This window comes from Arthrobacter sp. NPDC058127, from assembly GCF_042884555.1.
In the GTDB taxonomy this organism is placed as follows: Bacteria; Actinomycetota; Actinomycetes; order Actinomycetales; family Micrococcaceae; genus Arthrobacter.
Genome location: NZ_JBHVTT010000009.1, coordinates 1 through 176,955, shown reverse-complemented (window position 1 = coordinate 176,955; position 176,955 = coordinate 1). Strand labels below are relative to the sequence as shown.

General features: G+C 64.6%; 148 protein-coding genes, 5 tRNA genes, 1 pseudogene and 1 riboswitch. Of the genes and pseudogenes, 62 read left to right on the top strand and 92 right to left on the bottom strand.

Going from position 1 to position 176,955, the window contains the following annotated elements; translation table 11 throughout:
• The first annotated feature begins 144 nt into the window (after nucleotides 1-144).
• Complete coding sequence (locus ACFVTG_RS14055; protein ID WP_390281332.1) at nucleotides 145-450, top strand: hypothetical protein; 306 nt, start codon at nucleotides 145-147, stop codon at nucleotides 448-450.
• A 19-nt stretch (nucleotides 451-469) separates the two neighbouring features.
• Here the strand turns inward: ACFVTG_RS14055 and ACFVTG_RS14050 are convergent, their stop codons facing one another.
• Nucleotides 470-1,093: a DedA family protein gene (locus tag ACFVTG_RS14050; RefSeq protein ID WP_390281330.1), complete on the bottom strand. Its 624-nt coding sequence runs from the start codon at nucleotides 1,091-1,093 to the stop codon at nucleotides 470-472.
• A 57-nt stretch (nucleotides 1,094-1,150) separates the two neighbouring features.
• Between ACFVTG_RS14050 and ACFVTG_RS14045 the strand changes: the two genes are divergently transcribed.
• Nucleotides 1,151-1,669 carry an O-acetyl-ADP-ribose deacetylase gene (locus ACFVTG_RS14045; RefSeq protein WP_284753123.1) on the top strand — a complete coding sequence of 173 codons (519 nt, stop codon included), beginning with the start codon at nucleotides 1,151-1,153 and terminating at the stop codon, nucleotides 1,667-1,669.
• 30 nt (nucleotides 1,670-1,699) lie between these two features.
• Here ACFVTG_RS14045 and ACFVTG_RS14040 read toward each other — a convergent pair whose 3' ends face one another.
• From ACFVTG_RS14040 to ACFVTG_RS14030, 3 genes are all read right to left on the bottom strand, one after another.
• Nucleotides 1,700-2,140 (bottom strand): SRPBCC family protein, encoded by a 441-nt coding sequence (locus ACFVTG_RS14040; RefSeq protein WP_390281328.1) that lies wholly within the window; start codon nucleotides 2,138-2,140, stop codon nucleotides 1,700-1,702.
• A 323-nt stretch (nucleotides 2,141-2,463) separates the two neighbouring features.
• Nucleotides 2,464-3,411, bottom strand: a complete 948-nt coding sequence (locus ACFVTG_RS14035; RefSeq protein WP_390281343.1) for an RluA family pseudouridine synthase — start codon at nucleotides 3,409-3,411, stop codon at nucleotides 2,464-2,466.
• 79 nt (nucleotides 3,412-3,490) lie between these two features.
• Complete coding sequence (locus ACFVTG_RS14030) at nucleotides 3,491-5,257, bottom strand: alkaline phosphatase family protein (RefSeq protein WP_390281325.1); 1,767 nt, start codon at nucleotides 5,255-5,257, stop codon at nucleotides 3,491-3,493.
• A 152-nt stretch (nucleotides 5,258-5,409) separates the two neighbouring features.
• Here ACFVTG_RS14030 and ACFVTG_RS14025 point away from each other — a divergent pair, with 152 nt between their 5' ends.
• Together ACFVTG_RS14025 and ACFVTG_RS14020 are read left to right on the top strand one after the other, a co-directional pair.
• On the top strand, nucleotides 5,410-6,051 hold the full coding sequence (locus ACFVTG_RS14025; RefSeq protein WP_390281324.1) for an ArsR/SmtB family transcription factor: 642 nt from the start codon (nucleotides 5,410-5,412) through the stop codon (nucleotides 6,049-6,051).
• Nucleotides 6,044-6,736, top strand: a complete 693-nt coding sequence (locus ACFVTG_RS14020) for an SRPBCC domain-containing protein (RefSeq protein ID WP_390281323.1) — start codon at nucleotides 6,044-6,046, stop codon at nucleotides 6,734-6,736. The genes ACFVTG_RS14025 and ACFVTG_RS14020 overlap by 8 nt, the downstream gene beginning before the upstream one ends.
• A gap of 100 nt (nucleotides 6,737-6,836) precedes the next feature.
• On the opposite strand, the gene ACFVTG_RS14015 is transcribed toward ACFVTG_RS14020, so the two are convergent.
• Entirely contained in the window at nucleotides 6,837-7,409 is a 573-nt protein-coding gene (locus ACFVTG_RS14015) for a TetR-like C-terminal domain-containing protein (RefSeq protein WP_390281322.1), read from the bottom strand.
• Nucleotides 7,410-7,501: 92 nt separating this feature from the next.
• Here ACFVTG_RS14015 and ACFVTG_RS14010 point away from each other — a divergent pair, with 92 nt between their 5' ends.
• On the top strand, nucleotides 7,502-7,990 hold the full coding sequence (locus ACFVTG_RS14010) for a DUF4188 domain-containing protein (protein WP_390281321.1): 489 nt from the start codon (nucleotides 7,502-7,504) through the stop codon (nucleotides 7,988-7,990).
• 86 nt (nucleotides 7,991-8,076) lie between these two features.
• Here the strand turns inward: ACFVTG_RS14010 and ACFVTG_RS14005 are convergent, their stop codons facing one another.
• Nucleotides 8,077-9,561, bottom strand: coding sequence for a PLP-dependent aminotransferase family protein (locus ACFVTG_RS14005; RefSeq protein WP_390281319.1), 1,485 nt, complete (start codon nucleotides 9,559-9,561; stop codon nucleotides 8,077-8,079).
• A 59-nt stretch (nucleotides 9,562-9,620) separates the two neighbouring features.
• On the opposite strand from ACFVTG_RS14005, the gene ACFVTG_RS14000 reads away from it, so the two are divergent.
• Nucleotides 9,621-10,241, top strand: coding sequence for a YitT family protein (locus tag ACFVTG_RS14000; protein ID WP_390281317.1), 621 nt, complete (start codon nucleotides 9,621-9,623; stop codon nucleotides 10,239-10,241).
• A 76-nt stretch (nucleotides 10,242-10,317) separates the two neighbouring features.
• On the opposite strand, the gene ACFVTG_RS13995 is transcribed toward ACFVTG_RS14000, so the two are convergent.
• From ACFVTG_RS13995 to ACFVTG_RS13950, 10 genes are all read right to left on the bottom strand, one after another.
• Nucleotides 10,318-11,223, bottom strand: coding sequence for an Fpg/Nei family DNA glycosylase (locus ACFVTG_RS13995; protein WP_390281315.1), 906 nt, complete (start codon nucleotides 11,221-11,223; stop codon nucleotides 10,318-10,320).
• Nucleotides 11,216-16,294, bottom strand: a complete 5,079-nt coding sequence (locus tag ACFVTG_RS13990; RefSeq protein ID WP_390281313.1) for a DNA glycosylase AlkZ-like family protein — start codon at nucleotides 16,292-16,294, stop codon at nucleotides 11,216-11,218. The genes ACFVTG_RS13995 and ACFVTG_RS13990 overlap by 8 nt, the downstream gene beginning before the upstream one ends.
• Before the next feature lie 52 nt (nucleotides 16,295-16,346).
• Nucleotides 16,347-16,979: a DUF4232 domain-containing protein gene (locus tag ACFVTG_RS13985; RefSeq protein ID WP_284753133.1), complete on the bottom strand. Its 633-nt coding sequence runs from the start codon at nucleotides 16,977-16,979 to the stop codon at nucleotides 16,347-16,349.
• Between the two features lie 105 nt (nucleotides 16,980-17,084).
• Nucleotides 17,085-17,813: a YcnI family protein gene (locus tag ACFVTG_RS13980; RefSeq protein ID WP_390281310.1), complete on the bottom strand. Its 729-nt coding sequence runs from the start codon at nucleotides 17,811-17,813 to the stop codon at nucleotides 17,085-17,087.
• Nucleotides 17,814-17,899: 86 nt separating this feature from the next.
• Nucleotides 17,900-18,523 (bottom strand): hypothetical protein, encoded by a 624-nt coding sequence (locus tag ACFVTG_RS13975; RefSeq protein WP_390281308.1) that lies wholly within the window; start codon nucleotides 18,521-18,523, stop codon nucleotides 17,900-17,902.
• A gap of 69 nt (nucleotides 18,524-18,592) precedes the next feature.
• Nucleotides 18,593-19,852 carry a hypothetical protein gene (locus tag ACFVTG_RS13970; RefSeq protein WP_390281306.1) on the bottom strand — a complete coding sequence of 420 codons (1,260 nt, stop codon included), beginning with the start codon at nucleotides 19,850-19,852 and terminating at the stop codon, nucleotides 18,593-18,595.
• Nucleotides 19,853-19,924: 72 nt separating this feature from the next.
• Complete coding sequence (locus tag ACFVTG_RS13965) at nucleotides 19,925-21,166, bottom strand: cation:proton antiporter (protein ID WP_390281304.1); 1,242 nt, start codon at nucleotides 21,164-21,166, stop codon at nucleotides 19,925-19,927.
• A 41-nt stretch (nucleotides 21,167-21,207) separates the two neighbouring features.
• A complete protein-coding gene (locus tag ACFVTG_RS13960) occupies nucleotides 21,208-21,603 on the bottom strand; it encodes a hypothetical protein (protein WP_284753137.1) in 396 nt (131 codons plus the stop codon).
• Entirely contained in the window at nucleotides 21,596-22,168 is a 573-nt protein-coding gene (locus ACFVTG_RS13955) for an SRPBCC family protein (protein WP_284753267.1), read from the bottom strand. Before ACFVTG_RS13955 ends, ACFVTG_RS13960 begins: the two co-directional genes overlap by 8 nt.
• A 93-nt stretch (nucleotides 22,169-22,261) precedes the next feature.
• Entirely contained in the window at nucleotides 22,262-23,413 is a 1,152-nt protein-coding gene (locus ACFVTG_RS13950) for a sulfite oxidase (RefSeq protein WP_390281302.1), read from the bottom strand.
• 73 nt (nucleotides 23,414-23,486) lie between these two features.
• On the opposite strand from ACFVTG_RS13950, the gene ACFVTG_RS13945 reads away from it, so the two are divergent.
• Together ACFVTG_RS13945 and ACFVTG_RS13940 are read left to right on the top strand one after the other, a co-directional pair.
• Nucleotides 23,487-24,137, top strand: coding sequence for a TetR/AcrR family transcriptional regulator C-terminal domain-containing protein (locus tag ACFVTG_RS13945; RefSeq protein WP_390281300.1), 651 nt, complete (start codon nucleotides 23,487-23,489; stop codon nucleotides 24,135-24,137).
• Between the two features lie 90 nt (nucleotides 24,138-24,227).
• Nucleotides 24,228-25,853: an amidohydrolase gene (locus ACFVTG_RS13940; protein ID WP_390281298.1), complete on the top strand. Its 1,626-nt coding sequence runs from the start codon at nucleotides 24,228-24,230 to the stop codon at nucleotides 25,851-25,853.
• A gap of 354 nt (nucleotides 25,854-26,207) precedes the next feature.
• Here ACFVTG_RS13940 and ACFVTG_RS13935 read toward each other — a convergent pair whose 3' ends face one another.
• The gene (locus tag ACFVTG_RS13935; RefSeq protein WP_390281296.1) at nucleotides 26,208-26,603 is read right to left on the bottom strand and encodes a hypothetical protein; all 396 of its coding nucleotides are present in this window, start codon (nucleotides 26,601-26,603) and stop codon (nucleotides 26,208-26,210) included.
• A gap of 133 nt (nucleotides 26,604-26,736) precedes the next feature.
• Here ACFVTG_RS13935 and ACFVTG_RS13930 point away from each other — a divergent pair, with 133 nt between their 5' ends.
• Nucleotides 26,737-29,598, top strand: coding sequence for a LamG-like jellyroll fold domain-containing protein (locus ACFVTG_RS13930; protein ID WP_390281294.1), 2,862 nt, complete (start codon nucleotides 26,737-26,739; stop codon nucleotides 29,596-29,598).
• Nucleotides 29,595-36,872: an RHS repeat-associated core domain-containing protein gene (locus ACFVTG_RS13925; RefSeq protein WP_390281291.1), complete on the top strand. Its 7,278-nt coding sequence runs from the start codon at nucleotides 29,595-29,597 to the stop codon at nucleotides 36,870-36,872. The genes ACFVTG_RS13930 and ACFVTG_RS13925 overlap by 4 nt, the downstream gene beginning before the upstream one ends.
• A 269-nt stretch (nucleotides 36,873-37,141) precedes the next feature.
• Here ACFVTG_RS13925 and ACFVTG_RS13920 read toward each other — a convergent pair whose 3' ends face one another.
• Nucleotides 37,142-37,276, bottom strand: a complete 135-nt coding sequence (locus ACFVTG_RS13920) for a hypothetical protein (protein ID WP_390281289.1) — start codon at nucleotides 37,274-37,276, stop codon at nucleotides 37,142-37,144.
• A 605-nt stretch (nucleotides 37,277-37,881) separates the two neighbouring features.
• Between ACFVTG_RS13920 and ACFVTG_RS13915 the strand changes: the two genes are divergently transcribed.
• The 3 genes and pseudogenes from ACFVTG_RS13915 (at nucleotide 37,882) to ACFVTG_RS13905 (ending at nucleotide 40,005) form a co-directional block, all read left to right on the top strand.
• A complete protein-coding gene (locus ACFVTG_RS13915; protein ID WP_390281287.1) occupies nucleotides 37,882-38,265 on the top strand; it encodes a DUF1214 domain-containing protein in 384 nt (127 codons plus the stop codon).
• A 1-nt stretch (nucleotide 38,266) separates the two neighbouring features.
• Nucleotides 38,267-38,925: pseudogene (locus ACFVTG_RS13910) on the top strand (DUF1254 domain-containing protein).
• Nucleotides 38,926-39,081: 156 nt separating this feature from the next.
• Nucleotides 39,082-40,005, top strand: a complete 924-nt coding sequence (locus ACFVTG_RS13905; protein ID WP_390281285.1) for an NADP-dependent oxidoreductase — start codon at nucleotides 39,082-39,084, stop codon at nucleotides 40,003-40,005.
• Between the two features lie 64 nt (nucleotides 40,006-40,069).
• Here ACFVTG_RS13905 and ACFVTG_RS13900 read toward each other — a convergent pair whose 3' ends face one another.
• Nucleotides 40,070-40,579, bottom strand: coding sequence for a MarR family winged helix-turn-helix transcriptional regulator (locus ACFVTG_RS13900; protein WP_390281283.1), 510 nt, complete (start codon nucleotides 40,577-40,579; stop codon nucleotides 40,070-40,072).
• A gap of 51 nt (nucleotides 40,580-40,630) precedes the next feature.
• Between ACFVTG_RS13900 and ACFVTG_RS13895 the strand changes: the two genes are divergently transcribed.
• Complete coding sequence (locus ACFVTG_RS13895; RefSeq protein WP_390281281.1) at nucleotides 40,631-41,515, top strand: NmrA/HSCARG family protein; 885 nt, start codon at nucleotides 40,631-40,633, stop codon at nucleotides 41,513-41,515.
• Between the two features lie 12 nt (nucleotides 41,516-41,527).
• Here ACFVTG_RS13895 and ACFVTG_RS13890 read toward each other — a convergent pair whose 3' ends face one another.
• Both ACFVTG_RS13890 and ACFVTG_RS13885 read right to left on the bottom strand, forming a co-directional pair.
• On the bottom strand, nucleotides 41,528-42,169 hold the full coding sequence (locus ACFVTG_RS13890) for a dihydrofolate reductase family protein (RefSeq protein ID WP_390281278.1): 642 nt from the start codon (nucleotides 42,167-42,169) through the stop codon (nucleotides 41,528-41,530).
• A 76-nt stretch (nucleotides 42,170-42,245) separates the two neighbouring features.
• Entirely contained in the window at nucleotides 42,246-43,148 is a 903-nt protein-coding gene (locus ACFVTG_RS13885) for a methyltransferase family protein (RefSeq protein ID WP_390281276.1), read from the bottom strand.
• A gap of 205 nt (nucleotides 43,149-43,353) precedes the next feature.
• On the opposite strand from ACFVTG_RS13885, the gene ACFVTG_RS13880 reads away from it, so the two are divergent.
• The gene (locus ACFVTG_RS13880; RefSeq protein WP_284753143.1) at nucleotides 43,354-43,827 is read left to right on the top strand and encodes a MarR family winged helix-turn-helix transcriptional regulator; all 474 of its coding nucleotides are present in this window, start codon (nucleotides 43,354-43,356) and stop codon (nucleotides 43,825-43,827) included.
• 22 nt (nucleotides 43,828-43,849) lie between these two features.
• Here ACFVTG_RS13880 and ACFVTG_RS13875 read toward each other — a convergent pair whose 3' ends face one another.
• The 10 genes from ACFVTG_RS13875 to ACFVTG_RS13830 form a co-directional block, all read right to left on the bottom strand.
• Nucleotides 43,850-44,134, bottom strand: coding sequence for a hypothetical protein (locus ACFVTG_RS13875; protein WP_390281274.1), 285 nt, complete (start codon nucleotides 44,132-44,134; stop codon nucleotides 43,850-43,852).
• Nucleotides 44,135-44,332: 198 nt separating this feature from the next.
• Nucleotides 44,333-45,130: an SRPBCC family protein gene (locus tag ACFVTG_RS13870; RefSeq protein ID WP_390281272.1), complete on the bottom strand. Its 798-nt coding sequence runs from the start codon at nucleotides 45,128-45,130 to the stop codon at nucleotides 44,333-44,335.
• Between the two features lie 23 nt (nucleotides 45,131-45,153).
• Nucleotides 45,154-46,008: an FAD binding domain-containing protein gene (locus tag ACFVTG_RS13865; RefSeq protein WP_390281270.1), complete on the bottom strand. Its 855-nt coding sequence runs from the start codon at nucleotides 46,006-46,008 to the stop codon at nucleotides 45,154-45,156.
• Nucleotides 46,005-48,374 (bottom strand): xanthine dehydrogenase family protein molybdopterin-binding subunit, encoded by a 2,370-nt coding sequence (locus ACFVTG_RS13860; RefSeq protein ID WP_390281268.1) that lies wholly within the window; start codon nucleotides 48,372-48,374, stop codon nucleotides 46,005-46,007. Before ACFVTG_RS13860 ends, ACFVTG_RS13865 begins: the two co-directional genes overlap by 4 nt.
• Nucleotides 48,371-48,919, bottom strand: a complete 549-nt coding sequence (locus ACFVTG_RS13855) for a (2Fe-2S)-binding protein (protein WP_390281266.1) — start codon at nucleotides 48,917-48,919, stop codon at nucleotides 48,371-48,373. Before ACFVTG_RS13855 ends, ACFVTG_RS13860 begins: the two co-directional genes overlap by 4 nt.
• Nucleotides 48,920-49,010: 91 nt before the next feature.
• Nucleotides 49,011-50,177, bottom strand: coding sequence for an XdhC family protein (locus ACFVTG_RS13850; RefSeq protein ID WP_284753149.1), 1,167 nt, complete (start codon nucleotides 50,175-50,177; stop codon nucleotides 49,011-49,013).
• On the bottom strand, nucleotides 50,170-51,315 hold the full coding sequence (locus ACFVTG_RS13845) for a VWA domain-containing protein (protein WP_390281264.1): 1,146 nt from the start codon (nucleotides 51,313-51,315) through the stop codon (nucleotides 50,170-50,172). The genes ACFVTG_RS13850 and ACFVTG_RS13845 overlap by 8 nt, the downstream gene beginning before the upstream one ends.
• A 4-nt stretch (nucleotides 51,316-51,319) precedes the next feature.
• Nucleotides 51,320-52,216, bottom strand: coding sequence for a MoxR family ATPase (locus ACFVTG_RS13840; protein ID WP_284753151.1), 897 nt, complete (start codon nucleotides 52,214-52,216; stop codon nucleotides 51,320-51,322).
• A 43-nt stretch (nucleotides 52,217-52,259) separates the two neighbouring features.
• Complete coding sequence (gene moaA / locus ACFVTG_RS13835) at nucleotides 52,260-53,300, bottom strand: GTP 3',8-cyclase MoaA (RefSeq protein ID WP_390281262.1); 1,041 nt, start codon at nucleotides 53,298-53,300, stop codon at nucleotides 52,260-52,262.
• A gap of 114 nt (nucleotides 53,301-53,414) precedes the next feature.
• On the bottom strand, nucleotides 53,415-54,101 hold the full coding sequence (locus ACFVTG_RS13830) for a DUF2848 domain-containing protein (RefSeq protein ID WP_284753155.1): 687 nt from the start codon (nucleotides 54,099-54,101) through the stop codon (nucleotides 53,415-53,417).
• A gap of 147 nt (nucleotides 54,102-54,248) precedes the next feature.
• Between ACFVTG_RS13830 and ACFVTG_RS13825 the strand changes: the two genes are divergently transcribed.
• Complete coding sequence (locus ACFVTG_RS13825; RefSeq protein ID WP_390281260.1) at nucleotides 54,249-55,640, top strand: MFS transporter; 1,392 nt, start codon at nucleotides 54,249-54,251, stop codon at nucleotides 55,638-55,640.
• A 58-nt stretch (nucleotides 55,641-55,698) separates the two neighbouring features.
• On the opposite strand, the gene ACFVTG_RS13820 is transcribed toward ACFVTG_RS13825, so the two are convergent.
• Nucleotides 55,699-56,355 (bottom strand): GntR family transcriptional regulator, encoded by a 657-nt coding sequence (locus ACFVTG_RS13820; RefSeq protein WP_390281258.1) that lies wholly within the window; start codon nucleotides 56,353-56,355, stop codon nucleotides 55,699-55,701.
• A 32-nt stretch (nucleotides 56,356-56,387) separates the two neighbouring features.
• Between ACFVTG_RS13820 and ACFVTG_RS13815 the strand changes: the two genes are divergently transcribed.
• Complete coding sequence (locus ACFVTG_RS13815) at nucleotides 56,388-57,182, top strand: carbon-nitrogen hydrolase family protein (protein WP_390281256.1); 795 nt, start codon at nucleotides 56,388-56,390, stop codon at nucleotides 57,180-57,182.
• Here the strand turns inward: ACFVTG_RS13815 and ACFVTG_RS13810 are convergent.
• From ACFVTG_RS13810 to ACFVTG_RS13800, 3 genes are all read right to left on the bottom strand, one after another.
• The gene (locus tag ACFVTG_RS13810; protein ID WP_390281253.1) at nucleotides 57,179-57,718 is read right to left on the bottom strand and encodes a DUF2087 domain-containing protein; all 540 of its coding nucleotides are present in this window, start codon (nucleotides 57,716-57,718) and stop codon (nucleotides 57,179-57,181) included. The two genes, ACFVTG_RS13815 and ACFVTG_RS13810, sit on opposite strands and share 4 nt — an antisense overlap.
• 136 nt (nucleotides 57,719-57,854) lie before the next feature.
• On the bottom strand, nucleotides 57,855-60,308 hold the full coding sequence (locus ACFVTG_RS13805; RefSeq protein WP_390281251.1) for a glycoside hydrolase family 32 protein: 2,454 nt from the start codon (nucleotides 60,306-60,308) through the stop codon (nucleotides 57,855-57,857).
• 222 nt (nucleotides 60,309-60,530) lie between these two features.
• Nucleotides 60,531-61,658 carry an acyltransferase family protein gene (locus ACFVTG_RS13800; RefSeq protein ID WP_390281249.1) on the bottom strand — a complete coding sequence of 376 codons (1,128 nt, stop codon included), beginning with the start codon at nucleotides 61,656-61,658 and terminating at the stop codon, nucleotides 60,531-60,533.
• Nucleotides 61,659-61,969: 311 nt separating this feature from the next.
• On the opposite strand from ACFVTG_RS13800, the gene ACFVTG_RS13795 reads away from it, so the two are divergent.
• On the top strand, nucleotides 61,970-62,293 hold the full coding sequence (locus ACFVTG_RS13795; RefSeq protein WP_390281247.1) for a hypothetical protein: 324 nt from the start codon (nucleotides 61,970-61,972) through the stop codon (nucleotides 62,291-62,293).
• 19 nt (nucleotides 62,294-62,312) lie between these two features.
• Here the strand turns inward: ACFVTG_RS13795 and ACFVTG_RS13790 are convergent, their stop codons facing one another.
• Nucleotides 62,313-62,870: a dihydrofolate reductase family protein gene (locus ACFVTG_RS13790; protein WP_390281244.1), complete on the bottom strand. Its 558-nt coding sequence runs from the start codon at nucleotides 62,868-62,870 to the stop codon at nucleotides 62,313-62,315.
• Between the two features lie 273 nt (nucleotides 62,871-63,143).
• Between ACFVTG_RS13790 and ACFVTG_RS13785 the strand changes: the two genes are divergently transcribed.
• Nucleotides 63,144-63,749: a hypothetical protein gene (locus ACFVTG_RS13785; RefSeq protein WP_390281242.1), complete on the top strand. Its 606-nt coding sequence runs from the start codon at nucleotides 63,144-63,146 to the stop codon at nucleotides 63,747-63,749.
• Nucleotides 63,750-64,238: 489 nt separating this feature from the next.
• Here ACFVTG_RS13785 and ACFVTG_RS13780 read toward each other — a convergent pair.
• Nucleotides 64,239-64,328, bottom strand: a tRNA-Ser gene (locus tag ACFVTG_RS13780).
• Nucleotides 64,329-64,477: 149 nt separating this feature from the next.
• Here ACFVTG_RS13780 and ACFVTG_RS13775 point away from each other — a divergent pair.
• From ACFVTG_RS13775 to ACFVTG_RS13765, 3 genes are read left to right on the top strand one after another with little or no spacing between them, the layout of a single operon-like run.
• Nucleotides 64,478-65,509, top strand: coding sequence for a dehydrogenase (locus ACFVTG_RS13775; protein WP_390281240.1), 1,032 nt, complete (start codon nucleotides 64,478-64,480; stop codon nucleotides 65,507-65,509).
• Between the two features lie 2 nt (nucleotides 65,510-65,511).
• Nucleotides 65,512-65,907, top strand: a complete 396-nt coding sequence (locus ACFVTG_RS13770; protein WP_390281238.1) for a 6-pyruvoyl tetrahydropterin synthase family protein — start codon at nucleotides 65,512-65,514, stop codon at nucleotides 65,905-65,907.
• A 49-nt stretch (nucleotides 65,908-65,956) separates the two neighbouring features.
• The gene (locus ACFVTG_RS13765; RefSeq protein WP_390281236.1) at nucleotides 65,957-67,168 is read left to right on the top strand and encodes a DNA glycosylase AlkZ-like family protein; all 1,212 of its coding nucleotides are present in this window, start codon (nucleotides 65,957-65,959) and stop codon (nucleotides 67,166-67,168) included.
• A gap of 29 nt (nucleotides 67,169-67,197) precedes the next feature.
• Here the strand turns inward: ACFVTG_RS13765 and ACFVTG_RS13760 are convergent, their stop codons facing one another.
• The 3 genes from ACFVTG_RS13760 to tadA form a co-directional block, all read right to left on the bottom strand.
• Entirely contained in the window at nucleotides 67,198-67,476 is a 279-nt protein-coding gene (locus ACFVTG_RS13760) for an acylphosphatase (protein WP_390281234.1), read from the bottom strand.
• Entirely contained in the window at nucleotides 67,473-67,859 is a 387-nt protein-coding gene (locus tag ACFVTG_RS13755; RefSeq protein ID WP_390281232.1) for a VOC family protein, read from the bottom strand. The genes ACFVTG_RS13760 and ACFVTG_RS13755 overlap by 4 nt, the downstream gene beginning before the upstream one ends.
• Before the next feature lie 95 nt (nucleotides 67,860-67,954).
• A complete protein-coding gene (gene tadA, locus ACFVTG_RS13750; RefSeq protein WP_390281230.1) occupies nucleotides 67,955-68,464 on the bottom strand; it encodes a tRNA adenosine(34) deaminase TadA in 510 nt (169 codons plus the stop codon).
• 23 nt (nucleotides 68,465-68,487) lie between these two features.
• Between tadA and upp the strand changes: the two genes are divergently transcribed.
• Nucleotides 68,488-69,123, top strand: coding sequence for a uracil phosphoribosyltransferase (upp, locus tag ACFVTG_RS13745; protein ID WP_059388604.1), 636 nt, complete (start codon nucleotides 68,488-68,490; stop codon nucleotides 69,121-69,123).
• Between the two features lie 16 nt (nucleotides 69,124-69,139).
• Here upp and ACFVTG_RS13740 read toward each other — a convergent pair whose 3' ends face one another.
• Nucleotides 69,140-69,847: a TetR/AcrR family transcriptional regulator gene (locus ACFVTG_RS13740; protein WP_390281228.1), complete on the bottom strand. Its 708-nt coding sequence runs from the start codon at nucleotides 69,845-69,847 to the stop codon at nucleotides 69,140-69,142.
• Nucleotides 69,848-69,949: 102 nt separating this feature from the next.
• Between ACFVTG_RS13740 and ACFVTG_RS13735 the strand changes: the two genes are divergently transcribed.
• The 3 genes from ACFVTG_RS13735 (at nucleotide 69,950) to ACFVTG_RS13725 (ending at nucleotide 72,599) form a co-directional block, all read left to right on the top strand.
• Complete coding sequence (locus ACFVTG_RS13735; RefSeq protein WP_390281226.1) at nucleotides 69,950-71,428, top strand: MFS transporter; 1,479 nt, start codon at nucleotides 69,950-69,952, stop codon at nucleotides 71,426-71,428.
• 61 nt (nucleotides 71,429-71,489) lie between these two features.
• Nucleotides 71,490-71,867 carry a VOC family protein gene (locus tag ACFVTG_RS13730; RefSeq protein ID WP_284753500.1) on the top strand — a complete coding sequence of 126 codons (378 nt, stop codon included), beginning with the start codon at nucleotides 71,490-71,492 and terminating at the stop codon, nucleotides 71,865-71,867.
• Between the two features lie 54 nt (nucleotides 71,868-71,921).
• On the top strand, nucleotides 71,922-72,599 hold the full coding sequence (locus tag ACFVTG_RS13725) for an HAD-IA family hydrolase (RefSeq protein WP_284753498.1): 678 nt from the start codon (nucleotides 71,922-71,924) through the stop codon (nucleotides 72,597-72,599).
• Here ACFVTG_RS13725 and ACFVTG_RS13720 read toward each other — a convergent pair.
• The 13 genes from ACFVTG_RS13720 to ACFVTG_RS13660 form a co-directional block, all read right to left on the bottom strand.
• Nucleotides 72,534-73,601, bottom strand: a complete 1,068-nt coding sequence (locus tag ACFVTG_RS13720; RefSeq protein WP_390281224.1) for a LacI family DNA-binding transcriptional regulator — start codon at nucleotides 73,599-73,601, stop codon at nucleotides 72,534-72,536. The two genes, ACFVTG_RS13725 and ACFVTG_RS13720, sit on opposite strands and share 66 nt — an antisense overlap.
• Nucleotides 73,598-74,911 carry a neutral/alkaline non-lysosomal ceramidase N-terminal domain-containing protein gene (locus tag ACFVTG_RS13715; RefSeq protein WP_390281222.1) on the bottom strand — a complete coding sequence of 438 codons (1,314 nt, stop codon included), beginning with the start codon at nucleotides 74,909-74,911 and terminating at the stop codon, nucleotides 73,598-73,600. The genes ACFVTG_RS13720 and ACFVTG_RS13715 overlap by 4 nt, the downstream gene beginning before the upstream one ends.
• Nucleotides 74,908-76,071, bottom strand: a complete 1,164-nt coding sequence (locus tag ACFVTG_RS13710; RefSeq protein WP_390281220.1) for an N-acetylglucosamine-6-phosphate deacetylase — start codon at nucleotides 76,069-76,071, stop codon at nucleotides 74,908-74,910. The genes ACFVTG_RS13715 and ACFVTG_RS13710 overlap by 4 nt, the downstream gene beginning before the upstream one ends.
• Entirely contained in the window at nucleotides 76,068-76,832 is a 765-nt protein-coding gene (locus ACFVTG_RS13705) for a sugar isomerase domain-containing protein (RefSeq protein WP_390281218.1), read from the bottom strand. Before ACFVTG_RS13705 ends, ACFVTG_RS13710 begins: the two co-directional genes overlap by 4 nt.
• Entirely contained in the window at nucleotides 76,829-77,578 is a 750-nt protein-coding gene (locus tag ACFVTG_RS13700; protein ID WP_390281216.1) for a 6-phosphogluconolactonase, read from the bottom strand. The genes ACFVTG_RS13705 and ACFVTG_RS13700 overlap by 4 nt, the downstream gene beginning before the upstream one ends.
• A complete protein-coding gene (locus ACFVTG_RS13695) occupies nucleotides 77,575-78,840 on the bottom strand; it encodes an AGE family epimerase/isomerase (RefSeq protein ID WP_390281214.1) in 1,266 nt (421 codons plus the stop codon). Before ACFVTG_RS13695 ends, ACFVTG_RS13700 begins: the two co-directional genes overlap by 4 nt.
• Nucleotides 78,837-80,369 (bottom strand): sodium:solute symporter family protein, encoded by a 1,533-nt coding sequence (locus ACFVTG_RS13690; RefSeq protein WP_390281212.1) that lies wholly within the window; start codon nucleotides 80,367-80,369, stop codon nucleotides 78,837-78,839. Before ACFVTG_RS13690 ends, ACFVTG_RS13695 begins: the two co-directional genes overlap by 4 nt.
• A 242-nt stretch (nucleotides 80,370-80,611) precedes the next feature.
• Nucleotides 80,612-82,681 (bottom strand): ArnT family glycosyltransferase, encoded by a 2,070-nt coding sequence (locus tag ACFVTG_RS13685; protein ID WP_390281210.1) that lies wholly within the window; start codon nucleotides 82,679-82,681, stop codon nucleotides 80,612-80,614.
• 6 nt (nucleotides 82,682-82,687) lie between these two features.
• Nucleotides 82,688-84,766 carry a glycosyltransferase family 39 protein gene (locus tag ACFVTG_RS13680; RefSeq protein WP_390281208.1) on the bottom strand — a complete coding sequence of 693 codons (2,079 nt, stop codon included), beginning with the start codon at nucleotides 84,764-84,766 and terminating at the stop codon, nucleotides 82,688-82,690.
• Entirely contained in the window at nucleotides 84,763-86,169 is a 1,407-nt protein-coding gene (locus tag ACFVTG_RS13675) for a glycosyltransferase (RefSeq protein WP_390281206.1), read from the bottom strand. The genes ACFVTG_RS13680 and ACFVTG_RS13675 overlap by 4 nt, the downstream gene beginning before the upstream one ends.
• 163 nt (nucleotides 86,170-86,332) lie before the next feature.
• Nucleotides 86,333-87,070, bottom strand: a complete 738-nt coding sequence (locus ACFVTG_RS13670) for a hypothetical protein (RefSeq protein ID WP_390281204.1) — start codon at nucleotides 87,068-87,070, stop codon at nucleotides 86,333-86,335.
• Between the two features lie 2 nt (nucleotides 87,071-87,072).
• Nucleotides 87,073-87,269: riboswitch (cyclic di-AMP (ydaO/yuaA leader) on the bottom strand.
• Nucleotides 87,270-87,411: 142 nt separating this feature from the next.
• Nucleotides 87,412-88,890 (bottom strand): sensor histidine kinase, encoded by a 1,479-nt coding sequence (locus ACFVTG_RS13665; protein WP_390281202.1) that lies wholly within the window; start codon nucleotides 88,888-88,890, stop codon nucleotides 87,412-87,414.
• Nucleotides 88,891-88,902: 12 nt separating this feature from the next.
• Complete coding sequence (locus ACFVTG_RS13660; RefSeq protein ID WP_078106594.1) at nucleotides 88,903-89,643, bottom strand: response regulator transcription factor; 741 nt, start codon at nucleotides 89,641-89,643, stop codon at nucleotides 88,903-88,905.
• 215 nt (nucleotides 89,644-89,858) lie between these two features.
• Between ACFVTG_RS13660 and ACFVTG_RS13655 the strand changes: the two genes are divergently transcribed.
• The 3 genes from ACFVTG_RS13655 (at nucleotide 89,859) to ACFVTG_RS13645 (ending at nucleotide 92,811) form a co-directional block, all read left to right on the top strand.
• Nucleotides 89,859-90,650, top strand: coding sequence for a hypothetical protein (locus ACFVTG_RS13655; RefSeq protein WP_390281200.1), 792 nt, complete (start codon nucleotides 89,859-89,861; stop codon nucleotides 90,648-90,650).
• Nucleotides 90,651-91,199: 549 nt separating this feature from the next.
• Nucleotides 91,200-92,069 (top strand): winged helix-turn-helix domain-containing protein, encoded by an 870-nt coding sequence (locus ACFVTG_RS13650; RefSeq protein WP_390281198.1) that lies wholly within the window; start codon nucleotides 91,200-91,202, stop codon nucleotides 92,067-92,069.
• 211 nt (nucleotides 92,070-92,280) lie between these two features.
• Nucleotides 92,281-92,811 (top strand): SixA phosphatase family protein, encoded by a 531-nt coding sequence (locus ACFVTG_RS13645; protein WP_390281196.1) that lies wholly within the window; start codon nucleotides 92,281-92,283, stop codon nucleotides 92,809-92,811.
• 82 nt (nucleotides 92,812-92,893) lie between these two features.
• On the opposite strand, the gene ACFVTG_RS13640 is transcribed toward ACFVTG_RS13645, so the two are convergent.
• Nucleotides 92,894-93,853, bottom strand: coding sequence for a LysR family transcriptional regulator (locus ACFVTG_RS13640; RefSeq protein ID WP_390281194.1), 960 nt, complete (start codon nucleotides 93,851-93,853; stop codon nucleotides 92,894-92,896).
• A gap of 72 nt (nucleotides 93,854-93,925) precedes the next feature.
• Between ACFVTG_RS13640 and ACFVTG_RS13635 the strand changes: the two genes are divergently transcribed.
• The gene (locus ACFVTG_RS13635; RefSeq protein WP_284753469.1) at nucleotides 93,926-94,867 is read left to right on the top strand and encodes an EamA family transporter; all 942 of its coding nucleotides are present in this window, start codon (nucleotides 93,926-93,928) and stop codon (nucleotides 94,865-94,867) included.
• On the opposite strand, the gene ACFVTG_RS13630 is transcribed toward ACFVTG_RS13635, so the two are convergent.
• The 13 genes from ACFVTG_RS13630 to ACFVTG_RS13570 all read right to left on the bottom strand — a co-directional run bounded on the left by ACFVTG_RS13630 (nucleotide 94,840) and on the right by ACFVTG_RS13570 (nucleotide 110,277).
• Nucleotides 94,840-95,445 (bottom strand): hypothetical protein, encoded by a 606-nt coding sequence (locus tag ACFVTG_RS13630; RefSeq protein ID WP_390281192.1) that lies wholly within the window; start codon nucleotides 95,443-95,445, stop codon nucleotides 94,840-94,842. The two genes, ACFVTG_RS13635 and ACFVTG_RS13630, sit on opposite strands and share 28 nt — an antisense overlap.
• A gap of 72 nt (nucleotides 95,446-95,517) precedes the next feature.
• Nucleotides 95,518-96,141 (bottom strand): TetR/AcrR family transcriptional regulator, encoded by a 624-nt coding sequence (locus ACFVTG_RS13625; RefSeq protein ID WP_390281190.1) that lies wholly within the window; start codon nucleotides 96,139-96,141, stop codon nucleotides 95,518-95,520.
• Nucleotides 96,138-98,174 (bottom strand): YhgE/Pip family protein, encoded by a 2,037-nt coding sequence (locus ACFVTG_RS13620; RefSeq protein WP_390281188.1) that lies wholly within the window; start codon nucleotides 98,172-98,174, stop codon nucleotides 96,138-96,140. Before ACFVTG_RS13620 ends, ACFVTG_RS13625 begins: the two co-directional genes overlap by 4 nt.
• Nucleotides 98,171-98,899, bottom strand: coding sequence for an ABC transporter ATP-binding protein (locus ACFVTG_RS13615; protein ID WP_390281186.1), 729 nt, complete (start codon nucleotides 98,897-98,899; stop codon nucleotides 98,171-98,173). The genes ACFVTG_RS13620 and ACFVTG_RS13615 overlap by 4 nt, the downstream gene beginning before the upstream one ends.
• Before the next feature lie 103 nt (nucleotides 98,900-99,002).
• Nucleotides 99,003-99,785: an alpha/beta fold hydrolase gene (locus ACFVTG_RS13610; protein ID WP_390281184.1), complete on the bottom strand. Its 783-nt coding sequence runs from the start codon at nucleotides 99,783-99,785 to the stop codon at nucleotides 99,003-99,005.
• 47 nt (nucleotides 99,786-99,832) lie between these two features.
• Nucleotides 99,833-101,293, bottom strand: coding sequence for a dihydrolipoyl dehydrogenase family protein (locus tag ACFVTG_RS13605; protein WP_390281182.1), 1,461 nt, complete (start codon nucleotides 101,291-101,293; stop codon nucleotides 99,833-99,835).
• Nucleotides 101,294-101,354: 61 nt separating this feature from the next.
• Nucleotides 101,355-102,041 (bottom strand): N-acetylmannosamine-6-phosphate 2-epimerase, encoded by a 687-nt coding sequence (locus tag ACFVTG_RS13600; RefSeq protein WP_390281180.1) that lies wholly within the window; start codon nucleotides 102,039-102,041, stop codon nucleotides 101,355-101,357.
• Between the two features lie 46 nt (nucleotides 102,042-102,087).
• On the bottom strand, nucleotides 102,088-103,047 hold the full coding sequence (locus tag ACFVTG_RS13595; RefSeq protein ID WP_390281178.1) for an ROK family protein: 960 nt from the start codon (nucleotides 103,045-103,047) through the stop codon (nucleotides 102,088-102,090).
• Between the two features lie 635 nt (nucleotides 103,048-103,682).
• A complete protein-coding gene (locus ACFVTG_RS13590) occupies nucleotides 103,683-104,600 on the bottom strand; it encodes a dihydrodipicolinate synthase family protein (protein WP_390281176.1) in 918 nt (305 codons plus the stop codon).
• Nucleotides 104,601-104,635: 35 nt separating this feature from the next.
• Complete coding sequence (locus tag ACFVTG_RS13585) at nucleotides 104,636-105,442, bottom strand: ABC transporter ATP-binding protein (RefSeq protein WP_284753455.1); 807 nt, start codon at nucleotides 105,440-105,442, stop codon at nucleotides 104,636-104,638.
• Complete coding sequence (locus tag ACFVTG_RS13580) at nucleotides 105,439-107,577, bottom strand: dipeptide/oligopeptide/nickel ABC transporter permease/ATP-binding protein (RefSeq protein ID WP_390281174.1); 2,139 nt, start codon at nucleotides 107,575-107,577, stop codon at nucleotides 105,439-105,441. The genes ACFVTG_RS13585 and ACFVTG_RS13580 overlap by 4 nt, the downstream gene beginning before the upstream one ends.
• A gap of 2 nt (nucleotides 107,578-107,579) precedes the next feature.
• Nucleotides 107,580-108,536 carry an ABC transporter permease gene (locus ACFVTG_RS13575; protein ID WP_390281171.1) on the bottom strand — a complete coding sequence of 319 codons (957 nt, stop codon included), beginning with the start codon at nucleotides 108,534-108,536 and terminating at the stop codon, nucleotides 107,580-107,582.
• Nucleotides 108,537-108,636: 100 nt separating this feature from the next.
• Nucleotides 108,637-110,277 carry an ABC transporter substrate-binding protein gene (locus ACFVTG_RS13570; RefSeq protein WP_390281169.1) on the bottom strand — a complete coding sequence of 547 codons (1,641 nt, stop codon included), beginning with the start codon at nucleotides 110,275-110,277 and terminating at the stop codon, nucleotides 108,637-108,639.
• A gap of 362 nt (nucleotides 110,278-110,639) precedes the next feature.
• Between ACFVTG_RS13570 and ACFVTG_RS13565 the strand changes: the two genes are divergently transcribed.
• Complete coding sequence (locus ACFVTG_RS13565; protein ID WP_284753451.1) at nucleotides 110,640-111,368, top strand: FadR/GntR family transcriptional regulator; 729 nt, start codon at nucleotides 110,640-110,642, stop codon at nucleotides 111,366-111,368.
• Nucleotides 111,369-111,966: 598 nt separating this feature from the next.
• On the opposite strand, the gene ACFVTG_RS13560 is transcribed toward ACFVTG_RS13565, so the two are convergent.
• Nucleotides 111,967-112,040, bottom strand: a tRNA-Arg gene (locus tag ACFVTG_RS13560).
• A gap of 283 nt (nucleotides 112,041-112,323) precedes the next feature.
• Between ACFVTG_RS13560 and ACFVTG_RS13555 the strand changes: the two genes are divergently transcribed.
• The 3 genes from ACFVTG_RS13555 (at nucleotide 112,324) to ACFVTG_RS13545 (ending at nucleotide 117,546) form a co-directional block, all read left to right on the top strand.
• A complete protein-coding gene (locus ACFVTG_RS13555) occupies nucleotides 112,324-114,150 on the top strand; it encodes a phosphoenolpyruvate carboxykinase (GTP) (RefSeq protein ID WP_390281167.1) in 1,827 nt (608 codons plus the stop codon).
• A 152-nt stretch (nucleotides 114,151-114,302) separates the two neighbouring features.
• Nucleotides 114,303-116,921: a PEP/pyruvate-binding domain-containing protein gene (locus tag ACFVTG_RS13550; protein ID WP_390281165.1), complete on the top strand. Its 2,619-nt coding sequence runs from the start codon at nucleotides 114,303-114,305 to the stop codon at nucleotides 116,919-116,921.
• A gap of 1 nt (nucleotide 116,922) precedes the next feature.
• On the top strand, nucleotides 116,923-117,546 hold the full coding sequence (locus ACFVTG_RS13545) for a TetR/AcrR family transcriptional regulator (RefSeq protein ID WP_284753448.1): 624 nt from the start codon (nucleotides 116,923-116,925) through the stop codon (nucleotides 117,544-117,546).
• Between the two features lie 186 nt (nucleotides 117,547-117,732).
• Here ACFVTG_RS13545 and ACFVTG_RS13540 read toward each other — a convergent pair whose 3' ends face one another.
• The 4 genes from ACFVTG_RS13540 to ACFVTG_RS13525 form a co-directional block, all read right to left on the bottom strand.
• Nucleotides 117,733-118,893, bottom strand: coding sequence for a globin domain-containing protein (locus ACFVTG_RS13540; RefSeq protein ID WP_390281162.1), 1,161 nt, complete (start codon nucleotides 118,891-118,893; stop codon nucleotides 117,733-117,735).
• A 156-nt stretch (nucleotides 118,894-119,049) separates the two neighbouring features.
• Nucleotides 119,050-119,499, bottom strand: a complete 450-nt coding sequence (locus tag ACFVTG_RS13535; RefSeq protein ID WP_284753446.1) for an Rrf2 family transcriptional regulator — start codon at nucleotides 119,497-119,499, stop codon at nucleotides 119,050-119,052.
• A 24-nt stretch (nucleotides 119,500-119,523) separates the two neighbouring features.
• On the bottom strand, nucleotides 119,524-119,976 hold the full coding sequence (locus ACFVTG_RS13530; RefSeq protein WP_390281160.1) for a hypothetical protein: 453 nt from the start codon (nucleotides 119,974-119,976) through the stop codon (nucleotides 119,524-119,526).
• A gap of 27 nt (nucleotides 119,977-120,003) precedes the next feature.
• On the bottom strand, nucleotides 120,004-121,422 hold the full coding sequence (locus tag ACFVTG_RS13525; RefSeq protein ID WP_390281158.1) for a phosphomannomutase/phosphoglucomutase: 1,419 nt from the start codon (nucleotides 121,420-121,422) through the stop codon (nucleotides 120,004-120,006).
• Nucleotides 121,423-121,546: 124 nt separating this feature from the next.
• On the opposite strand from ACFVTG_RS13525, the gene ACFVTG_RS13520 reads away from it, so the two are divergent.
• Together ACFVTG_RS13520 and ACFVTG_RS13515 are read left to right on the top strand one after the other, a co-directional pair.
• Nucleotides 121,547-123,718 carry a RecQ family ATP-dependent DNA helicase gene (locus ACFVTG_RS13520; protein ID WP_390281156.1) on the top strand — a complete coding sequence of 724 codons (2,172 nt, stop codon included), beginning with the start codon at nucleotides 121,547-121,549 and terminating at the stop codon, nucleotides 123,716-123,718.
• Nucleotides 123,718-125,154 (top strand): MFS transporter, encoded by a 1,437-nt coding sequence (locus ACFVTG_RS13515; RefSeq protein WP_390281154.1) that lies wholly within the window; start codon nucleotides 123,718-123,720, stop codon nucleotides 125,152-125,154. The genes ACFVTG_RS13520 and ACFVTG_RS13515 overlap by 1 nt, the downstream gene beginning before the upstream one ends.
• Before the next feature lie 88 nt (nucleotides 125,155-125,242).
• Here ACFVTG_RS13515 and ACFVTG_RS13510 read toward each other — a convergent pair whose 3' ends face one another.
• The 3 genes from ACFVTG_RS13510 to ACFVTG_RS13500 form a co-directional block, all read right to left on the bottom strand.
• Nucleotides 125,243-126,325, bottom strand: coding sequence for a hypothetical protein (locus ACFVTG_RS13510; RefSeq protein WP_390281152.1), 1,083 nt, complete (start codon nucleotides 126,323-126,325; stop codon nucleotides 125,243-125,245).
• A gap of 219 nt (nucleotides 126,326-126,544) precedes the next feature.
• Nucleotides 126,545-126,632: transfer RNA gene (locus tag ACFVTG_RS13505), tRNA-Ser, on the bottom strand.
• 96 nt (nucleotides 126,633-126,728) lie between these two features.
• A complete protein-coding gene (locus tag ACFVTG_RS13500; protein ID WP_390281150.1) occupies nucleotides 126,729-128,990 on the bottom strand; it encodes a prolyl oligopeptidase family protein in 2,262 nt (753 codons plus the stop codon).
• A 59-nt stretch (nucleotides 128,991-129,049) separates the two neighbouring features.
• Here ACFVTG_RS13500 and ACFVTG_RS13495 point away from each other — a divergent pair, with 59 nt between their 5' ends.
• On the top strand, nucleotides 129,050-131,053 hold the full coding sequence (locus tag ACFVTG_RS13495; RefSeq protein WP_390281148.1) for an FAD/NAD(P)-binding protein: 2,004 nt from the start codon (nucleotides 129,050-129,052) through the stop codon (nucleotides 131,051-131,053).
• Between the two features lie 136 nt (nucleotides 131,054-131,189).
• Here the strand turns inward: ACFVTG_RS13495 and ACFVTG_RS13490 are convergent, their stop codons facing one another.
• A complete protein-coding gene (locus ACFVTG_RS13490; RefSeq protein WP_390281146.1) occupies nucleotides 131,190-131,969 on the bottom strand; it encodes a VOC family protein in 780 nt (259 codons plus the stop codon).
• Nucleotides 131,970-132,092: 123 nt separating this feature from the next.
• Complete coding sequence (locus ACFVTG_RS13485) at nucleotides 132,093-132,971, bottom strand: undecaprenyl-diphosphate phosphatase (protein ID WP_390281144.1); 879 nt, start codon at nucleotides 132,969-132,971, stop codon at nucleotides 132,093-132,095.
• On the opposite strand from ACFVTG_RS13485, the gene ACFVTG_RS13480 reads away from it, so the two are divergent.
• Nucleotides 132,970-133,680: a potassium channel family protein gene (locus ACFVTG_RS13480; RefSeq protein WP_390281141.1), complete on the top strand. Its 711-nt coding sequence runs from the start codon at nucleotides 132,970-132,972 to the stop codon at nucleotides 133,678-133,680. The two genes, ACFVTG_RS13485 and ACFVTG_RS13480, sit on opposite strands and share 2 nt — an antisense overlap.
• 19 nt (nucleotides 133,681-133,699) lie before the next feature.
• Here the strand turns inward: ACFVTG_RS13480 and nirB are convergent, their stop codons facing one another.
• Nucleotides 133,700-136,318 (bottom strand): nitrite reductase large subunit NirB, encoded by a 2,619-nt coding sequence (nirB, locus tag ACFVTG_RS13475; RefSeq protein ID WP_390281139.1) that lies wholly within the window; start codon nucleotides 136,316-136,318, stop codon nucleotides 133,700-133,702.
• A gap of 279 nt (nucleotides 136,319-136,597) precedes the next feature.
• On the opposite strand from nirB, the gene nirD reads away from it, so the two are divergent.
• Nucleotides 136,598-136,972 (top strand): nitrite reductase small subunit NirD, encoded by a 375-nt coding sequence (gene nirD / locus ACFVTG_RS13470; protein ID WP_284753433.1) that lies wholly within the window; start codon nucleotides 136,598-136,600, stop codon nucleotides 136,970-136,972.
• 188 nt (nucleotides 136,973-137,160) lie between these two features.
• On the opposite strand, the gene ACFVTG_RS13465 is transcribed toward nirD, so the two are convergent.
• Nucleotides 137,161-137,248, bottom strand: a tRNA-Ser gene (locus tag ACFVTG_RS13465).
• Between the two features lie 115 nt (nucleotides 137,249-137,363).
• Between ACFVTG_RS13465 and ACFVTG_RS13460 the strand changes: the two genes are divergently transcribed.
• From ACFVTG_RS13460 to ACFVTG_RS13430, 7 genes are all read left to right on the top strand, one after another.
• On the top strand, nucleotides 137,364-138,347 hold the full coding sequence (locus ACFVTG_RS13460) for an NAD(P)H-quinone oxidoreductase (protein ID WP_390281137.1): 984 nt from the start codon (nucleotides 137,364-137,366) through the stop codon (nucleotides 138,345-138,347).
• 35 nt (nucleotides 138,348-138,382) lie between these two features.
• Nucleotides 138,383-138,964, top strand: a complete 582-nt coding sequence (locus tag ACFVTG_RS13455) for a PadR family transcriptional regulator (RefSeq protein ID WP_390281135.1) — start codon at nucleotides 138,383-138,385, stop codon at nucleotides 138,962-138,964.
• A gap of 34 nt (nucleotides 138,965-138,998) precedes the next feature.
• Nucleotides 138,999-139,457, top strand: a complete 459-nt coding sequence (locus tag ACFVTG_RS13450) for a GNAT family N-acetyltransferase (protein WP_390281133.1) — start codon at nucleotides 138,999-139,001, stop codon at nucleotides 139,455-139,457.
• Nucleotides 139,458-139,483: 26 nt separating this feature from the next.
• On the top strand, nucleotides 139,484-140,137 hold the full coding sequence (locus ACFVTG_RS13445) for a bacterial proteasome activator family protein (protein ID WP_284753427.1): 654 nt from the start codon (nucleotides 139,484-139,486) through the stop codon (nucleotides 140,135-140,137).
• Nucleotides 140,138-140,145: 8 nt separating this feature from the next.
• Nucleotides 140,146-140,598, top strand: a complete 453-nt coding sequence (locus ACFVTG_RS13440; RefSeq protein ID WP_390281131.1) for a hypothetical protein — start codon at nucleotides 140,146-140,148, stop codon at nucleotides 140,596-140,598.
• Between the two features lie 117 nt (nucleotides 140,599-140,715).
• A complete protein-coding gene (locus ACFVTG_RS13435; protein WP_390281129.1) occupies nucleotides 140,716-141,555 on the top strand; it encodes an aldo/keto reductase in 840 nt (279 codons plus the stop codon).
• A gap of 246 nt (nucleotides 141,556-141,801) precedes the next feature.
• On the top strand, nucleotides 141,802-142,857 hold the full coding sequence (locus tag ACFVTG_RS13430) for a matrixin family metalloprotease (RefSeq protein ID WP_390281127.1): 1,056 nt from the start codon (nucleotides 141,802-141,804) through the stop codon (nucleotides 142,855-142,857).
• A gap of 23 nt (nucleotides 142,858-142,880) precedes the next feature.
• On the opposite strand, the gene ACFVTG_RS13425 is transcribed toward ACFVTG_RS13430, so the two are convergent.
• From ACFVTG_RS13425 to ACFVTG_RS13410, 4 genes are all read right to left on the bottom strand, one after another.
• Nucleotides 142,881-143,264, bottom strand: coding sequence for a PASTA domain-containing protein (locus tag ACFVTG_RS13425; protein ID WP_390281125.1), 384 nt, complete (start codon nucleotides 143,262-143,264; stop codon nucleotides 142,881-142,883).
• A gap of 202 nt (nucleotides 143,265-143,466) precedes the next feature.
• On the bottom strand, nucleotides 143,467-144,585 hold the full coding sequence (locus ACFVTG_RS13420) for a hypothetical protein (RefSeq protein WP_390281123.1): 1,119 nt from the start codon (nucleotides 144,583-144,585) through the stop codon (nucleotides 143,467-143,469).
• A 193-nt stretch (nucleotides 144,586-144,778) separates the two neighbouring features.
• On the bottom strand, nucleotides 144,779-145,444 hold the full coding sequence (locus ACFVTG_RS13415) for a hypothetical protein (protein ID WP_390281121.1): 666 nt from the start codon (nucleotides 145,442-145,444) through the stop codon (nucleotides 144,779-144,781).
• A gap of 230 nt (nucleotides 145,445-145,674) precedes the next feature.
• Nucleotides 145,675-145,747, bottom strand: a tRNA-Thr gene (locus tag ACFVTG_RS13410).
• A gap of 227 nt (nucleotides 145,748-145,974) precedes the next feature.
• Between ACFVTG_RS13410 and ACFVTG_RS13405 the strand changes: the two genes are divergently transcribed.
• Nucleotides 145,975-146,712, top strand: coding sequence for an HAD-IA family hydrolase (locus ACFVTG_RS13405; RefSeq protein WP_390281340.1), 738 nt, complete (start codon nucleotides 145,975-145,977; stop codon nucleotides 146,710-146,712).
• A 184-nt stretch (nucleotides 146,713-146,896) separates the two neighbouring features.
• On the opposite strand, the gene ACFVTG_RS13400 is transcribed toward ACFVTG_RS13405, so the two are convergent.
• From ACFVTG_RS13400 to tmk, 3 genes are read right to left on the bottom strand one after another with little or no spacing between them, the layout of a single operon-like run.
• Complete coding sequence (locus tag ACFVTG_RS13400) at nucleotides 146,897-148,504, bottom strand: alpha/beta hydrolase (protein WP_390281119.1); 1,608 nt, start codon at nucleotides 148,502-148,504, stop codon at nucleotides 146,897-146,899.
• Between the two features lie 49 nt (nucleotides 148,505-148,553).
• Nucleotides 148,554-149,702 carry a DNA polymerase III subunit delta' gene (locus tag ACFVTG_RS13395; protein ID WP_390281117.1) on the bottom strand — a complete coding sequence of 383 codons (1,149 nt, stop codon included), beginning with the start codon at nucleotides 149,700-149,702 and terminating at the stop codon, nucleotides 148,554-148,556.
• Nucleotides 149,699-150,343: a dTMP kinase gene (tmk, locus tag ACFVTG_RS13390; RefSeq protein ID WP_284753534.1), complete on the bottom strand. Its 645-nt coding sequence runs from the start codon at nucleotides 150,341-150,343 to the stop codon at nucleotides 149,699-149,701. The genes ACFVTG_RS13395 and tmk overlap by 4 nt, the downstream gene beginning before the upstream one ends.
• Before the next feature lie 190 nt (nucleotides 150,344-150,533).
• Here tmk and ACFVTG_RS13385 point away from each other — a divergent pair, with 190 nt between their 5' ends.
• Together ACFVTG_RS13385 and ACFVTG_RS13380 are read left to right on the top strand one after the other, a co-directional pair.
• The gene (locus ACFVTG_RS13385; RefSeq protein WP_390281115.1) at nucleotides 150,534-151,718 is read left to right on the top strand and encodes a trans-sulfuration enzyme family protein; all 1,185 of its coding nucleotides are present in this window, start codon (nucleotides 150,534-150,536) and stop codon (nucleotides 151,716-151,718) included.
• A 10-nt stretch (nucleotides 151,719-151,728) separates the two neighbouring features.
• Nucleotides 151,729-152,067: a DUF2516 family protein gene (locus tag ACFVTG_RS13380; RefSeq protein WP_284753414.1), complete on the top strand. Its 339-nt coding sequence runs from the start codon at nucleotides 151,729-151,731 to the stop codon at nucleotides 152,065-152,067.
• A gap of 130 nt (nucleotides 152,068-152,197) precedes the next feature.
• Here ACFVTG_RS13380 and ACFVTG_RS13375 read toward each other — a convergent pair whose 3' ends face one another.
• Complete coding sequence (locus ACFVTG_RS13375; RefSeq protein ID WP_390281113.1) at nucleotides 152,198-153,010, bottom strand: class I SAM-dependent methyltransferase; 813 nt, start codon at nucleotides 153,008-153,010, stop codon at nucleotides 152,198-152,200.
• A gap of 133 nt (nucleotides 153,011-153,143) precedes the next feature.
• Between ACFVTG_RS13375 and ACFVTG_RS13370 the strand changes: the two genes are divergently transcribed.
• Entirely contained in the window at nucleotides 153,144-153,890 is a 747-nt protein-coding gene (locus ACFVTG_RS13370) for a phosphoglyceromutase (RefSeq protein WP_236815209.1), read from the top strand.
• 74 nt (nucleotides 153,891-153,964) lie between these two features.
• Here ACFVTG_RS13370 and phoU read toward each other — a convergent pair whose 3' ends face one another.
• A complete protein-coding gene (gene phoU, locus ACFVTG_RS13365; RefSeq protein ID WP_284753411.1) occupies nucleotides 153,965-154,618 on the bottom strand; it encodes a phosphate signaling complex protein PhoU in 654 nt (217 codons plus the stop codon).
• Between the two features lie 207 nt (nucleotides 154,619-154,825).
• Between phoU and ACFVTG_RS13360 the strand changes: the two genes are divergently transcribed.
• Entirely contained in the window at nucleotides 154,826-156,028 is a 1,203-nt protein-coding gene (locus ACFVTG_RS13360; protein WP_284753532.1) for an ATP-binding protein, read from the top strand.
• On the top strand, nucleotides 156,025-156,705 hold the full coding sequence (locus ACFVTG_RS13355; RefSeq protein ID WP_059388662.1) for a response regulator transcription factor: 681 nt from the start codon (nucleotides 156,025-156,027) through the stop codon (nucleotides 156,703-156,705). The genes ACFVTG_RS13360 and ACFVTG_RS13355 overlap by 4 nt, the downstream gene beginning before the upstream one ends.
• Nucleotides 156,706-156,857: 152 nt before the next feature.
• Here ACFVTG_RS13355 and ACFVTG_RS13350 read toward each other — a convergent pair whose 3' ends face one another.
• Complete coding sequence (locus ACFVTG_RS13350; protein WP_390281337.1) at nucleotides 156,858-157,430, bottom strand: hypothetical protein; 573 nt, start codon at nucleotides 157,428-157,430, stop codon at nucleotides 156,858-156,860.
• 295 nt (nucleotides 157,431-157,725) lie between these two features.
• Here ACFVTG_RS13350 and ACFVTG_RS13345 point away from each other — a divergent pair, with 295 nt between their 5' ends.
• The 5 genes from ACFVTG_RS13345 to rlmB all read left to right on the top strand — a co-directional run bounded on the left by ACFVTG_RS13345 (nucleotide 157,726) and on the right by rlmB (nucleotide 162,353).
• Nucleotides 157,726-158,208: a CarD family transcriptional regulator gene (locus ACFVTG_RS13345; RefSeq protein WP_011690592.1), complete on the top strand. Its 483-nt coding sequence runs from the start codon at nucleotides 157,726-157,728 to the stop codon at nucleotides 158,206-158,208.
• A gap of 233 nt (nucleotides 158,209-158,441) precedes the next feature.
• Nucleotides 158,442-159,224, top strand: a complete 783-nt coding sequence (ispD, locus tag ACFVTG_RS13340; RefSeq protein ID WP_390281110.1) for a 2-C-methyl-D-erythritol 4-phosphate cytidylyltransferase — start codon at nucleotides 158,442-158,444, stop codon at nucleotides 159,222-159,224.
• A 23-nt stretch (nucleotides 159,225-159,247) separates the two neighbouring features.
• Nucleotides 159,248-159,757, top strand: coding sequence for a 2-C-methyl-D-erythritol 2,4-cyclodiphosphate synthase (ispF, locus tag ACFVTG_RS13335; protein WP_390281335.1), 510 nt, complete (start codon nucleotides 159,248-159,250; stop codon nucleotides 159,755-159,757).
• 57 nt (nucleotides 159,758-159,814) lie between these two features.
• Nucleotides 159,815-161,278 carry a cysteine--tRNA ligase gene (gene cysS / locus ACFVTG_RS13330; RefSeq protein WP_390281108.1) on the top strand — a complete coding sequence of 488 codons (1,464 nt, stop codon included), beginning with the start codon at nucleotides 159,815-159,817 and terminating at the stop codon, nucleotides 161,276-161,278.
• A 79-nt stretch (nucleotides 161,279-161,357) separates the two neighbouring features.
• Nucleotides 161,358-162,353: a 23S rRNA (guanosine(2251)-2'-O)-methyltransferase RlmB gene (gene rlmB / locus ACFVTG_RS13325; protein WP_390281106.1), complete on the top strand. Its 996-nt coding sequence runs from the start codon at nucleotides 161,358-161,360 to the stop codon at nucleotides 162,351-162,353.
• 221 nt (nucleotides 162,354-162,574) lie between these two features.
• Here rlmB and ACFVTG_RS13320 read toward each other — a convergent pair whose 3' ends face one another.
• Nucleotides 162,575-163,387: a carbon-nitrogen hydrolase family protein gene (locus tag ACFVTG_RS13320; protein WP_390281104.1), complete on the bottom strand. Its 813-nt coding sequence runs from the start codon at nucleotides 163,385-163,387 to the stop codon at nucleotides 162,575-162,577.
• A gap of 282 nt (nucleotides 163,388-163,669) precedes the next feature.
• Between ACFVTG_RS13320 and glgX the strand changes: the two genes are divergently transcribed.
• Both glgX and ACFVTG_RS13310 read left to right on the top strand, forming a co-directional pair.
• Complete coding sequence (gene glgX / locus ACFVTG_RS13315; protein WP_390281102.1) at nucleotides 163,670-165,778, top strand: glycogen debranching protein GlgX; 2,109 nt, start codon at nucleotides 163,670-163,672, stop codon at nucleotides 165,776-165,778.
• Nucleotides 165,779-165,783: 5 nt separating this feature from the next.
• A complete protein-coding gene (locus tag ACFVTG_RS13310) occupies nucleotides 165,784-166,143 on the top strand; it encodes a barstar family protein (RefSeq protein ID WP_390281100.1) in 360 nt (119 codons plus the stop codon).
• Between the two features lie 107 nt (nucleotides 166,144-166,250).
• Here ACFVTG_RS13310 and glgP read toward each other — a convergent pair whose 3' ends face one another.
• The gene (glgP, locus tag ACFVTG_RS13305) at nucleotides 166,251-168,869 is read right to left on the bottom strand and encodes an alpha-glucan family phosphorylase (protein WP_390281098.1); all 2,619 of its coding nucleotides are present in this window, start codon (nucleotides 168,867-168,869) and stop codon (nucleotides 166,251-166,253) included.
• A gap of 131 nt (nucleotides 168,870-169,000) precedes the next feature.
• Here glgP and ACFVTG_RS13300 point away from each other — a divergent pair, with 131 nt between their 5' ends.
• The 3 genes from ACFVTG_RS13300 to ACFVTG_RS13290 are packed head-to-tail and all read left to right on the top strand — an operon-like array spanning nucleotide 169,001 to nucleotide 176,569.
• On the top strand, nucleotides 169,001-171,079 hold the full coding sequence (locus tag ACFVTG_RS13300) for an alpha-1,4-glucan--maltose-1-phosphate maltosyltransferase (RefSeq protein WP_390281096.1): 2,079 nt from the start codon (nucleotides 169,001-169,003) through the stop codon (nucleotides 171,077-171,079).
• A 5-nt stretch (nucleotides 171,080-171,084) separates the two neighbouring features.
• Nucleotides 171,085-172,881, top strand: a complete 1,797-nt coding sequence (gene treS, locus ACFVTG_RS13295) for a maltose alpha-D-glucosyltransferase (RefSeq protein WP_284754238.1) — start codon at nucleotides 171,085-171,087, stop codon at nucleotides 172,879-172,881.
• 1 nt (nucleotide 172,882) lies between these two features.
• Nucleotides 172,883-176,569 carry a 1,4-alpha-glucan branching enzyme gene (locus ACFVTG_RS13290; RefSeq protein ID WP_390281094.1) on the top strand — a complete coding sequence of 1,229 codons (3,687 nt, stop codon included), beginning with the start codon at nucleotides 172,883-172,885 and terminating at the stop codon, nucleotides 176,567-176,569.
• Nucleotides 176,570-176,955: the final 386 nt, after the last annotated feature.

The window sequence follows — 176,955 nt, the reverse complement described above, 5'->3', positions numbered from 1 at the left end:
ATTCCTCCCGGAACGCGGCGTCGTATGTCTTTCTGCGGGTGGTCATCTGAAACTGAGGCTCCCATCAAGCTGTCTCACAAAACCATACGGCCGCAGCGTTTCCGGGGGGAGCGCCACAGGTGAGCGAGCGTTTAGGGTGGAGGGGTGCCGTCGTTCCAGACCAAGTTGAAGATCACCGGGCTCAAGCCGGGCAATCCGCCGGAGTCGGTTATGGCCGCAGCCCTTGAGGCCCTGGAAACGCGTCATCATGTCGAATCCAATCAGCTCGACATTGTTGGTGGCGTCGCCCAAATCAGCCTCCGCTTCCTGGTGGAGCCGCGCGACTACCCGGGCGAGAACAACGAGGCCCGCGCGTCGGCAGCCATGATGCGCGACGCCGTCGAACGCGTAGCGCTCACAGGGAACCTTTACGTGCTGCGCCGCAAACGGGGGAAATGGTCGCCGGTTTGAGCCCGACGCCGGGACGCGCCTAAAGGTGCGGCGGCTCGCCCGGCTCGTCCACCGGCGAACGGTCGCCCCGGCGACGCGTGACGATCACGCCCACCACGACGCCGATCACCAACCCCACGCCGACGCCGATCAGTGAGCTCGCCCAGAACGGAAGCTTCGTCGTCGAGCCCGCAAAGTAACCCAACCCGGCTTGCCACGTGGCCCACAACAGGCCGCCCAAGCCGGCGCAGAGACTGAAGCCGCGGGAGGAAACCTCGGCGATCCCGGAAGCGGCCGACGCAGCAAGCCGCCCACCAGGGATGAACCGGGCACCGATAATCGCGCCGTAGGTGGAGGAGCGCCCGGCCCTGGCGATGGCCCGGTGGATGCCCTGATGGACTTTGCGGCCCCAGGCCCAGCGGTCAAGGACGTGGCCCAAGCGGCGCTTGAAGAGCTGGAAAACTATCATGTCGCCCAACCACGACCCGCCGGCGGCCAACAGACCCACCAGCAACAGGTTGACCCGACCCTCAGCGGCCAGCGCGCCACCCGTGATCACCAGCATCTCGGACGGGATGGGCGGGAAGATCGCGTCGCCGACCACCATGGGGATGATCCAGGCGTAGATCGCGGCTCCCCAACCATCGGCGGTGGTGATGTCCATGGGCACAAATTACCCCACTTTGGTGCATCCGACGGAGTGTCGTGCAAGACTGGCGCCATGCGGCTCGAAATCCTGCAGGGTGACATCACCACGCGCGACGTCGACGCGATCGTCAACGCTGCCAACTCGTCTTTGATGGGCGGCGGCGGAGTGGACGGCGCGATCCACCGCGCGGCCGGCCGGGAGCTCCTGAACGCGTGCATGGAGGTGCGAGAGCGATACCCGCACGGACTGCCGGTGGGCCAAGCCGTGGCCACCCCCGGCTTCAAATTGCCTGCCCGATGGGTGATCCACACCGTTGGCCCCAACCGGCATGCAGGCCAGAACGATCCGGAACTGCTGGCTTCGTGTTTCCGCCAGAGCTTGAAGGTGGCCGCTTCCCTCGGGGCGCGTTCTGTTGCGTTCCCCGCAATCAGTGCGGGGGTCTACGGCTGGGACGCGCGCGAGGTCGCCACAGTAGCGCTCGACGTCGTCAGCGGGTTCGACGCCGAACACTCCAGTGGTCTGGAACTCGTCGAATTTGTTCTGTTCAGTGCGGAGACGACGGACGTGTTCCGGAGCGTGTTCGGGGCTTAGGAACAGTGGCGCGCACTTTCGCCCGCGGGGTTAGGCGGACTGCGCCTCAAGCACGGACTTCAGCTGTCCGAGATGTCCGACTTCCGACTCCATGGTCTTGGTGATCATCGACCCCATGAGCTTCATGAAGCCCTTGGGTTGGAGATCCAAGGTAAAGCGTACGGTTGTGCCGCCGTCGTTGTCGTTCAGCGTGAAGGATCCTGTTGGGCGGGCGGGGCCGGCGATGACCTGGAAATCGAGCCGCTTGCCTGGCTCGGCTGCGGTGATCTCGTAATCGCCGGCGATCGTGCGGCCCCCGGGGCCAGCCATCGTTTGCGAGTACACGGCACCCTTGTTGCCTGCTTCTCCGCTTGCGAGGGCGACGGTCTTCACGCCCGGACGCCACAGCTTATTGTTCAGCCCGTCCGCGAGGAAGGCGTAGACGTCGTTTGCGGGGCGGTTGATCGAGACTTCGTTTTCAGCGTGGGCCATGTGGTTCCTTTTCGCGAGACCGAACTCCGCCCGCGGTCATCGGGCCGGCAAGACTGAGCATATACGCCCGATCCGGCGGGCAACGTGGAACCGAGCCGCTGTTTCCCCGCCCCGCGCTGGATACCGACGCTCGCTCACGTATATGGGTGTTTGGCCGGACGCTCGCTCAGATGTGACCCCAAGCTGAACATGTTCCTCATTTTGGTGAGCGAGGGTTTCGGGAAAGGGCGCCACAGGTGAGCGAGGGTTTCGGGAAAGGGCGCATAGGTGAGCAAGCGTCCCGGGAAAGGGCGCCACAGGTGAGCGAGGGTTTGGAGGGGGCGTCAGGCGGGGTGGGCTTCGCTTAGCTCGAGGCGGCTCCGATACTCCACGGACTGTTTGCTGATGGGGTCAACGAATCGGATGCCGCGAGCGAGCAATTGCAGCGGCTTGGAGTAGTCGTCCGGGGCCTTGTCCAGGAGTTCGGGGTAGAACGCGTCGTTCACGATTCCCAGCCCGAGCGAAGCCATGTGCACGCGAAGCTGGTGGGTCTTGCCGGTGTGGGGCTCAAGCCGGTACAGCGCTCGGCGGGCGGCGCCGCCGTCGTGAGCGCCGCCGTCGAACGTTCTCAGCAGCTCAATGCGGGTTTCTGCGTTGGGTTCGCCGTCGATCACCTCGGCGAGGAGGTAGCTGCGGGATTTTGTCATGCGATTGCGCACGACGGCGGGGAATTCGACGGCGGGAAAGCCTGCGGCGGGTGCCGCCGCGGAGACGCACTCGTACTCCTTTTGCACCTGCCGTTTTTCGAAAAGCACCTGGTACTTGCCGCGGGTCTCGGGGTTGGTGGAGAGCAGCAATACGCCGGCGGTCATGCGGTCGAGCCGGTGCATCGGGATGAGGTCCGGCAGGTCCAGCTGGTTCCGGAGCCGGACGAGCGCGGATTCCTGGATGTAGGTTCCGCCCGGAGTGGTGGGCAGGAAGTGGGGCTTGTCGACGACCAGGAGGTGCTCGTCCTGGTGAAGGATTTTGATCTCCACCGGCAGCCGGGTCTCAGGTGGGAGGGTGCGGTAGTACCAAATGAAGGTGTGTTCTTCGAGGGGGGTGCGGCGGTCAAGGGGCGCCCCGCCCTCGCCGACGATTTCACCGGCATCGAACCTGTCCTCGATGCCCTGGGGGTCGATATGGCCCCAGCGGTGCATCATGTAGTCCATCGCGGTATCCCACGGCCCCTCGTCCGGAAGGCGCAGACGGGTGGCGTTGACGCCGTCGCGCACGGGAAGGGGGGATTGCATCACCGGTCCATTCTACCGGGGGCTGCCTCAAGGCCCGCCGTGTCTGGCCCCTGCGCCTGTAGGTGGCACCCCCGCACGCTCAGTACGTTGTGCCGCCTGGCAAAATGACGGGCTTGATGGGTTGTTGGTTGAAGTTGAAGTCGTTCACCAAGTTGCCAAGTTGGGGGTTGTTCTCCCGGACATCCGGCCGGGGATCTGGCCGCCCGTCGGTGGCCGGGTCGAGGCGTTGGCCGTGGAGGAAGTCGTCTTCGATGAACTTGGCGTATGCGTCGTGGCTGAGGATCTGGTGGTCGATGTTGCCCTGTTTGGCGTAGGGGCTGATTACGATTCCAGGGACACGGAGTCCGTAGCCGTTTTGGTCCACGGTGGGCGGGGTGACGTGGTCGTAGAAACCGCCCCAGTCATCCCACGAGAGGAAAATGGCGGTGCTATTCCAGTCCGGGCCCGACATGACGGCATTGATGAGGCCCGTGACGTAGGCCTGCCTGGTGCTGATCAACGCCGGGGGGTGCTCGCTCACGGATCCGGTGGGGTCGATCCAGCTCACGGCAGGCAGCGTGCCCTTCTTGGCGGCGGTATAGAAGTTGGTGAGGGACTGGATGTTGCCTAGCTGGCCGTCCTGCTTCACGGTGTCGAAGTACGGTAGCGGATTCCAAATGCCCGGTGTCTTCGCGTTCTGGGCTACGGGAGCGCAGGATATGGCCGCGTCATCTTGGCAGTCGGGCTCGGTGCCGTTGAAGACGTAGTACGCCCAGGGCACGTTCTGTTTGTGCAACAGGTAGGTCAGATCGGTCCAAGCGTAGTCAGGCGGAGCAAGCAGATTGGCGGCGGCCAGCAGCTTTTGCTTGAGCGCTTCGGGGAAGGTTGCTTTGTCGATCGCGGCCTGGCAAGTCGTGTAGGAATCGGAGCCGGCACAGTTTTGCGTGATGAGTGTGTGCAGTTGCATGGCAATGTCCGGTGTGATCCCGGCAGCAGCGAGTGCATCCTGGCAGGCCTTGTTCTGCAGGCCGGCCCGGCATTTGCCGATGAGGGTGGACTGGATCGAGGTGGTAAAGTCCGGCGGACTGCCCGGATTCTGGAGGGCGTTTACGCAGGATTGTGGATCGCCCGCGCGGCTGCATTTGGCCGACCATTCCGAGACCATGTATAGGTGCTCGGGCAGGCTCCAGGAGGCGTTGGGTTCGAACATGTGGTCCTGCAAGGTGAAGTCCCTGGCATACGCCCAGTAGTTGGGCAGATCACGCGCGTCGTGGTAGCCCATCACGTCGCTTTGGTTACCGCCCGCGCAGGCTGGGGCGTTCGGTGCGCAGTTGTTCGAGGCTTTCTCGGCCTGGGCGATGAAGCCGTCCATTTTCCCGCCGTCGATGTCCGCCGTGGCATTGCTCTGGCTGTGCGGGCCACCGGAGTTCCGGTCGGAGGGGTCGTAGTACGGTTTCACGCAGGATCCGCTGGCCGGATCGGGAACGCACACCGCGGGGGCACCGTTCTGCACAGGCATGCCGTCCGCTCCGGGGAAGGTGCCAAAGTAGCTGTCGAACGAGCGGTTCTCCTGCATGATGACGATGACATGTTGGATCTTCGAAATCCCTGTATCCACCGCGGACGTGCCGGCCCCAGCCGAGGCTGCAGCGGCGCCGGCGCCGGCGCCGGCCCCAGTGCCGGCCGCCACCAACGTCCGGGACCAAAAGGCGCCGAAAAAGACGGCAGCACCCACAAGTGCGATGACCGCGACGATGGACAAGGCAGCGAGGGCCGGACGCCGCAACGCCCAAGCCCGGATCCGCCCTTTGCGACGCCTGAGTGGCCGATCGGCTCCGGACTCAGCGGGCGGACTATTGAACCTCATCTTGCACCTCGCGGACAGTGATACCCGCAGGGTACTCCTTGGTTGACCGCTGCGGTACAGGCCGGTACGGCGTCCCGCAAGACGGCGCCAGCAACTTTCCGACGAGAAAAAAGTTATTGACAATAAAAGTTGTCGGTAGGCAGAATAGAGGCATGTTGGACATCGAAGTGATCGAGGATCCCGCCGCGGCGGAAGCGTCGCTGGACCCGATCCGCACCCGCATCCTGCAGGAACTGGCCGAGCCCGGTTCCGCCACGCAGCTGGCCGTTAAGGTGGGCCTGCCACGTCAGAAGGTCAACTACCACCTCAAGGCCCTCGAACGGCATGGACTCGTCGAGCTCGTGGAGGAACGGAAGAAGGGCAACGTCACCGAACGCGTTTTGCGCGCGACGGCGGCGTCGTACCTGATCTCGCCGGTGGCACTTGCGTCCGTGGCGCCGGATCCCCGACGCTTCTCGGACCGCTTTTCCGCCTTCTGGCTCCTGGCCCTCGCGGCCCGGACGGTCCAGGAGATGGGCAAACTGATAGCGGGCGCGGCCGCGGCCAAGAAAAAGCTTGCGAGCTTCGCGATCGACGGCGAAATCACCTTCCGATCGGCGTCGGACCGCGCCGCTTTTGCCGAGGAGCTCGGCGTCGCGGTGACGCGGCTTGTGGACAAATACCACGACGGCGGAACCGGTGCTTCGACCGAAACAGCGAGCGGCGCACGCAAGCACCGGCTCGTCGTCGTACTCCATCCCGCACTCAAGACAAACACGCAGCACTTTCCAGAAAAGGAACAGGACAATGACTGACAACCGTGAATTCGAAATCGTGGCCGACACCGAACTGCCCGGCACTCCTGAACGGGTCTGGCAGGCTGTCACCCAGGACACCTCGGCGTGGATGTTTCCCACGGATCAGTGGCCGGCCGTGAAAACCGTGGACGAGTACCCCAGCCACCTTGTGACCCGGATGGACGGGCCGGACGGCTGGTTCAACCAGCTGGAGCACGTGCTCGAACCGCTCGACGGCGGCCGGGCCAAGCTGCACTATGTCCACAGCGGCATCTTCGCGGACAACTGGGAGGGGCAGTACGACGGCGCCAGCAAGCACACCGAGTTCTACCTGCACACCCTGGGCCAGTACCTTCAGTACTTTGACGGCAAGCCCGTGGTCTTCACGGATATCCAGGGCCCTGCGGCCTCGCAGACACCCGACGGTTTCGTGCAACTGAAGAAGGCCCTCGGCGTGGACGGCGTTGCGCAGGGTTCGACGGTTGAGGTGGACGTCGACGGCGTGGGCCGGCTGAGCGGAGAGCTCGACTTCTCCAACCAGCACTTCCTGGGCCTACGGACGGCCGACACGCTCTACCGCTTCTTCGGCCGCAACTCCTTCGGAGCACCCGTGGGCATGACGGTGCACGATTTCAGCGGCAGCAGCGATTCCGAATTGACCGCGAAGGCCTGGGGTGGGTTCCTGGAGAAGGTGTACGCCTAGAACTGCGACTCGCAAAAAGCTGGCCGACACGCAGATGGTCTGACGACTACGGAATTCCGGAGTCCTCAGGCCGTCTGCGCGTCGCACGGCAATTCGGGCGTCATTGCCAGCCTCGCGCCACGGCATCCAACGCCGCGTCGTAGATCCCTTCCCAATCGGTTCCGGGTTCTTCCATGTTCGCCAACTCCAGGCTGACCAGTCCGTGGACCTGTCCCCAGATGGACATGGCGATCATCGTGGCCTCGGCGGCGCGGACGGTCCCCGCTTTCTGCGCGGCGGTCACCGCCTCCATGAGGGGAAGCATGGCTTCCGAGGCGACTGCCGGCGTCGGGCTGCAGTCCACATAGCTGGCAAGTGCGCCACCAAACATGAGCCGGTACAAGGCCGGGTGTTCCAGTGCCCAGGAACGGTAGGCGAGCCCCAAGCCTCGGAGCCCACCGCTTTCGGCGAGCCGTTGCGAGTCGCCGAACGAGCGGAATCCGTCGTCGACGGCGGCCGTCAGCAATTGCGCCTTGCCGCCGAAAAGTGAGTAGACCGCCGTGGTTGAGGTCTGGGCGGCCGCGGCAACGTCGCGGAGAGTGACCCGCGCGGGGCCATCCCGGTCAACGAGTTCGGCCGTCACCTGAAGAAGCCGCTGCCGGACGAGCTGGTCATGAACGATGGGTCTTGCCATGCCTCCAAGTGTTTCATAACATTGTTTCGTAACAGCGTTATTAAACTCAATGAGCGGAACTTGAGCTATCGTTCCCAGACCGAAGGATTCACATGGCACAGGAAATCTTCCCGGGACGCTTCACGGCGGACACTGGGCGCGAGTCGGTGACCGTTTTCCTCATCGGAATGCGGGCCAACCGTTGGTGGAAGATCGGCAAAGTGGCGCGCGTGGCATCGGCAATGCCCACCATGCTCCGCCATCTCGCAGCACATCCCGAGTCCGGAATGCTCGGCTGCGAACAGTGGTTCGGGCGTACCACCATGCTCCTCAGCTATTGGGAGAGCCCCGAGCATCTGAGGCGATTTGCGGCGGACAGGGACTCGCCGCATTTGGGGCCGTGGCGACGTTTCATGAAAGAAGTCTCGGGAAGCGGTGACATTGGCGTGTGGCACGAAACCTATCAGGTGCCGGCGTCGGGAATTGAGGCGGTCTACAACGGCATGCCGCAGTTTGGCCTGGCCAAAGCAACCTCGCATGTCCCGGTCGGTCCGGGCACCAACACTGCCAAGCAGCGCATGGGTGCCGGGCAACCCAACTGACTCGCAGTTAATGTCGTTCTGAGGTCTCAAAACGACAACAAATGCGAGCCAGTTGGGTGGGGGAGGGGCGACGGCGACGGCGGGACTTAGGCGACCGCGGCTGGCTCCTTGGGCGCTTTCAAGGTCCTCCGGAGTTGCGGCGATGCGTCGATCCGGGCTTGGGCATCTCGCAGTGCCAGCACCGCCGTCTCAAGCTGGGCCGGCGCGAGCGTGTACGGGACGCGCATGAAGTGCTCGAAAGCCCCGCCGACGCCGAAGCGCGGCCCTGCCGCCAAGCGCACGCCGAAGTCCGGGGCGACGACGGTGAGCGCCGTACTCGACGGCGTGGGCAACCTGCACCATGCCGTCAGCCCGCCGCGCGGACGTTCCACGTGCCAATCTGGCAGGTGCTCGGCCAGTAGTCCGAGGAGCGCTTCCCGGTTCCGCCGCAGCTCGGCAAGCCTGGCGTCCAGCGGTTCGGTGAAGGCCCGGAGCAGCCGAGCCGCCGCCAATTGCTCGACGACGGGCCCGCCCAGGTCCATCGTCGTCCGGGTCTGCACGAAGCGGCTGATCAGGTCCTCTTCAGCACGGATCCACCCGGTCCGGAGCCCCGCCCAGTGTGACTTGCTGAGCGAACCGATGGTCACCACCGCCGGACTGAACGCCGCGAGCGGCGAGGTGCTGACGGCGTCGAGGTTTAGCTCCCGCAGCGTCTCGTCCACCACGATGACAGTGCCCGTCCCTGCCGCCTCGCGGACCAGGCGGCGGCGCTGGAGGTTGGACATGATCCGCCCTGTGGGGTTGTGGAAGTCCGGCACGAGGTAGGCCATGGCCGGGCGTTGATGGCGCATCGCCGCCACCATGCCGTCGATATCCCAGCCGCCCGACGTCGGCTCCACTCCACCGCCCGACGTCGGCTCCGCGGCAGGCGGCATCGGCACCGGAACCGTGCGGGAGCCCGAAGCGCGGATTGCGTCGAGCGCGTTGGGGTAGCTGGGATGCTCCACGAGGACCTTCTGTTGCCGCCCGGCGAGGGTCCTCAGGATGATGTTCAGCGCGTGCTGGGCCCCGGAAGTCACCAGTATCTGCGCGGCCGTGGTGGGGATGCCGGCTGCCGTGTAGCGGTCCGCGATGGCTTCCCGGAGCGGCGGGAGGCCTACCGCGTCGTAGCCAAAACCGGGCAACAATGCCGGGAGGTCAATCAACGCATCGGCGAAAGCCCGGTGCACCACCTCACCCGTGGCCGGCAACGAAGCATAGGCGAGATCAAGAATCCCATCCGGAACGGCCAGTCCCGGTCCGCTGACGGGAACTGTCCGGTGCGGAATGCCCGTTCGGCCCCGGCTGCCCTGGCCACCGCTCAGGAATCCTTGCTCGCGCAAGCTGGCGTACGCGGCGGTGACAGTGGTCCGGCTGACGCCCAGGGTGACGGCAAGCGCGCGCTCACTGGGCAGCGCGACATCGAGCGGGATACGCCCGTCCATGACCAAAAGGCGCACGACGTCGGCAAGCTCGCGATAGGCGGGAGCGGCGCCGGTGTTCCACGGACCGAGGAGACGCGCCATGGCTGTGGGGTTCAGGGATCCGGGCATAAGACCAGTATTGCAAACTGGCTATGGAAAGCAATGCCAGTTTTCGGGAGCATTGTTTCATGATGACCCGCAGAATCACCCAGCTCCTGATCGGCCTCGCGATGTATGGGATCTCCCTAGCCATGTTTATCCGGGCCGGCCTTGGCCTGGATCCCTGGGATGTGTTCCACCAGGGCGTCTCGGGGAAGATCGGGTGGAGCATCGGCACCGTCGTGGTGGTTGTCAGCTTCCTGGTCCTTCTCCTCTGGATCCCGCTGCGGCAGATGCCCGGCTTCGGAACCCTCGCCAACGCCGTGCTGGTGGGTGTCTTCGCGGACATCGGCCTGGCCCTTATCCCTGCGTTCTCGCACCTGGGTGGCCAGATCGCCATGCTCGCCGGCGCCGTGGTCCTCAACGGCATCGCCTCAGCTTGCTACATAGGCGCACGCCTCGGCCCGGGCGCCCGCGACGGACTCATGACGGGACTTGCCCGCCGCACTGGCTGGTCGGTGCGCTTGTCCCGGACGTTGATCGAGGTTGTTGTGCTTGGCGTGGGCTGGCTGCTTGGCGGATCCGTCGGCGCGGGAACTGTTGTCTATGCCTTGGCCATCGGACCCCTGGTGCAGTTGTTGTTGCCTCTGTTCACGGTTCCGGAAAAGGCCCGTCAGACTGCCCCTGAAGCGGTTCCGGCCGTTCCGTGACGCGGGTTCTTCCTGGCGACTCGCTGATTTCCTGACGCCCTCGGAATTCCGGGGGCGTCAGGAAATTTCCGCAGCGTCAGCCGGGCGATTTGGGCTGGCACTCCGGGCAGAAGTAGATGGTCCGGTCTTCCAACCCCGACGCCGGTCCCAGCACTCCACGACGGATGGGCGTACGGCAGCGAAGGCATGGCTGGTTCTCCCGCCCGTACACCCAGTATCCGGAGCGGGGCGTTCCCCGGACTCCAGGGAACGCGGTGCCGCGCGTGATCCTTGGTCCCGGACCCAGATTGGCTTCGAGCAGGACCTTGGCGTCCGCGAGCATCCCCGCCAGATCCTTCACAGCAGATACCGGAGCGGCTGGATGCACCCCGGCCAGGAAACACGCCTCGCAACGGTAGATATTGCCGATACCGGCAAGGTTCCGCTGGTCCAACAGCGCGACGCCGACCGGTGTGTCCGGCGCGGCCCGGAGCCGACGAACGGCCTCTTCCGCGTCCCAGTCGGGCCCGAGCAGGTCCGGGCCGAGGTGCCCTACCACCCGGGACTCGTCCGGGGTCGGGATCACTTCCAGGATTCCCAAGGAGAAGCCGACGACGTCGGCCGTCGCCGTGCGGAGGACGCACCTGGCCGTGTGGCCGGGTTTCCTCCACCGGCCACCGGGGGCATAGACCTGCCAGCTTCCCTCCATTTTCAAGTGCGAATGGATGGTCAGGGCGCGGCGGGGTCGTCCGGCCTCCGCAGGCCCGGGCCCCGCGGAGCCACCCGCCGCCGAGCCGGCCGCGTCCGGGGAGCCACCGTCCGCCGGCTCCAACAAGCGCATAAGTAAGTGCTTTCCCCGCGGCACCACCTCGGACACGGTCCATCCGGCCAAGTTAAGCGTGGCAAACCTGGGTACCCGGAAGTCCGAGGAGACAAGTTTCTGTCCAGCGAGGGCCTTGTGCAACTCCGCGGCGGCCCGCCAGACCGAGTCACCTTCAGGCACGGATCCTCAAACCCTTCGGCGTGGAGTACGCCCCGGCAGCCGCAAGGGCAGAAGCCACGGGGGTGTCCAAGAGGTCATGGCCATTGACTTTCTCCATGATCAATTTGTCCACTGCCCCCCGGCGCACGACTCCCACAAGCGCCGCAGCGGCAGCCGCCAGGACGGCGTCGTCATGGCTGAAGGTCAGCAAGGTCTTCCCGCCGCGTTCGACGTACAAAACCAAAGCGCCGTCGACCATCACCACCAGGGCTCCTGCTTTCCGCCCCGGACGGTGACCCGATCCGGCGTCGACGGCCAGCGCGGGCCACGGGAGGGCCGCACCGTACGGGTTGGCGGGATCCGTTGCGGCAAGGGCCAAAGCGAAAGGCTCGGCTTTGGCGAGTTGGGCATCTTCGGTGAAGGAACGCAAACGGTCCACAGTCGCCGGCACTGCAAACTGGGCGGCTCCGAGGTGCTCGATGAAGTAGCCGCGGCGGCAGCGTCCGGCTTCTTCGAGGCGCGCAAGGACTTTGTACATCAGCCCGAACCCGCCCACGATGTTCTCCACCATGACGGAGCCGCGGGTCACTACGCCGTACCTGTCGAGGAGGAGTTCGGCGGTGCCACGCGCATGGATAGTGGGGTCTAGCTCAGGAGCCGGCAACGCCGACCAGCGGCCAACGGCCAGCGGGGGAGTCGGAGCTGTTCCGGTGACCGAGCCGTAGCGGCCGCCCGTGAGTCCCGGCGACCCCATCAAGCCCGTGCCATGCGAGCGGCCGAGCCTGCTCATGCGCAGGGATCTTGCCCGCGGCGGCCGGGCTGGCTGCTTGTGCGCCGTGCGGCCGCCGGCAATCATCGCGCGGACAGGGGCGAAGGTATCGCCAGTGATGCGGCCAGCCCAGACAAGATCCCACAGGGCAGCCATCACGGCGTCGTCGCTGAGGACAGCATCCATGCCGCCCGCAACCTCGGTGAGTTGCCGGAAGAAATAGGCGCCCCCACCGCTCTGCAGGTACTCCAGAAGGCGGAGCTGGGCATCGCCGGGCTCGAAATCAGGGTCCGGGTTGAGCGTCAGTTCCGCGGCTTCGGCCACATGGAGGCTGATCCACCCGTCGTTGCCCGGCAACGAGCCGGCCCCGGACCACAAGACTTCGCCAGCGGCCATGAGCTCGTCCAACATGGCCGGCTGGTAGTCCGAGATCCGGCTGGCCAGCACCAAAGGCTCCCACGCCGACGCCGGAACAGGCACGCCGGAGAGCTGATCGACGGCAGTCATGATGCCGTCGAGCCCTCGCAGTGCCGGGGCGCCGCTGCCTCCAGAAGAACCAGGGCGGCCGGCAGAGGGCGCGGACACGTTTTGCCAAGAGGGCAGGAACCTGCCGTACGCGGCAGCATCCACCGGCTCCACTTCGGCGCGCAGAGCGGCCAGCGAACGACGCCGGAGCTTGCGCAGCACTTCGGAATCGCACCATTCGCTGCTCGGCGGAACAGCCTGGAGTTCCGGTTCCGCAAAGGGTTCGATCCCCTCATCGGGAACGGTGTCCGGCACACTCGGGTGCGGTCGGAACTCGCCCTCCACCACGCGGCCGTCCGCCGCCAGGCGTTTGAGCGCAGTGCTTACGACGGCGACACCCAGTCCCAGCCTCGCAGCGGCTTCCTCGGCCGTGAAGGGTCCGTGGGTTCGTGCGTAACGGGAGACGAGGTCCCCGAGTGGATCGTGGACGGGTTCGATGAAGGCGAGCGGCACCCCCATGGGCAGCGGAACGCCGATGGCGTCCCGGAGCCGGGCGGCGTCCTCGATGGCGGCGAATCGTTCCACACCGCTGAGGGTCACCGTGAGGGCGCGGTTGGCCTTGCGCAGCGCAGCCAGATGCCGGGCAGCCAGATGCGATGCGGCCAGATGCGCTCCGGAGGCTCGATGCGACTCGACCACCAGTTGCGATGCCGTCGGATCCGGGGAACCATCCGTGGAAGGCTCCACTCCTTCGGGCTGCAATCGGGCAGCCACTTCTTCGACGCTCAAGGGGCCCAGCAGGCGCAGCAAGTCCGCGACTCCCTCCATGCCGCGGACTTGCCGATCCGGCGCCAGCCGCTGGAGTTCGAGCTCGGTGGCCTCAATGACCTTGGCGTCCAGGAGTTCGCGCAGTTCCACCCTGCCCAGGAGCTCGTTCAGGAGCGTGGAGTCGAGGGCCAAAGCAGCGGCCCTGCGTTCGGCGAGCGGGGAATCGCCTTCGTACAGGTACTGGGCCACGTACCCAAAGAGCAGCGACTTGGCGAACGGGGATGGCTGCTGCGTGGTGGTCTGTACCAAGCGCAGTTCCCGGCGTTCGATCGAGGCGGCAATGTCTTTCAACGCGGGGAGGTCGTAGACATCCTGCAAACATTCGCGCACGGTTTCGAGGACGATGGGGAATGAAGGGTATTTCTTGGCAACATCCAGCAATTGCGCCGAGCGTTGCCGTTGCTGCCAGAGCGGCTGCCTTTTCGCAGGATTCTGCCGCGGCAACAACAAAGCGCGCGCGGCACACTCGCGGAAGCGGGAGGCGAACAAGGCACTTCCGCCAACCTCCGCCGTCACGATCTGCTCAAGTTCCTCCGGATCGAACAGGAAAAGCTCAGCCCCCGGAGGCTCGTCTTCCATCATCGGCACCCGCAGCACGATGCCGTCGTCGGCGGCCATAGCGGAACCGTCCAGGCCGTAGCGCTGCTGAAGGCGCTGCCCGACGGCGAGTGCCCACGGTGCGTGGACCGGCATGCCGAAGGGGCTGTGCAGCACCACGCGCCAGTCGCCGAGTTCGTCATGGAACCGTTCGACCACGAGCGTCCGGTCATTGGGGACCACTTCCGTGGCCTGCTTCTGTTCGCCCAGATACTGGAGCAGGTTGCCGGCGGCGTAGTCGTCCAGCCCGCTGGCCTTGCAGCGTTCCAGCGCGGGACCTTGATCGGAAGCGGAGAGCTCGCGCACGAATGCTCCGAGGGCGCGGCCGAGATCCACCGGCCGGCCCAAGGAATCGCCCTTCCAGAAGGGGAGTTTTCCGGGCTGCCCGAAGGCGGGCGAGACGAGGACACGGTCGTGGGTGATGTCTTCGATTTTCCAGCTGGTGGCACCCAGGGCAAAGATGTCCCCGACGCGTGATTCGTAGACCATTTCTTCGTCGAGCTCGCCGACGCGCCGGCCGCCTTTGGCAGCGCGCGACGCCGGACTGGGCTGCTGCGCGGACGCCGCACCGGCCTGGCCGGAGGCGGAACCGGAGCCGGAACCGGAGCCGGAACCGGAGCCGGAACCGGAGCCGGAACCCTCCGTCTCCGTGCCGATGATGTACACGCCGAAGAGCCCGCGGTCCGGGATGGTGCCGCCTGAGGTCACGGCAAGGCGCTGTGCTCCCGGCCGGCCTTCGATGGTGCCCGCGTTCCGGTCCCAGATGATGCGCGGCCGGAGTTCGGCGAATTCGTCCGAAGGATACCGTCCGGCCAGGAGGTCCAGGGTGGCTTCGAAAGCCGAGCGGGGCAAAGTGGCGAAAGGAGCGGAGCGGCGCACGGTGGCGAACCACTCCTCGACATCGATGCTTCCCAGCGCGGTGGCGGCGACCGTTTGTTGGGCCAGGATGTCCAAGGGATTGGCTGGAACATGGAGGCGTTCGATCTTGCCGCTCAGCATGCGCTCCACGGTGATCGCCGTGTGGACGAGGTCTGCCCGATGCTTGGGGAAGAGTACGCCTTCGGAAATCTCACCCACTTGGTGTCCCGCGCGGCCAACCCGTTGCAGCCCGCTCGCCACCGACGGCGGCGACTCGACCTGGACAACAAGGTCCACCGCGCCCATATCGATGCCCAGTTCCAGGGAAGACGTGGCTACAACGCACCGCAGCCGGCCAGACTTGAGGTCGTCCTCGATGAGTGCCCGCTGGTCCTTGGATACGGAACCGTGATGCGCGCGGGCCAGGACCGGATCGGCGCCGCTGGTGCTTCCAGCTTGCGCCATCATGTGCACGGGGGTCGCCGTCGAGGACGGCAGCCCCGAGAACGGCCCCGAGTCCACCACTGAATCCGCCGGGACAGAGAACACATCCACCGCCATGAGTTGGCGTTCCGCGTAGATCTCGTTCAGCCGGGCTGTGAGTCGCTCCGCGAGGCGCCGGGAGTTGGCGAACACAATGGTGGATTGCTTCGACAGGACAAGATCAACGATCTTCTCCTCAACATGCGGCCAAATGGACGCTTGAGGTTGCAATCCGGAGGCGGGCCCGGAGTCGAAGGCACCCGCAGCTCCCGCCAGGTCGGACATGTCCTCCACAGGAACGCTGACGCTGAGGTTCCAGTTCTTGCGCGACGGCGGTGCGACGATTTCCACGGGTGCCGAACCGGCGAGGAACTGTGCGACGAGCTCGCGCGGCTCCACGGTGGCCGAAAGGCCGATCCGTTGGGCGGGTTTCGGCAGCAACGCATCAAGCCGTTCCAATGACACCGCGAGGTGCGCGCCACGCTTGGTGCCTGCAACTGCGTGGACCTCGTCGACGATTACGGTGTCCACCTCGCTGAGCGTCTCCCGGGCTTTGGACGTCAGCATGAGGAACAAGGACTCGGGCGTGGTGATGAGGATGTCGGGCGGGTGGCTGAGCAGCGCGCGGCGGTCCGCCGTCGTCGTATCTCCGGAGCGGACACCGACGCTCACCAAGGGGGCCGGCAGCCCGAGCCGTTTGGCGGTCTGCGTGATGCCGATCAGCGGCGAGCGGAGGTTCCGTTCAACGTCCACGCCGAGTGCCTTGAGGGGTGAGATGTACAGGACGCGGGTCTTGCGCTTGGGAGCTTTGGCACGTGCGGGTGGGTCCTCAAGACCCGGAAGGGCGTCCGCGGAAGCAACCGGGGACACGGACAAGAGCCGGTCCAGCGCCCACAGGAATGCCGCGAGAGTCTTGCCGGAACCCGTGGGTGCCACCACGAGGGCGTGCGATCCCGAAGAAATGGCCTTCCATGCACCGTCCTGGGCAGGTGTGGGCGCGGAGAAAGCACCGAGGAACCACTCGCGCGTGGCACGGCTGAAGCGGTCCATGGCCGTACGGCCAGGACCGCCCGGTAGCTTCTGCTCCTGCATTCCTCCATCATGCCTCACCGCACCGACACAATAAGGTTCAGGGCTAGACCGCCTACCCCGCCTGGAACGCCTGGACGCTCAGGAGGTTGATATTGGTGTTGCTGCAGGCCGTGCGTTGCTGCGGGATGAACAGCGAGGCAGTGTCCTCCGGTGGGTAGACCCGGAAGCCCGCGGCAGGTGCCTGGGTGCATTCGGGGTAGTTGCCGGCCTGGGTGTAGCGGAGTTGGGCGAAACCGGCCTTCCCCGGAGCAAGGACCACTTCCGTCACAGGCTGGGTGTCGTCGCGCGCGGCGGCCGCGCCGATCGGATCGCCCGTGGGTCCGGACGTGAGTGAGACGCCCGGGAAGCCATTGAGGACACAGGGTTGCGTACCGGAGTTGGTGAGGATGAGTTTCATGTAGACGCTGCCTGCCGCTCCACCCCCGGTGGAGTCGACAGAAGCCGTCAGCGAGCCCGCTTTGCAGAGGGCGACGCCGGATGCCGTCGTCCCGGAGCTCGATGGTGTGGCGCTACCGCTTGAAGTCGGAGTACTCGAGGCCGAGGGTGACGACGAGGCCGAAGCCGTGTCGCTGGGCGTGGCTGTGCCCGAGGGCTGGACTTGGCTTTGGGCGCAGCTGGAGAGCAGGAATAACGAGGTTGCTGCCATTGTGAGCAGGAGACCGTTCTTGACTCGCATATTCGTCATGCGCACAGCATTTCGTCGTCATTTGCCGGAGTCAACTACGGCGCGGCAGCGTCGCCGGATTGGCGTCCGGATCGTAATGTTCCGGACGCCGACCCAGCGGACTCGTTACTTGGACACTGAAGCCTTGGCGGAACGGCTGCGGAAGAAGGCCGCGCCGCCCAGCCCCAGCCCGGCCACCCCTGCGATCAGACCGGCCCAGCTGCGTGCCTGCGAGCCGTCGTCGGTAACGGAAGCTGCTTGCTCTGTGGAGATTGAAGCAGCCATATGACCGCCAGCCGCGGCCGCATCCGCGCCTGTGACGGCCACCGACGGAGCCGGAGCCTTCAGCGAGTGCGGGTCCTGGCCGTCCTTCGGGATTTCAGCCCAGTTTGTTTGCCCTTGCTCGCAGTTCTGGAGCGTCGGGAAGTAGAGGGTCTTGCCGGCGGCGTCGGGCAGCTTCACGGACAGGACCAGAGCGTCGCGCAAGTGCGGGTCCAGCGGGGCCTTGGCCGTGTAGACGATCTGGCTGGTGCGCTTGGTGATGGATGTGCCGTCGGCCAGTTTCTTGGGTTCGGGCAGGGTCTGCGTCACCTTCTCGACCGTCCAGTTGGGGTTCACCGTGGGCGTGGCGTCCGTCAGTTCCTCGGGGAGGTTGATGGTCAGCTTGGTGGTGCCCGAGGTGTCGCAGCCGTGCGGGACGCCGAAGGTCAGTAGCGCGTACGAGTTGGCGGTGGTCTTGTCCGGGTTGATGGAGACGTGGGCGGATGCGCCTGCGAGCCCGGCCATCATCAGTGCGGCGGTGCCGCCCGCGATTGCGGTAGCGGAGAGGGCACGGCGGAGTGAGGACTTGTTCATGGTTGTTGCCTTTCAACGGGCGCGCGAAAGCGCGCCAAAGTGCGGGGGATGTGCCCGTCACCAGTTGAAGGCGGTGCCGGGCGGAGTCAGGAGGGTACGACGACGGCGGGCGGGCCGCGTCTGCTGTCTTGCCTGAGGTTCCGCCACGGGCGGGGGATGAATACCGGAGGTGCGCTGAACGCAACAGCTCCGCTACCGGCATCGGGCCTGAAGATCAGTCGGAGGAGCTGTAGGAGGGGACGAAGCCAAGCCTCGAGCTGCCACAGTGCCTGCTCGCCCTTGGCCAGGAGCAATGCCGAAGCGGCAGTGGCGAGGGCGTGCCCGGTCAGCATCAACCAGCTGAGGGGAGTGTCGACCTCGTGAAAATGTACTGTTTCAGCGCCCAGCGGCGGGGAGAGGTGTTCGGCCGCCAAGTGGTGTGCCGGTGAACCCGGAGCCGGAACGGTAAGCGGGCCGAACGCCGTGAAGGCTTCGTGCAGGACCAGCTGGCCGGCTCCCAGAAGCGCGGCGATGGCCGGGAATCCGAGCTTGAACCGGGTGGCAAGAGTCGTGACGAGCCCGGTCAATGCGAGGACGGCCAGCAATACCGGTGCCACTGGAAGCGCGCCGCCGGAGAGGACGTGGGCCCCTGCCGCGAGGGCCACAATGGCGATAGCCAGAGCGCCCGAACGCATGGCATGGAAGGGTGTCCGGGCATGCGATGCGCGCACGGGTTCCTCCCTCGGTAGCGTTCAAGCGGATGGTTGACCGTCCAGTTCCGGCTGGTCAACCTGGATATTCTATCGGTGGTTCGTGACCGGGCCGCTGTCGGATGGGTCAGGTGACGGGCCCGGTTCGAAATTGTCTTCCATCGTAAGAACCAGGGCGAGCGCCGGGATCACACACTGGATGACCGCCGGGGGAACGGTGTAGTGGGTGTCCACGTCGACGAGGCCAAGATCGGCGAGGGTGGCGAGCTCGCGGAGCGCCCGGATCGCCTCGAAAGTGGGCAACGCGCTGCCCACCGTTTCGTTCGCTGCCGCACTCTTGAGTTCGTCCACGCTGACGGGCTCCCCACTGGCTCCCTTCAAGAGGACCCTGGCCAGGGTTGCATTATCCCGGGGACCTTTTTCCCCCATGCTGCCGGAATCCATCACTGCACTTGCAAGGAATACCGTGAGGAACTCACGCCGGATCTGAAGCCTCGAGTCGAGGTCCTGGGAGTGCCACGATTCGGCGCCAGCGCCAGGTACCGCACGCGTCGAACCGATCGACAGGATACGGGTGCCGACCATGGCAGCCCAGATATCGCTTAGTACGGGAACTTCGTGCATGGAGCCGGCTTCAAATGACTCAGGATCGACTTCGCCCTCGACTTCGGCCGCGCCCTGGCCCTCCGGGAGAGGCCGTTTCCCGGTCTTTTTCCCTCTGGCTTTCACTCCTACCGCTCCGGCCGCACCTTCAATGTCTTTCAGCCGGAGCACGCCCGTGCTGGTGACGTCCTTTCCGGATCCCAGCCACTCCAGCAAACGTCCGGTCAACTGGAGGACCGGGAGTTCCTGGAACGCCCGGTCCTGCTCTTCGTCGGAGAGCTCCGGGATATCGCCTGGAAGATCCAATTCCCCGTCAGCTTCTTCGTTGAGGAGCATATGGAGGACGAAGTAGTCCTCCTCGGTTCCCGACCAGCGGCCCGTTTCAAAGAGGAATTCAGCATAAAGGTGCAAGTAATCGAAGATCTCGACAAGCGCCTCATCGCTGTCAGCCACGTCAAGCATCCCGGCAAGGGCAAGGGCTGCATCGTCCAAGCTGTCAGGGTCGAACCTGGTTGCGGAGCTTTCCTCGCTGATCGCGTGGCTCGCCGAGATGAAGAGTTTGACGATGTGCAGACACCTTAAGGCGTCTTCGGCGTCACTGAATCCTTCGTACCAATGAACGAATTCCGGGGTGAGGGAGTCGACTACGCGATGGTTGAGGACCAACTGCAAAGGCATTTTGGGGGCCGAAGGCACTGCCTTGAGGTGCCCGCCGCGGGCCTTTGGCTTTTTCGTCTTCCGGCTCATGGCTGCTCCTTCGCTTCCCGGGCGCACAACTACCGCACTGACGTTACCCGAATCAATACGCGGGTTTGGAAATCAGGCAGTTATTGCTGGACCGCCCTCCGACGGCTTGCCGGCTTGGCCTTTGTCGGACGGACCCTCGCTCTTTGGCCCCTTGCCCGCGGATTCCGGCGCGGATTCCGGCGCGGCTTCCGAATATCTGCGTGCCGCCCGCGAGCCGGCGATGGTGCTTGCCCCGATGCTGATGAGGGCGCCAAGGATCATGGCGGCCGCTTCTCCCGGTTCCAGCAGGTGCAATTGGGAGCCGATGGTGGCGGCTGCAACCGGTACTCCCAATTGGGACGAGGCCAGTACTGCGAGCGGCAGGGGCTGGCCGAGGGCCCGGATGCTTCCGTGCACCAGCAATGTTCCAAAGCCAAGGCAGATCCCGAGGAGGATCATTCTCGGGCTGCCCGCGAGGGTCCGCAGGTCGAGCGATGCGCCCAGCCAGACGAAGAACACCGGCCCCAGGAAACCATCGCTCACGGCGAAGAGCTGGTGCGCCAGGCGACGGGGTTCGCCCACCGCGGAGACCACCAGACCGAAGGAGAACCCGGCCAGCATGATGGAGACGTGGCCAAGGACCGCGAGCCCTGAAAGCGCGAACAGCAAGGCCAGCTGGATCCGTAGTTCTAAGGCGAACTTCCGGTCTTCGGACAGGTCATGCAGCCGTCCGCGGTTGCCGCTGTTCTCCAGCCAGCGAAGCACAAAAAACAGGACCAGCGCGCAAGCCGCGACGACGGCTGCCCCGACCGCCGCCCGGCCGGCGTTCGGCGGGTCAACGGCTAACGGAAGCGCCACAATGCAAGCGATATCAGCGATCGCCACTTGCGCCGTCGTCGTCAGGACCTTCGGCCCTGTCAGCCGAAGGGAGTCGACGATCGGCAAGACCAACGCTGCTGAGGAGGACGCGAGCAGAACGATGTAGAGGGGAGCATGTCCGGTGCCGAAGGCTAAAGCGATGACGACTCCGACGACGGCGGCCAGCACCGCCGCGATGCCGGCGCGCAGTGCGCCGCTACCCAGTGCGGGACGGATGGCCTTGTCCCGTACGGGGACATGCGTCCCGGCGACGAACATGATGAGGGCGAATCCGACGTCGGCCACGAACGTGAACGTCGGATCCGAGGAGTCCACCAGGCCGAGACCCGTGCGTCCGATGACGATGCCCGCCAGCAACTGTCCCAGCACAACCGGAAGGTGCCATTTCCGGGGGAGCGCGAGCAACGGTCCGAGGAGCGCGACCGCGGCGATCAGCGAAAGCTGAAAGAACGACACACGTTCCTCCTTCTACCGGCGTTGCGGTTGGTTAGCGGCGGTCACCGGGGCGCATCAGCCAGTTTCAGGGGAATGTCGGTGTTTTCGTTCGTGTAGTAGCTTGCGCACACCCGGTGATAGCCATCGGCCACTTGCGCAGGAATGCCCCGGGCAAGGTCGCCCTTGACCATGAGGATAGGCGAGAGCCTCTTGCCCTCCTTGATCTTCTTCAAGTCCGAGGCGACGTGGGCGTTGTCCTCGGGCAACAGCGCCAGCCGCGCGGCACGGAGGATGTCCTTGGCCTTGCGGTGCTGGATGGGCGCATCCTTGAGCGCCGCGACCACGGAGGCAACGACGTCGTCTGATTCCAACAGGGACAAATAGTCCGCCGCGCTCGGATAGTCCTGGTCCTCGGGCTGCGCCAACCAGCGGACTTCGTCTTTGTTGTCATCAGGCATGCGTTGTGCTCCTTGGCCAGCGGTAACGGCTTGCAAACGTAGGGGGCGCCGGACGCGGGACCTTGGAGAGGTCCGTGCCGGGACGTCGTCGTCGTAATTCAAGGGCGAGACTCTCCTGACCGCGCGCCATCGCCCAATGGTGATTCGCGGCAAAAGCGGGCTTGAGCAGCCAGCTTAGCCGCCGGAGCAGCGGTTTCGAGGTGCTGACCCGCCAATCATAGGTGACCACCGTTTCCGGTCCGTCCTGTTCGAAAGTCCAGCGCCCGGTACCGCTCAGGTCACCGCTCGCTGCGATCGCGAAACCTCTCTCGGTGATGGGTTCGGTGACAGTGAACCTCCAGCGAAGCGTGTACGGCAGCCAGCCTTTCGAGTGCAGCGAGAAGGCTTTTCCGGTCCCGTCCGCATTTCCCGGATCCAGCGGAACAACCCTCAAATACACCGAAGGCCACCAGTGGGGCAGTGTTCCGGCGTCGCCCAAAATATTCACGACTTCGCGCGGGGTCCCCGCGACGCGCCACACTGTGAGGAACTCGTAGTCGGCGTTGCTCTTGGAAATGCCGCCCATTGCTGCCTCCACGGCGCGGATGGATAGTGGACTCACAGTACTCATGCCGTTGCACACGGTCAACGGCCCGGCTTCGGCGTGCCCGCGGGCTGGTTACTCCCGGACGGTCACCGTCAGCCGTTGGATGTCATTGTTTCCCATGCCTTGATAGTTCCACTCCGGCGCCTCCGGCTGGGTCTGCCCGGTGGAATCCGTCGCGCGGCATGCCAGCTCGTGGGAACCGGGCGTTGCGATCCACGTGAACGTCCATCCACGCCACGCATGCCGGCCGGTCGGAGCTTGAAGTTGGGCCTCCTCCCAGGCCCCGTCCACACAGACTTCAACGCTATCTACGGTTCCTTTCCCGGACCAGGCCCGGCCGCTCAGCTGGACAGGTCCGGCGTCGACAGTGCGTTGCCTCGTGAAGAAATCGGGGACGCCTGGGGGAGCCATGAGGGAGCGGACTTTGATCCGCTGAACGGGTTCGCCCGGATCGTCTGCGTCTTGGGTGTAGCGGTAGGAGTCGAGCTGTTGGTAACCGTCGAAGCTGTGGTCTATTGCCTCGATGGATTGCAGCCATTTGACGCTCGTCATCCCGTACCAGCCCGGAACGAGCAGCCGGACAGGGTAGCCATGCTGCGGTGGCAGGGCTTGGCCGTTCACCTCATAGGCGAGCAGGACGTCGTCGGACATTGCTTCCGCGAGCGTCAGGCTGCGCGCGTATTGATGCTCCACACCGCCTTGGATCCCGCGGTCCGCGCCCGTGAAGACGAGTTCGACGGCGTCGGGGGAGACGCCCGCGTCGAGCAGCAACGGAGCGAGCGGGGTACCGGTCCATTCGGCGGTGCCCACTCCACCCTGGTCCCATGGTTGACTCACAGGCCGCGGTTCCAGCCGCGAGCGGCCGTTGCCGGCGCACTCCATCGTGACGGCTTGAGTGCGGCGCTCGCGGTGCTGGAGGTCAGGCAGGGTGTATTCGTGCGGATGGTCTACGAGTCCGCCGATATTCAGCCGCCACGAGACGGGATCGATCTGGGGGACGTCGAAATGGACCAGGAGATAGTGCATGCCCAGCGGTGTGACGGGCCATCGGAGCATCTCCAACGGCATGGCGTGGTTGCGCGAAGCCAGTTGCAGTTCTTCGCGGGTGATGGGACCGGTTGTTGGAGTGGCCGGTGTGGTTGGTTCTGTCGGAGCAGCAGGGGCGGTGGGGGCCGGGGTGGCAACAGCGGCGCCTTCCGCTGTGCGGCGGGTGTTGACGCTCATGATCCCAGTATGGCCGCCCGTGGCGGTGGTGTCACTGATAGTTTGAGTCCTAAACAACCTCAGGAGTCCGTTGATGGCGCGCCCGCTCAAACCCTTGATCTCCATCGATGCCGTGGTCACGGCCGCCCTGGAACTCATTGATGAGACCGGCGATTTTAGCCTCCCCAAACTCGCCGCGCGGATCGGTGTCAGCCAGTCCTCCATCTACAACCACGTGTCGGGACGGGAAGAGATCCTGGAACTGGTCCGGGGCCGCATTACCGAAGGCGAGCCGTTGCCTCTCGACGTGGCTCCCGGTGCCGAGGCCAGTTGGGAGGATGTGCTGCGGTCCGAGATCCGCACCTACCGGGAAAACTTCGCCCGGCATCCGCGTGCGGCCCCGCTCATGGTGATGCAGACCGTCCGGAACCCCCACGTCATCGCCCTTTATGAGCGCATGGCTTCTGCCCTGGAGGATGCTGGCTTTCGGGGCCCTGAGGTTGCCTCGACCCTCGCCATGATTGACAGTTTCGCCATTGGCGCGGCGCTCGACCTGGCCGCTCCGGGCAGTGTTTGGGATGTGGCACCGGGCACCGACTCCGCGCTGGGACGTGCCGTAGAGGGAGCATCGGAACTCACCGACCGGGCCGAAACGGCTTTCGAGTTCGGGCTTGAGGTCCTCATGGACGGCCTGCGCTTGCGGGCAAGGCCGGATGGGGCGTTGACCAGGCAGGATCCCGCGTAGTCAAGGGAAGTTTCCGCCCGGGCTTGTGCTCGACGAGGTTGCTCGCCATACTAAACGAAAGCCTTTCGTTTAGTGATTAAGGAACCCCCAGTGACCACCTTGCCGCGCACCCTGTACCGAAACGCCAAGATCTTCACCGCAGCCGGGCCTGCTGCTGCCGAGGCCATGATTGTTGAGGGAGAGCGACTGGCTTTTGTTGGCAGCGAGCCCGAGGCGCTTCGGATGGCGGTTCCGGCCGCCGTCGTGGATTTGGGTGGTGCCTTTGTGCTCCCGGGCTTCATCGACGCGCACACGCACATCGTGATGATGGGCCAGACCATGCAGAAGGTTGCCTTGCGCGACGCCGCCAACCTCGAGGAGATCCAGCTCCGCCTCAAGGAAGCCGCCGCCGCAAATCCGGAGGCTCCGCGCATCCTGGGCACCAGCTGGCTGTTCTCGGCCATCCCGGGCGGTGCGCCGACCGCGGCGATGATTGACGCCGTCGTGCCCGACCGCCCGGTGTACCTGGACGCGAACGATCTCCACTCCATGTGGGTCAACACCGCTGCGCTGGCGGAGATGGGCATCGACAAGGACACACCGGACACGCTGGGCGGCAGGATCCTGCGCGATCCGGAAACGGGCGAGGCAACCGGGCTGTTGGAAGAAACCGCGATGCATGAGTACGCGTGGCCGAAATTGGCTTCCATGACAACCGATGAGCAGCGCGACGAGCACTTGGCTGCGGCATTCGAGCACTACTTGTCCACAGGTGTGACGAGCGGAATCGACATGGCGCTGGTCGAAGACGAGCTTGGCGCGATGCGTCGTGCGCTGGCGAGGGGAAACGGAACGCTGCCCCTACGTGTCAACGCCCACTGGCTGGTTGCTCCTACCGGAAACCATGAAGAAAACCTTGCCCAGGTGGCTCGCGCGGCGGAGCTGGCCCGCGAGGTGAATTCGCCGTGGCTGAGGGTGATCGGCATCAAGATCATCGCGGATGGAGTTATTGACGGCTGTACCGCAGCCATGAAGGAACCGTATGCGGACGGCAGCAACGCGGAGCTGATCTGGCAGCCCGAGTTCCTCAATCCGGTGGTAGCCGCCGCCGATGCCGAGGGTCTCCAGGTAGCCATTCACGCGATCGGCGACCTCGCATCCGAAGTAGCCCTTGACGCCTTGGAATACGCCAACGAGGTGAACGGGCCCAGGGATCGACGGCACAGGATTGAACACATGGAAACCGTGACGGCGGAGAGCATCCAACGCCTGGCAAGGCTGGGTGTGGTGGCTTCCATGCAGCCCGTCCACGCGGATCCGGCTGTGCAGGAGAACTGGCGTGCCATGCTGGGCGACGATCGCGTCGACCGCGCCTACCCGTGGACGGAATTCACCGACGCCGGCGCCACCCTGGCGCTGGGCTCGGATGCTCCCACCGCCCCGCACCAGCCGCTGCCCAACATGTTCGTCGCGACCACCCGGAAGTCCGCCTTGGACGCGAGCCTGCCGGCGAACCTGCCGAAATACGCCCTGGACCTCGCCGACGCACTCAGCCATGCCACCCGCGATGCGGCCTACTCCTGCCGCCGGGAGGCTGAGCTGGGTACGCTCGCCACCGGAATGCTGGCGGACTTTGTGGTACTGGACACGGACCCGTTCGACGCCGGACTGGACTCGCTGCTGACGGCGTCAGTCGCGCTCACGGTGGTGGGCGGGGAAGTGCGGTACCGGGGGTAGGGGGCCGGGGCTCCGGGTCCGACGGCGGGCCGTGCGGCCGTCGGGCTGTGGGGCCGTCGGCCTGCGGGCCGTTGGGAAAGTATTCTTCATTGAGTTGGTCTTTGGTGCTCGCGCTCCTGGACTGAGACAAATGAAAGAAGGAGAGCCTCCGTGAAGATCCGTGCCCCACGACTCGACGTGAGTGGCGTTCTCCTAGTTTGGGCCTAGATATTCGGGCTGTGGCAGCCTTTTGTATGGTGGCGGGGGATTGTCGCTGCCGTATGTTTGATCGTCGCGCTGTGGGGTTTTGTTGCTTGGTACCGGCGTCGTCCTGCGCGGGGACGTTAGGGCACTCTTTTCCAGGGCGGCTGGCGGTTATCTGTTTTTGAGGAAGATTGCCATGACGACGATGCCGCCGATGATATCCAGCACGGCAAGGACCTTTCCGGCAGTTGCCTTGACCCCGGCCGCTTCGGCCCGCCGGGCCATAGTGAACGCTACGGCCCCCGCAGCAATGCCGAACAGGAACAGCCCGACGATGCCGATGATGATGGATGCACGGCGGTACTTCTGTCCCTGCCGAAGGTGGAACTCGGCCATGTCCGGCTCCGCCTGGCCATTTTGCTGCGGCATCGTTTCGTATTGAAGCTTGTTCGAGTCGGTCACGTATTCCCCCTGAAGATTTTGGGCACTGTTCAGTGCAAATGAATGAAGCTTACGCTGCGGATCGGGTTCTTTCGCGCATTCTTGTGGTGGTCTTCCGTCCGTCACAATCAGACCCCTTGATCGGCCTCTTGCCGATCTAATCAATTAGCATGTAGCTTTCTCTCAGCATTCCGTGCTTTGGGGGAACGGTCTATTTTTTTGGGGATCCCACGCACTTCCTTCTCGTGAAAGTGGTCCCGTGGGATCTCGCCGTTCATTGCTGTTGCGCGCTTTTTGCGGTTTGTCGGTCGTTGCGGGTCTTCTGACGGCGCCTGGCGCGGCCTGGGCCGGTTCGGCTTCGCCGGCCGCTGTCGGCGCCGGAATCACTGGCCAGGTCACGGAGAGCGTGGCCAGGACGCAGGCGGCCCAGAGCGGGTCCGACGTGGTGGTTGATTCCCTGACCACGCCGACCGAGCAGACCGTGGCTCATCCTGACGGGACGTTAACGCGGACGGTGACTGCGGAGCCGGTCCGGATGCAGTCCGGCGGTGGCTGGCAGGATATTTCCACTGACTTGGTCCAGGCCACCGTCAACGGGCTGCCGGTCCTCAAGCCCAAGATGACACCCGTTGATGTCACCTTGGCCCGGGGCGGCAGCACGCAGATGTCGAGCGTGGATGACCGGGCCGGTCACTCCATCCACCAGTCCTGGCCTTTCGGGAACCTGCCAGAACCGGTGGTTCAGGGCGACACGGCGACCTACCCTTCGGTGCTGCCGGGGGTGGACCTGATCCAGGTCGCACACAAGACAGGCGTCTCCCAGGTCCTGAAAATCGCCACGGCAGACGCCGCCAAGGACCCGCGCGTGGTGCAGATGCGCATCCTCCTGGACGCGCAGAACGCCACCGTCCAGACCGACGCCAACGGCGGTCTCGACGCAACAGGCAAGGACACCGGCAACACGGCACTGCGCACGGCCGCGGGCCAGTGGTGGGATTCCTCCCAGACCGGGGCATCGGCCTCGGACCCGGGAGGCCCCGGGATCACCCGGCCCTTTTCCCTAAGCCTGGGGACCGAGAACGGGAAGCAGACCCAGGTCTTCGGGATGGACAAAATCCTGAACACCCCGAACCTGCAGTACCCGCTGTACGTGGACCCTGACTGGTCGGTGGTCCGGGCTTCGTACCTGTACGTGGACAGCGCCTACCCGGGTACGTCCTATTGGAACGGCCAATACACGGATTCCACGGTACACGTGGGGTACCTTCCGGCGTCGTGGGCGCCGGACGGGCTGCAGCATACGACGCGCGGGTTCTACCAGTTCGCGACCCAGCCCATGGTGGGCAAGGTCATTCTCGCGGCCCGGATGAACGCCACGGAGACGTGGGCGTCCTCGTGCACGGCCACCCCGGTGGATGCGTGGGTGACCGGGGGAGTCGGCCCGGGGACCACGTGGAACGCCCAGCCCGGGCTGGTGGGGAAGGTCGACTCGAAGACCGTGGCGATGGGTTACTCGGCGGGCTGCCCGGCCGGGACTGTCGGGTTCGACCTGATGGCGCTGAAGAGCACCCTGAACCAGGTCGGTCAATGGACGGTCTCATTGCGCGCCGGCAACGAGGGTGATCCGCTGGGCTGGAAGCGGTTCAACAACGACGCCTCGGTCATCGTCACCTACGACACACCCCCGACGACCCCGAATATCTGGACGATCACTAACGGTCGCTGGACGGGGACCCCGTTCGCGTCGACCTATGTGACGAGGATGAACACCCCGGCCTACATGGTTCACGCCAGCGATCCCGACGGTGACGCGGGCGGAACCATCCAGGTGTGGATGAGCGTCTTCCATCGTGTCAGCGGATCCCTAACGCTCATGTTCAGCACGCCCACCCCGGTATCCACGCCGGGATCCGGCGGGTACCCGTCCTGGCAGGGCGGGTTCCTGGGCGACGGAGATTACCAGTTGCAGGCCCAGGCCGTGGATCAGCAAGGCCAGTCCTCCGGGATCATGCAGTTCAATTTCACGGTGAAAACGTCACAGCCGGCAGCGCCGGTCATCACCCCTCCCTCGTCCATCACGACCGTCCCCGGGACCAACACCGGCAACGACAACACCCCTGCCCCGAACCAAGGCACGGTTGGTGTCAGTCAGTATGCCTTCGGGATCGATGAGCCGGGCGACTACCCGGTCCAGGGATTCGTCTATGCGGTCACCAACACCGCGACACCAACCCAAGTGCCGGCAAATGTCACGTGCGCCACGAGGCTTCAGGAGTTCGTGGTGGTTTGCCCGGGGGACGGACGGCACGTAACAGCGACGGTCGCGCCGATTGATTACTCCTCTCTTCTCAGCGTGTGGTCCTTCGACTATGCAGGCAACGTCTCCAGCCAGGTCAAAAGCTCCCCGGTCTCTTACCAGTTCAAGGTGCCTATACCGGCTGACGGCCCCACGAACGTGCTGACTATCGCGCCACAACCCGGGGCGAGCTGGGTGCCGGTGGCCATGCAAACCAACGGCACGCCGTACGACACCGGTTCATGCCAGGGTGACGCGAGCTCGGGGTATCCCACCAGCACAAAGATCAACGCCCTTCAACTCAACGGCCCCGGCCAGTATGGTGCCACATCGTCGCCTGCCGTGGACACCTCCCAGAGTTTCAGCGTCTCAGGATGGTTCTGCCCCACGACGGCCGCGGGCGGAACAACCATCCAGTCGCTAATCTCGCAGATCGCCGATACCACCGGGGCCGTGGGCGGGGCACTCCAGCTGAGCCCGACCGGGGTCCCCGAGCTGGATACCTGGACCACGGGCAATGCCCTCGAACAGGTCCAAGGACTATCACCCCAGTCGAACAATAAATGGTTCTTCCTGTCCGCGGTCTATGACAAGGTCAACCAACAGTTGCGGATCACCGTAAGCACCGAAGGCTCTACTGCGAAGTGGATCACGGCCACGTCCACGCAGAGCCACCTTGCCTCCACGACAAAGCCGGTGCGCCTCGGTGAGAACTTCACCGGCCAGATCCTCAATCCCGTCATGACCAAGGGCGTCCTCACCACGGACCAATTCACCAGCGCCCAAGCCAAATTCACCACCACCACGCAAGGAGTTCTGTATTGAGCAAGGTCCGGAACCGGCTGGGCCTCCGCAAGGCCGCTATCCTCGCAGTGTCCGCAGCCGCGGTGACCGCTTCGGCCGGTTTGTTCGCCATCACCGTGGACCCCTCAGCCGGTTGGACCCCGCAGCTGCCGGCGCCCGTGGCAGCTGTCCCTGTCACCCCTTGGAGCGCAACCGCCCAAGCGCCGTCCGCCGCGCCGCCGTTCGTGGACGGGCTCAACCCGGCAGCCGTCCGCGCGGCCAGCACCGGGCCGAGCGTGAAGCCTGCCAGCTTCACGGGCACCATCCCGATGACGACGCCGGGGACGGTCCCCAATGCCGACGGCTCCGGGAACTTCGCAGCACCACCCGGGGCTTCCTCCGGTGCATGGGGTGTTACAGGCCAGACCGGCGGCTTCACCTGGAGCTACCCCTTCACCACCCGGAAGGCACCCGCCGGTCCGACGCCTTCGCTGGGCTTGGCTTATGACTCAGCGATGGTCGACGGGCTGACGAGTGCGACAAACAACCAGGCCTCCGTGATCGGGGATGGCTGGTCCTTGGCCGGGGTCGGGTCCATCCGGCAGAAGTTCGCCTCATGTATGGACCAGGGCGTGTCCGGTTCCTATGACCTGTGCGGGGCCGTCGGAGGCCAGCAGTTCAGCATCTCCTTCGGCGGACGTTCCGGCCAGGTCATCAAGGACGCCGTCACCGGCACGTACCGGCTTCAGAACGATGACAACACCCGCATCGAATACCTGACCGCCGCCGGTTCCAACGGCACCTTTGACGGCGGCTACTGGAAACTCACCGACACCTCCGGCACCCAGTACTTCTTCGGCCGCAACCACCTCCCGAACTGGGACGGCACCAAAGCAAGCACGAATTCCGCAGACACCGTCCCGGTCGGGGCAGCAACCCCGTCCCAGCCCTGCGCGGCCGGGAGCTTCGCCCAGTCGCTGTGCCAGCAGGCCTACGCCTGGAACCTGGACTACGTCGTGGACATTCACAACAACTCCGAGGCGTTCTACTACACCCAGGACACCAACAACTACACGACCCAGGCCGGGACGGGTCCGCTGAAGAGCTACGTGCGTTCCAGCCGCCTGGCCCGCGTCGATTACGGCATGCGCGCCGGCACCGAACTGGGTTCTTCCTCCCCGCTGCGCATCGAGCTGGCCTACACGCCCCGCTGCACCGGTGTGGCCTGCTCCGCAGGCGACGACGTCCCCACCACCTTCGGCTGCGGACCGACCGGAACCTGCGCAACCTACTCACCGACCTTTTACGGCGACCAGCGCCTGCTGAAGGTCACCACCCGCACTAACACAGGCCCGACCACCTACCAGGACGTGGACGCCTGGAACCTGCACCACTCCATGCCGGCCCCCGGCGACGGAACAAAACCGGCCCTGTGGCTGGATTCGGTGGACCATCAGGGTGTCAACACCGCCACCGGCGTCGGCGGGGCAGTCTCGGAACCGGGCGTGGCCTTCGCGCACCAGGCCCTGCAGAACAGGGTCTACGTCGTCGACGGCCTCGCACCGCTGGACCGGAACCGGATCTCCAAGATCACGACCGTGACCGGCGCCTCGATCGCAGTGACCTATCTGGGGGCCGAATGCACCCCGACCAATCTCCCGGCTTTGCCTGAGACGAACACGAAGCGCTGCTTCCCGCAATGGTGGACCCCGACCGAGCCGATCATCCAAACGGCCCGGATGGACTACTTCCACATCTACCCGGTCGCGTCCGTGTCCACCAGTGCCGGGCCCGGCGCCACCACCGGCAGTGTGGACATGCCCACCCGCTATGAATACCAAGGCACCCCGGCCTGGAAATACGCCGGACCGGCCTACGTCCCTGGGGCCGGCGGCTCCCAGCTGACCTGGTCGGTGAACGCCGGCTGGTCCAAGGTCAAAACCATCAGCGGCAACGCCGCCGTCGCCGGTCAGAACCCCTCCAGCATCACCACCTACATGCGGGGCCTGGACGGAACACCTTCGAACAGCTCCGGCGGAAAGGTATCCGCGTCCGTGACCGCCTCGGACGGCACGACCATCACCGACTCGCCATGGTTTGTCGGCACGGCAGTTGAAACCCAAAAATTCCTGGGCGAGACCGGCCCGCAGCTGAGCACCACCATCACCATCCCCTGGGCCGCAGGCAGCGCGACCGCCACCGGATCAGGGACCGGTTCTCCGACAGCCCGGCACACCGGTACAGCCTCGGTGAAGAAGATCATTGCCAGCAGCACCGGAAACGGCACCCGCACCACCACCACGTCCAACACCATCGACGGCCTCGGCCGGGTTACCTCCGTGTCCGATTCGGGGGAGACCGGCGTAACCCCCGGCAGTTGCACAGTGACCGCTTACGCGGACAGCACCGGCGCAGAAAGCACCGGCGCGAACCTGCTGTCCCTGCCTGCCACCACCACGACCTACGCAGGGCCCTGCGCCGCGAACGGCGCACCAGCCGGGAACATCCTCACCGCCGCGCAGACACTCTATGACTCTTCCATGGCCGCCACCCCCGGCGCACCCGGCTACCAGGCCCCGACCCTGGGCAACCCGGCCCGCACCGACACGGCCACCGCCGTCAACGGCACGACCGTCATGACCTGGAAAACCGGACCCACCCAGACCTATGACCCTCTGGGCCGGACCGTGACTTCCACGGACAACACCACCGGGACGGCCCGCACCACCTCCACTGCCTACAACCCGGCGACCGGTCTGCCCGCCTCGGTGACGACGACCAACCCGCTGGGCTGGACCACCACCACCGCCTTCGAAGCCATCCGCGGCAACAAAACCACCGCTACGGATGAGAACGGAAACGTCACCAGCTACCAGTACGACGCCTCCGGCCGCGTCACCGGCGTCTGGGACCCCATGCGCCCGCAGGCCACCAACGCCGCCCCGACCCAGGCCATTGCTTACACGATCTCCCAGTCCGCACCGTCATCGATCCAGCACACCAATATCAACGGCAACGGCCAACCGATCTCCAGCTACGAGATCTACGACGGGCTCGGCAGGATCCGCCAGACCCAGAAACTCTCACCCGGCGGGGGCACGATCGCCACCGACACCTTCTACAACTCCTTCGGCGCCAAGCAACTCGTCAACAACGACTACTACTACACCACCAGCCCCGGCTCCACCCTCATGATCCCAAACGTGGGCGTATCATCCTCGGACCAGTACGACTACGACGCCGCCGGGCGCCTCATCACCGACACCGCCCTCACCAACGGCAACCAGACGCTCTGGACCACCAACACCAGCTACGCCGGCGCTGACACCACCACGACAACCGGGCCGGGAAGCGAATCCGCGGCCACCACTATCGTGAACGCCAGCGGCAAGACCGTCTCCCGGCTGCTCTACCACGGCACCGCACCCACCGGCACCCCGGACACCACCAGCTACAGCTACGACGCCCTGGCCCAGATGACCTCCATGACGGACACCGCCGGCAACCAATGGACCTGGACCCTGGACGCCGCCGGCCGCCAAATATCGGCCACCGACCCCGACACCGGAACCACAACCACCAGCTACGACCCGACCGGGCGCATAGCCTCGACCACGGATGCTGCAGGCAGCCTGATCAGCTACAGCTATGACGCCCTGGACAGGACCATCAGCACCAGCATCACCCCGCAAGGCGGCACCGCCCATCCCCTCACCACGAGTACCTTCGACGCGGAGAAGAAGGGCCAGCCCAGCACCACCACCCGGTACAACGGTCCCAACTACGACCAGCCCGTCACCACGGCCGTGTCCGGATACAACGCCGCCTACAAGCCCGGCACGACCACCACGACCCTGCCCGGCGCCCTGACCGGGTACGCCGGGGACTACACAACCACCCGCACCTACACCACGACCGGTCAGGTGAAGAACCAGACCACGCCCGCGCTGGGCGGTCTAGCAGCCGAAACAACGTTCAACGGCTACGACGAGTTCGAAAACCCGTCTTCCGTCTCCGCCGGCACTGACACCATTGCCGGCGGGACCCAGTACAACAATCTGAACCAGATCGCCGCCTACCAGCAATACGACCCCAACTACGCCAGCCCCACGGCCGACACCACCGGGCTGAACCAGCTCACCTTCACCTGGGACGCGACCACCGGGCGCCTGGCCAACCAGTCCGCGTCCAACCGTGCCAAAGGTGTCCTCGCCGACATGGGCACCACCAACTACAGCTACACGCCCTCCGGCAAGCTCAGCGCCCGGGAACAGTGGTACCCGTCCCGGCCCGGTCAACCGGATGACTACCAGTGCTACAACTACGACTACGCCTCCCGGCTCGCCGCTGTCTGGACCTCGGCCGCGAAGAACTGCACCACCGCCCCCACGCCGGACTCCACGTCGGCCGCAGGGCTTGGCGGACCTGCTCCCTATGCCCAGGCCTACAGCTACACCCCTGCCGGGGACCGCTCCCAGGTCAAACGCTTCGACGCCACCGGCAAACTCGCCACCACCGAAAACTACAACTACCCCGGCAACCCCACCGATCCGGGTGTCTTCTCACCCAAGACCCCGTTCCGGCAGCTGGACACCCGTAACGGCACCGGCGGCACCACCGGTCCCGTCGGCGCCGGGCAGACCGTGAACCTGAAAGTCACCGGCCGCGGCGGCATCCCCGCCAGCGGCGTCTCCGCCGTAGCCCTGAACATCACGGTCACCTCCACGACCTCGTTCGGGAACATCACCGCCTACGCCGGAGGAACACCGCAACCGGGCACCTCGAACGTGAACTACGGCGCGAACCAGACCGTGGCGAACTTCGCCATCGTCCCGGTCGGGGCCGACGGAACAGTCTCCTTCACCAACAACTCTGCCGGAACCGTCCAGCTCATCGCGGACACCTCCGGCTACTACCTCGGTGGCACCCCCACCGCCCCCGGGGCGTTCTCGGCCCAGACTCCGACCCGGCAACTGGACACCCGTAACGGCACCGGCGGCACCAACGGCCCCGTCGGGGCCGGACAGACCGTGAACCTGAAAGTCACCGGCCACGGCGGCATCCCCGCCAGCGGCGTCTCCGCCGTCGCCCTGAACATCACGGTCACCTCCACGACCGCCGTCGGGAACATCACCGCCTACGCCGGAGGAACCCCGGAACCGGGCACCTCCAACGTGAACTACGTTGCGGGACAGACCGTGCCCAACTTCGCCATCGTCCCGGTCGGGGCCGACGGAACAGTCTCCTTCACCAACAACTCCACCGGAACCGTCCAGCTCATCGCAGACACCTCCGGCTACTACCTCGCCGGCACCCCCACCGCAACCGGGGCGTTCTCGGCCCAGACCCCGACCCGGCAACTGGATACCCGCAACGGCACCGGCGGCACCACCGGTCCCGTCGGGGCCGGCCAGACCGTGAACCTGAAAGTCACCGGCCGCGGCGGCATCCCCGCCAGCGGCGTCTCCGCCGTAGCCCTGAATCTGACCGTGACGTCCCCGACTTCGTTCGGGAATATCACCGCCTACGCCGGACGGACCCCGGAACCGGGCACGTCCAACGTGAACTTCGACGTGGGCCAGACCGTGCCGAACTTGGTCATCGTCCCGGTCGGGGCCGACGGGACGGTGTCCTTTAAGAACAACTCTTCCGGTACCGTCCAGCTCATCGCCGACACCTCCGGCTACTCCACGGCTCCGGCCACGGGGCAACCCGGCCCGCACCGGCTCCAGTCCATGACCAGCACCCCCGCCACCGGGACACCCACAACCAACACCTTCACCTGGGACGCGGCCGGGCGGATGACCGGCCGCGCCGGGGAAACCCTGTCCTACGCCCCCGACGGGAAACTCGCCACCACCACCGGCACAGCCACCCTGCCCGTGAACCCGAACCCTTCCGCCTCGGCCGGCACCCCACCGGCCCCCGTCACAGGGACAGCGGGAAGCACCGGAACCAGGTACTACGACGCCGGAGGGAACCTTGTCGGGCTCACCGACGGCACCGGCACCACCGTCACCCTCGGGACCATCACCGCACACATGACCCCCGGCGGGGTCAAAACCGCGACCAAGTCCTATAGCTTCGCCGGCAAAACCGTCGCCCAGCGCGCCGCCACCGGCGGGACTATCAAACTCGCTTTCATCATCAGCGACGGCGTCGACACGGCACAGACCATCGTCCAAGCCAGCAGCGGGGCAACCCCGGTCACTGCACAAACCCGCTACACCGACCCGATCGGCCTGGCCCGCGGCCCCACCCAGACCGCGGCCGGAACCGGCGCGTACGCCACCGCCCCGGCTGGGACCACCGGTGTCGGGTCCAACGACGCCAACCCGACCGGGTACGGCGCTGTGAACGGGTACATCGGGGGGCTCGCCGACACGATCAGCACCCTGACGCATCTCGGAGCCCGCGACCTCGACCCCGTACTAGGCGCCTTCACCAGCCCTGACCCCGTCCTGAAACCGGACGTCGCAAAGAACTTCTCCCCGTACGTCTACGGCGAAGCCGACGCCATCAACAACACCGACCCCTCCGGACTCATGATCTTGGGACCAAAGCTCACAGATGGTGACGGGGGATGGTACGGATACGGGGCCGTTGATTCCCGATGGGAGGACGCTCACCCATTCAATGACTATTTCCTTCCCTGGAAGCCAATCGCATACCAACGCTTCTATGCGTCCGTGGTACCTGTGTACCACCCCGTCGTCACCGCCGCTCCGGAACCGGAAGTCATCGATGCCGACGAAACGATGGCATACATACGCAAAAACGGCAATAAGGCCGCCTCCGCAACAGCGCTGAGGTACCTCAGCTTTGACGCGTCGTTCGTGCCCGGTCTCGGCGGGCTCTCGGCGGTCGGGCTCGATATGTGGGCAAACAGTCTCGAAGGCAAACCCGCCATCGACGAAGGCGATGGGCTCTACATGGCGATGACTGTGGGTGCTGGGCCTCTCGGTAAACTTGCCAAGATCGGGAAACTCGGCGCCGAGGCCGCGAAGGCTGCGGACGATGGCGTGGACCTCTATCGCCACGTCAGTCCGGGTGAACTCGCCGACATTGAAAAGAGCGGCTTTCAACCTGGAAAGAACTCACTCGGCGGCAAGTGGTTCGCCGAATCCGGAGAGCACGCAGCGCAATGGGGAAGTCTCCTGAATTATGGCGAAGGATCGGTGGTCAAGGTCCGAGTCTCCGGGTCGTTCGCCGATCAACTAATGCGGCTCGCGAAGCTCGACGGTATCGGTCCAGCACGCTACGTTGGGGAGCACCAACTTGACCAGCTCAACCGATTCGGATGGAAACTGCAATGACCACTTGGACCGGCCTCCTACGATTTCGTTCCGCGGCCGAGGGGGGGCGGCGATCTGGCCCTCCGCCTGGCCCGACCTATACAACTACAGCGGTCCCCTACTTAGGTGGCGAGGCCGAAGTGCTTCCGGGCTGGCCAGCAACCGGTCCGCAGTTCAGCATTGTGCTGGAATTGCTTAGCCGCCCGGACGAAAACGGATGGATGAAAGCATCCGTCAGGGCCCTCGTCGAAGATGCCCCAGGCTCGGAGGCGCTTTATCCTGGCGCGCAATTAGTCGTCCTCGAAGGGCCAAAAGAGGTTGGTCGAATGTTGATCGACCCCAATGAGGCGGGCGGCGAGTGATTCGTCGGTCGCCATCTGCTTGGCCTGCCGCGCGGCGATGGCCTGTCCGTGACTAACAGGCACGTCCGGTACATGCTTAGGCACCTAAACAGACGCAGCGGCCCTCGCTCTGTTCCACCATGCGGGTTGGTTTGCCTTTCGTTTCTTGCCCTGGGCCTTCTGCGAGGATGTCTTGACCGTCTTCGCGATCTCCCGCCTGCCAGCGGGAGCATGGGCAGGGGGGTGCTTGTGCTGTATTTTCGATTGCCGGTCCTCCACCGTGGGAGCTTGCCAGTGTGCGGTTTAACCCACTTGCCCGATCGCTGGCCCGCGAGTGTGGATACCAGAATGACCGTTCCTAGATCGAGACATCGCACACCCCCTTTGATCCGTCGCGAAGGAACGCCTGCATCGTGGTTCGCCCGATCAATGCCGAACACCACACCCCGCCACCTAGCTCAGTGGTAGTTTGCGGTTATGGCAAATGCCCTCGCGTGGTTCTCGCAGTCCGGTGTGGTGCAAGGATTGATTCTCGGTGCCGTGTTGGCCTTCTTGACGGCGATCCTCGTGATGAATGCCGTGGGCCGGGCCGTCACAACGACTGTCAACGGGTGGAGTGCTATCCGCAAGTGCGGCCAGCCCGGCAACGGAGTCCTCGTTCGGGCCGCTTGCGCCAAAGCCTTGCCAACGTGTTTGAAGAGGCCGCGTACTGGACCGCCACTGTGGATGGCTCAGGGCAAACGCTGAGCGGCGGGAATGGATATACCCTGCATTTTCCTCCCGGGAAACTCCCGCCGCATGACGCTTTCTGGTCGCTCACTCCGACCGACACCGTCGGGTACATGGTGGACAATCCCGCTAACCGCTACAGCGTTGGTGACCGTTCCGCTCTGGCACATGATGCCGACGGTTCGGTCGATATTTATCTCCAGCGTCAGGCTCCGAGCGGCCACGAGCAGAACTGGCTGCCCATTCCGCCGGGGAACTTCAAGCTGATGTTCCGCGTGTATATGCCTGGCGCGGCAATTCTCGACGGCACGTACCAATTGCCGCGCATCGTCAGGGCGCAGTGAGATGAACCGACTCATCCTGAAGTACGGACGGCCCCTTACCGCCGTCATACTGGCCGTCTTCGCCTGGGTCATCTACCGGCGGATCGCCAACGGGGACGGAATCGTTCCACTCGTCATCGCGGCGGTCATAGTATGGGGGCTTGGCGCGCCCGCTTTCATCTACCTCTGGCCGCGACTCACAGTCAACGGATACAAGAGGGCGATACTCAAGCACGGATTCGGTGAGGGCCCGATCCCCGTCAACAAGCTGTACGCCGTGCCCGGCACGTCGTCCCCGTCAACGGCGACGTCCCGCGGGAGCCTTATGGCAACCGGGGCCGACGACTTGCTCTACATCGGCGGCTGGCTCGACTTGAGCAAAGGACCGCAAATCCTGCACGTACCGACATGGCCGGGCGCTATTTCAGCATGCAGTTCACCGACCCGTCGAAAAGCACAAATTTTGCCTACGTCGGCAAACGCACCACGGGAACCAAAGCCGGCGACTATGTCCTCAGCGGGCCCGGCTGGAAGGGAACCGTATCGAATGGGATGACGCAGATTTCCCCGCCATCCCATTCCGCGCTCGTCGTTGGCCGAGTGTTCGTCGAAGGCGACAGCGATCTTCCAACCGCTTACGCGCTCGCGAAGCAAATCCAGCTCGCGCCGCTAAAGCAGTAGCGGTCGACGGGACCAGCCCAGATGTACGACGGCGAACGGCTCGCCGCGTGCCGCACTCGGGGCTTTGACGAACTTAAAGCTCTGCGGACCCCTGTCGAAAAAATAGTAAGTCGGCTAACTTTATGGTGGGGAGGGGATTTAGAGAGCGAGGACGCCATGAAGGCAGTGCAGTTCGATCAATACGGCGGTATCGAAGTTCTCGAGGTGCGCGACGTGCCACGGCCTACACCCGGCGAGGGGGAAGTCCTGGTCAGGATAAAGGCTGCTGGCATCGTTATCAGTGAGTCCGCGCTTCGAAGCGGTTCCGTGAAGGACATCTTTCCTCTGAGCTTTCCCTCGGGTCAGGGGAGCGACTTCGCGGGTGTGGTGGCCGGGCTCGGCTCCGGGGTTACTGAGTTCGCGGTCGGTGATGAGGTGATCGGGTTCTCGACCCGACGGTCCAGCCATGCCGAGTACGTCTCCGTGCCAGCGGATCAGTTGACGCCGAAGCCACTCGCGGTGACGTGGGACGTGGCCGGTTCTCTCTATGTTGCAGGCGTCACAGCCTACGCCGCCGTGCGTGCGGTGCATCTCACCTCGAAAGATACGGTGGCCATTGCGGGGGCGGCCGGCGGCGTCGGTTCAATCGCGGTTCAACTCGCTAAGCGAGCGGGCGCCACGGTGCTCGGAATCGCTGGGCCGTCCAACGACTCCTGGCTCTCTGACCACGGCGCCATCCCGGTCAACTATGGCGACGATCTCCCGCGTCGGCTGCGTGCCGTGGCACCGTTCGGACATATCGATGCACTGTTGGACTTCTTCGGCGGTGGATACGTTTCGATGGCTGTAGAGGACCTCGGAATTCCAACTGACCGGATCGACACGATCACCGATTTCGGTGCCGTTGAGCGTTTCGGGGTCCAGTCGGCAGGCGGTGCGGACGCGTCAAATGTCTCGGTGGTCGCCGAACTTGCAGAGTTCATCGCGCATGGCGAGTTGGAAGTGCCAATCGCTGGAGTCTTCCCCCTCGACGACGTGCAGGACGCCTACCGGGAACTCGAAAAACGACACACCCACGGAAAACTGGTACTACGGCCGTAACGAGCAGTCCTGCTAACCACGCGCAGTCGGGCCGCGGCGCACTCCTCCCCCGATTGCGAAACATTCAGGGACTAGGACAATCGTCTTCGGTGGATGCCTTGCGGTCGGTGAGGAGGTTCGAGATCAGACGACGCAGGAGGCGCTCCAGTTCCTGTATCTCCGCATCCGTGAGATCAGCCGTTGTGACCTTTTCGAGGTCTTCCCAGACCGTTGAGACCCGTCGATGAAGGGCACGTCCCGCCGAAGTCAGTGTGACCAGGGTGACGCGGCGATCGGTTACGGACCGTGCCCGCTCCACGAAGCCTGCTTTCTCCATGCGGGCGAGCATCTTCGCCGTCGTCGGCGGCTCCACGCCCAACCATCGGGTGAGGCTGGCCTGTGATTGCGCAGGCTGATCAAAGAGGCGCATGACAAGCAATTCCTGGCCGGCGCTAAGGCCCGTGCCCCGGAGCAGCTCCTGCGACATCGCCCGATGCGCACGCGCGAGAGTCGGAATCAGTGGGCCAATAACGCCGTCGACCTCCGCGGTGAAGTCGGCGGGTCTTCCGTTTGTGGGCGCCTTCGGAATATTCATTAGCCGGCTTCCGTTTCTATTGATTGTCCGACTAGTCCAGAGGAGAACATCATGTCCACAAGTTTTCCACTATCCACAGGCGCACCTTTGATCGCCGTTGTCGGCGGGACGGGTAAGCAGGGCGGCTCGGTCATCGACGCGCTGCTGGCGAAGGGTGCGCGGGTGCGTGCCCTCGTCCGTGATCCGGACAAACCGGCCGCGCGGACGCTGGCGGATCGGGGAGTCGAGCTGATGGTCGGCGACCTCACCGACCCCGCGTCGCTCGGCGCCCTATTTGAGGGGGTGGATGCCGCGTTCGCGATGACGACCCCGCTCCCGAACGGCACCGAGCAGGAGGCGGCGACCGGGATCGCGATAGCCGACGCCGCGGCTCGCGCGGGTGTGCCCCACCTCGTGTTCAGCTCCGTCGGTGGCGCCGAGCGCGAATCGGGCGTGCCGCACTTCGAAAGCAAACGCCGCGCCGAAGAGCACATCGAAGCTCTGGGCATCCACCACACCTTCCTCCGCCCTGTCCTCTTCATGGATAACCTGTCCGGATTCACGACGAGCGTCGAGAACGGCCAGGTGGTCGTCCGGATGGCCCTTCCTGACGGCATTCCGCTGCAGATGGTCGCCGTGCGCGACATCGGCCGGGCCGCCGCGGCCATTTTGCTCGGCGGAACCGCGGTCGAGGGCAGCAGTGTGGAGATCGCCGGCGACATGCTCACCGGCTCGCAGATCGCCGACGCCATTGGCGCGTACGCGGGCCTTCCTGCGCGGTACGAGGCCCTGCCGCTCGAGGCCATCGCCGCATTCGGCGACACCGCCGAAATGTTCCGTTGGTTCGCCGAAACGCCCGCGTTCCAGGCCGATTTCGAGGCGACCCGCGCACTCGTACCCGATGCTCTTGACCTCTGCGCTTGGCTTGCCTCGTCAGACTGGCATCCGGGCCCGTGACCGGCTATCGGTTTATCGGCGAAACGTGACGTGGATGATGCCGCTTTCGGCGGTCTCTGACGTGACGGTGTAGTCGTTTTCCAGCCCGCGGAGATCTTCCCAAAGCCGTATTCCGCTACCGAGCAGGATGGGTGTGATCGCGACGTGCAGCCGATCGACAAGTCCGGCACTGAGGTAATCGCGCACAACGGTAGGGCCACCTCCGATACGCACATCCTTTTCACCCGCGGCACTGAGCGCTTGTTCAAGCACTTCTTCGGGGCTGGTATTTACGAAGTGGAAGGTTGTACCGCCGTCCATCGTGATGTCAGGGCGGGGCGTGTGAGTGAGGACGAACACGGGAACGCGGAAGGGAGGCTCGTCGCCCCACCAGCCCTTCCAATCGGGGTCATTGGGGAAGTTATGGAACCCGAACATGCCTGCACCCATAATCTCCGCTCCGACCCCCTCGAAGTAGGCCGCCGCGTATTTGTCGTCGACGCCGGACGTTCCTTCTCCACTCGTGTCATGCAAGACCCGCTCACGGAACGTACGGGTGGACGTATATGCGTCAACGAGTCGGCCCCAGTCCGAACCGAACGGATTCTCAGGAGTTGCGTCGGTGGTCGTGGCGAAACCATCCAGCGAGATATTCAGGTCAACTCGAACAGCCATGGTGAAGGTCCCCTCAGATCAGTGGTTGCGTTATGCAATCACCATACTGGTGCCGAGACCACTGTCTCGGAAGCATTCACGGAAGAATTAAGGGATCCGCGGCCTGGGGGCGGGTCTTCGACACCCGCGGTACCCAGCAGCGCACGGCATCGCGGTATTGCCGGAATTCTTCGCCGAACCGTTCCTCCAGGTCCGATTCCTCGAGCGGCCTGACAACGTAATTCCACACCAGCGAGCCCACGACGGCGTAGGCCACCACGAGCCATGACTGCAGGATGACGCCAACTGCCGCGCCTTGGAGAATGCCCGCGGCCGCCATTGGATTACGTATCCAGCGATACGGACCTGCGATGACCAAATGGTTGGGCATTGCCGACGGCAGCGGGGTGCCATTTCCCAACGTCGACATCACTACGGCCGCCGAGATGCCAAGGGCGCTGGCGAGTACCAGAACCGCGACACCCACAGGAGCGGCAAACGAGGGAAACGGGAGCACCACCGCCCAGCGCTGTTCGAGAGCCGCTATCCCAAACGGAATCACCGCCAGGAAGAACCCCCAGAAAATGATGATTTGCCCGAATGTTGAAACCACATGGGTGGCGGCGACCGGGCGGGGGATTGCGGGCCGGAATGAGAATGGACCGCGGATGATCCACGCGGTCGGTACATGCCCTAGCAAGATGAGGCAGAGTGCGATCACTGAACCTGCGGTCGCAGCGCCCATGCCTAGTACGCCCCAGCCCGCTTCGGTTGTGACGGTGGCGTATACCGCCAGTGCGACGGCGACAACACTCGTCCAGCCGGTACTCGCCACCGCGGCAGCCTTAACGCCAAACGCCGCCACGGCCGACGCCACGACGAACAAAGGAATGTCGAACACGGCAACCGCAACCGGGTCGAGGTTACCGAGGGTCGCCTCGCGCACCACCGACGACAGGAAGACGGCGGCCCACCAGAAGAAACCGGCAATCGCCTGCATGGCAAAATATGCCCTGCCCCACCAAATAGCTCCGCCCCGCCGAATCAAGGGCGACACCCGCTCAGCCCAAACATCCGTAGCCCCAATCGCAGACAATTTTGGCTCAGCCTACCGAATTCGAAGCTACGTCCGTCTTCACACGAGTCCCCCGCAGGACTAGTTACCCCCAGCCCCGCAAAATCCCCTCGCGGCTACAATGAGAAATATGCCGGACATTGAGCGTTGGCCCACCGGACGGTTGTTGTCTACAGCGGCCCGGCTGGTGGAACACGCTTGGGACGAGAATCTCAGGGAGATCGGCCTCACCCACGCCGGTGTCATCGCCCTCGAGGTTCTTGCCGTCACGGGCCCCATCACTCAGACCGCGCTCGCGCAGATCGTCCGCGTGCAGGCCCAGACCATGGGGCAGACCCTCAGCAGGCTCGAAACCCACGGCCACATAAGCCGCCGTCGAAGTTCCGAAGACCGCAGGGTGCACGTCGTTTCGCTGACCGACGTCGGCAAAGAAGCGCTTGAGCGGGCGGTCGAGTCGGAGCAACAGGTCCTCGCCCAAGTGTCCATCGATACGTCGATGTTCAGGCAGGAATTGAAGGTACTCGTGCGCGAGCTGGCAGGCCGGCAAGGACCCGGGGGAGTCAACGCTAGCGCCCCTCTTGCCTCCGCAGCACGGGAAGACTAGTCCCGGCGCGAGTCGGAAACCGTCATTCGGGCTTCTCGCCCAGGAGGCCCCAACGGTTCTTGGAAACGTCGACGGCGGACCGCTCAACGGCCGTGGGACCCTCGCCGCGTGTCGGACCCTCGCCGCGCACAGCCAATTCATCCAGGACCGCGTCGTACCAGGACTTGACCCCGAACTCAGGCTTCCCGACGTCGAGCAACCTGAAGAGAGCGTCAGCCAAGAAGTTGAGCTCGGCAACGGACAACTTCGCAAGCCCTTGGACCGGGTCCAGCTCGCCTTCCAAGCATGAGGTGAGTAGCGCGTTCACAGCGCGGCTCCAAGCTTGGGAGTGGCGGCGCAAGAAGACTTGGAAGAGGTGGGGGTCCGGCGGGTCATGGGTCACTCCATGGAAAAGAGTTCCGAGGGCCGGCTGCATAACCCACCCTGATGATATCGACGCTGTGAGGTGCGCGGCAAGCACGCCGCGCCGCCCGAACCCGGCATCAACGCAGACTAAATGGCGCGTTCAGCCCCTTCCGCGTCGCCGAAGCAGCCAAGCCACCAGGACCACGACAGCGGCGGCGCAAAGCACGGGGCCGAAACGTCGGACGAGCACCGGCCACACGGCAGAGCCCAGGTCCAATTCCGACGACGGCGCGAACGGCGCGGAAGGCGGTGCAGGTGCAGCCGCCGCCGCCGGCACAGGAGCCGCCGGAGGCCCGGCCACCGGCGCTGCGGGACCCGCAGCGGGCACGACGGCGGCGGGCCCGGCGGCTGCTCCAGCCGCGGGCTCCCCGGGCTCCGCTACCTCGCCGGCAGCCGCCCCGGACCCTGCAGACGCTGCCGAGCCTCCGGCGTCGGGCTCAGTATCCTTCTCAGCCCCGCGGCCCGCCTTCCCGATCACGCACTGGACAAACTGTTCCAGCAACTTGTCCGAGATGTCCTGGATGACGCCCCGGCCGAATTGGGCCGGTTTCCCGGTGACGTTCATGTCGGTGGTCACGTCCACGGAGGTGCCGTCGCCGTCGGGCGTCAGCACTGCCGTCACAGTGGCACCCGCCGTTCCGTTGCCGCGTTTGTCCTTGCCCGTGGCCGAAATGACTACCGTGTGCGTCTCCTGGTTGCGTTCGAGGAATTCACCGGTGCCGGTGTAGATCATGGCGATCGGCCCGAGCTTGACCTTGACCGTCCCGGTGAATTCCTCGCCGCTCACGGACGTGAGTGTCGCCCCGGGGAAACAGGGCGCGATGTCTTCCAGCTGGTTGAAGGAATGCCAGGTGTCCTCCAGCGAACTGGGAACCACGAAGTGATGTTTGAGTTCCACGTCTTCCTCCCGTCCGTGTTCCGCTAGAGTCGGGCGGCCGCGATGACGGCCCGCTTGGTCAGGACCCCGGCCAGGTGGCGGCGGTAGGCCGCGTCCCCGTTGAGGTCGCTGGCGGGATCGGTCCCTTCGGCAGCGTGTGCGCTCGCGGTGGCGATCGCTTCACGGGTTAGCGGTGCCCCTACTAGTGCCTGCTCGACGGCGGTCGCCCGCAACGGCGTGCTGGCCATGTTTGTCAGGCCGATCCTGGCCTCGGCGATCGTGCCCCCTTCCACCCGGACCATCGCGGCCACGGCGACAATGGACCATTGCTGGGCCACCCTCGTGAATTTCTCGTAGCGTGCACCCCACCCGGTGTACTTCGGCACCCGAATATGGGTGAGGATCTCGCCGTCGTCGACGGCGGTGGTGAAGTACCCCTGGAAGAAGTCCGCCGCTGCCACCCGGCGTTCCCCGTCCGGACCTGCCAGGATGAACGTCGCGTCCGCGGCCAGCACCGGCGCGGGCATGTCGCCCGCCGGGTCGGCGTGCACCAGGGCGCCGCCGAACGTACCGCGGTGGCGGACTTGGGGATCCGCGACCGTCGCCGCGGCCATCGCCAGCAACGGCACGTGCTCGGCAATAAGCGGGTCGGTGACGATCTGGTGGTGCGTTGTCATGGCTCCGATCAGCAGCGCGTCGCCGTCGTCGCGGACCCCGGACAGCTCGCCTATCCGGCCCAAGTCGACCACCATCGCAGGGTCGGCCAGGCGCAGTTTCATCACGGGGATCAGGCTTTGGCCCCCGGCCAGCAGCTTCACGTCGTCGCCGGCGTCGGCCAACACGCCCAACGCCTCCGCCACCGTGGCCGGGGCGGCGTAATCGAATGCGCTCGGAATCATTGCACACCTCCGGTGGTCTTGGCTTCTTCAAGGGCGGCCCACACACGCGCCGGCGTACAGGGCATCTTGATGTCCTTCACGCCAAGGTGCCGCACCGCGTCCAGCACACCGTTGACAATGGCGGGCGTTGAGGCGATGGTTCCCGCCTCGCCGACTCCCTTGGCCCCCAGTTGGTTGGTGGTCGAAGGCGTCTCGGTGCGCGCCGTCGTGAAATGCGGCAGATCCGGCGCGCTCGGTACTAAGTAGTCCACAAACGAGCCCGTGACCAAGGTCCCGGCGTCGTCGTGCACGGCCTCCTCATAAAGGGCCTGAGCGATTCCCTGCGCCAGGCCGCCGTGGACCTGGCCCTCCACAATCAGCGGATTGACCACCACCCCAACGTCGTCCACGCAAACGTACTTGCGGATGCTGACCTGCCCCGTCTCGGTGTCCACTTCCATGGCGGCCAGATGGGTGCCGTGCGGGAAGGAGAAGCTCTGCGGGTCGAAGGTGGCATCCGAGTCCAGATTGGGCTCAAACCCGTCCGGCAGGTTGTGCGCCGAGAAGGCGGCGAAGGCGACTTCACCGAACGCCGTGGACTGGTCGGTGCCCTTGACGCTGAACTTGCCGTCCATGAACTCGATGTCCTCTTCGCTGGCCTCCATCATGTGCGCCGCCAGGACCTTGGCCTTCTCGATCACCTTGTCCGCCGCGGCGAGCACCGCCATGCCGCCGACCGCCAGCGAGCGGGAGCCGTAGGTGTCCAGGCCCCGCTGGGAGACCTGGGTATCGCCATGCAGCACCTCGACATTTTCGAACGGCACGCCGAGCTTGTCCGCCACAAGCTGGCTCCACGCGGTTTCGTGGCCCTGGCCGTGCGGGGAAGTGCCGGTGACCACTTCGATGTTGCCAGTGGGGAGCACCCTCACCTGGGCGTGCTCCCAGCCGCCAGCGGCGTAACTCAGCGCGCCGAGCACCCGGGATGGAGCCAGGCCGCACATTTCGGTGAACGTGGAGATGCCGATGCCGAGTTGGACAGGATCGTTCGCCTCGCGGCGCTTGGCCTGCTCTGCCCGGAGTTCGTCGTAGCCAAAGAGCTCCAGGGCCTTCGCCGTGGCCGCCTCGTAGTTGCCGCTGTCGTATTCGAGTCCCGTGACAGTTGTGAAGGGGAACTCCTCGTGGTTGATCCAGTTCTTCTTGCGTAGTTCCAGGGGATCCATGCCCAGCTCGACGGCGAGCTCATCCATCAAGCGCTCGATAGCGAATGTTGCTTCCGGTCGGCCCGCGCCGCGGTAAGCGCCCGTCCACGCCTTGTTGGTGAAGACGTTGCTGCATTCCAGGCGGTAGGCAGGGAACTTGTAGATGGCGTTGTACATGAACGCGCCCAGGATCGGGATGCCCGAGCCGATAATGCCCAAGTAGGCTCCCATGTCCGCCAGCAGCTGAATGTCCAGCCCGGTGACGATCCCGTCCTTCGTGGCCGCGAGCTTCACCTTCTGCACTTGGGCCCGGCCGTGATGTCCGGACTGCAGGGACTCGCTGCGGGTTTCGGTGTATTTGCAGGGCTTGCCGACCCGCCGGGCTGCCATGAGGGTGATGAACTCCTCGGGGATCACCGTCAGCTTTCCGCCAAAACCGCCGCCCACGTCGGGGGCGATCACACGGAGCTTGCTTTCCGGGAGGCCGAGCGTCAATGCCAGGATCAGCCGCAGGATATGGGGTATCTGCGTGGACGACCACATGGTGATTTGCTCACTCGTCGGGTCAACCACGATCGAGCGCGGTTCCATGAAGGCCGGGATAAGGCGCTGCTGGTAAAAGGTGCGTTCGATGAGGACTTCGGCGTTCGCCAATGCCTCGGCGATCGGCTTGCCGGTGCCGGCTTCGCCCGAGTCAAACACCCAGGTCGCCGAGAGATTGGAGTCCAAGTTGGAGTGGGCCAGCACCTTGTCGGTGAACGCTTCCTCCAGATCGAGGACCACCGGCAGTTCGTCGTAACTGACGTCCACGAGTTCGACGGCGTCCCGCGCCGCTGCGGCGCTCCGGGCAACGATGCAGGCAACTACTTCGCCGGCGAAGGCCACCTCGTCGACGGCGATCGATGGGAAAGCAGGCGCCTTCTGATCGGCGGTGACGGGCCAGACATTGGGCAGGCTGCCCTGTTCCGCGGCCACATCGGCTCCGGTAAGCACGGCGACGACGCCGGGTGAGGACTTCGCGGCGGAGGTGTCGATCGAGGTGATCTTCGCGTGGGCGAACGGACTGCGGACCATGGCCAAATGGAGCATGCCGGGCAACGTCATGTTGTCGGTGTACCTGGAGCGTCCGGTGATGAGGTGGGCATCTTCCTTGCGGAGGCGGGGCCTGCCGACTTCGGCGATGGTCATGCCACACCTGCCGTTTCTGTTTCGTCGCGGTCCGCGGAGACCGTGCCGTCGGAAGAAACGGCTCCGTCAGAAGAAACGGTTCCGTCAGCGGCGGCCTGCACCGCGGCAACTATGTTCTGGTACCCGGTGCACCGGCAAAGGTTTCCCTCAAGGCCGTCCCGGATTTCCTGCTCGGTGGGGTGCGGGTTTTCGGTGAGGAGGGATGCCGATTGCATGATCATGCCGGGCGTGCAGAAGCCGCATTGCAGCGCATGGCATTGGTGGAAGGCTTGCTGCAGCGGGGCGAGCTTGCCGTCCCGGGCGAGGCCTTCGATGGTGGTGACGCTGTGGCCGTCTGCCTGAACCGCGAACATGGTGCAGGATTTGACGCTGACTCCGTCCAGATGGACGGTGCAGGCGCCGCAGTTGGTAGTGTCGCAGCCGATCAATGTGCCGGTCTTGCCGAGCCGTTCGCGCAGGTATTGGACCAGCAGCAATCGTGGCTCGACGTCGTCTGTGTAGCTCACATCATCGACTTCGACGGTGATCGTCTTGGAACTCGCCATTGGGATCTCCTGTCGCGTTGGACGACGGGCACGACTGCCCGGCATCCAGTCCTGATGTGACACAGGTTACTCCTCGGAAGGGGCGAGCGCCCTAGCCCGGCTTGAGTTCGTACCCCGCATCCTCGTGGTCCGCTTCAACCGTGGGTTCGTGGTGGATCCGGGCTTCCATAGTGCTCAATCTTCCGCCGCCGCCACCCCAGTGCAAGGCAATGATTTCGGCGGCGATGGAGACGGCCGTTTCCTCCGGGGTGCGGGATCCCAGGTCCAGGCCGATCGGGCTGGAGAGCTTCGCCAATTCGGCCTCGCCCAGGCCTGCTTCGCGCAGCCGTTCCAATCGGTCGTGGTGCGTGCGCCGGGATCCCATCGCCCCCACATAGGCCACGTTGTGGCGCAGTGCCAACTCCAGCAGCGGCACGTCGAATTTCGGATCATGCGTCAGCACGCAGATCACGGTGCGTTCATCCACTTGGCCGGCACTGATCTGCGCCTGCAGGTAGCGGTGCGGCCATTCCACCACTACCTCGTCGGCTTGCGGGAACCGCGCAGCGGTAGCGAAAACCGCGCGTGCATCGCAGACCGTGACCCGGTAGCCGAGGAAGGTGCCTTGCTTTGCGACCGCGGCGGCGAAGTCGATCGCGCCGAACACCAGCATCCGCGGCTGAGGGGCGAAACTGAGGGCGAAAACGCGCATGCCTTCGCCGCGCCGCTGCCCGTCCGGTCCGTACATGAGGGTCGTGTTGCGGCCTGCGGCCAGCAGGCCCTGGACGTCGTCGGATACCGCATGGTCGGCACGCTCGCTGCCGAGGGAACCCACGAACCCCTCCGGGCGGACCACCAGGTGGCGGCCCAGCCACGCGGGATCGGGGTGTTCGATCACGGTTACGATGGCAACCGGACGGCCTGCACCGACGTCGTCCGCTACCTGGGCCAGTTCCGGGAAGTTCTCAGTGGAGACCGGCTCCACAAAAATGTCCAGGATCCCGCCGCAGGTGAGGCCGACCTCGAACGCGGCGTCGTCACTGATCCCGTAGCGCTGCAGCACCGGTTTGCCGGACTCGACCACCTTGGTGGCCAGTTCGTAGAGCGCTCCCTCGACGCACCCGCCGGATACCGAGCCCACCGCACTGCCGTCGGCGTCGACCATCATGGCGGCGCCGGCCGGCCGCGGTGCGGAGCGGAAGGTGCGCACCACCGTGCCGAGTCCTACTGTGTGGCCGGCCGCCATGGCAGCAACCAGATCGTCCAAGACCTCACGCATTGGCAACCACGTCCAACAACTCCTCGAAACTCTGCATTGAGTGCCCCCCTATAAAGAAGTCAACGTGCGGCAGCACTGCCCTGATTCCCCGCTGCAGGGGCTCGTACCCCGCCTTGCCGCGGTGCGGATTGGACCAAATGACCCGCCTCGCCAGATGGTGCAGCCGCTCGGCCTGGCGTCCCAGCAGTGCGGGGTCGCCCCGCTCCCAGCCATCGCTGGCAATCACGACGACGGCGCCGCGCACCATTACGCGCTGGCCCCAGCGGTCGTTGAACGCCCGCAGCACCTCTCCAAGCCGGGTTCCGCCGGACCAGTCCGGGACTGTGCGGCCGGCGAGCGCCAAGGCACTTTCGGGATCAGGGACACGAAGCGCGCTTGTCACGCGGGTCAGGCGGGTGCCCAGCGTGAAAACCTCTACTTGGCGCGGAGCGGCCTCCACTACCCGGTGGGCCAAGCGAAGCAGGCTGTCCGCGTACGGTGCCATCGAACCTGAAACGTCGATCAACCAGACCATCCGGCGGGTTTTGCGCGGGGCCCGGGCGCGGCGAAGGGGCCCCGGTTCCCCGCCGCGGCGCAACTGGTCGCGCAGGGTCCGGACGCGGTCCACGTCGCCGTGCCGGTCGAGGTGCCTGCGCCGGGTCTGCCGGGTGGGCAAGCGCACCGGCAACTCCTCGAACATCCGGTGCAGCAGCGCGCGTTCCGCGTCGTCCAGGACGGCTACGTCGCGGTGCCGCAGCAGCTCCCGGCGGCTGGCGAGCGCCCGCAACTGTTCCCGCCTACCTTCCGGCCCGCCGTCGTCGTCATCCAAAGTGGCAGCGCTGACTGACGTCGCGGAGTTTTCCAGGCGTTGGGCGGCCGAGTGTTCCACGGCAAACCAGGCCTCAAACGTCCGCTGGTAGGCGGGCAAGTCCTCCGGCGAAGCGCATAGCGTGGCGCGGCCGGCCCAGAACACGTCCGAACGGCGATCCAGGGCGAGCCTGCCTACGGCGTCGACGAAGCTGAGCGAGCGGTCCGCGGTCACTTTCACGCCGGCCGCACGCACGGCTGCGGCGAAGGCAAGGAGGATCTCTTCGGCGCTGTGGCCTGTGCTCTGGCCTGCCGCGGGGCCGGCCGGAGGGCCGTGTTCTGCCGTTGGCATGGGCTCAGCCGAGCATCCGGGCCAGGGCCGCCGAGACGCGCTCAGTGTCCTCACGGTACTTGCACAGCGCGCCGATGCTGGCTGCGGCCGAGGCCAGGTCCAACTCTGCCCTGCCGAGCTGGTGCAGGGCGCGCGCCCAGTCCAGGGTCTCGGCGACGCCGGGAGGCTTCAGTACGTCGTCGGTGACCCGGATCTGCTGGACCGCGCGAACCACTTGCTCGGCCAAGAGCGCAGGCACTTGGGGGAGTCGGGTGCGCACGATTTCCACTTCGCGGGCCAGCCCGGGGTGGTCGATCCAGTGGTAGAGGCAGCGGCGTTTGAGTGCATCGTGCAGATCGCGGGTCCGGTTGGAGGTGAGCACCACGATCGGCGGAGTGTCGGCCTTGACCGTGCCGAACTCGGGGATGGAGACCTGGTAGGTGGAGAGCACTTCCAGCAGGAACGCCTCGAACTCGTCGTCGGCCCGGTCGATTTCGTCGATCAGCAGCACGGCCGGGCTTTGCTGTAGCGCCTTGAGGATAGGGCGGGCTAAGAGGAACCGTTTGTCATAGAGCGAGCTTTCCAGCTCGGCCACGCTCAGCCGCGCGCTCATTCCCGAGCCGCCGCTGGCCTCCACGCTGCGCAGATGCAGGATCTGGGCGGTGAAGTCCCAGTCATACAGCGCCTGCGAGGCGTCGATTCCCTCATAGCACTGCAATCGGATCAGCGGCAGCCCGAACCCTTGCGCGAGGGCCTCGGCCAGGGAGGTTTTGCCGGTGCCCGGTTCGCCTTCCAGCAGCAGCGGCCGTTCCATGCTCAGGGCGAGGTAACCGACGGTGGCCAGGCCGTCGTCGGCGAGGTAGCCGGTGGCGGCCAGCATTTCGGCCAGCGCTGTGGCGGAGCTGATCGACGTCTGCGTCATGGCACCAGCATAGGGTCACCGGCTGGGATGCGGTCCGGCTCGGCTATCCGCCGATGTACGACATCTCGATCTTGTGTGCCGCGGCAGGGTCCTTGGGTGTGTGTGAACTGCGCAGTTCCGAGTAGCGGTCCGTGCGGCCGCCCCACAGGGCGGACAACGCCGTCGAAAGCTCGACGTCGGACGCTCCGCCTCTCAGGAGTGCCCTCAGGTCCGTGCCGGCCGTCGCAAAGAGGCACGTGAACAGCTTCCCGTCGGCCGAGAGCCGGGCCCGGGTGCAGCCGCGGCAAAAGGCTTGGGTCACGCTCGAAATGACTCCGATTTCGCCGCTTCCGTCCGCGTAGCGCCAGCGATCCGAGGTCTCGCCGGGGTAGTTGGGGGCTACGGGCTCCAGAGGGAACACCGCGCCGATGCGAGCCAGGATCTCGGCTGAGGGCACCACTTCATCCATTTTCCAGCCGTTGGATGCTCCCACGTCCATGTACTCGATGAACCGCAGAATGAACCCGGATCCCTTGAAATGGCTGGCCATGGGAAGAATGTCCTGGTCGTTCGTCTCCCGCTTGACCACCATGTTGATCTTCACCGGCCCCAGCCCGGCGGCCTGGGCAACGTCCGCGGCGTGCAGGACCTTCGCCACGGGATAGCCGACGTCGTTCATGGCCTGGAAGGTCTCCTCCCGGAGGGAGTCCAGCGAGACCGTCACCCGGTCCAGCCCCGCATCCTTGAGCGCTTGTGCCTTCTGCGCCAGGACCGAGCCGTTCGTGGTCATGGCCAGGTCCGGCGCCAGCCCGTCGGGAGTGCGCAACCGGGCCAGCATCCGGACCAGCTCCTCGATGTCCTTCCGCAACAGGGGTTCCCCGCCGGTCAGCCGGATCTTCCGCACACCGTGTCCAACCGCGATCGACGCCAGCCGGGTGATTTCCTCAAACGTCAGCAGCTGGTCCCGGGGCATGAAAACGAAATCCCTGCCGAAGATCTCCTTGGGCATGCAGTAGACGCAGCGGAAATTGCATCGGTCCGTGACGGAAATCCGCAGGTCCCGCAAGGGCCGGTGGAAGGTGTCGGTGATGGAATTGGCGTCCATGCAGCGCCCTCTCAATGCGGTAGTAGTGCCAACCGCTTGTGCCTCTCCCAGAGTATGCCCGGTCCCGAGCGCCCACAATGGACCGCGGTCGGGCGAACGGCGGCGGAGCCGGACTCAGCCGATGGGCTCTGCCATCTTCTCCACAACATACTGGGCGTCCACCGACGTGCCGGTCACCGGATCGGTCATTTCCACCTTCCAGCTGCGGGCAAACTGGTCGACCCCCTGTTTCATTGCCACTGTGCCTGAAATGAGGACGGTGCCCGGCTGGTTCAGGCCGCGTTCTGCGAGCACCGCCAGCCAGTAGTCCGGGCTGAGGAGCGCCTCCAGCGAACTGTCCTGGATCAGGGTGTCCGGAGTTTCGCCGTCACCCACCCAGCCCTTGAGGGTGATCTTGTCCAAATGGTCGCGAACATCATCCAGGCGCCATGCTTTGCGTCCCAACACGTCCGGGCTGGCGTTCTTGCTCCAAGCCACGCCGTGGACTTCGAGTTCGCGATCCGTATGGTCGCACGCCACGGTCAAGAGCACGTCCTCATCGGTGATTACGAGCGCCCATTCGGCTTCGCCCGAGGTCCGGCCGTGCTGGACGCGGACTTCCGAGACCTGTTGGGCCAGGTACGGGGACACCGGGTACAGCGCTGGCGTGGTTGCGGGGCCGGGAACGCCAAGTTCGGCCAGCTCGGCGATGTGGGCCTGCACTTCTTCCTGTTCGCGCCCTGCGTAGCCAGCGTTCAGGAGGTGCTTGACCTGGACATTCCGCTTGGTGCCATCGGGAAGTTCAAAGCTCAGAGTCGTCATTTTCTGTCCATCCTTTGCGTGTCCTGCTGGAGAAATTTTTCAAATCGGAAACCGGAAACAGTCGCCAATGTACATCCAGTATGCGTAATGTATACATTTAACGCCAGTGTGGCAGGCGTCACCGTAAACTTCTCGTGGAGGAAACCCATGGCCAACGTTCCAGTTCCGGCTTCCGGCGCAGCGCCGCGTCCCGGAAAGCCGATGCATCCCAAAGGCCTGTACAAGGCCTTTGCGGCAAGCCTCACCGGCACCGCGCTCGAGTGGTACGACTTTGCCGTCTACTCCGCCGCGGCCGCCGTCGTATTCCCCATCGTCTTTTTCCCGTCATCGGATCCCTTGACCGGGACCATCCTGGCGTTCTCCACCTACGCGGTGGGCTATGTCTCCCGTCCTGTGGGCGGCATCATTTTCGGCCGGCTCGGTGACCGCATCGGCCGCAAGAAAGTCCTCGTGACGACGCTGATGATCATCGGCGTCGCCACTGTGCTGATCGGGGTACTGCCTGGCTACGGCAGTATCGGCATCTCGGCTCCGATCATCCTGGTGTTGCTGCGCTTCGCCCAAGGCGTGGGCGTCGGCGGCGAATGGGGCGGGGCAGTGCTGCTCTCCAGCGAATACGGCGATCCCCATCGGCGTGGCTTCTGGGCCTCCGCGGCCCAAGTCGGACCGCCGGCCGGCAACCTCATGGCCAACGGCATCTTGGCCGTCCTGACCGTTACGCTCAGCGAAGCGCAGTTCATCAGCTTCGGCTGGCGCATCGCCTTCCTGGTCTCGGCCGTGCTGGTGGGCTTCGGTCTCTGGATTCGGCTGAAGCTTGAAGATACCCCGATTTTCAAGGCCATTGAGGCCCATGGTGAACAGCCCAACGCCCCTGTCCGCGAAGTTTTCAGCAAGGAACTCCGGCCGCTCGTCGCTGCCACGCTGTGCCGGGTTGGCCCGGACGTGCTGTATGCCCTGTTTACCGTCTTCACCCTGAGCTACGGCATCCAGGTCCTCGGCTACGACCGCAGCCAGGTCCTCACCGCCGTGTTGATCGGCTCCGCGTTCCAGCTGTTCATGATCCCGCTGGCCGGTGCCGTATCCGATCGCTTCAACCGGCGCCTCGTCTACGGCATCGCGGCAGTGGTGGGAGCCGCCTGGACTTTCGTCTTCTTCGGAATCCTGGGCGGGCACAGCGAGCCGCTGCTGATCGCGGGAATTGTCCTGGGACTCATGGCGCACTCCTTCATGTACGGACCGCAGGCCGCCTTCATCGTGGAACAGTTCTCTCCGCGACTTCGGTCCACCGGGAGTTCGCTGGCCTACACCTTCGCCGGCGTGATCGGGGGCGCCATCGCACCCTTGATGTTCACGCTGCTGCTGTCCCAGTTCGGCACCTGGATTCCGGTTGCCATCTATGTGGCCGTGGCCGCCGTCGTCACCGCAGTGGGGTTGGCGCTCGGCCGGGACTCCAACACCGTGGAGGACGAGGACTATCGCCTGCTGCTGGAAGGATCTGCGGCGGCAAGCCGACAGTCCACCGTCGCGGAAACGCGCTGACTCTCACGTCATGCCTTCGAAAATCCTGACAAGCTGCGCTGGGCGGGCAGAAGATTCCTCAGGTGCGGAGCAGGATGTCCCGGGTCACCGCGAGGTGATGGTCGATGGCCTTCTGGGCCTTCGCCGCGTCGCCGGACATCAGGGCGTCGAGAATGTCCTGGTGCTCGGCGCACACCTGCTCGCGCCGGCCTCCGGTACGGAACAGCGCGGAGACGCCTACCAGAATCTGCCGGACGTGGAGCTTGCTGTACGTCCGGGAGATGAGCTCGTTGCCCGCCGCGTCGATGAGCTGCTGGTGGAACAGGGTGTCCAGGCGGATAAACTCGCGGGCCGCTTCCGGGCTCAGTTCCTCGGGAAGCTTCGCCTGCTGGTCAAGGGTTTCCTGCATCGTCCGGGCGGGAACCCGGCCTTGCTCGATGACCAGCTGGGCGGCGTTGCTTTCAAGGATCCCGCGCAGCTCCATCAATTCGGACATTTCCCGGCCGGTCACCGGAGGAACGTAAGCTCCGCGTTGGGGAATCAGTTCAACCAAGCCGTCCGAGACGAGCAGCAGGAGCGCCTCACGCACCGGCGTTCGCGATACGCCGATTTCCGCGGCCAGTTCCTGCTCGTTCAGGAACTTCCCCTGGACCTCGGGGTCAATCAGGATATTTTCACGCAGGTACGCGTACGCCTTCTCGCGGCCGGACGCCGCAGTCCCCGAACTTTTTCGCATACATCATGTATACAACAATCTGGAGTAAATTCATGCGTTTAGCCGTGGCACAAATCATCACGGGAGCCGATGTGGCCGCCAACCTGGAACTGATCCGAGAATACGCCACCCGCGCCAAAGCCGCCGGAGCCGAACTCGTGGTCTTTCCCGAAGCAGCGATGCGCGCCTTCGGCAATAGCCTGGCCGACATCGCCGAACCGCTGGACGGACCATGGGCCGAAGCGGTCCGCGGCCTTGCGCGGGAGCTGAACATCGCCGTCGTGGTGGGAATGTTCACTCCCGGCGCGGGCGGTCGGGTCCGGAACACCCTTTTGGTCACCGGCCCAGGGGTGGACACGTCCTACGACAAGATCCACCTCTTCGACGCCTTCGGCTTCGCGGAATCCGATTCGGTCGACGCCGGGACGTCCCCCGTAACCTTCGAACTCAACGGCACCGTGTTTGGCCTTTCCACCTGCTACGACGTGCGCTTTCCCGCCCTCTTCACAGCCAACGCCCGGGCGGGAGCGCAGGTCAACATCGTCTGCGCCTCGTGGGGCGCCGGCGAAGGCAAAGCCGAGCAGTGGGACTTGCTGGTGCGGGCCCGCGCAGTGGACAGCACCACCTTCGTGGTGGCGTGCGGCCAAGGCAACCCGGCCAGTGTCGGCCTGCCCACCACCGGCACCGCGCCCACGGGAATAGGGCGCAGTGCCGTGATCTCGCCACTGGGTGCCGTGATGGTGGCCCTCGGGGAAATGCCTGAACTCGCCGTCGTCGACATCGATCCGTCTGTTGTGGAAGAAGTCCGGGGCAAGCTTCCGGTCCTGGCGAATGCCCGGGATCTTTAGTCGCCGTCGCCGTCTTCTTTGAGGGCCAGCCAGTAGGCCGAGCCGTCGGACGTTCGGCTCACGAAACCGGAGTCCACCAGGTACCGCCTGAGCATTGGCACGTCTCCAGTGAACCGGGCGATACGTTCGTTGAGCTCTCGTTCCGCCACCCGCTCACCGCTGTCCAGGACGCGTGTGGCCACCCAATCGAGAAGCTTGAGTCGGTCTGCTTCCCGCGCGGGATAGCGATCGATACGCCCGTCCGCGGTCAAGAAGCGCTCGACGCCGGACGGGCTGGGCGCCGACGAGAGGCTCGCCAGCGCGTCCCGGAAGGCATGCTCGCGGATGCGGTAGCGGACACTGCCTTCGGTCTCGACCGTTTCGACCAGCCCCGCCTGGTTCAGGAGCGTGAGCGCCCGTTCGAGTTTTGCCGGCGAGAGCGAGCTGCCCGGGGTTCCGCCAACGCTGATCTCAGCGAAGACTTTCCGGGCTTGCGCGTTTGCCAGCGCCGCGAGGAGGCGCCGCGCATCCGGCGTCGTCGATGAGTCGCTCCCCATGGGCCCAGCATAGGCACAAATGGGCGCCCCGTCCTGACCTTCTTTCGTTTCGGAAAGCGCTTACGACACGGCGAGTCGTGTCATTTCAGGGCTTTTGCGCGGCAAAGAAGGTCAGGACGGACAGGCCACGTTCGACTCAGGCGGCCGGGATGTCTTCGAAGATGACTTGGTCCAGCAGGACATGGCCCCAGCTTCCCGTGCCGTTATCGACCACCTGAAGCTGTGCGCTCTGACCAATCAGGTCGGAGACGTTCCACGACGTCCAGGCGAGGCGTTCGCTGTTCTGGCCCGTCGCGGTGCGGACCACTTGCCCGTTGACCACAAGATTCACCGTGGTCTGATTGTCCGGTTCACCGCCAACCGCGTTCGGCACGCTGCTGAACACGATCTGGTCCACCATGATGTGGCCCCAGGATCCGCTTGCGTGGTCGATGACCTGGATTTGGGCCTTCTGCCCCACGAGCGTGTGGACGTCCCAGTTCACGTTCGACATCGTCGATGAGTTCTGGCCCGTTGCCGTCCGGACTACCTGCCCGTCGACGAGGAGGTTCACCGCCGCGGCGCCGGACTGGCCCCAGGGGTGGTTTCCTCCCGCGATGAGGAAATCGATGTAGTCCCGCGTGATCGTAAACGTCGGCGATGTGATCGCACCCGTGGCCCCATCACCTCCTCCGACGTACGTGTCGAGGACCTTGGAGCCGAGCTGGTTGGGGAGGGATTCCGCCGTCGGGCCTTGACCGGCGTAACTGCCTGACGCCGTCCAGCCGGCACCCCACGTCGCGCCCTCGAAGTCGGCAAAGACGTCCGACGGCCGTGGGTTGTTCCCGCCTCCCTCGAGGAAGTTGACGTACGAGTGGCCGATGGTGAACGACGGCGAGGTCAGCGTTCCGGTCGACGCGTCGCCGCCGTTGAAACTGTTGACGAGCTTGTTCCCGAGGTAGCCCGTGACGGGCTGTTGGTTGGGGAGAGCCCCGCTGGCGGACTCGGAACCGAAGGCCGCTCCCGCCGTCGTCCAAGAACCATATGTGCTGCCCTCGAAGTCCGCGTACGGCGCCGCGGGGTTCGCCTGTTCGGTGATGTTGGCGAATTCCGTGATCGAGAGGTTGGCGAAGTTTGCGCTGCCGCCGATCGTGTAGAGGGAGATCCCCGTGTCCGACGACGTGAAGAAGTCCTGGTTCGAGAGTGCGATCCGGCCGTCGTCGGCGAAGACCTCCACGCTGCCGTGGTCCACGAGGATCCGGAGGTGCACGGAGGTCGTGCCCGAGGCGAGCGGCGCCTGGGACTGCTGGTACGTGCCGAAGGAGTACGGCACTTGGTCCTGCGCGGAGCGATCGACGTAGAGGTTGCCCCCGTAGACGCCGATGTTCGTGTGCCGGCTGCCGTCCTTGTTCTCACCGACGGAAATACCGACGTTGTTGAGGGTGGTCCAGCTGACGTCCGCATCGAGCTCGTAGGCGGAGCCGTGGTAGTCGAGGGTTGTCCGTCCGTTGACCGTGGCGTTGGCGGGCTTCACGGTTTTAGTGGCGTAGTTGGCAAGATTCGGGGTCGGCTGGGATAGGAGGCTGTAGACACCGCTGCCCTCGGACTTGAGGCTGAGCCGGCGCACCACGGACATCTGGCCGTTGTAGTTGTCCGTGGAGTCCGTCGGTACGGTGTGCGGCGCGTAGTGCCAGTTGTTCATCCAGCCGATCGCGTAACGGGAGGTATCGGGATTCGCGGCGTCCGGCCAGGTCACCGAGGCGTACCAGTCCGAACCCCAGTCGAGCCACTGCGGGTCCGTCTGGTCCGCGACGAACGCCGAGCCGTTCCACGTTCCGGTCCAGTACGCGTAGGTGTCCGGCTTGCCGCTATAGTCGCCCTGCATGCTCCCGGCCATGATCCAATGCCAGCTGCCGTCGTTGGCCTTCATTTGGAAGATGTCCGGGCACTCAACACCGCCGATGTTCGGGGTGGTGTAGCTGAAGTCAGTTTGGTGCGTCCAGGTCTTGAGGTCCGGCGAGGTGTAGAACGTGATTTTCTGCTGACGGCCGATCGCGGCTACCCAATTCGAGTGCGCCGCGTCCCAAACGATCTTCGGGTCGCGGAACCAGTCCGAGGCGTCCGGGTTGGCGATGACCGGCGCGCCGTACTGCGTGAAGGTTGTCCCGCCGTCGGTCGAGTACCAGAGGTATTGCGACTGCTGGAATGGGTCACCGTCGGTTGGCTGCGTGGAGAGCGCGACGACGGCGCCGGCTCCGAAGCCCGCGGTGTTGTTGGTGTCGACCACTGAGGAGCCGGTCCAGACGGGGAAATTGCCTTGGAGCGGGAGGGCGTCGCCTTGGTCGTTGAACACCACAGTGTCCGACGACGTCGCGTGTCGCCACCCGCCGGGGCCGTTGTCCTGGTTGCTGTGAAGGTAATACAGGTTGTACTTGCCGTTGAGATAGATGGGCCGCTGAGGGTCGCTCAGCCATCCTGACGGCGGGGTCATGTGGTACACGGCCCGCATTGGCGGTGCGGTCGCACTGCCGACGGCTCCTGCGCCGGGGATGTCCCCGGTAACTATGGTGGTCGTGAAAAACATCGTGAGTGCGGCGAAGAGGGCGAGCATGCTCGCCCTCTTCGACAGCCTCCTTGCTGAGCGGGCCATAAAATCTCCGGGTCTCGGTGAGGACTACTCGATCGCCGATAGCTCTGCATCGAGCCTCTGCACACGGCGTTGTTGAGCAGGCAGGGGGAGCTTGTGGTGGAGCTAAGGATTTCTGATTAAACGCTTAATCACGGAAAGAGTAACTGGTGATGAGTTTGTGATCAAGCGTTTAAGCGGATTATTTTAGTTGGCCACACGGGCGGTGAGGCGGCTCATGAGGGCGCGCCGGATCCGCTGGGCTGGTTGTTCGACCGCCACGCAGCTCAGGAAACCGAGGGGCCAGGACGCCATGAGAGCGAGCGCAGCAAACCCGAGCACGGGAAAATGTGATGGCACGTGGGCTGCGGCGAGGAGCTGTTGGATCGGCCATCCGTAGATGTAGATCCCGTAGGAGATGTCGTAGCGGGACCCGATAGCGGACGCGCTGCCGATTGAACCGATCGACAGGATGAGATACGCAAACGGCAGTGGGGCGAGGGCTGTACCGTAGCCCGTGGCGAGGGCGCCCCAGACGGCGAGTGCGGCGAGAATGCCTGGCGCCGCACCGACGCGGACTCTGTGCCTCTGGGTGGCAAGGAGGGATCCCGCCATGAAGATCGCGAGCAACGGGAGGACGAACTCGGTGCGGTTCGGCCCGAAGCCGCCTGCGAGGAGCTTTCCGAAGACCGCTCCCGTGGATGCGGCAAAAAGCAGGAATATTGCAGTGGCCGTGCCTCGCCTGCTCTCCGGAATCCTACGGAGCAGGAACACGATCACGGCGATGATGACGTAGCAGAACCCCTCCCAGGTGAGAGTCCATAGGGGGCCGTTCCAGTCAAAGCGGTCGTTGTTGCCCCAGAGGGACGTCCCGATGGCGGGTGTGTCCATAACGCCGATGATGAGTGCCAGGGCCGCGCCGAGGAAGGTCAACGCTCCGCGCGGGTCGTAGGTCCCGTGCGTCAGGAGGGCGCCAAGCGGTGCGGCCACGAAGGCAACAGCAAGCGCGGCGACCACGAGGGCAGGATAGATGCGGGCGAGTCGGGCCGCGGCGTACTCCAGCACTGTGGCCGAGCGTTCGGCGCTGACGGTAATGAGATAGCCGGAGATGGCGAAGAAGCCCATGACGCCTGCGGTGCCAAGCTTGATCCCGTAAAGCGAGGGTTCCGGGCCGTAGCCGCCTAGCCACCAGGAGTGGGAGACGATCACGGCTGCTGCGAAGACCAAGCGCACGGCGTTCAGCGAGTTTCGTCCGGAGCCCAGTGCGCGACCCAGAGTGCGGGTGCCGAGTATGGCCAGGCCCGGACGGTCCACGGCTGTCGTTGGGGTCTTCATGGGCTGGTCATTTCTATTTCATGCCCAGGACTGTTCGGATCTTCTTGAGTGTGACCTGGCTAACATTTCGTCTGAATCTACACGAGTAGATCTGTAGGGGTCAAGCAACTTTACCTTCGTCCCGGTTCTCGTGCGAAACAATGAGTAGATGGGGGAACTGTCAAGGCTTTCGCTTGAGGGGTGCCCGGAGGTTTGGGCTGGGCGTGGTTTGTGCAGTCCTGACTCTAGGTGCGGCGTCGGGATGTGCATCACCTCAAGGCCAACCGCCTTGCTTGCCTCCAAAATTTTCCGTAAATCCCGAGGTCGCAAAGGTGGGTGACGAGCTAACCATCAGCGCCCCCGACGCCCAGTGCAATCCGCGCTACGGTGCCAATGCTCTCGTCGAACTCAAAATTACGGACGCTGCTGGTATCAAACTCGTCGACAAGACGGCGCCAATGAGTGACAAGGGCGGCTTCACTTTCACGTTTGTCCTCCCGAAAGGTGCCGCCCCAGGAGAGGCAAAGGTAGTCGCCATGCCTCACAATATCGACTGGTGTGATGACACGGGACACAACAACCGCGTGAGCGGCAACGCCACTTTGCAGCGCGCTTCCTGTGCTGTCCCAGAGAAATCGTTCAACGTAACACCCTAGTCGCGCGCGACAGCCACCCTCAATCAGCCCGTCGATAGTGCAAGGCGACCGCGCCGTTGCTGAGCGGCTGCGCCGCGATCAGGTCGAGGCGTCGGGTGCTAGGCAGTCCGCCCTGGTACAGGGTAGGACCGTGGCCGGCAATCCTGGGATGAACAAGGAACTTGTACTCGTCAATCAGATTCAGTTGGTCCAGCCCTGTCGCAAGTTTGCCGCTGCCGACGAGCACCCCGCCGGGAGTCGCATCCTTGAGATCCTGCACCGCCGTGCGCAGGGCGCCGACGACGTGGTGGCTGTTGGTCCACGGGAAGTCGCTTCGCGTCGACGACACAACGTACTTCGGCTTGGCCTCCAGCTTGAGCGCCCACTCGCGCATCGCAGGCGGCGCGTCCTCGTCGCCGCGGGCGACCGCTGGCCAGTAGCTCTCCATCATCTCGTAGGTGGTGCGGCCCCAGAGCATTGCGCCCCCCTCGTCCATGAGGCGGGTGAAGTAGGCGTGCGTCTCGTCGTCGGCGATGCCTTCCTGGTGGTCAACGCAACCATCCAGGGTGACGTTGATGCTGAACGTTAGGAGACCCATACGATGATTCTAGGCCGCCCACTTAACGACGCCTCAACTATCACCGCCTTGCCACGGAGGGTATTCGCTGGACTAGTTAACGGGTAGCACGGCGGGCTCTCCTCTACTCAATTCCGTGCAAGGATGCGCAGGTCTCCATTCGAGTAGCGGAACCTCTAGTATTTTGTCCAGTCGAGCGCCTTAATCCTTGCTATGAACAAGGTGAACAGCTGGATCGAGCTACTCGGCGGCTGGTGTTTGGGGCGGCGTCCAAGGACGTCGGATACTCGGCACATGATCGGATCATGGGCGGCAAAAGCGATGCTTAGCTTCATCGTATTTGAGTGGGTCGTTCAGCTTGGGTGGAAAGGCAATGGAACCTACAGCTACGCATCGAACTACGTCAGCGACCTCGGCGCGGTACATTGCGACGACATCGGCAACCCTGCCCGCTACGTGTGTTCTCCGTCCTTCGCTGCGATGGATCTGGCTCTTATCTTCATCGGCGTGAACGTCGTGGTAGCGGCCTGTCTCATCACTTCACCGGTGCTCTGGATTGCAGCACATGCCGGCGACCTTGATGACGCGTACAAGGCGTTACGCCGGGACAAAACTGACGGCAAGATTCGAATGCAGCCCACCGGTTTTGCCAAAGCAACGACAACCATCATTCGTTGGTCGCTCGCCGTTACCGGGCTGGCTATTTTCGCCATCGGCGTCTTCCCCGAAGACTATCCAAATGCAGGCCACACTATTGGCATCCACGACCCCGCCGTCGTCATTCTGTCGTTGGGTATCTTCGTAACGCTCGTCTCGATCGGCGTGCTCTGGTTCAGGCGGACCGACGCAAGCCTTGGTTTTTCGGACTGGCCATCGTCGCTGGCGTATCGGGATTGTTGATGCTGCTCACCGGCGGTAAAACCGAATTCTCAGGCATTTTTGAGCGTGGCGTCATCTACGCGTTCATTGCTGGCCTGGCCATCCTTGGCTTCATGGTCAGCTCCGCGGCCCATCATGAGCGCGTTGGCCACCTTCAGCCGCGACCAGCCACAAGGCCGCTATGGGGGCCTCGCCAGGCCGAGCGGCTTGTCGCACCGTTCAGGCGGCGTCACGCGACCGTACTCGAGATTTAGCAGTCGACCATGCTGCGGGAACGCGTACCTCGTTGGCGAGTCTTGCAGCGGGCCCGAAACGCGGGGATTAACGGCGAGGATGGTCCACCGGCGGACACATGTCCGCCTTGGCTTGCTTCGAAGATCGACACCTGACATCACGCGGACCTGAACCGGGAGGCTACCGCCTCACGCGTAGCCGCCACGTCAACATCCCCGACGCGGGCGCGACCAGTTTCGAGAAGCAGAAAACCCCCGGATTTCCGGGGGTTTTCTTTGGCGGTGACGGTGGGATTTGAACCCACGTTGGCTTTTACACCAAACAACATTTCGAGTGTTGCACCTTCGGCCGCTCGGACACGTCACCAACTGAAATAGGGTACCGGAGTGGAGGCCTGTTCCCCAAAACGGCCCCGCCTGGCCGGCCGCGGACGACGGCCCGGCCTTCCCAAGCACAGCCCTCCTAAGTGCCGTCCCTTCCGCAATCGCAGCCGCAGGGCTAGATTCGCAAGCACCATGACTCTCCCGCAGCAGCCGGCACCCCAGCGAGCACAAACGCACTCACAGACCGCCCTGGCCTACTGGACCGTGGGCCCCTGCCAAGGTGAGCTCCGGAGCGAAGACCTTCCGGCGCCGGCCCAGGGTGAGGTTCTGGTCCGTGCCTTGTACTCGGGAATCAGCAGGGGCACAGAGCTCGTGGTCCATGAAGCGCACGTGCCTCCGCGGATTGCGAAGAAGATGCGGGCACCCCATCAAACCGGGGATTTTCCCGCGCCGGTCAAGTTCGGTTATCTGTCGGTCGGCGTCGTTGAAGAGGGCCCCGAAGACTGGATCGGCCAGAGCGTCTTCTGCCTGCACCCGCATCAGGACCGCTACGTCGTCCCGCTCACCTCACTTACGCGAATCCCCGACGGCGTGCCGGCCCGCCGGGCTGTGCTCACCGGCATCGTGGAGATCGCCCTGAATGCCCTGTGGGAGGCCGGCCCCCGCCTCGGTGACAGGATCGCCGTCGTCGGCGCCGGACTCGTGGGCGGCATGACCGCAGCGCTCCTCCGCGGCTTTCCGCTGGAACGCCTGCAACTGGTGGAGACGGATCCGGGAAAGCGCGGGTTCGTGGAATCCCTGGGCGTGGAGTTCGTGCATCCGGACGACGCGCAGCAGGATTGCGACATCGTGTTCCACTGCTCGGCGACGGATGAAGGACTGGCCCGCAGCCTGCAGTTAGTGGGGGACGAGGGCGAGATCATCGAGATGTCCTGGTACGGGAACCGGGCTGTTTCCCTCCCGCTGGGGGAGGACTTCCACGCCCGGCGCCTCTCCATCCGTGCGAGCCAGGTGGGAGTGGTGGCACGTTCGCGCAGGCACCGCCGCACTTCAAGCGAGCGGCTGGAGCTGGCAGTGTCCCTCCTGCGGGACCCTGTCTTCGACGCTTTCCTGACGGGAGAGTCGCAGTTCGAGGAGCTCCCCGGCGTCTTCGACGGCCTGGAAAACGGGGAACTGGACGACCTTTGCCACATCATTGCCTACCCCAAAGACAGGAAGGCCTAACGATGTTCAGCCTCACCGTCCGCCGGCACTTCATGATCGCCCACAGCCTTCCGCGGGAGTCGTTCGGCCCGGCGCAGGGACTCCACGGGGCCACTTTCGTTGCCGAGGTGACGTTCCGCCGGGCCGAACTGAACGAAGACGCGATCGTCCTGGACATCGGCGCAGCCGGAACCATCCTGGACGACGTCCTTGCCGGCCTCAACTACAAGAACCTCGATGAGCACCCCGACTTCGCCGGGCAGCTCACGACGACGGAAGTGCTGGCCCGCTTCATCGCTGAAGCGGTTGCCGCTAAGGTTCGCGGGAGCGACGACGGCGGTGCGCTCGCCGGCGTCGACGTCGTCCTCCGGGAACATCCCGACGCCTGGGCGGGCTTCTCGTTGGATTTCGAGCGATAGCTCGCGCGGGACTGCCCCGCATGGCGGGCAAACGGTGCAGAATGGGGCCATGACGTCCGCCGTGCTTTCCACCCAAACGCTCACCCCGGAACTCCTCCGCGCCTGGGCGTGGAATAGGCAGGGCCTGGACGGCTCGCTCGCGGGCAAGACGTCCGAGGAAGTCTTGGACCGCGCAGGCTGGGCCCGTTCCGTCGGCGGCGCCAACCCCTACCTGACGCTCTTTGCCCGGGCCGGGATCAGGCGCGAACAGGTGGATCGCGACGTCGCGGAGCTGAGAATCCACGAGCTTCCGACCGCCCGCGGATGCACGTACGTCCTCGGCCGGAACGACTTCGCCTGGGGCCTCCAAGTCGGCCGGGACGCCGCGGTGGCGCCGTTCAAGGTCCTGGCCCGGCTCGGCGTCGAACGCGGTGAGATTACCCTGCTCGAAGAGCAAGTGCTGCACACCCTCCTGGAATCCAGCGACCCCATGGACCCGAAACAGCTCAGGGACGAACTCGGCGAGTCCGTCCGCAGCCTCGGCGAAGAAGGCAAGAAGAAGGGTGCGTCAACCACCCTCCCCACGGCGTTGGGCCTCCTCCAAGCCGACGGCCGCATCCGCAGGGTCCCCGTCAATGGCCGCCTCGACCAGCAGCGCTATGCCTACACGTCGTGGGCGCTGCCGCCCAGCACCACCGACGACGACGCCGCCCGCGCGCGCTTGATCGAACGGTACCTGCGCTGGACGGGTGGTGCGACGTTCAAGCAGAGCCAATGGCTTACCGGCTTCACAGTCGCGCAGAGCAAGGCGGGGCTGGCCGCCGTCGGCGCCGTCGAAGTGACGACGGCGGCAGGCGAGCCGCTCTGGATGCTGCCCGACGACGTCGAGCACCTTTCCGCGTTCAAGGCACCGCACGAGGAACAGATCCAGCTTCTGGCCGGGACGGATTCTTTGGTGCTGTTGCGCAGGAACTCGGCGGACATGCTGGCTGAAGGCGATCGGGGCCGGAAGATCCTGGACACCACGCTCGCGCTGCAGGCGGACCTCTCGGACCACCCGATCCTGGACCGGGGACGGATCATCGGGCTGTGGCAATACGATCCGGGCAAGGAACGGATCGCAGCATGGACGTTCGACAAGCCCAGCGCGGCCGTCACTCAGCGAATCAGTGAGGTGGAGAGCTGGATCCGCGAAGACCTCGGCGATTTCCGCTCGTTCAGCTTGGACTCGCCGGCATCGCGACAGAAACGCATCGACGCCCTGGACAGTGCCAATTCATAATGCGAACGCTGGTCTCAGGTTGGAGTGCTTCAGTCCACCCAGAATCCGGAGAACTCGCCGGTGGCTTGCGTGAAGGTGGCATCCACGTGTTTCACGCGGCCGGGGGCGTCCCGGGATTGCAGCCATTCCAGCAGGGAGTCGACGGATTCGCGGTCACCCTCGGCTATCACCTGCACCGAGCCGTCCAACTGGTTGGCCGCCTCCCCGGTCAGTCCGAGCATTCGGGCTTGGTGCATTGTCGAGTAGCGGAAGCCGACGCCCTGGACGCGGCCGGTCACCATGGCCGTGACCCGCACCCGGGAACTCATGCGGCACCCGATCCATACGGCCGCGTGATCGCCTCCAGGAAATGCCCGTCCGGATCCGCGAAGTAGACGCCCCGGCCGCCGTCGTTGTGGTTGATCTGCTGGGGGCGGGACCGTGCGGGGTCGGCCCAGTAGGGGATGCCCTCGGCCTGGATCCGGGCGAAAATCCCGTCGAAGTCTTCCTCACTGACCAGGAAGGCATAGTGCTGGGGCGAAATGGGCCGGTCCGCCGTGGCGAAATCGAGGGCTACTCCATGGTCAAAAGCCACGGTCATGAAGGACCACATGGGCTGCGGCTTCGGCAGCCCAAACACCTTGGCGAGGAACTCCGCGGAACGGCGTTTGTCCGTCGAATAGACGATGGTGTGGTTGAAAGAGACTGTCATGAGGTCCTCCTCAGGTGTGCTGCCTGAGACCATCTGACGTCCAAACACCTGACAATTTCAAGGGGCCTCCGACGCGTGCGCGCGGTGCGCAGCCGCTATTTCCGGTGGGCTGCGAAGAAATCCCGGAGCAAGGTTGAGCATTCCTCTTCGCGCACGCCCGCGTAGACCTCCACCCAGTGGTTGAGCCTGCGTTCCCGCAAGATATCGAACACCGATCCGGCGGCACCGGCCTTCTCGTCCCAGGCGCCGAAGACCACCCGCGGAATCCGGGCCAGCACAATGGCTCCGGCGCACATCGCACACGGCTCCAGCGTCACCACGAGCGTGCAGTCCTCGAGCCTCCAGCCGTCTCCGCCTTCGCCGAGCTCAAGGGCATGGCGTTGCAGGGCGGCGGCCGCCTCACGGATGGCGACGATCTCGGCGTGCGCCGTTGGGTCGCCGTGCGCTTCCCGTTCGTTCCGCCCGGCACCTAGCACGCCGCCGTCGGGCCCTAAAACGACGGCGCCGATCGGTACATCCTCCGTATCCAGCGCCCGCCGGGCCTCGTCCAGGGCCAGGCCCATCCAGGCCGAGTGCTCTGCGTGATAAGGCTCGTTGGTGCTCATGCCTCAATGATAGTTTTGGAGTCATGCGCACACTCGTCGTGGACCACCCGCTGGTCGCTCACAAGCTCACCGTTCTGCGGGATAAGAACACTCCTTCACCGGTCTTCCGGCAACTCACCGAAGAACTCGTCACTTTGCTGGCCTACGAGGCCACCCGCGAAGTCAGGACCGAAGCGGTAGAGATCGAAACCCCCGTCACCAAGGCGATCGGTACCGCCTTCACGAAGCCGACGCCGCTGGTGGTCCCCATCCTCCGCGCGGGCCTCGGCATGCTCGAGGGCATGACCAAGCTGGTCCCCACCGCCGAAGTGGGCTTCCTGGGCATGGCCCGCGACGAAGAGACCCTGGACATCATCACCTACGCCGAGCGACTCCCCGAGGACCTCACCGGCCGCCAGATCTTCGTGCTGGACCCTATGCTCGCCACCGGCGGCACACTGCGCGAAGCCATCAAGTTCCTCTTCAAGCGCGGCGCTTCGGACGTCACGTGCATCTGCCTGCTTGCAGCCCCGGAAGGCCTGGCCAAGCTGGAAGAAGAGCTTTCAGAGGCCAACGTCAAGATCGTTCTCGCCTCGATCGACGAGAGGCTCAACGAGAAGGCCTACATCGTTCCGGGCTTGGGCGACGCCGGAGACCGCCTCTACGGCGTGGCCGGCTAGCGAGCCCGTCTAGGAACTAACCCGCCCGGCGCTGGGCCTTGCTTGCCTTGAGCACCATGGGCAGCTTGGACCGCAGGGTGCACTCAAGCAACTCCTCGGCGGTCTCGTCCTGTTCGTAGACTTCCGGCAGGCGGATGCCGATCAGGGTGTTCATGAGCATGCCCTGCGCAAGGAAGTCGCGGACGGTTTCGGGGGATAGGCCGGCTTCGTCCCGCACCAGGCGGTAAATATCCAGGAATCCTTCCCTGGCCCGCGCCCCGATGGCGGGCTCATGACCTGCCACGAACGCCTGCATCAGCATCATGAGGATCCCGCGGTCCGCCACGAGATCCGCGTAGGCGATGGCCATGAGCTGCTTGAGCTGTTCCGGCCGGCCGCTCCCGGCGGCCGGATCAAGGTGCTGCAGTTCTTCGGCGAATCCTCCGGCGTCGTAGGCCGCGATGACGTCGCGGAACGCGCGCATCAACTTGCCGTGGGCACGGTCCAGGGCCTCCAGGAACAGGGTTTCCTTCGTGCCGAACATCCGCACCACGTATGGCTGGCTGATCCCTGCGGCCTTGGCCACTTGGTCCGTGGTGGACCCGGCGTATCCGCGCTCGGCAAAGACACCGGTGGCAGCTTCCAGGATCAGTTCGCGCCGCTGCGCCGCTGGTATGCGTTCGGCAGTTGCCTGGCCGCTTGAGCCTGTTTCCAGGGCGCCTGTGCCCGCTGTTTTCTTCACCACACTTGACATGTTATCAGTCGATAACTAACTTTGCCTTTTAAGTAATCATTCGATTACAACAATCCGAAAAGTGGCACCCGTCAGCGACCCCGTGGAGTCATCATGAAACGCACCATTCCCGTTTGGCTGGCCATTGTGGCGGCCTCCCTTCCCGTCTTCATGGCCACGCTGGACAACCTTGTGGTCACCAACGCACTGCCCGTGATGCACAAGGCCCTCGGCGCGAGCGTTGAGGAACTGCAGTGGATCGTCAACGCCTACTCCCTGAGCTTCGCGGCATTCATGTTGCTGGCCGTCGGCCTGGGGGACCGCTTCGGCCGCCGACACGTGTTCATCGCCGGCCTTGCCGTCTTCACCCTGTCTTCCGCCGCAGCCGCCCTTAGCACGGACCCGGCGCAGCTCATCGCCGCGCGCGCAGTCCAAGGCGTGGGCTCCGCGGCGCTCATGCCGCTATCGCTCACCCTGCTGGTGGGCTCGGTCAGCGACAAGCTGCGCCCGCTCGCCATCGGCATCTGGGGCGGAGTTTCCGGCCTGGGTGTCGCCCTTGGGCCGTTGATCGGCGGCGCCGTGGTGGAAGGCTGGAGCTGGGAAGCGATCTTCTGGCTCAACGTGCCCATTGGCATCCTGTCGATTCCGCTGACGCTCTTCGCGCTTCCGAACAGCTTCGGCGCCCGCGTCCGCGCCGACGTCGTAGGCCTTCTTCTCTCCGGACTTGGCCTCTTGGCGCTCGTTTTCGGCATTGTCCGAGGGAACGACGCCGGCTGGTCCAGTGCCGAGGTGCTCGGCGCCTTGATCGCTGGCGGGGTCCTGCTGCTTGCTTTCGTTTTGTGGGAATCCCGCGTTGCCGCGCCGCTCCTTCCACTCCGGCTCTTCCGCGACCGTAGCTTCACTGTGGCTAACCTGATCGGCCTGACCTTCAGCTTCGGGATCTTCGGCTCCGTCTTCATCCTCATCCAGTTCCTGCAGGTGGTGCAGGGCCACGGACCCCTGGCAGCCGGCGTGATGACCATGCCCTGGACCTTGGCCCCCATGTTCGTGGCCCCACTCGCCGGCCTGTTGGCACCGCGGCTTGGCACCAGGACCCTGATGATCGCGGGCCTCGTGCTGCTGACAGCGGGCATGTTCTGGCTGGCCGGAGTCCTTTCCGCGACCGTCCCGTACGAGACTCTGGTCCCAGGATTTGTGGCGGCTGGAATCGGTATGGGCCTGGTTTTCGCCCCGATGTCGACGTCGGTGCTCGCCAACATGCGCGCCGAGGACCACGCGAAGGCGAGCGGCACCAACTCGACTCTCCGGGAGATCGGTGTAGCACTGGGCGTGGCCGTCCTGACGGCAGTCTTCACGGGAGCCGGCGGCAAACTCACTCCCACGGGCTACGTGGAAGCGGCCATTCCCGCCGTCTACGTTGGTGCGGCCGTGCTGGTCCTTGCCACGCTGGTGGCGTGGCTCCTTCCGTCCCGAGCCCGAGCCCGCGCGCAAGCTGAAACAGAAGTCGGCGTGGGCACCTGGGGAGGCGCCGCCGTCGAACTCGTCAACGCGGGGTCACTTACGGCCCAATTCGAGCAGCAACATGGGCTGTAAGTGACCCCGCGTTGTGCTCCGCCCCTACCGGTTTTCCGGCTCCGCCGATAGCCTTTGGCCCATGGACTGGAAACTTGAACTTGTGTTTGTCCCTGTGTCCGATGTGGACCGCGCCAAGGATTTCTACGTCAACAAAGTGGGCTTCAACGCGGACTACGACGAGCGGCCCATGGACGGCATCCGCTTCGTCCAATTGACTCCGCCTGGCTCGGCCTGCTCCATCTGCATCGGCGAGGGCCTGAACGACGCCCCTCCAGGCACCGCCCCCAGCCTGCAAATGGTGGTCGGCAATATTCAGGAAGCGCACGATCAGCTCAAGGCCAACGGCGTGGAAGTCAGCGACATCGACATCCAGGATTGGGGCCACTTCGTGTACTTCGCCGATCCGGACGGCAACAAATGGGCCGTCCAGTACATCCCGCACAGGCCCAACGGCTAGGACTCACACCGTAAGAGTTGGGCCGCGGAACGGATACGCAGGCAGGATGGATGCATGAACCTGCCTGCTGAAGCCGTGAAAACCCTGACCGTCCGGGCTGTCCTCTTCGATATGGACGGCACCTTGGTGGACTCCACCGCGATCGTGGAGGAAGTCTGGAGCGAATTCGCGGGCCGGTATGGACTGGACATCGGCGAGATCCTGCGGACTTCACACGGGGTCCAAGCCAAGGACACGGTGCGCCGTTTCGCCCCGGCTGGAGCCGACATCGACGCGCTTGCGGAGGAACTCGGCGAGATGGAACGGACCCGGACGGACGGGATCGTGGCGTTGCCCGGAGCCTCGGAACTGTTGCGGTCCTTGCCTGCCGACGCCGTCGCCATGGTCACCTCGGCCGATCGGATCCTCGCCGGAGTACGTATGAAGGCGGCCGGACTCGAGATGCCGGCGACCACTGTCACTTCGGAGGCCGTAACGCGCGGCAAACCGGACCCGGAAGGCTACCTCAAGGCCGCCGCGCTGCTGGGTGCCGAGCCAGCCGACGTCGTCGTCTTTGAAGATGCCCCCGCGGGCATCGCTTCCGCCCGTGCGGCGGGCATGCGGACCGTGGTGGTGGGCGACGCCGGAGGCGAGGCGGCAGATGGGCTGTGGCAGATCGCGGACTACTCAGCTATCACTGCCACGGCGAACCTGGACGCTTCCGGTCGTCGGGTAATCGAGCTCCGGTTCTAGCGTCAGCGGGCTTGATGTAGGCCGGACGGGTCCTGTTGTTCCCCGGAGGACAAGGGTTCCCTCGAAGATGATCCTCGCTCCGGTCAGGCTGGTTGAGCCTGGGTTCTCGGAGAGGGCGGCGACGGCGCGCCGGGCTGCTGCACCGACATTGACCGCAATCGTCGAAAGGGCAGGAAACGTTGTGGTCGCGAGGGTGTCGTCGCATCCGATGACACTCACGTCCTTCGGTACGTCCACGCCCGCGGCGGCGAATCCGCCCATCAGGCCGTGCGCAATGACGTCGTCAAAAGCGATGACCGCCGTGACTCCGGACGCTGCCACTGAATCGCCGAGCGCCTTCGCGGCTTCGTAGGTGCCCGGATCCGCACTGAAGTGCGTGACCTCGAGGGCGTGGGCCTTCGTGAAGTTGTCCACCGCCGAGTGACGCTGCTTGTTTGCCCATGATTGTGGTGGCCCGCCGACGTAGGCTATGCGACGGTGGCCGAGCTCGGCCAAGTGCGTCAGCGCGGAGCGGATGGCTGCAGTGGTGTCCAGCAGCACCCGGTAGGTTTCAGGAACATCGCGGTTGATGAACGCCACGCGTTGGGAATCGGCGATTTGCCGGATGCGGGACGAAGCGAGCCGGGAAGATACGACGATCAACCCTTCGACCTGGGGAGCCATCCGTGAGATGAGGCGGTCTTCCCGATTGGGATCTTCATCCGTGTCCGCCAAGAACACGGATAGCCCGAGGTCGCTCGCGTAGTTTTGAGCTGCGCGGACCAGCGGAGGGAAGAACGGGTTGGCGATGTCCGGCACGATGAGTCCGATAGCGCCGGCGCGTCCTGTCGAGAGGGCGCGCGCGTGATGGTTCGGCACGTAGCCGGCGGCTTCGGCAGCCTTTTGAACCAGTGCCACCGTCTCCGGTTTGAGGAGGTTTGGCCGGGTAAAGGCCCTGGACACGGTTGAGGGGGCGATGCCGAGTTCGGCCGCCAACTGCGTGATGGTCGGCCGGCCTGTCATTGGAGCTCACCCACGAGTTCCAATGCGGCCCGGACCAGGGCTTCGGCACTCCCAGGCGCGAAGGGGGCCGGCATGCCGTAGTAGCGGTGCGCGTCCTCCACTTCGTATCCTCCGAAGTCATATTCGTCCGCGCTCGGGAAGTATCCCGGGCACCCGTTGGTGTAACCCGTAACGAATACGGGCCCGTCCACCGCGGAGGCGATGGCTTCCGCTGCGGCCAGGAATGGTTCTCCGGGTAATCCTACGAGGGTCAGGCCCTGCCAGTTGAAGACGCTCACTGGTGCGCGCCAGGACATTCCCTCCTCGGGACTGCGGTCCACAGCCCATTGCTTCCACGCGTTGAGGAGGGATCGCCGGCCCGGATCTGCCGAAACCGCTTCCGCCTCCCACTGCCGGCTCAACTCCGCAGGGGAAAACGCATCACGCGAATTCATTGCGACGCTAATGGTCCTCCGGGCAGCGGAAGTCCTCCCCGAATCGGAACCCGAATCGGAACCCGAACCGGAACCCGAATCGAAGACCGGGAGGAGCCGGGTCCCCAACGCGGATGCCGCCACATGTTCTCCGATCTTTCGCGCCTGCTCCATCGTCCTGCCGGCGGAGCCGGAAAGCGAGTACGACGCGTCGGCGGGATGGCCCGAGTTGATGTCACCGGGGGTCCCGGGCAGGAAAAGGGCCACTGAACCGGGGGAACGTTCCTCCACGACGCTTCTGGTAAACGCCGGGTAGTCGCCGCTGATGAGCCGGTTCTCCGGACCCAGGACCACCGGGTGGCAGGGATAGAGCAGGATCCAGGCAAGCACTTGTCCGCGCGAATCGCTGAATGTGGCGACTTGGACGGGCGCGTCCACGGCACGTTCGGGATGGCGTCGGTTCCTGGCAATGTCCACTCCGCGCGATTCGCCGTATTGCAAGGTGGCAGGCTGCTGGGAGGCCAACGCGGTCTCGGCGGCCTCGTGGCAAGCCACGACGATCTCCTCCAGGAGACCCGGGTCATGGCCTCCGAGTCGGCCCGGCATGACGCACGGACCTGCGTGGGTATGCGTCGCGGTGATCGCGACACGCTCCGGCATAAAGGGCAAGCCGCGTGCGATGCGGGTGCACGTGTCTTCGTGGAGGCCGCACACATCCACGGTGATCCAGCACGTGTCATCGACAGCCAACGCCCGGACGCTCAGGGGGTCGTGGACGCCGGTGCTCGGTTCCGTCCTTGCTGCGAATCCGGCCATTGGCGTACCTGCGGGCGGTGAGATCTCGACGACGGCGGCGCCCACCCGCATGGTGGCCTGCTCGGCTTCGGTGGTATTCATTCCGGTCCGCCCGATACTTTCCGGCCCTGCTGGACAACCTCGGTAATGGTCCCCGCTTCGGGTCCTTCCCCGGTGATCAGGACAAAATCTGCCGGGGAACCGACGCGAAGGTGGCCGAGCCCCGGCCGGGTGCCGGGGATCACCCGAGCGGGAGTGGACGTCACCATTTTGAGGGCTTCCGGTAGATCCAGGCCGACGTCGTGGATCACGTTGCGGAAACCGTCCGGCAGGGTAGCGGCGGCCCCTGCGAGCAGATCCGTGCCCACGTGGGAGAGCCTTCCGTCAGGGGCAAGATCCACCAGGCCGCCCACGGAAGTACTGTGGCGGCCAGGCTCGCTACCGGCCAGTGCAGTGCTGTCCGACACCAGATAAGCGCGTTCGGGGGTCTTTGCCCTGATCATCACTTTCAGCGTATCGCTGGGCAAGTGGTGGCCGTCCGCTATGAGTCCCGCCGTGAGGCGATCGTCCGCCAGTTGAGTCCACAGGGCATTAGGGTGTCTGGGCAGCATGGTCGCTATGCCGTTGCCCAGATGGGTCGCCAGGCGGGCTCCCGCGGTGACGGCAGCCGTGACTTGTCCAGGACTCGCGTGCGTGTGTCCGATGGCCACTTCGACGCCGAGTTCGCGGATTTGCGCGATCTGGGCAGGCGCATCGGGCGTGTGCGGGGAGACGGTGACGATACCGACCATTCCGCTTGCGCGAAGCCAGCGCCGGACCTCCTGGACGTCCAAGGGGCGAACGAATCCTGCATCGTGGACGCCCCGGGGACCATCCTGGTCCGAGATGAAGGGGCCCTCGATGTGGACGCAGGGGATAGCTGCCCTGGTGCTTGGATCAATTTCGCAGGCCCGGTTGATCTGCTCGAGCGCGCCGGTGATGGCCTCCTCCGACGCTGTCACAATGGTCGGCACCCACGTCGTGACGCCCAGCTTCGCCAGCTCGGCGCTCATGTTGATGATGGTTTGCGGGCTGACGTCAGCGGCGTTGACGTCGAATCCGCCGTAACCGTTGACCTGGCCATCGATAAATCCCGGTGCGATGACGGGCAGCCCTTGGTCAGGGTCGATCTCCCGCACAGACAGGATGGTCGTGTCGTAGGCGATTTCCAGATTGATCCCTCGGTGGGGGTCTTTGCCCACAATCGTTTTGGGCTGTGTCACAGCTTGTGTACCCGTCCTTTGAAACGTGAAATGAATTGCTGGTTGGCTTCGTCCCCGCCGGGAGCATTTCCCGATCGCCACAATGGCGGCTCAACGCCGATTTCGTTCAGCTTGCTGATGGCGGACATCATGAGCAAGTTCAGGGTGAAGGCGTTGGCGAACGTGGACACGGCGGCCGTTTTTTCCTTTGCCCCGGGGACCTCCATGACGGCGTCTCCGACCGGAACCTTCGTGTCGATGTGGTGGTCGACGACGTCGTGCAGGTTCAGCTTCTGTGGATGCCGTGCGGGGTGGTCACCGGCTGTTTCCTCTGCGTGCTCCCGCGAGGAAACGCCGATGGTCTTGACGGACAGTTCGCGTGCCGTCAGGGCCGCGTCGATAAGCGCGCTATTGATGCCGTAGGCGTTGACCAGGATGAGGACGTCCCCTGGTCCGAGGCCGGCGTCCTCGATGACGATCCGGCCGTAACCCGGAGTCCGCTCCATGGCCATTGAGCGGAGGGCGCCGCTGGAGAGCAGGGTGCCTTCGTCCAAAATGGCTGAAACGTGCATAAGCCCGCCTGCCCGGAAGAACACTTCCTGGCTTGCCAGGTTCGAATGACCGCCGGGGCCGTAGATGTGGACCAGTTCGTCCTTGGCTACCTGGGCCGCGAGAATGTCCGCGGCGACGCTGATGTTTTCGGCTTCTTCCAGGCGGATCCGCCCGAGGAGTTCGGTGATTTTTCCGAGGTAGTCCTGCGACAGCTGCTCATTTGAGTTCATCGCGGATCGGATTCGGCGTCGAGGTAGATGGTGACGTTGGGGTGGGTGCGCAACGCCGTACCGGGGTGGTCTCCGCTGATCGGCTGGTTCAGCGTGTTGTGGACGGCCATCCTTTTGGCATGGCCGGGAACGGAAGCGATGATTTCGGAGGCGTGCAGCAAGCGCGGGATGGAGACGGTGATGGCGCGCCGCGGAACGTCGTCGAAGCTTGCGAAATGCCCTTCATCCACCTGTTGCTGGCGGCTTACCTGGTCCAGGTTGATGACGCGGGCGGGCAGCGGGTCGGCGAGGTCGGCCGGGGGATCGTTGAAGGCAAGATGGCCGTTGACGCCCAAGCCGAGCAGGACGAGGTCAAACGGATCTTGGCCCATCAGCGTGCCATAGCGCTGCGCTTCCTCTTCGGCGGGGTTCCCCGGATCGATGCGGTGAAAGGTGGTCGGCGGAAGGTGGCTGAAGAACGTGCGTTGCAGCCAGTTTCCGAATCCTTGGGGTGCGTCGGCCTCGAGCGCGAGGTAGTCGTCCATGTGGAAACACGTTATGCGGCTCCAGTCGATGCCGGGCTCCTGGACGAGCGCCTGAAGCGTTGCCTCCTGGCTGGGAGCTGCTGCGAGCATCAGCCGGACTTCCCGCTGGTTCCGGAGCGCCTTGCGCAGCGTTTCCGCTGCATGCGCGCCTGCGTGTTTCCCCAGCGCGGCCCGGTCCGGGTGTGTGGAAACGGCGGGGCTGTAAATGGTCAGTGCTGTCACGTGTGTGTCCTTCGGGTTTCTAGTTCAGTGGTCAGGAGGAGAGATCGGGCTATATGGAAGGGGTCTTTGACTGGCAGCGCCACCACCTTGTCGAGCGGCTTCCCTTCGCGGTCGCGTATTTGCAGCCACTCCTGGCCGGAAGGGTCCGGAAAGGTATTGAGGGTGTAGGACCAGATCCGCTCATGCCAGTCCAGGAGGTCCGGACGCCCGAAACGCTCGGCGAGCAGCCTGGTTGCGTAGAGTGCCTCCACCTGGACCCACCACAGTTTGGTGTCCCATGTTTGGGTCACCAAAGTTTCGTAGGGGTCGTTGCCGAAGAGCCTGCCCCGCGGTTCATCTCCAGTGCTGTCGACGTATCGGAAGACGCCGCCGTGCTGGTCATCCCAGCCGGCTTCCAGGGCCCGGACGGCAAGGTCCGGAAGCCAGTGCGGAATCCGGGGCGCAAGTTCAGGCATGATGTCGACGGCCTCCATGACCATCCAGAGCATCTCGAGCAGGTGGCCGGGGGTGCGGTGGCGGGCCAGGAGCGTGTCCAGGTCACCGCTGCTGTCCGGCCGGTATTCCCACCAGGTGTCGGCCTTCCACATGCCTTCGGAGTTTCCGTCTCCGAGGAGCTGGGAAAGTGCTGCGCCGGCTGTTTCCGCGCTTTCGGCCGAGCCGCTGGCCAGGTGCAACTGGGCGCCCACATTCAGCAGCAGCATCAGCCCGGCGGCATCCTTGAATCCTGCCCGGACGGGGTATGGCTCGGACGGAGCGCTCCGGGCCTCGATCCTTTCTTCGGCATGTGCCAGAAGCGCATGGGCTGATTGCAGCCACTCTTCACGTTCCCGGTGTGCGGCTTGGGGAAGCCGGGCTGCACCCGCCAGGCCCAGGGCCGCAAAGAGGTCAGCCAGTACACTGACTGCGATCTCCCCGTGCGGCCCGGACGGCAGCGCCTGCCCCTCAGCCGATGTGCGGTATGCCGTCACGCTGCCGTCCAGGATGGCGTGTGCCTGGATGAACCTGGCGGTTTCAATCGACAGGGTTGCCCACAGCTGGGGATCTTCCCCGATGATTGCGGCCTCGCTGTCCAGCGCAATCCTTGAGCAGAGCCAAGCCCAGCGGCCTTGGGACCACGTATATTTTTCGTTCGAAAGCAATCGTCCCGAGTTGGAAAAGCACGTGAAAACCCCGCCGTCTTTCCTGTCGACTCCGTTCTCAAGCCACCAGGGGAGGATGCCCTTGAGGAGCTGATCCCGTATTTCGGAACCGGTTGCGCTCATGCCACGGTGCTTTCAACTGGAAGCGTTGTAGCCGGCTCGAGGTCACGGTCAAGGGACTCGACAAGGGCGTCCGAAGCTTCGTTGTGCCAAGGGCGCAGCCAGCCGAAGACGCAATAGACGATTGCGGAGGCAACAACGGGGGCGGCCACGTTGATCGTCTGTGCACTGGCCGTGCCGAGGCTCGCGATCGGAGCGGCCAAAACGTACTTTGCGAGTGCGAAAACGATCAAACCGGTGGCCCAGGAGAACAATGCCGCAGAGGGCCCGCAGCGCCGGAATGGTCGCAACATCCCGAGCAGCATGGGAACGGCGATCGGCCCTACCAAGGCCCCGAACCAGAGGATTATCAGGCCCAGGACGCCGCCGAATGAATCCGCGCTCAGGGCAATGACCATGGACAATCCGATGAACAGGAACGTGGAAATCCGGCCACCCAGTAGTTCCGCACGCGAAGTCAGCGGCTGCCGGGAACCGCGCAACGCAGGGATGATGTCCCGGATGACGACGGCGGAAATCGCGTTGGCATCCGAAGAGGTCATGGCCATGGTGTGTGAGAACATTCCGGCGACGACCAAGCCGACGAGGCCGGCCGGCAGCAGCTGCTGGGTCAGAAGCGCATAAGCCTGATCCGGGTGCGTCAGATTGGGCAGGATCAGCGGCGCGGCCCACATGGGGAAGAAAAGCACCAGTGGCCACACGAGATATAGTCCGCCCGAAAGCAGGACCGATTTGCGGGCCGCTGAGCCGGATGGGGCCGCAATGAAGCGTTGAGCCAGATTCCAGGTTCCGCCGTTGTAGGAAATCGTGCTGATCAGGCAATAGGCGAGGAAGAATCCGATGGTGTAGTCCCCGGCGAATGGCTGCGAGTGGGAGGCCGGCAGCCGGGACCAGATTCCCGCGATCGAGGAAACGCCCCCAAGCTTGGCCACCGCGAAGATGAGCATCGCAACGCCCGCTACGGACTGGATGATGAACTGGCCCATATCCGTCAAGGCATCCGCCCACAAGCCGCCAATGGTCGAATAGATGAGCGTGACCCCGCCGACGATCAGGATGCCAACTGCAATCGGAACCCCGGCGAACACGTTCAGGAGGATCGCGCTGGCCGCCCACTTGGCCGCAACATCGAAGACTTTCAATGCGGCACCGGACCAAGCCAGTACTTGCTGCGCGGGTAGGTTGTAACGGGTAGCCAGGTATTCGAGCGGGGAGATGATTCCCAAACGCTGCCTCAGTCGCGGCCAGCGCGGGGCGAAGAAGACAGCGCCAACAAGGCAGGCGATGGTGATCGTAAGGGCCCACCACACGTACAGTGCGAAACCGGTGGTGTAGGCGATGGCGGCGTAGGCCACGAAGACAGCAGCCGAATAGCCGGACATGTGGTGGGAAATCCCCGCCAGCCACCACGGCATCTTCCCACCGGCTGTGAAGAAGTCCGCGGCGTTTTTCACTCGGCTCTTGGCCCACCAGCCGATCCCTATCATGACCACGAAGTAGGCCCCTAAAACGAGCCAGTCGGCGAAATACATACATGCTCCTTGATGCGACGAAAGCTTGGAAATGGGATCTGCAGTGGCGTCCACTTTTCTCTGCAAACGTTTGCAAAACAAGAGTCTTTTTGAAACTTTTCCCCGGGCCTCCTCAGCCGCCGCGCCAAGGACTTCTACGTCAACAAAGCCGAGCAGGGAGACGGCAACAGACGGGCTGTGGCAGATTGCGGATTACTCCGCGATCATTGCCGCAGCCCGTCCGGGTGCTTCGGCCAGCCCACTCAGCCGGCCAGTGCGTACACCGTGGTCCCGCCGATGGTCTGTGACTGGAAGTTCGCAGCCACCCATTGCTCGATCTGCGCAGGAGCGTCCGATCCGCTGTTCGCCTGCATGGTCCCCCCGGCGATGAAGTAATGGATCTTGCCTTGTGCCACGAGCTGCTGGAACTGTTCGAGCGTCGGGGACGGGTCCGTGCCGTTGAAGCCACCCACAGCCATCACGGGCAGTTCGGTGGCCAGTTGGTAGCCGGCGGCGTTGTTGGAGCCTACGACGGCGGCCGCCCACGTGAAGTTCGAGGCGCCGGATTTCAGCGCGGCAACCATTTCCGACGACGGCGTGGTGGCGCCAAGCAGGCCGCCCATGCCGCCGCCTTGCCGGTTCCCGCCGAAGCCGCCGCCCTGGGCGCCCGGCTGTTGGAGGGCTTGCGGGGGAGTGTTCTGGGCCCCTTGCCCGAAGCCGCCCCGGCCTCCAAAGCCGCCGAAGCCACCAAATGTAGTCGTTGGACCGGCACTGGGGATTGCGCCGCTGTGCGTCACGGAGGCGGTTGAGATGGAGTACGCCAAGGGGCCGGCGAGGGAGGCCGCTAGGGCGAGCACCGCCGTCGTGCGCTGAAGGATGCGGGACGGGAAACGTCCCGAGAGTAGCACCCCGGCCGCGGCTGCCAGTGCCCCCAACAGCACCGCCCAGCGCAGCAACGGACCATAGGCGGTGGTGCTGCGCAGGAGGTCGAAGGCCGTGAATCCTGCTGCGGCCACTGCCATGGCGAGCATGACCGCGGCGACGAGCTGTGCGCGATGCTGCCACAAAAGCACCCCGCCCAGACCCGCGAGCCCGGCTATGCCCGGGGCCAGCGCCACCGCATAGTAGGGGTGGATGATGCCAGCCATGAAGCTGAACACGAGACCGGTGACAAGCACCCACGAACCCCACACGATCACGGAAGCCCGGACGGAATCCGTGCGCGGGGCGCGGCGGCCCAGCCACAGGAGTCCCGCTCCGAGGATGAGCACCGAGGGGAGCAACCACGCGATCTGGCCGCCGAACTCGCTGTTGAACATCCGGAACAGCCCGGGAACTCCCCAGCCGTTGCCGCCCCCGACGCTGCCGGTCTCCTGGCCGCTGAGCCTGCCCAGGCCGTTGTAACCGAGCGTCAGTTCAAGGATGGAGTTGTTCTGGGAGCCGCCGATGTAGGGCCGCATGTTGGCCGGAATGAGTTCGACGACGGCGAGCCACCAGCCGGCCGAGACCACCATGGCCGCCCCCGCCGCAAGCAGCCGAAGCAGGCGACGCCCCACTCCACCTTGCGCGGCAAGCACGTACGCCACGATAAATCCAGGAACCACCAGCAGGACCTGGAGTTGCTTGGTCAGGAAGCCGAAACCCAGGAACACCCCGGCAAGCAGGAGCCAGCGCAGTTTGTTGTCCTGGATGGACCGCAGCGTGGCGTAACCGGCGGCCGTCATGAGCAGCACCAGCAGGGCATCCGGGTTGTTGAACCGGAAAATGAGGGTGGCTACTGGGGTGATGGCCATGACGACGGCGGCCAACAGCCCGGCCCGGTGGGCGAGCCGTGGATCGCCGCTGGCGGGGACCGCTGCTCGCCGGACTGCCAGATACAGCAGCCATGCAGTGGCAACGCCCATGAGCGCCTCGGGAACCAGGATGCTCCAGGAGTTCAGCCCGAAGATCCGTACCGAGAGGTCCATGATCCAGAGCGACGCCGGCGGCTTGTCCACCGTGATGGAGTTGGCGGCGTCGGAGGATCCGAAGAACCACGCGGTCCAACTCTGCGAACCGGCCTGGGCCGCCGCGGAATAGAACGCATTGGCCCAGCCGGAAGCGCCGAGGTTCCAGAGATACAGGACCGCGGTTGCGAGGAGCACAATGCCGAGCTCCACGCGATCCCGCAGGGCCTGCGGACCACGGTTGCTGCGGGACTTTCGGGTCACGCCGGCCCGGGCGCGGCCGCCCCCTCCCCTGGGAGCGGCCGCTTCCGGCGGCTCTACCGAACGCGACGGCGGAGCCGACTGCCCTGCTTTGGAACCAGTGTCTGTGGAATAGGAAGTGGTCATTTGGATCTACTTTGTCAGCTTGTAGACGGTGGAGTTGCCCACCGTCTGGGCTTGGAAGTTGGCCTGTACCCAGGAGGCTACCTCGGAATTGCTACCTTGGCCTCCGAACCCGCCGCCGCCACCCATGCCTCCACCTGCGATGTAGTAACCGATCTGTCCCTTGGCCACCATGTCCTGGAACTGTGCCAGCGTCGGGTAGGGATCGCCGCCGTTCCAGCCCCCGAGTGCGATCACGTTCGTGTTCGTGGCGAGCTCAAGGCTTGCGGCTTGGGTGGCCCCGGAGACGATCGCCGACCACTTCGTGGTGGTGGACGTCAGCAGCGCGGTCAGTCCGGCGTCGGCCGTTCCCTCGGAACCGGGCCCTACCGCCTGACCCGCGCCGCCGGCTGCGCCGAAACCTCCGGCGCGGTTTCCGAAGCCGCCCATGGCGGAGCCGGTGGGACCCGACGTCGGGATGGAACCGGAGTGCGCGGTAGCCGCCGTCGCGAGCGTCCATGCTGCCGTTCCGAGGCCGCCGGCCAGAAGCGAGACAACTACGACGGCCGCGGCCGCTGCATTCCGGAAGCGGCCGGCCGTGTTTTGGTCGGCAAAGCGCAACGAGTCGAAGCGAAGCAGGATTGCCGCGGCCGCCACCACCCCCAGGACGACGATCACGATGCGCAACCACGGAAGCCATGAGGCATCGCGGCCCAGGAGAACCGCGGACCACGCTGAACTACCGAGGATTACCACGGCCAGGACGATCCTGGCCGGCCAATATCCGCGGCCACGCCACAGCTCAACACTGCCAATGCCCACCAGGGCAGCGATTGCGGGTGCGAGCGCTACCGCGTAGTAGGGGTGGACGATGCCGCTCATGAAGCTGAAGACGCCCGCCGTGACCAGAAGCCAACCGCCCCACAGGATGAGCGCGGCACGGGTACGGGAGGCCCGCGCTTCCCGGCGGGTGAACCACAGGCCAGCCGCCAGAAGAATCAGCGCAGCAGGGAGAAGCCAGGAGACTTCAGCACCGAAGCTCGTGCCAAACATGCGGGTGATCCCGGCAGCTCCACCGAAACCAGTGTTGCCACCACCGCCGCCGCCAAAGGCGCCGAGGCCACCGAGATTGCCTCCTGCAGGGGCGCCCGCTCCGCCTCCGCCGGGCGTGCCTTCACCCGAGCCGGTGATGCGGGACAGCCCGTTATATCCAAAGGTCAGCTCCAGGAAGCTGTTGGTTTGCGAACCTGCCATGTAAGGCCGTGACGAGGCCGGGGTCAGCTGGAAGAGAACGATATAGCTGCCCGCCACTACTGCGATACCGGCCAATGCGCCGAGCAGGTGCAGCAACCTCCGCCTGAACGGAGTGGGTGCGGCCCAGAGGTACGCGAGTCCCAGGCCCGGAACAATCAAGAATCCCTGCAGCATTTTGCTCAGGAACGCGAGGCCCACGACGGCGCCGGCTGCGGCGAGCCATTTCCAGCCCGCGCGTTCGATAGCACGGGTAGTGAAGTACGCCGCCAGGACCAGGCACAGCGTCAGCATGGCGTCGGGGTTGTTGAAGCGGAACATGAGCGCCGCCACCGGCGTCAGAGCCAAAGCCCCACCGGCCAACAAGCCGGCGCCTGGTCCGGAGACCCGCTTGACCGTCAAATAGAGGAAACCGACGGCGGCCACGCCCATCAGTGCCTCGGGAACCAGCATGCTCAGGGGAGAGAAGCCGAAGATCCGGCCCACCAAAGCGGGGATCCACAAAGACGCCGGGGGCTTGTCCACGGTGATGGCGTTGCCGGCGTCGAGCGAACCGAACAGAAACGCCGTCCAGTCCTTGGTGCCGGCCTGGATGGCCGCGGCGTAGAAGGAGTTTCCGTAGCCGGTAGCCGCGAGGTTCCAAAGATACAGGAAGGCTGTGGCTACGAGGAGCCCGGCGGCGGACGGCCGTACCCAACGGGGCTGCCGGCCAAAGGCGTATCGCGTCCAGCGGGGCGCGGCACCGGGGGCTGACGGGCCGGCCGAGTGACGCGGTGCGTCGGCAATCCCGACGCCGGATCCGGCGTCAGCATTTCCGGCGGCCGGTCCTGTGCTTGCGGGAGTAATCGTGGAGGTCATGATGCTGCCGTTTCTGTGCGCGATTTGGCTTGTTTGGTGGGTGCAGTCGCCTGGGCGGCAGGCTGCCGGAAGACCCAAAGCCGGAACAAGAGGAAGCGGACTGCGGTAGCGGCGAGGTTAGCGGCGACCACGGTGAGGAGTTCACCCCAGCGGTCCGGCGTCGTCGTGCTGTGCACCAAGGCGAGCGCCCCGGAGGTGAGCGCGAGGCCGATCCCGAAGACGATCAAACCCTCGAAGTGGTGCCGAACGGGATTGCCGCCCTGGATGCCGAAAGTGAAGCGCCGGTTGGCACCGGTGTTGGCGATGGCCGTGACGAGCAGCGCCAGGAAGTTGGCCAGTTGCGGGTCCATGAAGCCGCGGCAGAACAGGAAGATGAGCACATAGGCGAGGGTGGACGCAGCGCCGATCGCGGCGAACCGGACCAGTTGTCCGAAAAGGCTGCTGCGGGGGCTTTGCTCGGCAGTACGCGACGAGGCCGGAAGCGGCCCGCGTGCAAGTGCTGCCCGCAGTTCCGGAATGGGGATGCGGCCCGAGACGAGATCCCGGGTGAGCCGGACCATGCCTCGGATGTCGGCCAGGGCGGTGCGCACCACGTCGACGCTCGAATTCGGATCGTCGATCCAGTCGACGGGAACTTCGTGGACCCGGAGGCCGCAGCGTTCGGCGAGGACGAGGAGTTCAGTGTCGAAGAACCACGAGTTGTCCATGGTGTGCGGGAGGATCTGCTGAGCGACGTCTGCCCGGATCGCTTTGAAGCCGCACTGGGCATCGCTGAAGCGGGCACCCATCAAGGAGTGCAGCATCAAGTTGTAGCTACGCGAAATGAACTCGCGCTTGGGGCCGCGGACGACCCGCGAGTTTCTAGTCAGCCGTGTGCCGATGGCGAGGTCCGAATGGCCGGAGATCAGTGGCGCCAAAAGGGGCGCCAGAGCGGCGAGGTCGGTGGAGAGATCCACGTCCATGTAAGCGAGGACCGGCGACGGCGATGCCAGCCACACCTTGCGCAGGGCGTTGCCGCGTCCCTTCTCCTCAAGATGGACAACCGCGAGCTCAGGCAGTTCCCTTGCCACGCGCTCCGCGATTTTCAAGGTGCCGTCCGTGCTCGCGTTGTCCGCCACGGTGATGCGGAAGCCGTGCGGGAAGGATTCGCGCAAGTGGCCGTGAAGCCTGCGCAGGCACTCCTCGAGGTCGCGTTCCTCATTGAAGACGGGGATGGTGACGTCGAGGACAGGGATGGCGGTGTGGGTGTCCACGGGGGCGCGACGCACGGTGCTCGGTTGAATTGGGGTGTTGGGTTGAACGGGGGTGTTGGGGTGGAAAGGCGCGTTGCCTTGGATGGGAAGGCCCGGCGGCACCACCGCGGGGTCCTTCAGGGTTCCGGAGGTGGATTCGATGAGCGTCATGTATCCAGAGTGCGGCTGCCTAATATGAGGGCTTTAGGCGGAACCTGTGACGTGGCTGTGGATGTCTGAGCGCCGTGCGGGAATCATGTGCCCGGCCAGAATACGTCGAGGCCCGCCCCGGAAGGGACGGACCTCGACATACTTTTGCTCGTGGCTCGTGGGCTTAGTACCAGTTGTGGGCCAAGTGGAAGGACCACGCCGCCGACGGCGATCCGTAGCGTTCCTTGATGTAGTTCAGGCCCCAGCGGATCTGAGTCTGGTAATTGGTCTGCCAGTCGGCGCCTTCTGATGCCATCTTGTTGCCCGGCAGCGATTGCCCAATGCCGTAGGCGCCACTGGAGGCGTTGGTGGCAGTGGTGCGCCAATCCGATTCCTTGTTCCACAAGGTGATCAGGGCTGACATTTCGCCCTGGCCCCAACCGTAGGAGGGAAGGATGCTCGCGGCGTAGGCCTGGGCGCCAGCCGGATCATCGACGGCGACGGGTGCGGCCGGAGCTGCTGGCGCCGGGGGTGCCGCGGGGGCGGCCGGTGCGGCAGCCTGGGGCGCGACGGCGGCCGGAGCAGGGGCGGGTGCCTGGCTCGGCGTCGGCGTGGCGCTCGGCTTGGGGCTCGCGCTTGCGCTCGCCGACGGCGTGGCGCTGGCTGATGGCATGGCTGAGTGATCCGCCGTGCGCGATTCGGAGGTCCGGCTCATGTCCTGGGCATTGATGGCCTGTCCGGCGGCTTGGGTGGCGGCGCCTGCACCGAGGAACACGGCGACGACGCCGGCAACAACGGCCATGCGCTGGCCGGTGCCGAGGTTCGAGGCGACTCGCCTCAAGGTGGAACGTGACTTGTTTCTCCGGGCAGGTTCGCCGCGGTGGCGCGCAACAGGGCGCGACTGATTCCTGGAATCAGACATGGTGATTGCCTCTCGACGCCTGCGGAGTTAGCTGTCGGATTCGGATGAGGTCATCCGGCCGTGGCCACAGCGAATCGTGGCGGTACGGCTTCACCCCTAGGGCTGGCTCAACATGAGCGCTTGCCCGGAGACCTGGGTCCCCCGTCTCTGCCTGGACTGTTGGGCACCGGGGAGTGGCAGAGCTCGGCGCCTACCCGGCGGTGGCCGGAATGATCCAGCGCACCCATTCGACGGTACAGGAGGATCCAGCTTAAGTCACATTTAGGTAACGGAGATCACGACGCCGGTGCGTCGACTTGCGCTCGACGCGCACCGGCGTCGCGCTTTTCTGGTTGGTCTCTTCAGGCGGTGGCGGTCCTGAGCGCCGGGAGCCGCACCGCGAACTCCGTCCGGCCCGGGCGGGACGCCACTTCCACCGTGCCGCCATGCGCCTGGACAATGGATTCCACAATCGAAAGGCCGAGCCCGGACGTGCCCTCGGAACCGGAGCGGGCGGCGTCGGCACGGGCAAAGCGCGAGAAGATCCTGCCCTGGAATTCAGGCGGGATGCCCGGGCCGTTGTCGGTCACGGTCACCACGGCACTGCCATCGGCGGAGCGCATGACGCCCGTGACCACGGTGGTTCCCGCCTCGGTGTGCTTGCGGGCATTGGAGAGCAGATTCGCCAGAACCTGGTGGAGTTGGGTGGTGTCGCCGCGGACCGTGAGGGGCTCATCCGGGAGCTTGAGCTGCCAGATGTGCTCGGGGGCCATGACTTTCTCGTCGCTGACGGTTTCGATCACCAACTGCGTAAGGTCCACATCGGTGAACTCCGGCGCCTTCCCTTCGTCAAGCCGGGCCAAGAGAAGGAGGTCCTCTACGAGGGTGGTCATACGTTCTGACTGGCTCTGCACCCGGCCCAGTGACTTGCGGCCGTCCTCCGTGAACGTCTCGGTCATGCGCAAGAGTTCGGTGTAGCCGCGGATGGCGGTCAGCGGAGTGCGTAGTTCGTGCGACGCGTCGGCCACGAACTGGCGCACCTTTGTCTCACTTTGCTGGCGCGCTTCGAGGGCGCTGGAGACGTTGTCCAGCATCAGGTTCAATGCATGGCCGACGCTTCCCACTTCGGTGCTCGGGTGGGCCGCCGACGCAGGAACGCGCACCGCGAGGGCCACCTCGCCGGCGTCGAGCGGAAGTTTCGATACCTTGGTGGCAATGTCGGAGAGTTGCTCCAAGGGGCGCATGGTGCGGCGGATCAGCACCGTTCCGGCCAGCCCGATCAGGACCAGTCCGCCCAAGGACACCAGCACCATGGTCCACACGAGCGAGGCTTCGGTGTCCTCTTTCGAGGCGAGCGGCAGCCCCGTGATAACCACATCGCCGTAGGGTGTTTCGGCAGCCACCAGCCGGTAGCCGCCACTGGACAGGGTGCGATCAACAGGGCGGCCGTCGGAGGGGAGGGCCAACAGGATTCGCGCGTCGCTGGGGGACAACGGCGCACGGGTGGCATCGGAGGACAAGAATCCGGCATCACTGCTCACCTGGCCGCCAAGAATGCGTGCATTCAGCGTGCCGATGCTCTGGCCCCGGGGATCCAAGGGGTCCGGACGGCCGCCCGGGTTGCCCTGCGGTGGGCGGCCATGGGAGGCCTGCATCAATTGCTGGTCCAGCTGCTTCGTGAGGAACACGTCCATGGAGGCATAGCTGACCACCCCGACGGCACCGCAGATGGCCACAAGGAGTGCCATCGAGAGCAAGATCAAGCGCGTGCGCAAGTGCCAGGTTGAAGGATTGAACCAGCTGTGGTCAGTCTGGCGGGGGATACCCGAGAGTGCGGACATTCGGCGCCCCGGCTATTCGGCAGGCTTGATGACGTAGCCGGCTCCGCGCACCGTGTGGATCATGGGCGGGTGGTTGGCCTCGATCTTCTTGCGCAGGTATGAGATGTAAAGCTCCACGATGTTGGCTTGGCCGCCGAAATCGTAGTCCCACACACGGTCCAGGATCTGGGCCTTGCTCACCACGCGCTTGGGATTTTCCATGAGGTAGCGCAAGAGTTCGAACTGGGTTGCCGTGAGCGGGATGTCCTCGCCGCCGCGGGTAACTTCGCGGGTGTCCACGTTCAGGGTCAAGTCACCCACCACCAGCTCGGCCGTGTCCATCGCGGCCACTCCCGAGCGCTGGACCAGGCGGTGCAGGCGCAACAGGACTTCCTCCATGCTGAAGGGCTTGGTGACATAATCGTCGCCGCCGGCTGCCAACCCGACAATCCGGTCCTGCACGTCATCCTTCGCGGTGAGGAAGAGCGCGGGCACCTCAGGCGCAAAGGCGCGGATCCTGCCCAGCAGCTCAACGCCGTCGAACCCTGGAAGCATCACATCCAGTACCAGGACGTCCGGGCGGAAGTCCTTGGCGAGCTTTACCGCGGCGGGACCGTCGCCGGCCACAGCTACCGACCAGCCCGCCATGCGTAGGCCCATGCTCATGAGCTCGGCGAGGCTGGGTTCGTCGTCCACCACGAGGGCACGGATGGGGGAACCGTCCGGGTGGCTGAGCTGCGGAAGGTTATTGGTCATGGAGTGCGAGGATGCCATGGGACAACTCTCCAATCTGCCGGTTTGCCAGTGCTTTGCCGATGCTGTGAGCACCCTGTGAGTCCCAGCCTAGCCACCTGTCCGGAGGTTGTAGCGGTTCTGCAGGTCACAGGGAAGCCTGCAGTTCGACACAGCCAACGCACAGCAACGCGGCTGACGCTGTTTGGGACAGGAACATCTACGACCAAACAGTCCCGACTTCGATGGAGAACATCATGGAACAGCAAAACAACCCCTCCGTACCTGGTTCCGAGCCGGAGAATGGGCACCCGCAGCCGGTGATCCGGCCCCTTGATGATTCCGGGCAGCCTGGTGCCGGGCAACCTGGCGCTGGGTGGGGTGCGCCGCAGCCGCCGGCGAACCAGCAGCCTGGGCAACCTGCCGCCGGGTGGGGCGCGCCGCAGCCGTACAACGCAGGACAGCCCCGACCTTCGTTTTTCAAGAATTGGAGCCTGAAGAAGGGGCTCATTGTTGGCGGCGTCGCGGTGGTTGTCGCTGCAGCGGCAGGAGCCGGTGCATATGCCGCCGGAAACGGGACGGCGGCGGCTGATACCACCAACGCGCAGGGACCGGGTGCCGGGCAGAACGGCCAGGGCGGATTCGGTGGCCCCGGCGGCACGAACGCAGGTCCGGGCGGGCTCGGCGTCGGCATGGGTGGCCTGAACGCCGCGGTCCACTCGGAATATGTGGTCCTCCAGAACGGCAGCTACGTCACCATGGCGGGCCAGCTGGGTACGGTCACCGACATCTCGGCGAGCTCCATGACTGTCAAGAGCGACGACGGGTTCACCCGCACTTACACGCTGGGAACGGACGTCGTGGTAGAGGAAGGCATGCGGCAACGCGGAAGTGGAACCACGGGCACCACCCTGACCCTCGCCGATGTGAAATCCGGATCCAGCGTGAGGGTCACAGCGCTCAAGGAATCCGACAAGTACACGGCCCAGTCCATCCAGATCGTCACTGCCACCACATCAAGTACCCAAGGAACCGGCACCACCAACTAGTGAGGAGGGCGATTGCAAAGCCCCTAGCAGACGATTTGCCAAAAAATTTTCACGAGACGCGGATCCAGGATTGGACAAGGGTTGTTTCATATCTCGAGATTCAAAGGCAAGCGCGTGACGTGACTTAAGATTCAGAAAAGGACAACTTCATCAAATTTTATTCGAATATTTCACTGAGAATAGCCATTGTGACGAACGAGAATGGGTCACATTTGGACATGTCTGAATTGTGATGTGCGGCACAATAGTCCGATTCGTCTCAAAATGTGGACGGTTCGGCCCTTTGTTACTTGCAAGTTCCCTTTGTTACGTTGCACACTTCAAATGTGAACAAGAACTCAACAGCATCTGCAGCCGCAGCGATCGAGCCCAGCGTACCCGCTGGTTTTTCGATGAGCTGTTGTCGAATGCATGCCTAACTTAAGACCCCAACAAGTTTCAGGCATTCGCCCCCTGCCCAGCGTCGGGCGCCCCTCCCCATCTCATTGCGGGGACCAGACCAGCATTCGAAGCCGCGATGACGGCTATTCACTTTGAGGTAAGCAATCCATGTCAGTTGCATCCGGATACGTCCACATCTCCGTCCGTAACGCCAATAAGGCCGCGTCGAACGCCGGCCTGCGTCCCGGCTTCGGCAACCGCCCGGCCTACGCCCAGCCCGCACCGCAGGGTGCCAGCCAGGCGCCCGGTTACGTCCCCCAGGGCTACAACCCCAACTCCTACGGCCAGCTCCGCGCTGTTCCCGTCAACGAGGCCTCGCCGATGACTGCACCCACGCCTGTCCTGGCTCCAGCGGACCGCTCCATCCGTCCCGTTGCAAATGACAATGTGGCCCGCGGATTCGTGCTCTACATGGGCATCGACGAAGACACGGCTGCGGCCGCCGGAACGTCCATTGCCAAGCTTGCCCAGGAAATCCGGGCCTACGCGCAGTCCCTCGTTTCCGGCGCCGAGAGTTATGCCGCCGTCGCGGTAGCCCCGGCCAGCGCCCCCGGTTCCGCGCTCGACGTCGTCCGCTCGACTTTCGGTGACCCCACCGTTGGCAACCGCCAGCGCTCCGAGGCTCTCCGCCCGCAGCCTGCACAGGAAGCCCGCCCGTCGGGTGTCTTGATCGACCTCGCCCGCCGTGAGGTGCACCTCGACGGCGAATCCCTGAACCTCACGTTCAAGGAATTCGAGCTCCTCAACTACCTTGTCGAGAACGGCACCCGGACCGTGGGCCGCGACGAACTCCTCGAGGGCCTGTGGCGCAACGCCGAAGAGGTCCCCAACGAGCGCACCATCGACGTCCACATCCGGCGCCTCCGCTCCAAGCTCGGCCGCCTCGCGAACACGGTCCGCACCGTACGAGGCCAGGGCTACCGTTTCTACGAGCACCCCGAGGTCATCGTCTGGGCCGCTCCGGAATACTCGATCTAGTCTCCACGCGCTCAAAGCGCCCGCTCCGTTCTTTGGGGGCGGGCGCTTTCGCTTCCGCGGGACGATCCCTCGGCGCCTGCGCTCGTCCCTCACGCAACAACGGCGCTTTCGGGATGTCCCGCTCACGCGACAGCGCCCGCGCGAACCAGGCGGCCGCATTCCTGCGCTCAGGACCAGTGAGCATGTGCCTCCGCGGCGATAGGGTGGGGGGATGAGCGAGCATCACATCAAGCGGCTGGTGATCATGCGGCATGCGAAGTCGGACTGGCCCCTCGGGGTGCCGGATCATGAGCGACCCCTTGCCGAGCGTGGCCACCGGGAAGCCCCCCTGGCCGGGAAGTGGCTCCTCAAACACCACGTGATTCCGGACTTTATCCTGTGTTCGTCCGCGCTCCGGACCCGGCAGACCTGCACTTGGGTGTGCAGCGAATTGGGGGACAAGGCCCCGACGCCGAAACTCGAGGACGGTCTGTATGCCGCCTCTGCGCAGCGCATGTTGACAGTCATCAACCATGTACCGGAAACCGTCACGACTCTCATGATCTTCTCGCACATGCCCGGCGTGCAGGACCTCGCGATGCACTTGGCTTCCCGTGATTCGGACCATGACGCCTACATGGATGCCGCAACGCGGTATCCCACGAGTGCCATGACGGTGATGGAACTCGAAAAGCCGTGGGCCGAACTAGATGGGCAGGATGCTCGGCTGACGCACTTCGCAGTTCCGCGCCCGAAGAAGTAGCTCCCTCGCGCGAACTGGCAAATAATGCCCCTTTTTGCGCCGCCAGAGGTCATCTGCTGCCGGTTCGCGCGGATGGTCCGAACTAGCCCACCTCGAGGCCTGCGGCCACATCCTGCAGCAAGCGCACCACGTGGCGGATACTGGGGCTTGCCGTCATGGTCTTCCGGTACACGATTCCCACCTGGCGTTGCTGCATCGGATTGACCACGGGCACCGTTACCACTCCAGCGGGGAGCTCGGGCCGGCCGAGCCGCGGCACCAGCGCCACCGCCACACCCTGCTGGACCATGGCGATATGCGTGGAAAAGTCGGGGTCGTAGATGCGGATGTCCGGCACCCGCCCCAGGCCTGCGAGGATCGCCAGCAACGCCTCATTGCAGATGGCACCGGCCGGGGTGCTGATCCAGCTTTCGTCCACCAGGTCGGAAGGCTCGACGGCGGTCCGGCCAGCCAGCGGGTGGGCTGAGTTCAGCAGGACGTCGGCGGTGTCCAGGCAGAGGTCCTCGTGGACCATGTTCTCCGGAATAACGAGGGGCACCGAGTGCCAATTGTGCACGACGCCGAGATCGGCCTCCCCGGTGGCGACCCTCTGGACGGCCTCGCGTGGGTCCTCCGCCACCACGCGGACCTCAAGCCCGGGGCCGCCGAGCCCGGAGCCCGCCGCTGCAGAAGAGCCGCCGGTGCCGGTCCGAGCGGGAGCCAGTTTCCCCAGCATCGGCCCTACCAGTCCGCGGCAGGCCGTGGAAAACGCCACGAGACGCAGCACTCCGCTCGGCTTCTCCGGGTCGGCGAGCAGGGTGGCCTGCAGTTCTTCCAACTCGCCCAGGATGCGCCGTCCGTACTCGGCCAACGCCATGCCCCGGTCCGTCAGCAGAACGCCGCGGCCGTGGCGTTCCAGGACCGTCACGCCACTCTGCTTCTCGAGCTTCTTGATCTGCTGGGAAACCGCCGAGGGGCTGAAGCCCATGGCCTCCGAGGCAGCCACCACCGAGCCTTGCTGTTCCACTGCTACGAGGGCCCGTAGCGCCGCAATTTCAATCATGAAGCAAACGTACATGATTCGATGCAGAATTCAATGCTGGTGCTTCATCCTCTTGGCTGTCAGAGTTGAATCGTGAATATCCGCCACTCAGCACTCGCCGTCCTTGTCGCCGTCCTTTGGGGCCTGAATTTCGTCGCGATCGACTTTGGATTGCACCCCGGCAACGGGAGCGGGGGCGCGGCCGACGTGCCGCCTCTACTGTTCGTGGCCATCCGCTTTGTGCTGGTGGTGTTCCCCTGCATCTTCTTCGTCCGCAAACCTGACGTCAGCTGGAAGGCGATCATCGGCGTCGGGCTCTTCATGAGCGCCGGGCAATTTGGCCTTCTCTACCTGGGCATGGCGCTGGGCATGCCGGCCGGGCTCGCCTCCCTGGTGCTGCAGGCGCAAGTACTCCTGACGGTGCTGTTGGCGGCGCGCTTCCTCGGCGAGCGGCCCAGCAAGCGCCAACTGACGGGGGTGGTGTTGGGTGTCGCCGGACTTGCCCTCGTGGCAGTGGGCCGAAGCTTGGTGGCACCCGTGGTGCCGCTCATGATCGTGCTCGCCGCCGCGTTGTCCTGGGCCGCGGGTAACATCATCGCCCGCAAGGCCAAGGCGGCCTCGGGACTGGGCCTGGTGGTCTGGTCCGGGGCTGTGGTGCCCTTGCCGCTTGCGGCGCTGTCGCTCATCGTGGACGGCCCGGCCGCCGTCGTCGGGACCCTCACCAACCTGCAACCGGCGACCATCCTGAGCGCCCTGTACACCGCCGTATTCGCCTCCCTGGTGGGTTATGGCATCTGGAACCGGCTGCTCAGCCTCTACCCGAGCTCGGCCGTGGTGCCGTTCACGTTGTTGGTCCCGGTGGTGGGAATGACCGCGGCGTGGCTGCTCATCTCAGAGGTCCCGACGACGGCGGAACTGGCCGGCGGCCTCCTCCTGCTGGGCGGCGTGGCGACAGCCGTGCTGCAGCGGCGCGCGAAGCCCGGGAATGTGGCGGCGCCCGAAGTGCGTCAGCGCTTGGGGGCCGGCTTGCGCTGAGCCGGCGATCGCGGAATAGGCGATCCCGTCGTCGGGCGCTTGGCGGGGGCGGCGGGCGAGCGCCGTGCAGGGCGCTTTACAGCCCCCGACGCCGGACGTGCCGCCGGCCGCTGGGCGGACCTGGTGGGTGCCGGGGAAGGCCGCGAAGCAGGCCGTGGCGCCGGACGCCGGGCGGCCGGACGGGCCGCCGTCTTCGCACGACGGGATGGCCAGACCGCCCCCACGAACAGGACCAGCAGGGAGCTGCAGCCGGAAAGTGCGGCGAGGTAGAAGTAGATGTCCGAATCCTTGGTGCTCACCGCGCTGCCCAGGGCGTTCTCGTCCTGGTTGAAGGCGAGTCCCCACATGCGAAGGAACGCAATTCCGAACGCGATGAAAAGGGTCGTCGAGATGGCTCCGAGAACAAGCATGAAGTACCTGCGGCGGGTGAAAACCTCGGCTACGCATGCCAGATAGCCGATCGCCAAGACCCCGAGGAAGATGTACATCACGGTTTCGTCAAGGGTGATGGCGAGGAGCACCAGCAAACCAGCGGACACCACGGCAGAGACGATCGCAAGCTTTCCGCTGTTCCCCATGTGATGCATGGGATTAATCATCCCTGGCCGGCAGGCAGCGCCACGCCCCAAGACGCACCAGTTGCCATACCGTTACCGCAGTACGTAGCCGCGCATGATGGTCATGATGGCGGCTATGCTCTGCTCGCGCGTGCGCTCGGGGTTGTACGTCTGCCGGTCGAGGCCCACCACGAAGATCGCTCCGAACATCGCCGCCTCGAGGCTGCCCCGGGCAATGCCCGTATCGACGGTGTAGGTGCTGGCGACCTTTTCGATGGCCGCTCCGATCACGGCCAACAGCTCGCTGCGGAGTTCGACGAAGAGCTTGCCCCATTCGCTGGGCGTCCGCCAGTTCTCACTGATCCAGAGCCGCGCGAAGGATGGGTAGTCGTCCATGAAGTCCATGGCCTGGCCGAGCATGGCCTCCATGGCCTCGAGCGGATCGGCGTGCAGGCCTTCAATGGTCTGGAGCCGGCCGAGCATGATGTCGACGCCGTGGCGTAGCAACTGTGCGATCAGATCGGACTTGCTGCCGAAGTTGTAATAGACCGTTCCCTTGGACACCCCGGCTGCGGCCGCGATCTCGTCCACCGTCACGCCTGCTGCGCCGCGCTCGCCGATCAGTTCCATGGAAGCGTCGAAGAGGCGCTGCTTGGTCGCGTTGGTGCGGGCAGGGCGGAGCTTCTTCTCCGGAATCTCAGGGTCCTGCATGCTCATACCGCGATCTCCGGCTTCAGGGACTTGAGGGTCCAGAACTTGTGTTTACGGACAGCCAGCGTGGAAAGCGCGGCTCCCAGCACAGTGTAGCCAAGCAGGCCCAGGACAATCGGCCAGATCATGGACAAGTCACCGCCATAGATCAAGTGCCGCATGCCGGTCACTACGTAGCCCATCGGCATGATCTCGTGCACAACATGCAGCGGCATGGGGGTGGTTTGCCAGGGGAACGTTCCGCCGGAAGACACCAACTGCAGGACCAAGAGGATCAGCACGACGAACTTTCCAGGAGTTCCCAGCAAAGCCACGATGCCCTGGATGAGGGCCGTGAACGCCATGACCGCAGCCAGCATGAACAACCACATCCACACGGGGTGCGCCGCGTTGAGTCCCAGCCCCAGGTCCACCACAAGGGTGAGGATGCTCGCCTGCAGCACGGACACCACGAAGAACGGGAGCCAGCCGCCGACCGCGATTTTCCACGACGGAGCGTTCGAGGCCAATGCCCGCTGGGTGATCGGACGCATCGCCTGGACCAGCATGAACACACCGATCCAGAGGGACAGCGTCAGGAAGAACGGGGCCAGGCCCGCGCCATAGGAACCTGCCTTGGCCTGCGAGACATTGTTGACCGCAACAGGGTCTGCGATCACCTTGGACACCTCGCTCTTTTGGGCGTCGTTCGGGTTCGGGACCTTTCCGGCGCCCTTCGCCAACTCGCTCGCCAAGGTACGGGATCCGTCCGCGGCCGTGGCGGCCCCGCTGGCAAGCTGCGCCGCGCCGTCGTCGAGCCTCGCGGCACCGTCCGCGAGGGCCGCCGTGCCGTTGACGGCGGACTGTTCACCGGCGGCGAGCGTGGCAGCGCCGGAGCTGAGCTGGTCCGCGCCTGCCGAGGCCTGGCCGATGGCGCCCGTCAGTGCCGGGGTGGCGCCCGCAAGCTTGGCTGCGCCCGCACTGACTGCGGCCGACCCGTCTGAAAGCTGTTGGATCTGCGAGGCATCCGCCGAGATCTTGGCCTTCGCGTCAGTAACCGGGCCGGACGCGGCGGCGGTGTCGAAGTCGGCCAAGATCTTGTTGGCCTGGTCCTGGGTGATGACACCACTAGCCACGAGTTTCTGGGTGCTGCCTACTACGCGGTCCCGCGCCCCGGCGTCGAACGCTGAAAGCTGCCCGACGACGTCCTGGACTTTCGCGTTCAGCTGCGCGTTCCCGGCGGCTACTTGGGCGGCGCCGTCGGCGAGCTTCTGGGAGTCGGCCGGGAGGGATGCGGTCTTGTTCTTTAGCTCCGTGAGGCCCGCGCTGAGCTGCCCGGCACCGTCGTTCAGCTGATTCGCGCCGTCGCGCAGCTTGTTTTGGCCCGCCAGGAGTTCGGACGCACCGCTGCTGAGCTTGCTGGTGCCGTCATGGAGGGTTGCCGCGCCATCGCTGAGCTTCCCGACGCCGTCGGCAAGTTGGGAGGCGCCGTCGGACGCCTTGACGATCGAAGCGTGGATGGTGCCGAAGCCTGTGAGGAGTTGGTTGGCGGTTTCCTCGCCTACTTCCTTGGCCACAGTGGAGTGCACCGCAGTGGTGAGTTTGTCCACGATGGTGCTGAGGAGGTAGTTGTTCGCATCGTTGGTGGTGACGTTGAGCATCGCTTGGTTGGCGGCGTCGAAGCTGCCCGGCGAGACCAGATTGGCCGAGAAGTCCTTCGGGATCTTCAGGGCGAAGGCGTACTTGCCGGATTCCACATCGGCGTCGGCTTCGGCCGTGGTGGTCACCCGCTGCCAGTTGAAGACGTGGCCCTCCACGAGGCTGTCGGCAACCTTCTGGCCTGCCTGCAGTTCCGGGCCGCTTGCCGGCTTGGCTCCCGTGTCCTCGACGACCAGCGCGGCGTCGATCTGGTTGAGGTTGCCGTATGGATCCCAGTTCGCGTAAAGGTACACGGCTCCGTAGAGCAGGGGCACCATGGTCAGGGCGAGGATGGTCAGCTTAGGCAGGAGCCCGCCGGTCATGCGCTTGAGTTCGGAGCGGGCCAGCCGCAGAACAGTCACTTTGCGGTCCTTTGCAGGGTTTCGGGTACTTCTTCGGGATCTTCTTGCGCGGCTTCTGCGGCTTCAGCGGGTTCGGCGGGTGCTTCTGCGGGTGCCGTATGCGTGACCGAGTTGCCGATCACCGCAGCCGGCCCGTCCCAGTTGTCCGGGAGCGCAGAAACGACCGCGACGACGGCGAGCGGCCGCCCGGCGTCGTACGCCAACTGCTCAAGCCGGGGGAGCCAATCCCCAGTGTTCGCGCTGTGCCGGTCCGGGGAATCGAGCACCAGGAGGTCGATGGCGGGGTCCGCGAGGGCCAGGGCTGTCAGCAGCTCGAGGCGGCGATCCGCGGGGAGCTGCTCAATCCACAGCCCGGCGATGTCCTCGAATCGGTTGACCTTGAGCCACGGCTTGCTGAGGAGGGCGCCACGGTAGCGGCGGGGGATGAGGGCGAGGTCTTCGGTGACGAGGTCGCGGACGCTCAAATGCTGCTCCGGCTCGTTGACGCCGGGAGCGTCAATGAGGGCGCTCGCGGCCCGGACTTTCTTGATTTTCGCCGAGTTGTCCCAGCTCAGGAGGCCTTTGCTGGTCTTCATCCGGCCGCTCAGCGCAAGTGCCAATGCCGTGCGCTGGTCCTGACCGTCGCCGCTGACCAGGAGGAGCTCGCCGCGTCCGGCTTCGAGGGACGTGGGAGGCAGGAGATCGTCCCGGCGGCCGTCGATCTGGAGTTGCTGTGCAGACAGCACAATTGGACCTTTCGCAGAACTGGTTATCTGCTCCAATCGTAACTGAACTGACCGGTCAGTTCAAATAGTCTCGGCGGTTCCCGGGCGGGGTCCTCTCAGGTGGCTACCCCTCGGCAGGCTTCGCGCGGCGCACGGGCATAAACGTGCGGGGCGGCTCTTCCGCAGCGAGGAAATTGGCTATCAAGCCCGTGACGACCTCCGGCTGTTCCAGGGGAAGCCCGTGGGAGGCTCCCGGGATGACGGCCAGCTGGCCTTGGGGGAGGGCCTCGTACAGCGAGAGGGTATGGGGCAACGTGACCACGTCGTCGTCACCGACCATCACGAGAACCGGCTGTGTGATGTGCGCGATGTCGGTGGTGGTGAGTTCCGGCTCCGACGTGAACATTGCCACACTTTTGCCAAAGACGACCTCGAGGTGTTCCGGCCCGTCGGGCGATCGCTCGATGTAGGCCTTGCCCAGCTCCTGAGCGATCGGCGAATCCTGGTCCATCTCGAAGGGCACGGTGCCGTTGTAGTGGTAATTGGTGCCGATGACAACCAGCTTGCTGACAAGCTCGGGTCGCCGGAGCGCGACAAGGAGGCCAACGATCCCACCATCACTCCAACCGACGAGATGGGCAGGGCCACCTATGACGTCCTCGAGCACCCGTACCGTCTCGGTGGCCATGTCGGCGTAGTGGAACTCGGCATCTGTGTCCGCGGTATACCCATGGCCTCGACGATCGAAGGCGACCACCCGGAACCGCTCCGATAGGCCCGGTCCGATGCTCCTGAGCAGATCGTCGCTGTTGCTCAGGCCGCCGTGCAGCAGCAGGAGGGGTTCGCCGGGACCGCCCCGGTCTTCGACCCACGTTGGGTGTCCGGCAATGTCCACGAGCTCGGCCATGCGGCCATTGTCCTCCCGGCCCGTCGGCGCCACAACGGCTACCAGGCTTACAGCCCGTACTTTTCCAACAGTCGCAGCCACACCTCGCTGATAGTGGGGTACGACGGCACCGCATGCCACAGCCGGTCCAACGGCACTTCGCCCACAATCGCGATGCTGGCGCCATGCAAAAGCTCGGCCACTCCAGGCCCGGCGAACGTCGCGCCCACTACCACCTTCCGGTCCTCGTCCACCACCAGTTGCGCCCAGCCTTCGTAATTTTCCGAATGCAGCTGGGAGCCGGACACATTGATGGGGAGTTCCACCGAGCTTGCGTTGATGCCCTTTTGCAGCGCCTGCTTGAGGCTCGGGCCTACGGATGCCACTTCCGGATCCGTGAAGACCACGCTGGGGATCGCGTATTCGTCGGCTGTCTTTGCGAGGGCGCTCCATGGCTTCGGGGTGCCGTGGAGGGTTCCCCTGGCGCGCGCAACGATGGCGTCGCCAGTTGCCCGGGCCTCGTACTTGCCCTGATGGGTGAGGAAGACCGATCCCGCGGCATCGCCGGCCGCGTAGAGCCAGAGCCCGCTCGTCCCGTCGCTGGCGGCGCCCTCAACCAAGCCGCTAGAGTCCGTGGTGAGGCGCAAAGCCTTGCCCTCTTCGGCGTCGAGCCCCACGTTCTCGAGTCCCAAATTATCAAGGGCCGGCCGCCGGCCAGTCGCCACCAGCAACTCGTCAGAGTTCAAGACTGTTCCGTCGCCAAGGGTGACGCGGAAGGCGCGGTCCGGGTTGTGTTCGACGAGCGTAGTGTCTGTCCCGAGACGGAGATCGACGCCGTCCGCCCGAAGCCCTGCGGCAACCAAGTCGGCAGCTTCCGCAGGGAACGCGCTCAGCAATCGGCCCCGCGCAACGATAGTGACCGACGAACCCAAGCGGGCGAACGCCTGGGCAAGTTCGACGCTGGCAACCCCGCCGCCCAGCACCACGAAACGTGCCGGGATGTATCGGGCAGAGGTGGCGCCGCGGGTTGTCCAGTAGGGGACGTCCCGCAAGCCGTCGACTTTCGGGATGACGGGCGTGGATCCGGTGGCAACGACCACGGCGTGATGGGCTTTGAGCGAGTAGCTGTTGCCGTCCTTGCCATCCACTTGGACTTCGCGGGGGCCCGTGATGCGCGCGCGGCCCCGGATAAGCTCGATCCCCGTATCCACGAGCCACTGCACGGCGCCGTCGTCCTGCCATTTGTTGGTGAAGTAATCGCGGTATTTCAGGACCGGTGCGGGATCCAGGACCTTCGTGACGGAGTCCGATGCTCCGGGCACTGACTGGGCGGTGTGCAGCGCCGTTCCAGGCCGAAGGAGCGCTTTGGACGGTATGCAGGCCCAGTAGGAGCATTCCCCTCCGACGAGCTCAGCCTCCACAATGGCCGCGGTAAGGCCGCCCCGGACCACTCGGTCTGCAACGTTCTCACCCACGGCCCCGGCGCCGATCACGATGACATCGAATTCCCGGATATTCTCCTCAGCCATGGGAGAAGCCTACGCCCGGACGCTCGCCGGGATCAGGGACGTGGCGACGGATTCTGCTGGATCAGGCCTCCAATGCGCCCTTGAACCAGCCGGTGATGCTCGCCGGATGCGTGATGGCGGTACCGACGACGACGGCGAACGCGCCGGCGTCGAGGGCCTGACGTGCCTGCGCGGGGGTATGGATGCGGCCCTCGGCGATGAGCGGCTTGCCCAGTCCGGCGCCGGCTATCTCCGCCAGAAGCTCAAGATCGGGGCCGTCGGTCTTGGAACGCTCCCCGGTGTACCCCGCCAGGGTGGTGCCGATCAGGTCAGCACCGGCTTCGACGGCGGCCACCGCATCAGCGAAGGAACCGCAGTCAGCCATGACCAGGGCATGCGATTCGGCGTGGATTCCGTCGATGGTGTGCCTGAGGGTCAAGCCGTCGGGACGCGTGCGCCGCGTGCCGTCGATAGCCACGACGTGGGAGCCGGCATTCGCGACGGCAAGGGCGTGCCGGAGCGTGGGGGTGATGAACACGCCGTCGTGCCCGTCCTTCCAGAGCCCGATCACCGGAACCTCCACAGCCGCACGGGTGAATTGGACGTCAGCGATGCCCTGGACCCGGACTGCCGCGGCACCACCGATAACCGCCGACGCCGCCACCTGGCCGGTGGTCCGGGGATCGCGCATGGGCTCGCCCGGGTAGGCCTGGCAGGACACGATCAACTGCGAGCGGAGGGCTTCGAGGCCATCGGGGGTCAGGATCATGGGGTGTCTCCTTGCGAGGGTGTTCGGGTGTTCGGGTGTTCGGGTGTCAGTTCAGGACGAGTTTGGCCGCGCCCACAATGGCCGCGGTATTGCCTAGCGCCGCGCGAAGCACGGGAATGTCAGCAAGCGGGGCCATGAGCTCCTTGCGCAGGGCGCGTTCCATGGGTTTCCACCAGAAATCTCCCGCATCCGCGAGACCCCCGGAAACCACCACCGTCTCCGGGTCGAGGATGTTGACGAGCCCGCCGATCGCCTGCCCGGCAGCACCCGCGCCCGCGCCGATGGCTCTGATGGCGGCAGCACTGTCAGCCGGGGCGGCGCGATCGCGGTCGTGAGCCAAGGCAAACACGGCACGCGTATCAGGGACCGCGGGGGAGCCGCCGAAACGGAGGAAGGATTCATGGATGGCCGGGCCCGAAGCGATCGCCTCGACGTGGCCCGAGCCGCCGCAAACGCACGGGAGGGCCCTGCCCTCGTGATAGGCATACGGCGAAGCAAAGTGTCCCACGTGCCCACCCACATAGTGGTGCCCCAAAACAGGAGAGCCATCCAGCACGAAACTGCCGCCCACACCCGTCCCGAAAGCCACCATGAGCGAACTCGAAGACCCCGCAGCCGCCCCACGCCACGCCTCACCAAGAGCATGCGCATGCACGTCGTTGACGGCACTGACCGAGCCCCGAGGCAAACCCAGGAGTTGCGCCAACCCCGCCGTCAACCTGGTCCCGGCCCACCCCAGGATCGCATCAGTCGCCGAAACCACCTCACCGTTCACGGCATCAATGACCCCGGCCGAACCCACGCCAACACGCCCGACGTCGATTCCCTCACCCGCCGCCCGCCTTATGAGCCGCCCTACGAGCGCCGCGGTCGCCCTCAAAATAGCGTCGCGCCCACCCCGACTCAGCGTAGGAATCTGCTCCGAAAACAACACCTCCCCATCGGCCCCCACAACCCCCGCGGCAGTCTTCGTCCCCCCAAGATCAACCCCGACCACGTACATCATGCTTTGTCCTCCGGATCGTTCGATTGCTGGGTTCGAGCCCGCGCTGCGGTTCGTTATGGTCAGGTTAGCCGTGGCCGGTGCTGCGCCAGGCTGCGGTCTGTCTGTGGTCGGGTTCGTTGTGGCCGGGACAGCGCGGACCCATCATTTCGCCGGCGCTTAGACACCTCCCGCCGTTCCGCTACGGTCGCGGAGCGACCTCCGCAGAACTCTGGTCGGCGATGCGCGCCTACACGAAACAATGCGCCCGCGCCTTGCGCTGTCGGCTCCCCGATCCGGGACCTGCGGCCTGCTGTCTCGCGTGCCGCCGCCTGCGGCGGCACAATGCGGATCCCGACCCTGCCCCAAAGGTTCTGCAAGCACCCGAGTGCCGGAGGGACGGTTTTGTGTAGTCCCGCATCGCCGACCAGAGCATTGCGGAAGTCGCTCAGCGACGGTAATGCGGCGTCGGGAGGAAGAGAAGCCCCAGGGGCCCGAGCCGAGCTTGCGAGGCTTGGGGAGGGGCTGAACGCTAAGGGACGGCAAAACTGGACCTGCGGCACGACCCGACCACGGCAACCCACGAAAGGTGAGCTGACGGCAACGCGCCCAGGTGAGGGCGGATCGGAAGCTCAGGCGAGGCGAGCCGCGCCGCCCTTCTAGACCAGGCCGTTGCGCTTGAGGATCGTGTGGATTGCGGAGGTTTCTTCGGCGTTCAGGGAGAGCATCGGGGCGCTCATCGTGTTGGATTCGATGATGCCCATGATCTGGAGGGCGGTCTTGAAAGCGCCTAGTCCTGCTGCGCCGCCGGAGACGCGGCCGTTGGGGGTGTAGACGATGTCGAAGAGGTCGGCCAGGCGGTCTTGTTCGGCGGCCGCGGCGGTCCAGTCTCCGTCTTGGGTGGCGTCGAACAGGCGGCGGTAACCGGCGGGGTCGACGTTGCCGAGGCCGGGGACCACGCCTTGGGCGCCTGCGAGGAGGGCGCCGTCGACGACGATTTCGTGGCCTGTGAAGATGTCGAAGTTGGGGATGTCCTTGGCTGCGAGGATGAGTTGGCGGAAGGAGACGTCGTCGCCGGAGGAGTCCTTGACGCCTGCGATCACGCCGTCGCGGCCGAGGCGGACCAAGAGGTCGGTGGGCAGCTTGAAGTGGGTGCGGACGGGGACGTCGTAGGCGAAGATCGGCTTGTCCACGGCAGCGTGGATGCTGCGGAAGTGGGTTTCGGTCTCCTGGGCGTTGCCGATGGCGTAGTACATGGAGGTGACCACGATTGCGTCGGCGCCGAGGTCCACAACTTTGCGCGCTTCTTCGATGACGCGGTTGGTCGTTTGTTCGTTGGCGCCCACGATCAGGGGCACGGCACCGGCGTTTGCGTCGGCGATCGTGGAGACGACGAGTTCGCGCTCTTCGTTGGTCATGTAGGGGACCTCGCCGGAGGAGCCCAACACGAAGAGGCCGGACACACCGCCGTCGAGCAGGTGCTTGGTGACGTTCTTCAGGGACGCGGTGTCAACGCGGCCGTCCGCGTGGCGGGGGGTGATGACCGGGGGAATGACGCCCTGGAACTGAGTAGACACAGAAATCTCCGTTGCTTGGATCTGGATGGGAAAACTTAGGTGTGGAGCAGGCTGGGCGCGGCGCCGAGCAGCTTCTTGGTGTAGTCGTTGCTCGGGTTGTCGAAGATCTGGGCGGCCGGGCCTTCCTCGACGATCTGTCCGAAGTACATGACGCAGATGCGGTCGGAGACGTAGCGGACGGTCTGGATGTCGTGCGAAATGAACACCATGCCGAGGTTCAGCTGGGTTTTCAGGTCGGACAGCAGGTTCAGGACTTGGGCGCGGACGGAAACGTCGAGGGCCGACGTCGGCTCGTCCGCCACGATGATGTCCGGGTCCAAGGCGAGTGCGCGGGCGATCGCCACGCGCTGGCGCTGGCCGCCGGAGACTTGCGACGGCGTGACCTCGGCCGCCGATTGCGGCAAGCCCACGAGGGCCAGCAGTTCCTTGACCTTGTCCGAGCGGGACGCGGCGTTGCCGATGCCGTGCACCTGCAGGGGATCGGTGAGGATGTCCTGGATGGTCATGCGCGGATTGAGTGCCGTGGCGGGGTCCTGGAAGACCACGGAGACGGCGCGTCCGAATTCCTTGCGCATCCGGGCGTTGCGCTTGATGGCCGGCTTGCCGTGGAAGAGCACCTGGCCCGACGTCGGGGCCTGGAGTCCCACGAGCACTGAAGCGAGCGTGGACTTGCCGCAGCCGGACTCACCGACGATACCGACCGTTTCGCCGCGGCTGATGCTGAAGTCCACGCCGTTGACTGCCTTGACGATGTTGGGCCGGAAGAGGCCGCCCGTGCGGGCCCGGTGGTGGACCTTGACGTCTTTCAGTTCGATGACCGGCTTGCCGGTTGAAACACTCATTTTGCGTCCTCCTTCAGGTGGCTGGCCCAGTAGTGGTCCCGGTCCGTTCCGCCGCCCGCGGGTTCAACAACGGCGAGGACCAATTGCTGGTTCGGGTCGGCGTCGGGCCTCAACGAGCGTGCCGCAAAGCGGTCGCCAGCGGCGAAATCGCGCGGCGAGGGGACGGTGCCGGGGATCTGGTGGAGGCGGACGGCGTCGGCCTCGATCGAAAGGACTGCGCCCAACAGACCGCGCGTGTATTCGTGCCGCGGGTTCTGCAGGAGCTCCGAAGCTTGTGCGGATTCCACCACCTGGCCTGCATACATGACCGTGATCCGGTGCGCCAGGGAGGCAACCAGGGCGAGGTCGTGGCTGACGAAGACCATGGCGAAGCCGAGCTGTTCGCGCAGTTCGTTGAGCAGCTCCACTACTTGCTTCTGGACGGTGACGTCGAGGGCGGTGGTGGGTTCGTCTGCCACCACGATCTTCGGCGAGCGGGAGAGTGCCATGGCGATCAGCACGCGTTGGCGCTGGCCGCCGGAGAGCTCGTGCGGATAGCTGGCGAGCGTGCGCACGGGATCGAGCTTGACCATTTCCAGCAACTCGGCAGGGGTCTTGCGGCCGCCTCGCCTGGTCAGCTGGGTCATCTGCTCCTTGATCTTCATGGACGGGTTGAGCGAGCTCAGCGCGTCCTGATACACCATGGCGATCTGTTCGCCGCGCAGGCCCTGGTAGGCCTTGGCGTTGCTGTGCTTCGAGCCGGAATCCAGGAGTTCCTTGCCATCGAAGACGATGGAACCGGTGATCTCGGCGGTCTTTGGCAGGAGGCCCATGATCGCGAGGGACGTGATGGACTTGCCGCAACCGGATTCGCCCACCAGTCCCATGGTTTCCCCTTCGCGGACGGTGAAGGAGACGTTGTCCACGATCGCGGTTTCGCCGAAGCGGCCGGGGAAGCGGATGGACAGGTTCTTGACCTCCAGCACGTTCCGGGCGTCGGCTGGGACCTGTGGGAGTCGATCGGTGCGCTTGGCCTCGATCGATGCGAGGAGCTCAAGCTCCGTATCGAGCAGTGCGTGCGGATTCTCTGCTGCGAGCTTCGGATCGTTCAGGACGGACGCCGCGTAGTCCTCTTCGGAGAGCGGATCGCCGTTGGCGGCGCGAACGCCGTCGAGCTCGTGCTGTTCCACCACGGAAGACTGGGCCACCGACGTCGCGATCTCGGTGTCGACGGCGGCGCCCGCCACCGCGGCGCCCGCAAAGGCAGCGGCAGCACCGTCGTCGTCCTTCACGACCGGTGCCTTCCGCAGCTTCGGATTCACCATGGCATCCGTGAGGCCCTCGGCGAGGATGTTCAGTGCAAGCACGGTGAGCAGGATGGTGAGGCCGGCGAAGGTGGTTGCCCACCAGCCGCCGGAGAGGACCAGGTTGCGGCCGTAGGAGATCACGTTGCCCCATGACGGCGCGGGATCCTGGACGCCGGCGCCGAGGAAGGACAGCGATGCTTCGAGGATGATGGCGTCGGCCACCATGACCGTGGCGAAAACCAGCACCGGGGCCGCGGTGTTGCGGACAATGTGCTTGAGCAGGATGTAGGCGCGGCCGGCGCCCATCACGCGTTCGGCGCGGACGTAGTCTTCACCGTATTGGGACAGCACATTGGCGCGGACCACGCGGGCGAGCTGCGGGGTGTAGATGATGGCGATCGCAACGATGATGGTGGGCACCGAGTTGCCGAACGCCGCCAGGAGCACTGCCGCGAGGGCGATGCCCGGGAACGCCATGAGGATGTCCATGAGGCGCATGATGATCTCGTTGACGGCCTTGCTGGACGTAGCGGCGAGCGAGCCAAGCACGGCGCCGACGACGATCGCAAGGGCCACTGCCCCGAGGCCGATCATGAGCGAGGACTGTGAGCCGTAAAGGAGCCGTGAGAAGACGTCGCGGCCCAGGCGGTCGGTGCCGAAGAAGTGGTCGCCGTCCGGAGCTTGCGCAGGAATGAACGTTTCCAGGGGATCGTGGGGCGCGATGACCGGAGCGAAGATGGCTGCCAAGGCGATGACCACGAGGAACAACAGGGCAAAACGCGATCCCCAGGGGAGGGACTTGAAGCGGACGCCCGGGGCGCTGAGCCGTTCAGCAAGTTTGCTGCGCATGGCTATACCGTCCTGATTCGGGGGTTGATGAGCAGGTACAGGAGGTCCACCACGATGTTCACCAGAACGAAGGTGACCGAGATGGTGAGGACCACGCCCTGGACCAGGTTGACGTCCAGGTTGGTGATGCCGTTGAGGATCAGCTGGCCCATGCCCGGAAGGGCGAAGATCATTTCAATTACGACGGCGCCGCCCAGGAGGTAGCCGATCCTGAGTCCCAGCACGGTCACCGGAGTCACGAGCGCGTTGCGCAGGACGTTCCGGGAAACCACCTCGCGGTAGGGGACTCCGTTGCCGATGGCTGTCCGGACGTAGTCGCGGTCCAATTCCTCCACCATCGAGGTGCGGACCACGCGGATCAGGGAAGCGGAGACCGGAATGCCGAGCGCGAGGGCCGGAAGCGCCATCGAGTTGAGCCAACCGCCGAAGCCGGACTCCGGCGTCGCGATTCCACCCGAGGGAAACAGCGGGTTGTCCCCAAGCGCGAACCACTGGATGAGCAGGATGCCAAGCCAGAAGGACGGGGTGGCGATGGCCGCGATGGAGAAGATCCGGACCAACTGGTCCTGCCATTTGTCGCGGTAAAGGGCGCCGATGATGCCGAAAACCAAGGACAGGATGACGGCGATGATCACGCCGAGGAACGTCAGCTGGAGGGTCAGCGGGAAGGCCGCGGCGATCATGCTTGCCACCGACTTGGACGGCGGGGTGGTCACGCCAAGATCTAGCTGCAGGAGCCTGCCCAGGAAGCGGAAGTATTGGACGAAAAGGGGATCGTTCAGGCCGTTGTCCTGGCGGTACTGCTGTTTGGCCGCCTCGCTGGCGCCTTCGCCGAGGGCAGTGCTGGCCTGGTCGCCTGGTGCTGCTTGAAGGACGAGGAAGACCAGCAGCGTGATGCCCAGGATCATCAGGGGCAATGCTGCGAGCCTGCGTCCAAGCAGACGCAATATCATGACCAATTTGTTCTCCGGTTGCTTTGGTGCGGGGGCCCAACTGACTCGCAGTAAGTGTCGTTTTGAGCCGTCTAAACGACAACAAATGCGAGCCAGTTGGGTGTGGCTAGGAGGTGCGGCCGACGCCGATGAAGGACAGTCCTGTGGTGGGCAGCGGCTTGAAGCCTGAGAGCTTCTTTTCGTCCCATGCACTGGGGAGCTGGCGGTGGAAGAGCGGGTACAGCGGGACTTCGTCCGAGACGAGGTCCACGATCTGGCCGGTGATCTTCTTCGCGTCGGCGGCTGCGGCCTGCGAGCCCTTGTCCATCAGGCCCTGGAGGGTGGCGCTTTCCGGAGTGGTCCAGTAGGCGCGCTTGGCCATCCAGGTGGCGCCGGAGTAGAACCAGCTCAAGAGCAGGTCTGCGTCGTTGCCGAAGACGGAGGGGTCGCCTGGGGCCGCAACCACGGAGAAGTCGGCCTTGCCAACCCTGTCTGAGTACAAGGCGCCGGACTGCAGGTTCTTTGCGGTGACCTTGACGCCCGGGATCTTGTTCCAGGATTCAAGCATCAGCGGGGCAACGTCCTTGACCCAGGCAGTATCGGTGGTGAGCAGCTCGAATTCGAGGTTGCTCACGCCGGCCTGCTTGAGGAGGTCCGCGGCCTTCTGGGGATCGTAGCCGTAGACGTTCTTGGCCTTGACGTAGTCCGGGTGGCCCTCTTGGAAGTACGACGACGCGGCCTTGGCATTGCCGAACAAGGCCTTCTTGATGATGGCGTCCTTGTCCAGTCCATAGTGGAGTGCCTGGCGGACCAGCTTGTTGTCGAACGGGGCCTTGGCGCAGTTGAACATCAGGAACAGCATGCCGAAGGACTGCACGGATTCAACGCGGGTCTTGGACTTGAGCCCGTCCATGTCCAGGTAGGGGACGTCTTCGATCGCCTGGACGCGGCCCGACTGGACTGCGGTGACACGGGCTGCCGCGTCCGAGAGCAACAGCCAGGTCATGCCCTTGGCGAGTGCCGGCTTGGGGCCGTTGTAGTCGGCGAATGCTTCGAAGACGATCTTGTCGTCCTTCACTGCCGAGATCAGCTTGTAGGGGCCGGAACCTACGGGCTTGGCATCGAATCCCTTCTGATCGGCTGAGGCCAGAGCCTTCGGAACCACCTTCACCACGGAGATTCGGGGTCCGAAGCCGGGGAAAGGGTATTTCAGTGAGAACTCGACCGTCTTGGCATCGAGGGCCTTGACGTCCTTGATGAAGGGAATGAACTGGGAGAACAAGGACTTGTTGGCCGGGTCCATCACGCGGGTGAAGGAGTAGACAACATCGTCGGTGGTGACAGGGGCGCCGTTGTGGAACTTGGCGCCGTCGCGGATGGTCACCTGGTACGTGGTGTCGTTGACCTTCTTGGGGTCGCTGGCGGCCAGCGCGTTGTAAGGCTCGCGGGTAGCGGGGTGGAGTTCCACGAGGCCTTCGAAGATGTGCAGGTTGGCCGCCTGCGGCGTGGCTCCGGAGGACGTCATCGGGTCGAAACCGGTGGACAAGGCATAGGAGATGCCTGCTTCGATGGTGAGGTCCTTGTTGACGGTCGCAGTGTTGTTTGCTGCGCCCGTGGTGGTGGAGGCAGGACCGCCACATGCGGACAGGGTGGCCGTGAACGCTGCCGCGGCTCCAATCGCCCCGGTCAGCTTGAGGAAGTTGCGTCGGCTGGCGTCGCTGACCAGCGGCAGGGTGTTAATCGTGTTGCTCATAAGATGCCTCACCATTCAAGTTTTCTGGTTATCGGATGTAGGACATCCGATGCTCGTAAAGAAACTGTAAGGGCGGTCACATGAAGTCGTCAAGCGAGATTTGGATCACTGGTGACCCGACGAGCGACTGCGGCGTTGCCGGCAGGTGCTGCCGATGGGCGATGCGCCGCGGTTCGCCTTGCGAAGTTCGACCTGGGGCTCGGTCAAAAATTAGGGCGAACATCTATCAAGGAGATGGGACATCCGATATTGTATGTTGCGAAGCACTATATCCACGGTGGGCGCTAGGCTCACCTCAACATTAACACTGCACTGATTCCTTGTCCCCGGTCCTGAAAGGATCCGGGCCAAGGATGGGTACTTTTGCAAGGAGAGCCATGACCACTTCCGGTGTCGTTCCGCAGGCGCGGTTCAGCGCACAGGCCCGGCTCAGGGCCCTCCAGTCGGACATTATGGAATTGATCCTCGAACGCGAGCTCGAGGCGGGCGATCCTTTGCCCACGGAAAATGAACTCTCCGTGGCGTTGGGGGTAGGGCGCAATACCCTTCGCGAATCCCTGAAGGTGCTGCAGGCGCTGGGTGTCATCGAGATCCGCCATGGCTTTGGCATGTTCGTCGCCCCGAGCAACTTCGAGGCGCTCGCCGACGGCCTGACGTTCCGGGGCCGCTTGTCGCTGCGCCACCAGGGACTCGAGGCGCTGCAACTCGTGGACGTGCGCCAAGCGCTCGAATCGGGGCTGATCGGCTCCTCCATGGACGTGATGACCACCGAGCAGCTTGCCCTGATCGAAGAAGCCGTCAAACAGATGGAGGAGCTGGCGCACGCTGGCGAGAACTTCGTAGCCGCCGACGCTGAGTTCCACCGCCGGCTGTTCGAGCCGTTGAATAACGAGCTCCTCATCAACCTCATGGGTGTTTTCTGGAAGGTCTACCGGAAGATCCACGTGGAGATCGGCTCCGCGAACGAAGATCTAGTTGCCACCGCTGCCATGCACCGAAGTATCTACACCGCCGTCGCAACCGGGGACAAGACCGCGGCCGCCGAACTGCTCAACCGTCACTTTGACGGAATCCGCCGTCGTATCAGCGAGGCCGTCGCGGTCTAAGGCCTGGCACCCAAGCGCAAGGGCCGCCGTCGTACTTTGTCATGAAGTACGACGGCGGCCCTTGCCTTTTGCGCGCAACCCCCGGAGACGCTGCCCTTCCTGACCTTCTTTGGTTTGGGAAAGCGCTTACGACACGGCGAGTCTCGTCATGTGGTGGCCGTGGGGCGGCAAAGAGGGTCAGAGCGGCGAGGGCGTCGGCTTGCACGTTGGATCGTAGAGCGATGCCCTGGGTAGGCGTCGGATTCTGCTGGATCATTCCCCTGCCGAAGGTCCCTGGCCGTGTGATTCCAAGGGTGCCGGGCCCGGGGAGTGCTTGTGATCCAGCAGAATCGTAGGCGCACCTCCGCCGTGGAGTGAGGTCTGCTGGCCGCGTAGTGCCGGGGGAGTCCTTCGGGTTCTTTGAAGGGCTGCCCTTCCTGACCTTCATTGGTTTGGGAAAGCGCTTACGACACGGCGAGTCTCGTCATGTGGTGGCCGTGGGGCGGCAAAGAGGGTCAGGACGGCGCGCGCAACCCTCGAGACGAGGCGCGCCAACCAACCCGGCCCTGGAATTTAACGAAAAAAGACCCGCACCGGGACCGGTGCGGGTCTTCATTTGTGCGCCCAAAGGGATTCGAACCCCTGACCTTCTGTTCCGTAGACAGACGCTCTATCCAGCTGAGCTATGGGCGCATCTTGGTGATTCTCGGGAGTTTCAAACTCGCTCCCCCCTCGAACCTCAATAAACTTTACGCGAGATCCCCGTTCGTGCCAAATCGGCGCGGTGTAATCTGCCTAACTAGACCGGTCTATGTGACCTTGGTCACTAAATTTGGCAAGTCGTTGACGCAGATCCTTGATTTTTAGGGGTTTTGCTCCGAAATGGTCAAGAGATCCTATGTCTGGACCCGGATTGGTCTACTCCGCGACCCCTAGCATTTAGGACACACCACTGAACCCGAGGAAGGGAACCACGATGGGCGATCTGGCGCGACTGCCGTTGCTTGAGAAGGCACCTACTACGCATGCACGCCTGTTGGCCTGGGTGGAGGAAGTAGCCGAGCTGACACAGCCGGACCGCATCCACTGGGTTGACGGCAGCGAAGCTGAAAATAAGAAGCTGACCGACGAACTCGTCGCAGCGGGCACCCTGAAAAGGCTGAATCCGGAGACTTTCCCGAACTCCTTCGCCGCATTCTCCGATCCCGCCGATGTTGCGCGTGTGGAAGAGCAGACCTTCATCTGCTCCGAGAACGAGCGCGATGCAGGCTTCACCAACAACTGGATGGCCCCGGCCGAGATGAAGCAGAAGCTGCGCGGCTTGTTCGCCGGCTCCATGCGCGGCCGCACCATGTACGTCATTCCATTCGTCATGGGCCACCTGGATGCCGAAGATCCGAAGTTCGGCGTCGAGATCACTGACTCCGCCTACGTTGTTGCCTCGATGCGCATCATGGCCCGCATCGGTACCGACGTCCTTGAGCGCATTACGCAGACCGACGCTTTCTTCGTCCCGGCGTTGCACTCCCTGGGTGCTCCTTTGGAAGCCGGCCAGGCAGACGTAGCTTGGCCCTGCAACCCGGACAAATGGATCGTGCACTTCCCCGAAGAGCGCTCCATTTGGTCCTTCGGCTCGGGTTACGGCGGCAACGCCCTCCTTGGCAAGAAGTGCTACGCCCTGCGCATCGCGTCCGTCATGGCCCGTGACGAAGGCTGGCTGGCCGAGCACATGCTCATCCTGAAGCTGACTTCCCCGGAGCAGAAGACCTACTACATCTCTGCAGCATTCCCCTCCGCCTGCGGCAAGACCAACCTCGCGTTGCTCGACCCCACCATCAAGGGCTGGAAGGTGGAGACCCTCGGCGACGACATCACCTGGATGCGGTTCGGCAAGGAGGGCGAGCTTCGCGCCGTCAACCCCGAGGCCGGCCTGTTCGGCGTCGCTCCCGGCACCGGTTGGGGCACCAACCCCAATGCCATGCGTGCCATCGCCAAGGGCAACAGTATCTTCACCAACGTCGCGATGACCGACGACGGCGGCGTGTGGTGGGAGGGCATGACCGAGGAAACTCCGGCACACCTGACCGACTGGCAGGGCAACTCCTGGACTCCCGATTCCGACAAGCCTGCAGCGCACCCGAACTCGCGCTTCTGCACGCCGATCGACCAGATCGACATGCTGGCCGAGGAATACTTCAGCCCCGAAGGCGTGGAGCTTTCCGCGATCCTCTTCGGCGGCCGCCGCAAGACCACCATCCCGCTGGTCACCGAGGCCCGCGACTGGTCCAACGGCATCTTCATGGGTTCCACGCTGTCCTCCGAAACCACCGCTGCAGCGGCCGGTGCCGTTGGCGTTGTGCGTCGCGACCCGATGGCCATGCTGCCGTTCATCGGCTACGACGCAGGCGACTACCTGAACCACTGGGTCAACCTGTCCGCCAAGGCCAACCCGGAGCGACTGCCCAAGATCTTCCTGGTCAACTGGTTCCGCCGCACTGCCGAGGGTGGCTTCGCCTGGCCCGGCTTTGGAGACAACGCCCGCGTCCTCAAGTGGGCCATCGAGCGGCTCGAAGGCAAGGCCGACGCGGTCGAGACTCCCATCGGCTTCGTGCCGACCGGTGAGGCCATCGACCTCGAAGGCCTGGACATGACCCCCGCCGAGGTGGAAGCCGCAGTGCGCGTCGACCCAGCCGAGTGGGAGACCGAACTGGCATCGATCGAGGAATGGTACGCAAAGTTCGGCGGTTCCCTGCCTGCAGCGCTGCTCTCCGAGCTCGACGGCCTGAAGGCCCGCCTGGCCTAGCCCACCTGCCGGCAACCCGGCTTATGACGACGGCGGTCCCGCACCAAGGTGCGGGACCGCCGTCGTTTCCCTTTCCTGAGCATTGTGCCGCGATGTGGCCGAGAGTAGCTTTTAGAGAACCAGCAGTTCTCTAATTTTCGGGGGGTCCGGCCATGGACGATGCCGAGCGGTACACAAAAGAATCCACTCTGGCGTCAGGACCGCATGAGGGGTCCAAGATAACCGGGCAGGCCACCGCGCCCTTGGCCGATTTCGGCGTGGGGGACGTCGCCGTCGCCGGTGGAAAGGGTGCAGCTCTCGGGGAGTTGGTGCGTCAAGGGTTCCCGGTGCCGCCGGGTTTCATCGTCACCACGAGCGCGTACCTGTCCTTCCTGGCGGAAACGAATGTTGGGGCGGCGCTGGGCGGCTTTCTGTCCGTCGAACCCGATGAAGTGCCCGACGGCGGTGCGCCCGACGGCGGCGACGGCACCGGCGGGGCCGCCCTGCGAGCCCTCTTCGCCGGAGCGGAAATGCCTGGCCGGCTGCGGCGGGAGATCCTCGATGCCTATGCGGGGCTGGGCGGCGGGGCGGTCGCGGTCCGGTCCAGCGCTACGGCGGAGGATCTTCCGGGAGCCGCGTTCGCTGGTCAGCAGGACACCTATCTCAACGTGCAAGGCGCGGACGATGTAGTCCAGGCGGTAGCCAGCTGCTGGGCATCGTTGTGGACGGACCGCGCGATGGCCTATCGCCGGCGGCAGGGGATCGATCCGCACGAGGTGGCCATCGCCGTCGTCGTGCAAAAGATGGTGCCGGCCGCCATGGCAGGTGTCCTGTTCACTGCGAACCCGGTCACGGGCGAGCGCGGCGAGCTGGTGGTGGACGCGAACCCCGGACTGGGTGAGGCCGTGGTCTCCGGGCGCGTGACGCCGGAGCATTATGTCCTGGACGCCTCGGGAAAGGTGCTGAGTTTCACGCCCGGTGGCCGCGAGGTGGTGATCAGCGCGGCTGAGGGCGGCGGCACGCAGGAAAGCTTCGGTGCCCAAGGTGCGACGCCCGGGCTCGCCGCTGCGGAATTGGCGGAATTGGCCACACTGGGAAAGAAGGCCCAGCAGCATTTCGGCCGGCCACAGGACATCGAATGGGCGGCGGTCGGCGGAAAGCTGTACTTGCTGCAGTCGAGGCCGATGACCGCACTTCCGCCCCAACCGCCCGTCCTCAACGCGGTCCAACGACGGGTGGGGCCGTTCTTCATAGAGATGTTCCAGTCGCGGCCGTATCCCTTGGATGTATCCGGCTGGATGAGCCGGGGAATCCTTGCCATGCTGCACGGGATGGCCGGGAGCGTGGGTGTGGTCTTCCCTACGGTTGAGGAGCTGCTGCCGGAGGAGGACGGGGTGGTGGTGCAGCTCATCCCACCTGTGCCGCGCCCGACCATTCGAACGCTTGCCGCGCCAGCGTCTTTGCTGCGCAGGGCGATGCGATTCAAAGCCCGCGCTTGGACCCAGGATCCTCGTTTCTCCTCGTTTATCGACAACATCGAACGACTGAATGGCAAAGACCTCGGCCCGCTGCGGTGGCGTGCGGTCACTGCCTTTGCCGGGGAATGCTTCGCGGCGATGCAGGGCATCACGGACTTGAGGGTCTCCTACCTGCCCGGCATCCTCGTGCCGGTGCTGAAAATGCGTTTCATGCTCTTGTTCCTGGGCAAGACAAAGCTCGCGCCAGCCCTGATTTCCGGGGCGGAAACCCGGACGAGCCAAGCGAACCGGGCCCTTGAACGGCTCGCGTCCATCGCGGCGGACGATCCCGGGCTGTCCCGCGCGCTACTTGATTCAAGCCCCCTTGAGCTCCTGGACTTGCTGGAAAAGGAACACGGACACCGTGCATTCCGCGAGGCTTTCGAGGCGTTTCAGCTCGAGTACGGCCACCGTGAGACCACGAGCGTTGTCCTCAGCAGTTCGCCCACGTGGTCCGATGCCCCCGAGGTGGTTTTGGGGCTCGTGAAGGCCATGTCCGGAGAACGGCCCCAAACGGCGGGCCAGGCCGGGAATGCGCTTGTGGAATTGAAACGCCATCCGGCTCTCCGCTTCGAACCGCTGCGGCGGAGGGTGCTCGCCGCCGTCGAGTCCGCCCAAGCCGGAATGGCGTTCCGCGAGGACAGCCACTTCTACGCCACCAAAGCCATCCCGCCTATCCGCCGGGCCTACCGGGAGCTCGGCCGCCGACTGGTGCTGGCCGGCGTGTTGGATGAGCCGGACGAAATCTACCACCTGCGGTTCGAGGAGCTCGAGTCCATCACTGACGCCGACGACGGCGCGCTGCCGGCTTCGCTCCGTGACCGTTTCCGGCCGCTTGTGCTGGCTCGGGCGGCGAAGCGGCGCGAGCTCGAAGGCATCCCGCTGCTCGATCCGGCTTTGCTCTTTGGCCGGGGCCGCCAGGGCCGCCAGGTGGAAGGGGCCCTCGTCTCCGGCACTGCAGCCAGCCGCGGCCGAGCGAGCGGGCCGGTCCGCGTGATCCGCGGGCCGGCGGAGTTCGGACTGCTGCGCAGCGGAGAGGTCCTCGTCTGCCCATACACCAACCCCGCCTGGACGCCGCTGTTCCAGCGGGCAGCCGCGGTTGTGGTGGACGCCGGTGGGCTCGGCTCGCATGCGGCAATCGTTGCAAGGGAATACGGAATTCCGGCCGTTATGGGCACCGGTTCGGGCACCAGCACATTGGTTGACGGGCAGGATGTGCTCGTGGACGGAACCCTGGGAGTGGTCCTTCCGGGCGCCTCGGCGGAGAGGCCTTGAGATGCCGGGGCAACGGGACCAGACACCCGAACAGCGGGACCATCGAAAGTTGCCGCGCCGCCGCGGGGCGGCCCTGAACAGCGCAATCTTCGAAGCAGTCCGGGCAGAGATCGCCGAGTCAGGCTACGCGGCGTTGACGATGGACAGCGTGGCCGAACGCGCCAGGGCGAGTAAAGCTTCGCTCTACAGGCGGTGGCCCGGACGTGCGGCCTTGGTGCTCGAGGCAGCCTACGATGCCATGCCCGGTCCGGCATCCGCGCCGGATACCGGCAGCCTGCGCGAAGACGCCCTGGCGATATTGCGGCTCGTGGCCCAACAACTGGAAGGAGCGGTGGGGCAAGCCATGCGCGGGTTGTTGGGGGAGGCGCTCCAGAATCCGGCGGTGGCGGCTCAGATCCGGGAGTACGCCCGCGGCAACGTAGCTAAGATCATGCGCGCGATCATTGAGCAGGCCGCGGCTCGCGGCGAATGCGATCCCGGCCTGGCCACGGAGACGAGGATCGAAGCCGGCCCCGCCTTGCTCAGGCAGAGGTTCATCTTCTCCGGAATGCCGATTGATGACGATTTCTTGGTGCACGTGGTGGATGAAGTGATGCTGCCACTGCTGGTTGGGCCGCCCAACTGACTCGCAGTTGTTGTCGTTTTGAGGCTCCAAAACGACAACAACTGCGTGGGCCCACGCCGCCAGGGTTCCCTGGCTGTGGGGCCCCACCGGCGAGGGTCCCTGCCTGAGCTTGCGAGGGCTGGGAGCCGGTGGGGACTTGCGCGGCGAGGGTGGCGGTGGGGACTAGTTGGGGTCATCTGCTGCTTGCTAGTTGGCGAGCCAGATATCAGGTCCGAAGACTTCGTAGTGAATCTTTGTGGCAGGGATTCCGGCGTTGATGGCTTCGTTGCGGATGTGCTTCATGAATGGCAGCGGTCCGCACAGATACAGCGAGGCATCCGCCGGAAGGTCCACTTCGCGCAGGGACATGAAGCCGGCATTGGACCCGGGCTGCGGTTCCTCCAGCCAGAGCTGGAGTTCCGCTGCGTCCAGGCGCTCGACGTCGTCCGTCATCTGCCCGCGCAAGGCCCAACTGTCCAGATTGCTCTCCGCGTGCAGGACCAGGATTTGGCGGTCGGAGCCGGAATCGGCGAGCGAGCGCAGGATGGAAGCCGTGGGCGTGCAGCCGATTCCGGCCGAGGCGAGGACCACGGGACCGTCGCCATCCTTGAGCGTGATCTCGCCGTAGGGGTTGGAGATCTCCAGGACATCGCCCACCACGACCGTGTTGTGCAACACGGGCGAGACCTCGCCGCCGTCGTCGATCTTGGTCGTGAAGCTACGGCTGGTGCCGGCATCGCCCGAAAGCGAGTACTGGCGGACCTGGCGCAGGCCGTCCGGGAGGGTGACCTTGACGCTGATGTATTGGCCCGGCAGTGCTGCGGTGATGGCGGTATCGTCGGCCGGCTCCAGGGTGAAGGTCATGGACCCGGTACCGGCGGGAGTCTTGGACACGACCTTCCAAGGGCTCCACATCTTGCCGTTGGCCTGCGCTGCGTAGAGCCCCTTTTCGAGCTTGATCAGCGCGTCTGCCATGAGCCAATAGACCTCTGTCCAGGCTTCGGCGATTTCAGGGGTGATGACTTCTGCCAGGTCCTCCGCGATGGCGGCGAAGAGGTGCTCGTAGACCACTTGGTACTGCGGCTCGGTGATCCCCAGGGAAGCATGGCGGTGTGCAATGCGCGACAGGACCGTCTCCGGAAGGGTGCCGGGGTTGCTCACCAGATGGCTTGCGAACGCGGCGATGCTCCCAGCCAGGGCCTGTTGCTGGTTGCCGGAGCGCTGGTTCGAACGGCTGAATAGCCCATCGAGCAGTTCGGGGTGCGCAGCGAAGAGGCGGGAGTAGAACTTGGGGGTGATGTCACCAATCCGGGAGCCGACGAGCGGCAAGGTGGCCTCGATGACGGGGAAGGACTTGTCCGAGAGCATAGGTACTCCTGTCGTAGTGGCCCGTGGGGGTGCATGCGGACCGGGATCAATACTTGTATTTGGAATGCAAGTATCTATAGCTAAATTTCTACACGCTGTAGAAGGATTTGGCGAATCGACAGCCCGGAGATGACAGAGGCGCGCCAGGACCCTGGTTTACAGCCCCGGGCGTAGCCCGATCGCCTGGAACGCCGGCGCCATTTGCCGCAGGCGCGGTAGGGAGGATACGACGACGTCGTCCAGTTCCCGGTAGAAGGCTTCCCTTGCGCGGGCCAGGGCATGGCGAAGGCCGCATTCGGTGATCAGGGGGCAGTCGCCATGCACGGATTGGCACTCGGCGGGATCGGGCCTGTTATTCAACTCCCGCAGGATGTGGCCAACGGTGGCCTTCTGTCCGGCGGCGCTGAGCCGGGATCCCCCTTTGCGTCCTCGCTCGACGTCGATGAGGCCCAGCTCCCGTAGCCGAACAATGGCCTTGCTGACGTGGTGGTAAGGAGTCCCTACTGCGTCTGCGATGTTTTGGGTCGTCAGGAGTTCACCTGCGGGCGCGGACGAGAGAACCAGGAGCGCACGCAGGCTCACATCCGCGAAGGCATTGATCTTCATGCCCTCAAGCTTACGGAGTAAGGTCTAGTCAACCCATACGAGGCGTTCATTGGTGTCAGCTTCGGCATTGTCAAAGGTGAAGCCTTCGGCGATCTGGACATAGGGGACGACGGCTGCCATCAGCCCGCCGCTACGGTGCTCAGCCGCGGCGTGAATCCCGTCCGAGCCGTGTTCCGGAAGGATGACGTCGCTGGCGATCGCCACCGCGCGGTATTCGTCACGGCCTTGGCGCAGCAATTCGAGGATGTCTGCCAACATCGACTCCGTGTCGACGTGTCCCTCGTCGTCCGGCTCTCCGGGCGTTACGAAGACGATCCGAAGTTCGTTATCCTCCGCGAGCGTGACTGCGAAGGGCAGGAAGCCACCGTTTTGTTCCAAATGTTCCTGCGCCGTCGCCAGGGCGGCACCAAGCGTTTCACGGACTTCGCGGAGCTCTTGTTCCTTTGTGCTTTCGAGGCCGTTGCTTGCGGTGCTCATGCTCCTGCTCGCCTTCGGGGCTGCCGGTTAGGACCGGACCAGTGCAAGCACGCGGTCCCGGACCTTTTCCATGGTGGCAACATCCTTCGCCTCGGCGTTCAGGCGCAGGAATGGTTCCGTGTTGGACGGGCGAAGATTGAACCACCAGCTGCCGTCCTTCGCGGTGAACGTGCTGCCGTCCATGGTGTCCACGTCGACGTCTTCGTCATCGAAATCGGCGCGGACCCGCTCAATGGCTCCTGCCTTGTCTTCGATTTCGGAATTGATTTCACCGGAAGAGACATACGGCTCGTACTGGCGGCCAAGCTCGGACAGCGGGCCGTCCTGCTCGCCCAGTGCCGCCAAGACGTGCATGGCCGCGAGCATGCCGGTGTCTGCGTTCCAAAAATCGCGGAAGTAGAAGTGCGCCGAGTGTTCGCCGCCGAAGACGGCTCCTTCTTCGGCCATGACAGCCTTGATGAACGAGTGCCCCACGCGGGTGCGAACGGCCCTGCCACCCTCCGTCGCCACGAGTTCCGGGACTGCTCGCGAGGTCAGCAGGTTGTGGATGATCACGGGTGTCTCTTCACCCGCTGCCTGTGCGCGGGCGATTTCCCGACGCGCAACCATGCCGGTGATGGCAGACGGAGATACCGGTTCGCCCTTCTCGTCAATCACGAAGCAACGGTCGGCGTCGCCGTCGAACGCCAGGCCGATATCCGCGCCGTGCTCGATGACTGCGGCCTGAAGATCGCGCAGGTTTTCGGGCTCAAGCGGATTGGCCGGGTGATTCGGGAAGGAGCCGTCCAGCTCAAAGTACAGCGGGACGATCTCGAACGGCAGGGCAGGAAGCAGCTGGTCACCAAGCACTGCGGGAGTGGTCAGCCCGGCCATGCCGTTTCCGGCGTCGACGACGATCTTCAGCGGACGGGAGCCCTTGAGTTCAACCAGGCTGCGCAAGTACTCCGAGTAGTCCTTCAGGACATCGCGGGTGCTGATCTTGCCTTGTACATCTGCAGCCGGGATGCTTCCGTTGTTGAGGTACTTCTCCGCCAGCGTCTGGATTTCCTTGAGGCCTGTTTCGGAGGAGATCGGCTGGGCGCCGGCCTTGGACATCTTGATGCCGTTGTACTCGGCGGGGTTGTGGCTTGCGGTGAACGTGGCACCAGCCGCGTTCAGGGCACCGCAGGCGTAGTAGAGCTCGTCGGTGGAGATGAGGTCAAGGAGCTGGACATTGGCGCCGCGGCGAGCAGCGCCGTCGGCGAATGCCTTGATGAATTCGGGGGATGACGGGCGCATGTCGCCGCCAACCAGCACAGTCTCGCCAGCCAGGCCGAGGGTGTCGACGAAGGCCGCGCCGACGGATTCCACGATGTGGGATGTGATGGATTCGCCGACGATTCCCCGCACGTCATAGGCCTTGAAGGAAGCTGAGAGGTCAAATGTCTTGTTCTGCTCGCTAGTCACGCGCTCAATCTTACTGTGGAGCGGGGGCGTCGCTGCGCAGGGACGCCATCTCTGTGGAAAACGCTTGTCCACATAGATGACGTTCCGGGTTCTGGCTGTCTGCGGGTGCTGGAATACTGAAGCCATGCCCAACAACCCGGATGCTGCCCTACTCGCAGCGGAACAGTCCACCACCCGGCTGCAGGCCCTTGAAGTCCTGAAGGAGCTTGTGGGAAATGGAGACGCCCGATTCCACGATGGACAGTATGAAGCGATTGAGGCGCTCGTCGACGCCGGACGGCGCGCTTTGGTGGTGCAGCGGACGGGCTGGGGCAAGTCGGCTGTGTACTTCGTCTCGTCGTTGCTGTTGAGGCGCCGGGGCGCAGGGCCCACGCTCATCGTTTCGCCGCTGCTTGCGCTCATGCGGGATCAAGTGGCGGCGGCCGCGCGTGCCGGCGTGCGAGCCGTGGCGATCAACTCCGCCAATCAACTTGAGTGGGACAACGTCCGCGAGCAACTGGCCGCGGACGAGGTGGATGTTCTCCTGGTTTCGCCGGAGCGGCTCACCAATCCTTCGTTCCGGGAAAACCAGCTTCCCGAGCTCATCCGGCGTACCGGTCTCCTCGTGATTGACGAGGCTCACTGCATTTCGGACTGGGGACACGATTTCCGTCCCGACTATAGGCGCATTTCCGATCTCATCGAGCAACTGCCTGGCAGTGTTCCAGTGCTGGCCACCACAGCCACGGCCAACTCCCGGGTGGTTCATGACATCGAAGAGCAGCTCGGCGCCGGAGTGCTGACCATCCGCGGGCAGCTTGGCCGCGAGTCCTTGCGGCTGGGTGTCTTGAAGCTCGCCGATTCGCGGGATCGCCTTGGCTGGTTGCTGACCCATCTGGCAGACATGCCAGGCAGCGGAATCATCTATACCTTGACCGTTTCGGCCGCTGAAGACACCGCACGGCTGCTCTCCGAGGCAGGCCACAACGTCTTGTCCTACACCGGGCGGACGGACCCCGCGGATCGTGAACGGGCCGAGCAACTCCTCAAGGACAACCAAGTGAAGGCGCTCGTTGCCACCTCGGCGCTCGGCATGGGCTTCGATAAACCGGATCTCGGGTTCGTCATCCACCTTGGTGCCCCGTCATCGCCGGTGGCTTACTACCAGCAAGTCGGCCGTGCCGGCCGTGGCGCCGCGAATGCGGATGTGCTCCTCCTGCCCGGATCCGAGGACCGCGAAATCTGGCAGTACTTTGCGACTGCTTCTATGCCCTCGGAGGAAAAGGCCGCAGCCGTCCTCAACGTCTTGGCCGAATCCGGCTCTGCCTTGTCAACGGTGGCCCTTGAGGCGCGGGTGGACCTGCGCCGGACGCCCTTGGAACTCCTGCTGAAGGTCTTGGCGGTGGATGGAGCGGTGGAGCGCGTAGGCGGTGGCTGGAGGTCCACGGGACGTCCGTGGATCTACGACGCCGAACGCTACGCCCGCATCGCCGAGGCCCGGGTGGATGAGCAGGATTCCATGGTGATTTACCAGGACACCGCCGGATGCCGCATGGAATACATCACCGCGGTCCTGGACGACGAATCCGCACGTGCATGCGGCCGTTGCGACAATTGCGCCGGCAAGTGGTTCCCGGCGGACGTGGCAGCCGCAGCCGCCGACGCCGCCGGGCAGACCCTCCGGCGCGCGGGTCTAGCGCTCGATCCACGGCTTCAATGGCCCAGTGGCATGGACCGGCTGGGCGTGACGGTAAAAGGCAAGATCAAGCCCGACGAGTTGCTGGCCGAAGGACGCGTCCTGGCCCGCCTGACCGATCTCGGCTGGGGTGGTGCCCTCCGTGAACTTTTTGCCGCCGGGGCGGCTGACCGCGAGGTTGAACCTGCCATGTTGCAGGCCTGCGTGCAGGTCTTGCGCGAATGGTCTGCCGGTGACGGCCGATCCACCGGGTGGAGCGGCCAAGGGCGTCCGGCGGCCGTCGTGAGCATCCCGTCCAGGAACAAGCCGGCGCTCGTCGAATCCTTGGCGCGCGGCATCGCCGGGATCGGCCAGATGCCGTATTTGGGTTCCCTCGAACTCCAGCACGGCGGCCCCACGGGCGGGCGCGGTGGCAACAGCGCCTATCGGCTCGCCGGCGTCTGGGAACGCCTCGTGGTGGGTCCCGAACTTGGACAGAACCTTGCATCGCTAGGGGGTCAAGGCATCCTCTTGGTCGATGACTTGGCGGACAGCCGCTGGACCATGACTGTTGCTGGCCGCGCCCTCAGGCAAGCCGGGGCAGGATCGGTGTTGCCTCTCGTCCTCGGTCAAGCAGCGTGATGGGCGCAGCCCCGGACGTCCAGTCCGAATCCAAGTGGCAGCCACGGCTCGCGTTGCTGGTTGCCGCCACCTTCTTCATGGAGTTCCTGGACGGAACAGTCCTTACTACCGCCATGCCGAGCATCGCGGCCGACTTCAAAGTGGTCTCGGCCGATGTCAACGTTACGATGACTGCTTACTTGGTGACCGTGGCCATGGGAATTCCGCTCAGCAGTTGGCTCGCAGAACGCTTTGGCGCGCGTCGGATCTTCTGTCTGGCTATCGCTGTGTTTACCGTTGCGTCGCTGCTGTGCGCAGCAAGCCAGGACCTCACCCTGTTGACGTTGAGCCGGGTGGCACAAGGCGCCGGTGGGGCGATGATGGTGCCGGTAGGGACTCTCGTAGTGCTGCGGGGCACACCCAAGTCGGAGCTCCTCCGAGCCACGGCATTCCTTGTTTGGCCCGGGTTGTTGGCCCCCGTTTTGGCGCCGCTTGTGGGCGGAGCTTTCACAACCTATCTTTCCTGGCACTGGATCTTCCTGATCAACGTCCCGCTGGGCCTTGCTGCGTTCGTTGCAGCCCTGAGGCTGGTTCCGCGTACGGGAGGCGATGCCGGCCGGCGGCTCGACTGGCTCGGCCTCGCACTCACCACTTTCGGCGTCGGATCGCTTGTGGTGGGTCTTGAAGGGGTTGGCGGCCATGGCGCGGGCGCGGTCCCGGCAGCCGTGCTGCTGGCCGGAGCATTGGCTTTGGCCGGAGCGGCCTGGTGGATGCTCAAGGCCAAGGCCCCGCTCTTCGATCTCCGGGTTTTCGCCACTCGCACGTTCCGGGCCACTTCCACCGGAGGGTTCGTCTATCGCCTGACCATCAGCTCGGTGCCGTTTCTGCTACCGCTGTTGTTCCAGGACGGCTTTGGCTGGGATCCACTTAAATCCGGTGCGATGGTGGCCGCGGTGTTCATCGGCAACATCGGCATCAAGCCGGCCACGACGCCCATCATTCGGCGGTTCGGTTTCAAGCCTGTGTTGGTCTTCGCCTCTTTCGCGTCGGCCGTCACCTTTGCCGCTTGTGCGGCCCTCAACGCAGGGACCCCGGAGCCTTTGATTTTTGCCTTGCTGCTGGCCAGCGGGGCCTTCCGTTCGATCGGCTTCTCGGCGTACGCCTCCGTGCAGTATGCGGATATCGTCCCGGGGGAGCTTCCCTCGGCCAACGCAGTGTCAGCCACGTTGGTGCAACTGGCCGCGGGCGCTGGTATTGCAGTGGGTGCGCTCTTCCTGCGTCTCTTCGACCATGCGTCGTTCTTCGGCGACGGCCCTTCCTCGGCGTACCGTGGCGCCTTCCTCTCCATGGCTGCCGTGATGCTGTTGAGCACGGTGGACAGCCTCACGCTGCACCGGCACGCCGGAGCCGAAGTCAGCCGCAGCGTTGTGAGCAAGCCCGAGAAACGGCGCGGCTAGAGAGCCTTGGGGACGCCAATCGCCGGAACCTCCATCACGGAGACTCCGGCGACTCTTGGCCATCCGCGTCTTGCTTGGATCGCTTTGACTACGAAGCCGGGTGCGTGAACGGGACCCGTTCGAACGACATGACGCTCGTTGCTTCCTCCGGGTTGACCGTGACCTTGAGCCAGTCTTTGGCATTGTTGGATCCATCCACGGTGATTCGCGTCAGGTTCTTCGCCGCTGTGGCCTGACCGTAGAAGGACAGCCACGTGGAACCGGCGGCGAGGGGGTGGTCTTGGTTGTAAACGTGGCTGTCGCCGTTGATCAGGTAGACCGGGCCGCCGAACGCGTTCGATTCCTCGATCAAGGTCTGCACCAGGGGTTTGAAAGCGCCAAAATCCGCCTGTGAAGGGGCTGCGACTGTCGGGTCGAACATGTCCGCCTGCGTCATCACGACGACGGCCCGGTCGCCGTTGTTCCGCGCTTTGCGGAAGGTGTCCCTCAACTCCTGGATGTCAGCCTCGGTCCTCTGCTGTACCTCGTCCACTTGGGCGGCGGTGGGCTGGGTCTGGCCGAGTCCCGTCCAAGGCAGCATCGAATTATCGCTGCCCGGAATGTTGACCGCAGTGAAGGCGACCTCATGCTTGCGGAAGCTGACGTTCTCCGGGAAGCCTTCCTTTGCCTGTGACTTCACCTGCATGGGCGAACCAAGCGTGACACCCGGCTTCGGGAAGAACACTTCCCGAACCTTGGCCAGTCTTTCGAGGGGGTTGTAGGCACCGTTGTTGGTTCGGTGGCAGTCAGTCCACTCGTTGTCGCCCGGGGTGTAGACGAGCGGAGCAGTAAAGCTGTCGAAGTTCTTCTTGATGGCTTCGAAGTACTCGTCAGTGCACTGGGAAGATCCGTTCTTGATATCGCCCACGTGTGCTACAAAGCTCAGTTCCTTGTGTGCATTGAGGTCCTGGATGTAGGACGGGAAGGCTTGGATCTCAGCGGCACCGTAGGGTACGTCGCCGATGACGCCGAAGCTGAAGCCTTCGGTATTGCCTTGGTGTCCGTTGCCGTTGGAGCCATTCTGTCCCGAAGTGTTGCTGTCATTGGCCGCCAGTGCCGGCGGCGTGAGCAACGTGGTCGACAGCAGAACCGCCCCAACCGTTGCGATCGCGAATCTCGTCATTGAACGCATGAATCTCTCCTCGTCGTTGGTCTCCGTTACCCGGACGAGGCTATTGGCGCGAGCTGAATTCAAAGAGTCGGAGACATGAATCTTCCCCGCCAGGATCTGCCGCTGAAGACCGTTGCCGCTGAAGACCGTAAACGAAAAGACCCAGGAACGCTGAAAGTCCCGGAACCCAAAAACTCCCGGAACGCAAAAAGGCCCCGGTCAGGGACCGGGGCCAAAACGCGGAGACGGGGGGATTTGAACCCCCGGTGGAGTTGTGCCCCACACTTCATTAGCAGTGAAGCCCATTCGGCCGCTCTGGCACGTCTCCAGTTGCTATTGCTAGCCAACCAAGGATACGCAGAACTGGGCACCCAGTGCAAAACGGGGACGCGGGCAGCCGTCGGGGGCTCCGCCGTTAAGGGCGCTAGTGCCCCGAGCCCTTCTTGCCGGCAAGCGCCCGCCACAGGAAGTGCTGGCTGCGGGCTTGGAGCGAGGCCGCCTGGCGGTTGTCCGAGGCTCCTGCGTGACCGCCTTCAAGTGCTTCGTGGAACCACACGTTCGGGATGCCCATTGCCTGCATCCGGGCTGCCATCTTCCGGGCCTGGACCGGGCCTACACGGTCATCGGAGGTGGCTGTCCAGATGAACGTCTCCGGGTACTCCACTCCGTCTCGCAGCAGGTGGTACGGCGAGAAGGTGCGGATGTACTCCCACTGTTCCGGCACGTCGGGATCGCCGTACTCGGCAATCCAGGAGTAACCAGCCGAAAGCTTGGTGTAGCGGCGCATGTCCAGCAACGGGACGCCGCAGGAGATCGCTCCGAACAGCTCCGGGTACTGGGTCAGCATGTTGCCCACCAGTAGTCCGCCGTTGGAGCCGCCCACGCAGCCGAGCCTCCGCGGACTGGTGACGCCCCGCGAAATGAGATGCTGCGCCACAGCGGCGAAATCCTCGAACGCGCGGTGCCGATTCTCCTGCAAGGCTGCCCGGTGCCATGCGGGACCATACTCGCCGCCGCCGCGGATGTTGGCCACGACGTAGACGCCGCCACGTGAATGTGGCGCGGAGCCGTCGTCGGACGTGATGCTTTCGCTCCGGCGCTCCAGCCAGGCGCGCCCGATGGCTCCGCTGTAGGCGGGGGTCCTTGAGACTTCGAACCCGCCGTAGCCCGAGAGCTGTGTGGGGTTCTCGCCGTCGAGGTCCAGATCTTTGGACGCGACCTGGAAATAGGGCACGCGCGTACCGTCTGCTGAGGTAGCGAAGTGCTGCTGGACCTCGTAGTCCGCCTCGTTGAAGAACGACGGCGAGGACTTCACTACTGCGTGCGTGCTCGTCACCCCGCCGTCATGGCCTGCGTCGAGCGTGTAGCCCGCGATGCCCGGGGACAAGGTGCCGCGCATGAGTGTCGTGGGGGTGGTGAAGCCGGTAGCGACGAGCCAGTAGTCGTTGCCGGCGTCGTCGCCTTCTGCTTCGTCCTCGTCATCCACGGCGTAGGCGTTCACGTCGTGCAGCGGCGGGCACGCATCCAACAAAGTCGAGGCCCAACCGCCGGCGGAATCCTTGCTGGCCGGGTCGAGCACCCTGATTTCGGAAGAGACGTCGTGCAGCAGGTTCAGGAGGAGGTAGTTCCGGGTCCAGCTCCACGACTGGAGGGACGTGTGCTCATCCGGGGTGAAAAGCACGGTGAAGTCGCGTGCCCCGGACAAGTAGCCCTCGAAGTCGGCAGCCAACAGGGACCCGGCGGCGTAGGTGGTTCCGTCCACGTGCCAGTCCTGCCGTGGGCGGAACATGAGCCATTCGCGGTGGGAACTGAGGTTGACGTCAGTGGGGACATCAATGGCCAGCCACGCGTCGTCGCGTAGCACGGAAGTGGTCCGGTTGAAGAAGTCGATCCAGTCCACGGCGAAAGTGCGTTCGAATCCCGGGGTGGAGTCGTGGGCGACGAGCGCCATCATGTGGTCTTCGGGGATCTCGAAGATCCGCTCTGCTTCGGCCAGGGATTGGCCGCGACGGAGCTTCACCCCGGTGCGCGCGTAGGAAGAGCTGGTTTTCGGCAGGCCGTCGGCGGTCGTGGCAACCAGGAGGGTATCGGCGTCGAGCCAGCTCACGTTGCCTTTCGCGGTCGGAAGGTCGAAGCCGCCTGCGGCAGGGTCCACGAAGGTGCGGGTTTCGACGTCGAACTCGCGGTGGCGGTTGGCGTCGCCGCCGTCGGGGGAGAGGGCGATGATGGCGAGGCGGTGCGGTTCGCCTTCGGCAGGGCGCAGGAAGTTTGCGCCGTGGAAAACCCATTCTTCGCCCTCGGCTGCGGCGAGTGCATCGATGTCGAGGAGGATGTCCCATTCCGGGGCGTCGCTGAGGTAGCTCTCCCATGTGGTCCGGCGCCAGAGGCCCTTGGGGTTCTGCTGGTCCTTCCAGAAGTTGTAGTAGTGCTCGCCGCGCTTGTTGACCATGGCGATCCTGTCCGTGGAGTCCAGAACCTCCAGGATTCCGGCTTCCAATGCGGCGTAGTCGGCGTCGTCGAGCAAGTCTTCGGTGCGGGCATTTTGCTCCCGTACCCAGGCCAGCTGTTCCTCGCCGTGGATGTCCTCGAGCCAGATATTCTCGTCGACAGGCTCGGGGGCGATTGCGGTTCCCTGGGCAGTTTCGTTGTCGGGCGCGGGCGCTTGATCAGCTGCTGTGGTGGTCATCCCTCATCCTAGAGTGACTGTCTGAGAAGGAAGCAAGTCACAAGAAGTTAGGCTTGGGCGTGGGTAAATCGCAGAACATTCGGGTTGGGCTGATCGGGGCAGGTCCCCGCGGCACCAGTGTGCTGGAGCGTTTGCTCGCCAATTGGGCCGCGACGGAATCACAAGGGCGTTCGCTGCATATCGACGTCGTGGACCCCTATCCTGCCGGTCCCGGGCACGTCTGGCAGCCCGAGCAGTCCCGGCTGTACCTCATGAACACCCAGTCGTTCTACCCCACACTGATCCCCGAGGATGAGCGACTCGCGCCGCCCCTCGCCGGCGGCTCCTTTGAGCAGTGGCGGGCTGAGCAGCGGTCCGTCGGCGGCCATGGCTTGAGTGCTGAGGAACGGGCCGAACTTGCCGCCCTCGCCTCGGACGACTTTCCCAGCCGTGCCCTTTACGGACGGTACCTGCGATCCACTTTGGAGGAACTGCTGGACCGTGTCCCGGCCGGCGTGGAGATCGCCTTCCATCGGAAAAACGCCGTGGCGGCGCATCCCCTGGCTGGCGGTCCGGCGGAGGGCGATCCGGACGGTTCGCCTGGTCAGCCCGCGGGCGGAGGGTTCGACGTCGAACTCGACGACGGCGCTCGGCTCACCGTGGATTCCCTTGTCCTCGCGCTGGGCCACCTTGAGTCCCGGCTCAACCCGGAGCAGCGTTCTTTCAGGGACGTGGCGGGGGAGCTCGGGCTCCTGTACGTGCCGCCAGCCGCACCTGCCGACGTGGACTGGGCACTGGTCCCGGACGGGGAGACGGTCCTGGTCCGGGGCATGGGCCTGAATTTCTTCGACGTCATGGGCCAACTGACGGAAGGCCGCGGGGGACAGTTCGTTCCGGCCGAAGACGGTCTCGAGGGAAAGCTCAAGTACGTGCCTTCGGGCCGGGAACCGAAGATCATCGCGGCATCCAGGCGTGGCACTCCTTACCGGGCCAAGGCCGGTTTGGACGGCTACTATCCCAAGTCCGTGCGATTGCGCTACCTGACGGAGGGCGCGGTGGAACGCTTCGCCGCGGCGGGCATCCAACCTGGCTTCGACCACGATCTTTGGCCCCTCCTGCATCGGGATGCGTTGTGGGCATACTATTCAACGCTGGTCGTAGCCGAACCCGTGGCCGTGTCTGATGCGACGGAATTCCTGGCCGCCCTCGAAGACTTGTTGCAGCCCCACGCGCATGCCACCGGGCGATGGGAAAACCAGGTCGGGGAGTTGGTCTCCACCCATGTCGCAGCGTCGCGCCGCCTTGACCTGCTGGGACTCGCCGCGCCTTTGGCCGGACATTCCTTCGCGTCCAGGAAGGAACTCGACGCCGCCGTCGTCGACTATTTGGACGACGACGCCCGCCGCTCCGCGCTCGGAGAAGCAGATCCAGTGAAGATGGCGATCGGTGCCTTGCATACCGGACGGGCCATCCTGAAGAGCGCCGTGGCCGACGGCGGCATCACGGACGAGTCGTGGGTCGGTGAGCTCCGGGGCTGGTTCGAATCCTTCGTTGAGGGACTCGCGAGCGGTCCTCCGGCCCTGCGCGCCGAACAGCTGACCGCTTTGGCGCGTGCCGGCGTCGTAAGTTTCGTGGGCCCGGATCCTCGATTCAGTGTTGACCGTTCCCAGCGCGTCTTCCGCGCGGTGTCCGCATGGGTGCACGACGACGCCGCGGAAGCCAGGACGCTGATTGAGGCCATGTCCCCGGCGAACCGGGTGGGCGTGAGTGTTTCTCCGCTCCTGCGGCAGTTGCTCGCCGACGGCTTGGTGCGGCCCAAGGTAATGATGACTGCCGAGGGAACGCCGGTGCAGACCTCCGGCTTGGACGTCCAGCCGCATCCCTACCGTTTGGTGGGCGCCAACGGTTCCGTGACTCCGGGAATGTACGCCCTTGGCCTGCAGCTTTCTTCGACCCAGTGGGGGACGGCCATTGCCGCTGAAGCCCGGCCTTCCGATGGTCGCGGCTATCGGAGTGGCCAACGGACCCTCCGCGACGCCGATGAAATCGCCAGGGACATGCTCGGCCTTCCCCTCCAAAAATGAGCATGTTCCACCAATAAAAATGAGCATGCTCTCCGCCCGTACCGGCGAGTGGACACAAACCTGATATGTCCACTCACCGGGGCCGGGGGAGAGCATGCTCTCTGGTGGGTGGTGGGCTGCGCCTAGCTGGTGGGCCCTAGGCAGCCTGGTTTTCGATGAGCTTGAAGATCGCACCCGTGGGGTCGGTCAGGGTGGCCATCCGCCCGTAGGGGGTGTCTTCAGCCGCCTGGATCACGGTAGCGCCCAAGGAGACGGCCTGCTCGATCGTGGCATCGACCTTGTCCACCGCGAAGTAGACGCCCCAGTAGGACGGCACCTCGGCCGGGAGGAAACCGGAGGCATCCATGATGCCTGCCTTGGAGTCATCGCCCGCCCCGAGCGTGGTGTAACGGAACTCCGGGGTATCGCCCACGACGGTGGTTTCCCAACCGAAGACGTTCTGGTAGAAGGAAACGGCGGAGTCGTACTCCTTGGCGAAGAGCTCGTGCCAGGCGGGTGCGCCTGTTTCGGCAGCCAGCTGATAGCCCTTCATCTCGCCGAACTGCCAGGCACCGATGGCCGCTCCGGACGAATCCGCGTACATCGCCATGGTTCCCTGGTCCGGCACTTCCATGGGTTCCATGTAGACCTGGCCTCCGTTGGCGAGGGCCGCTTCGGTGGTGGCCTTGATGTCGTCAGTGCGCAGGTAGGTGGACCAGACATCGGGCATCTGGCCCATGTCTTCCTGCTTCTGCATGATCCCGGCCACCATTTTGCCGTCCTTCGAGGCCGTGATGTAGCCGCCGTACTTTTCCTGGTCGCCGGTCTCGTAGGTCCAGCCGAAGAGCGTGTTGTAGAAGGACTTTGCCTTCTCCGGGTCCGAGGTCATCAGGTCGATCCAGCACGGTGAACCGGGGGTGATGTCAGGCGTGGGCATGTTTGCTCCTGTGTCGTTACCGCGGTTGTTCCACGGTTTCATGAGTGGGTGGTGGAGACAGACAAAACCCTATGCGGGGCCTCTGACAGTTTCAATGCCTTCGCTCGAGGCCTTCGGCGGAACTTAGCCCATGAAGAGCATCAGGATGAAGTAGATCGCTCCGCCGACCACCGAGTAGATCGCGAAGGGAGTCAGCGTCCGGGTCTCGAAGAAGCGAAGCAGGAACTTGGTGGCGAACCACGCGGCGACACCGGCGCACAGTGCCCCCACCAGGAACACGCCACGTTCGTCGGCCATGGCCGGGGTGAAGAGGTCAGGCAGCTTGAGCACGGCTGCGGCGCCGATGATCGGCGTGGCGAGCAAGAAGCTGAAGCGCGCGGCGTTCTCGTTGTTCAGACCGGACAGCAGGCCGCCGGCCATTGACGAGCCGGAGCGGGAGATGCCGGGGATCAGGGCGGCTGCCTGGGCGGTTCCGATTGCCAAGGCGCGTTTCCACGGCAAGGTGGCGATTTCGGCGTCGGAAGCCGTTGCGGTGGCCGGCTGCTCCGCGGCACGGCGGCTATCCCTTGTCCGCAGGCGTTCGGCCCCGAAAAGGACGAGACCGTTGACCACCAGGAAGGCGGCTGCGATCAGCGGGGAACCGAAGAGATTTCGAATGGGCTTTTCCAGGACCAAGCCGATAATTCCGGCAGGCACGGTTCCAACCACAAGGAGCCAGCCGAGCTTCGCATACGTGTCTGACGGAGCGATCTTCCTGTCCCGGATGGAACGGCCAAGACCTTTGGCGATTTCAATCCAGTCCCGGAGGAAGAAGAAGAACAGCACAATTGCTGTAGCCAAGTGGGTGGCAATGAGGAAGTTCAGGAATTCCGGTGCCTTCTGGTCCAGGCCCCAACCGAAGAGTTTGGGAAGGATGACGCTGTGGCCGAGGCTGGAAATCGGGAAGAGCTCGGTGATTCCCTGCAGCAGGCCCATAACGATGGCCTGGATCATATTAATCATGGGCTCGATCCTAGCCAGCGCCGGTTACTGGGAGATGAACGTTTGCTGGGAGGCAGCCGTGTGCCAGCAGGTGAACACGGCTATTAGGGTAGCCGTGGACTACGCGATGTGCCTCGTCTTGGCGCGGCGTCGCGCGCAGTGGTTCGTGCGGAACCTGCACGAATTGCTGATACTGGCCCTCCCGGTCCTCAGGCCCTTGAGGTTGTTGCGGCTCGTAACACTGCTGAAGCTGCTTCATCGCACCGCCGGGAACGCCATGCGGGGCCGCATCCTCACTTTTGTTCTCGGGTCCGCGGCCCTCCTGACGTACTGTGGTGCGCTCGCCGTGCTTGATGCGGAGGAGAACGCCGCGGGCGCCAACATCACCAACTTTGGCGATGCCATCTGGTGGGCGATGGTCACCATCACCACCGTTGGCTACGGGGACCACTACCCGGTGACGGTCGTGGGCCGCTGCGTTGCCGGAGGCTTGATGGTCTGTGGAATCGCTGTCTTGGGCGTCGTGACCGCTTCGGTTGCCTCGTGGCTTGTTGAACAGGTCTCCTCCGGAGCTGCGGCGGCCGCAACGGTCGCCGAGGAGCCCATGAAGCAGGAGATTCGCCGGCTGGCTGAGCAGGTCGAGCGCCTGAGCGCCCTTCTGGAAAACGCCGACGGCGAGCTACGGGGCGGCGTGGTCGGAGCCCGCGGCGACCACTCGCCGTCGCCGTAGCCCGCCGTCGAGGTGCGTCTTATTCCTTCCCGCGGACCGGGATGCTGGCGGAAGAAATCAAGACGGCACTCTTTTCTTCGTTGGTGGCCGGACGGATCTGGCCGCGTTCGGGGACGAAGACTATGGCCTCGTCTTCCTGTTCGGGGGCGTTGACGAAGGAACGGAAGCGGCGGAGCCGTTCGGGGTCCTTGAGGGTCGCGGCCCACTCGTCCTCGTAGGACTCGACGTGCTTGGCCATAGCGGCCTCGAGCTCGTCGGCGATGCCGAGCGAGTCCTCGACTACCACCTGGCGCACGTGCTCAAGGCCGCCGTCGAGTTCCGTCTGCCAGTGGGCGGTGCGCTGGAGGCGGTCGGCGGTACGGATGTAGTACATGAAGTAGCGGTCGATGTACTTCACCAGGGTCTCGTCGTCCAAGCCGCCGGCGAGGAGCTGGGCGTGGGCGGGCAGGAAGCCGCCGTTGCCGCCGACGTACAGGTTCCAGCCTTCCGAAGTGGCGATCACGCCGACGTCCTTGCCGCGGGCTTCTGCGCATTCGCGGGCGCAGCCGGACACGCCCATTTTGAGTTTGTGCGGGCTGCGCAGGCCGCGGTAGCGCAGTTCCAAGTTGATGGCCATGGAAACAGAGTCGAGCACACCGAAGCGGCACCAGGTGGATCCCACGCAGGATTTCACGGTGCGCAGGCTCTTGCCGTACGCCTGACCGGACTCCATGCCTGCGTCAATGAGCTCGCCCCAGATGTCCGGGAGTTGTTCGAGGCGGGCGCCGAACATGTCGATGCGCTGCCCGCCGGTGATCTTCGTATACAGGCCGTACTTCTTGGCGATCGTGCCGATGACCACGAGCTTGTCGGGCGTAATCTCCCCGCCCGGGATGCGGGGGACCACGGAGTAGGTGCCGTCCTTTTGCATATTGGCCAGGGCGCGGTCGTTGGTGTCCTGCAGGGTGCCGCGGCCGGCGTCGAGCACGTACGCGGAATGCTGCGACGCGAGGATCGAGGCGATGGTGGGTTTGCAGATATCGCAGCCCGCGCCGGTGCCGTATTTGCCCAGGATGTCCTCGAAGGAGGTCAGTTCCAGCACACGGATCGCGTCGAAAAGCTCCTGGCGGGAGAGCTCGAAGTGCTCGCACAGGGCCTTGGAGACCTCGATGCCGGACTTCTTCAGTTCCCCTTCGAGGAGCTTCTTGATCATCGGCACGCAGGAGCCGCACTGCGTTCCGGCCCGGGTGCAGGCCTTGAGGCCTGGAACGTCCTGGACCGGCTCCTTGCCTTCGCACGTCCCGCACGCGTTGACGGCGGCCCGGATAGACCCGGCGGCCACGTTGTTGCAGGAGCACAGGATCGCGTCATCCGGCAGTTCGGTCTCGGGGGCGTCCCCGCCGCCGGCAGCGGTGAGGTAGGCGCCGGGTTCGGCGGGCAGTTCCCGGCCGAGCAGGGGGCGCAGGCTCATGTACGGTGTGGCGTCGCCGACGAAGATCCCGCCGAGCAGGGTCTTGGCGTCGTCGGTGGTGACGATCTTCTGGTAGACGCCCCGGGCCGGATCCGCGTAAACGATTTCCAGGGAATGCTCGGTCTTGGCGAAGGCGTCGCCGAAGCTGGCCACATCCACGCCGGAAAGCTTGAGCTTGGTGGCCGTGTCGAAACCGGGGAAGGTCGCTTGCCCGCCGTGCAGGCGGTCGGCGACGATCTCGGCCATCGTGTTCGCCGGAGCCACGAGCCCCAGGCACATCCCGCCGAAGTTCGCCACCTCACCGATCGCGAAGATGCCGGGGATCTCGGTCTCGCAACCGTCGGAAATGACAACGCCACCGCGCTGGCCAAGCGTGAAGACCTGTTCCTCGCCCTCCGCTGCGCGAAAGAGCTCATCGCGCGGCCTGACCCCGATCGCGACGATCACGATGTCGGCGTCGATGATGCGGCCGTCAGCCATGAGGACACCGGTGACCTGGCCGTCGTCGTCGGACAATACTTCCGAGGGGAACACGCCGCCGTGGATTTCGAAGCCCTTGTCCTTGATGAGGCGGCCCATTGCCTGGCCAGCGCCTTCGTCGAGCTGGGTGGCCATCAGCCATGGCGCGCCGTCGATGACGATCGGGGTGGCGCCCAGCCGCTCAGTCCCGGCGGCTGATTCGAGGCCGAGGAGCCCGCCGCCGATAGTGACGGCGTTGATCTTGCGCCCCAGTTTCTCGGTAAGTTCGGTGATCGCCTTGTTGATGGCCCACACGTCTTCGAGCGTGCGGTAGACATGTGTGTGCTCGGCGCCCGGGATGGGCAGGCGGGCGGCATTCGAACCCGTTGCGACCACGAGGGCGTCGTATTCGTAGCTGTTGCCGGCCGCGGTTTCCACGGACTTGGCTTCGGGATTGATCTTGACGACCCGCTCGCCCGTGCGCAGCTCCAGCGCATCGTGCTCCCACATCGACGCATGCCCGAGGGTGAGGTCGTAGTCCACCTCGATGAGTGCCTTGCTCAGCGTGACCCGGTCATAGGGAAGATGCGCTTCCTCGGTCAGGACCGTGACGTGCCAGCCCTCGAGACCGCGGGTATGCATGGCATCGGCAAAACGGTGGGCCGCAGGGCCCCCGCCCGCGACAACAATGCGGCGCGGGTTCTCTGAAGGGGAAGTATGTCCGGTCACTGGCGGCCTTTCGCATGTGCCGCAGAACCGTCATCCGCGACTTGTCACTTCAGACTAAAGACACGCAGTTTCGCGTCAGTTTCCCCTTTGTTTCGGGGGCTTAACTTCGGCATCACGGTGAGGATTGCGGCGATGTGAGGTCTCCTTTACGAGCAGGACACATTGATTGCATTCCGGCGAAACATGGCGGGCCTACCGTGAAGTTGTGGCCACAAACGGCCCGTGCCGGATGGCGGAATTGGATCCGCCGGACCGGCAGGCTAAGCGATAGGGGCTGAAATGACCGTAATTCTGGATCGGGAAAACCAAGAACAGCTGAGTGCACCGACCGCGTCCGGTTGGCACCGAGTCTGCGCCATCGACGAGCTCGAACCGGCCTGGGGCGAAGCTGCCTTGGTCGGAGGCAAGCAAGTAGCGCTGTTCCGCACCACGCCGGACGAGGTCTTGGCGGTGTCCCAACAGGACCCGGCAACTCTCTCCAACGTCATGGCGCGGGGAATCGTCGGTTCCCGGGGCAGCCGTCCCACCATCGCCTCGCCGCTTCACAAAGAGGTCTACGACCTTGAAACGGGCGAATGCTTCACTAACCCCGAACTGCGGCTCGCAAGCTACGCCACCCGCCTCGTGGACGGATACGTCGAAGTAGCCGTCTAGGCCGTAGCCGGGGCGCCCCGGTGTCGCTGCCCCGTCTGACGGCGGGCTCAAGTTCCTACTCGACGTGCAGCGCCGATTCGGCGACCGCAGCTACTGAACAGGCTAGCGTCGTCGAAAAAGCAGCAGATGCCCACAAGAAGCGATTCTGTGGGCATCTGCTGCCAGTTCGCGCCTCAAGACGCGCCACGCGGAAGGTAAGGGATTTGAACCCTTGGTGCGGGGTTACCGCACACTGGTTTTCAAGACCAGCTCCTTAGGCCGCTCGGACAACCTTCCCTGCCTAGTAGTGTTTCATAGGGAGTTGGCTGCGCCAAAAACCTGCCGCCGCGATTAACGCGGTTAAGGTGTCTGAAAAGGCCAACTGCACTGAGCGAGGGATCGGGAGCACTCTATGAAAGCCGTCTACATCTCCGAACCGGGCGGGCCCGAGGTTCTGGAAATCCGTGACGTCCCCGCTCCGGTTCCCGGACCCGGCGAGGTTCTCATCGACGTCGTCGCCGCCGGTCTCAACAGGGCGGATGTTCAGCAGCGCCGCGGGTTCTACCCGCCACCACCGGGTGCATCCGAAATTCCGGGCCTTGAGGTCTCCGGCAGGATTGCGGCGTTCGGACCCGAGGTGAGCAAGCCGTTTTCCGTGGGCGACAAGGTAGTTGCCCTGCTTTCGGGTGGCGGCTACGCGCAACAGGTTGCCGTCCCGGCGGAGCAGGTTTTGCGATTGCCCGACGGCGTGGACCTGGTCACCGCGGCGTCATTGCCTGAGGTAGCCGCCACGGTGTACTCGAACCTCATCATGACTGCACAGCTGCACGCGGGTGAGACGGTATTGATCCATGGCGCCACTGGCGGCATCGGCACCATGGCTATCCAACTCGCCAAAGCGTACGGTGCCACGGTCGCGACGACGGCAGGAACGGCCGAAAAGGTCGGAACCGCGAAAGCCTTCCTCGGAGCCGACATCGCCATCAATTACACGGAAGAAGATTTCGCCGAAAGCCTCAAGGCACAAAACGGCGGCAAAGGCGCGGACGTGATTCTCGACGTCGTGGGTGCCAAATACCTGCAGCAAAACGTGGAAGCACTCGCGGACTACGGCCGGCTGGTGGTCATCGGACTGCAAGGCGGCGTGAAGGGCGAACTCAACCTCGGCCAGTTGGTCAGCAAACGCGCGGCGATCATCGGCACAGCGCTGCGTCCGCGTCCGGTCGCTGAGAAGGGCGTCATCATGAACGCAGTCCGCGAGTCGGTTTGGCCGATGCTGGCCGACGGCCGAATCAAGCCGTTCGTGGCCAAGTCGTTCCCCTTGGAGCAGGTCCGCGAAGCCCACGCGTACTTCGATTCCGGCGAACACATGGGCAAAGTCCTGCTACTGCTCTAGCGGCGCCCGCCAAACCGGCAGTACGAAGGAGAGCGATGTCCATCCGGTACAGCATCCTGGCATTGCTTCAGGAGCAGCCACGCTACGGCTACCAATTGCGGGCGGCGTTCGAGGAACGCACAGGAGCCGTCTGGCCGCTGAACATCGGGCAGGTGTACACCACCCTGAACCGGCTGGAGCGCGACGCTTTGGTCCGCAAAGAGGGCGACGACGGCCGCGGCCACGTGCTTTTCAGCATCACCGACGCCGGGGCTGAAGAGATCCGCCGATGGTTCTCAACCGCAGTGGATCGTGGAGCGCCGCCGAGGAACGAATTGGCCCTCAAGCTGGCGCTGGCCGTCACGACGGCGGGCACCGACGTCCCCGCACTCATCCAGGCCCAACGTGAGATTTCCCTGCGCGAACTGCAGGACTATACCCAGGACCGCAAGGACGTGGCCGCCAACCAACGAGTGACGGACACGGCCAGGCTGCTCGTCCTGGACTCCCTGATCTTCCATGCCGAGGCGGAGGCCCGTTGGCTTGATCTCTGCGAAGCCAGGCTGGTGCAGCAGGCCAATGGCTCCAGCAACGGCATGATCGGAACCGTCCGTGGTAACGGGACAACCACCGCATAGACTGCTCCGCAGGGGAGGTGCTGACATCGAAACCTTGACGAATGCCGACGTTCGGATCCGGCTGATCGGCCCGGACGACGCCGACGCGCTGATCCGCCTGGCGGAGACGGATAACGTGTTCGACGAGGATCCGTCCGTCGCACCGTCGGGCGCATTGACGTACGACGCCGCCCGCTCCTTTTTGGGCGACCCCACCGTTCTGTTTTGGCTGGCTGAGCTCGGTGGCGGGATCGTGGGATTCCTCCACTGCTGCATTCAGCGCCGTCGCAATGCCGGACCTTGGGCCGAACTGCTCCTCATGGAAATGGGAACTCATATCGAGTGGCGCCGCCGCGGTGTCGGCCGGTCCCTCTTGGCTGTCATGGAGGAATGGATGCGGGAACACGGAATGGAAGAGGTCTGGGTCCCCGCCAACCTCTATGCCACGGGCTTCTATGAAAAATGTGGTTTCGCTAAGGACGAAGGCGAAATACTCGTCAAGGCACTGGGCTGAGTTGCGGCCCATGAGAGTATGAACGCATGAGCGATCAGGACGACACTCAACCCAGTGGCGAGAGTTTTGACGACATCCCGGTGGAGGGCACAACCTTGGACGCTGGCACGGCACAGAGCACATCGGAAGCGGGTCCCAAGGCCAATGGGAAGCCTGGCGCCAAGAAGGGCACCACCCTGCAGGACCTCGTCGACGAACCCGCCAAGGTCATGCGGATCGGCACCATGATCCGCCAGCTCCTCGAAGAAGTGAAGAGCGCTCCCTTGGACGAGGCAGCGCGCGGACGCCTTGCCGAAATCCACGAACGCTCCATCAAAGAGTTGGAAGAGGGCCTCGCCCCGGAACTCGTGGAAGAGCTGGAACGCATCAGCCTCCCGTTCCCTGAAAACGCAACCCCCTCCGACGCTGAGCTCCGGATCGCGCAGGCGCAGCTTGTCGGTTGGCTCGAGGGCTTGTTCCATGGAATCCAGACCGCCATTGCAGCCCAGCAAGCAGCCCGGGAGCACGCTGTTGCCCAGTTGCAGCTTCGCCAGCTCCCGCCCGGAACCATGATCGCCCCGGGAGTCGTTATTGGCGAGAACGGTGAGCCTCAGCGTGCCCACCTTCCCGGCAAGGAAGCCGAACCCGGCAAACCTGCCCGAGTTGAAGATCCGGACCGCCACCCGGGCCAGTACCTCTGAGCACCGGGTTGGGATTCTTTGGGGCCGTCCGGCAAGGGCGGAAGGATGACGCTGAACTTGGCAAAGGATTGTGGCGGCGTGCCCACGACCGTTTTCACCGCGGCCTGGATCGGTACCACCAAGTGCTCGAAGGCGTCGAAGACGAGCAGCTCTACGGCGAACTCGTAGTCATTGCCAACGAGCTGGCGGACTTGTCGTCCAGGGTTCGTGCGGTCTGCGTGGAGGCGCAGCTCCGTTCGCCCAGTGATGGGCTGGATATTCCCGGATCGCTCGCAGGTGTCCATCGTGCGCTGTCCAAAGCGGGAAACTCTCTTGCCACAACGGCGGAGGCGGCCGCGATGCTACGTCTCGCCGTCGGGCCCGTTCCTGTGGGAGCGGTTTCGGTGCGACGACGCGCCGAAGCCGTTTACGAGCATGTAGAAGAAGCCGAACGGCTACTGAGCACGAAAGCTGGCGCGTAAGCGTTCGGGGGAGTTAGGTGCAGACGCGTCTATTCCCACATAACAACTATTAAGCGCCTAGCTTAGAGGCGCCGGAATCCGTAGCCGCTGCGTGTGCGCGCTGGCAGGATGGAAGCCATGACTTCGTCACCGAACCTTACTTTTAACGACGGCAACTCCATTCCCCAGCTCGGCTACGGGGTGTGGCAGGTTGAGGACGATGTAGCCGAAAAGGTGGTGCGTCAGGCCTTCGACGCCGGCTACCGCCACATCGATACCGCCAAGATCTACGGCAACGAGGCGGGCGTCGGACGCGCCATCGCATCTTCCGGCCTCAAGCCCGAGGAAATCTTCATCACCACCAAGCTGTGGAACGCGGACCAAGGCTACGAGTCCACGCTCGCGGCTTTCGAAGAGTCCTTGAACCGCCTCGGCCTAGAAACCCTCGACCTGTACCTGATCCACTGGATGCAGCCTAAGCAGGACAAGTTCGTGGACACCTGGAAGGCTCTCATTGAGCTCCAGAAGCGCGGACGCATCAAGTCCATCGGCGTCTCCAACTTCAGCAAGGAAGGCCTGCAGCGCCTGATCGAGGAGACCGGCGTTGTTCCGGCCATCCACCAGATCGAACTGCATCCGTTCTTCAACCAGTCCGAACTCCGTGAGTTCGCCACGGCACGGGGCATCTTGACGCAGGCCTGGTCGCCACTGGGCCAGGGCGGCGAGCTCCTTGAGAACGCCACTATCGCCCAGATTGCTGCCAAGCACGGTGCCACCCCGGCGCAGGTGGTTATCGCCTGGCATCTGGCGATCGGCAACGTCGTGATCCCCAAGTCCGTGACCGAGTCCCGGATCCAGGAGAACTTCGCAGCGCTTGGCGTCACCTTGGAAGAGGCCGACATCGAAGCCATCAACGGCCTGGACCGAGGCGCCGAAGGCCGCATCGGACCGGATCCGGCAGTCTCGGACTTCGCATAGTTCCTTAACTGCTGCAGTTTCACAACTCGCGGAATTTCTCAACGGGAAGACCTCGCACCAAAACAGGTGCGGGGCCTTCTTGCGTGTATCGGGCAGGATCTCGCAACGCGGGGTCACTTACGGCCCATTCAGCGGCACCAAATGGGCCGTAAGTGACCCCGCGTTGCCCAGAGGGGAGCGCTGAGGGTTCATTGATGTGGTCCGGAACGTGGGATGTCTGTTCGTGGCTGGGGATAAACTCTGACGATGGGGGATTCGAGGGACAACGAAGGCATCTTCGGGGAGGTCACCGGCGGCTCGGCATCTGGGCCACGGAAAGTGCCGGAACGTATTCCGCTGTGGAAGCTCGAAGAAATGCTGGAAGAGCGTACGCCGACTCCGACTGCCTGGCGCGAAGCAGCTGATCCTACCCCGCGACCTAAAAAACTGCGGCGGGTTGCCAGAGCTGTTTCGATCGTCGCCGGGATTGTTGTGCTTCTGGCCGGGCTCTATTTCGTAGGCCCCTTTGTGCCCGGACTGAACGGACTTGGTGGACTAACCGGCGCTGCCAATCCGGGTGCGATGGGACCTTTGACACCAGGTGGCCCTGCATCCGGCGCGGCGGCACTCCAGGCAAAGGATCATCCGCCAGCGGGTGTCGGGGAAAACCCGGGCCCGCTCGGGCGGCCCGCACCCCTGACCGTGACCAGCAAGTCGTACGCTTTCCTACAGAAGCGCGAGGACGGCAGCCCGGTCACCTATGATCCGTGCCGGGCGATCCATTACGTCACCCGCCCCGACAACTCACCCGCCGTCGGCCCTGAGCTCATCCAGGAAGCTATCACTGCGATCTCCCACGCAACTGGACTTACCTTCGTCAACGACGGCGACACCACAGAGGTGCCGTCCGCGGACCATCGGTCATATCAGAAGGATCGTTACGGGGACCGTTGGGCCCCTGTGCTCATCGCGTGGGAGACCCACGCCGAACAACCGAAATTCACGAATCCCGCACAAGGGGAAACTGTGACGGGACTTGGAGGCAGCGAAGCTGTCAGCTTTGGGAATACCGGCTTCACCTACGTCAGCGGGCAGGTGGAACTGAACGGTCCTGCGCTACAACGGATGTCCGCGGAAATAGGAACTGACCAGGTGAGGGCCGTGATCGAGCACGAGCTCGGTCACGTGGTTGGCCTGGACCATGTCAACGACCCTAGCCAGATCATGAATCCCTCGGAGACCCCAGGAGTGGTTTCGTTCGGCGCCGGCGACCTCACCGGGCTCTCCCTCCTTGGTCAAGGAAAGTGCCAGCCCACTTTGTAGGGGAGCGGGGCAGGAGGAGCCTATTACTCGCCGGCTTCGCCGGTCGGTTGCTCGCCGGCGAGTTCGACTAATCGAGGCGCGACTTCCGGAACTGCATGAGCCGAGTCCACCGAGGGTGGCGGGCTGTCGGGCTTGCGGGCCATGTCCGGCTCCAGATCCGATCGCAACCAAACCCGGAGGGAATCGTACCGGTACAGCAGGCTCCCTGGATCAGGAGACTGGGCCTGAACGGTTGTGTTTCGTCGCCACGCTAGCTCACTGATCGGCGGCCCATCCGGGTCCGGATTCGCCAAGGTCAGGCCAGCGGCCCCTGCGATCTCCCGGGCTTTGAGGAAGCGTTCCCCCACAACATCCGGGACGAGGACGAAGTCCGCGGCCCGCCGGTCGTCGTCGAGCGTGTCAGACATGGCATCTAACCTCCTGCCGGTATTGTCCGCCTCGTCCCACATCCAGGCAACATCGCCGATGAGGCTTCCCTGTCAGCGGGTCCCGGACCCGATTGCGCATCTTGCGCCGATGTCCATGTCCTCGCCACTAATAGTCCGGGCATCATCGGGCATGTCGGATTCCAGAGAAGGGTGATCGTCGTCGACCGAGGCCGCGCATGCTCTATCCGGCGATGAGCTCCTTGACCGGCCCCTCGTGCAGGGCAAGGTACACATCGTCGCGGATGTGGTTGGCCTGTGGATCTGTCATGGTTCGGGTGAGGGGACGAAGCACGAGACGTATCAGGGCGTTGGCCTGTCCGTTGCGAATGCGGAGCCGTTCCCGCGCTGACGCGGGAAGCTCTTCATAGGAAGTCAGAGCCAGGAGTTCGACGCTTTCCAGGTCTTCGGCTTGCTTGCCCAAGGCTGTCCGCACCCGGTCTCCGAGCAATTCGGCATCCAAATCCGCGGGAATGACGATAGAAATGTCTCTGCAGATTGAGGGCATCTGCGAGACCGGTTTCCATTGGGACAGGTCAAGCATCTGCTGTTCGATTCTCTTGTCGGTCGACCTGAGCAATCTGATGTCCGGGATGCCTTTGCGGAGCATCAGGGCCCGGTCCAAACCCATCCCCAGAGCCAGTCCCGACCACCTTGCGTGATCCAGGCCGGCCTCGGAGAACAGATGCGAGGCCATGAGCCCGCACTCCGCGAGTTCGAGCCATTCCCCGTCCATGAGTACATCGAGCTGCAAGCCCTCCCTGGTGTAGGGGTGAACTGCCGGAATTGCTCGCCACTGCGCCCCTGGAATGACCGCTTGCACGAGGGAGGCAATCATTTCCTTCAAGTCACCGGCGTCGAGGGTTTCCCGGGAGCTGACGCGCCACAAGTCGACCTGGTGTGGAGTACCGACGTGGGTGCGGTCTATGGAATCGCGCCGGTAGACAAGACCGGGAATGGTCCAGAGCTCGTCGATGGATTCGTCTGGATCCAGTGCCCGCAGCAGAGAGGGGATGGAAGCCGAGGTATGGCTGCGGAGCATCACCGTCGGACTAACGTAGCGGGAGTATCTTTTATCCCGAGTGACATCCGATTCGTTGAACCCCAGGCGGTCGTAGTTGTCCGCCACGCTCACCAGCGGGCTGTGCCGAACGATCCGTTCAGGCACACCCCATTTGCCGCCGAACGCGTCGATTGCTCCTTGCAAGAGTGTCTGCATTGCATGAGGCCCGCCGTCCGGATTTGAGAGATCCCGGATGGTCAAAGCGTTGTTGAGTTCGGAGGGACTGAGATAAGCGGGCATTGCGGGTCCTTATGATCGGATTTGAGCGGCGGGTTCCACCCCCGACTCAAATCCGGCGCCAGGACCTAGGCGCGCGCCTCAGAGCCCTCGCGACCGGAACCCGGTCGGGGGCAAGTAAATCGACGCATGCAGAGCATGGGGTGACTATACCCCAGCTGCTTACCCTGATCGTCGGAGCCAGCGGTTTGCGCCGCTACAAACCGAGGTTTTTGAGCGCGGTGACCCAGTTGTGGGCGATCGCATTCTGGGCAGCTGACAGGGTGACCCTATGAGTGCAGACGGCCTTGTGCAGGGTGTTCTCCACCGCGTCTTTCGGGTTCGTGGTGCCCGTGGCGCTCGCCTTGTTCGGCTCAGGCCACAGATTCGACACGGAGTTAGTGCCGCCGAGCTCAAGACTGATGAGATGGTCGTATTCCGTGGTCTTCACAGCGGTCTGGCCGTATTCGCGCAGGCTCTCGGCCTTCACCTTGTCGGTATTCGAAGCGGGCGGGCGCACCGTGGCCGTATAGCCGCTCATGCAAATCGTCGAGTCGATGTTCTCCTGGGTAACCGCTGGATCTGCGGCCCCCGGAGTGCAGGCCGGGTCCGGCAGGTACGCGCCGCTGGCGGCGTCGACCACTTTGGCGGAGCACTGTCCTGCGGCAAGCTGCTCGTCGGCAGCGACGACGCCGGGGGAGTGGATGGACTTCACGGCTGCAGCCGCCGCACCACCGGGAACGGCTGCAACGGCCTGAGGAACTGCCGGTGACGCGGCCTTGGTCATCGCTTCGGCGGGGTGGGTTCCCTGCTGACATCCGGCGAGGGTCAATGCGGCAAAAAGGAATGCGGTGGGCAGGGCGAGGCGATTGCGGAAGTTCATGATCCTCAGGTGTTCGGGAGCTCGGAAGTCTGTCCCACAGAACGAGGAAAGACGAGCGGAAGCCGGTAGCTCCCGCCCATCTTTTCTATCCTGTTGCCTGAACTTCGCAGCGCCCGGCGCGCCGGGCAGCCTACCGTTGCGAGCCAAGGCACTCGTGCCCGGGTCGTGAAAGCAGCCGTGAACCAAAAAAGGAAGCCCCGCTCATTCCTATGGAATGGCGGGGCTTTTCGAGCTTCCTATCAGAATCGAACTGATGACCTTTTCATTACGAGTGAAACGCTCTACCGACTGAGCTAAGGAAGCACCGCGTTATCGTCCGGGTACCGGCTGAATCACGCAAGATACAACTGTAATAGAGTCACCTCGTCCGGGTCAAAACGGCCCGGGCGGAGCTCCCGCGGCCCCGTTGTTGCGGAATTCACCCGCTCGTCGCGCCGGGTTCAGGCCGTCGTCGCGGACCGGGGGCAAGCTGGGCGGACTAACGTGGCCGGACGATTTCGGTCATCAACCAGCGAAGGGGCGCCATGAGCATGGACAGCAGCAAGAGGATCAACGCGGACGACGCCGGGGCACATCGTGCGCAGCGGCTCCGGCTTGCTGTCTTGGACATGGTGGGCACCACGATTACCGACGATGGCCGTACCGAGCGTGCGATGTCCTTCGCCCTGCAGGAGACCGGCGTCGAGCCTGGTTCGCCCCGCTTCGAAAGCATGCTCGGCTACGCCCGGGACACCATGGGCTTTTCGAAGTTGACGGTTTTCAGCCAACTTTTTGAAGAAGCCCAACGCGCCGAGAGCGCCAATAAGGCCTTTGAACGGGCCTACGACGATCTGATTGCCGACGGCGGCGTCCGGGCTATTCCAGGCGCCGAGGAGACCATCGACTGGATGCGGGACTCCGGCGTGAAAGTTTGCCTGGCTACGGGCTTTGGCCGGCACACCCAGAACATCGTGCTTGAGTCCTTGGGTTGGATGGGGAAGGCCGATCTCAGCCTGTGCCCCGCCGACGCCGGCCGCGGGCGCCCTTACCCGGACATGATTCTCACGGCTGTGTTGGCCCTCGACCTGGATGATGTCCGCGAGGTCGTCGTGGTGGGGGACACGAGCTCGGATATGTTGTCCGGCCTTCGCTCCGGCGCCTCCGCCGTGGTGGGCGTGCTCACTGGCTTCCATTCCGAGGCGGCTTTGCGCGCGGCCGGCGCCACCGCCGTCGTGCCCTCAGTCAAGGACCTTCCCGCACTGCTTGAGCCCCGCGCCGCAAGGCTCTGACGCAGGGTCCTCAACGAGCTACCACTTTTGGTCTGGTGTCCGCTACGCGGGAGCCGTCATTCCGCCACCTACGCTGCTGGGGCCCGCGCAAAAGTGCAGGCCGCCATCCGGCCCACCATTCCGGGCTACGCCTCAACAAATGACCACCGTTGCGGGCGAACCGCCCACAACGGAACCGCCAAGCTCAGCACATAGTCCCGTCTGAGGGCACCCTTCCGTCCACGAAGTAGTTGTCGACGGCGTCGGACACGCATTGGTTGGAGCGGCCGTAGGCGGTGTGGCCTTCGCCCCTCCACGTCACAAGGGAAGCGTTGCCGAGTTGTTTCCGCAATGAACCAGCCCAGGCGACTGGCGTCGCGGGGTCCCCGGTGGTGCCAACAACCACGACCGGCGCCGCGCCCGTGTACTTGACGGGGGCCGGAGTGTGCACCGGCTTGTAGGGCCAGTCCTTGCAGTTGATGCCGCCGTAGGCGAAGTAGTAGCCGAAGGTGGGGGAGAGCTGCTTCAACCGGGCTTCTTCGGAACGCATCCCGGCCGTGTCCGTGACCATGGGGTAGTCAAGGCAGTTGATGGCGTTGAACGCGAACTGGGTGTTCGAAGTATAGGTGCCGTTCGGGTCCCGGTCTGCGCCGAAGTCGGCAATCCGAAGCATGAGCGACACGTCGCCCTTGAACGCGGCCACCAGGGCCTGGGTCAGGACAGGCCACGATTCGTTGTCGTAGAGCGGGGTGAAAATACCGCTGACAAACGTCGCCCCGGTGACCAGCCGGCCGTCCTTGGCGCGCTTGGGATTCTGCTCGACGTCGGCAATGAGGTCCTGGATCTGCTGCACGCCGCTATCGACGCTGCCGGTCATAGGGCACCCGGACTTGGCCTGGCAATCCGCCACATAGGTGCGGAGCTCCTTTTCGAACGCCTCTGCCTGCCCCGCAGTGAGGTCCTCGTTGTTGAGGGCCGGATCAACTGCGCCATCCAAAACGAGCTTGCCGACGTTGTTCGGGAACAGGGACGCATAGGTGGCGCCGAGGGAGGTTCCGTAGGAGAAACCCAGGTAGTTGAGCTTTGCGTCATTCAGCACTGCGCGGAGGATGTCCATGTCCTTGGCGGAGCTGGCGGTGTCGATATGTGCCAGGGCGGGGCCGGATTTTTCCACGCACTTGGCATTGATGGCCTTGGTGTCGGCCAACGCCGCGGCGATGCCCTGGTCAGTTTCGTAGTTGTAGACCTTCTCGCGGGAAGCGTCCCGCTCGGCATCGCTGAGGCACGTCACCGGCGCCGATCGCTTGACGCCGCGGGGATCGAAGCCAACCAGGTCGAAACTGGACCTCAGCTTGCTGGTGAAGTGCGTCTTCCCGGCATCCCTGACGAAGTCATAGCCCGAAGCGCCGGGGCCACCGGGATTCACCAGCAGCGAGCCTTTCTTTGTGCCCTGGCCCTGGAGCCGAATCGCCGCGATGGAGATGCTGTCACCATCGGGTTTGGCGTAGTCCACCGGTACTTTGATGTTGGCACACTGGAATCCCTGCTCGCAGGATGTCCAGTCCACTTTTTGGGAGTAGAAACTCTCCAGTCCTGCCGGAGCCGCGGCGGCGATGGACGCGTCCGGGGTGCTGACGCTGCCGCTGCCGGTCCCATTGCTGGCGCCGTCGTTGGGCACCGGTACGGAGAACACGCAACCGCTCAGCAGCAAGCTGGCGGAGACCGTGGCAGCGACTGCCGCTGCCGCCCGCCGCAGTGATGGGAACCGTGTCCTGGATCTGGACCCGGCGGGCCGGCGTCGTGCGGGGGTCATGCGTTTCTCCTCAGGCTGGGGAAGCGTGCTGTACTTCTAAACTATCCGGCTATTGCTGAATCAGGCTGCTCGCCATGGACTCGACCGCCAACAGCGGTGCCACGTTGGTCGTGGTGATCCGCACGCGCGCCTTGTTGATGGCATCCATGCGCGCCAAGGTGATCTCAGGCGTGGAGCCTGCCGCGTAGGCCTCCAATTCACTCCTGAGTTCAACGTTGACCAACTCCACGGCGTTCCCCAACTGGATGACCAGGACGTCCCGGTAGAAGGAGAGCAGATCGGTCAGCGTGCGGTCGAGGGAATCTGTGATGGAGCGTTTGGCCCGCCGTTTCTGGTCGTCCTCAAGCTGCTTCACCTGGCTTCGCATCGACGGCGGCAATGTACCCGACTCCGGAGCGCCCAGGCTCGCGAGCAGGGCGACCTTCTCGGCGGCGTCGCGTTCGTCGTTGGAGCTGTTGGCCTCATCGGTCGCGATCTTGACCAGCTTTTCGGCCATCATCACGGCAGCGGTGACGCCGCGCAGGCCCAGCGGGAAGCGGACAGTCTCCATCCGTCGTTCCCTGGCCTCCGGATCGCGGGCCAGCCGACGCGCAATGCCGATGTGGCTTTGGGCAGCGCGGGCGGCCCGGTCCGCAATGGCGGGGTCGACGCCGTCGCGCCTCACCAACAGGGCGGCGACGTCGGCAGCTGGCGGAATCCGGAGGCTCACCGGGCGGCAACGCGAGCGGATGGTGACCAGCACATCCGCGGGCGACGGCGCGCACAGCATCCATATCGTCCGGGGCGTGGGTTCCTCGATGGCCTTGAGGAGTACGTTGGTGGTGCGCTCGGCCATCCGGTCCGCGTCCTCCACCACAATGATGCGCCAACGGCCCGACGCCGGCCGGTCGCCGGCCTTGGACACCAGCTGGCGGGCTTCTTCGATGGTGATGGTGACCTTCTCCGTGCGGACAAAGGTCACGTCGGAGTGGGTCTCGCCGAGGATGGTCCGGCACGAGGCACATTCGCCGCAGCCTCGAAGGGCGACGTCGTCCTGCTCACAGTTCAACGCCGCCGCGAACGCCTTGGCCGCGTTCGAACGGCCTGAACCCGGCGGTCCCGTGAACAACCATGCGTGCGTGAGGCCTTCGCCTTGGGCCGCCGCACGCAATTGCGCGACGACGGGCGCCTGGCCCTGGAGCTCGTCCCAGACACTCATGTCCGGCTCCCGAGCAAGTCCCGCACGCGCCCGAGGATCTGGGCTGCGAGGTCCTCGATGGCGTCCTGGGCGGGCAGCACGAGGTACGTCTCCGGGCGAGCCTCGGCCAGCTCCAGGAACGCCGCACGGATCCGGGCGTGGAAATCGTCCGGTTCCGACTCGAGCCGGTCCTCGGCAACGTCTCCGGCAGTTCTGCGGTCCCGGCCATCGCCGGGGTGGACGTCGAGAAGTACCGTCAGGTCCGGCTCGAGGCCTTCGGTGGCCCATTCGTTGAGCCGCCTGACATCCACGGTCCCGAGGTCCCTGCCAGCACCCTGGTAGGCGACGGAGGAATCTATATAGCGGTCCGTGATCACCACTGAACCCTGTGCCAGGGCCGGGCGGATGACCTGGCTTGCGTGGGCGGCCCGGGATGCGGCGAACATGAGGGCCTCGGTCCGGGGATCGATAGTGCCGTGGCCGTGGTCCAGCACGAGGGAGCGCAGCTTTTCGCCGATCGGGGTGCCCCCGGGCTCTCGGGTGCGCAGCACGGAAAAGCCAAGCAACTCGAGCGCCTCAGCCAAGCGGGCGGCCTGCGTGGACTTGCCGGCCCCGTCCCCGCCCTCGAAGGCGATGAAGAGTCCTGGGCGCTGGTCCGGCATGGGGCTCTGGTCCTGCTTGAGGCGCTGCGTAGTCACGGATCTAAGCGTACAGAGGAACACTGACCGTGCCCGACGACGGCGCATGTCCGCGCGCGAGGGACGCACCCTGCCGCCTGCAGCAGTTCAGCGGTATGAGGGGTCAGTCGTAACAGCTTTCCAGCGCCCGCTCCCTGCGCCGTAGGCTGGAGCAATGAGTCTTTCCCGAGAACATGCCGCAGATCTGTCCCCTGACACTGTGGTGGTGGCGGCAGGCCGTCCCGAACGAAGCCATGACCAGCCCGTCAACCCGCCGATCGTTCTGTCCTCCACGTATTTCGGCACAGGAGCACTGAGCGACGGCGACCGCGGCTACGGACGCTATGCCAACCCCACGTGGGATCCGTTCGAAGAAGCGCTGGCCCAACTGGAGGGCGCCGAGCTCCCCGGCCTGCTTTATGCCTCGGGCCTGGCCGCAGTGAGTTCCGCGTTGTCGCTCGTGCCGGCCGGGGGAGTCCTCGTCATGCCGACGCACAGCTACGCAGGATCGCTCGTCATGGCCACCGAACTCGCGGCCAAGGGCATCCTTGAATTGCGGACCGTCGACATCGCGGACACCGACGCCGTCAAGGCACAGCTCGCCCCCGCGGAGGGAAAGCCCGCCAACATGCTGTGGATTGAAAGCCCCACCAACCCGATGCTCGGCATTGCCGACGTCCGGGCACTGACCACCGCTGCCCGTGAGGCCGGCGCCATCGTGGTCACGGACAACACCTTCTCCACGCCGCTTGTCCAGCAGCCCCTCAGCCTGGGCTCCGACGTCGTGCTCCATTCGGTGACCAAATACCTGGCCGGCCACTCCGACGTCGTACTCGGCGCCTTGGTGACATCCAATCCGGAACTGCGCGCGGAACTCCTCCACCACCGCATCATCCACGGCGGCATCGCGGGTCCTTTCGAGGCCTGGCTCGCGCTCCGCGGACTGCGCACGCTGGCACTCCGGATCGAGCGCTCGCAAGCTTCTGCCGCAACGTTGGCCGAGCGGCTGAGCACCCACCCGCGTGTCGAATCCGTACGTTTCCCAGGACTGCCCAACGACCCCGGCCACGAACGGGCCAAGTCCCAGATGAAGGGCTTCGGTTCGATCCTGTGCATCCAACTGGGCGGGGACGGAACCCGCAGCGGTGCCGACGCAGCGGATCAACTCGTTCGTGCATTGCAGTTGTGGATCCCCGCGACGTCGCTGGGTGGGGTCGAATCCCTCATCGAACGCCGACGCCGGCACACCGCCGAGCCGCTCAGCGTGCCAGACAACCTGGTCAGGATGAGCGTAGGCATCGAGAACGTCGAAGACCTCTGGGCCGATTTAGAGCAAGCACTCAAGTCGCTTGACCGCTAGGCTTGAGGACGTGGACGGAAAAATTTTGATTTCATACATCCAGAATGGGATTTGGTTCATTCTGGGACTGGTTGCCTTCGCATTGGAGCTGTGGGCGCTGGTCGATTGCCTGCGCCACAAACCCTCGTCCTTTGAAGCCGCATCCAAGCGCACCAAGACCTTCTGGCTGGCCCTGACCGGCGTCGCCGCGGTGATCGGCGGCCTTTCCGTCCTCGGTGGCGGCGGTGGCTTTGGTATCTTTGGCATCGCCGCCGTGACCGCGGCATGCGTCTACTTGGCGGACGTCCGTCCCGCGGTGAAGGAAATCGGCAACAGTGGCCGCAACCAGGGGCCGTACGGTCCTTGGTGAGCCCCGCTGGCTCCCTAAGCTCGCAAGCTCGCTCAGGGAACCAGGGGCCGTACGGTCCTTGGTGAGCCCCGCTGGCTCCCTAAGCTCGCAAGCTCGCTCAGGGAACCCTGCCGGCGTGGGCCCAGGTTAGCTAGGCCGGAGCCACCGCTGACCAGTCGACAGTAAGTTCACCCAAGCGCCAGCGCGACGTTCCGTCCTGAAGCGGCCAACCGGCGTCGCGCATTGATTGGCACATGGCGGTCCACCGCTGCCTCCTGCCAAAGGACGCAAGCGGCGCGGCCTCCAACCAGGCCTGGTCCAGAGCATTCAGGAAAGCATGAATGCGTTCTCCGGGGATGTTGCGGTGGATGAGTGCCTTCGGGAGGCGTTCGGCCACGTCGGAGGGCAGTTCGAAACTGCCGAACCGCATGGACAAGCTCAGGCTCAACGGTCCGTTCGGATCCAACGCAACCCACGTCACCCTTCGGCCGATTTCGTCGCACGTGCCGTCGATGAACAATCCTTGCGGTGCCAACCGCGACTGCACGAGCGCCCAGATCCCGGCCACATCCGATTCCTCGTATTGCCGCAGCACGTTGAAGGCCCGCACCAACACGGGATTGCCTGGAACAGGAACCTCGAAACCGCCCACATGGAAGCTGAGCCCGGGCCTCTCCAAGGATTTCGCGATCCGGACGCGCTCGGGTTCGATCTCGATCCCGCACACGCGGACGTCCGGACGGACGGCCTGCAGCCTTTCGAAGAGTTCGACGGCGGTGGCCGGGGAAGCGCCGTAGCCGAGGTCCACTACCAAGGGGTCGACGGCGGAGCGCAGCCGCCATCCCTGCGGGCCCGCCAACCAGCGGTCCAGGCGGCGCATGCGGTTGGGATTGGTGGTGCCCCTGGTGATGTTGCCGACGGGTTTGCCGCGTCTTCCCTGCACCCGCTCCGCTTTTTGCACCACCGTCCAACTTTATCCTCCAACGCGGGGTCACTTACGGCCCATCCGAGGCGCAAACACCGGCGCTAAGTGACCCCGCGTTGCGGAGGGCGTAACGCCCGGCAGCGGCAGGGCATGATCGCTTAGGATGAAAACCATGACTTACAAGCTGATTCTGCTGCGCCACGGCCACAGCGACTGGAACGCCAAGAACCTGTTCACCGGCTGGGTGGACGTCGACCTGAACGACCAAGGCCGCGAGGAAGCAGCGCGCGGTGGAGAGCTACTGGTCGAGAACAACGTTCTCCCGGACATCCTGTACACGTCCCTCCTCAAGCGGGCCATCAACACCGCGAACATCTCCCTGGACAAGGCTGACCGCGGCTGGATCCCGGTCAAGCGTGACTGGCGCCTCAACGAGCGCCACTACGGTGCGCTGCAGGGCAAGGACAAGGCCCAGACGCTCGCCGAATTCGGTGAAGCGCAGTTCATGGAATGGCGCCGCAGCTACGACACCCCGCCGCCTGCCCTTTCCGATGACAGCGAGTTCTCCCAGGTGAACGACGTGCGCTACGCGGGCCTCGGCGACGCCCTGCCTCGCACCGAGTGCCTCAAGGACGTCCTCGTGCGTCTCCTGCCGTACTGGGAGTCCGACATCAAGGAAGACCTCAAAGCAGGCAAGACGGTCCTGGTCACGGCCCACGGCAACTCCCTGCGCGCCCTCGTCAAGCACCTCGACGGCATCAGCGACGAAGATATAACCGGCCTGAACATCCCCACGGGCATCCCGCTGGTCTACGACCTGGACGAGAACTTCCAGCCGATCAACCCCGGCGGAACCTACCTCGATCCCGAAGCTGCAGCAGAGTCCATCAAGGCTGTAGCAGCACAAGGCAAGAAATAGGCCTCTGAGAGAACGACGGCGGCCGGCCCACCTCGCAAGGTGGGCCGGCCGCCGTCGTTGTTTATTAAGCCCGGCTAGAAGCCTTCTGGCTGCCATTCACCGGTGACCAGGTAGGTCACTTTGCGGGCAACGGAGACGCCGTGGTCCGCGAAACGCTCGAAGTATCGGCTGGCAAGCGCCACATCCACCGTGGTGGCCGCAGTCTCGGCCCAGGCGGGATCTGCGATTGCCCTGAAGACGCTCAAGTGCAGATCGTCCACCCGGATGTTGAGCTTGAGGATGTCCCGGGCGACTTCCAAGTCACGCGACTCCAAGAGCAGGGTGACCTTCTGGATGATTTCGAGGTCGAGGCGGGCCATGTCCTTGAACGTTGCTGTCAGCTGCTCCGGGATGACCGTGGCCGGGTAGCGCAAACGGGCCAGTTGGGCCACGTGCCGGGCGAGGTCACCCATGCGCTCCAGGGATGCGCTCATCCGCAGGGAGCCGACAATCATCCGGAGATCGCTTGCCACGGGGCCCTGGAGGGCCAGGATGTCGATGGCCCGTTCGTCGAGTCCGTTCTGCAGGAAATCGATGCGGGCATCGGCAGCAATGACATCCTGGGCAAGATCAACGTCGGCACCTTCGAAAGCGGTGGTCGCGTTCTGGATCGCCTCTGTGACCAGTTTTGAGATCTCGATGAGGTCCTCACCGACCTGGATGAGCTCCTCCTGAAAAACCTTGCGCACGGTGGCGTCCTCTCCTTGGAAATCTCCTCCGCACCCCTCTGACGGCGCGGAAAATCATCACAGCTAACTACGGTCCAACTAGTAAGGGTGGCAGTGGTCAATGAACGATTGCGCACCTTTAGGTGAACGTTAGCTGAACCGGGGCCGTTTGGTGACCGTTCCATATTTTGCAGTGTTTTGAGCGCATAAGCTAGATCCGTGGATCCAGTGCTCATCGGTGTCATCGCAGGTCTAGTCGGCCTGTCGTGCGGCGTCTTTGGCGTGCTCGCGTTCAGGCTCAGTGAACGGCAGCGGAAGATCGTGGACCTGGACGTCACCGAGCCGCTGCTTCCGGAGGGAGCCGCGGAGGTGCTGTCCGTCGTCGGGCGCGCTTTCGTCGTGGTGGACGCGATCGACGGCGTCGTCCGGGCCAGTCCCGCGGCCTATGCGTACGGCCTCGTGCGGGGCCACACGGTGGTCCACAAGCAGTTGCTGGACATGACCGCAAAGGTGCGGCGCGACGGCGTGATCCTGGAGGAGACTTTCGAGTTGCCCCGCGGTCCCCTTGGCAAGGGAACCATTGTGGTGCAGGTGCGGGCAGCCATGCTCGGATGGGAATATATCGTCCTCCTGGCCGATGACCGCACCGAAATCACGCGCACCGAAGAGATCCGCAACGACTTCGTGGCCAACGTATCGCACGAACTCAAGACGCCGGTGGGTGCCATCTCCCTGCTGGCCGAGGCGCTCGAGGCAAGCCCGGACGACGAAGAAGCCGTGCGCCGCTTCGCCAAGCGCATGCACAAGGAATCCACACGGCTCGCCGCGCTGGTGCAGGACATCATTGAGCTGTCCCGGCTTCAGGGCGCAAACGTGGCACAGCAAGGGCACACCGTGGATATCAATACGGTGATCGCCGAAGCCGTGGATCGTTCGCAGCTCCCGGCCGAACTCAAGAACATCAAGATCGTGGTCGGCGGCCGCTCGGAAACAATGGTGTTCGGTGACCAGGACTTGTTGGTGACCGCCTTGCGGAACCTGATCGACAATGCCATCCGTTATTCGCCGGAGAACACCCGTGTGGGAGTGGGGGTCCGCGCTAAAGAGGGCGTGGTGGCCATTTCCGTCACGGACCAGGGCGAGGGTCTCAGCCCCGAGGACCAGGAACGCATCTTCGAACGCTTCTACCGCGTGGATGCGGCGAGGTCCAGGCAGACCGGGGGAACAGGCTTGGGCCTGAGTATCGTCAAGCACGTGGTGTCCAACCACGGCGGCGAAGTCACCGTCTGGTCGCAGCCCGGCCAAGGTTCTACTTTCACCATCCGCCTTCCGGAAATGGAAGGCCAGGAGGACGACGCCGGGGCGAAGCCCCGAAGCGTGATTCAAACGACGGGCGCTGTGCGCGCCCTAGAGCAAGGAGCTGGCGCTTGAGCAGGATTCTGATCGTGGAGGACGAAGAGTCCTTCAGCGACCCTCTTTCCTACCTATTGGGCAAGGAAGGCTTCGATGTCCAGGTTGTGGACAACGGCAGTGACGCCTTGGTGGAGTTCGACCGGAACGGGGCCGACCTTGTGCTGCTGGACCTGCAGCTTCCGGGGACCCCTGGCACCGAGGTTTGCCGGCAATTGCGCCAGCGCTCCAGCGTACCGGTCATCATGCTGACGGCCAAGGACTCGGAAATCGACAAGGTGGTTGGCCTGGAGCTTGGCGCGGACGACTACGTCACCAAGCCGTACTCCTCCCGGGAACTCGTGGCGCGCGTTCGTGCCGTGCTGCGGCGGCAAGGCGAGCCGGAGGAACTCATCACGTCCACCGTGCAGGCCGGCCCTGTCAGGATGGACATCGAGCGGCATGTGGTGAGCGTCAACGGCGAACAGGTGTCTCTTCCGCTGAAGGAGTTCGAACTCCTCGAGATGCTCCTTCGCAATTCGGGCCGCGTGCTCACCCGCGGGCAGTTGATCGACCGCGTCTGGGGCTCCGACTACGTGGGCGACACCAAGACCTTGGATGTCCATGTGAAGCGTTTGCGCAGCAAGATCGAGCCTGACCCTTCGGTGCCCCGCTACCTCGTGACAGTGCGCGGCCTGGGCTACAAGTTCGAGCCGTAGGAACCCGTGGGGCCGGCGAGGTCCGGAACGGCCGCGTAAGGCGAACAGAGAGCAACATAGCAAAAGGAAGGGCTCCCGTGGTGGGAGCCCTTCCTTTTGCGTTCGTGGAGCCGGATCTGTTGCAGACCCGAGCGGCGCAGGTCGCTGGCCGACTAGTGGCCGGTGGCGCTCGGCGTCGGGGTCGCGCTGGTGCCCGAGGTCGCGCTGCTGCCCGGGGTGGCGGAACCGCTGACCGAGGGGCTCGGAGAAGCGGAAACGGTGGGGAGGTACTTCGCGTATTCCTTCAACGAAGCATCCAGGACCGGGAACTGCACGGTGCGGGAATCGGAGCCGGACTTGATGGTCACGGAAACCATGGAGCCCGGGGCTCCGCCGCTCGTGCTCAGAATCGCGGGGTCGGTGTTCTCGTTGAGGTAGGTCTGGGACTTGGCCTTGACCGGAATGGTCGCCTGTGACCCGCCGGCACCACTGATGGTCAGGGTTGCATCGCTCGAGGAGGTGTTGAACACGGCACCAATGACGCGCCCCGGCTTGTTGGCATCCGTGGAGACGATGAGCATGTTGCGCAGCTGGAGCGAACCGAGGTCATCCCTGACGCCGTCAGACGGAGAATACTGCTCGTTGGTCTGCTGGGGGTTGATGTAGCCACAGCCGGTCACGGACAAGAGACCGATGCCGATGGCGGCCGCTGCCATCGCCAGTTTGCCGCGCTGGACACGGTTCATCGCAGTAATGCGCACGACACGTACTCCTCTAAGAGTCATTGGAACACTTTTCAGGCATAGCCTATCGGCAAACTAGCAGGAACAAGGATTCCGATCACCATTGTGGCGGCCCTCCAGAAGGAGTAGCGTCATCGGGAACGCTGTGTCCAATGCACTTTTATGCCCTCCCGTCAAGGGGGTGCCGGAGGGCTGAAAAGGCCATTTTCCGCGTATTTACAGGGCTCAGGACCCCTTTCCGTGCCAATCGTATGCCTTAAGCGTGATAAACTGGTCTGCGGGAAAGGGGAAAGTCCACATGGTTTTTGAGGTCGGCGAGACAGTAGTTTACCCTCACCACGGTGCAGCAAAAATTGAAGAAATCAAGATGCGCACTATCAAGGGCGAAGAGAAAATGTATCTCAAGCTCAAGGTGGCTCAGGGTGATCTGACCATTGAAGTTCCAGCAGAAAACGTAGACCTTGTTGGGGTTCGCGACGTAGTGGGTAAGGAAGGCTTGGAGCACGTATTTGACGTCCTCCGTGCCGAGTTCACTGAAGAGCCCACCAACTGGTCCCGTCGCTACAAGGCAAACCTGGAGAAGCTTGCTTCCGGCGACGTCATCAAGGTTGCAGAGGTCGTCCGCGATCTTTGGCGCCGTGATCACGATCGCGGCCTTTCCGCAGGTGAAAAGCGAATGCTGGCCAAAGCCCGTCAGATTCTGATTTCAGAACTGGCATTGGCTGAGAAGACCGACGAAGAGAAGGCCGCAAGCGTTCTCGACGAAGTTCTGGCTTCCTAACAGAGATTCAAAGATTTGAACCCCGGTGGCAACCTGCCGCCGGGGTTTCCTTTTGCCCAAAAGCACAACTCCCGGCCCCGCAGCCCAACTGTCCCCACCGGCTCCCAGCCTTCGCAAGCTCAGGCAGGGGCCCTCGCCGGCGTTGGCCCACGCAGTAGGTGTCGTTTTTAGCGCCCAAAACGACACCTAGTGCGAGCTAGTTGGGCGGGTGGGCACCACGTAGGCTTGGGCGCATGACTACACAATCCCAGCGCGAGGCCACCGCCGTCGTCGTCGTTGCGGCCGGCTCAGGGGAGCGGCTTGGCTACGGCATGCCCAAGGCAAAAGTGCCGCTGGGCGGCGAAACGATCCTGACCCATGCCCTTCGCGGCGTCGCGACGGCGGACGTTGCCCGCCAGATTTGCGTGGCCGTCCCGGCGGGGGACCTGGAACTGCGCGAGCTTTGTGAACAATTCCGCCAAGAGCTGGGCGCTGACGGGCCGCTGATCACAGTGGTCGACGGCGGATCCACCCGCGCCGCTTCGGTCCGCGCCGCCCTAGCGGCGCTACTTGAGGGAACGCGCGCCGTGCTCGTTCACGACGCCGCGCGGGCGTTGACTCCCGACCGGGTCTTCCACCGCGTCGCCATGGCGCTCTCGTCGGGCGCCAAAGCAGTCATCCCCGCAATGCCGGTGGTGGATACCGTCAAGATGGTTGTGGAAACTGACGGGGACGACGCCGGAATCGCGCCGGAGATCGTCACCGGCACCGCCCCGCGCGAACAACTTCGTGCGGTGCAGACCCCGCAGGGGTTCGACTACGAGACATTGTTGCGCGCCCACGCGGCGGCCGCGACGTTCGACGACGAGCAATCGGCGGCAGTCACGGATGACGCCATGCTCGTTGAGCTCCTGGGCGTTCCCGTTCACGCAGTCCGAGGTGCCAGCCAATCGCTGAAGATCACCACGCCGCTGGACCTCATCATTGCCGAAGGCCTGCTGGAAGGGCCGCTCGGATTCCGCTGGGTGGAAGGCTGATGGCAGTCTCGGAGAACGTAGCGATGATCCTGCCGCGCACGGGCATCGGGGTTGACGTGCACGCCTACGCGCCCGACAGCGATCCGCAGCCGCTATGGCTCGGCGGACTGTTTTGGGAAGGGGAACGCGGACTGTCAGGCCATTCCGACGGCGATTGCGTCGCCCATGCAGCGGCCGACGCGCTCTTCTCCGCGTGCGGCATCGGCGATCTGGGCACGCATTTTGGTACCGACCGTCCCGAATTCGCAGGTGCGTCCGGGGTGAAGCTGCTGGGGGAGGCGGCCAGGATTGTCCGTGCCGCCGGTTTCGAAATCGGGAACGTGGCTGTGCAGTTCGTTGCCAACAGGCCAAAATTCGGGCCGCGGCGTGAAGAGTCGCAGCGCGTCCTGAGCGCCGCCGCGGGAGCTTCCGTCAGCGTCACGGCGACCACGAGCGATGGCTTGGGTTTCACGGGGCGCGGCGAGGGTATTTCCGCCGTCGCCACGGCCCTCGTTTACGCCGTGGCGGCAGCGCCCCCAGGCGATGGCGCCTAAAAAGAGTTAGTTGGTGTGCAACGAAGCCAGACGGTGCGCATCCGCTAATCTGGAGCGGTGACCCTGCGCTTTTACGACACTGCATCCGCCGAAGTCCGCGACTTCGTTCCCCTTGAAGCCGGCAAGGCCAGCGTCTACTACTGCGGTGCCACGGTGCAGGGGATGCCGCACGTGGGGCATGTCCGATCCGCGATCGCCTTTGACCAGTTGACCCGCTGGCTTGAATACCGCGGGCTGCGTGTCACTGTTGTCCGCAACGTCACGGACATCGACGACAAGATCCTTGCCAAGTCGGCGCAGTCGTTCGGGCCGGACTGGGCCGAGGAACCCACAGCCAAGGCCGAGGAAGAATGGTGGGCCCTGGCCTACCGCTACGAGCAGGAGTTCGAGCAGGCCTACGACGTCCTCGGCGTTTCCCGCCCCACCTACGAACCCCGCGCCACCGGCCACATCCCCGAGATGCACGCCCTCATTCAAAGGCTTATCGACCGCGGACACGCCTACCCTGCGCTGGACGACTCCGGGGACGTCTACTTCGACGTCCGCTCCTGGAGCAAGTACGGCTCACTGACCCGCCAGAACATCGACGACATGCAGGGAGCCGCCGACGTCGAGCCTCAATTCAGCAACAGGAAGCGCGACCCGCGCGACTTTGCGCTCTGGAAGGGCTACAAGGACGGGGAGCCGACGACGGCGAGCTGGGTTTCGCCGTGGGGAACCGGCCGGCCGGGTTGGCACCTTGAATGCTCCGCCATGGCTACGAAGTACCTGGGCCAGCAGTTCGACATCCACGGCGGCGGCTTGGACCTCCGCTTCCCGCACCACGAGAACGAGATGGCACAATCGCAGGCTGCGGGTGACGAGTTCGCCAACTTCTGGCTGCACAACGGCATGGTCACGTATGAGGGCGAAAAAATGTCCAAATCCGTAGGCAACACGGTGAGCCCCGAAGAAATGCTCGAGCTCGCGAGTCCACGGGTTGTCCGGTACTACCTAGGCCAGGCGCAGTACCGCTCCATCCTGGACTACCGGCCAACCTCGCTCCAGGAGGCCGCGGCCGCCGTGGAGCGCATTTACGGTTTTATTGCGAAAGCCTCCAAGAAGTTCGGTGGCGAGTTCGCCGCGCACCCCGAGTCGAGCCCCGTGCCGGATGCCTTCGCAGCTGCCATGGATGACGATCTCAACGTTCCGCAGGCCCTTGGCGCCCTGCACGAGACTGTCCGTGCCGGAAATACGGCGCTGGCGTCCGGGGATGACACCGTGGCCCGGCAGGCACTCCAAGCCGTGCTCGCCATGACCACCGTTCTTGGACTCAACGATGTCCGCGGCGAAGTCCAGGAAAACTCCGAGACGGCCCAAGCCCTTGAAGTCCTCGTGGAAGCCCAGTTGCAGGCCCGCGCCGAGGCGCGCGCCAACAAGGACTGGGCCGCTTCCGACGCGATCCGCGACACTCTCGCGGCAGCCGGAATCGCCGTCGAGGACGGCGCCGATGGGGCCAGCTGGAGCCTCAAAAAGGACTGAGAAAGCGCCGTCGTCCCGATTTAAGTTGATTCAGTAGACTTGATTGCAGACGTACTCAACACAATCAAGGGTGGAATTCATGGCCAACAACGGTCGCCGGGCTGTCAAAAGCAAGAAGGGCCCCACCACCGGAACCGGTGGCCACGGTCGAAAGGCCTTGGAAGGCAGGGGTCCAACCCCCAAGGCTGAGGACCGCGAGTACCACAAGGCGTACAAGAGCAAGCAGCTCGCCGAGCGCTCCGCGGCCAAACGCGCAGCCGGGGGCGCCAGCCGCTCCAACCCGGGCGCCCGCTCAGGCCCGAAGGGCCGGGCTACCGAGGAAGTGGTCACTGGACGCAACTCCGTGGTGGAGGCGCTGCGCGCCGGAATCCCCGCGAAGGCACTGCACGTTGCCATCCGGATCGAGATGGACGACCGCGTCAAGGAGTCCCTCAAGCTCGCCGCCGAACGGGGCATCCCGCTGCTGGAAACCGGTAAGCCCGAGCTGGACCGCATGACCGAAGACGCCGTCCACCAGGGCCTCGTACTGCAGATCCCGCCGTACGAATACCAGGACGCCTACGACCTCGCCGAAGAGACGGTCGCCAAATGGAAGAAGGGGTACATTCCCAACGCGCCCCTCTTCGTTGCGCTCGACGGCATCACCGACCCCCGCAACCTGGGCGCCATCATCCGCTCCGTTTCCGCCTTCAGCGGCCACGGCGTGATTGTCCCGGAGCGCCGCTCCGTCGGCGTCACCGCTTCGGCTTGGAAGACCAGCGCAGGCGCGGCGGTCCGCGTCCCCGTGGCCCGGGCGGCCAACCTGAACAACGCCCTCAAGCAGTTCAAGCAGATGGGCATCTTCGTGTTGGGCCTGGACGGCGACGGCGATGTCTCGCTGCCGGATCTCTCCTTGGCCACCGATCCCGTGTGCATTGTCGTGGGTTCCGAGGGCAAGGGCCTCAGCCGCCTGGTCCGCGAAAACTGCGACCAGATCATCTCCATTCCGATCGACTCGGCCATGGAATCGCTCAACGCCTCCATGGCCGTGGGCATCTCCTTGTACGAAGTCTCAAGGCAGCGCGCCACGAAGTAACCCTGCGGTGGGTGGCGGCACAGCCGCCGGCCAAATACAGACGCTCGCTCACTTATAGGGTGTTTCCGACGGACGCTCGCTCACTTGATGTGAGCGAGCGTCCGTCCATTTGGCGCCAGATGTGAGCGAGCGTCCGTCCATTTGGCGCCAGATGTGAGCGAGCGTCCGTCGATTTAACACCAGATGTGAGCGAGCGTCAGTGTTCCCTCGAGAAGCCGGGGTTAGAACTCGCGGCGGTTGGCTAGGACCGGGAGCTTGGCCCGTGCGTCCTCGACGACGGCGGCATCCAGCTCCGCGAACAAGAGGCCTGGCTCGGCGTCGAGCTCTTCCAGCACGTTTCCCAAGGGGGACACGACGACGGAGTGCCCCACTCCGGTCGGCGCCGCACCCTTGGGTTCACGGCCTTGGCTCGCGGGATCGCCCTGGCCGCAAGCAAGCACGAAGGTCGTGGTGTCGATCGCCCGGGCGCGCGCGAGCAGTTTCCACTGTTCCGCCTTCCCCGGCCCGGCACCCCAGGAAGCGGACACGATATTCACGACGGCTCCACGATCGGCATTGGCGGTGAAGAGGGCCGGGAAACGGATGTCGTAGCACGTGGCCAAGCCAAAGGTGAGCCCTCCGGCGTCGAACGTCACCGGATCAGTGCCTGCGTCGACGGTGTCCGATTCGGCAAAGCCGAAGGCGTCGAAGAGGTGGATCTTGTCGTAGCTGGTGTCCACTCCGGGCCCGGTGGCGATCAGGGTGTTCCGGACCTTGCCGTTGTTGCTGCCGTCGGACGCCAGCCCGGGAGTGAACATTCCGGCCACGATCACGATCCCAAGGTCCTGGGCGATCTTCCGCACCTGGCTGGCCCATGGCCCGTCAAGGGGTTCGGCGATGTCAAGCAGGGAATTCCCGAACGCCCGCATGGTCGCTTCGGGGAACACCACGAGCTCTGCGCCGCCTTCCTTGGCCCGGCGGGCGTAGTCTTCCAAAAGGACCAGGTTCTCTGCCAGCTCGCGGCCGCTGATGAGTTGAGCAAGGGCGATTCGCACAATTACCTCCACATTGGTGTATAGCCAAAGTATGCAACGACCGTGCCGAGGATTCGAACTCATCCGCGTGGGTGGGGGCGCATTCGGCGCAACCGACACAATCCGCTCAAACGGCTGGTTTCACGAAAAGCGCAATGAGCCGGGCGATTCGACGTTTCAGCAGGTGAGGGGCTTGTTTGCGTTCGCCGGGGCCGCCGGCTTGGTTCCGGTTGCCGGGCATGGCCACTGTCATATGGGCCGCGGGCAAGGGAGAATTGGCGTCGGAGACTAAACTCTCAAGTAATGGTTATGCCGATTTTTGACACAGCATCTACAGTGGACGCCTCGCGGCCGTCGCCGCTCGGGCTGAGTATTCCGCGGCCTGAAGTGTCCGACGGCGACACCCCCTCGCCGGACCGGGTCAACGTCGCTCTATGGGCCCCCGGACTTACTCGGGTCGAAATCGCGTACAAGGCCCCCGGTGACTCCTGGAAAGTCCACACGCTGCCCAAACTTGAGGACGGCGTGCACTACGGGATCGTGGACGGGCTGCCACCCGGCACCCGGTACGGCTTCCGCGCGGCAGTCCACGATGACGCGCTTCCACTGTCCGTTCCTGCTCCGGACTTTGACGCCGACGACGCCGAGCAGCTGTTGCTGGATCCGTACGGTCGGGCGGTGCACCAGCGGGGTGAACTGCTGACTTCCGTGCGGATGGAATCGGGTTTCGACTGGGGTGACGACCGTCCGCTGCGCACGACGTGGCGGGACACCATTGTCTACGAGGCCCACGTCCGTGGCCAAAGCATGCTGCATCCCGATATCCCGGAGCACCTCCGCGGCACCTACGCCGGCATGGCCCACCCCGCAATGATCGAGCACTTCCACTCACTGGGAGTCACGGCCGTTCAATTGCTGCCCATCCACTTCCACATGGACGAGCAGCACCTGCAGTACCTGGGCCTGACCAACTATTGGGGCTACAACACCGCAGCCTTCTTTGCGCCCCATGCGGACTACGCCACGCAGGCCGCCCAGCAGGCCGGCCCCCACGCCGTCCAGGACGAATTCAAGGGCATGGTGAAGCTCCTGCACGCCGCCGGGATCGAGGTGATCCTCGACGTCGTCTACAACCACACAGCGGAAGGCGGGCCCGACGGCGACACCTTCAGTTTCAGGGGCCTGGGCGAGGAGCGGTACTACCGCCACGATGCCCACGGCCGCTACCTCGATACGACGGGCTGCGGCAACACCCTCAATTTCGCCGAACCCAGGGTAGTGGATCTGGCCATTGAGTCGCTGCGCTATTGGGCGGAAGAATTCCACATAGACGGCTTCCGTTTCGACCTTGCCGTGACCCTGTGCCGCAACGCGGGCAACGAGTTCGATCCTGAGCACCCTTTCCTGAAGCGGATCGCGGAGGATCCGGTGATCTCCCGGACCAAGCTCATTTCCGAACCGTGGGACGTGGGCTACGGTGGCTGGCAGACCGGGCGCTTCCCCGAAGGATGGGTGGACTGGAACGATCACTTCCGCGACGGCGTGCGTCGCTTCTGGCTCTCTGACCGGGGCGCTGCCGACGCGGGGATGTCCGGCGGCAACGTGGGAGTCCTGGCCGACGCCTTGACTGGCTCCACGCGGGTATTTGAATCGTCGGGACGCTCCAGGCTCGCCTCCCTCAACTTCATCACCGCCCACGACGGTTTCACGCTCGCCGACTTGGTGTCCTACGACCGTAAGCACAACGAGGCCAACGGCGAACAAAACCGCGATGGCCACAGTGACAACCGCAGCTACAACCACGGATTCGAAGGACGCACGGAGAACGAGAGGATCCTTGCGGCGCGCGCCCTTTCGAAGCGGAACCTCATGACCACGTTGATGATCTCCATCGGCGTGCCCATGATCACTGCCGGAGACGAACTCGGGCGCACACAGCAGGGAAACAACAACGCCTATTGCCAGGACAACCCCCTGACGTGGATCGACTGGACCCAGACACCCGAATCGCATGAGATGCTGCGGAGCACCAAACGGGTGATCCGGCTCCGCAAGGAGTTCATGCAGGCCCAGGACGCAGGCTTCCCGGACAAGGGGACGGGCCTGGATTGGTTTGACGACAAGGGCCAGCCTATGACGGCAGCCCGTTGGCACGATCCATCCCTGCGGGTTGTGCAGCTTTTGGTGAGCTCGGAGGGCGGCGCTTACCGCGGCTTGATCGTGATCAACGGGAACAAGGATGACCAGAAGGTTGTCCTGCCCAAGTTGGTTGCCGAGTCCGGGGCGGGGAGCCGGATGTTCGAACTACGCCTGACGACGTCCGAGCTCAATGACCGCAGGCAGGGAGCACTGGTCGCGGCAGGCGAGCGGGAAGTCGTCCAAGGCAACACCATCAACGTCTACCGCACCTAGGAACCATGAAGATCTATTCCGCAGACACCTGGACACTGGAAGAACTGCAGGAACAAGTGTCCGACGCCGGCCGCCGCACCGTGATGGTGCCGCCGGCAGCCAGCAAGAAGGCCGTCTTGGAAGTGTTCGGCCAGGTGCTCGATTTCCCCGAGTACTACGGGGTGAACCTGGACGCGCTCAACGATTCACTCCACGATTTCGCAGACAGCGTCTCTGAGGATGACCAACCACCCGTCACCCTGATTTGGCAGGTCCCGGCGGCCTACCGGACAGACCGCTCCTTCGGGTTGGTTTGCGAAATCCTCCAGGACGCCGAATCCTACTCCGGGCGGGACATCGCCGTCATAGCGGTCTTCCAGCAGTAGCCAACTAAACCGAATCCGCCGGGTGTCAGTGATCCGGAAGCGTGCGTCAAAAGCGACGAAGGAGCTAGCACGCGTAGGATTGCTGACACCCGGGGCCCGGTTAGCCGCTACGCGTTGACGATCAGCCCCAGTTCGGCCTTGGAGGCCAGGGAGGGGTGCTTCGGGAAGACCCGGACGGTGTAGCCGAAGGATCCGGAGCGGTTGATCAGGATGGACCCCGTGAACAGGTGGCGCCCGTTGCCAAGATCCTCGAACGAGTTCAGTTCGGCCACGGTGATGTCCTCCAACTCATCGCTTTCTTCAGCCCGCCCGTAAGCTACCTCGACGCTGACGTCGTCCGGTGTCAGGGTGTGCAGGGCGATGTACGCGTTGACCTGGAGAGTGTCCCCGACCTGGGGCTCCTCGGAGACGCCCACGGAGTCGACGTGTTCAACGATCAGTTGCGGCCAGGCGTTGCGAACCTTGGTGGTCCACGCCGCGAGCTCCTTCGCTTCCTTGAAGGAGCCCGCCACGGCATGCCGACCGGACTCCGCTGCCGGGCGGTAGAGGGTGTTGACGTAGTCCTGGAGCATCCGGTCGGCCGAGACGGCCGGGCCGAGGTGGGCCAGGGTGTGCTTGATCATGGAGACCCAGTGCGTCGGGATCGCTTCCGGGCCGGACTGCGAGGGCCCGGCCGCGCCGGCTTCCGCGGAGACCGTGGAGCCGTAGAAGCGCGGGGCCACCTGGGTCTCCAGGAGCTCGTAGAGCGCGGCCGCTTCGATGTCATCGCGTTCGGTGGGTGAGGCGTCGTTGTTTGCGGTGGGGATCGCCCAGCCGTTCTCGCCGTCGTACATCTCATCCCACCAGCCGTCCAGGACCGAGAGGTTCAGGGAGCCGTTGATGGCCGCCTTCATCCCGGAGGTCCCGCAGGCCTCCAGGGGCCGGAGCGGGTTGTTCAGCCACACGTCGCAGCCCGGGAACAGGGTGCGGGCCATGGCGATGTCGTAGTTGGGCAGGAACACGATCCGGTGCCGCACGGCGGGGTCGTCGGTGAACTTCACCAGGTCCTGGATCATCTTCTTCCCGGCGTCGTCCGCGGGGTGGGACTTGCCGGCGATGACCAGCTGGATGGGGTGCTTCGGGTGCAGCAGCAGCGCCTTGAGCCGGGCCGGGTCCCGGAGCATCAGGGTCAGGCGCTTGTAGGTGGGCACGCGCCGGGCGAAGCCGATCGTCAACACGTCCGGGTCCAGCACGGTGTCCGTCCAGCCCAGCTCGGCATCCGCCGCGCCGCGCTTCTTCCACGCCGCCCGGAGCCGACGCCGGACATCCTCCACGAGGGAGACGCGGAGTTGCCGCCGCAGCGACCACACGTCCTCGTCGCTTACGTTGTAGGCGAGATCCCAACGGCCCAAGGCCTCGGCCTCGGTTCCAAACTGCTGGCGGGCCAAGGCGGAGATGCGCGGATCCACCCAGGTGGGCACGTGGACGCCGTTGGTGACGGAGGTGATCGGGATTTCGGAGTGGTCGAAGCCTGGCCAGAGCCCGGAGAACATCTCGCGGGAGACCACCCCGTGGAGTTTGGCCACGCCGTTGGCCCGCTGCGCCAGGCGCAGGCCCATGACGGCCATGTTGAAGACCGCGGGGTTGCCGCCCTCGTAGTTTTCCCTGCCCAGTTCCAGGACCTTCTCCACCGGCACGTCCGGGGCCAGGCCGGCGTCGAAGAAGTGCCTGATCTGCACGGCCTCGAAGCGGTCGATGCCGGCCGGCACGGGGGTGTGGGTGGTGAACACCGTGGACGCGCGTCCGGCGGCCAGGGCCTCGGACCAGCTCAGCGGGGCCTCGGAGGACATGAGCTCCTGGATCCGTTCGATGCCCAGGAACCCGGCGTGGCCTTCGTTGGTGTGGAACACCTCCGGGGCCGGGGTGCCCGTGAGCCGCTGGTAGACCCGCAGCGCCTTCACCCCGCCCATGCCCAGCAGCAGCTCCTGCTGCAGGCGGTGGTCACCGCCGCCGCCGTAGAGGCGGTCCGTGATCCCGCGCGCGGCGTCGTCGTTGGCCGGAACGTTCGAATCGAGCAGCAGCAGCGGCACCCGCCCGACGTCGGCACGCCAGATGTGCGCGTTGAGCTTGCGTCCGTTGGGTAGCGGGAGCGAAATCGTCACCGGCTTGCCGGTGCCGTCCTCGGACGGCTCGCGCAGCAGTGTCAGCGGCAACCCGTCGGGGTCAAGGACCGGGTAGGTCTCCTGCTGCCAGGCGTCCCGGGAAAGGGACTGCTTGAAATAGCCCGCCTGGTAGAGCAGCCCGACGCCGATCAACGGCACACCCAGGTCCGAAGCCGCCTTCAAATGGTCCCCGGCCAGGATCCCCAAGCCGCCGGAATACTGCGGAAGCACCTCGGTGATGCCGAACTCCGGCGAGAAATACGCGATGCACGCCGGAGCGTCCGGACCCAGGCCCTGGTACCAGCGCGGCTCGCTCAAATACCGGTCCAGATCCGCAGCCGCGTGCTGCACACGTTCTACAAGTTCATTGTTGGAAGCAAGTTGGTCCAGCTGATCGCGGCTGATTGACCCGAGGAGGCTTATTGGATCGTGACGGCTCTCCTCCCACAATTCCTGGTCAAGGCTCGCAAAGAGCTCGCGGGTAGGTCGGTGCCACGACCAGCGCAGATTCGTCGCGAGACGAGCCAGCGGCCGGATCGGCTCGGGGAGCAGGGTACGGACGGTAAACCTTCGAATTGCCTTCACGAGCGTCACACTAATCCACTCGGTGGACGGCAGGAACAGCTTTCGGTTTCTTTTAGGTAAATGACACATTGCGCGGAAGAGTCTGGGGCACCTCTTCGCAAAATGTGATTTTTCTCGCTAACGTCGAGGTTGTGACCACTACTGCAGCACCGCGATCCAGCTCAGCATCCAAGTCCAAGCAGAAGACCGGTATCACCGATGGTCTTAAGTTCGGCAGATTCCCCATCACGGCCGTGCAGCCCGTGATCGAGGAAGGCCGGTTCCCGGCCAAGGCACTGCCTGGTGAAGACTTGGTGGTTGGCGCCACGGTCTTCCGCGAGGGCCACGACCAGCTGGGGGTTAGCGCTATCCTGCTGGACCCCAAAGGCAAAGAACGCCAGCGTGTCCGGCTCGCCCCTGCGCCGGGTGAGCGTGGCAAAGGAACCGACCGTTGGGAGGGCCTGCTGACCCCGACGGCGCCCGGAGCCTGGACTTTCGCGATCGAGGCCTGGCACGACCGCTACGGCACATGGCATCACAACGCCGAAGTAAAGGTCGAAGCCGGCATCGACGTGGAGCTGATGCTCGCCGAGGGCGTCGCCCTGCTCGCGGAAGCCGCCGGCGAAAGCACGCGAAGCGCGGCTGACAAGCGCACCCTTCGCGCTGCCTCCGAAGGCCTCGCCGATACTTCGAAGACTGCCGAGGAGCGCCTTGCCGACGGCTTCAGCGCAGAGGTCGCAGCCGTCGTCGAGCGCCAGCCGATCCGTGAACTGGTGACCGTCTCGGAACAATACCCGCTCCTCGTGGAGCGTGACTTGGCCGGGCGCGGAGCCTGGTACGAATTCTTCCCGCGTTCCGAAGGCGCCGTTTTCGATCCCTCCACCGGAACGTGGACTTCAGGCAACTTCACGACGGCGGCCAGGAGGCTCGACGCCGTTGCGGAGATGGGCTTCGACGTCATCTACCTGCCGCCCATCCACCCGATTGGTTTCCAGCACCGCAAGGGACGCAACAACACCCTGACTCCGGGTCCGCAGGATCCCGGCTCGCCGTGGGCCATCGGCTCCGAGGCCGGCGGGCACGACGCCATCCATCCGGAATTGGGATCGTTCGAGGACTTCGACGCTTTTGTGGCCCGCGCCAATGAGCTGGGCCTCGAGGTGGCGCTGGACTTGGCGCTGCAGGCCGCCCCGGACCACCCCTGGGTGAAGACCAACCCCGAATGGTTCACCACTCGCGTGGACGGCAGCATCGCGTATGCCGAAAACCCGCCGAAGAAGTACCAGGACATCTACCCGCTGAACTTCGACAACGATCCGGCCGGACTGTCCAAGGAAATCCTGCGGATCGTCTTCCTCTGGGTGAGCCACGGAGTGAAGATTTTCCGCGTCGACAACCCGCACACCAAACCGGTGTGGTTCTGGGAATGGCTGATCGCCAAGGTCAACAAGAAGCACCCCGACGTCGTTTTCCTCGCCGAGGCGTTCACCCGCCCCGCGATGATGCACGCCCTCGGCCGGGCAGGTTTCCAACAGTCGTACACGTACTTCACATGGCGGAACACCAAAACCGAACTGGAATCGTATTTCCAGGAGGTCAGCCACGAATCCCCGGCGTACTTCAGGCCCAATTTCTTCGTCAACACCCCGGATATCCTCACCGAATACCTCCAATACGGCGGTCCGGCTGCGTTCCGCATCCGCGCAGCACTGGCAGCCACGGCCAGCCCGCTCTGGGGCGTATACGCCGGATTCGAGCTGTACGAGCATGTGGCGCGTCCCGGAGCCGAAGAGTACATCGACAACGAGAAATACGAGTTCAAGAACCGCGACTGGGATGCCGCAGCGGCGTCGGGGCACAGTCTCACCCCCTACATCACGCGGCTTAACGCCATCCGGAAAGCCCACCCCGCCTTGGGTGATCTGCAGAACCTGACTCTGCATCACAGCACGGATGACGCCACCATCGTGTTCTCCAAGCACAAGACCTTGCCCGACGGCAGCAAGGACACCTTGATCATTGTGGTCAACGTCGATCCCCACGGCACCAGGGAAAGCACCGTGACGCTGGATCTCTCAGCTCTTTCGCTGGATCCGGCCGACTTCACCGCCAACGGACGATTCTGGGTGGATGATTTGGTCAGCGGCGAAAGCTGGGAGTGGGGCGAATACAACTACGTCCGACTGGACGCCCATGTAGAACCGGCACACATTCTCAATATCCGGAGGTAGCCTTAGTGAGCTTCAATCCGCAGGGTCAGAGTCAGTACTTCACGCCGAAGAACACTTTCGAGCTGAACGCCCCGGGTCTTCAACATGACCCACATTGGTATCGGAAGGCTGTTTTCTACGAGGTTCTGGTGAGGGCCTTCGCGGATGCGAATGGTGACGGTTCCGGTGATTTCCACGGACTCATCGACAAGTTGGATTATCTGCAGTGGCTCGGAGTGGATTGTTTGTGGCTGCCGCCGTTCTTCGATTCGCCCTTGCGCGACGGCGGTTACGACATTTCCGATTACACGTCCGTGTTGGACGAGTTCGGCACCATCAGCGACTTCAAGCGGCTCGTCGCCGAGGCCCACGCGAGGGGCGTCAGGGTCATCATCGACCTCCCGCTGAACCACACCTCGGACCAACACCCTTGGTTCCAGGAGTCACGCAAGAACCCGGATGGGCCGTTCGGCGACTTCTACGTGTGGAGTGACACCGACGAGAAGTACCAGGACGCGCGCATCATCTTCGTGGACACGGAAGAGTCCAACTGGACGTTCGATCCGATCCGCCGGCAGTTCTTCTGGCACCGTTTCTTCAGCCACCAACCCGACCTGAACTTCGAAAACCCGAAGGTCATCGAGGCCGTCCACGACGTCGTCAAGTTCTGGCTGGACCAAGGCATTGATGGATTCCGGGCAGATGCCATCCCGTACCTCTTCGAAGAAGAGGGCACCAATTGCGAGAACCTGCCGGCCACCCATGGCTTCCTGCGTGACCTTCGGAAGATGGTGGACGAGAACTACCCGGGCCGTGTGATCATCGCCGAAGCCAACCAACCGCCGCACGACGTCGTCGAGTACTTTGGCACCGAGGAAGAACCGGAGTGCCACATGGCCTTCCACTTTCCCATCATGCCGCGCCTGTACTACGCGCTCCGCGACCAGAAGGCCGCTCCCATCATCGAGACGCTGCGGGATACCCCGGGAATCCCGGCCGGCGCGCAATGGGGGACCTTCCTGCGCAACCACGACGAACTCACCCTCGAGATGGTCACCGCTGACGAACGTGCCGCCATGTTGGGCTGGTACGCTCCGGACCCGCGCATGCGGGCCAACATCGGCATCCGGCGCAGGCTCGCCTCCCTGCTGGACAACTCCCGCTCGGAGATCGAGCTGATCAATGCGTTGTTGCTTTCCCTGCCGGGCAGCCCCTTCCTGTACTACGGGGATGAAATCGGGATGGGAGACAACATCTGGCTTGACGATCGCGACGCCGTCCGCACGCCGATGCAATGGAACCCGGACCGCAACGCAGGTTTCTCCAACGCCGATCCCGGAAAGCTCTACCTGCCCGTCATCCAGTCGTTGGTCTACAACTACAGCATGGCGAACGTCGAGGCCGAAGCGGCCCATTCCGGATCGCTCCTGCGCTGGACACGCCAGATCCTGAGCGTCCGGAGGAACCACCCAGCCTTCGGTCTAGGCGACTTCCGGCACGTTCCGGCGGACCACGAGGTGGTTCTTGCCTACATGCGCGAGCTGCGGGAGGACAATCCGGAAGGCGAGGATGCCGAATCCATCCTCTGCGTTTTCAACCTGTCCCAACATCCGGTTGCTACGACCCTCGATATCCCTGAATACGCCGGAAGGGGCCTGCGGGATGTGTTCGGCGGCCAGCCGTTCCCGGGCATCGGCGCCGACGGCTCCCTGACCCTCACGCTCGGTAGCCACGACTTCTTCTGGCTTCGGGTGCGCTCGGCGGGTTCCACCGGCTCCTCGCCGTACACCCAGGCCATCCCAGTGCTGTCCATCGAAGGCTGACATGAGTCACATGGCGCCCACCACGGTCCTCGCCTCCCTGCTCAAGGAATGGCTGCCCCGGCAGCGCTGGTTTCCCGTCAAGGCAGGGTCATTCGAACTGGATTTCGTCGGCTCGTTCGGGCTTCCTGAGCCCGCCGCCGGGACCGGCCTGGAGGTCCAGCTGATCTCCGTCGCTTACGCCACGGCCGATGGCGGGAGGCAGACTGACATCATCCAGGTACCGCTCAGCTTTCGCTCCGCGCCAGCGGCCGCCTTGGCAACTGCCTCGGTGGGCCAGATCGGTGGAACAAGTGAGCAGGACCCGCCGGTCTGGGTATATGACGCTCCCCACGATCCTGACTTCGTGGCGGCAATGCTCGATCTCATCCGGGGTCAGTCGTCCGCCGAACCCGGAGAGGGGGAATGCACGGCGAGCGGGCATACGGTGCCCGGCAGCCTGCGGCTGCCCACTGCCTCAGGATCCGTGCGTGTCTCTTCCGGCGAGCAGTCCAACACTTCAGTGATCGTCGACGACGGCGTGTCCGCGGCGATCGTGAAGATCTTCCGGGTCCTGTCGGTCGGCAAGAACCCCGAAGTGGAGGTTGGCGCGGCCCTGACCGCGGCGGGCACGAAGGAAGTGCCTTCCACCCTTGGCTGGATCACGGGAACCTGGGAGGTGCGGACGCCCCTGGGCCGGCACGGCGCGGCATCGGCGGATTTCGCCGTGGCCCACGAATTCCTTGCGGGCGGGCAGGACGCCTGGCGCCTCGCCGTCGACGCCGCGGCTTCAGGCAGGGACTTTTCCGCCGAAGCGCGGCAGCTGGGCCAAGCGACTGCCACCGTGCATCTGCGGCTCGCGGAAACCCTCGGAACCGCCCGGGAACGCGTTCCCGGCCAGGACATCGCACCCGAAGTAGCGCGGCGCGTCCGCCAGTCTTGGGCTGAGGCGGGCACCGCCGTCGGGCCCCACGAGCAGCAACTCGAGGCACTCCTGACGCAACTGTCGGGCAAGGAAGCCGGGATGCTGCAGCGCATTCACGGAGACCTTCACTTGGGCCAGATCCTGTTGGTGCCCGGCACCGCGGGAGAACCGGGTCGGTGGGCGATCCTGGACTTTGAAGGCGAACCCTTGCGGCCGATCGAACACCGTAACATTCCCGACGTTCCCCTGCGGGACGTCGTCGGAATGCTGCGATCCTTCGACTACGCCGCCGGTGCGGCCATCCGCGAGAATCCGGGCGCCCGGGTTCCCGCCACGTGGGTTGACGACTGCGCCGAGGCGTTCCTGGCCGGCTACAGCGACATCACCCCTGGAACTATTGACCGCCGATCGCCGCTGTTTGTGGCATTGTGGCTGGACAAGGCCTTGTACGAGGTGATCTACGAGCTGCGGAACAGGCCGGATTGGTTGCCCATTCCGGTCAATGCTTCGCGGCAGCTCCTCGGAAATACGAGCCCCGGCACGGATGCCGCGGCGACATCGGAAGGTAAGGAAATGACAGGCTCAGCACGTACCGAACGGCCCCGAGTCCCGCTGTATGTGGACGCCGCTACCCTGGGCCGGGTGGCCGCTGGTGCGCACCATGCCCCGCACTCGGTGCTTGGTGCCCACCTTGACGACCACGGTCACGTCACCATCCGCACGGTCAAGCACTTGGCGGCGGAGGTAACTGTAGTCACCGAAGCCGGTTCCACCCCGATGACCCACGAGACCGACGGCGTCTGGGTGGCGGTCCTCGAACCGCTGCAGCACGGCCACGTGCCGGACTACCGCCTGGAAGTTGTGTACGGCGATTCAGCGCCGGTGACGATCAATGATCCCTACCACTACCTTCCAACCGTCGGAGAGGTGGACCTCCACCTCATCGGCGAAGGCCGGCACGAACGGCTCTGGGACACACTGGGCTCCCACGTCCAGCACTACCGCTCGCCACTTGGCGATGTAGACGGCGTCTCCTTCGCCGTCTGGGCGCCGAACGCTCAGGCGGTCCGCGTCAAGGGCGACTTCAACTCTTGGGACGGGCGTGAACACGCCTTGCGCTCACTCGGGTCTTCAGGCGTTTGGGAAGTCTTCATTCCGGGCGTTTCAGCAGGGGCGTGCTACAAATTCGAGCTGCTCACCAAGGCCGGCCATTGGGTGGAGAAGGCCGACCCGCTCGCCTTCGGCACCGAAGTTCCACCCCTGACCGCGTCACGCGTGGTGGAGTCCGGCTACCGCTTCAAGGACGACGCCTGGATGACGGCGCGCGCCAACAAGGATCCGCACAACTCGCCCATGAGCGTCTACGAAGTCCACCTTGGGTCGTGGCGCCTTGGCCTCGGGTACAAGGAGCTGGCCAAGGACCTCGTGGAATACGTGAAGTGGCTTGGCTTCACCCACGTGGAGTTCATGCCGGTGGCGGAGCACCCCTTCGGCGGTTCGTGGGGCTACCAAGTCACGTCCTACTTTGCTCCGACCTCCCGCTTCGGGCATCCGGATGAGTTCCGGTTCCTGGTCGATTCGCTGCATCAGGCGGGTATCGGCGTCATCCTCGACTGGGTCCCCGCGCACTTCCCGAAGGACGCATGGGCCCTTGCCCGCTTCGACGGCGAACCACTGTACGAACACTCCGATCCCCGACTCGGCGAGCACCCGGACTGGGGCACGCTCATCTTCGACTTCGGCCGCACCGAGGTTCGCAACTTCCTGGTCGCGAACGCGCTCTACTGGCTCGAGGAATTCCACATCGACGGGCTCCGGGTGGATGCCGTGGCCTCCATGCTCTACAGGGACTATTCGCGTGAGGACGGGGAGTGGTTCCCCAATGTCCACGGTGGACGCGAGAACCTGGAAGCCATTTCCTTCCTCCAAGAGGTCAACGCCACGATCTACAAGACCCACCCCGGGGCAGTGACCATTGCCGAGGAATCCACGGCGTTCCCGGGCGTTACCGCGCCGACCAACCATGGCGGCCTCGGATTCGGGCTCAAATGGAACATGGGCTGGATGCACGACTCCCTCAAGTACATCTCCGAAAACCCGGTGAACCGCCGCTGGCACCACGGTACGGTGACGTTCTCCATGGTCTATGCATTCACGGAAAACTTCCTGTTGCCCATCAGCCACGACGAGGTAGTACACGGCAAGGGATCCATGCTGCGCAAAATGCCCGGCGACCGCTGGCAGCAGCTAGCCAACCTGCGGGCGTTCATGGCTTACCAGTGGGCGCACCCGGGCAAGCAGCTCATCTTCATGGGTACCGAATTCGGCCAAGAGGCCGAATGGTCCGAGCAGCACGGGCTCGACTGGTTCCTTGCGGACATCCCGTCGCACCGCGGACTGCAATTGCTCACCCGTGAGTTGAACTCGCTGTACAGCTCGACGCCGGCCCTGCATGTCCGGGACAACGAGCCTGGCGGTTTCCAGTGGATCAACGGCGCGGACGCGGATCGCAACGTACTGACCTTTATCCGGTGGGACCACGACGGCAAGCCCCTGGTATGCGCCGTGAATTTCTCGGGAGGCCCGCACCAGGACTATGTGCTTGGCGTCCCGTCTGCCGGCGCTTGGCAGGAAGTACTCAACACTGACGCCGAGGTGTACGGAGGCTCGGGCGTGATCAACAGCGGTGAGCTGCTTGCCACCGCACCGGGTGCGGAAGGATTGCCTGCGGCACTGACCGTCACGCTGCCGCCGCTTGGAGCTTCTTGGTTCACGCTTGTGGGTTAGCTGTTCTTAGGTGGGAGCCCGGAAGCCGCGTGCTTCCGGGCTTTCGCTTTGGACCTTTCGTGCCGCTGCGGAGGCACAGGAGCTCGTCTGGCGGGGGTTTTGCCTCCCCGGTGAAGTGGTGGTATAGTTAGTACCCGCGCTGCTCCCCAGTGGAGATCGGTGAAGTTGACTGAGTTCCTCGTGAAGATCAAGTCAAGAACGCCGATTTGACTAGGAGGCAAGCAGCCGGTAAGTTTGGAAAGTTGCTCCGGAGCGATCCTGGACCCTTTGGTGGGTGTGGGTGGTGCCGGGTGTGTCTGTTGTTTGAGAACTCAATAGTGTGCCAAGTTTGTTGATACCGATTTATTTATATGAATTGGTTGTTTTGGCTGGTTTCGTGTCACCTC

Coding starts and splice junctions, on each gene's coding strand:
- ACFVTG_RS13515 (WP_390281154.1), top strand. CDS start 123,718: ATGGGCGCAGCCCCGGACGTCCAGTCCGAATCCAAGTGGCAGCCACGG.
- ACFVTG_RS13955 (WP_284753267.1), bottom strand. CDS start 22,168: ATGGGCGGCATTTCCAAGAGCAACGCCGACTACGAGTTCCTCACAGTG.
- ACFVTG_RS13345 (WP_011690592.1), top strand. CDS start 157,726: ATGGTTTTTGAGGTCGGCGAGACAGTAGTTTACCCTCACCACGGTGCA.
- glgX (WP_390281102.1), top strand. CDS start 163,670: ATGGTTATGCCGATTTTTGACACAGCATCTACAGTGGACGCCTCGCGG.
- ACFVTG_RS13705 (WP_390281218.1), bottom strand. CDS start 76,832: ATGAACTCAAATGAGCAGCTGTCGCAGGACTACCTCGGAAAAATCACC.
- ACFVTG_RS13435 (WP_390281129.1), top strand. CDS start 140,716: ATGACTTCGTCACCGAACCTTACTTTTAACGACGGCAACTCCATTCCC.
- tmk (WP_284753534.1), bottom strand. CDS start 150,343: ATGCCGGACCAGCGCCCAGGACTCTTCATCGCCTTCGAGGGCGGGGAC.
- ACFVTG_RS13530 (WP_390281160.1), bottom strand. CDS start 119,976: ATGAGCACCGCAAGCAACGGCCTCGAAAGCACAAAGGAACAAGAGCTC.
- ACFVTG_RS13775 (WP_390281240.1), top strand. CDS start 64,478: ATGACTCTCCCGCAGCAGCCGGCACCCCAGCGAGCACAAACGCACTCA.
- ACFVTG_RS13950 (WP_390281302.1), bottom strand. CDS start 23,413: ATGAGCGTCAACACCCGCCGCACAGCGGAAGGCGCCGCTGTTGCCACC.
- ACFVTG_RS13660 (WP_078106594.1), bottom strand. CDS start 89,643: ATGGCATCCTCGCACTCCATGACCAATAACCTTCCGCAGCTCAGCCAC.
- ACFVTG_RS13415 (WP_390281121.1), bottom strand. CDS start 145,444: ATGAACTTCCGCAATCGCCTCGCCCTGCCCACCGCATTCCTTTTTGCC.
- ACFVTG_RS13985 (WP_284753133.1), bottom strand. CDS start 16,979: ATGACGAATATGCGAGTCAAGAACGGTCTCCTGCTCACAATGGCAGCA.
- ACFVTG_RS13445 (WP_284753427.1), top strand. CDS start 139,484: ATGAGCGATCAGGACGACACTCAACCCAGTGGCGAGAGTTTTGACGAC.
- ACFVTG_RS13420 (WP_390281123.1), bottom strand. CDS start 144,585: ATGCCCGCTTATCTCAGTCCCTCCGAACTCAACAACGCTTTGACCATC.
- ACFVTG_RS13580 (WP_390281174.1), bottom strand. CDS start 107,577: ATGCGCAGCAAACTTGCTGAACGGCTCAGCGCCCCGGGCGTCCGCTTC.
- ACFVTG_RS14005 (WP_390281319.1), bottom strand. CDS start 9,561: ATGCCCGGATCCCTGAACCCCACAGCCATGGCGCGTCTCCTCGGTCCG.
- ACFVTG_RS13405 (WP_390281340.1), top strand. CDS start 145,975: ATGGACAGCAGCAAGAGGATCAACGCGGACGACGCCGGGGCACATCGT.
- ACFVTG_RS13545 (WP_284753448.1), top strand. CDS start 116,923: ATGCCGGGGCAACGGGACCAGACACCCGAACAGCGGGACCATCGAAAG.
- ACFVTG_RS13645 (WP_390281196.1), top strand. CDS start 92,281: ATGAGCGAGCATCACATCAAGCGGCTGGTGATCATGCGGCATGCGAAG.
- ACFVTG_RS13785 (WP_390281242.1), top strand. CDS start 63,144: ATGATCGGATCATGGGCGGCAAAAGCGATGCTTAGCTTCATCGTATTT.
- ACFVTG_RS13625 (WP_390281190.1), bottom strand. CDS start 96,141: ATGAGCATGCAGGACCCTGAGATTCCGGAGAAGAAGCTCCGCCCTGCC.
- ACFVTG_RS13805 (WP_390281251.1), bottom strand. CDS start 60,308: ATGCTCGCCCTCTTCGCCGCACTCACGATGTTTTTCACGACCACCATA.
- ACFVTG_RS13550 (WP_390281165.1), top strand. CDS start 114,303: ATGGACGATGCCGAGCGGTACACAAAAGAATCCACTCTGGCGTCAGGA.
- ACFVTG_RS13670 (WP_390281204.1), bottom strand. CDS start 87,070: ATGTCTGATTCCAGGAATCAGTCGCGCCCTGTTGCGCGCCACCGCGGC.
- ACFVTG_RS13555 (WP_390281167.1), top strand. CDS start 112,324: ATGGGCGATCTGGCGCGACTGCCGTTGCTTGAGAAGGCACCTACTACG.
- ACFVTG_RS13630 (WP_390281192.1), bottom strand. CDS start 95,445: ATGGGGAACAGCGGAAAGCTTGCGATCGTCTCTGCCGTGGTGTCCGCT.
- ACFVTG_RS13695 (WP_390281214.1), bottom strand. CDS start 78,840: ATGAGCGCAACCGGTTCCGAAATACGGGATCAGCTCCTCAAGGGCATC.
- ACFVTG_RS13655 (WP_390281200.1), top strand. CDS start 89,859: ATGGAACAGCAAAACAACCCCTCCGTACCTGGTTCCGAGCCGGAGAAT.
- ACFVTG_RS13715 (WP_390281222.1), bottom strand. CDS start 74,911: ATGAATACCACCGAAGCCGAGCAGGCCACCATGCGGGTGGGCGCCGCC.
- ACFVTG_RS13880 (WP_284753143.1), top strand. CDS start 43,354: ATGCCGGACATTGAGCGTTGGCCCACCGGACGGTTGTTGTCTACAGCG.
- ACFVTG_RS14045 (WP_284753123.1), top strand. CDS start 1,151: ATGCGGCTCGAAATCCTGCAGGGTGACATCACCACGCGCGACGTCGAC.
- ACFVTG_RS13815 (WP_390281256.1), top strand. CDS start 56,388: ATGCGTTTAGCCGTGGCACAAATCATCACGGGAGCCGATGTGGCCGCC.
- ACFVTG_RS13430 (WP_390281127.1), top strand. CDS start 141,802: ATGGGGGATTCGAGGGACAACGAAGGCATCTTCGGGGAGGTCACCGGC.
- ACFVTG_RS13500 (WP_390281150.1), bottom strand. CDS start 128,990: ATGACCACCACAGCAGCTGATCAAGCGCCCGCGCCCGACAACGAAACT.
- ACFVTG_RS13680 (WP_390281208.1), bottom strand. CDS start 84,766: ATGACCTCCACGATTACTCCCGCAAGCACAGGACCGGCCGCCGGAAAT.
- ACFVTG_RS13760 (WP_390281234.1), bottom strand. CDS start 67,476: ATGAGTTCCCGGGTGCGGGTCACGGCCATGGTGACCGGCCGCGTCCAG.
- ACFVTG_RS13800 (WP_390281249.1), bottom strand. CDS start 61,658: ATGAAGACCCCAACGACAGCCGTGGACCGTCCGGGCCTGGCCATACTC.
- ACFVTG_RS14010 (WP_390281321.1), top strand. CDS start 7,502: ATGGCACAGGAAATCTTCCCGGGACGCTTCACGGCGGACACTGGGCGC.
- ACFVTG_RS13595 (WP_390281178.1), bottom strand. CDS start 103,047: ATGATGTACGTGGTCGGGGTTGATCTTGGGGGGACGAAGACTGCCGCG.
- ACFVTG_RS13510 (WP_390281152.1), bottom strand. CDS start 126,325: ATGCGTTCAATGACGAGATTCGCGATCGCAACGGTTGGGGCGGTTCTG.
- ACFVTG_RS13685 (WP_390281210.1), bottom strand. CDS start 82,681: ATGACCACTTCCTATTCCACAGACACTGGTTCCAAAGCAGGGCAGTCG.
- ACFVTG_RS13570 (WP_390281169.1), bottom strand. CDS start 110,277: ATGGTGAGGCATCTTATGAGCAACACGATTAACACCCTGCCGCTGGTC.
- ACFVTG_RS13765 (WP_390281236.1), top strand. CDS start 65,957: ATGACGTCCGCCGTGCTTTCCACCCAAACGCTCACCCCGGAACTCCTC.
- ACFVTG_RS13855 (WP_390281266.1), bottom strand. CDS start 48,919: ATGGCGAGTTCCAAGACGATCACCGTCGAAGTCGATGATGTGAGCTAC.
- ACFVTG_RS13540 (WP_390281162.1), bottom strand. CDS start 118,893: ATGCTCTCGGACAAGTCCTTCCCCGTCATCGAGGCCACCTTGCCGCTC.
- ACFVTG_RS13455 (WP_390281135.1), top strand. CDS start 138,383: ATGTCCATCCGGTACAGCATCCTGGCATTGCTTCAGGAGCAGCCACGC.
- ACFVTG_RS13605 (WP_390281182.1), bottom strand. CDS start 101,293: ATGGCTGAGGAGAATATCCGGGAATTCGATGTCATCGTGATCGGCGCC.
- ACFVTG_RS13865 (WP_390281270.1), bottom strand. CDS start 46,008: ATGATTCCGAGCGCATTCGATTACGCCGCCCCGGCCACGGTGGCGGAG.
- ACFVTG_RS13290 (WP_390281094.1), top strand. CDS start 172,883: ATGAGTCACATGGCGCCCACCACGGTCCTCGCCTCCCTGCTCAAGGAA.
- ACFVTG_RS13720 (WP_390281224.1), bottom strand. CDS start 73,601: ATGACAGGCCGGCCGACCATCACGCAGTTGGCGGCCGAACTCGGCATC.
- ACFVTG_RS13400 (WP_390281119.1), bottom strand. CDS start 148,504: ATGACCCCCGCACGACGCCGGCCCGCCGGGTCCAGATCCAGGACACGG.
- ACFVTG_RS13370 (WP_236815209.1), top strand. CDS start 153,144: ATGACTTACAAGCTGATTCTGCTGCGCCACGGCCACAGCGACTGGAAC.
- tadA (WP_390281230.1), bottom strand. CDS start 68,464: ATGAGCACCAACGAGCCTTATCACGCAGAGCACTCGGCCTGGATGGGC.
- rlmB (WP_390281106.1), top strand. CDS start 161,358: ATGGCCAACAACGGTCGCCGGGCTGTCAAAAGCAAGAAGGGCCCCACC.
- ACFVTG_RS13905 (WP_390281285.1), top strand. CDS start 39,082: ATGAAGGCAGTGCAGTTCGATCAATACGGCGGTATCGAAGTTCTCGAG.
- ACFVTG_RS13650 (WP_390281198.1), top strand. CDS start 91,200: ATGTCAGTTGCATCCGGATACGTCCACATCTCCGTCCGTAACGCCAAT.
- ACFVTG_RS13840 (WP_284753151.1), bottom strand. CDS start 52,216: ATGACGCAGACGTCGATCAGCTCCGCCACAGCGCTGGCCGAAATGCTG.
- ACFVTG_RS13310 (WP_390281100.1), top strand. CDS start 165,784: ATGAAGATCTATTCCGCAGACACCTGGACACTGGAAGAACTGCAGGAA.
- ACFVTG_RS14015 (WP_390281322.1), bottom strand. CDS start 7,409: ATGGCAAGACCCATCGTTCATGACCAGCTCGTCCGGCAGCGGCTTCTT.
- upp (WP_059388604.1), top strand. CDS start 68,488: ATGCGCACACTCGTCGTGGACCACCCGCTGGTCGCTCACAAGCTCACC.
- ACFVTG_RS13900 (WP_390281283.1), bottom strand. CDS start 40,579: ATGAATATTCCGAAGGCGCCCACAAACGGAAGACCCGCCGACTTCACC.
- ACFVTG_RS13770 (WP_390281238.1), top strand. CDS start 65,512: ATGTTCAGCCTCACCGTCCGCCGGCACTTCATGATCGCCCACAGCCTT.
- ACFVTG_RS13860 (WP_390281268.1), bottom strand. CDS start 48,374: ATGACCATCGCCGAAGTCGGCAGGCCCCGCCTCCGCAAGGAAGATGCC.
- ispF (WP_390281335.1), top strand. CDS start 159,248: ATGATCCTGCCGCGCACGGGCATCGGGGTTGACGTGCACGCCTACGCG.
- ACFVTG_RS13535 (WP_284753446.1), bottom strand. CDS start 119,499: ATGAAGATCAATGCCTTCGCGGATGTGAGCCTGCGTGCGCTCCTGGTT.
- ACFVTG_RS13850 (WP_284753149.1), bottom strand. CDS start 50,177: ATGCGTGAGGTCTTGGACGATCTGGTTGCTGCCATGGCGGCCGGCCAC.
- ACFVTG_RS13690 (WP_390281212.1), bottom strand. CDS start 80,369: ATGTATTTCGCCGACTGGCTCGTTTTAGGGGCCTACTTCGTGGTCATG.
- ACFVTG_RS13960 (WP_284753137.1), bottom strand. CDS start 21,603: ATGCCTGATGACAACAAAGACGAAGTCCGCTGGTTGGCGCAGCCCGAG.
- ACFVTG_RS13980 (WP_390281310.1), bottom strand. CDS start 17,813: ATGAACAAGTCCTCACTCCGCCGTGCCCTCTCCGCTACCGCAATCGCG.
- nirD (WP_284753433.1), top strand. CDS start 136,598: ATGACCGTAATTCTGGATCGGGAAAACCAAGAACAGCTGAGTGCACCG.
- ACFVTG_RS13890 (WP_390281278.1), bottom strand. CDS start 42,169: ATGGCTGTTCGAGTTGACCTGAATATCTCGCTGGATGGTTTCGCCACG.
- ACFVTG_RS14020 (WP_390281323.1), top strand. CDS start 6,044: ATGACTGACAACCGTGAATTCGAAATCGTGGCCGACACCGAACTGCCC.
- ACFVTG_RS14030 (WP_390281325.1), bottom strand. CDS start 5,257: ATGAGGTTCAATAGTCCGCCCGCTGAGTCCGGAGCCGATCGGCCACTC.
- ACFVTG_RS13350 (WP_390281337.1), bottom strand. CDS start 157,430: ATGAACCGTGTCCAGCGCGGCAAACTGGCGATGGCAGCGGCCGCCATC.
- ACFVTG_RS13565 (WP_284753451.1), top strand. CDS start 110,640: ATGACCACTTCCGGTGTCGTTCCGCAGGCGCGGTTCAGCGCACAGGCC.
- ACFVTG_RS13395 (WP_390281117.1), bottom strand. CDS start 149,702: ATGAGTGTCTGGGACGAGCTCCAGGGCCAGGCGCCCGTCGTCGCGCAA.
- ACFVTG_RS13665 (WP_390281202.1), bottom strand. CDS start 88,890: ATGTCCGCACTCTCGGGTATCCCCCGCCAGACTGACCACAGCTGGTTC.
- ACFVTG_RS13490 (WP_390281146.1), bottom strand. CDS start 131,969: ATGCCCACGCCTGACATCACCCCCGGTTCACCGTGCTGGATCGACCTG.
- ACFVTG_RS13820 (WP_390281258.1), bottom strand. CDS start 56,355: ATGCGAAAAAGTTCGGGGACTGCGGCGTCCGGCCGCGAGAAGGCGTAC.
- ACFVTG_RS14025 (WP_390281324.1), top strand. CDS start 5,410: ATGTTGGACATCGAAGTGATCGAGGATCCCGCCGCGGCGGAAGCGTCG.
- ACFVTG_RS13460 (WP_390281137.1), top strand. CDS start 137,364: ATGAAAGCCGTCTACATCTCCGAACCGGGCGGGCCCGAGGTTCTGGAA.
- ACFVTG_RS14000 (WP_390281317.1), top strand. CDS start 9,621: ATGATGACCCGCAGAATCACCCAGCTCCTGATCGGCCTCGCGATGTAT.
- ACFVTG_RS13610 (WP_390281184.1), bottom strand. CDS start 99,785: ATGGCCGAGCTCGTGGACATTGCCGGACACCCAACGTGGGTCGAAGAC.
- ACFVTG_RS13810 (WP_390281253.1), bottom strand. CDS start 57,718: ATGGGGAGCGACTCATCGACGACGCCGGATGCGCGGCGCCTCCTCGCG.
- ACFVTG_RS13755 (WP_390281232.1), bottom strand. CDS start 67,859: ATGACAGTCTCTTTCAACCACACCATCGTCTATTCGACGGACAAACGC.
- ACFVTG_RS14050 (WP_390281330.1), bottom strand. CDS start 1,093: ATGGACATCACCACCGCCGATGGTTGGGGAGCCGCGATCTACGCCTGG.
- ispD (WP_390281110.1), top strand. CDS start 158,442: ATGACTACACAATCCCAGCGCGAGGCCACCGCCGTCGTCGTCGTTGCG.
- ACFVTG_RS13600 (WP_390281180.1), bottom strand. CDS start 102,041: ATGATCCTGACCCCCGATGGCCTCGAAGCCCTCCGCTCGCAGTTGATC.
- ACFVTG_RS13725 (WP_284753498.1), top strand. CDS start 71,922: ATGAACCTGCCTGCTGAAGCCGTGAAAACCCTGACCGTCCGGGCTGTC.
- ACFVTG_RS13735 (WP_390281226.1), top strand. CDS start 69,950: ATGAAACGCACCATTCCCGTTTGGCTGGCCATTGTGGCGGCCTCCCTT.
- ACFVTG_RS13895 (WP_390281281.1), top strand. CDS start 40,631: ATGTCCACAAGTTTTCCACTATCCACAGGCGCACCTTTGATCGCCGTT.
- ACFVTG_RS13990 (WP_390281313.1), bottom strand. CDS start 16,294: ATGCAGGAGCAGAAGCTACCGGGCGGTCCTGGCCGTACGGCCATGGAC.
- ACFVTG_RS13485 (WP_390281144.1), bottom strand. CDS start 132,971: ATGATTAATATGATCCAGGCCATCGTTATGGGCCTGCTGCAGGGAATC.
- ACFVTG_RS13640 (WP_390281194.1), bottom strand. CDS start 93,853: ATGATTGAAATTGCGGCGCTACGGGCCCTCGTAGCAGTGGAACAGCAA.
- ACFVTG_RS13585 (WP_284753455.1), bottom strand. CDS start 105,442: ATGAGTGTTTCAACCGGCAAGCCGGTCATCGAACTGAAAGACGTCAAG.
- ACFVTG_RS13830 (WP_284753155.1), bottom strand. CDS start 54,101: ATGACGACTCTGAGCTTTGAACTTCCCGATGGCACCAAGCGGAATGTC.
- ACFVTG_RS13845 (WP_390281264.1), bottom strand. CDS start 51,315: ATGCCAACGGCAGAACACGGCCCTCCGGCCGGCCCCGCGGCAGGCCAG.
- ACFVTG_RS13945 (WP_390281300.1), top strand. CDS start 23,487: ATGGCGCGCCCGCTCAAACCCTTGATCTCCATCGATGCCGTGGTCACG.
- ACFVTG_RS14040 (WP_390281328.1), bottom strand. CDS start 2,140: ATGGCCCACGCTGAAAACGAAGTCTCGATCAACCGCCCCGCAAACGAC.
- ACFVTG_RS13885 (WP_390281276.1), bottom strand. CDS start 43,148: ATGCAGGCGATTGCCGGTTTCTTCTGGTGGGCCGCCGTCTTCCTGTCG.
- ACFVTG_RS13730 (WP_284753500.1), top strand. CDS start 71,490: ATGGACTGGAAACTTGAACTTGTGTTTGTCCCTGTGTCCGATGTGGAC.
- ACFVTG_RS13675 (WP_390281206.1), bottom strand. CDS start 86,169: ATGACGCTCATCGAATCCACCTCCGGAACCCTGAAGGACCCCGCGGTG.
- ACFVTG_RS14035 (WP_390281343.1), bottom strand. CDS start 3,411: ATGCAATCCCCCCTTCCCGTGCGCGACGGCGTCAACGCCACCCGTCTG.
- ACFVTG_RS13520 (WP_390281156.1), top strand. CDS start 121,547: ATGCCCAACAACCCGGATGCTGCCCTACTCGCAGCGGAACAGTCCACC.
- ACFVTG_RS13825 (WP_390281260.1), top strand. CDS start 54,249: ATGGCCAACGTTCCAGTTCCGGCTTCCGGCGCAGCGCCGCGTCCCGGA.
- ACFVTG_RS13385 (WP_390281115.1), top strand. CDS start 150,534: ATGAGTCTTTCCCGAGAACATGCCGCAGATCTGTCCCCTGACACTGTG.
- moaA (WP_390281262.1), bottom strand. CDS start 53,300: ATGGACGCCAATTCCATCACCGACACCTTCCACCGGCCCTTGCGGGAC.
- ACFVTG_RS13970 (WP_390281306.1), bottom strand. CDS start 19,852: ATGAGCCGGAAGACGAAAAAGCCAAAGGCCCGCGGCGGGCACCTCAAG.
- ACFVTG_RS13480 (WP_390281141.1), top strand. CDS start 132,970: ATGGGCTCGATCCTAGCCAGCGCCGGTTACTGGGAGATGAACGTTTGC.
- ACFVTG_RS13425 (WP_390281125.1), bottom strand. CDS start 143,264: ATGTCTGACACGCTCGACGACGACCGGCGGGCCGCGGACTTCGTCCTC.
- ACFVTG_RS13790 (WP_390281244.1), bottom strand. CDS start 62,870: ATGGGTCTCCTAACGTTCAGCATCAACGTCACCCTGGATGGTTGCGTT.